This is a genomic window from Flavobacteriales bacterium (assembly GCA_016715895.1).
GTDB lineage: Bacteria > Bacteroidota > Bacteroidia > Flavobacteriales_F > PHOS-HE28 > PHOS-HE28.
Genome location: JADJXH010000004.1, coordinates 1722655 through 1950561 on the forward strand (window position 1 = coordinate 1722655; position 227907 = coordinate 1950561).

Genomic DNA, 227907 nt, shown 5'->3' on the forward strand with positions numbered 1-227907 from the left:
CTCACCCTATTGAGGGAAGCGGAGTTCCTGCTGCTCGTTAGCCCTCCTTTGCTGGCCGAGTTCGTGGATGTGGCGGCACGCCCCAGGTTCCGGAAGCACTTCCCGGTGGAATTCGCGCATCAACTCGCCATGACGCTCGCTGAAGCCGGTGAACTGGTGGAAGTGGAGGCAAAAAACCCAACGCCGCTTTCTCGCGACCCGAAGGACGACTACCTGCTGCTGATGGCAAAGAAGGGGAAGGCTGATCTGCTGATCACCGGCGATGACGACCTGCTCTCGATGGGTAGCTATGGACGCACGCGGATCATGAGCGCACGTACCTTCACGGACGAGTTCTTGAAATGATCATCGGCGTCAACTGCTCTGTGCTGATGAAGGTGACGACGTACTGCTCGCTGGGGCAGTTGACCCAGGCGATCCCGCTAAGGCGGGACAGGTTGTTCGAGGTGGGGGGCAGTATCGCCGGAACATGTAGCCAGCCCGTGCGTACCTGTTCTATCTTCGTGTCATGGCCACGGCACACAACTACATCCAGTTGTCCTCCCTTCCGGAGGATGTTCGCCAGCAGGTGCTCGACTTCATCGAGTTCCTGATGCGGCGCAGGCATGGCCATGAGCCGCAGGAGAAGCGCAAGACACCGGTGCTCGGTCTGGCCAAAGGCATGGTGACCGTCCCGGACGACTTCGATGCTCCCTTGGATGACTTCGCGCGATATGCCTAGGGCCGTGTAGGGGGCCATGGGCCGCCGCCCAAGCACCGCGATCCCCCTACCTTTGGGAAGCATACGACCAGCCATGACCCTTCGCTCCGACCGCAAGGACATCAGCTACACCGAGGTGGCGGAATTGGCTTTGGGCATGTCCACCAAGGACCAGCTCAAGCTCGCTGAAGCGTTGCAGCGGGCCGGCCTCAAGGCCAAGTGGGACGACATCCTCGCCGCCTTCCGCCCCAATTCGATCAGCGACCGCGAGATCGTGCGCACCTGCAAAGAGGTCCGCCGCGTACTCTGGGAGAAGCGTCATGCGGTCCCTGCGCGTCGTCGTTGACCCCAACGTCCTGATCAGCTTCCTCATCGGGAAGCGCATCAAGGCCCTCCAACCGCTGTTCTACGACGAACGGTTCGTCGTCATCCTGGATGACCTGCTTCTGGATGAGCTGGACCAAGTGGCCCGTCGCCCCAAGTTCCGTAAGCTGTTCCCGGTGAAGAAGGTGGATGAGCTGGTGTACGTCCTTGAACTGAACGCCGAGATCCTTCCGGCGGCCACCAAGATCGCGGCCGTTTCCCGCGATGCCGCGGACGACTACCTGCTGGCACTCTGCAAACGCGCCAAAGCCGATGTGCTCCTTACCGGCGATGAGGACCTGCTGGTGCTGGAGAAACATGGCCGCACCCGCATCATGAATGCCCGTGAGTTCGTGGATGAGCACTTGAAGCCATGAGAACTGCACAAGGCCTTGGCGAGGTGCTGATGGAGGCGATCGTACTGCTCGCTGTGGCATCTAACAACAACCCTGTTTGAAGTGGTTGGGCCGTACTGGTAGAACTTGTAACGGGCAATAGGCACCCTACTTTCGGGAAGTTCCATTCCCCATGGACCGCTCCATCGCCTACGCCCTCCTCTCCATGGTCTTCGCCGGGGTAACGGCCGTGCTGGCCAAGGCGGGCATGCGCAACGTGAGCGGCGATGTGGCCCTGCTGGTGCGCACCTGCCTCATCTTCGGGCTGGTGTGGGGCAACGCCTTCGCCTTCCGGCAGCTCAAGGAGCTGGCCCTGCTCACCACGCGCGATGTGCTCTTCCTGTGCCTCAGCGGCGCCACCACCTTCTTCTCCTGGCTGTTCTACTACCGCGCCATGAAAGAAGGCAGCGTCTCCGTGGTGGCCACCATCGACAAGGCCAGCATCGTGGTGACGCTGGTGCTCAGCTTTCTGGTGCTGCGCGAGCCCTTCACCTGGCGCGTGGCCCTGGGCGCCTCCCTCATCCTGTGCGGGTTGGTGGTGCTGGTGTGGAAGTAGGTGAGGGTTTGGGCGTGCCCCCTCGCACCCTTCGACTCCGCTCTGCTCCGCTCAGGGCCCTCGGGGTCGCGCTCTTCGCTACTACTCCTCGCTCGTTCCTCGCTGCGGGGTAGCCGCTGCGATCGCACACGCGCATACAGGATAGCGAACCGAAAGGTGTGATCGCCATCAGTATTCTCCGCAATGCAGTGATCAAATACTTGATAAAACGAGCAATACACTCGTTTCCGAATTCTAATCGATGACTTGAGCGAGAAGGCCAGAGGCCGCAATGCGTTCAGGAACGAGGATACTCAGCGATTAACCAAATCCGCCGGTCTCACCATTGAGCGGTCTTGGTCCTCAGAAATGCGATCAAGTCTGACAATGAATCGATTCGCCTCGAAAGGGATGTCCTCAACTTGGATACGCATGGATGGTGCAGAATTGCGTTCAACTATCAGTCTTCCACCGTGCATATCCAAGATGGCCTTCGCTCTACTCATTCCAATTCCTTCACCCGTAATACTCATCCGATTTGCATAGTGCCCACGCACTCCCTCATTGAAGAATGTACGCATATCCTCGTCCGTAATCTTCAAGCTCTGCATCTCAAAAATGATGTCAACATAGTCTTCATGACCATTAAATCTAATTTCAATAGTGGTATTACTCTTAACATATTTCGTCGCATTTTCAAAAAGATTGTACAGAACAACATGGATTGAATCGTAGTCAAAGAACAGTCTCTCTGCACTCTCGGCAACCCTTACAGTAATGTCCCGATCGTTGAAGTCTTGCAAAAAACTATACAAAAGCGAGAATACCACATTTCGGACTGAGTGGTTCTTTCTCCTAATTACGGGATTCTCCTGATGAAGCTTGTTCGATACATTAAGAACCGCCTTCATAGCTGCATTTTGCCTAACCATTCGCAGGAAAACAGATGCACTTGCATCGAGGTTCTTTGAGATATACTCCTTAACTACTGCAACCTGCTCTCGATGCGTGCTTACGAGTTCGCTTCGAGGAACCAGGTTATACAGCTCTTGAATTGAGTGTCCATTAATTGATGTGAGATCATGGATTATGCGTGTAACATCTTTATTTGACTCTTTGACGAGTTCGTCCTTCAGATTCTCAACTACATGCCCTAGTGTACGATACATCGCCAATTGGTCTTTGAAAATGCGGGAACTTCGGACCATTGGCTCCTCCGACGAGCATAGGTAGACACTTACAACTGAATTCACTAGAATCCCGTGTCTTCTAGTTTGACCTTGTTCGCTAGAGCAAGTCGTTTTCTCATGCAGCACTTTGCACGAGCTCTGACACCGTTGACAATTCTGGGGAAGGGTACTATAAAGAACCCGCCCATCGATCGTTTGAATGTGTACAAATGTTGGCATGTTATTTGCGACAGAACTGCTCAATTAATTCAAGGAATTCAAACGGCTCTGCGTTCTTCGGCAGTGATGAGTCAACCTCCTTCAGGGCTGCATGAAAGCGGTCTCCATGACTTTCGGCTGAATAAAGGACAACCCATTTCGAACTGTACTTTCGCTTGATTTGCATTGCTAATCCGAGGCCTTCATCCTTGCATTGCATTAACTTCCCAACACCTTGAATGTCGACGAAGATGATGTCAGATTGCACCACAACATCGTCATCAACCATAGCATCTTTAACAATCCACGTGTTTATCCAGCCATTACTCTTCAAAATACTCACAACTTTGAACTTCGTATCGTCGTCAATAAAAAGTATACGTATACGATTCTTCTTCTCGGACAGGCTATGCTCACGCTCCTGCTTCGTCTCGTCGGGCTTGGATGTAGCTGGCACTCCGTAGACATTGACTGTTTGTTGCACGCTCTGGCTGTTAATGCTCTTCTTGGAGGGCTTTGAGGCACGGCGCTCCTTATTTGCTCTAAATAGGAGTGCCGCTAAGGTTGCAATAAGCCCAATCGACGTTACCATTGGCTCAAGCGATTTGTCCTTGTACCACCATACGAGTGCACCAAGTAGAGCGAGGGCATTGAGTAGAATAATGACAACTTGCATTGGCGAGAGAGTTGAAGGATGATCAGACCGTGGTTTGCCGGAAGGACTGCTAAAATACTAGCGAGCTGAGAACAGTCAGTTCATCATGCAGCGACATTCATCGGCTTGGTAGGGCAGGGCCTGTCATTAAGGAGCGGCCATCGTGCTGATACCATTATTCAGCCCAAAGTTGAGGCCAGCGCATTGTGGGAACGTAACGTAAGCCATGAAGCGTTCATACCCAACCCCAATCAGGGCCGCCCGTGCTTGGGCTCCTATGCTTCACCGCACCTCCACCACCCACCCGCCCCACGTCACCACGCCGCTGTACCAGTTCCAGTTGAAGTGGATGTGGGAGAGCGCTTGCTGCTGCCCAGCCGCCCCACCGGATACCGAAACCGCCTTCGCCTGCCCGCGCCGCAAGGCGATCAGGTAGAGACAGGCATCGGCGGCTGCGTGTTCGGGGCGGTCCATGCTATCCAAGGTCACCACGATCGGGCGCCACTTCGCCCGATGTATCGGCCAATGGTCCTTCGGCGGTCGCCAGAGGCAGGTGAAGGTGTAGCGGTTCATCGGTCGCGCTGTTCGGCCTGCTGCTGGAGGATCGTTTCCAAGATGCGCTGGTAGTGCTCCGCGATACCCCGGGCCTCCTCGGCGTCGTCGCATTCCTCGATCACGAAGCCGTCCGGTGCTTCGCCGGTCTCGAGGTAGGTGGCGGTGAGGCGCCAAGCGGTGGCCCGGGCCTCCAGTCCGTCGATGAGCTGGCCTAAGTCGAGGCCATTGAGTCGGATGACGTATTCCTTGTCGTGGGGCATGGCCCCAGGTTAGCGATCTTGTCGCGGAAAAGCCAGGCATTCATTCCGCGACATGGCCAACTGGACCCGCGAACAGCTGCTGATCGCCCTCAACCTCTACCACAAGGTTGCGTTCGGCAAGTTCCACGCGAAGAACAAGATGCTGGTGGACATCAGCTTGCGCATGGGCCGGAAGCCTTCTGCGCTGCCAATGAAGTTGAGCAACTTAGCCTCGATCGATCCTGAATTCCGAAGGACCGGTCGCAAGGGCTTGGAAGGCGCCAGCGAGTTCGACCGTGCGATGTGGGCCGAATACCACGCCAACCTGAACGAGTTAGCCCCCGAAAGCGAGGCGCTCCTGGCCCAACTGATGACCGGCGATGCGGACGCGCCCATTGAAGTGCAGCCGGATGGTAAGGTGCTCCGCGCGCCCGATGGCCCGACCGAAAGCTCGGCTTCCGTGAAGGTCCGCCGAGGGCAGCGCTACTTCCGCCAAGCGGTGCTCAACGCTTACAACGGTCGGTGCGCGGTCACCAATCTGGGCATCCGCGATCTGCTCGTGGCCTCGCATATCATTCCATGGAACCTGGCGGAGCAGCACCGCCTGGACCCGCAGAACGGAATCGCCCTGAACGCGCTGCACGACAAGGCCTTCGACCGCGGGCTGATCACCTTCGATACCGAGCTACGGCTGGTGTGCGCCCCTTCGCTCCGCGACCACTTCGCCGAGGCGACCGTGAGCCAGAGCTTCAAGAACTACGAAGGCCAACCACTGGCAATACCCGCTGAAGCAGTGGGTCCCAAGCCTGAGTACCTGGAATGGCACCGGAGGGAGGTGTTCGGGAAGGGTTGAGCACCGGCCTACTTCCTGCGCTTCGGGACCTTGAAGCCGACCGGTGCCCGCGGCTTGGTCTTCGCCACTTCGGCCAATAGCACGCGCTCGGTCTCGCGCTTCTCCATCTGCTTCAGGTAGCGGAAGACCACCTGGAACTTCCGGTCGTGTTCGCCGGTCTTCGTGCGGATGCGTTCAAGCACGAGCAGGAGGTCCTTATGGGTGAACAGCATCTCCCGCATCCTGGTGAAGACCCGGATGATCTGGATGTTCACGGCGACGGCGGTCTTGCTATTGAGCACGCTACTGAGCATGAGGACGCCATGCTCTGTGAACACCAAGGGCCGCTTGCGGAGGCCCATGACCTCCCGATCGGATGTCGCAAACTGCGACTTCCGATCAGCGAGCTCCTCGCTGGTCATCTCGAACATGAAGTCCTTGGGGAAGCGATCGATGTTCCGACGGACCTGTTCGTTGAGACGTCGCGTCTCCACACCATAGAGTTCGGCCAAGTCGCGATCGAGCATGACCTTGTGACCGCGGATCACATGGATCCGCCGCATCACCACTTCATCCGGGATGGTCACGCTCTGCTTGCGCATCGTGGTCGAAACCTGGCAGCCGGAATTAGATTGCGACTTCCATTGGATCATCTTCGATACCAAGCTACGCCGTGCCTGCCACGGCCTCCGAGCTGGTGTGCGCTCCTTCGCTCTGCCAACGCCAAGGCTACGGCAGATGGGTCCGCGACCACTTCGCCGAGGCGACCGTGGCCCAGAGCTTTCAAGCCTACGAGCCCGCCTTCGCTAATGCTGCGGCGGACAAAGGGCAAGCCACTGGCCGTTCCGGCGGACCCCGGTTCGCGGACCGGGGCAGGTTCCGCCGGCCCGAAGGCCGAATATCCGCCTACGCTGTGCTTCGGCGGACAAAGCCTGGAATGGCATCGGCGGGAGGTGTTCGGGAAGTAGCGAACTGCCGGTCACATCGCGATGCTCGACGCGATGTTGGGGCTGTCGGGGTTGATGTCCACCGTGCGCGTCTTCGGGATCACGATCAGGTCCATGTCCTCCATCGGAATTGCACCAAGCAAGACGCGATCGCCCAACACCAGCGCACCGGCGAATCCGGTGCGATTCTTGAACTTGATCTCGATGGGACCGACATAGGGCACCAGTCGCTTGGAGCCATCCGCCAAGGTGACCTCCTTTTCCCCGATGGCCTCCAACTTCAGTTGAATGCGCACGTGTTCCGGGATGCAGAGGTGGACCGCGCCAGTATCCACCAAGGCGTCCACTTCCACGCCGGATAGTTCACTGATGCGTGGGTTCTTCAGCAGAAGATGTCCATTCACGAGTCCCATGCTGCCAAGATACGGCAACCTCCAGGCCTTCCTCAGGGATCTCCACTTCGCCGAGGCGACCGTGGCCCAGAGCTTTCAAGCCTTTGAGCCCGCTTTCGCTGAAGCTACCGAGGACAAAGGGCAAGCCACTGGCCATTCCAGCGGAGGCCGCCGGCCCAAAGGCTGAGTACGTGGAGTGGCACCGGATCACCGTCTTCGGGAAGCCACGAGCCCGAGTCTCCCCCGACTACAGCGCCGTGGCCAGGATGCCGCAGCCGGGAATGTTCCCGTTCGGATCGTCCGCGGCCATGTCGGCGGGCACGCCGGCCTTCACCTTGGCCACGGTGGGCTCGTTCACCCCATCTCCACCGTTGATTATCTTCAGCACGCCAAACCCCACCCCATGGCCCGGAACCGATACCCCTTTGGATCGTTGACCCTGATCGCTCTGGCCTTCACCTGTTCCCCGACGCAGGCGCAGTTCAGCGATTCGTTCGACGGTGCCGGCAATGAGACCTATCCCGGCGTGAACGGATTCGGCAGCTTCAACTGGGTGAACGCGCTCAATTTCGGCTTCGCGACCCAGCAGGGCCAGAGCGCCTTCCTCTCGAATTACACGGGACTTCCCATTGCCCACATCGGCATGATCAAGCCGTTCACGACCATCATGCAGAACACCACCTATCGGGTATCCTTCTCCTGTTCTCGGTATTCGAGCACGTCGACCCTGGGCATCGCCGATTACGATACGCTTTACATCGGGTCGCGCCATGGCACCATGGTGTGGGATACGGTGCCCACGCCGGTGAACGACTACGAATGGGTGCGCTGGTCGGGTCTCTACACGCCGGCACCGCAGGACATCGGCCAGCCCTTCAGCTTCGGCTTCTCCATCACGTTGAACAGCGGCATCTCGTTCGCGCTCGACGGACCGATGACGATCACCGATGTGGCCACGGGCATCGCCCAGGAGCTCATTGCGCTGGACGAACTGGTGATCACGCCCGATCCCGGTGGCGCGGGCATGCAGGTGCGCGCGGAACGCCCAATGGCCGATGTGGAGGTCTTCGATGCCCGCGGCGCGCGCGTGGTGGCAGCGCCGGCCCTCAGCGGCACGAGCTGGCACTTCGGCACCGCGGGGCTGCCTTCATCGCTGTACATCGTGCGCGTGCGGATGACGGACGGGACCTTATGGACCGGCAAGGTGATGCTGCATTGACGGGGTCACTGGAACGACCGTTCGACCTCCTCCCCCGACCGTGGATCGGTAGCGATCCGGGCCCCGGCGACCAGCAAGGGCGTGGTGAGCGGATGCTCCATTTCGCTGATGCGACCGTGGCCCAGTGCTTCCAATGCCTACGAAGACAAGCCATTGACCATTCCGGCGGAGGCCGCCGGACCCAAGGCCGAGTACCTGGAGTGGCACCGGCGGGAGGTGTTCGGGAGGTAACGGTCCGGGTCAGGCCACCTTCACGGTGTACTCCCGGATGAGCGTTTCGGCGGGGATGCGCAGGTGCTTGTGCAGGGTGCGGATCATGTTGAGGCTGAGCTTGCGCTTGCCGCTGAGGATCTCGCTGCGCCGTTGCCGTGAACCGAGCCATTTGTCGAGGTCCTTTTCACTCAGCCCCAGTTGGTCCAAACGGAACTTGATGGCCTCGATGGGGTCGGGCGGGGGGACGGGGTAATGGATGTCCTCGTACTCCTCCACCACCATGGCGAGCAGCTCCAGTTCATCGAACGCGGCGCTGCCTTCCTTGGGGTCAAGGTCGAAGAGCTCCTGGATGCGCAACAGCGCCGCCTTGTGCTCCTTTCGGGTGCGGATGGGCTTAACCTTCATAGCGCAGGGTTGTAACGTCCACCTTTTCGTACTCGGCATGGGTCATGACCCGGATGATGTAGACGATGCCGTTCCTGGCCGAGGGCTTCTTGTACCGCACACGCGCCACCAGGCGGAACGCATTGCCCTTGATGTTGAAGACCAGCCGGTCCCCACCCACGAACGACACGGATGGGAAGCTGCGCTTGATGTCCTCCGGCGTGGCCCATGTTTCCTTCTTCACCAGCTCGTACCAGGCCCGCAGCGGCTGCAAGGCCTGCACATGGCGCTTGCCATACCGCTCGAGGGTCTCTTTGGCGATGATCCGCATGCGAAGATAAGGCGAATGTAACCAAAATGGTTACACTGGTCCTTTGGCGGCAGGCGGCCGTCGGCCCGATGGCTGAATACCTCGAGTGGTACCGGCGGGAGGTGTTCGGGAAGTAGCTGTCACCCACCCGGCCCTTTATCTTTGGGACATGGCCACGCTTCCGCTCCGCACTGAACTTGCCGAACTCATCGCCAAGGAGAAGAACACCTCCTTGCTGCAAGTGCTACGGGACATCCTGAGCGGTGGATCGAAGAACGCGTTACTGAAGGCCAAGCTCACCTCCCGCGCGCTGAAGGCCGAGGACGACCGCTTGAACGGGCGCGTGGTGAGCACGGATCAGCTCCGCACCCGGCTCGCCGCCCGCAAGAAGAAGTGAAGGTCGAGGTATCCGAATACGCGGCCGGGCAACTGGAGTCCATCTGGGACCATCACGCCCTGGAGGTCAACGTGCGCGTGGCGGACCGGATAACGAAGAAGATCGTGGACGACATCGAATGGCTCGGCAGCCATCCGCACGGTGGGCAGTACGAGCCTTTGCTGGAGCACCTCAACATGGGACATCGCCGTTGGGTCTGCGGCCATTACAAGATCCTCTACCGCATCGTTGAAGAGACCGTCTTCATCTCGGACATCTTCGATGCACGACAGGATCCCGATAAGATGGCGTGGTGAGCGGATGCCCTACTTCGCCGAAGATGCAGCGAAGGCGAAGGGAGGTGTTCGGGAAGTAGCCGAGGCGCTCAGGCCTTGGCCTTGCGGATCGTCACCGTTCGCCGTGTGGAACGGACCCGTTCGCGCGGCGCTTTAGCCTTGTTGGCCTTGAGGAAGGCACGCAGGCTCTCCGCTTCCTTGGTGGTAAGCTCGCGGGGCACCACTTCAAGGTCCACGTTCAGGGGCTCTTTGATCGGGGCGTTCATCGGCCGGATCAGCGGTAGATGTCCTTTCGGTGCCCCACTTCACGCACTTCCACGATGCGGATGCCATCGTCGATGACATCGAGGATCCGGTAGGCGCCGACGCGGATCCGCCACGCGTCGGCATAAGCACCCTTCAACTTCTTGCAGCCCGCCGGCCGTGGATCGTGACCCAGGGCTTTGATGGCTTTGAAGATGCGCGGCACCACAGCGGCATGGAGGCTGTCGATGTCGCGCTCGGCATCGCGCGCGATGCGCACCTGGTAGCTCACAGCTTGCCCTTCTTGCGCAATTTCTTCTCCAGCTGGTCCAGCGAGATGGTCGGTTGGCCGGCGCGTTGCTCGGCGATGAGCCCGTCCATCATGTCCTCGATCTGCTCGCGGCGCTTGTCCAACTCGGCAATATCGATCTGGAGGTAGCGCTTCTTGTTCGCGCGGTCCTCGAGGATGGTAACGCCTTTCATGGTGATGGTTGTCCTTCCAAAGATAACGCGCACAGCAGGCCCGCCGTGGGGTTCAGTACCCGAACCGCTCCCGATGGCGGGCAAGCTTCTCCGGCGCCGGGCGGTAGCGCACATCCCCTGGCAGCAGCAGCGGCTTCCCTGCGAAAGGCCGGATGGCGTAGATGCTTTCCGTCTCTTGCAGGTCACGGGCCACCAGCACGGTGTGGTCCACCGCGATACTGATCAAGCCCCGATCGAAGGCACGATGCATGTTCGGGCACAGGGCGATGCCGTTGCTGATGGTGTCATCGAACGAATCGGCCCAAGGCACGATGTGGCAGGCGTCGATGAGGCTGGGGCCGCGCGTGCTGCGCACCTGCAACCCGGTGATGGCGCATCGATAGCCATAGAGCTCCGGCACTTTGCGCTTGAAGGCGGCGCTACGCAGCACCACCTCCTCTTCTTCCTCCTCCTGCGTGCCTTGCTGTTGCACCCCGACGATCGTCGGCGAGTTCGTGGCGATGCGCTGCTCCAGGTCGCGGAGGTGATCGGGCAGCTCGGCGGGTAACTCCAAGTCGGGGAAGTAGGCGGCCATGAGCAGCTGGCGATCGATGGCCCGACTTTCCGCATCCAGCCAGCGCTGGTACACATCGGCCCGGAGCTTTGCATGGGCCTCGAACGCGATAAGCGAGCCGAGGCTGTTGATCGAGTTGGAGCGGCTGATGGACCGCTCGAAGCCAGGCAGGGTGTGCAACTTCCAGAGCCCGGAGCGCTCGTTCTTGAGGTGGTAGAACGGAAGGAAGAAGCGCCGCTGGAAGTGGCCCTGCGGCACCAGCGCGGCCCAGTAGCCGTGGAACAGGTTGACCAACTCGGCGCTCGGCGCGATGCGGTTCTCGACGATCAGCCCATCGTCGAACGCTTTGAGCACAGTAAGCAACAGGATGGGCTTGTGGGGTGCCTTGCCGTGCATGCGCGATGAACCGAGGTTCAGGCGCAGGTGATCCGGCAGGGCCATGGGCATGGAGGAAAGGTAGGGAGCGGTGTGAACAGGTCACACCGGGCTGCATGGCGCTGTCCAGATGCTTCGGTGAATGCATACGCTACGGTCCCATCCCGGATCTCCGGCATTGCGCCAGCGCGTGAGCGGGCGCAGCGGCAGCCCGGCGCAGGAGCGGCGCTGCGGACGCGTGGAGCGAGGAGGCGACCATCCCGGTTCAAGCCCGGGAGAAGCCCCCGCAGCCCCGCGACCGCAAGCCGCGACAAGTCCGGATATAGCGAAGCACGCGACCCCTTGCTGCATTTGAGCAAGGGGGCACGCCCAAACAGGCATCCTTCAGACCACTTCCTCACGCCACCGGTCGCTGAAAGCGTGGCAGAGGCTGCTGGAGGAAGGCCTGCGGGGTGGCGCCGGCGTAGTGCTTGAAGTCGCGGATGAGGTGCGCCTGATCGCTGTAGCCGAGCAGGGTGGCCAGGCCGATCCAGTCCACCCGGCGGGCGGCGCGCGACCGGTCGTAGGCCTCGCGGAAGCGCATGAGCTTGAAGTAGGCCTTGGGCGTGAGGCCGAGGCGGGCCTTGAAGAGGCGCTGCATCTGGCGGTCGCCCACGAAGAGCACATCGTTCACGGCGGCCTTGTCCCACGTGTGCCCCTGGGCGCGCATGCGCAGCAGGGCCTGCACGAAGCGGTCCTCCACGGCGGGCAGCTGCTCCAGCTGCGCGAAGAGCAGCTGTTCGAAGCGCTGCACCGCCTCCTGCGGACCCGCGCTGCGGAGGATGTGCTCCACGGCCCGGCGCTCCCGTGCATCCAGAAGCGGCCAGGCATCGGCGTAGGAATCGCAAATGCCATCGAGCGGAAGGCGGAAGAGGCGCAGCATGCCCTCGGGCTTGAGGCGCGCACCGAGCATGGAGCTGGCGCCGTTCATGGTCCACACCAGGGGCTGCAGGGCGATGCCGGTGAAGTAGACGCGCGGGAAGGTGGTCCAGCGCCCTTGCACGAGGCCGGCGCAGTAGGGGCCGCGCAGGTGCAGCATCAGTTCGCTCATGCCGAGCGGGATGCAGCATTGCTCGGGCGTGGTGTCGCGCTCGGTGCCGCCGGTGGTGAAGGTCCAGTAGCGGTCCACGAAGGGCGCGAGGGCCGGTGCGGGCGCGTGCTCCTGGTAGGAGATCTCCATGGCCATGGCAAGTTAGTGGGTCAGAGCTGGTCGGGCGGCACGGGTGCGGGCACCACGTTCTCCACGGGCTTGGTGCTGATCAGGTAGGCGTAGATGGCGCTGATGTCCGCATCGGGCATGTTCGCGAAGTTGGGCCAGGGCATGGGCGGCAGCAGCGGGCGCGAGCCTTCGAGGCCCTTCCACCAGCCCTTGCGCATGGCGTTGGCGAACTGCTCTTCGCTCCAGTTGCCGATGCCGGATGCATCGCTGGTGATGTTGGCGGCATAGCTGACGCCCCAGGGCCCCACGGTGGCGGTGTTGCCCATGGCGAAGAGCGCCCAATCCTTTAGCGCCGCCTTCGGCACGGCGGGCAGGGCCTGCGCGGCGGGGTGGCCGCTGAGCAGCCGGTCCGGATCGGGGTAAGGACCGTTGGGGCCCATGAGCTTGGGCGAGTGGCAGTCGTTGCAGCCCATGATCTCCACGAGGTAACGGCCGCGTTCCTGGCGGGCCTCCAGGGTCTCCTCCTGCACCATGGGGATGGTGGTGGGCGGCGCAGGCGGCGGCTCCGTCGGAGCGACGGTCGTGTTGCAGGCGGCGAACAGGCCGATGACGGCGGTGATGAGGAGGGTGCGCATGGCGTGGGGGTTATTGGATGCCTTGGAGGAAAAAGGCGTTGGCGGTGGCGCTGCGGTGGCGCAGGGCCTTGAGGTCGGCGTACTCGGGCGAGCCGTACCAGCGCTGCGCCTGTTCCATGCTGGGGAACTCGATCATCACCGGGAAGGTGGGCCGCTGTTCGCCCTCGATCACCTGTAGCGGGCCGCCGATGGCCACGTAGCGGCCGCCGTACTGGTCCACGGTGGCCATCACGCGTTCGCGGTACTGTTGCATGCCCTGCTCATCGGTGATGGACAGGATGTCGAAGAATCCGAAGGTCTTCATGGGTGTGCGGGTTGATGGCGCAAAACTGCCGGGGGCGGGGGGCGGCCGCATTGAACGAATGCGACATGGTGGGGGATCGGCCCGCTCTGTCGGCTGCGTGCCGGGTGGTCGATCACCGGCGTGCCTGGCCGATCATCCACCCGTACACCGCCAGCATCCACAGCGCGCAGAAGGGCCCCATGTCCAGCATGCCGATGCGGTCCGGCGGATCGGGGAAGGCGGCCATGTTGATCGCGAAGAGCAGTACCCCGCAGAGCATGCCGGTGATGCTGAGCGCCTTCCCGAATGCGGACAAGCGCCATAGATGGACAGCGAAGAGGGTGATGCTGGCGGCGATGAGGCAGTCCCACGCGATGTCGAGGCCGAAGTGCACGGCGTTGCCCAGTTCCACGAGCGCTGCGCGCGAGGGGGCGGTCTCCTGCACCCGATCGTAGGCCGCAAAGAGCGCCTGCTGCACGGTGAGCATGACCAGCACCGTGATGCCCGCAGCCGCACCGAGGAAGCCGGCGATGCGCGCTCCCACGCGTGGCGTGCCCTGTTCCACGGCATTTACCAGACCGAGCGAGGCGATCGCGACCAGCGGTCCGAACGCGAACGCGAGGACCTGTGCAGGCCTGTCGGGCAGGGGCAGGAAGGCCGCGCCGAAGTAGGCGAGGATGGCGGCGATGCCGCAGAGGCCGCCCGTGATGATCCACCTCCGGTCAAGACCTTCAGCGTGCCGCATGCACGGAGGACGGTGGACCCTGCAGGAAGTTACAGCCCACGGTCCGTTGGCGTTGCACAACTTCGCATCCATGCTGCGACGCGCGATCGTCCTCCTTGCCACGGTGAGCCCGACCCTGTCATCCGTGTACGCCCAATCCTGCTCGTGCCCCGCCACCTACGATTGGATGGTGCGCACGTTCGAGGAGAACGACGCGGGTTTCCAGCTCGTGGTGGACCGCAAAGGCCAGGCCGCCTATGCCGAGCACACCCAGGCCCTGCGCGCCCAGGCCGACAGCGCCACCGATCTGGTCGCCTGCTCCCGGGTGCTCGACGAATGGCTCCACTGGTTCCGCAGGGGGCACATCGGCATCGGGCCCACCGAGCAGGCGCAACAGGCGGATCGGCAGCACAAGGAGAGCATACCTGTTGCCGCGACGGCCTTCCCCGCTGGCCGCCTGGTGAAGCTCACCGAGGCGGAACTGGTGAAGCGCCTGGAGCGTGCGGGCAGCGCGCGGCACCCCTTGGAGGGCGTGTGGACCTTGGGGCCCTACCGCGTGGGCATCGTGCGCCAGCCGAAGGACAGCACGCGCTTCGATGCGGTGATCCTGGCCTCGGAGAACAAGAACTGGAAGCCCGGTGAGGTGAAGGTGGAACTGCACCGGCAGGCGGACGGGCGCTATGCGGGCACCTTCTACATGGGCGACCATTCACCCGAACCGGTGGAGGCCACCCTGCAGGGCAGCAGCGGCAGCATGCTGCAGATGCGCGGTGTATGGATGCGCCAGGTGCCGGCGCCGCAGTTCTCCCCGGCGGAACGCATGCACCAGCGCGCGATGGACGCGGAAGCACCCTTCCTGGAGCGGCTCAGCGACCGCACGCTCTACCTGCGGATCCCCTCATTCGCCTTTGAGCAGAAGGCGGGGATCGACAGCGTGCTTGCCGCCAACGATGCGGTGATCCGCGCGGCGGAGAACCTGGTCATCGACATCCGCTACGGCACGGGGGGCAGCGATGCCAGCTACGCCGGGTTGATCCCCTACTTCTACACCGGGCCCATCCGCAGCGTGGGTGTGAAGCTGCGCGCCACCGAGCTGAACGCGGCGGGCTACGAGGCCTATGCCGACATGTTCGGCCGCGACACGGAGGATGGTCGGGAGTGCCTGGACATCGCCACACGCATGCGCGCCGCGCTCGGATCCTGGCTGGAGATGGACGAACAGCCGTGGACAGTGGACAGCGCGCACACCGTGCTGCCCTTCCCGCAACGGGTCGGCATCCTCTGCAACGAGGGCAACGGCAGCACGGATGAGCAGTTCCTGCTGGAGGCGCGCACGAGCTACAAGGTGAAGCTTTTCGGCCGGCCCACCTTCGGCTCGCTGGACGCGTCCAACATGCGGCAGGTCACCTCGCCCGATGGCTGCTTCCAGATGGGTTACACCATGAGCCTGAGTCATCGCCTGCCGCAGATGCCGGTGGACGTGATGGGTATCCAGCCGGACCACTACCTGGATGCGGGCATCCCGGAGATGGAGTGGGTGGGCTACGTGCAGGGTGTGTTGGAGGGGCGGTGAACGGAACGATCGTGGAACAGGGTGGCCACGAGGGCATCGGATACGGATCGTTGATCGAGCGCATGCGGTAGCGTGCATGCTCAACCTGTGGGTAACCTGCGGCACCGAACGACGGATCTTTTCGCATCTTCGGAATACCAAAAGACGTTGCCCATGACCCGCACACTGCTCGTTGCCCTATTGACCGTGGCAAGCACCATGGCCAGCGCCACCATCCATCGGGTGAACAATGCCGGCATCGCCGCCGACTTCACCACCCTTCAGGACGCGCATGATGCAGCACTGCCGGGGGATACCCTCCACCTCGAACCGTCCGGTCTTTCGTACGGGGGCTGCACCTTCATCAAGCCCCTGGTGGTGATCGGCCCGGGCTACTTCCTGAACCTCAACGCGGGGTTGCAGGCGAGCAGCGCAAGCGCCATCACCGGCGGCCTGCTCTTTGAGGCCGGCTCTGAAGGCTGCGTGGTGAGCGGCCTGGACGTACAAGGCCAGACCACTGTAAAGGCCAGCCTGGTGCGTGTGGAACGCTGCCGCTTCTCCGGGGGCGGCATGAACCTGAACATCGCCTACAACTTCGCCGGCTTGAACCTGACGGGCGTGGTGGTGAACGGGTGCCATGTGGCCAATAATGTGAACGTCGGGGCGGGCAATAGCACGGTGAGCGACCTCACCATCAGCAACACCTACGCCCGGCAGTTCAACTTCGCAACGTCCGGAAGCACGAGCGGAGAGATGCTCCATTGCGTGGCCGTAGGTGCGGGTTCCACGGCGCTTTTCGGCGGCTCGGGGATGATCATCTCCAACAGCATCTTCGACGGATCCGTCACGCCCGGCGCATCCACCTACCAGAACAATCTGTTCTCACAGGCCCCGGTGCCCGCCACCAACGGCAACCAGGTGAACGTGGACATGAGCACGGTGTTCGTCGGCGGCGCCGGGGATGCCCAGTTCGCCCTGGCCCCGGGCTCGCCCGCGCTGGGCGCGGGTACGGGCGGCGTGGACTGCGGGCTGTTCGCCGGTGCCGAACCCTATCAGCTCAGCGGACTGCCTCCAGTGCCGGCCATCTTCCAGTTCACAGCGCCCACTTCCACGGACCAAGGCACTCCGCTGCCCGTGACGCTGGGTTCACGCACCAACAACTGACCGCCATGGCACGCGCACAGCTGACCTTGGCGGCCCTGTTGGTGGGCAGCGCGACCATGGCCCAGAACATGGAGCGCGGCGAGTACTTCGTCGATGTGGATCCCGGCTTCGGCAACGGCACGCCCTTCACGGTGCCTGCACTGCCCGAGGTGAACGTGCTGGTGGACGTGGACATGAGCGCGCTGACCGCCGGGCATCACGTGCTGGGGGTCCGAATGAAGGACGCACAGGGGAACTGGGGGTTGACGAACCGGCGCAGCTTCCTGGTGCGCAGCATGGCCACGGGCGGTGAAATCGAGCGCGTGGAGGTCTTCCTCGATGCGGATCCCGGCTTCGGGAATGGCGTTCCGGTCAGTGTGACCCCGGCCCCTGAGATCGGCAACCTGCTGTTCGACGTCATCACCGATACGCTGTCCGCCGGCGCGCACACCCTGTTCGTGCGTTCACGCTCCTCCACCGGCGCCTGGTCGCTCACCAGCGCGCTCCCCTTCCTGTTGGTGGTGGGCATCGACGAGCTGGAGGCAGCAGGTCTAGCTGCGGGACCGAACCCCATGCAGGACCAGTTGGTCCTGCAGCGCAGGCTGGCGGACATGCCCATCGATCTCGAGTTGCGTGATGCGTCGGGCCGGGTGGTACTGCTGCAGCAATGGACCACGGACCGGCTCGAGCTGCCAACGGCAGGACTTTCAGCAGGTGGTTATCTGCTGGTGTTGAAGCGGCCGGATCTGGAGCCATTGATCCTGCCGGTGATGAAGGAATAGTACCGGACCGTCGCGGCGGTGAACAGAACAGGCACTGAAGTGTACAGGCGGGCGACGCGTGCGATGGTTTGCCGCAATGATCAGGATGGAGCCGTTCTCTCCCGCTCAGCCATTCTGGTCAGCCGCATTTTCGTTCTGGGCCATCCTGTGCGCACTCCCGATCCATGCCCAGCCCCAACCGCCCGCCTTCTGCTTCGTGATCTCCGAACCCGGTGATGCCGACAAGCCGTTGTCGCGCGCCTACGTGGTGCAGCAGCAGTACCGCGAGCGGGTCCGCTACACCAACTCGGACCAATACTGGCTCAAGCCGGACACCACGATCACGTTGCAGAGCCGCGATCTCTTCAAGGAGAGGAACGATGGTTGGCGCGTGTTCACACCGGTCGTTGGCGTGGTCCGGAGCCGCCTCCTGGTGATCGCCGGCACCGACACCATGCGCATCGACCTGCCCGATGATATGCAGCCGCTGATCGATCGGGCCTGGGCGCGCTGGCCTGAGCCCTCGCCGGAGGTGATGCGCTTCAAACCCGGCCGCAGGTGGGACGTGAACACCTGCATCAACGAGTACCCAGCCGGTGTGGCCACGCACCAGGTCATCCTGAAGCGGCTGAAGCAGGAAGCGAACTGGGTGGATCCACCCGCGAACATCCCACCGCCGGGCATCCGTCCGCCGGAGCCGCGACGACCTATTGAGCCCATCGCCGCACCTGAGCCGAAGAGACCATCCACTCCGGAGGACTGGGACACGTTCTGGGCGGAACAGCCGCCGTTGAAGCAGGTGGTCGTCGAACGCACCAACGCCGACACGGTGTGGCTGCGCATCACCGGTCGCGTGATGCTGAACGGCGGTTGCGGCAGTGGCATGCCGATCATCGGCATCGAGATGCTGACCGACACGGGTTGGGTGGAGCGCATTCCGTTCGAACCCACCCAGATGGACTGCGGCCTGCCGTGGGTGGACTGGGAGGAACACCTGATCGCCCTGCCGCTCCGGTGGTGGCTTCATGGCTATCGAAGGGTCGATGATGGCCTCTTCATACCCGGCACCTACCGCATCATCATGATGGGAGGGGATATGAAGGAGATGCGAAGCCCATCGGTCCTCCTGCGTTGACCGTCAGGCATGACCCGAGGTTGCTCCGGGCGTGCGATGTGATGACGCATGGACGGGATCACCCGGGCGAGGGAAGGCGCGGCTTCAGCGCACCACCACGGGGAACCACCATTGCCGTTCACCCATCAGAACACCCACCGGGTAGGTGCCTGCAACGAACCCGTCCAAGGGCAGGTGGGTGTGCGCAGCGGCAGGCAGCAGCTTGTCCACCAGCACACGCCCCCGCACGTCCAACACGCGAACCTGGAAGGGGGAGGCTTCCGCCAATTGGATGGTGATGCCTGTGGAGGCCTGCGTGGGATTGGGTCCGACGCGCACAGGGTGCGCGAGCTGTTCCGGTACCGCGACCGTCCCGGTGATGGTCGTGTCGATGTTCACCACCACGCCGAACGGCGGTCCCCAGCCCCCGTCATCGTCTTGCGCACGCATCCAAAGCACCTGGGTGCCGGCGTTCACGGGCACGGGGATGCCCCCGCCCTGGAACACTTCCACAGCGCTGTCGAAGTCGCCGTCCTCGGCCAGCATGGGCGTGCCCGCGCCTTCACCGGGGTCCGCATCGGCCCAGTATTCGGCCGCGCCCACATGGATGGCGGGGAAGGTGAGGCTGCTCGGGAGCACTTCGGTGACCACCTGGAACACGGGTCCCCAGTTGGCGTTCACATCCAGCACGCGCAGGCCGAGGGTGTGCGTTCCGGGCGGCGGCAGGTTCGGGCTTTCAAGGCGCACCGCCTCCAACGCGGAGTCATAGTTCCCGTCGAAGGCCAGCAGGGTGCTGCCGTTGCCAGGGCCCGGGTCGGTGTCCCAGAAATACTCGCCCTGGGACACTTGGATGTTCGGGAGCAGGAGGCTTCCCTGCAACACCTCGAGCACGGTGCTGAAGGCCGGTCCCCAGGAACCGTCCTCGTCGCGCACGCGCAGGTGCAGCACATGCGGACCGGATGCGGGCAGGGAACCGGGCTCGGCGAGCACCTGTTCCAGCGCCTGTCCGAAGGTGCCGTCCACGGCCACCAGTGCGCTGCCGTTGCCGACGCCGGGATCCGTGTCCCAGAAGTACTCCCCTTGCTGGATGCCGGTCTGCGCCGTGGCCAGACCCGCGGAACACACGGCAAGTGCCAGGGTTCCGATCCGGAGCTTCATCGCGGCGCTCATCAACGATCGTAGCTAAGGCCCTTCACGCGCAGGGTGGAACCGCTCCGCACGTTGAAGGGATGTGCGGTGAGCACCACCCGGGCGGCGCCGGTGTGCATCGGGTGGAAGTTGTTCAGCGTGTAGCTGCCGCCGTACGCACCCGCATCGCCGGCGGTCAGGTCCAGGTCGTAGAACACCGGAGCCGGATTGCCCCCATCGATGCAGGCTCCCGGTGAGTTGAAGGTGCCGTCAGCGTTCAGGGTGATGGGCTGGTCGGACGTGTTGTTGGCGGCGAAGGTGAAGCCCGTGCTCACCGGGATGCTCACGTTGTCCGAGATGTGGTTGAAGTAGACGTTGATCTGTCCCTGGTTGCCGCTGTCGTTGTTGATGCCGCGGTTGGTGCCGCTCCAGGTGCGGGTCACCACGTTGTTCATGACCTCCCAGATGCTGCCTGCGTTGGTGTTCGCCAGGTTGATGCCATAGGTGGAGAACTGGCCGGTGTACGCGATGATGGTATTGTTCCAGATCAGGTTCTGCACGGACGCGCTGTTGCCACCGTACACCTCGATGCCCATCCAGCCGTGCTGGATGTAGTTGTTCCTGATGTGCACCACCTGTGTGCCGGTGTTCACGAAGATGCCTTCATAGCTCACGATGCTCTTCACCTTGTTCCCGACCAACGCGCAGGTGTCGAGCTGCGGAGAGCTGCCACCTGGCGTCACCTCGATCCCCGGCGCGTTGACCTGCGAGGCGTCGATGTCACAGCCCACCACGTTCCCGAAATCGATCGCCACCGAGCCGTTCTGAAGCGTACAGCCGATCACGTCCACGTCGAACTCCGGGCTGTCGAGCAACAGGCTGCCGTTCACGAACCAGCTGTCCACCAGGTTCACCGTGGTGCCTCGGAGGGTGCCGCCTGCGTTCACGTTCACACCGCCCGAGGTGTTGTACATGCCCACGATGGTCACCTCCCTTCCGGTGGCCCCGTTGATCGTGTAGAGGCCCTGCACATAGAAGAAATCGTCGTTCTCGAAGCTCAGGAACTGGAGGCTGGCGTTCACGGTGATGTTCTCGATCCAGGGGATGTTGCCCGCGCGGTTCTTGATGATGATCCGGTCCCCGTCCACCGAGGCGTTCACCGCGGAGGTGATGTTGGGATAGGCGGGCGACTGTCCGAACTCCTCCACCACCCGGTCGGTGGCCAGCAGGGGTAGGGTGGTAACCAGGGCTTGTGCAATGAGGATCGATCGCATGGTCAGGTGGTTGGGAGCGCCGAAGGTAGCAGCGCTTTCGCGATCCGGGGGCCTTCGAAGAAGCGGGTGGCCGAATGGCCGGTCGCAACGGTGCGATCACGGATCAATGGGAACGCTCAATGATGAATCGTGCCTGGCACACACCCTCCGGGAGCACCACTCGAGCGGTGTAGCAGCCTGCGGACCAGATCCGCGCATCCAGGGTCGCCGTTTGCTGGAAGGCTTCGTCCAAGACCACGTGACCGGACGCATCGAACACCAGGAGCCGGCCTTCCGAGGAGATCGAGCTGTGCACCGTCATGCTGCCGGAAGCTGGCGTGGGGAGAACGCGCAGCGTGGGCGAGGTCATCGGCTCCGCCACCAGGTTCGCGTTGGGCGCGCCCGCATGAACCATCAGGTAACTGCTCGCACCGACCTTCACCACGGTCGGATCGCCGCCCTGCACGTTCGTGCTCACATAACCGTTCCAGGTGCCACCGTTGGGCGAACTGTTGAACCAGATGCCGCCCATGGAGCTGCCATATAAGCGAAGCTCCGTGGGGCTTTCCACCGTGTAATTGCCCGTCCAGTTGTGCTGTGCGTCGGAGGGGATCATGGGCACGGCGCTGAAGTTCACCCCATCGGGCGAGAGGTAGTGGTAGGCGCCATCCTACGGTGCACCTGCGGGCGCGGCGTAATGCCAGCCTGGTCCGAAGTGGATCACGGCGGGATCGATCACGCGGTTGTCGCTCACATCCACGCGTGCACCGGGCTCGAAGGTGTAGTGGATGCCATCGGTACCGATCGCGGAATAGGTGTTCACGGTGGAGTCGAGCCCCATCCCCGGCATGCCGTCGCTGCTGGAGAAGTAGATGCGCAGGCTGTCGCCGTCGAGCACGGTCAATGTGGGGTCGAAGGGGCGCTGATAGCCGGGTGGGAGGCCGTTCACGTCGATCGGTTCAGGACCGCTCCACGAAGCGCCATTGTCATAGGAGAACTTCACGGCCACGGGGTCCCAGGTGGGCGAGGGGTCGGGCTGGCGGAACCATTGGAACACGCAGGCGAGGGTGTCGCCGCGCCAGCGCACCGCCGACGGCACGCCGCTGCTGTCCTGGAACATGGCCGGCGGTCCGAAGGTGACGCCGTCATTCGACCACGACATCATGAGCGGGTTCTCCCAAGGCGGAGTTTGCGCGAGCGCGATCGACGGAGCGAGCAGCATGCCCACGATGACGGAACAAGGACGCACGGCACGAAGCTAACCCGACCCGGTGTTGGATGATCGGGCGGGCAGGTCCCTGTCCGCGCGAGCATCCGGTCGTGCACCACCATCATCCACAGCGCGCGGAAGGGTCCCCTGTTGAGCATGCCCATGCGTTCAAAAGCGGATCCCGCCGGTGGTCTAACTTGGTCGGATGCAAGGCGCGAAGGGGGCGGTCCGACACATGCTCGCGGGCGCTATGCTCCTGATCACGGGTATCCTGGCCGCGCAGTCCGAGCGTCGGCACGACTCGCTCCTGCAGGTCTTCGAGCACGACACCAACTACAAGGCCCGGGTTTGGGCTGGCATCAAACTGAGCGGGGACGTGATCACCAGCGATCCCCAGCGGACGGTCCGCATCGGTGGGCAGGTGATGCACCTGCTGGACAGCCTTCAGCAAGCGGGTGCGATGTCCGATTCACTGGCCGACATCCACCGCATGATCCAGTTGCAGACCCTGGGCATCGCCTATTCCCACCTGGGCGATGTGCAGGAGGAGCTGCGGCTGGCACTGCAGAACCTGAAGATCGCCGATCGCCTGGGCATTCCCCAAAAACAATGCATGGCGCTGGAGAAGATGGGGTCGTTGCTTCTTATGCAGGGAAACCGGGAGGAGGCGTACCGATACTTCCATCGCGCGCTGGCCATTGCCGAGCGGTCCAACAACACTTATCGCCTGGCCTTGGAGTACGGCAACATCGGCGCGGCGCTCGGTGAAACGGACCCCGACTCGATGCTCTGGTATTTCCGGCGTTCGCTGGAGGTGATGGGACGACCGGACATGGTGGATCGCGAAGGTGCCATGGGCTGGATGCTGAACAACATCGGCAACGTGCTCGAGGATCGCGGGGAGCTGGATTCGGCCCTGTTCTATTACGAGCGCTCGCTGGCCCTGCGCCGGTCCATCGATCACCGCCTCGGACAATACCTCGTGCACAGTGACATGGCGGAGTTGCTGGTGAAGCAGGGCCGGTTGCAGGAGGGTCTGGAGCATGCCAACACCGGCATCCGCATCGCCGAGGAGAACGGATTCCACCAGAACCTGCACCATAATTTCCGGGTTCGCAGCGAAGTGCTCGCGCGGCTCGGGCGCTACCCGGAGGCATACTGGGACCATCGGCGCTATGTGCAGGAACGGGATTCCATCGAGAACGAGCGGAACACCAAACAGGTGGTCCAACAGACGATGCGCTATGAGTACGGCCGCGAACAGCTCGCCGACAGCCTCGCGCATGAGGCCGAGCTGACGGTGAAGGCGCAGGAGGTCCGTCGACAGAAAGCGGTGCGCAACGGATTCATGGGCGGCTTCGCCCTGGTGGCCCTCTTCGCCGGGATCTTCCTTGTGCAGCGAAATCGCATCGGCAAGGCCCGCGAACGGAGCGATGAACTGCTGTTGAACATCCTGCCAGAGGAAGTGGCCGAGGAGCTCAAGGCCAAGGGCGAGGCCGAGGCCGTGCACATCGACCAGGTCACCGTGCTCTTCACGGACTTTAAAGGCTTCACCGCCATGAGCGAAAAGGTGACCCCGAAGCAACTGGTGCACGACCTGCACGAGTGCTTCAGCGCCTTCGACAACATCTGCGAGAAGCATGGCCTGGAGAAGATCAAGACGATCGGCGATGCCTATATGGCCGCGGGTGGCCTGCCCACGCCGAATACCACCCATGCCACGGACGTGATCCAGGCCGCTTTCGAGATGCGCGACTTCATCGCCGAAGGCAAGGCGCGCAAGATCGCAACGGCCTTGCCGTATTTCGAGATCCGCATCGGCATCCACACCGGTCCGGTGGTGGCGGGCATCGTGGGCGTGAAGAAGTTCCAGTACGACATCTGGGGCGATACGGTGAACACGGCGAGCCGCATGGAATCGTCCGGCGAGGTGGGTAAGGTGAACATCAGCGAGGCCACGTACTGGCTTTTGGTGAATGGCGACTGGTCCATGGCGAATGGCATTTCCACCCTTTCACCAACTCCCATTCACCATTCACCCGCATTCGTCTTCACCCCTCGCGGAAAAGTGCAGGCAAAGGGTAAGGGGGAATTGGAGATGTATTTCGTTGAGCGCACGGGATAGTCCCCTGAACATGGCATTCACCTGCAACGATCGAGACACATGGAGCGAGTGAGTTCACTGATCACGGCAGCGGTCCTTCTCCTGGGATCCGCCACGGCTCAGCCCAAGCTGGATTCCTTGCTGCGGATCTGGCATAATGGGGCACTTACCGACTCCGTGCGTGCGCGTGCATTCGAGAGATACATCTTTGATGGTCATCTCTTCAAGGACCGCGACACAGCACTCGTTCTGGTGGATGAACTGATGGCCTTCTCCGAGGATCGGAAGCTCCTCGATGGCCAGATCAGCGCTTTGAATCTCCGGGCGATCGCCGCTGCTATTGCGAACGATCATGCCCAGGCGCTGGAACTCAACGAACAGATCATCGCCATGGCCACGGCGAAGGGCGATCAGGAACGGGTCGCTGACGTGCTTGGCAACATGGGTATCATCTACAGGAAGCAAGGCGATCTGCCCAGGGCGTTGGACCACTACCAACGATCGCTCGCGCTGAAAGAGGCACAGGGCGATCAGCGCGGCATTGCCACCACCCTCACGAACATGGCCGTGATCCACCGCGATATGGGGGACATGGACAAGGCCTTGGCCGACAACCTCCACAGCCTTGCCATCGTGGAAGAGCTGGATGACCCCCGCCTTCTTGCCGGCGTGTTGAGCAGCACGGGCAATGTGTACTTCAAGATGCAGGACTACCGCCACGCGCTGGAGTATCATGAACGATGCCTCGGGATCTACGAGCGGTCCGGGGACCAGAGGGGCATCTCGATGTGCTTGGTGAACATCGGTAACGTGTATTATGAGCAGGGTGACCTGGAACAGGCTTTGGACTTTCAGCAGCGCGCATTGGACCTGCAGGGTCGGATCGGGGACAGAATGGGGATCACCAAGTCGTACAACCAGATCGGCAGGATCAGGCTGGCACAGGGCGAGGCACGCCAGGCGGTGATCGATTGCCACAAGGGTCTCGAGGTCGCCGTGGAACTCGGTTCCATCCACGACCGTGCGCACAATTGCGATTGTCTCTACGAGGCATACAAGGCGGTCGGCGACGCAGGGAACGCCCTGTTGTATCACGAACGAACGCAGCAGCTGCGCGACAGCCTGTTCAATGAGGAGAACACGAAGAGGATCACGCAGCTGACCATGCAGTATGAGTTCGATAAGAAGGAGGCCGCCACCAAGGCCGAACAGGAGAGGAAGGACTCCATCGCTGCTGAGGAACTGCGCCGCCAGAAGGTGGTGCGCAACGGCTTCATGGGGGGCTTCGCATTGGTCGCCTTGTTCGCTGGGGTTTTCCTTGTGCAGCGCAACCGCATCAGCAGGGCACGAGAGCGGAGCGACGAACTATTGCTCAACATCCTGCCGGAGGAAGTGGCTGAGGAACTGAAGGCGAGGGGTGAGGCCGAGGCAAAGCTCATTGATGAGGTCACCGTGCTCTTCACGGACTTCAAGGGCTTCACCGCCATGAGCGAGAAGCTCAGTCCCAAGGAGTTGGTGAAGGACCTGCACGAGTGCTTCAGTGCCTTCGATCGGATCTGTGAGGATCACGGCCTGGAGAAGATCAAGACCATCGGCGATGCGTACATGGCCGCCGGTGGATTGCCGACGCCGAACACCACGCACGCCACCGATGTGATCAGGGCCGCACTGGAAATGCGCGACTTCATCGCAGCGGGAAAGCAGCACAATCTGGAGCGAGGCCATCCCTACTTCGAGATCCGCATCGGGGTACATACCGGTCCGGTGGTAGCCGGCATCGTCGGGGTGAAGAAGTTCAGCTACGACATATGGGGCGATACGGTGAACACCGCCTCGCGAATGGAATCGTCCGGAGAGCCGGGACAAGTGAACATCAGTGAGGCGACGTACGCGTTGGTCCGTGAACAGGCTGGACGCCTGTTCGACTTCACCCCGCGCGGCAAGGTGCAGGCGAAGGGGAAGGGCGAGATGGAGATGTACTTCGTTCAACGAAGCTCGGAACGAGCGGAGGCATGACCTCGTGGAGCGGAGCGCAAGGGCGGCTAGATCCGCGATGGGCTTTCGTTGAGGCGCACGCCCTTCGATTCAGTGAAGGCGGCGGCCGGCCAGAAGCTCCACCGACCCCAGCGCTGCGATCAGCCCCTGCAGCCAGAAAAGCTCGGTCAGCAGCACCTGCACCCCGATCCAGGTCAGCGTGCCGGCGCCCAGCACGAGCGCAACGCCGGCGGCGATCGGGGATCGGCGCAGGGTAAGCAGGAACCCGAGCAGATGCCCGAGCCCAAGCCCAGCGAATAGGATCGCCCCCGGCCAGAAGAAGTCGGCGAAGAGGGTGGTGTGCATGAAGTCTCGCGGCAGCTTCAGGAGCGAGCCATCGGGTGCGAGCATCAGCAGCAGGCCGCCGACGATGGCGTTCACCGCCAGGAAGCCTTGGTCGATGAGCAGGACGGTGCGCATGGTGTGAAGATCGAGCATCGGGGTGCGCAGGAAGCTGATGCGGGTCACGGGCCGTTCCTTTGTGCAGTGTGTTATTCCACCACCCTGGACCGCGACCTGAAGGCGCTGGAGCAACGGCTGAACCGGCGGATGATCGATGAGTTCAAGCGTGGGGAACGGCCTGACGCAGGTGACCAGCTCCTGCTGCCCTTGGACCGGACCAGTGCGTTCGCGCGACCGCTGTGGCCGGTGGTCGCCAGCAAGGCCCCGGACCGGATCAGCGTGCAACGCTGGGGGCTGCTTCCGCGCTACATCCGTTCCGAAGAGGAGGCCCAGGAGTTCCTGAAGCGGACGCCCACGTTCAACGCCATCAGCGAGGAGGTGGACGCCAAGCGGAGCTACAAGCATGCGGTGGAGAGCGGGCAGCGCTGCCTGGTGCCCGTCACGGGGTTCTTCGAATGGCGGCACGAGGGCAAGGTGAAGGTGCCCTACAGGATCGGGCTGAAGGGCGGTGATGTGTTCTGCCTGGCTGGGCTGTGGGAGGAGCACGACGGCGTGGACACCTACACCGTGCTCACCACCCGCGCCAACCCGCTGCTGGCCTTCATCCACAACAGCAAGCAGCGCATGCCGGTGATCGTGCCCGAGGCGCAGTGGGACGCCTGGCTATCGCCCGACCTGGCACCGGATGAGGTGAAGCGCCTGTGCGAGCCCTACCCCGAGGAGGAGATGGAGGCGGAGCGCCTGGGGGCGGGTCCTGCACAGGGCACCTTGTTCTGAGCGGCCGCGGCCCGGCTCACCATGGGCCCGTCAGCTGACGCCTCACATCGGCAATCGTGATCGCCAGGTGCGAGGCCCCGTACACGCAGCGTCCATCGCGGATCACGAGCACCTGCGGCGACTCGTGCCGCACGCCATAGCGCACCGCGATCGCATCCGAAAGGGCACGGTGGCGCAGCAGATCGAGAAGATGAACAGGACCATCCGCTGCCTGCCAGGCCCGCTGCAGGCGGTGAAGGGCGGTGCTGCTGATGGAGCAGCGGGTGCTGTGCTTGAAGACGAGGACAGGCCGCCGGGCGGAAGCGGCATCGATGTGGTCCAGTTCGTCCGTGGTGGTGAGCGGCTGCCAGGGCATGCCGCAAAGTTCGGGGGGCGGCGGCCCCGGGTGCGGTGTGGTCGGTCACCGTGCGGGATCGCTATTTTGCCGGCGGCCGGGTGACGGTGTTCCCGTCAGTGACACCCGGAGCCGTACCGCACAGCCATGAAGAATGTCGTTCGCCCCTGATGACCGCACCTCCGACCTTCGCGAAGTGAACCCGCGTACCACGGTGCCCGATGAAGCGCACGTGGAGACCGAGATGGCCGCGCTGGCCGCCCGCTTCATCAACAGCACCAACCGCCACGTCTTCCTCACCGGCAAGGCGGGCACCGGCAAGACCACCTTCCTGCATCGGCTGGCCGCCGGCACCCACAAGCGCCATGTGATCCTGGCGCCCACGGGCATCGCCGCCTTGAACGCGAAGGGTGTCACCATCCACAGCCAGTTCCTGCTGCCCTTCGGCGCCTTCCTGCCGGAGAAGCAGCGGCCGCTCGACATCCCGGAGGGCGCCTTCCACGACCAGGACACCCTCACGCGCCGCCATCCGCTCAATGCCCTGCGCCGCAACGTGCTGCGCGAGGTGGACCTGCTGATCATCGACGAGGTGAGCATGCTGCGGGCCGATGTGCTGGATGCCATCGACTTCCGCATGCGGGCCGTGCGTCAGAACCGCCGCGAGAGCTTCGGCGGCGCGCAGGTGCTGCTCATCGGCGACCTGTACCAGCTGCCGCCCGTGGTGAAGGACGAGGAGTGGCGCGTGATGCAGCGGTATTACGCCAGCATGCACTTCTTCGAAAGCCTGGTGCTGAAGCAGCACGGTTATGCGCACATCGAACTGGACCGCATCTTCCGGCAGCAGGACGACCGCTTCATCCGCATCCTGAACAACCTGCGCGACAACAAGGTGCAGGCCGGGGATGTGGACGAGCTGAACGCACACCATCGGTCCACCATCCCCGCCGCGGAAAGCGAGGGCGTGATCACGCTCACCACGCACAACCACAAGGCCGACGAGCTCAACCAGCAGGCGCTGGCGAAGCTGCCGGGCAAGGCGCATGCCTTCGAGGCCGTGATCGACGGCGACTTTCCGCAGAGCATGTTCCCCGTGCTGGAGCGGATCGAGCTCAAGGTGGGCGCGCAGGTGATGTTCGTGAAGAACGATCCGGAGAAGATGTACTTCAACGGCAGGCTGGCCCGCGTGGAGGCGCTCAGCGATGAGGGCATCACGGTGCGCATGTACGATGAAGGTCCGACAGGCATCCTGCCTGCCGGTGCCGATCCAGCGCAGGCTGATCCGGTATCCCGTTCCACGACCTACAGGCTCAAGCGCGAGACCTGGGAGAACAAGCGCTACGTGGTGAACGCGGCGACCAAGGAGCAGGAGGAGGAGGTGCTGGGCACCTTCGAGCAGTACCCCATCAAGCTGGCGTGGGCCATCACGGTGCACAAGAGCCAGGGCCTCACCTTCAGCAAGGCCATCATCGACGTGGGGCAGGCCTTCGCGCCGGGGCAGGTGTACGTGGCGCTCTCGCGCCTGCGCTCCCTCGACGGGCTCATCCTGCGCACGCGCATCGACCCGTCCGTGGTGAGCACCGACAAGGACGTGGTGGCCTTCACGCAGCGCGGCGAGCAGCAGGAACCGCTGCCGCAGCAGTTGCAGGCCCAGCAGCGCGCGTACCTGCAGCAGCTGCTCGCGGGCACCTTCGACCTGGGCGACCTGCTGCGCAAGGTGGAGTGGACGGAGAAGGACCATCCGGAGACCGCGCAGTTCGAGAGCGACGACATGAAGACCGCGCTGCAGATGCTGCGCGACATCCTGCGGAACGAGGAGGAGAACACGCGCAAGTTCCGGGGGCAGTTGATGCGCCTGCTCTTCGAGGACAAGCGGGCCGAGCTCCTGGAGCGCATCGAGAAGGGCGGCGCCTACTACGGCGACCTGCTGCAGGAGCGGATGAAGGCCTTGGTGCGCCACATCGCGCAGGCCGAGCTGCTGAGCCGCACCAAGGAGTACACCAACGCGCTGAAGGAGATCGACGGCATGCTGATGAAGCGCATCGCCACCATCGCCAAGGTGGCGATGATCACGCGCTGCATCCTGAACGGCGAGGAGATCCAGCGGCCGAAGGACATCGAGCAGGGGCTGGCCGCGAAACGCGCCGCCCTGGTGGGCGAGGCGCGCGCCTGGGCCGAGGAGCACCGGCCGAAGGGGAGGACCGGCAAGCGGCGCAAGCTGCGCACGGCCGCCGATCCATCGGAAGCCGTTGATGCCGGCGAGCCTGCAGCGCGCCCGGCGAAGGGTGCCACCTACGCCACCACTTATGCCCTGGTGAAGGAGGGCCTCTCCGTGGAGCAGATCGCGCAGAAACGCCAGATGGCGCGGAGCACCATCGAGGGCCACCTGGCACGGGGTATCGCGGAGGGGGTGGTGGAGCTGGACGGCCTGATGCCCGAGGCGGAGCGCGACCTCATCGCCGACTGGATGCGGGAGAACCCCTCCAAGGGGCTGAACGAGGCCGCGGGCCACTTCGACGGGCGCTTCGGCTACGGCCAGCTGCGCATGGTGCAGGCCTGGGTGAAGCGGGAGGCGTGAGGTGAGGCCGTTGTGCGGCGGGATCGTATTTTCCCGCCATGTCCCGCTCCATGCACACCCCCGACGCGCAGGGCTACATCCCCTTCATCCACAACTACTGCGACCGGCGCTGCGAGCGCTGCCGCTTCGTGCGGCAATGCCGCGTGGGCGCGGTGGACGTCGACGATGTGGGCGAGGCCGAGGACGCCGTGGCCGATGAAACACCCGAGGACCTGCGCAAGCGCTTGATGAAGCTCATGGGCCTGAGCGAGGAGGACATGGCCGCGCTGGACGCCGCCAGGGAGGAGCGGGCGAACGAGCCGGTGGACCCGATGGAACAGGCGCGCGAGGAGGCCGAGATGGCCGAATGGAAACGCGAACAGGAGGCCCTGGACCGCAAGGTGGACGCGCACCCCCTCAGCGTCATGGGCTCCACCTACCTCGACCTGGTGCGTGCGTGGATCGAGGCGCGCGAGGCGTCGTTGAAAGCGCGCGGTGTGCAGCTGCACCATCGCATGGGGGTGGACATCCCTGCGGAACTGCACACCCCCGAGATGCTGGTGCTGAGCGAGGCCGTGCAGGAGGTGCTGTGGTTCCACACCATGATCCACGTCAAGCTGCAGCGGGCCCTGCACGGCAGGCTGGATGACGACGAGGAGGACGAGGTGCAGTGCGACTGGAACGGCACGGCCAAGGTGTGCGTGGATGCGGTGGACCGGTCGATCGCGGCGTGGGACACCCTCGTGGACCTGCTGCCCGAGGAGGCCGACGACGCCCTGCCCATGCAGGAGCTGCTGCGCCGGATCCGCAAGGGGCTCGATGCCGAGTTCCCCGACGCGATGAAGTTCATCCGCCCGGGCTTCGATGCGCACATGGGCGGGTAGGCCGCGGCAGTGCGGGCGGGATCCCGTAAGTTCGGTCCACAAACGCCGGATCATGTTCGCACGTCCAGTACACTTCGTCCTTGCCGCGTTCCTGCTGGGTCAGGGTTCCGCCCAATTCGGCCCTCGGGTGGATGTGGTCACCGGAGAGACCTACCGCTGCTTGAAAGCGGCCGACCTGGACAACGATGGAGACAACGACCTGATATTCTGTGGGGGCGGGCAGGGTGTGTACAAACTGATGAGCCTGGATGGCCAGGGGAACTTCGGTCCGCTGGACACCTTGGCGCTGGTCCACTTCTCCGCGGCGATGCCTATGGACCTGGCCGACGTGGATGGGGACCAGGACCTGGACGTGGTGGTGCATGTGTCCAACGGGCCCCAGGTGCTGTGGATGGCCAACGATGGAGCGGGGAACTTCACTCCGGTTCAGCCCCTGGTCGGCACAGGGATCCCCACCGGCATCAACACGCTGCGCTGTGCGGACATGGTGGGCTCGCCACTGCCCGAGGTGGTGTTGAGCGGCGGGGATCACGTGCGTTGGTACATCAACAACGGGGGGATGTTCACGATGGCGGACTCTGTCCAGCACGGTGCCGGGAACTTCCAGCTGGTGCTGGTCGGGGTGGGGGATGTGGATCAGGATGGGGACGTGGACCATGTGGCCAAGGGGCAGGGTGTGTTCCATGTGGGGATCAACCCTGGCAACGGTGGACCGTGGACCTCTGTCCAGCTATCGGGACTCGCGCCCAGTGGATACTTCTATGGGATGGACCTGATCGATGCGGATGGCGACACGGACCTCGATCTGATCGATGCCTCGTGGCGGGTCCGTTGGATGGAGAACCTGGTGGCCGATAGCGGGCTCTGGAGCCATGGGCCGGAACTGGTGGTGGATCCGCTCGCGCCGAACGAGGGTGCAGGCTGGGCCGCGCAGCTGGGCTGCGGGCCGGGTGCCAGCATCCTGTGGTGCCATTGGGCCTACGGAGAGCCGCCCTATTGGTCGCACTATGACGATGTGTTGGGCGGCTTCACGCCACCAGTGGTCACGAACCTGCGGCCGGCCGGCGATGGCAGGTTGTTCTTCGGTGATCTGAACGGGGATGGGAGGCAGGACGTGATCATCACGCACAACGACACCATGTCCTGGTATGCGAATGCCTTGCCTCTCATGGGCGGATCGGTGGCTACGGTCCCCGAGTTGGATACGCTCTGTGCATGGGGCTTCAACGGCGGATATCCCTTGCCTGACGGTATCCCTTCCGGCGGCCTGTGGACCGGAGCGTTCATGGATATCACCGGGTCAAACGTGTTCTCGCCGGCATCCTACGGCCAGGGAGCAGGTAGCTACCATCTGGGCTACGGGGCCATCGATGCACAAGGCTGCATCGCCAGTGCGTTCGACACCATCCTGGTGATCAATGGGCCCACCATGGTGTGCCTGGACCCCGATCTCGAATGTCCGGGGGCGGAGCTGCGCTTCCTGGGCAGCCCGTCAGGGGGCGCGTGGAACGCACCGACGGATGCGGACGGGCGCTTGGACACTGATTGTGCGTTGCGTCCCATCTTCACGGATGTGGTGTACACCTTCACCGATGTCACCGGCCATCCGTGCCCATCCGACGTCTCCATGACGGTGAACGTCCTGCCGTGCACCCTGGTGGCCATCGGTGCGGTCGGTGCCTTCTGCGTGGATGCCCCGCCACAGCCTGTTCAGGTGGCGGTACCCGCCTTCGGCGTGGCCTACTTCCTCCAGGGGGTGGACTCCAGCACCTATGATGGCGGGGCCTACGTCACTGGCTGGCTGTCCGGATCACAGGGGCCTGGCATCTGGCCGGTGGTGGCCGCTGCGGTCGGCCAGGGTGAATGCCCCTCCACGGACACGGTGTTGGTGGAGGTGTGGCCTCTGCCTGTCGTGACCTTCGACCTGGGTGTGGACACGCTCACGGAGTGCAACGTGCCGCTGGTCCTCGATGCCGGTGTACCGCTGGGAGGCATCCATACCATCAACGGCGGGGACAGCACCTACACGGTGTTCGAGGTCGCCGAATGGGGGCAGGGGACCCACACGGTCACCTATACCTACTCCGACGGCAATGGCTGCACGGCCTCCGCGACCGATACCCTCGTCGTCAGTTGCAGCACCGGTCTTCCCGCGCCGGATCGGGAGCAGCTGCAGGTCTGGCCCGTCCCCGCCTCGGATGAGCTGCATGTGCTCTTCAATGGTCGGCCGCAGCGGGGTGAACTGCTGGATGCGCTTGGGCGTGCTGTGCTGACGTGGCCGCGGTCGGCCGCGCCGGTCCGGATCGATCTGTCCCACGTGCAGCATGGCACGTACGTCGTGCGGCTGGAGGATGGCCGGACCCAGCGGGTGCTAGTCCAGTAGGGCCGGGCCACCTTGCTGTGCTCATGACCATCGGTGGGGGTGAGCCCTCACCTCACCACCGTCACCTGTCCCTGCACGAAGCGCACCGCCGGCGATCCCGCCTCGGCGGCCTCCACCCGGTAGGCGTAGCAGCCGATCGGCACCTCCGTCGGGTCCCAGGCCAGGGTGGGGTCGTTCGTGCTGAACACCGCGCGGCCCCACCGGTCGAACACCTGCACCTGCCAGTGCGTGATGCGCTCCGCCTGCCACACGGGCCGCCAGGTGTCGTTCATGCCGTCGCCGTTCGGGGTCACGGCGTTGGGCACGTGGAGCGGCCAGGCACAGGCGTCCACCACCTGTACTGCAGCTGACGAGGGGCAGAAGCCGGGGCCTTCCACCACAACGGACAGCTCGCCGGATGCGGTGACCATGCAGCGCGGGCCCTGCGTGCCATTGCTCCACAGGGCCGTGGCGCCGGCTGGCAGCGGACCGATGTCGAACGTGACGGTGGGATGGACGCAGAGGTCCACCAGCGTGTCCGCAGGCAAGGCGATGGGGACGTGCTCACCGATGGTGACCGTGATGCTGTCGGAGAGCGGGCATTGCGGGTGCAGCAGGGTCACGGCGTAGGTGCCGGAGGTGCTCACGAGCAGCTCGGGTCCGGTGTGCCCGGTGCTCCACAGGTAGTTGCCACCGGGGTCCGGGCCGATCACCTGCAGCAGCACAGGCCCGCAGGCGCTGGTGTCCGGTCCCAGCTGGGGCGCCTCCACCGACCGCACGCTCACATCGTCCACGTAGTAGTAGCTCCAGTCCGTGAGCGGGTAGTTCGTGGGTAGCTGCAGGAAGGCGAGGCCCGCACCCTGGAAGTTGCCGATCGTGAGCGTGGTGTAGGCGCTGTCGGCCGTGAAGCAGCCGGCGATGCGGGTCCATCCGCTCTTGTCATCAAGCCACCCCGCAGGGCCCCAGGACACTTGCGGAGCGCGCGCGATGGGGTGGTCGTCCGGCCGGGTGGGCGGCGCCATGCTGAAGAGCGCACCGAGGTCGTTCACCGCGTACTTGGACACATCGGCGAGGCTGACGAAGAAGGACACCGCATAGGTGGTGCCGGGCACCAGGGGTGGGTTGAGGGCGTGGGTGATGTACTCGCGGTAGCTGTTCGGCTGCTGGGCATTGATGTCGAAGCCGCCGAAGGCGTAGAGGCCGGTGTAGCCATCCCCCGAACGGGCCGGTTCATCGCCCATCTGGTTGTCGGGCACGCTCATGCTGAAGGGCACGCCGAGGCACGCGTTGAAGTAGTCGCTCGTACCGGCGGTGGGCCGGTTCCAACCCATGCAGCGCTCGATCTGGCTCACGTAGTCCGGGCAGAGGATGTAAAGCTCCATGTCGCCGTTGGCCACATGGTCCTGTGCGCCCAGAGGCATGGTGCCGAACAGCATCCAGGGGAGGAGGAGCGGGCGACGCATCATCCGTGGGACGCAGGGAGCGCTGCGGCTGCTGCACGGATGAAGACCGGTGGTTCGGCCGGTGATGGTCGGTGGGATGACCCGTTCCGGTGGTCCCGGAACGGTCGATCACGGCGCGGTCGGGAGGACGGTCGCCGACCGTTTCCGTTCCGCCGGGGTGGGGTTGCGCTTCCATGTCGGGGTGTAGGGGGTGAAGCGTCCCGAGGACTCCACATCCGCCAGGGTGATGCGGCCATCCATGTAGGCGGCCAGCGGCGTTGCGGCGTGGTGCCGGCGGTCCTGCAGGACCAGCAAGGCGGCGTTGGCGCCGGCGCGCACGGCGATGGGCACACCCCCTCCGAGCTCGGCCCAGTGGCCGCCGAGGTAGAGGCCCTTCACCGGGGTGCGGTAGTGCGCGATCCCCGCCTTGAAGTTCGCCTTGCCCGGCCGTGCGCCCATCATGCTGCCGTTGCGGTTGCCGGTATACCGCCAGTGCGTGATCGGTGTGGCCACGTCGCAGTACACGATGTGCTTGGAGAGCCCGGGGGCCAGCCGTTCCTCCACCCGCCGGATGAGGATGTCGGCGTACTCCTTCTTCAATCGCTCGTACGCCTCGCCGCGCTCGGCGGCGTCGGTGCCGGTGCGCCACTGCGCATGGTCGGCGAACTCGGCCGGGATGTAGATCGTGAGCGTGCCCATGCCGTCCGGGGCCAGGCTCGGGTCGCGCAGGGAAGGGGCGAGGATGCTGATGCCCACTTCATCCGGCCCGCCCGTGCACTGGCGTTCGCGCGGCACATCATCCTTGCTGAGGTAGATCATCTCCTCGCCGAAGCCGAAGCTCCCGGTGGGCCGGTCCAGGGCGAGCGCCACCGTGACCGAGCTCGGGTAGAGCTCCGCATCGCGGAGCTTGCGCTTGAGCTTGTCCGGCACGGCGCCCGCAGGCAGCATGCGCTCATACAAGGCCTCCACATCGCATGCGCCCACCACCTGATCGGCCATCACCGTGCGGGTGGTGCCCCGTTGCGTGAAGCGCACCCCGCAGGCGCGGCCGTTCTCCAGCAGCACCTGGTCCACGCGGTAGGTGTAGTGCACCTCGTTGCCGAGGCTCGTGATCACATGCACCAGCCATTCGGGGAAGACCTGGCTGCCACCCACCGGGGGTAGTTGGTAATCGCCGACGTAGGCCCAGCCGATGGGCACCAGACAGCTCAGCAGGTCCATCTCCGAGGCGAAGACCCGTTGCAGACGCTCATCCCGGAAGTAGCGGGACAGCCCCTTGCGCACGCCTTCGCGACCGCTGAAGCGCAGGTGCGGGATGAAGGCGCGGGCGAAGCGCAGCTTGGCGAAGAGGTGCGTGATCCGTCCCAGCGGACCTTTGGATTCCTCCGTGCGCATGAAGGTGCCGAGGCCCGCGAAGGCGAGACCGATCCGTCGCGCATCGCGGAAGAAGCGCTCGATGCCGGCCCGTTCGTGCGGGAACTCGCGGATCCACTGCTCCTTGAGATCATCGGGCCGGTCGGTGAGCAAATGGTCGAAGCTGTCGCCCTTGTAGCGCTTGATGCGCTTCTGGGGGGCCGCCTTCGGATGGTCGGGGCCGATGAGGTCGAACATCCGGGTCACCAGGCCGTTCGGACCGAGCTGGTTGAGCCAGTGGATGGCGCTGTCGAAGCGGTGGTCCTTGCGCCGGAAACCGGCCAGGTAGCCGCCGGGGCGCGCATCCATCTCCAACACGCACACGCTGAGCCCTGCGCGGGAGAGCAGCGCGGCCGAGGTGAGCCCGCCGATGCCGGCGCCGATCACCACGACATCATACCGGGACCTGAAGGTGGAGGCGCGCATCACAGATCAACCGCACGGAACAGATCGGTGTCGCACCGATCCGTTCGAGCGCGCGAAGTACGGGGATAAACGCGGTGCCCCGGCGTTCTGTTCGGCGAAGGAGCTCCGGACCGGTCCGCCGCCCCCCCGCGATGCGCGTGAGGCAGCGCACAGGCCCGGATCACCGTCCTTTGGAGCATGAAGCACAGCGGCCTTGTTCCGATCGCCGTGATGGCCGTCAGCGCCCTGGCCCCGCAGGGCGCGGCGCAGGCCCAACCCTCGAGTTCCGGCACCGCGCTTTGGGTCACCTTCATGGAGAACCTGGACCTGCAGTTCAACACGCCGCCGTACTTCGAGCTCGTGATCTCCAGCGACGTGAGCACGCAGGGCGAGGTGCAGGTGCCGTACACGGGCTTTGCGATCCCCTTCACGGTGCAGGCACAGGACGACACGGTGATCACCCTGCCCACCAACATCTACTACCCCCAGGGGGATGAGGCGATCTTCAACTTCGGCCTGCGCGTGGTGGCGGATGATCCGGTGAGCGTCTACGCCTACCACCACCGGTTGTACTTCAGCGAGGCGTGCATGGCCCTGCCGGCGGAACGTCTCGGAGCGGAATACCTGGTGCTTGCCCATGAAGACGCGGTAGCCACGCAGCCGTCGTCCTTCGCGGTGCTGGCCACGATGGACAGCACCGTGGTGGAGGTGGTGCCCTCGGTGCTCACGGTGGGCTTCAGGCCGCCGGGTGTGCCGTACACCGTGCTGCTCAACGCGGGGCAGGTGTTCCAGCAGCAGGCGTTCGGCGACCTCAGCGGGTCGCGTGTCCGCAGTTCGGATGCCCTGAAGCCCATCGCGGTGTTCGCCGGTGCGAAGCAGGCGCGGGTGAACTGCGCGCTGTCCGCGGACGACCACCTCTTCCAGCAGGTGGAGCCGCTGAGCGGCTGGGGACGCATCTTCCGCATCGTGCCCTTCCTGGGGCGCGGTGGCGATGAACTGCGGGTGCTGGCCTCGGTGGATGGCACCACCGTGGAGCTCACCGGCCAGGCGCCGGTGGTGGTGGACAGCGGCGAGGTGGCTTCCTTCTTCGCTGCGGTGCCGCTCACGGTGCAGAGCTCCGCACCCGTGGCGGTGGGGCAGTTCAACGACAGCCAGAGCTGCAACCCCGCGATGGGCGATCCGTGCTACCTGTGGGTGCATCCCTTCGACCGCACGGACCAGCGGGTGATCTGGACGGCGCTCACCGGCGCGGGCACGCCGTACCATTACGTCAACATCGTGGCCCAGGGCGAGGCCGGCCCGCCGGTGGTGCTGCTGGATGCGGTGGACATCAGTGCGCAGCTGCAACCCATGGCCGGGGTGAGCGGCGTGTTCTGGGGACAGTTCCCGGTGAGCGCCGGGCTGCATCGCGTGGAGAGCGCCCAGGGCTTCCAGGCGTGGGCCTATGGCATGGGCGACTACAACTCGTACGCCTTCCCGTTGGGCTACGGCACCGCCGACCTCACCACGTCCATGTTACCGGCGTCCGGGTCCGGCGCAGCGCCCGGGGCGTGGGTGCTGGCTTCCGGAACCGTTCTCGACAGGACGCTCGCGGGACTGCCGCCGATGGCCGCGCTCGTGTTGCACGATGCCGCAGGGCGCGTGGTGCGGCGCTTCGGCCCCGGAGAGGTGCTGCGGGTGCCGGATGGGGCAGGGAGCTACACGCTGCTCGCTCCTGGTAGCGCGACAGCCCCGGTGCGCGTGCTGGTCCACTAGGCGCGTTCAGCGCACCTTCAGCAGGTCCTTCACCTGCTGGCGACGGCCGTTCTGCAGGCGGCAGTGATACACACCGGCCGGCAGGTCCTCCAGGTCCACGTCCACCGTATGGGTGCCCGCGGGCATGTCCTGGTTGCGCACCAGGCGCACCACGCGGCCCTGCTCGTCGAACACATGGATGGCGACGCGTCCGCCGTCGCTGGTGAAGCGCAGGCTGGTGCGGTCGGTGAACGGGTTGGGCCAGGCCTCCAGCAGGCTGGTGCCGCTGCCCTGGTTGGCCTCGTGGATGCCGATGCCGAGGCAGCCGTCGGGGTCCACCACGGCCAGGGGCTGGTAGGTGTTCAGCAGCACGGTGTCCACGTCGGTCTGGGCCATGCAGAACCAGTCGCGCAGCACGCTGGCGTACACGCTGCGGAAGTCGTACTGCATGGGCAGGTTGGTGGTGAAGTTGGTGTTGGGGCTGATGGTGGGGTTGTTGCCCAGCAGGCCCGGCATCACCTGTGTGCCGAAGAGGAACATGGGCGCGGCCGCGCCGTGGTCGGTGCCACCGGAGGCGTTGCTCATCACGCGGCGCCCGAACTCGCTGAAGGTCATCCCCAGAACCCGGTCCTCGAGGCCCAGCAGCTGCAGGTCGTCCTGGAAGGCGCGGATGGCGTTGCTGACGCCCTGGAGCAGGTCGGCGTGCACGCCGGCGGTGGTGTCGTTGGTGAGCGTCTGTTGCGCGTGCGTGTCGAAGCCCTGGTCGCTCACCCAGTAGATCTTGGTCTTCAGCCCGCCGCAGATGAGCTGCGCCACCACCTTGAGGGCCTGGGCCAGTTGCGCACCGGGCTGGGTGCCGGTGGGGTACATCGTGCTCTGGTTGCAGCCCACCTGCGCGGCGGCGTTGATCACATCGCCGTAGAGGTCGGTCTGCCGCTGCACGGTGCGCACGAAGTCCAGCTTGCCGCCCTTGCAGTCGGCGGTCACCGGGTCGGTGTAGATGTTGTTGGTGAGGTTGAGCGGGTCGTTGGTGTTGTAGATGGCCGCGCCCATGCTGACGCCGAGGTGCTGCAGGCCCGGTCCCACAGGGCCGCCCACGCGGATGGCGAGCGGGTCGGGCATGTCCGTGTTGGGGAAGCCCACCGGGTAGTTGGGGTACTCGAAGTGCAGGAAACGCCCGGCCCATCCGCTGTCCAGCAGCTGGTTCGCATCCGATCCGGTCTCCCAGATGTCCGTGCTGCGGAAGTGGCTGAAGTTGGGGTCCGGATAGCCCACGCTCTGGATGATGGCCAGCTTGCCGTCGTCCCACAGGTCCATCATCCCCGTCATGCGCGGGTGCAGACCGGTGGCGCCGTTGGTGCCGCTGAGGGGCAGCACGCTGGTCTCGGGCACCAGCACGTTGCTGCGGAACTGGCTCAGCAGCTGGTACTGGTCGATGGGGATCACGGTGTTCAGGCCGTCGTTGCCGCCGTAGAGCTGCACGACGACGAGCACGCGGTCCTCGCCCACGCCATTGAGCAACGGTGCCAGCATGGGGTTGGAGAAGCCGCGCACGGTGAAGCCGCCCACGGTGGCCATGGACATCGAGCGGAGGAAGTTCCTGCGTTGCATGGTCGGTGGGTTCAGTGGATGTGGGTCTCGGCGGCGCCCAGCATGTCGACGGTGAGCCAGAGCAGGATGGTGGGCACCAATTGCGCCGTCATGTCCTGTGTGTTCGGATCGGCCACGTAGGTGGCGTAGGCGAAGGTCCAGTAGTAGTCCTGCGACTGACCGAGCAGCAGGATGCTCGTCTTCAGCTGGTCGCGCACGGCCTGGCTGATGGGGGCGCCGTAGTACAGTTCCACCATGTCGATGAGGAGCTGGTTGGGGTCGCCCGGGTTGCTCAGCTGTTCGCAGAAGGCCACCAGGTCCACCTTCAGCTCCAGGTTCTGGCTCTGCGGCTGGTAGAGGTTGGCGGGCGTGGAGAAGCCGGTGTATACGATGCCCTGCAGGCTGAAGTTGCGCGCCGGGAAGGTGGCCGTGTCCACCCAGATGTCATCGTACTGGGGGAACTGGTAGTAGGCGGGCCAGCCGGCGACGTTGGGCGGGTTGCCGATCTCCTGGCCGCAGTAGGCGATGAGGTAGTACACGTCCATCCACACGCGGTACTGCGCCTCGAACTGCGTGGCATCGGGCATGGGCACGTTGAACATGCGCAGGGTGCCCACGATGAGGTCGGCCGGGCTCTTGATCATGCAGCCGCGCAGGTCGGCGGTGAAGAAGTGGTCGCTGGTGAGCAGGGCCTGCATCACGATGCGCATCTGGTCGGGCGCACCGGCGTTGTTGCGGAAGAGCTCGGCCAGCGGCTGGATCACATCGGTCTCCGCAGCGGCGCTGATCTCGCCGTGCACGAACCAGCGGTAGATCTCGCGGCAGATGAAGAGGCTCACCTCCTCCTTGGCGAAGATCATGTCCAGCAGGGCGTTCAGCTCGTTGGCGCCGCCGTTGATGCCGGTCTGGCCCTGGATCACCGTGTTGTTGAAGAAAGGGCTGAACTGCTTGTCGGTGATGGCGTGCAGGAAGGGCAGGAAGATGGTCTGCGGCACGATGGGCTGCCCGCCACTGGTGGTCTGCACGGTCCATCCGGTGAGCACCTGCGCCGCCGCCTGCACGTCGCTCTCGGTGTAGCCGCTGCCCTGGCCGAGGGTGAACAGTTCCATCAGCTCGCGGGCGTAGTTCTCATCCGGCGCGGTGGCGATGTTCAGGTAGCCGTTGAGGTAGATGAGCATCGCCGGCTCCAGCGTCACGTCGTACATCAACTGGCGGAAGTTGCCCAGGCACGCGTCGCGCAGCAGCTGGTTCAGGCTGTACAGCGCCTCGGGCATGAAGACAGCGCCCGCCTGCGTGGGCATGTGGTTGCTCCAGAAGAGGGTCATCTTCTCGCGCAGGTTCCGCTCCTGCCCCACGAACAGGCCCATCTGCCAGGCGGCCAGGCTCTGGATGCGCGCGGGGCGTGGGTCGATCGGCGCCTGTGGATCGCTGGGCGTGTTCACCCACGTGCTCCCGAAGGGCACGTCCGGGTCCACCAGGGTGGGGTCGGGCTGGTTGTTGCCGTTGGGCGCGGTGTACGCCTTGATCGGTGGGGGCACGCTGGTACTGAAGGTGAGCAGCGCGTTCACCACCTGGTTCACCGACATGCCTTGGAAGTGGACCAGATCCGCCGGCGATACGCCGAATAGCGTGCGGCGGAGAAGGTGCAGCAGTTCCGGCCTGCCGAAGGGGCCGGTGTAGGGTTGGATGGCCATGGGCTGCGGTTCGGAAGCGGAGGTTCGACGGAGCGTCCGGGAGAAGGTTCAACCAAGGTAGCGGGTTGCGCTGGGCCGGTCCAGACCCCGGGGAGGTCTTTTCTTCAACAGGCGGTGGACCGATAACGGACCGTTCACACGGGCTTAACGCTGCCCCGACCCGATCAGCATGCCGGCCCGTTGCTGCCAGTCCAGGGCGTCGGCCAGGGTCTCCTCGAAGGGGCGCGGACGGAAGCCGAGCTCGGCCCGGGCCTTCGCGCTCCGGATGTCCGGATGCCCTTCCAGCAGGGCGGTGAGCGCTTCGTGCGTCATCAACGGCGTACGGCCGGTGAGGCGGGCCTGGAGCTGGAAGAAGGGGACCAGGGAGCGCAGCAGGCCGATCGGGGCCACGCGCTGCACCGTGCGGCGACCGGCCACGCGGCCCACGGCGGCGGAGAGCTCGCGCACGGTCCGGTAGCTGCCGCTCAGCAGGTATTTCGATCCCGCCGCCCCGCGGTGAAGGGCTTCGGCGATGGCCTGCGCCACATCGCGCACATCCACGAAGTCGTAGCCGCCGGGCGGCAGCAGGGGCACCTTGCCGTTGTGCAGGTCGGCGATGGCGCGGCCCATCAGGGAGGGGCCGTGGTCCAGGGGACCGAACACCGAGGTGGGGGCGAGGATCACCGCGCTCAGCCCGTGGGCCGATACGGCCTCCAGCACCACGCCATCGGCCGCCGCCTTGCTGCGGTCGTAGGCCGGGGCGGTGGCGCGGGTGGCGCCCCGCGTTTCATCCAGCGGCGCGTCCAGCGGATGGCTGTCGTAGCTGTGGATGCTGCTCACATGCACCAGCCGCTTCACGCCGTGGCGGAGGCAGGCCTGCACGATGTGGCGCGTGCCGTCCACGTTCACCCGCGGGACCAGCGGGTCGTTGTTGCTGTCGATGCTGATGCGTGCGGCCAGGTGCATCACGGCATCACAGCCGGCCACGAAGCGGTCCACCGCCCCGGCATCCAGCAGGTCGCCGGACACGCGTTCCGCGTCGAGGTCGGCGATGCCGTCGGAGCGGCGGTGCACCAGCAGGCGCAGGCTGTGGCCCTGTTCCAGCAGCAGGGGGCAGAGGGCCGCGCCCACATGGCCGTTGGCGCCGGTGATCGCGATGCGCATGTTACCAGAGGAAGGGGATCACCGCCTTGCGGTCGCGTGGGTAGTCGGCGAAGCGCTCGCGGTACCAGGTGTGGTGGTTGTGGGCGCGCGGGGCCAGGTTGGCGAAGGTCCACACCGCGAAGCTGAGCGCGGGCAGCGACCAGGCGGCCAGGGCGAAGCCGGCCCACTCCACGATCTCGCCGAAGTGGTTGGGGCAGCTGATGCGGTCGAAGAGGCCGCCGCGCGGAATGCGGTAGCCGGGCCCCTCGGCGCGCAGCGCGATCAGCCGTGCGTCCGCCCAGCGGTTGATGCCCATGCCCAGCGCGAAGAGCAGCACGCCCACCACGGCCAGGGCATCCGGGAAGGGCCGGTCCGGCGGGGCGATGTGGCCGAGCCACCAGCCGTTGAGGCCGCCGTTCACCGCGTTGAAGAGCACCGCGCTCAGCACGATCAGCACCGGCATGCGCTTGCCGCTGGTGCGCAGGCGGAAGGGGAAGATCAGCGTGCGGTTGATGTAGTGCAGGGTCCACATCCCCACGAGCAGCCAGGTGAGCGGGCTTGGCTCGCGCGGGCCCAACACCACCATCAGCGGGAACACGAGCAGCGCGGGCAGTTCCATCCAGAACCAGCCCCAGTGGTTGGGCAGGGTGGGGCCCCAGCCCGCCGTGGTGTGGCGGCCGTAGGGGGCCCGCACCTTCAACAGCACCGGCAGGGTCACCACCGCCACGGCGATCCAGCCCACCACCGCCCATGTGAACGCATCCATGCGGCGATGTTACGCAACAGGACGTTGGCGGCGGTGGCCGCACCTTTGCATCCCGCCTACGCACCCATGCTGCGGCGGACGACGCATGAAGCTCATCTCCTTCAACGTGAACGGCATCCGCGCCAGCGTGGGCAAGGGCCTCCACGACACGCTGCGAACGCTGGACGCCGATATCCTCTGCTTCCAGGAGACCAAGGCCACGCCCGAGCAGGTGGCCCAGGCCCTTGCCGGGGTGGACGGTTACCACGTGAACGCCTATGGCGCACTGAAGCCCGGGTACAGCGGCACGGCCATCGCCAGCAGGCAGAAGCCCGTCGGTGTCGACTTCGGCATCGGCATGAAGGGCCACGACGATGAAGGCCGCGTGGTCACCTGCACCTTCACCGACGTGGTGGTGGTGTGCGTGTACACGCCCAACAGCGGTGAGGGCATGAAGCGGCTCGGCTACCGCGGCGAGTGGGATGCCGCCTTCCGCACGTACGTGACCAAGCTGGCGAAAGGGAAGCTGCCCGTCATCATCACGGGCGACCTCAACGTGGCGCACCAGCCCATCGACATCGCGCGGCCCAAGGAGAACTACAACAAGACCAGCGGCTACACGCAGCAGGAGATCGATGGCATGAACGCCTTGCTCGCCTCAGGATGGGTGGACACGTTCCGGCATCTGCACCCGGACGTGGTGAAGTACAGCTGGTGGAGCCAGCGCTTCGGCGCGCGCGCCAAGAACGTGGGCTGGCGCATCGACTATGTGCTGGTGACGAAGGGTTTCGAGAAGAAGGTCAAGGAGGCCTTCATCCTCAACGAGGTGATGGGCAGCGACCATTGCCCGGTGGGGATCGTGTGGTAGACCATGGTTGACGTGCATACGAGTGCGCAAGTAGCGAGTGGCGAGTGGCGAGTGGTGGGTAGGATACCACTCGTCACGAGACTGTTCAGTAAAGTGTGTCAGGCCGGATTGCGAACTTCAACACCTGACCCATGGAGGACAAGACGGACAAGTTCGATTACGAAGCCTTCGAGAAGGAGGCCATGAAGCAATTGCTACTGGGCAAGCCCTTGAGCGGCAGCGATGGGGTGCTGACCCCGCTGGTGAAGCGACTGATGGAGGCCTCGCTACGGGGCGAGCTGAGCGCTCACCTGGCCGAGGAGCCGCCTGGAGGTAACCGGCGCAACGGACATGGGCGCAAGCGGGTGAAGACCGCCCACGGAGAGGTGGAGATCGCCACGCCGCGCGACCGTGAGGGAACCTTCGACCCGGTGCTGCTGCCCAAGCGCGAGCGCGTGCTGAACGCCGAGCTGGACATGAAGATCATCAAGCTCTACGGGCTTGGGATGAGCCAGCGCGACATAAGCGACCATGTGCGGGACCTGTACGGCATCGAGGTGAGCGAGGCCACGATCAGCGCGGTGACCGACCAGGTGATCGCCGATGTACAGACCTGGCGGCAGCGGCCCTTGGAGGCGCGCTACGCGATCGTGTGGCTCGATGCCATCCACTTCAAGGTGAAGCAGGAAGGGCGCGTGGTGAACAAGGCCGTATACACCGCCTTGGGCGTTGGCCCCGATGGCCACAAGGACCTGCTGGGCCTGTACGTGGGGCAGAGCGAAGGGGCCAAGTTCTGGCTGGGCGTGCTGGGCGACCTGCGCCAACGCGGCGTGGAGGACATGCTGATCGCATGCATCGACAACCTGAGCGGCTTCTCCGACGCGATCTCCTTGGTGTACCCACAGAGCGATATCCAGCTCTGCATCGTGCACCAGGTGCGCAATACCCTGAAGTACATCAGCTACAAGCACTACAAGGAGGTGGTCAAGGACATGCGGGCCATCTACCGGGCCCCTGGTGAGCAGCAAGCGCTGCATGCCCTGGAGGTCTTCAGCGACAAATGGGGGAACGCTACCCGCAGGCGGTGAGCTCCTGGCACACCAACTGGCCGCTGCTGGCCAGCCAGTACCGCTACAGCGAGCGCATCCGGCGGCTCATCTACACCACCAATCCCATCGAGGGCTTCCACGCTCAGCTGCGCAAGTACACCAAGACCAAGCGCGTCTTCGACAACGACATGGCCCTGCTCAAGCTGCTCTATCTGGCCCAGCAGCGCATCGTGGAGAAAATGGCCGCCAAGCCCATCTTCGCTTGGAGGGAGATAGCCGCCGAGCTACGCCTGCTCTTCGGCCCACGCTTCGATCCACAGGCGATCAACACCGATCAACAGGTTCTGAGTCTCCCCCGGACCCCCTCGTTCAAAACCCAACAACATCAACATCATCAGCAATAACGATGATGACACACTTTATCTAACAGACCCCTCGTCACTCGCCACTCGCCACTCAACGCTCACCACTCACCACACCGGGCTTCCATCCGATCACAACACATCCATCAACGGACACCTGATGATCATGAAGAACCTTCTCCGCCTCGAAGAGCTCGCGCAGTTCCTGCTGTGCCTGGGTCTGTTGATCGCTTCGGATGTGGCGTGGTGGGTGTATCTGCTGTTGCTGCTCGGCCCGGACATCGGCATGCTCGGTTACATGATCAGCCCGCGCACTGGCGCGGCTACCTATAACCTGCTGCACCATAAGGCGGTGGCTTTGGCCCTCTTCTTACTGGGCGGGATTATCGTCCCGGAAGGAAGCATATTTCAGCCGGTTGAACCGGCCTTCTTGATAATGATCGCCGCGGTTGTCCTCTATGGCCACGCCTCCCTCGACCGCATCTTCGGCTACGGCCTCAAGTTCGGCGACAACTTCCACCACACGCACCTAGGGTGGATCGGTAAAAGCAAGTCCGCTGAGTCGGCTGAGTCGGAAGTCCGCTGAGTCGGCTGCGCTGTAAGTCGTTGACGCATCACGACAACGACTCCCGACTCTGCGGACTCATGACTCAGCGGACTCCCGACTCATTGGACTTCCTGCCCCTTCCTCCTGTCCCTGGCCCTGCATTCACCCCTGCGAGTGCATCGCCACGGCGTTCCCCTCGGTGTCCAGGAAGAAGGCCATGTGGCCGATGTCGTCGCTGATGTGCGTCTTGGGCATGAGCACCTTGCCACCGGCGGCCTCCACACGGCCCAGCGGACCGGCCAGATCGGGGTTGGCGTTCAGGTAAATGATAGCCCCCTCGGCGCTGGGCTTGTGGCTGTCGCTCTTGGCCAGGGCGCCGCCCACCTTGCCGTTCATGCCATCGCCGGGAAAGGTGCGCATCTGCAGCCCCGGGAACTCCATCGGCTCCATGCGGATGCCGAAAACGGCCTCGTAGAACCGCTGCGCGCGGTCGATATCGGTCACCGCGATCTCGAACCAGTTGAGGGCGTTGCTGCTGTTGTCCATCAGTGTTGTTTTTTTCGTCAGGTGAATGCGCTCAAGCTAGGCGCGGCGAACACCGATCGGCCCAGCGGCGTGACGGACCGTGAAGGGATCCGCCGGAGCTGGTGACGGACCGCGCATCCGCCTGCGCGAACCACGGAGTTCAATGCAGCAGCAGCACCCGCGCGTGCCCGCTGCGGCCGGCCTCATTGCGCACCCGCACGGCATAGACCCCGGCGGCCTGGCCGGTGAGGTTCAGCACGGCGGGGCCACCGGCAACACGTTGCACCCGCACAACCCGTCCCTGCGCATCCACCACCTGCAAGGTGGCCGGACCGATCGCCTCCGGCAGCTCCACCCGCACCGGACCGTGGCTGGGGTTGGGCACCACCTGCACCGCCAGAGGTTTCTCCACCTCCCGCACCCCCACGTCCAACCCGTACAACCGGCTCACGAAGCGCTGTTGGGGATCGTTGGTGGTTCCGTCGTCGTAGCCTGTATAAGCACCGCAGATGTAATAACCACCGCCGACCGGATCCGGTATCAGGGACTCCACCGAGCTGTATGGGAAGCCCATGTCCTCGTACACGCCGCAACCTGTCCCTGTGAAGGTTGTATTCAACAGAACCCCGGAGGTATCCACCAAGGCGATGCCCCCACGCGGTTGTTCGTCAATGCTGGTGAATGCGCCGTACACGATGTGACCAAGGGGCGATACGGATGTGATCCCGCTCCAAGAGAAGAAGCCTCCGTATTGATGATAGCTTGAACGAAGGTGGTTGTTGAAAGTGGAGTCCAAGGCGCCATCGGGGAACAACCGGATCAAATGCAGCGTATCCGGGTCGCCGTTCATGAGAAATCGGCCTGTCGCGACGATCTTGTTATCCGGTTGCACAAGCAGATCGGTGGCCATGCCCCAGTAGATGCTCGTGTGGAAAGAACTGTCCAAGGCTCCATCGGGATGTACACGAAAAATGCGACCGACAGGCTGGCCCTCGTAGGTGTTGAGCCAGCCGCTCAGCAGGAATTTACCGTCGGGCAACGGATGGATCAGGTCGATCGTATTGTCGCATTTGCGGTGCGTGGCCGTGGTGTCCAGGTATCCGGTGTTGGAGAACCACACCAGGCTGTGGAAGCCCTCGAAGCCGCGGATGCTGTCGCTGAGCACATGCACCCCGGTCATCAGCACCCGGCCGTCGGGGTACACGTGGTAGTCGCCGCCTTGGCCGGTGCTGAAGTAGGGCCCGGCATTCAGCGAAATGAAATCAGTATCCAATACTCCATCGTACCATAACCTTCGCAATCCATTACCATTCCCAGCATAGAGTCTGCCGTTCCAAGGGGTAAGCTTACCACCCATGAAAGTCACCTCGGCAAAATCCAGGTCCCTTGAACCAGTCGCGTCGAGGCGCGCACCAGAGCGATCATACATGTCACCAGGAAATCGGATCCTGCCAGAAATGATGACATCGCCGTCGGGAAGTGTTGCGATCGAATTCACATTGGTTCTTTCGATCTCTGTTCGAAACGCAGTGTCCAGATCAAATGGTTGTTGAGCGCAGCATACCACCGCACCGCATACCGCTAGGATGGTTGGTGCCGACCTCATGGTTGCACGACGAAACGAGCACGCACAAGGGAACCCGAAGTGCCCAGGAGTTCCACGATGTATACCCCGGGGGGCATCTTGCGCGTATCCCAGACCAATTGCCACAAAGAGAATGGACGGGCATTCAGTTCCGCAGAGGAGCTTCCGAACGGGTTCCGCGCACTATGCGGTAGGCGAGCCATGTGGATGATCGACGACCTGAAGATAGTGGCTGTTCGGGTCAGCGACCGAACCTGCGTATTCGATCTTCCATGAGGAGCAGCGGAACCTTCCCTTCCCCGCCCGGGTCCAAGCCCGACCAACTCTCGGACCGTGCATCCGCCTCCGCACGATCTTCGCGCCGCCGTGCGCATCCTCCTGCTCGACAACTACGACAGCTTCACCTGGAACCTGCAGCACCTGCTGGCGCCGCACGCCTTGGTGGACGTGGTGCTGAACGATGCGATCACGGTGGACGAGGCGGCGCGCTACGACCGCATCGTCATCTCCCCGGGCCCGGGCCTGCCGGCCGAGGCGGGCATCACCATGGCGCTGCTGCGCGCGCTGCTGCCCACGCACCCCGTGCTGGGCGTGTGCCTGGGCATGCAGGCGCTGGTGGAGCTGTGCGGCGGCACGTTGTACAACCAGGCCCGCGTGATGCACGGCGTGCCGGTGGACTGCCTTCCGGAGGAGCCGCGCGACCCGCTCTTCGCCGGGCTGCCCGAGCGGTTCCCCGTGGGCCTCTACCACAGCTGGGCCGCCGATCCCGCCACGCTGCCGGCCGAGCTGCGCATCACCGCCCGCAGCGAGCACGGTGTGATCATGGCGGTCCGTCACACGCGTTTTCCGGCCTGCGGCGTGCAGTTCCATCCGGAGAGCGTGCTCACGCTCGAAGGCGGACGCATCATCCGCAACTGGCTGTCCACGCCGGCCGCGTGATCAGCGCAGCAGGTCGTCGTTGCCGATGGGCCGCGTCCACTGGTAGCGCAGGTCGCGCAGCACGCTGGCCTTCACGTTCAGCTGCAGGCTGATGCTCTGGCGGATGCCGTTGGGGATCCAGTTCACGTTAAACTCCCAGCAGTGCAGGTCCCAGTACAGGTTCAATGAGCTCGGCGTCCACTCGCCGGCCACCACGTCGTAACCGCTGGACACGCCGAGCTTCCAGTACTTGAACAGGGTGACGTCGCCGTTGAAGAGCACGCTCTGCCGCTCCTGGTCCTCGATGCCGTCCACGTAGCTGGGGTTGAGGTCGTAGCTGTAGTTGACGCTGAGGCGCCAGGGCATGTTGAAGTCGATGGCGGCGCCCTTGTTGGGGTCCGATTCGCCCACCACGGGCTGCTCGCCGGGCGCAGCGGGGGCCTGGCCGTAGCGCTTGCTCTTGAGGTCGAAGCCCACCGCCACGTTCATGGTGGTGAGGCGGGCGAGGGCGCCGCTGCGGTCCACCTCGGCGCGGTCGATGCGCTGCCCGAGCGGGTTCACCGCGTAGGGGTCCCACACGCTCACGAAGTTCACGTTCACGCGGTTCAGCAGGGTGGTGCGCGCGCTCAGGTTCACCGGCGACCAGTTCAGCGAGTCGCGGATCCAGTCGTAGCTGGTGTTCAGCCCCACGAAGTCGAGCAGCTTCACCTTGCGGAAGGCCTGCTGGTCCTCCTCACCGGCCTTGGCGTTGCGCACCTTGGCCTCCAGGCTCTGGATGAGGCCCAGGCCCACCAGCCCGCTCTCGCCCGCAGGCGACGAGCCATAGATCCCGTTCGCGTAGGGGTTGTAGGTGGAGGCCACCGAACCGTCCGGCGCGAACACGTCCACCGTGGGGTCCAGGTCGGGGCGGTAGCTCAGCCGCACGCTCGGCGTCACCACATGCCGCACGGCCTTCAACCAGCCGCCGCTGAACTGATACATGCCGTACAGCTTGCTGGTCATAGTAGCGGCGGCCACCCAGTCGCCGTTGCGCGCGAAGCCCGGCACCTCGTTGGTGAGCACGGTGTCGCCTTCGGTGTAGTACTCCTGGCGCAACCGCTCGAAGTACCAGCGCTCGGTGACGGTGAATTCCGGGTTCACCGTGAAGAAGCGCGTCTTGAAGGCGGAGCTGAGGGTGGCGCCCTGGCGCACGCCGTTGCGCAGTTCGCGCATCAGGGTGGGCAGGTTGGCCCAGTAGAGGCGTTCCTCGGTGGTGTTCAGCTGGTTGTCGAAGGCCAGTGCGTAGGCCACGCCGATCTGCTCATACCACCGCCCGGTGGACACGCGGCGCTGGAAGGGCAGCACGCGGCTCATGTTGAAGGTGAGCGCGGGCACCGTGAGGTTGAAGGAGCGGTTGCCGGTGTTCTGGGCGTGCCGCAGGTTCACCGCCAGTGTGAAGGGCCTGCCCGGCCACAGGTGCGTCCAGCCGATGTTGCTCTGGAAGGTGTTGCTGAGGTAATCGATCGTGCTGCTGTTGAAGTTGTTCCGGAAGTTGTTGCTGGTGCCCAGGTGCACGCTGGCCGTGAAGCGGTCGCTCAGGCTGGCGCGGGTGTCAATCGTGTGGTTCCACTTCACGAAGAAGTTGCGCTGCCGGCTGAAGTCGGGGAAGTCGGGGATGCTGTTGCGCTGCGTGCTGTGGTCCAGCTGCAGGGCGCCGCTGTAGCGGTAGCGGGTGCGGTAGCGGGTGCTGGCGCGCAGGGCCCAGCTGCCGCGGCTGTAGATGTCGCCCGTCACGCTCAGGTCCGCGTGCTCGCCCAGCAGCCGGTAGTAGCCGCCGTTGAGCAGGAAGAAGCCCAGGGTGGGGCTCTCCCCGTAGGTGGGCATCAGCACCCCGCTGGTGCCGCCGCGCTTGTTGGGGAAGAAGCCGAAGGGGATGGCGATGGGGGTGGGCACGGGCCCCACCTTCATCACGGCGGCACCGGTGACGATCTTGTCGTCGGGGATCACCATCATGCGGCTGGCGCGGAAGTGGTAGTGCGGCCGGGGCCGGTCGCAGGTGGTGAGCAGGCCGCCCTTGCTGTGCACCTCGCCGTCTCCGTGGCGCTTGCTGACGCGGGCCTGCACGTAGGTCTCCTGCTCGCTGGTGCGCACCTCCTTGATCAGCCCCTTCTGTGTGCGGAAGTTGTAGCGGATGCTGTCGGCCTCGATGCGGTGGCCCTCCTGGTCGAAGGCGGGCTTGCCCACCACCGTGCCGGTGCTGTCGGGCACACCATGGGCGCGGGCCTCCTCGTTCTTGAAGTGGTATTCGATGCGGTCGGCCGTGAGCGCCACGCCCTTGTATTGCACCTGGGCCGCCCCGAAGAGGTACACGATCTGCTGCTGCAGGTCGTACCGGATGCTGTCGCGGGCGCTGTACGACACCGGGGCGTCCAGCGCCTGGCCCAGCGCCGACGGCCCTCCGGCAACCAACAGGAGCGTGATGAAAAATGCGACACCCCAGGACCGGCCCCGCCGCAGGACCCCGCTAGTTTCGCGCCCTGTGGAGGAGATGCATCGCGCCGGCGCCATTCGCGGGCCGAAAATAGGGCTTCGCGTCCGGGGGGCTTCCCCGGCCGCCAGGGCGGTGATGCGCATCGGGCTGGCCGCGTGCGCGGCGCTGCTGCTGCCTGCACGGACCATGCCACAGGGCCCGGCGGCGGGCGATGTCAACCGCATCCGCACGGTGGTGCTCGATGCCGGCCACGGCGGCAAGGACCCCGGCAACCTCGGCACCGGCCGCTACAAGACCACCGAGAAGCACGTGTCCCTCAACGTCACCAAGCTGCTGGGCAAGTACATCTCCGAGGCCTTTCCCGACGTGAAGGTGGTGTACACCCGCGAGGACGACCGCTTCATCGAGCTGCGCGAACGCTGCAACATCGCCAACCGGGCCAAGGCCGATGTCTTCATCAGCATCCACTGCAACGCCAACGACAACAAGGACCCGCACGGCTGCGAGACCTACGTGATGGGCCTGCACAAGACCGAGGCCAACATGAAGGTGGCCCAGAAGGAGAACGCGGCCATCCTGCTGGAGGACGGGCACGAGCTGAAGTACGACGGCTACGACCCCAACGACCCGGAAAGCATGATCGCGCTGAGCCTGCGGCAGAACGTGCACCTGGACCACAGCCTGCTGCTCAGCGCGCTCATCCAGAAGCAGTTCAAGGACCGCGTGGGGCGTCCGGACCGCGGGGTGAAGCAGGCCGGCTTCCTGGTGATCAGCTACACCACCATGCCCAGCGTGCTCATCGAACTGGGCTTCCTCACCAACGCCACCGAGGAGGACTTCCTGCAGGGCGAGCAGGGTCAGGACTACATGGCCTCGGCCATCTACCGGGCCTTCAAGGAGTACAAGGCCACCGTGGAGGGCGTGGAGCTCACCACGCCGGCCCCGGTGGTGGAGAAGCCCGCGCCGCCGATGCCCGGGCCCGCCACCTCGGGCGTGCGCTTCAAGGTGCAGGTGGTCACCTCCAGCAAGCGCATCGAGCCCACGGCGAAGAACTTCAAGGGGCTGGAGGGGGTCGAGGAGCACCGCGGCAACGAACTGTACCGCTACACGGTGGGCGATGAGCCCTCCCTGGAGCGGGCGCGGGCCGTGCAGAAGCTGTGCCGCGACAAGGGATACGACGGCGCCTTCATCGTGGCCTTCCGCGATGGCGTCCGGATCGATCTGCAGGAAGCCGTTAAATTCGCCCAGAGCCAATAACGACAGGCATTGCCGAAGCTCAAACGGGAGTACTCCATCGCCCTGATGGTCATCGCTGGAGCGCTGCTCCTGGTCTTCGGCGTCAACTACCTCAAGGGGCTTGACCTGCTGCAGCGGCGCAACGTGTACCACGCCGTGTACACGGACATCTCCGGCATCGCCGAGACCTCGCCGCTGCTGCTGAACGGCTACAAGGTGGGCAGCGTGGTGCGCACCGACCTGCTGCCCGGCCCCGGTGCCCTCATCGTGGTCTCCTTCCAACTGAACGAGGACGGGCTGGAACTCCCGCGGGACACCCGCATCCGCATCAAGGGCGACCTGCTGAACAAGTGGACCGAGCTGATGCTGGGCGACAGCGCGGTGCTGGCCGAGCCCGGCGATACGCTCATCGGCGACGTCACCCCGGGCCTCACCGAGGCGCTGGGCCAGCAGATCGATCCGCTCAAGCGCAAGGCGGAGACCATGCTGGTGAGCGTCGATTCGGTGCTCACCGCCTTCCAGCAGGTGCTGAACCCCAAGGCCCGCAACGACATCGACAGCAGCCTGTCCAGCATCCGGTCCACGCTGGAATCCCTGGACAAGGCCGCCCAGCAGCTCAACCAGCTCATCGCCGTGGAGCGCCAGACCATCAGCGCCACGCTGGGCAACCTGGAGAGCGTGAGCGGCAACCTGCGCAACAACAACGTGCAGATCACCCGCATCCTGCAGAACCTCGACACCACCGCCGCCACGCTGGCCAACGGCAGCATCCAGCGCACGCTGTCCTCCCTGGACAGCACCATGGCCGAGGCGCGCACCATCATGGGCGGCCTGCGCGAGGGCAACGGCACGCTGGGCCAGCTGATGGCCAACGACAGCCTGTACCGCAACCTGGAGCGGGCCAGCAACGAGCTCGACCTGCTGCTGGAGGATGTGCGGCTGAACCCGAACCGCTACGTGCATGTTTCCGTGTTCGGGAAGAAGGACAAGCTGCCGAAGCTGAGCGACAGCGACGTGCAACGCATCGGTGACGCCGTGCGCAACGGGACCAAGGAATGAGCATCGGGCAGATCGTCTTCGTGGTGCTGCTGGCGGCCGCCGGCGCCTGGTTCGGGCGGCAGGTGATGCGCATCCGCCGCAACATCCTGCTGGGGCGCGACGAGGACCGCACCGACCGGCCCGCCGAGCGCTGGGCGGTGATGGCGCGCGTGGCCCTGGGCCAGAGCAAGATGGTGGTGCGCCCGGTGGCGGGCTTCCTGCACATCCTCATCTACGCCGGCTTCGTCATCATCAACATCGAAGTGCTGGAGATCGTGATCGACGGCGTGTTCGGCACCCACCGCGTGTTCGCCTTCCTGGGCGGCCTGTACGATGTGCTCATCGGAAGCTTCGAGGTGCTGGCGCTGGGCGTGCTGGTGGCGTGCATCGGCTTCATCGCGCGCCGCGCCGTGCTGCGGCTGCCGCGTTTCCACAAGCCGGAGATGAAGGGCTGGCCCTCGCAGGACGCCATGATCATCCTGGTGACCGAGATCCTGCTGATGAGCGCCTTCCTCACCATGAACGCGGCGGACCTGACGCTGCAGCAGCGTGGCGTGGCGCACTACGTGGTGGCCGGCGCCTTTCCGGTGAGCGGCCTGCTGGCCCCGGCCTTGTCCGGGCTGAGCGATGGGGGCCTGGTGGCGGTGGAGCGCTTCTGCTGGTGGTTCCACATCGTGGGCATCCTGGCCTTCCTGAACTACCTGGTGGTGAGCAAGCATCTGCACATCCTGCTCGCCTTCCCCAACACGTGGTACGGCAAGCTGGAGCCGAAGACCCAGGTGGCCAACATGCCGCGGATCACCGGGGAGGTGCGCAGCATGCTGGACCCCTCGGTGCCGCCGCCTGCCGCCGCGCCCGCGCGCACCGTGGCCGGGGTGGAGATGGCCGAGCGCTTCGGCGCGAAGGACGTGTTCGACCTCAGCTGGAAGAACCTGCTCGATGCCTACACGTGCACGGAGTGCGGCCGCTGCACCAGCGAATGCCCGGCCAACCTCACCGGCAAGCTGCTCAGCCCCCGCAAGATCATGATGGACACCCGCGACCGCGTGGAGCAGGTGGGCCGGGTGATCGACGCGAAGGGGAGGTGGGAGGACGACGGGGCCAGCCTGCACAGCCGCATCAGCGAGGAGGAGCTGTGGGCCTGCACCACCTGCAACGCCTGCACCGAGGCCTGTCCGGTCAACATCGACCCGGTGGACATCATCATGCAGATGCGCCGCTACAAGGTGATGGAGGAGAGCAGCACGCGCGCCGCCCTCACCGGCATGTTCAACAACGTGGAGAACAACGGCGCCCCCTGGGCCTTCGGTGCGGACAAACGCATGGACTGGGCCCGGTCCTGATCGACGCACATCATACGCGAGCCATGAGCAAGCCCACCCTGATCGAGACCACCGAGAACGGCAAGCGGGTGAGCCCGAAGCTGCCGCCGGGGATGAAGAACTTCCTGATCGACATCGACGGCACCATCTGCGAGGACATCCCCAACGAGGAGCCGTGGCGGATGGCCGATGCGGAGGTGTTCCCCGAGGCGTTGGCAAAGCTCAACGCCTGGTTCGAAGCTGGCCACATCATCACCTTCTTCACCAGCCGCACCGAGGAGCACCGCGCGGTCACCGAGGCCTGGCTGACGAAGCACGGGTTCAGGTACCACGGCATGGTGATGGGCAAGCCCCGCGGCGGCAACTACCACTGGATCGACGACCGCGAGGTGAGGGCCACCCGGTACGAAGGGCATTTCACGGACCTGGTGGAGAAGCGCCGCACCGTGCAGGTTTTTGAATGAACCGTAGCGTCGACCCACCGGGTCGACCCGCTGAACAACCCCGATGAGCGACCTCCGCATCCCCACCATGGCCGAGATGATGGCCGCCGGCGAAACGCCCGAAGTGCTGTTCTGGGTGGGCTGCGCCGGTGCCTTCGACGACCGGGCGCGCAAGATCACCAAGGCCTTCGTCCGCATCCTGAACGCGGCCCGGGTGAAGTTCGCCGTGCTGGGCACCGAGGAGACCTGCACGGGCGATCCCGCGCGCCGGGCCGGCAACGAGTTCCTGTTCCAGATGCAGGCCCTTCAGAACGTCGCCGTGCTCAACGGCTACGGGGTGAAGCGCATCGTCACCGCCTGCCCGCACTGCTTCAACACGCTGAAGAACGAGTACCCGGCGCTGGGCGGCAGCTACGAGGTGATGCACCACACGCAGTTCATCAACGCGCTGTTGAAGGAGGGCCGCATCAAGGTCGAGGGCGGCGACTTCAAAGGCAGGCGCATCACCTTCCACGATCCCTGCTACCTGGGCCGCGGCAACGGCGAGTACGAGGCCCCGCGCGAGGTGCTGCTGAAGCTGGACGCCGCCTTGGTGGAGCTGAAGCGCAGTCGGGCGCACGGCCTGTGCTGCGGGGCGGGTGGCGCGCAGATGTTCAAGGAGGCCGAGCCCGGCACGCGCGAGGTGAACCACGAGCGTGCCGAGGAGGCGCTGGCCGCCTCACCGGACGTCATCGCCGCCGGCTGCCCGTTCTGCAACACCATGCTCACCGACGGCGTGAAGAAGTTCAACCAGGAGGGGAAGGTGCAGGTGCTGGATGTGGCCGAGCTGATAGCGGAGGCGGGGGACCTGTAACGGCGACGTTCACGTCGCCGCATCTTCGCGATGAAAGTCCCGGCGATCGTCGGCAATGTGTCCCGCGAAGCCATCTCCGAACTCCCCTCACGAACTATGGCATTTCCAAGGTCGGTTAACCGTGCCGGCTAATTTGGTGGTCGAGGACACTGCTGGCCCATGCTCGAGCCAAGACCACCCGTGTTCGATCCTGAACGACACCAGCGTCGTTCCATGCGATCGCGGACACATGACTACGCATCACCGGGCATTTACTTCGTCACCTTCAACACCAAAGCAAGGCATCGTTGGTTCGGTGAGATTCGCGATGGCTGCATGCATCTGAACGCGAACGGCCGGCTCGCCAAGGAGCACTGGATCACCATTCCGGAACATCATGGCCATGTTCGGTTACATGCGTTCACCATCATGCCCGACCATATCCATGGCATCGTGGAACTCATCGAACGGCCTGTCCGTTCGGCCCTGGTCCGTAAGGATCACCGGCCCAATGGACCGGCTCCCGGATCGTTGGGAGCGATCATAGGAGCATATCGTGCAGGTGTGGTCCGTGCCATGAACCTGTCCAGGTCTTATGTGATCCGCGGTCTTTGGCAGCGCGGCTATCACGATGTCATTATCCGTAATGAACGGTCGTTCCAGCGCATTACAGGCTATATCCAAAGGCATCCGTCGATGATGGGATGATGCCAGTGGGTGAGGAAAAGGATGGTGGGCGACCACTGCCCGAACAGCCAGGCGACGTGAACCTCGCCCATACTGCCCCAGATATGGGCGAGGTGAACGTCGCCTCTACGGCCCCAGCAATACCTTCACCGCCACCTCCAGCTGCTGATCGCGCCCTTGTGAAACCAGGCCAGGGTCCAAGGTCTGCTTCACGTCGGGATCGAGCTGCTGGTTCTCCAGGTAGTTGCCGGCGTTGTCCACCATGCCCACCTGCGGGATGCCGAACCACATGCCGTTCTGCAGGCCTTCCCACCACACGGCGGTGCCGGTACCGGGCACGGGCATGCCCACCAGCTTGCCGATGCCCAGGGCGCGGTAGGTCACCGGGAACATGTGCGCGTCGCTGTAGTTGCTCTCGCTCATCACCACCACACTGGGCCGCTGGTACTTGAAGTGGGGTTCAGTACCGAGCTTCTGGCCGCGCGGCAGGAAGGTCATGTAGGTCTTGCCGTTCAGGAAGGTGGCCAGGTCGTCGTGCAGCCAGCCGCCGCCGTTGAAGCGGGTGTCCACCACCAGGCCCTTCTTGTCGTGGTATCGGCCCAGGGCCTCTTCGTACACCACGCGGAAGCTGTGGTCGTTCATGCCCTGCACGTGCACGTAGCCGAGCGCGCCGCCGCTGAGGCTGTCCACCAGGTGGCGGCAGCGTTCCACCCAGCGCTGGTAAAGGAGGTCGCGATCGGCGCCTTCCTCCAGCGGCTTCACCGTCTCCTCCCATCGGGTGCCGGCCTTCGGGTCGTACAGGCTCAGCAGCATGGGCCTGCCACCCTTGCGGTTGAAGAGCTTCGCCCAATCCATGTCCGCCGTGACGGGCACCCCGTCCACGTTCTCGATCACATGGCCGGCCTTGATCTTGGTGGCCTGCTGGATCAGGGGGCTTTTCGGCATGATCTCCACGATGCGCAGACCCGGACCGGCCTCGTTGGCGAAGAAGCAGCCCAGGCTGGCGGTCTCGTCGCCGTTGGGCACCTCGTGCCGGAAGCCGGCGCCGGTGTGGCTGGCGTTGAGCTCGCCGAGCATCTCGCTGCACAGCTCGGCCATGTCGAAGTTGTTGTTGATGTGCGGCAGGTAGCGCTGGTATTCGGCCTTGTACCTGTCCCAGTCCACGCCCTGCAGGTCCGTGCGGTAGAACTTCTTTTTCACCTGCCGCCAGATGTGCTCGAAGAGGTAGGCGCGCTCGGCGTTCTCGTTCAGCACCATCTCGCCGCTGATGCCCACGCTCTTGTTCTCGTTCTTCTCGATGTCGTACCGGTTGATGCCGCCGTTGTTCAGGTAGAAGAGCTGCTTGCCCTCCTTGTCCCAGGTGAGGCCGCTCGCCCAGCCATCGCCCATCTTGTTCAGGATCTTGGCCTCGCGCGTGCGGATCTCGTACTGCCAGAGGTCGGTGCCCTTCTCGAAGGCGGCCAGGTAGTAGAGCTTCTCGCCATCCTTGCTCAGCAGGGCGTCGCTCAAGGCGCTGCTGTTCGGGGTCAGCCGCACCTTCCGCTCCCGCAGGCCGTCGAACTCGATGGTGATGGGCTTCACGTCCTCGGGCTTGTCGTCCGCCTTTCCGCCTTCCTTCTTGTCCTTCTCCTTCTTCGCCTTGTCGCCACCCTTCTCCTCCTCCTCCTTCTTCTTCTTGTCCTCCTCCTCCTTCAGCAGGGCGGCCTCCTCCTTGCTGAGCCTGAAGCGGTCGTAGGCCTTGCGGGTGAGGAAGTACGCATAGGCATCCGCCTCGCCGCCCCAGCTGGCGTGGTTCTTCTGGCCATCACGGGCGCTGAGGAACACGATGGCTTCGCCGTTCATGGCCCAGCGGGGCATGTCGCCGCCATACCCGCTGCGGGTGAGGTCGAACACTTCCTTCCCCCCCTCGGCACTGACGATGCCGACCTGTCCGATCCATTGTTCCTTGTGCAGGAAGCCCACGACGAACCACTTGCTGTCCGGGCTCCATTGGTACCACTGATCGCCATCGGCATAGCTGTAGTTGAGGTCGCCGGGCAGGATCACGCGGGTGCGCTTCGAGGCGAGGTTCAGCACCTTCAGGGTGGTGCGTTCCTCGAGGTAGGCCACCTCCTTGCCGTCCGGCGAGTAGGCGCATTGGAACTCCTCCGCCGGGGTGGACAGCAGGGCTTCCTCCTTGAGCACCGTGGCATGGAAGAAGTACTTCTCCTCCTTCCGCGTCAGGCTCGTGGTGTACAGGTCCCAGCTTTCACCGCGCTCGCTGGCGTAGAGGATGCTGCGCCCGTCAGGACTGAAGCTCACGTTGCGTTCCTGTGCGGGGGTGTTGGTGATGCGGCGCGTGGTGCCTTCGGCCACGGAGGTGACGAAGACCTCGCCGCGGTGAACGAAGGCCACTTCCTTGCCGTTGGGGCTCACCGCGAGCTCATCGGCCTTGCCCACATCGATCGTGCGTTCCGGATCATAGCGGCCATCGGTGTTGATGCGGATGGGCACCCGCTGCGGCACGCCACCATCGGTCATGGTGTACAGTTCGCCGCGGAAGCTGAAGCAGAGCACCCCGCCGTCGCTGATGCTGAGGTAGCGCACCGGGTGGTCGGTGAAGCGGCTGACCTGGACGCCGGTCCCTCCGGTGACGGGCATCTTGTGCACGTTGAAGGAGCCGCTCTCCTCGCTGAGGTAGTAGAGGCTGGCGCCGTCGCGGCTCCACACGGGGTCGCGGTCCTCGCCGGCGAAGGAGGTGAGCTGGCGGTACGCACCGCTGGCCGGTTCGAAGGTCCACACGTCACGGGTCACCGATGAGGTGTGGTGCTTGCGCCAGTTGTCCTCGTAGCCCTTGCGGTCGTGGTAGGCGATGAGCCGCCCGTCGGGGCTGTAGCGGGCGTTCTGCATGGCAATGGTGCTCACCTGCAGCGGACGGCCGCCCTGTGCGGGCACCGTGTACAGTTCGCCCATGCCGCCCACCGGGAACTGCTGATGCCGCACATCGTCCTGGCGCGTTCCGTAGAAGAGCACCTGCGCATCGTCCGGCGAGAAGCACGAGGCCACCTCGCCGTTGCCATGGAAGGTGAGGCGTGTGGGGGCGCCGCCCGTGGCGGGCATCACGAACACATCGTTGTTGCCGTGGCGTGTGCTGGAGAAGGCGATGAAGCGGCCGTTGTGGCTCCACACCGGGGTGTGGTCGTAAGCCTCGTTGGTGGTGAGCGGCACGGCGTCGCCACCCTCGGCAGGCACGCGCCAGATGTCGCCCTGGTGGCAGAAGGCGATGGTGCGCCCGTCCGGACTGATGGCGGCGTTGCGCAGCCAGCGCGCGGTGTCCTGCTGGGCGCGGAGCAGGGTGGGAAGAAGCAGGAGCGCCACGGGCGCGGAACGGAGGATGGCACGGTTCATGATCGCAAGGAATGACGAAAGATCGACGCTTTGCGGTGAACGACGGATGGACCGCAGGCGTCCAGTGGTACGGAACGTTCACACCTTTGCATCATGCAAGCGGCACAACGGACCCGGTCGATCATGGACATGCCGGCGCATGCGCGGGCGTGGGTGTACAAGGCGGCGCGCGACCTCGGGCAGGCCGAGCAGAAGCTCATCCGCGAGCGTGGAGCGGCGTTCACCTCCACGTGGGCGGCCCACGGCGCGCCGTTGGACGCGTGCGTGGACGTGCTGCACGACCGGTTCGTGGTGGTGGCGGTGGACGAGGTGCAGGCCCAGGCGAGCGGATGCAGCATCGACAAGAGCGTGGGCTTCATCAAGCAGCTGGAGCAGGACCTCAACCTGATGCTCACCGACCGCATGGTGGTGGTGGTGGAGCGCGAGGGGCGGGTGCAGAGCGTCCGGCTCCAGGAACTGCCGGGGCTGCTGGCCGAGGGCCTCATCGGGCTGGACACCATCGTGTTCGACGACCTGGTGGCCACGGTGGGCGATCTGCGCGAGCGCTTCCGCGTGCGGCTGGCGGACAGCTGGATGAAGCGCTTCCTCTGATCAGGGCACGGTGTCCGGGCCCTCCGATCGGCGCAGGATGTCATCGCGGTCCCGGGGCCGCTCGCCCTCGCGCCAGGCGAATCCGGGCAGCATGCGGTCCTCCATCGGCACCTGGTCCACCGGATAGAGCACGGCGTCGGGCTGGGTGAGGAAGGTGACGCTGGCCACCTCGCCGTCGCGGACACGCACCAGCAGACGCGCGCAATCCGCCCGGTTCACGCCCACGATGGTCCTCACCGAGTCGCGCGTTTCGGTGGCGTGGTAGAGGGTGCGGCTGTTGCCTTCGGTGAGCAGGCGGTCCAGTTCGTCGTTGACGAAGAAGCCGGTCATGGTGCGGCCGCTCACCTGGTCGAAGTGGGTGCTGTCCACCCGCGCGGCCATGAAGGCATCGCCCTCGGCGAAGAGACGGTCCACGCGGCCGTTGGCGAGCTGGATGCGGATGTGGTGCGCGGTGACCTGGTCGCGACCGCTCCAGAGCACGGGGCGGTGGACCATGCGGATCAGGCTGTCGGCCGTGGTGTACACCAGGGTGTCGCACACGCCCTGCAGGTCGCTGCGGTAGAGGCGGACGCCCCGGCGCGCGGTGATGCGGCGCTTGTCCGGCACGGTGTCCGGCGCGGCGAACAGGGTGTCGGCGTGCAGGAAGAGGGTGTCCTCCCCGGAGCGCATCAGCAGCCGCGCGCGCCCGGTGACGAAGCTGTGTCCGTTCCGCTGGTCGTGCCGTCCCCGATCGCCCAGCACGGTGGTGCCGTTGGCGGTGTCCACGGCCACCACGTCGCCCCAGGCCAGGCCGATGCCATCCACTCCGTCGTAGTGCACGCTGTCGCCGCTCAGCTCCTGGCCCTCGGTGGTGATGGTGGCGCGCTGCGTGAAGCGGGCCCGGCGGTCACGCGTGTCGTAGGTGCCGGCCACGCAGGTGATGCGGCTGTCGGCCTGGGCGATCACCGTGGGCCCGTGGAACTCGGCGGTGGCGGTGGGGGTGAGGTAGTGCAGCGTGTCCGCCGTGATGCTGCGCTCCGGATGGCGCAGCCGCACATCGCCGGTGAAGATGAAGCGCTGCTCGCCGGTGAGGTAGGTGCCCTGGCGGCTGGTGAGCGTGTCGCCCTGCCGCAGGCTCACCAGGGTGCCTCCGCCGGTGTAGGTGGCGGCCCGCGCGCGCAGGTCGTACACCAGCTGCTCGGTGTCCAGCGTGCTGCCCGGGTCGGCGAGGCGCACACCGCCGCTGAGGACGGCCCTGCGCCGGGCGGCCTCGTAGTCCAGCTGCCGTCCGGTGATGGTCAGCGTATCGCCGTGCAGGATGCGGATGTTGTTGAAGGCCTTCACCCGCTGGTCCTCGTAGAGCCAGGCGCTGTCGCACGACATCAGGGCGCCGGCGTGGCGGAAGCGCACGTGGCCCTGGAGGCGCTGGGCGCCGGGGGCGATGACCTCGTCGAAGCGCCACACGTCGGCGTTGAGCACCTCGATGCGCGCGGTGTCCTGGCCTTCCGCCGTCCCGGGGAGGAGCAGCAGCGCGGGGAGGAACAGCAGCGGAGCGGAGCGCATGGGGGGCGTGACCGGCGAGGACCGTGCCAGGGGACGGCCGGTGCGAAGATCGGCGGTGCTCAGTTGAGGCTCACGCCGGGCAGCTTCCGCATGTGGCGGTAGTGGGTGCTGAGAGCTTCGAGCAGGGCGCGGATGCGGGCGTCGGCGGCGCGGGTGGCCTCGCTCACCTCGCGCCCCTGGGCGCGCAGCAGCATCACGCCGTAGAGGCCGGTGAAGCAGGTCTCCACCACACCGACGGGCTCCTCGTCCTCGCGCTGGCGGTTCAGGCTGTCGATGTCCTCCCGGGCATCCATGTAGCGGCGCACGTAGGTGGGGTCCTCCAGCACGTTCAGCAGGGCGTGGTGCAGCGCCTCCAGGTCGGTGATGGCCTCGTTCACCTCCGGCAGGTGGCCCTGGCGGCTGAGGCCTTCCTGCACCATGCGCTCGGCCAGGTCGGTGTACCACGCCTGGGCGAGGCGCTTCTGTTCGGCGTCCACGTCCATGGGTTCCACCAGCCGGGTGCGGATGGCCTCGGGGTCGAACCGCACCGCGCGCAGCACATCCTCCAGGTGCCACATGCGCACCACATAGGCGGCCACGTTGTCCTGCCGCTCCTGGCGGAGGCGTTCGTTCATGGGGCGGATGCGGGCTTGGCACCGGCCGGGGCCTGCGGGGGGGCGCCCGCGCGCGCGGCGCGGTGGCGGGCGTTCAGGCCGGCGATCACCTGTTCGGTGATGTTGAGGGACGGGTTGCCCACCCAGATCTGGCCTCCGCTCTGCACGCTGAAGATGTAGTCGTGCCGGGCGGCCTTGTTGTAGTCGGTGAGGAAGGCCATGATCTCGTTGCTGATCTCCTCCAGCATGCGCACCTCCATCTCGGCCATCTGGCGTTCGCCACGGGCCTGCATCTCCTGGATGCGGGCCATCAACGCCTGCACCTCCTGCTCATCGGCCTTCACTTCGGCCTGGGTGCTGTAGGTGTGGTCCTTGCGCATGAGCTCTTCGTACCGGCCCTGGGCCTTGGCCAGCTCGCTCTGCAGGTTGCCCTCCAGGCGCTTGCCTTCGTTGCGGAAGGCCGCGCCGCGCTCCTTCACCAGCTCGTAGCGCTCCTGCACCGAGTCCATGAAGAAGTAGGCGATGCGGGCGTCCACCAGCGCGCCGGTATCGGGCGGGGCGATGAAGGCGGTGGCGCTGCTGTCCGCCTCGAGGGATGCGGCCTCGGGCGTGCCGGAGCCGCCACGGCCCAGCAGGGCCCAGGCGATGAGGGCGGTGAGGATGACGTTCCAGCCGATGAGGATCGGTCCCAGCTTGCGGTCCATGCGGTGCGAAAAAAGAGCGCCCCGGTGCCGGGGCGCTCCAAAGGTACGGACGCTGTGCGCTAGCGGTGGACCACCAGCTTACCGGTGAACACCCGGTCCGCGGCCGTCAGTTGATAGAGGTAGGTGCCGGGCGCAACGCCGTCCAGCGCGAGGGTGGCGTTGGCCCCTGCGGTCAGGGTCCAGCGGCGCACGAGCGCCCCGCTCAGGTCCACCAGGTCCACCGTGGCCCCGCCGTGGCCGAAGCCGCTCAGGGTCACCCGGTCGCTCGCCGGATTGGGCCGCACCTCCAACAGGGCGTAGGCCTGCTCGGCGATGCCGGCGATCACGTCGAGGTTCACGCACACCGTGTCGTTGCCCGTGGTGATGTCGCTCGTCCACTCGCTCCAGGCGCACAAGCTGCCGGTCTGCGTGGAGGTGGGCAGCAGCGGTTGGGTGAAGGTGAAGAGCAGCGAGTCGCCGGGCTGCAGGGTGCTGGGGAAGGTCTGCGTCACAACGGGCTCGGCGGCGAACTGGTAGTTCACGGGGAAGCCGCTGGCGGCCTGGTTGCCGCTGTTCCTCACCCAGGTGCGCACGATGGTGGGCTGCGTCACCACCTGCCCGTCCACCACGCCGAAGAAGCCGCTGCAGCCCACGTCGTACACCGGCAGCTGCTCCACGCGCAGGCCGAGGTGGAAGTCGGTGGTCTCGCGGTCGCGGTACTCGGCCCACACGTTGTCCAGCACCTCATAGGTGTGCAGGCTGAAGGGCGGGGCGATGTCCTGCGCGATGTTGATGTTGTTGCCGCCCATGTACCACTGCACGTAGAGCCCGCCCTGGTCCCAAAGGAAGGGGGTGCCCACCGCGTGCACCTGGTCGCCGGCCACCGCGTTGGCGGGCTGCACATAGATGGAGTCGATGCGCGTGCCGGGCCCGCCGTTTGGACCGTCGTCGGCGAAGACCTTCAGGTACATGCCCACCGGGGTGAGGTTGGTGACCAGCCGCACCGTGTAGCCCGTCACGTAGCAGGGGCTGAAGGGCGGGCGGTCCAGGTAGACGCCCACACCGCCGTTGCCCCCGTTCCATCCGATGCCGATGCCGTCATCGGTGCCCCCGTTCCAGCGCACCTGCTGCACCGCCAGCGTGGTGTCGTACACGGCCAGCTCCTGGGTGCGGGTGTTGTTGGTGGTGACGAGCTCGTTCGGGATGCCGCTGATGGTGCCCACGTAGCGGTGGGTGCCGTTGGTGCTGGGTGCGAAGGCGATGGGGAAGGTGATCAGGCTGTCGGCGCCCGGGGTCAGGCTCGTGATGGTCACCTGATCGCTCACCGCGAGCTGGTTGTTGGGCGTGAACACCTGCGCCTGGGCGGTGACGTTGGTGAGCAGCTGGTTGCCGGTGTTGCGCACCTGCATCACCAGCGGGTGGGCGGGACCATCGCGCTGCAGGCTCACCCCGCGGCTGCCATCGGCGCCCACGAAGCGCACCGCCCCGTCGGTGATGGCCAGCAGAGGCACCTGCGGCGCGTAGTAGCGGATGGCATAGTTGCCCACGGGATACACGTCGGCACTGTGCTGCAGGCCGATGTCGCCGCTGATGCACTCGATGCCCAGCAGCAGGTCGTTGTTCTGCGTGAGGCCGGTCTGCTCCAGGATCTGCACCGTGATGGTGCTGTCGAGCTTGTTGAGGATGATCTGGAAGGTGTTGCTGCCGGTCCAGGTGGGCGGGGTGGCGCTCCAGAAGGGCACGTTCACCCAGGAGAAGATGGTGGTGTCCGGCGTATCGTACACCCAGCACTGGCCCGGGTTGCCGGCGCCGGTGAAGGTGAGGTCGGCCGTGAGCCCGGCGATGTAGTCGTTGGCCCCGCCCGCCTGGGGGATGTTGGGAAAGGGCGAGGCGATGTTGGTGCTGTTGAAGGCGATGTAGCCGTTGCTGCCGATCCACACGTCCTTGCGGTCGTACCAGTAGTAGGGCATGTTGGTGAACATGGCGAAGGGGCCCACCACGTTGTCGTCCGCCAGCCCGGTCACCTGGAAGCCGACGCCGGTGATGTCGATCCAGTTGAACACCGGACCGCCGGGCTCATTGCTGTCCTTCCAGATGTAGCCGTAGGTATCGGGTCCACCTTGTGCGGCCGAGGCGGCCAGGGGGATGAGCAGGCCGAAGAGGGTCAGGGTCCGGTTCATGCGCAGCGGGTTTGGTGGCGGGAAGGTAACGACCGCCGCGCAGAGGGCGCACGGGCGACTTACGGAAGCAGGAAGCGGAGGCCCTGCGGGCCGTCCGGTCCGGCGAGCTGGAGCACGTGCACGCCCCGTGTGGCCCCGCGAAGGGCGATCTCCTGCCAGCCGCCACCATCGCTGCGCCCGGTGGCCAGCACGCGGCCCTGCACATCCAGCACGCGCCAGCTGCAGGCCGCGGAGAGGAACAGCTCCACGCCGTCCGCCGTGGTGCGCACGCGCGGGGCCTCGGCCGCGTTGGCCGGTTGGGCGCGCGGCGCGGCTGCCTGGCTGTTGTCGATCAGCACCGTGCACACCGGGCCGAAGGGGCACCAGGTGGCCCCGCCGTCGAAGCTGGGCTGCACCGACACGTCGTAGTAGGCGCCATCGCTCAACGGCAGGGTGGTCCAGTTGAGGGTGATGGTGGCGCCGCCGCTCACGATCTGCCGCACGAAGCCTCCACCGTCGGTGACGAAGCGGAAGCGGTAGTCCGTGGCGCCGGCCAGGGAGATGGCGTGCAGCTGGTCGGTGCCGCCGAAGCTGCGCGTCACCCCGCAGCTGAGGTCCGGATGCTGCGGATGGTCCACCAGCCGGGTGGGCTGGCAGGCCGGGGCGGCGGGCAGCACCATGGCCTGGCACACGGGCCCGAACTCGCCGAACACCCCGTTGATGCGGGTGCGCACGGCGATGTTGAGCAGCACGTTGAACGGCACCGGGTTCGTCTGGAACCAGGCGAAGCGGAGGTAGCATGCATCGTTCGGGTCCGCGTCCGCCCAGCCGTTGTACACCACGCCGCTCTGGAACACACGCCGGCTGTAGGTGCCGTTGGGGTCGAAGATCCAGAACTGATAGCCGTCGCCGTTCGCCGCGTTCACCGCAGGGTTCGGCGTGGCGATGAAGAAGTCGTTGCTCAGGTAATCGAGGCGCGAACAGGAGGCGCTCTGCGGCTCGCTGTTCAGCATCCGGTCCGGCCCGATGGGGTTGGTGAAGCCCAGGTTGTTGCTCAACGCGCTGAGGGCGCCGTAGGTGCAGCCATTGCCCAGGTTGTCGATCACGCGCTCACCGGAGGGGTCCTCCAGCGCATAGCCGCCCGGGCAGATGCCGTCGCCGCCGCTGTCATGCACCACCAGGCGATAGGCGCCGTTCAACGGCAGGCACACCAGCTGCACGTTGGTCGAGTGGTTCATGTACGGGCCGCCGGAGGCCACGGGCAGACCGCTGGCCGCATCCAGCACCTCCCAGGTGATCTCGTGCCCCGCGCCGTCGGCGTCCACGATCATGCGCCAGTCGGTGCAGGGAGCTTGCGCGCGCAGGGCAGGGCCCACGACCAGGGCGGCCAGGGAGGGGAGGAGCGGGCGCCACATGCGCATCGGGGCCGGGCCGGGGCATGGGCCTCCGGCAAAAGGGCCACGAAGCTACCCGGGCCCGTGCGCCGTGGTGCGGGCTGTTGATAACCGACTGATCGGATGTTGATGACCCACGGGGCAGGCCACACGGGCTTCACCTGCGCTTCATCTCCAGGTCGATCGGGAACCCGTTCTGGACGGGGCCCCCCTCACGCCGCCAGATTGCTGATGCGCTTCTCGTCGGGATGGTACACGGTGGGGCCCATCTGCAGCAGCTGCAGCACGGCCATGAACTCCAGGGGACCGTCCACCTCCACCTCGCCCTCGCGCGGGTCGCCGTCCTCGGCGTACTTCACCACCACGCTGAAGCGCTGCGGGGCGGGCGCGAAGGAGGTGTGGTAGCTGTGGATGCGGAAGGCGGAGGAGCTGCGCTTGGCCATCGGGAAGGGAGTTGCGGAGAGAACAACGGTGCGGCGGCGCGGAGTGTTCGCCGGAACGAGGACGGCCGCCTTTCGGGCGGCCGTCCATCGGTCCGTGTCGCGGTCCACCGGTCACTCCACCACCAGCCGCTTGACGCCTGTGGAGCCGTCCTGAGCGGTGAGCTGCACCTGGTAGAAGCCGGCGGGAAGCCCGCCGAGGTCGAGGTCGTGGTCGGTGATGCCCATGCCGGCCTGCAGGCCCTGCTCCATCACCACACGACCCGTGTGGTCGAAGAGGCGGAGCTGGACCGGGCCGCCCACGCTACCGAAGCGCAGGGTGGTGCGACCTACGGCGGGGTTCGGGAACAGGTCGATGCCGATGGAGGGGTCATTGCCCTCGGCCAGGCCCACCTGCCCTCCATCCAGCCACTGCATGAACTGCTGGGTGTTGGGTACGCCGTTGCTCGTCACGGTCAACGTGCTGACGATCAGAAGGGCGACCGGCGTGCCTGGTTTCCACCATTGGTAGGTCTCTGCCTGGTAGTCCAGGACGCCGAACGCGCCCAGGTCATCCTCGTAGTCCTGGTTCACCTTCACGCGCAGCACATTGGACACGGTGCCGTAGGGCATCACCAGGGTGCCGTAGCCGTCCGCGATCCCGGTGCTGGTGCCCGTGCGGTTGGCGGGGATGCCGCTAGTGGTGAACGAGGAGCTGAAGTTGTCCGTCCAGGTGGTGTTGAAGCTGCACGGGAACTTCATGATCTGCTCCGCGTTCTGGTACGGAATGGTCACGTTGGCCGTGGTGGAGTGATAGCCCTGCAGGAAGCCGCCCTGCGCCGTGTATTGAAAGAAGCCGAACACACCGCTGGGATCGCTGGTGGCCACCGTCGCGGCGGGGAAGCTGCTCAGGTAGCCCGTGGAGGCCGGCGTCACATGGTCGATGGAGAAGCTGTTCGTCGGGGTCAGCGTGCTGAAGGTCCAGGTCTGCATCGGACCGGAATTGCCCGGGGCCGCGTAGGTGGAGTTGTTCATCACCGCCGTGAAGCCTGCGGTGGGCGCCGCGTTCGCGTTGTCCAAGGTCTGTGCATGCGCGCTCCCGAACAAGGCGGTCACAACGAGGAGGGTCAGGGTTCGTTCCATGGGTTGTGGTTTGGATACCGAAAAAAAAGTGATCGGCCGATCGGTCCTTCAGGCGGACCGTTCCGTTCACGTCGGTACGATATCGCACTGGATGCCTTGACGAGAGGTTCACCTGGAGTTCACCACCCGTGGCGCAGTGAATGCCGAACGCCCGGATCCCGCGCTCGACGGTCCGGGCGCTCAGGTGCGCCGCACTACCTACGGCAACTGCGCGTTCCTTACGGCCGTGGGCACCGTGCCGCCGATGTTCACCAGGATCGGATCGCGGTCGTTGGCGCTGCCGGCGTACTTCACCTGGCCGTTGAGGTTCACGTCCTCCGGGTAGTATCCGTTCGCCGTGGCCGTCGGCACCAGGCCGCCGATGCGCACCAGGATGGGATCCCGGTCATTGCTTCCACCGGCGTACTTCACCTGGCCGTTGAAGGTGACATCGCCGGCCCAGAGGACCAGCGCCGGGAAGGTGCCGGTGATGCTCTTGCGGGCGTTCGTGCCGAAGGTGGTGGTGGCGGCATCCGTCAGGTCCACGCTCACCGGCGCACTGGTCATGGCCACGGGATCGAGCGTCATGCACGCGAGGTGGTTGCGATGGCGGACCACCACATGATGCGTGCCCACCGAGCCGAAGAAGCCTACGGGCGATACGCCGTCCAGGTCCACCACGTCGCCATCGCGCTGCACCAGCACATGTTTCGCCGCCTTGATCACAGACGGGTCCAGTGGGTCGCGGAGCTCCAGACGCACCCAGTCCACGATGGCATCATCGCCTGTGACGGCCAGCACCGCAGGGTCGAGCACGGCCACGTGCGGTGCGGGAGATGTGTACAGACCCATGGCCGGGTACGGGTCTGTGATCGGCACGAGAGCGTTGGCACGCAGGTCGTCCCGCATGGTACCGGTGCTGGTGACGTATGCACCTTCCAGGAAGACCTTCACGTTCAGCGCGCCGAAGCACGTGCTGTCCACCAGCACGGCCGTGGCGGTGGCCGCGCAACCGTCCGCATCGGTGAGGGTGAGCGTGTAGGTGCCCTGGCCCACCGCGGGCAGGTCCTCCGTGGTGGCGCCATTGCTCCAGTTGTACTGGGTGCTCAGCGGGTCGCGGTTCACCGTGGCGAGCACCTGTCCATCGGCCTGCCCGCAGGAGGGCAGTACGGTGTCCAGCGTGAGAAGGATGGCGTCCGGCTCGGTGAGGAAGACGGTGTCGCGCTTCCAGCAGCCCACGGCGTCGTAGGCGGTCACGTAGTACATGCCCGGACCCAGCCCGCCGATGGAGTCGGTGGTGGCCCCGGTGTTCCAAGCGTAGGTGAGCGGTGCATTGGGCGAACTGGCCGCAGTGGTCACATGGCCATCTGCCGCAGCGAAGCAGCTCACATCGCTCCCTGTCACGGTCAGGCTCACCGGTGCGCAGGCCGCACAGGCGGCGAAGATCCAGTTGGTGTTGCCGCCATTATCCACCGAGTTGGCGCCGGCGTAGAAGGGACCTTGGCCTGAAACCCTGACGTTCTGAAGCGTGGCGTGGTCTATACAGGTCTGACCATTGGGTATGCCGAGGGACCATCCAAGACTACTGTTCAGGCAGCGGACATTTATTGGAAGGGTTGTGGTCCCTTCGGAGATAAGAAGGTCGGTGACCCAAGACTGGCCGAACGGCACGATAATATCGGCACCAGCTTCGAAGACGAGTTCCGCAGAATGCACGCCCGTTAAATTGAAGATGGTGGAAATACCGGAAGCCACCACGACCCGGTCCACCTCCAGATCAACGAACATATTGTTCTGAAACCCATTCTGTCCAGAACTCATCGGTATCAACCGGATCGTGGATATCCCATCATTGAACGAGGCGTTCGGACATGGACCACCGGACAGGTTGATCCCACGGTAGTCGATCACACTGGTCCCAAGATCGATCATACACGTGCTGTTCCCTGTACCGTTGTTGTACACGGTCAAGGAACCAATTATTCCAGTGGCACTGCCCATATGCACCTTGCAATGGTTGTCCAATGAAAGGGATTCGTAGTATATGGTGAGAGTGGGCCATGTACCCGAGCCATCCGCCAGCAGGAAGGCCGAGCCGAAGTAGATCTCGGCGGTCCCTTCCAACGTTATCAGAGTACCGTGCAGCGTGGCCTGGTCCAGCCATGCCTTGCTTCTTTTGAGATAGAGCGACATGGGGCCATGGATATCACTGCCCTGAGCATCGAGCTCCGCTCCGATCCCCACCTGAATGATGTTCCCGGTGCCGCCAACGGGTTGTGAACCAGAAATGGAGTTTCCCTGTGCATGGAAACGGATCCCCGCACCGATGAGGAGGGCGCTCCCGGTAAGATCATCCTGGAGCCACACATCGGCATCTATAGTCGGACCGTTGTAATTCCCGATGTATATTCCCTTCTCTAGCACCGTGCCGCTGGTTCGGATGGTGGTCTGGTCTCCATTGGAAGGGATCATGGTCAGCTGACAGTACGAGGATCCGTCCACGATAGTGACCGGTCGTTGGATGTCGAGGTCCCCGTGGATCGTGAGGGAGCCGCTGCAATACTGTCCGCCAATATTCAAGAACTGGAAGGACGGCGCGGTGGCCATCACCCGTAGATCATGACAGACGCCTCCATTCGTGTTCACCTGGAGCCCCGGCCCCAACTGTGAGTTTTCATCGAACACCACATCGTCGTACTGCGTGGGCGGCCCATGCCCGGTGGAGCCGCCGGATACCAGCGCCCAGTTGAGGTTGCTGGCCCAGTTGCCGTTCACGTATTTGAAGTAATAGGTCGTAGCCGAGGCGTGCAGCGCCGGGAGAAGAAAGATGCTGATCAGCAGCGCACGGATGGCGGAACGATGCATGGGCAGGGTATTGGGGCAGGGAAGATAGTATTTCTGCACACCACCTTTTTGGTCGTTGCGTGAAGGCGATGCGACACCCACCCTGGACCCACGTCCCGTCCTGGCCCCTGGCGATCCCTTTACTGGAGGGATCAATGGACCCCGTGCTCCACAGGGTCCTTCTCTCCACACTACGGCAACTGCGCGTTCCGCACCGCCGTGGGCACCGTGCCGCCGATGTTCACCAGGATGGGATCGCGGTCGTTGGCGCTGCCGGCGTACTTCACCTGGCCGTTGAGGTTCACGTCCTCGGGGAAGTAGCCGTTGGCGGTGTTGGTGGGCACCGTGCCGCCGATGCGCACCAGGATGGGATCACGGTCGTTGCCGCCACCGGCGTACTTCACCTGTCCGTTGAAGGTGACATCGCCGGCCCAAAGCACCAGTGCCGGGAAGGTGCCGGTGATGCTCTTGCGGGCGTTCGTGCCGAAGGCGGGCGTTCCTGCCAGGCTGAAGTTGATCACGTTCGGGACCGCATCCAGCGCGTACGGTGAAGCGCTCATCACCGCCAGGTGATTGCGATGGCGCACGGCGATGTGATAGTCACCCGCTGAGGCGCTGATGCCGACCGGGGATACCCCGTCCAATTCAACGATGTCCCCATCGCGTTGCAGGAGCGCACTGCGCGAGGCGACGATCAGGGTGGGGTCGCCCGGATCCCGCAGTTCGATCAGCACCCAATCCACGATGGCATCGCTGCCCGTGACGGCGAGCACGGGCACGGTGGTACTCTCGCCGCCCCCGTCCACGAAGCCATAGCCCAGTGCGGTGTAGGGTTCGGTGAGCGGCACCAGGCCGTTGCTGCGCAGCCCGTCGTCCATGAGCCCGGTGCCGCTGTTGTAGGGCCCCTGCAACAGGGCCGCTACGTTCAGGCGCACTCTCACCGTGTTGGGCTGCTGGAAGCCTTGTGTGATGATGCCTCCGGGTACCGTGCCGGTGCCGATGACCGCCTCACCCACGGACCAGCTGGCCGAGCCGCCGGGGATGTTGCCGGTGCCACCGCCGGACGAGACGAGGGTTTGGGGGAACAGCCGCTTGGCACAACAGAAAGCCAAAGCGCACATCGCAGTGCGGACAAGAAGGGATGTGAAAGGGCTTGACATGGGGGGCGTATCGCTTTCGGTTCGGTGTTCCGCGCATTCGTCCCGGTGGGGCAGAGGGGATCAATCCGGTCCGCAGCCGTTTATGGTTCCATGGAAGGTTGAACCATTGTGGACCTTGAACGGCGGTGACATCAGGATCGTGTGCCCGCCTTTGTACGTGACATCCTGCCCCGGACCGGTGGTGATGGTTTGCGTGGACGTGATGTTCCCGGCGGTGTTGAGCGTGGTGCCCCCGGGAGCCGCGCCGGAAAGGCTTACGCTCGTGAGGCAACCATACAGTTCCGAGCGCCAGATCCCTCGTCCGAAGGTGCCGATGGCGATGGTGCCGTCGGCCTCGTTGAACTCGATATCCTCCACGCGCACAGCGGGCAGGTTCGTGTTAAAGGGCACCCAATCACCCAGCGTGTTGTCGCGGTAGAACACCCCGACATCGGTGCCGATATAGAGTTGATCATCAGGCAGCCCCACGTTCGCATCATAGCCGATGCAGTTCACAATGATGTTGGGCAGGGAACCGGTGATGTTGGTCCAGCTGGAACCGGCATTGGAGGAGTAGTACACCTTCTGGCCAGCGGTGAAATTGCCGACGGTCACGAAGACCTCCCACTGGTAGTTCGGGTTCACGGCGATGCCGGTGATGAACTGACCGGAAAGGCCGGCGCTGATGTTGGTGAACGAAGCGCCACCGTTGGCACTGGTGCTGATGGTGCTGCCGCTGGAGCAGTAGATGCGGTCCGGGGCGCTCTGGCAGATCACCAGCTCGTCCGAGCAAGGCACACCGAGGTTCGTCCAGTTCGCCCCATCATCCGTGCTCTTGTACAGGGTGTTCCAACCCCCATAGAGGGTGGAAGGCGAACTGGGGTCCATGCACAAAGGTGTGAGCCAGGGGCCTGATACGCCGGGCGGCGTGATGCCGTACAACGTGGCACCACCGTCGGTCGAGCGATAGACCGCTCCGGATTGGGCGGAGTACACCATTATCATGGGATCCGTGGGATGGATGATGCAGTCCATTCCATCCCCGCCCCACATCTGCGTCATGATCGTACTGCCGCCGGTGAGTTTGGTCGAGCCATTGTCCTGGGTGCCCCCGATGTAAAGTCCGGGGTCCGGATCGTGATCGGCGATGCGGTAGAACATGGTGGTACTGAGGCCCGCGGACCGGCTGTACCAATTGTTGCCATTGTCCGGGCTCCAGAAGAAGCCGCCGTCGCTCGCACAGTAAACGAAGAAATCACTGAGCGGGCTGTTCGCCAGATCATGGATGTCGGCATGCACGTAGTCCGTGCCGGGTTGCGATCCGAAGGGGATCGCCCAATGGCAATGGTTGGAATAGCTGGCCCCATAGTTCAAGGACACCCACATGTCCACTCCACCGGCCATGGTCCGTGGAGCGTACGTGGGATGCGCCACGAAGGCCAGGTCGTACCACGACTGGTCCAGTGCATCCTGCCCTGTCTCACTGCCGCCAAGGATGTTCGGTGTGGAGGAGGTCAGGGAGAAGCTCAAGCCGGAATCCGTGGATCGGTATACGCCTTTGAAGGTGCCAACACCCGTGGCCGGTCCGCAGAGCAGCATCACCTGGGAAGCCATGGCCGGTGAGACCGCGATGGCGATGCGGTTCGCGTTGGTGGGCATCCCTGCGGTGATCTGCGTCCATGTCCCGCCTGTGTTCGTGGAGCGGTGGAAATTCCCATTGCTCGACGCGTAGACGATGCTGGGATCGCCCGGTTTGAACTCGATGTCCTGAAAGGATCCGGCGACCACGTTGGTCCAAGAGCCGCCGCCATTGAGGGTGCGGTAGATGCCTTGGGTGGTGGCCGCGAACAGGATGTTCCCGTTCGTGGGGTGAATGAGGAGCTTGTACCCTCGTACGAACTGCTGCACGGTCCAGGATAGACCGGTAACCGCCCAGGAGGCCCCGTTGTTGGTGGACTTGTACACACCGAGCGATTGGGTCACACCCCCATCGCCATCTCCGGTAAGGATGTAGATGGTGTTCGCGTTGGTGGGATCCACGGCGATGCCGGAAATGCCGAGATTGGGAAAGCCGTCGGTGAGCGGGGTCCAGGACAGACCGTTGTTCGTGGTGCGCCAAAGGCCACCTGCGGGAGCACCCACGTACAGGGTGTTCACATCGGTAGGATGGAAGCCCACCACGTTCATGCGCCCAAGGCCGGGTGCGTAGCCGCTCTGGCCGTTCACCACATCAGTAGGGCCCATGAAGGTCCAGTTGCCGAATGCAGAGGATGGGCCTCGCTGCAATTCCAGCATTTCCTGGTAAGGCTGGAATTCCTCGAGGTTCTTCTGGCTGGAGTTGATGATCTTCCCGTCCGGGGTCAATCGGCTGCGCTGCGTGTATTCCCAGCGCTTCCACTGTTTGTAGCCGGTTCCTTTTCCTTTGTCCCGGTTCGCGTAATAGGCCTCCATCTCCTGTCGCACCGTTTCGAAATCATCGGTGGCAGGCTGCAGGTAATAGTAGCGGTCAACCGATTGTCCGAGTGCGTAGGACGAAGTATGCGACAGCAGTGCGCATATGGCTGTGCCGGCCACCAAGGCGCGGAAGCCCCTGGGTGCAGAGGGCGTTATGTCCAGCTTCACCATGGTGTACTTACTTGGCGTGGAGTTCCAGTATCATACCGCGCAACTGGCGCATTTCACTTTGCAGTGCGTCCACCTCTTGGTCCTTCTCGATCAAGTGCAGCGTGAGTTCTTCCACCTTCTCCAGCAGGATCTTGTTCAACTCGCCGAGGCCAAGTCCGTTCTCCTCCACCTCGCAGGCACTGGGCACGTTGGGCAAGTGGCCATTGATCGCGATGTACTGTGACACTTCGGCCAGTGGCATCAGGCGGTAATCCTTTGCGAAGACATAATCCGGGAAGCCGACCAGGGATACTTCCACTTCCTTGCAGGTGATCCTGCCGTTCACCGCGAGCTTGGATTGTGGCGTGGTGGTGCCGATGCCCACGTTACCGCTGAATTTTTGGATGTACAGCACCGAAGTCCCGGCGGGGTTCGCGAAGTGCTCCAGGATATGGAAGCCTTCCGAAGCGATCCGCTCGTCGCTCTCGACGGTGTAACCGTAGCTGGTATTGAAGTGGCGGAGCTTGATGCCGCTGCGCTGGGTATTGCCCCCCTGCGAGGCCACGGTGATGTACCGGTCCACCGCACCCCCGTATGAGCCCACTTGCAGGATGCTCTCGGGCGTGGCGGTGCCGATGCCCACGTTGCCATTGCTTTCGATCCGCATCCGGTTCTCAAGCGTGTTGGTGATGTTGCCGATCGGTTTGACAAGGAAGTCCAGATGCGCACCGAACCCACCATCATCGGTGGCTTGCACGCGCGCTCCGGGATCGTTGCCGCCCGGACTGAAAGGCGTGAGGTCAAGGCCCGCGGTGAGCCCCGAACCCGTGACGCGGATATTGCCGGAATGCACGTCCAAGGCCGCTTCGGGAGCAATGGTGCCAAGACCGATGTGGCCGGAGTTGGTATTGGACAGGTCCGCACCGTTGAGCGCCCAGCCTGGCGCGAAGAGGGCACTGTCGCTCTTCAGCGAGCGGAGTGCATAGGGCACGGCCCAGAAGTCATTGCGGCCCACGAACGTATAGTTCGTACCTCCCGTGATGTCCATGAAGATGTTGCACCACTTATAGCCCGCATCCCAGTCGATCTCCGCGAAAGTGGGCGGAACGGAGAACGCCTCGGGTGTGCCACCACCGAGCTTCACATGGATGAGCCCATTGGCGTCGGTGACCACGTCGTGCGTTTCCCAATACCCGCCAACGAAAGTGGGGAGTCCTTGGTAGATCTGGAACTGAAGGCCGACCGCCTGGTTCGGTAGCGGCTGCCCTCCCGCATCGCGAACCACCGCCTGGTAGTTGAAGCCGCTGAAATTGTAGCTCTGCGCGTAGCCTTTCGGTATCAACGAGCAGAGGATGAACGCGAAAGCAAGTAGGGTGGTTCGAATGCGCATGGGAGTGGCGGAGGTGTTCATGGAGCGGTCATCATGCAAATTAGAGGCGTTCTGGCGAGCCGACCTATCGAGGATCCCAATGATGTTGACGCGCCCATAACATTGGAACCAATGATGCGCTGATCGATGGTACGGGCGTTCAGGTGGGCCGCCCACACTACGGCAACTGCGCGTTCCGCACCGCTGTGGGCACCGTGCCGCCGATGTTCACCAGGATGGGATCGCGGTCGTTGGCGCTGCCGGCGTATTTCACCTGGCCGTTGAGGTTCACGTCCTCGGGGTAGTAGCCGATGGCGGTGTTGGTGGGCACCGTGCCGCCGATGCGCACCAGGATGGGATCGCGGTCATTGCCGCCACCGGCGTACTTCACCTGGCCGTTGAAGGTGACATCGCCGGCCCAGAGGACGAGCGCTGGGAAGGTGCCGGTGATGCTCTTGCGGGCGTCGGTGCCGAAGGTGGCCGTGGTGCCCACGGTGAGGTCCACGGTGGCGGGCGAGCTCGAGAGGGCCACGCCGTTCAGCGTCATTACGGGCAGGTGGTTGCGGTGGCGGATAGCGATGCGATACGTGCCGGCGCTCTGGCTGAAGCTGACGGGCGAGGTGCCGTCCGTGCCCACCACATCGCCGTCGCGCTGCAGCAGGGCGGCCTTGCTGGCCAGCACGGTGGTGGGGCTGGCGTCGCTGCGCAGTTCCACCAGCACCCAGTCCACGATGGCGTTGCTGCCGGTGACGGCCAGCACCGGGGCCGTGGTGCTTTCACCGCCGCCGCCCGTGAAGGCATAGCCGAGCGCGGTGTAGGGCTCCTCGAGCGGCACCAGACCGCTGCTGCGCAACGCATCGCTCATCAGGCCGGTGGTGGCGCTGTACGCCCCTTCCAGATGCACACGCGGCGCCACCGCGATTCCGGGTGCCGGTGTGAAGACCACGCCATACTCCTCCACCTGGCCGTACTGCACCGGGCTGGTGCAGGGGCCCGGCGTGGTGTTCACGAAGTCGGTGATCACGCGCATGCGCCGCAGCACGCCGGTGGTGGGCGCCGCGGGCGTTGTGAAGCTGCCGCTGCGCACGCCGGCGCCGTTGGACGGCGAGAACACCAGCTCCCCCGCGTCGGTGAAGACGCCATTGCCGTTGTAGTCGATGTACACGCGCACCCACTGGTTGTTGAAGGCGCCCACCGTCACTGCGATCGGATAGTTCGTGTTGGGCTGCAGCTGCGCGAGCTGCGTGCAGCTGTAGTCGTTCATCACCGGGCCGTCCCAGGCCGTGGCGTGGTCGATGGTGTGGAAGGCCACGTTCCAGATGCCGATGTCGACGGCGGGCGCCTGTGAGCGCGTCACGGTGCATCCCGTGGTGGGCACGGCCAACACGGTGATGTATCCCGGCTTCGTCATCGTGCTGCCGGAGCCGTTCACGTTGGACGCGGTGAGGGTCACCGCGTAGGTGCCCGGGGTGGTGTAGGTCACCACGGGGTTCGCTGCGGTGGAGGTGGAGGGTGTTCCGCCCGGGAAGCTCCAGCTCCAGCTCGTGGGGCTCAGCAGGGAGAGGTCGTCGAAGGTCACCGTGCCGCCGGCGCATACGGTGGTGCGGTCCGCGGTGAAGTCGCTCAGGGGCGGACCGGTCACCGTCATGGCGAGCGTGTTGGACAGGGCCGGGGAGGAGAGGACGCCCGCGAGGGAGGAGGCCATTTCGCAATGGACCGTCTCGCCCGGCAGCAGGTCGTTCGCCGCGTAGGTGGCCCCGGTGCCCACGGGCGCGCCGTTGCGGAACCAGGCGTAGGTGGGTGCCGCGCCGCCGTTCACCGGGGTGGGGGTGAAGGTGACGGGGGTGCCGTAGGTGATGGTGGTGCCGGGCGCGGCGGCGATGCTCACCCCGGCCACGCTGGTGCTGATGTACACCCCGTAGTCCTCCACATCGCCCACGAAGGTGGCCGCAAGGCAGTTGCGCTCGTTGGCCGTCAGCGTGCCCGCCTCCCCATAGAGGCGCATGCGCAGCAGCGTGTTGGTCACCGCACCGCCAGGGATGGTGACGTTGGCGTTGATGGTGGCGGTGGTGTTGGCCGGTGTGCTGCCGGAGATCACCAGCTCCGCCGGGTCCTCGAACACACCGTTGTTGTTGTGGTCGATGTAGCCGTTCAGCGATTGGGCCGCGCTGCCCCCGGCGCGGATGGTGACGGACAGCGGGTAGGTGCCTCCGGCGGCCAGCACCGTGTTGTGCGTGCAGGCGAGGTCCGTGTAGGCCACGTTGTTGATCGTGCTCGTCGCGTTCGAGATGGTGTTGAAGACCACGTTGTTCACGGTCTGCGCGCAGTTGCAGGCGTTGCTGGTGGTGGGCGTGCAGGCGGCCACGGGCGCGGCGGCCACCACCACCACACCGTGCTCCGTGCGCACGTACGTGCCCAGGGTGGTGGTGACGGAGAGCGTCGCGTTGTACACCCCGGTGCTGTTCAGCGTGAAGGTGGGCCGGCGCGCGGTGGAATTGTAGGTGACGATGCCGTTGGTGATGGACCACGCATAGGTGATGCCGGGGAACTCCGCATCGTCCAGATAGGTGTTCGGCAGGCAGGTGGAGCGGTCCTCCAGGGTCACGGTCTGTCCGGTGCCGCACAGCAGGCTGGTTCCGGCCATGAAGTCGAGCTGCGGCGCCGCGGGCGGCACCAGGGCCAGGTTCCCGTTCGCCGCCAGGAAGGAGTTGCGCTGGGTGGTCATGGCCAGCTGGGCCCGGGTGCGCTGGCCGGCGGTGAACATGTTGTCCGCGCAGGGCGTGTAGTTCATGTAGTTGTACAGGTGCAGGCTGTTGGACGAGTTGCCGTCGCAGCTGTTGGTGCCCCCGGGGTTGCAGCTCGCCGGCCGGATGTGCGGCGGCGTGTCGCACACCTGGTCGCCATCGGCGGCGCAGGTGCCGTTGGTGGGGCAGGTGGTGCCGTTGGCATCGCCCTCGAAGGTGTGGTACAGGTTGAAGGCGTGGCCGAGCTCGTGCGCCAGCACGCTGCTCAGCATGTAGCTGGCGAGCATCACCGTGCCGTCGATGGCCGAGCCGTGGCTGCCCGCGAAGTAGGCGTAACCGGCCACCGGTCCGCCGTTGTCGATCTCGCCCACCAGCCAGATGTTGTAGTACTGCGTCTGGTCCCAGGTGCGGGTCGCCTTCAGGGCGGCGTCCGGCAGGCCCAGCGCTCCGTCGTAGGCCACGCCATAGTTCACATAGTCCGCCACGGCGCTCATGTCCACCCGGTCGATCCCCGAGGTACAGTTGCCCTGCGGATCGCGCACGGCGAGCACGAACTCGATGCCCATGTCCACACCCGACCCGTCACCGGCCGATCCGGCCACCTTGCGCCAGTACTGGTTGGTGAGCTTGATGCCCGCGCGGATCTGGTCGTCGGTGACGGCCGTGGCCGCCGTGCCGATGTCCATCACATGCACCACCACCGGCACCTTGAAGGTGTTGAGGTCGCGTTCGATGCCGGGAGGGGCCACGCGCGCGGCCTCGTTGAAGTCGAGCACACGCTGCCGGTAGCCGCGGTCGTCGCGCATCAGTTCCTGGTGGCCGTGGTCGAAGCCGCAGCCGTTGGCGGGAAGGCCGCCGGCCTGCTGGGCCAGCAGAGGGGTGGCGGTCAGGCCACACAAGGCGGCGAACAGCAGGACCGCGCGCCGGTGCGGAGGACACTTCATCGTCATGGGGGTGTGGAGGGTGATGGTGTGGCGAAGGGAAGCAGGATCGGGGGCACTGACGCGCCCCCGGCGCAGAAGATCTTCACGATCCAGGTACAACGCGTCGGCCTCACGGCTCCACGATGCGCCATTTGAAGGCGAAGAGCACCAGGCCCGCCTTGCTCTTGATGCCGAATTTCTCGAAGAGGTTCACGCGGTAGTTGTCCACCGTGTGCACCGACAGCTTCATGAGGCCGGCGATCTGTTCGTAGGTGAGCTCCTCGTCGGAGCACACCAGGCGCAGGAGGTCCAGTTCGCGCGGTGTGATCTGGGCCAGGATGGCGTCGCGCTCCATCTCGGTGCGCGAGCGCACGCCGTTGCGGTCCAGCAGCTCCAGCCGGGCTTCGCTGGTCTGGAAGTAACCGGTGCGCACCAGGCTGTCCAGCGCATGCTTCAGCACGGCACTGCGCGCGTTCTTGCCAAGGAAGCCCCGGGCGCCGGCGCGGATCGCCCGCATCAGGGCCTCTTCGCTGGCGTCGAAGGTGAGGGCCAGCGGCAGCACGGCCGGTCGGTGGGCCTTCAGCCAGGCGATGGTGGCGTAGCCGTCCATCACCGGCATGTGCAGGTCCACGATGGCGATGGCGGGATCGGGGATGCCGTCGATCGCGTCGATGAGCTCGCGGCCGTTGGCGGCCTGCAGCACCACGGCGTACTCATCGAAGGCATCGATGGTGGCGGCGAGGCCTTCGCGCACCATATGGTGGTCATCCACCAGGACGACGGGATGGGTCATGGGCGGTGTCGGGGGTGAAGGTCCAGCTGCAGCCAGCGCCGGGGGCGGTGCGCAGGGTGGCGGTGTAGCCCACCAGGCGGCAACGCGTGGCGATGTTGGCGAGGCCGCTGCCGGTGCGGGGCGCCTCGGGATCGAAGCCGCGGCCATCGTCATGCACCTGCAGGGTGGGCGGTGTGCCGTCCAGTGCGATGGTGAGGGTGCGGGCGCCGCTGTGGCGCAGGGCGTTGGCCACCACTTCCTGGAAGGCGCGGAACAGGATCGTCTTCGCATCGGCCGGGGGATCGTGCATCGGGTCGCTGATCCGCAGGTGGACACGGGCTTTGCCGAGGCGTTCCAGGCGGGTGGCCTCCAGCTCCAGTGCCTGGGCCAGCCGCAGGTGGCGCCAGTGGTCGTGGTTGAGGCTGCGCCCCAGGCGGCGCACCTCCTCCATGCCCTGGTCCAGGGCCTCCAGCGCGGTGGCCACGCGCGGATGGGCCTTGGCCGCATCGGCCAGATGGTCCAACAGACCCACCTGCGCCACGGTGAGCAGCTGGCCCACGTTGTCGTGCAGCTCGCGGCCCACCTCGGTGAGGGTGTGCTCGGTGGCCTCGCGTTCGGCGCGGCGCAGCTCGGCATCACGCCGCAGGTGCAGCTCGGCCAGCTCGGCGCGGTGCCGGTGGCGGCGGTTGGCGTTCACCACCAGCAGCATGGCCACAAAGGCGAAAAGCAGCACCAGCAGGCCGGTGGCCACCAGCACCGGGACGAAGAGCTCATGCACGGGGTCGGTGTTCATCCCAGCCGCCCTGCCGCCGTGCCACATGGAAGGCGAAGGCTGCCAGCAAATAACGCACGATGGCCAATACGATGATGATCCAGTACATCACACGGGTCAGCTCCGGATCGTTGCGGTACAGCAGCCGCATCATGCCCACGAAGGGCACGATGCCGCCGAAGTAGGCCAGGGTGCCCAGGAAGAACCAGAAGGAGGGCGAGCCGACGATGGACCGGTCCACGCGCTGCGCCACGCTCCACAGGGTGGCCAAAGACCAGCCGCAGGTGATGGCCCCCAGCAGGATGATGCCCTCCCCCAGCAGGAAGTCGGTGGAGCCCGAGCGCAGGTAGGCGGCGCCCATGGCCAGCAGGCCCAGCGCCGCCGTCACGGCCAGCGCCGTCCGCCGGTGCGGGAGCAGGCAGGCCACCAGCCGCAGCATCAGCAGGAACTCCACCACCGTGAAGCTGTTGTAGAGCCAGGTGTTGGTGTGCCCTGCGGTGCGGATCACCACGCAGGCCGTTTCCACCGCGAAGGCCACCACCATCAGCCCCCCGCTCCAGCGCAGGAAGGCGCCGCCCAGGCCCCGCGCCCGCCACCAGGCCACCAGCGCGGTGGCCATCGCGACGGACAGCAGCAGGGAGGAGAGGAGCAGCGTGGACATCGCGCGGAAGCTCTACTTGCAGCTGGCGCGCACATCCACCCCTTTGGACTGGAACACGGCGATGCCCGCGCACATCGGAGGGCAGGCGGAGCCCAGATCGGCCCCGCGCATCGCGTAGGTGCCGCCGTTCGATTCATTCCCGATAAGGCGACCGGTCCCGTTCACGGCCACCAGGCAGGTCTTCATGCTGAAGAGCGCGCCGCGGTCCAGCTTCGACCAGGCCTGGGGCTCCGCCACCAGGACCACTTCAACCCGGTCCGCTTCGCCCAGGTGATTGTCAGCGATCAACGAATCAACCTGCTCCAGCTTGTACACCATGTGCGGCCGTTCGTCCGTGTAGATGAACTGGAACGCGTCGTTGTCGTACCTGTCCACCACGATGTTCTCCTGGAATGCCTGTCCGGGACCGGTCCACCACTGGTCGAGCGTCATCGTCGTGGCCGTCAGGGCGTTGTTCTGGATCGTGTAGAGCGGGGTTTGCGGGATCGTGTAGGGTCCGATGTCGTTCACCAGGTCCATGCACACGAAGCTGAAGGCGCATACCACGTGATGGGCCTCCGCATCGAAGCCGTACAGGATCGCCAGTCCGGACCGCTCGGGCTCGCATTGGCCGGGGGTGAAGTCGTTGCGGATCTCCTCATAGCTCTGCCGGGTGAACTGGATGGGATGGGGAGATAGGGGTTGGTGTTGGGCAGGGGTGCCGTAGTGGACCACCTCGTTCAGCTCCGCCTCCGCGCAGGCCAGGTCGGATTGGATCACCCGCGGCTCGATGAACTTGCGGCTCTCGCGCACGGTGAGGCGGCCGAGGAGCTCCTTGGGCAGCTGGAACCCAGGCGACCGCGGGTCTGTCGCGGCAGTTCGGTCACCTTCGGGATGATGCGGAGCACCACCATCGCCCGGCGAAGCGTCGCGGTCGGTGCAACCGATGATGGTGGTGAGGAACACGGTGATGGCCGCGGCCATCACCGGTGAACAGAGGCGCGCGCTAAGCATGGCGGATCGGTGTTGGTGAGCCGCAAAGCAAACCAACCACCCGCACCTCCACCAGGTGAAAAACAGGGGGTTGGGGAGGTGAAAAACCACCTGTTCGGGCACGGACCAGGCACCGTGGTTTGCAGGACCAAAACACACCGTGCCATGAGGACCATGCTATTTGCCCTGTTCATCCCTGGTTTCGTCCAGGACGCCATTGCCTCCAAGGATACCCTGCACCTGGCCCGGAACTCGGGGGGCGAGATCAAGGTGGAAGTGAAGCCCGGTGCGGAACTGGATCTCGTTCTGGCCGACGCGATGCCAGCTGAGAGCTACTCCGTGAGCGTGGAGCGCAAGTACGTGATGCCGAGCCCGATCGATCTCGCTCCGTTCATGACGCTCGCGGCTGGAGGTGGTGTTTGCCCTCTGCTTTCCATTCCGTTCGCCGCCTTGGATGGGATGGAGGATGAGGCGAAGGTGGCCGAAGGCATGATCGAGCTGCGGAAAGCCGTCTCCCAGGTCAACGCTTCCCCCGATGCGAACTGCACGGTCGCCCTCGCAACGAGTACTTGGGGAAAGGCGCTTGAGCGCACCACACGTGCCATTCCAGGTGTGTTTGTGGTCGGAGAAGCGGAAGAGATCACGGTCACCATCGTTCGCAAAGGGACGGACGCGAACGGGAAGGAGAAGGAGATCAAGTGGACCTATGTCTTCAGCACAGGACAGCGGGGCTCGTGGGTCATCACCTATGGATTCAATGCCATCGTCGGTTCGCTCATGCCCGAGGAACGCTACTTCACCCAGGCTCAGGACAGCTCGTTCGTCATCAAGCGCCGAACCAGTGGGTCACCATTAACTTATGCACCTACCGTGATAGTCCATTGGATGCCGCGTGTGCGCGAACCGAAAGCCGTGGCGTGGAGCCTGACAGCGGGGCTGGGATTGGGCAACGAAATGCCCACATTGACCCTGGGCGGCGGGCTGATCGTACATCATAACATCGCTCTGCATGTGGGGCTCGCGCTGCACGCGCAGGACCGGTTGAATGGTAAGTACAGCGAAGGTGATATGGTCAAGGAGAGCCTCGATGACACCCAATTGCACGAGCGCCAATTCGCCGTCAACCCCTTCTTCGGGGTGTCCTTCCGGTTCGACAAGAGCCCGTTCGAGAAGGAGAAGGACAAAAAGGACCAATGATCATGGAACAGCTGTGCCGATACATGACCATCGCGACCAGTTCAATGGTCAGTCCCATGGTTGGCCTGGGGCAAGCCGAGCTCATGTATATCCATAAGGAGCCTGTGCATGGGTTGAACCTTGCCCCAAGGGCTGCAGACATGAAGAAGTGGGACCGGAACACGGTCGAGCTTGAACCTGTGCTAGGATCGGACAGTGCCGCTCTTCGGCTGCCGGAAGGCCGGTATCAGGTCATTGAAGGTGACCTGATCCTTCCCGTACCCATCGCCGAGGTATACTCGAGGGAGCGCACCGAGCACATGCTGCTGCTGGATCGGAAGGGAAGCGCCGCCGTAATGATCATGGTCCCCATCCATGCGGGACGGAAGCAGCTATGGCCCCCGGGGAAGACACTGCGCTATAGCATCAGTGCACCCACCTTCGCAGGTCACGGTCCGCTACGTGATTCGGTGGAGCAAGCGATACACAAGGCGGCACGGGAATGGGAATCCCTTTGCAACATCCGGTTCGAGCATGCCGTGGAGTATGATGGCCGGCGGCTGGCGGAACCCATCGGGGACCTCGATTTCGTGGTGGCGATGCTCAAGGATCCCGGCTATCCCGATGCGGCGTATGTGGCCAAGCCCCGAAAGGGTGAGATCCGTTCGACCGTCTATGTCACGGAGGCGTTCCCGGGCCGGGTGAGACCGCTGATGCTGATGAGGCACGAACTGGGCCATGTGCTTGGCTTCCTGCATGAAGGGAACAGGGCACCCATGTCAACGAATTGCGCCGTGGACCACGGTGGGCCGGCTTCGGCGGTGGGCGCCTATTGCCCGCCCCGGGCCGGCCGGGGGGGGGGGGGGCCCCCGGGGGGGGGGGGGGGGGGGGGGGGGCCGCCGGGGGGGGGGGGGGGGGGGGGGGGGGGGGGGCGGGGGGGGCCCCCTCGAACCCCACCACCCCGAGATCAAGGGATGTTCCAAGGCCTCCGGTGGGCGGTCCCAACGTGCCGCCCGCCGGAGGCCCGGCGGCCTCGGCCCTCGGTCCAGGGCCCGCGCCGGGCGCGGGCAGGCTGGGTTTTGGGGTTTCAGGTTTTGAGGTAGAAAGGCAGGCGGAGCCCGTACGGTCCTCCGGCGGGGTGGGACGAATGGCCGGACCCCCCGTTTTCCCGGATCACTGGCACCGGATAATTTCCCAGCGCGATGACGAGCGACGAACAGCAGCTGATGGAGGTGGTGCAGCGCACCGGGCGCATGGGCAACCAGAAGGCCCGCGCCACCCTGGGGTGGAGTGAGGAACAGTACCGCGCGGTGCGCGATGCGCTGGTGACCCAAGGCCTGCTGGTGCTGGGGCCGGGCCGGGGAGGGAGCGTGCGGGTGGCCGAAGGCCGGCAAGCCAGCATGCCTTCAGACCTACTGGCCAACAAGCCCAAGACCGCCAAAGCCAATGGCTCCGCCACCACCGGGTCCGCCGGGCTTCAGCCCGGCCCCAAAGCCACCAAAGCCCAAGGCTCCGCCTTCGAGCAGACCTTCCGCATCCTCGACGACATCCTCCGCAAAGAGGCCGGGTGCAGCAACGAGCTCGACTACACCGAGCAGACCAGCTGGATCCTCTTCCTGAAGTACCTCGACGACCTGGAGGCCACCAAGCAGATGGCCGCCGAACTGGAGGGGAAAGCCTACACGCCCATCCTCAGCACCGAGTACCGCTGGCCGGTGTGGGCCTGCCCCAAGAACAGCGAGGGCAGGATCGATCACCACAAGGCCCTCAACGGCCCCGACCTGGTCGACTTCGTGGACCAGAAGCTCTTCCCCTACCTGCGCGGCTTCAAGCAGCGCGCCAGCGGGCCCAACACCATCGAGTACAAGATCGGCGAGATCTTCGGCGAGCTCACCAACAAGGTGAAGAGCGGCTACAACCTGCGCGAGATCCTGGAAGCCGTGGACGCCCTGCACTTCCAAACCAGCGAGGAGAAGCACGAGCTGAGCGAACTGTACGAGGGCAAGATCCAGCGCATGGGCAACGCCGGGCGCAACGGCGGCGAGTACTACACCCCGCGCCCCCTGATCCGCGCCATTGTGCAGGTGCTGGACCCGCGCATCGGCGAAACGGTGTACGATGGCGCCGCCGGCAGCGCGGGCTTCCTGTGCGAGGCCTTCGCCCACATGCAGGCCCAGGCCCGCAGCACCGCCGACCACCAGACCCTGCAGCAGCGCACCTTCTTCGCCAAGGAGAAGAAGGGCCTGGCCTACATCATCGGCCTCATGAACATGATCCTGCACGGCATCGAGGCGCCCAACATCGTACACACCAACACGCTGGCCGAGAACCTGCAGGACATCCAGCCCAAGGACCAGCGCGATGTGGTGCTGGCCAACCCGCCCTTCGGCGGCAAGGAGCGGCCGGAGGTGCAGCAGAACTTCCCGATCAAGACCGGCGAAACGGCCTTCCTCTTCCTGCAGCACTTCATCAAGAGCCTCAAGGCCGGTGGCCGGGCGGGCATAGTGATCAAGAACACCTTCCTCAGCAATACCGACAACGCCAGCATCAGCCTGCGGCGGAAGCTGCTGGAGGAATGCGACCTGCACACCATCCTGGACATGCCGCAGGGCACCTTCCAGGGCGCGGGCGTAAAGACCGTGGTGCTCTTCTTCGAGAAAGGCCGCCTCACGCGCCGCATCTGGTACTACCAGCTGGACCCCGGCCGCAGCCTGGGCAAGACCAACCCGCTGAACGAGGCCGACCTCGCCGACTTTGTGCAACTGGCGAAGACCAAGGCGGACAGCGTGAACAGCTGGAGCCGCACGGTGGCTGAGGTGCTCGAAGCCACCGACACCTATGACCTCAGCGTGAAGAACCCCAAGCGGGCGGAGGAAGCGCCGCTGCGGGATCCGAAGACCATCCTGAAGGAGATGCGGGAGTTGGATGAGAAGACGCAGACCATTCTATCCTCGATTGAGAGCTTGCTATGAGTGCAGGAAGCGGATGGCCGGTTGCTCGATGGGGCGATGTTCTTGAGATCAGGAACGGTCGCAACCAAAAGGAAGTGGAAGATGCTAATGGTGCATATCCCATCTACGGAAGTGGGGGCGTGATGGGCAGGGCGAACAACTATATCTGCGAAGCACAAACCACCATCATCGGCCGGAAAGGTTCAATCAGCAGTCCCCTGTTCGTTGAGGAGCCCTTCTGGAACGTGGATACAGCCTTCGGTCTGCATGCACTGGATGAGCTGGACCCAAGATTCTTGTACTACTTCTGCCAGCACTATGACTTCTGGCAGCATAACCGAGGAACCACAATTCCCAGTCTGGTCAAGTCGGAGCTCTTGGAGATACGGATGCCTCATCCCCCTCTCCCCGAACAGCAGCGGATCGTCACGAAGCTGGATGCGGCGTTCGGGGCGCTGCGCGAAGCCGAAGGGCACGTGGAGCGCAACCGCGCCAATGCCCGGGAGCTGTTCGAGAGCTACTTGAATGGGACACATCAAGGCAATTCGCCGAAGTGGATTGACACGCGAGTTGGCGACGAAGTCGAAATCTTCACCGGGTTTCCGTTCAAGAGTGATCGTTACACAGAGGTAGAGAACGATATCAGACTCCTTCGCGGAGACAACATCATTCCTGGTGAGTTCAGATGGGAAGGTGTTAAAAGGTGGCCCGCCGGTGACGTGAAAGAATACGGGGCTTACTGGCTCGACGAAGGCGATGTGGTCATCGCCATGGACCGTACATGGATCAAGTCTGGATTGAAGTATGCCATCGTTACGAAGGCCGACATGCCCAGCCTATTGGTCCAGCGTGTCGCACGATTGAGGTGCAAGCCTTCTCTCGACAAGCGTTACCTGGGGTATCTGATCGCCAGTCGGGACTTTGCCACTTATGTACTTTCCGTTCAGACGGGAACTGGTGTCCCACACATTAGCGGTGGACAGATCGCAGCGTTTGAATTCCGTTGTCCCCCAATCGAAGAACAACGCCTCATCGCCGAGAAACTCGACGCACTCAAGGCTGCAACCAAGCAACTCGAAGCCACCTACCAGCAGAAGCTGCGGGAGCTGGAGGGCTTGAAGAAGGGCTTGTTGGGGGCGGCGTTCAGGGGGGAGTTGTAACACTGGGCTCGCCACGCCCCAGCGTGGCCCTTTACCCGCCCCCTCGCGTTCCCCTTCCCGCTGTCTATCAACAAATTAACACCAGCCTGAGAACTTCCTAACGGACCGACCGTGGATCGTACACAGGCCAGCTTCTACCTTTGTACCGGCCCTGCCAGAGCGAAGTCCTACGTTTACGTGGGATACTGATGTAGCGATGGTGGGGCCATTTTATTTGAACCGATCCGGGTCGATCTTGAACTCCTTGGGCACGAAGCTCCAGTGCCGGTAAGGAGCTGTCCAGCGGTTCTCCCAACCCGGTCGGCTGTTGCCCGTGGACACTCCGATGTTGAAGCCTGGATAGAGCAGGTTGAGGCGCTTGTTGATGTGCTTGTACAGCGTGTCCTTGGCCACGGTCCGCTTTCCACGCCGCCTCTTCCCTTGCGGTATGGCACGATGCAATTCGTTCAGGCGGAAGGCCATGGCGCCGAGCAGCACGTCGATGGCCTGTAGCTCAATGTGCCGGGCCGAATCCACCTCGTTGACATCTTCCACCTTGATGTTCACCTGCGCACGCTTCCATTCAGGCCGCAACTGGAGCGCATGAACGTAGCTCTTGAAGATCGCGTTCTTCTCATCCTTGTCCGGAAGGTGGTCGAAGTAGAAGCGGATGTGCACAGGCTCACTTCGGCCTTCGTTGCAATGCGCCAGCCCGAAGGAGTGCTTGATGAATTGGTAGTACAAGCGGTGATAGGCTTGCTCGATGTGCATCGCGCTCAGGTTGATGGCCTGCTTGGCCGATTGCCTGAACATGATGCGCACCTTGACCAGTCCTTCGACAACCAAGTCGAATAGGGCATCCATCAAGTCGATGTAGACCGGCAGGACCATGGGTGTAACGTGCTGCCACTTGGCTTCATGCCGATAGTCATGCTTCTTGAGCACCGCCCAAAGCCGTTCGTTCACGTGCTTCAGGTGCTTCGACTCAACCAGAATACCCCCATAGAAGTCGCTGTAGTAATGCCCCTTCTGCACGGACTCATCACACCAGATATGCAGCTCTCTCATACTCATGATGCAAAGGTCCCGCGCAGTGCAGGAAGTGCGGGGCGCAGTTATCCACACGGGGCGGCGCTTTTCCACAGGAACCGACGTGCCCTATTTTCGTCTCTATCGAATGCTGCCAATGAGCACCACCCTTCCCTTCATCCTGCACATCCTGGTGGCCGATGGCGACCCGGATGGGCTGCGCGTGGTGGAGCGCAGCAACTGGAACGGCAAGGCGGTGATGTTCCCGCGCCCCTTGTACACGGCCGTGCGCAAGCGCGAAGAGTTCCAGCAGCCGGGCGTGTACCTGCTCATAGGCCCCCGCGCCGATGGCGAGGGCGAGACCATCTACGTGGGCGAGGGCGACCCCGTGTACCACCGCCTGGAGAGCCACTACGCCAACAAGGACTTCTGGACGCGGGCGGTCTTCTTCGTGGCCGGTCCCGGCCAACTGAACAAGGCCCACGTGCAATACCTGGAGGCGCAAATGATCCAACGCGCCCGCGCCGCCAAGCGCGTGCCGCTGGAGAATGCCAACAGCCCCACCGAGCCCACCCTGAGCGAGATGGACCGCGCCTACCTGGAGGTGTTCCTGCAGAACCTGCTGGGCATGCTGCCGGTGCTGGGCATCACGGCCTTTGAGCAGACACAGGCGCCCACCGCCACCGAGAAGGAGCTGCCCCTGCTGCATTGCGAGGGCAAGGGCATCACCGGCTCCGGCTACGATGCGCCGCAGGGCTTCATCGTGCGCGCCGGGTCCTTCGCCGCCACCACCTTCACCAAGAGCGTGGGCGAGCACTTCCCCTACGTGGTGCAGCAGCGCGAGGACCTGCTGAAGAGCGGCGTGCTGGTGCCCGATGGCGACAAGCTCCGCTTTACACAGGACTACACCTTCAACAGCCCCAGCATGGCCAGCACCATCGTACTGGGCCGCCCCAGCAACGGCCGCACGGAGTGGAAGGATGGGCAGGGGCGCACGTTGAAGAGCATACAGGAGCAGCAGGCGGGGGGCTGACCACACTGGGTACGCCACGCCCCAGCGTGGCAAGTACCACAACGCAGCAACACTGGGTACGCCACGCCCCAGCGTGGCACATACCAAAGAGGAGCCACGAATGGACGAACCACTACACCGCGATGATGGGGCCGGGCTGGGGCCCGGCGAGCCCAGCAGTGAAAAGGTCTGTACATGCCGCACGTGAACAGCCCGGAGCTGGTGCAGCACGTGAGCTACCACCTGGCCGACAGCCTGCCCAAGGAGGCCGTGGCCGCCATGGCAGAGCAGTTGAAGAGCCTGCCACCCAAGCTCCGCGACAACGAGAAGGAGAAACGTGTGGCCGCCTACCTCGATGCCGGCTATGGCAGTTGCATCCTGCGCGTACCCGAACTGGCGGACATGGTGCAGGAGACCTTCATCCATTTCGCCGGCGACCGCTACCACCTGCACGCTTGGTGCGTAATGCCCAACCACGTGCACGTGCTCTTCCAACCTACCAACGGCTGGACGATGAGCAAGATCGTGGCGTCTTGGAAGTCCTACACAGGGCGGCGGATAAGCGAATACGCGAAAGCGAATGGGATGGCCGCTGGGTTGAGTGCCACGCTGGGGCGTGGCCTACCCAGCGGTCCCCCCACCCGCGTGTGGCACCGTGAATACTGGGATCGCTACATTCGGGACCACGCCCATTTCGCCACAGTTGTGAGATACATCCACGAGAACCCGGTGAAGGCGGGATTGGTGAAGCAGGCCGGTGACTGGCGGTGGTCGTCGGCGTATTTGGCCACGCTGGGGCGTGGCGTACCCAGTGCTGAATGAACGAGGCCGAGACCCGCGCCGAACTGATCGACCCCGCGCTGCGCGCGGCGGGCTGGGGCGTGGTGGAGGGCACCCGGGTGCGGCGGGAATTCAAGATCACCTTGGGGCGCTTGCAAGGTGCCGCGGGCAAGCGCAACGCTGCCGATATCGCCGACTACATCCTGGAATACCGGGGCCGCATGGTGGCCGTGGTGGAAGCCAAGAAGGCCAGCGAGCCCGTGACGCAGGGTCTGGGCCAGGCCAAGAAGTACGCCGACAAGCTCAAGCTGCGGCATGCTTTCAGCACCAATGGCCGGGGCATCTACCAAGTGGACATGCTCACGGGCCGCGAGGGCGATGTGGGCGCGTGGCCCACACCGGATGAGCTGTGGAAGCTGAGCGGGTACGCGGATTTCCAGCCGGTGGCCTTCCCCACCATCGGCCGCAGCACGCCCAAGATCAACTGGCCGGAGCGGTTCGGGGCCATCCCCTTCGAGGACAAGAGCGGCAGTTGGCAACCACGCTACTACCAGGACATCGCCATCCAGCGCGTGCTGGATGCCATCGCCCAAGGCAAGGACCGCATCCTGCTCACCCTGGCCACCGGCACAGGTAAAACGGCCATCGCCTTCCAGATCGCGTGGAAGCTCTTCCACGCCCGATGGAACATCAGGCGCGATGGGGAGCGCCGACCGCGCATCCTCTTCCTCGCCGATCGGAACATCCTGGCCGACCAAGCCTACAGCGCGTTCACGGCCTTCCCGGATGACGCCTTGGTGCGCATCAGTCCGGATGCGGTGCGCAAAAAGGGCCGCGTGCCCACGAACGGCAGCATCTTCTTCACCATCTTCCAGACCTTCATGAGCGGGCCGGATGGCACACCCTACTTCGGTGACTACCCGCCCGACTTCTTCGACCTGATCATCATCGATGAGTGTCACCGCGGCGGTGCCAACGACGAGAGCACGTGGCGCGCCATTCTGGAGTACTTCAGGCCCGCCACGCAACTGGGCCTTACCGCCACGCCCAAGCGCGATGTGAACGTGGACACCTACCGCTACTTCGGCGAGCCGGTCTACACCTACTCCCTGAAGGAGGGCATCAACGACGGCTTCCTCACGCCCTTCAAAGTGCGGCAGTACCGCACCAACCTGGACGAGTACACCTTCGTGGGTGACGATACCGTGGTGGAGGGCGAAGTGGAGGCGGGGGAGCACTTCGCAGAGGACAGGTTCAACGTGGATATCGTGATCGAGAGCCGGGAGCGGTTCCGGGTGCTCACCTTCCTGGGGCAGATCGACCCGAGGGAGAAGACGCTCGTATTCTGTGAGAACCAGCAGCACGCCGCGCTGATCCGCGACCTCATCAATCAGGAGAAGACCGTGGCCGACCCGCACTACTGCCACCGCGTGACCGCCGATGACGGCGAGATCGGGGAGCAGCATCTGCGGGACTTCCAGGACAACGAGAAGAGCATCCCCACCATCCTCACCACCAGCCAGAAGCTGAGCACCGGGGTGGATGCCCGCAACGTGCGCCACATCGTGCTGCTTCGTCGCATCAAGAGCATGGTGGAGTTCAAGCAGATCATCGGCCGGGGCACGCGCCTGTACGATGGCAAGGACTACTTCACCATCCACGACTTCACCCGCAGCCACGAGCTGTTCCACGACCCGGCTTGGGATGGCGAGGAGATCGACCCCGGCGAACCTGCGCCGCCACGCTCCAAAGAGCCCAAGCCGAAGAAGGAGCCCGAACAGGTGACCGATGCGCTGGGTGAGCCCCGGCCGAAGATCCGGATCAAGCTGGCCGATGGCAAGGAACGCCAGTTGAGCGCCACCGTGCAGACCAGCTTCTGGAGCGCCGATGGCACTCCGATCAGCGTGGAGCAGTTCATCCGCCAGTTGTTCGGTGAGCTGCCGCACCTGTTCGCCACGGAGGAGGAGTTACGGGCCTTGTGGAGCCTGCCCGATACGCGCAAGAAGCTGCTGGATGAACTGGCGGAGAAGGGCTACCCCCTGGCCCAGTTGCAGGAGCTGCAGCGCATCATCGATGCACAGCACAGCGACCTGTTCGATGTGCTGGCCTACATCGCCTACAGCACGCCCACGCAGGAGCGTGCGGAGCGTGCTGCGCAGGCCCGTTCCCATTTTGACCACTACACGGACCAGCAGCGCGCGTTCCTGGACTTCGTGCTGCAACAGTATGTGAACACGGGTGTGGAGGAGCTGCAACCCGAGAAGCTGCCTGTCATCCTGCAATTGAAGTACAAGTCCATCCCCGATGCCACCCGTGCGCTCGGTGATGTGGCCCGTATCCGGGAGACATTCGTTGGGTTCCAGCGGTGGTTATATAGTGCCGAATGAAGGATGCCAATGGCCAGATACCAAGGCCGCCTTCGCCGGAGGCTACGGCGAGCGCCAAGGACCTGAGCCCACACCCACCCGCCACTCGGCCCACGGCCTCCGGCCCGCCTGAGGCCTGAAGCCAGCCTGCCTGAAGGCCGGTGGGGCGTTGCGAAGGGAGATCGCTTTCCCCATGTCGTCATCGCGAGCCCGGCTCTGCGGGCGAAGCGATCTCCCTTTCCCGCGTCGTCATCGCGAGGCGGGCTTTGGCGCCGAAGCGATCTCCCTTGAAGGGGTCGGATCGTTGCCAAGGGAGATCGCCACGCCGGCCCTCTGGGACCGGCTCGCGATGACGGTTAGGAAATGCTCTGTGGGCGAAGCGATCTCCCCGGAAGGGATCGGATCGTTGCTAAGGGAGATCGCCACGCCGGCCCTCTGGGACCGGCTCGCGATGACGGTTAAGAACTAGGGAGATCGCCACGCCGGCCCTTCGGGACCGGCTCGCGATGACGGTTGTGAGATGCTGCGCCAGGCGCTATCGGCATCGGCGCCTTCGGCTTCCTGCTGGCGGAGCAGCTGCTGGACCCGCGCATCGTGCTGCTGGGCCTGGGCCTCATGGGGGCGCTGCTCCTGTGAGGGCGGGGGGGAGGGTCATGGACCAAGAACCATGTACCAAGGTCCAAGGAACAAGGAACAAGGAAGAAGAAAGAAGGACCAAGGACGAAGGCCGCCTTCGCCGGAAGCTACGGCGAGCGCCAAGGACCTGAGCCCACACCCACCCGCCACCCGGCCCGCCCGCACCCCTTACCTCAACCAACCCGCGTTGCGACGGAAGTACAGCAGGAAGGCCAGCGGGATGAAGCAGTAGAAGAACAGCAACACGCCGATGAAGGAGAGGTAGACCGTGCTGATCCACAGCAGCATGACGGCCACGGTGGCGAGGAGGTGCACGATGTTCGATACGGCGTAGATGCGGAAGCCCAGCCGCCGGCCGCGCAGCATCAGCGCGGCGCCGAGGGCCGAACCCACGCAGGTGAGCACCACCACGCCCAGAAGGGTCTTAAGGGGCCCGATGGCGGCGGGGCCCACGCTGCCGTTCTCCGCACCCATCCACAGCATGCCGGCCTTGAACAGGTTGACGAGAATGAGGATGAGGTTGCCCAGGATGGTGAGCACGCCGACCACGATGAAGGGTCGGGGTGCTTTCTGGACCGGGGTGTTCACCATGCCGTCGGGCGCGTGGGTGGACGTGGGGCCATGCCCGGTGCAAGGTAGCCAGGCCTGGGGGCGGGCATCGTGCTGCTGGGCCTGGGCCATCTGGGGGCGCTGCTGCCGTGAGGGCGGGGGGGGGGCGGAAGAGGGGCAAGACCTAACTTGCAGCCAGCATGAAGCAGGTGATCCTTGATACCGCCCAGGCCAGAACTCCCCGGGAGGTCTATGCCCTGCTCGAACGGGAGGGTATGCAACCGGGTGACGATGTGAAGGTGTTGCAGAAACCTGCACCTGATCCGGCAACGCGGATGGCCGTGCTCGTGATCGCATTGATGGCAGTTCTGTGGTATATGAGCGCGAAGGCCAAACGGGAAAAGGAACGAGTGGCCGCCGATATCCTGGACGATCTGTTCGGTAAGTACAATAGCGCGGAGGAGCTGGAGAGAGAGCTGAAGGAGGAGTTCAATGTGTCGGTGACGAAAGAGGTGCTCCCACCGGGGCCGGACAACTGGCCCCAGCAGACCATGTCCGCGTTCGAGCGGGCTGCCTACGGCGAGGATGAGCCGGACATCAGCCACATCGCCGTGCGTGAGCCGAACCCGGAGTACAAGCCATGGAGGAAGGACGCGTAGTGCGCGTGGCCTTTCAGCAGTCGGATGGGGCTATCAAGCTGCGCCCAGCCGTCGTGTTGAAGCACCTGTCACGGCATGCGGATCTGCTGGTATGTGCGATCAGCAGCAAGTTGCATCGCGAGATGCCTGGCGTTGATATCGTGGTGAACGAACAGCACGAGGACTTCACCAGCGTGGGCCTGCCGTTCCCATCGCTCATCCGCTGTGCCTACCTCACCACCGTGCCCCTCAGCGCCGTGCAAGACCCGATCGGTGCGGTGAGCGCGGATACGCTCCAGCTCATCCGGCATCAATTGACCACCTACCTACGTGGGCGATGACCTCCATCGCCAAGGACCAAGGAAGAAGGACCAAGGAAGAAGAGCCAAGACCAAGGCCGCCTTCGCCGGAGGCTACGGCGAGCCCAAGGACCTGAACCCACACCCACCCACCACCCGGCCCACGGCCTCCGGCCCGCCTGAGGCCTGAAGCCAGCCTGCCTGAAGGCCGTTGGGGCGTTGCGAAGGGAGATCGCTTTCCCCATGTCGTCATCGCGAGCCCGGCTCTGCGGGCGAAGCGATCTCCCCGGAAGAGATCGGATCGTTGCGAAGGGAGATCGCCACGCCGGCCCTCCGGGACCGGCTCGCGATGACGGTTGGGGAAGGAGATCGCCACGCCGGATACTCGGGTCTGTTAGATAAAGTGTGTCATCATCGTTATTGCTGATGATGTTGATGTTGTTGGGTTTTGAACGAGGGGGTCCGGGGGAGACTCAGAACCTGTTGATCGGTGTTGATCGCCTGTGGATCGAAGCGTGGGCCGAAGAGCAGGCGTAGCTCGGCGGCTATCTCCCTCCAAGCGAAGATGGGCTTGGCGGCCATTTTCTCCACGATGCGCTGCTGGGCCAGATAGAGCAGCTTGAGCAGGGCCATGTCGTTGTCGAAGACGCGCTTGGTCTTGGTGTACTTGCGCAGCTGAGCGTGGAAGCCCTCGATGGGATTGGTGGTGTAGATGAGCCGCCGGATGCGCTCGCTGTAGCGGTACTGGCTGGCCAGCAGCGGCCAGTTGGTGTGCCAGGAGCTCACCGCCTGCGGGTAGCGTTCCCCCATTTGTCGCTGAAGACCTCCAGGGCATGCAGCGCTTGCTGCTCACCAGGGGCCCGGTAGATGGCCCGCATGTCCTTGACCACCTCCTTGTAGTGCTTGTAGCTGACGTACTTCAGGGTATTGCGCACCTGGTGCACGATGCAGAGCTGGATATCGCTCTGTGGGTACACCAAGGAGATCGCGTCGGAGAAGCCGCTCAGGTTGTCGATGCATGCGATCAGCATGTCCTCCACGCCGCGTTGGCGCAGGTCGCCCAGCACGCCCAGCCAGAACTTGGCCCCTTCGCTCTGCCCCACGTACAGGCCCAGCAGGTCCTTGTGGCCATCGGGGCCAACGCCCAAGGCGGTGTATACGGCCTTGTTCACCACGCGCCCTTCCTGCTTCACCTTGAAGTGGATGGCATCGAGCCACACGATCGCGTAGCGCGCCTCCAAGGGCCGCTGCCGCCAGGTCTGTACATCGGCGATCACCTGGTCGGTCACCGCGCTGATCGTGGCCTCGCTCACCTCGATGCCGTACAGGTCCCGCACATGGTCGCTTATGTCGCGCTGGCTCATCCCAAGCCCGTAGAGCTTGATGATCTTCATGTCCAGCTCGGCGTTCAGCACGCGCTCGCGCTTGGGCAGCAGCACCGGGTCAAAGGTTCCCTCACGGTCGCGCGGCGTGGCGATCTCCACCTCTCCGTGGGCGGTCTTCACCCGCTTGCGCCCATGTCCGTTGCGCCGGTTACCTCCAGGCGGCTCCTCGGCCAGGTGAGCGCTCAGCTCGCCCCGTAGCGAGGCCTCCATCAGTCGCTTCACCAGCGGGGTCAGCACCCCATCGCTGCCGCTCAAGGGCTTGCCCAGTAGCAATTGCTTCATGGCCTCCTTCTCGAAGGCTTCGTAATCGAACTTGTCCGTCTTGTCCTCCATGGGTCAGGTGTTGAAGTTCGCAATCCGGCCTGACACACTTTACTGAACAGTCTCGGGTGCCACCCACGAGCGGGTTTGCACGCAGCCCTGCCCCACCTACTGCGGCGCGGATCCTGCCAACTTCCTGCACTGCCGGTAGGGGGGCGACTTCTTTCTTCCTGGTCCTTCCTCCTTGTTCCTTCTTCCTTCCACACCTGTCCTCGCGAGCCTGGCGCTGCAGGTGAAGCGATCTCCCCTTCCCGCGTCGTCATCGCGAGGCGGGTTTTAGCGCCGAAGCGATCTCCCCTTTCCCAGCACGTCATCGCGAGCCCGGCTCTGCGGGCGAAGCGATCTCCCCGGAAGGGATCAGATCACCCTACTGGGAGATCGCCACGCCGGCCCTCCGGGATCGGCTCGCGATGACGGTGAGGAAGGAGAACGCCACGCCGGATGCTCTTTCTTCCTTCCTCATTCTTCATCCTTGTTCCTTCTTCCTTCACCACCCGTTATCTCGACTCTACCCGCGCGCAATGAACTCCCCTCCTGCGCGTGGATCGCTCCACGCGCCGAACAAGGAGGGGCCGGGGGAGGTGGCGGCTCAGGTACGCCCGGTCCTTCTGCGGATCGAAACCTCCCCGTTCCCCTCCTTGCGCGGAGCAGCGAGCGTTCGCTGCTCAGGAGGGGGCTTGTATGCGTCCTGTATCGTCCGGATCAGGGAGATCGCCACACCGGCCCTTCGGGACCGGCTCGCGATGACGGTGAGGAAGGAGATCGCCACGCCGGATGCTCTTTCTTCCTTCCTCATTCTTCATCCTTGTTCCTTCTTCATTCACCACCCGTCATCGCGACTCTACCCGCACGCCATGAACCCCCCTCCTGCGCGTGGATCGTTCCACGCGCCGAACAAGGAGGGGCCGGGGGAGGTAGCGGCTCAGGTACGCCCGGTCCTTCTGCGGATCGAAACCTCCCCGTTCCCCTCCTTGCGCGGAGCAGCGAGCGTTCGCTGTTCAGGAGGGGGCTTGTGCGCGTCGTGTACCCGTCCGGATCAGGGAGATCGCCACGCCGTCCCTGCGGGACCGGCACGCGATGACGGTGCAGCGGACCTTACTGCCGCACCACACGCAATGTGGCCGGCGCTTGTATGCCTGGGCCCACCAGCACGCTGTACATCCCGCGGGGCAGATCAGCCTCCACAGCGGTGCGGCCTGTGGCCGTGGGGACGCTGAGCACACGGCGGCCCAGGGCATCCAGCAGGACCAGTTCCCCACCGGCTGCCGTGCCCTCCACGGTGAATCCGCGGGTGAAGGGGGAGGGGTAGGCATACACCGCCGGGGCGGGTGTGGCTGCGGGAAGGCCGGTGGCCACATCGTTGGTGAAGCGCAGCAGGAACAGGTCGTACCCGTTGCCCGCGCTGGTGTGGCCGCCGACCACGATGCGGCCGTCGCTCTGCAGACCGATGGCCTGGCCATCGCCACCGAACCCATTGAACTGGTGGGTGGCCACACCGCCCGCTCCGAACGTACCGTCCAGTGCACCGGTGCTGGTGTAGCGCCCCAGGAAGAAATAGCCGGAGGTGCCGTCGAAGTACGAGCCGGTGACGAGCACCTTGTCCCAGGGGTCCAGCAGCGCGGCGTACACGCGGGTGAGGCTGCTGCCGAACTCCACATCCACCCGGCCCGCGGTGCCGAAGCCGGGGTCGGGTACGCCATTGGGCTGCACGCCCATGAGCACACCTTGGAAGCCGGCCCCGCCCGCCAGCACATAGCGCCCATCCGGCAGGCGCACGATGGCGTTGCCGACGTCGTTGCCCGTGGTGGGGGCGTAGACGAACTCGTCGTTGTTGCCCAGGTGGCTGCCGTTGCTGTTGAAGGTGGAGAAGCCCAGCTGCTGGTCGGGCGCGTTCTTGGAGGTGCCGCCCACCACGATGCTGTTGTCGGCCAGCACCACCATGCTGTTGCCCATGTCGGACTGGTCGTCCTGGAACAGGTCGGTGAAGGTGGCGGACGAGCCGCCCCCGAAGTTGGGGTCGATGCCTCCGGTGGCCGAGCTCTTCCACAGTGAGACGGCATCGTAGTTCGGTTGGGTGAGGGTGTAGTGTTCGTAGCCGCACACCAGGATGCTGCCATCGGGCAGGCAGCGCACATCCCGTCCATAACTGCCGCTGTTGTACACGCTGGTCCCTCGCGTCAGCACCCCGTCGCCGGAGAAGGATGGGTCCAGGGTGCCGTCCGGCAGCAGCCGCAGGATGAACATCTGCCATTCGCCGCCGGTCAGTTGGGTCTCACCCGCCACCACCACCTTGCCGTCCGCATCGATGTCCACACCGCGGAGGACGTCGAGGCCACCGGTGCCTGTCCAGATCACCACGCCGTTGGTGCCGAAGGTGCTGTCCACCTGGCCATCGGCGGTGAAGCGCATGATCATGGCGTCCTGGTACGCGCCGCCGCCCTGGGCCCCGATGATGCCGGCCACCACGATCTTGTCGTCCGGCTGGATCGCCAGGTCATACAGCAAGTCGAACGGCGAGCCGAGGGAGATGAGGGTTTGCCCCCCCGTACCGAAGCTCGTGTCCAGGGTGCCGGGTTGTGCATGGGCCAGGCCGCACAGCACGGCCGCAAGCAGGGAAAGCGATGTCCTCATGGGCTGAAGGTGATGAACAAAGGTGAGCAAAGGGGGGCGTTGAGCAACACGCATGCGACGCGGGGCGGGTCGCAACGACATCGACTCCTTCTTGCCTCTTGGTCCTGTCTCCTTCTTCCTTGCTCATAGTTCCTTCCTCCTTCCACACCCGGTTTCACGAGCCCGGCTCTGTGGGCGACGCGATCTCCTCACCCCACCACGTCATCGCGAGCCCGGCTCTGCGGGCGAAGCGATCTCCCCACCCCCCCACGTCATCGCGAGGCGGGCATTTGCCGCCGAAGCGATCTCCCCGGAAGGGATCAGATCACTGGCCAGGGAGATCGCCACGCCGGCCCTCCGGGACCGGCTCGCGATGACGGATAGGAAGGAGATCGCCACGCATCCCTTCGGGCTGCTCGCGATGAGGATCGGGAAGAAGATCGCGACAGCGCTCCTCCACTTTCAGCTTTCCACTTTCAGCTTTCCACTTTCAGCTTTCCTCTTTCAGCTTTCCTCTTTCAGCTTTCCTCTTTCCCCTTTCCGCTTTCCGCCTTCCGCGCTCACTCCACCACCACGCGCAACGCCCCGACCGCAGCGCCGTGCAGCAGGTAGGTGCCGGGAGGTAGCGTACGCAGGTCCAGTTCGGCCTCTGGTCCGGATGGGGCGAAGCGCAGGAGCGTGCGACCGGTGAGGTCGCGCAACTCCAGCGGTCCCAGCGGTCCGCCGCTGCGCAGGTGCACCAGGCCCGTGGTCGGGTTCGGGAACAGCTGCGTCGCGGTGGATGCGGCAGGTCCGCTGATGCCGGTGGGGGCGTTGAGGTCGAAGCCGATGTCCTGCCACGTGGTGACCACGCTCTGTCCGGTGGGTGAGCTGATGTCGTTCCAGTAGAGCTTGCGGCCGGCCAGGTTGGTGGAGAGGGTGCCGAAGCTGGTGTTGGCGCTACCGGTGAAGCTCAGGTCCACCACCAGGGTCAGCGCCGGATCGTAGGTGAACGGATCGTCGAGGTCGATCGGGAACCAGTCACCCGTGGTGCCGGGAGGGATGGTGAAGCTGGCGCGGATCAGCACGGTGTCCAGCCCGGTGAAGAAGGTGTTGCCGCCGGCGAAGGCCGTGGCGCTGGTCTGCGTGAGGCGCACCATGAAGCCGGTGAGCGTGTTGCCGGTGGTCTGACCGGTGGTGCCGTAGCGGTAGTAGAGCCGCGTGATCGGCCCGGCCGTGGCGTTGGTGAGGTCGCTGGGCAGATAGAGGCATTGGCTGTGGCTCGCCGTGCTCAGGTTGCCGAGCAGGAAGGTGCTGTTGCTCGATCCGCAGCATTTCTGCACGTCCTGCGCACAGAGGGCCGGGACGATGAGCAGCCAGAGGATGGAGAGGAAGGAGCGCATGGGTGTGGCTTGGACGGAACAAGGTAGCCATGCCGCCCTTCACAGCCATCGTGGAGACGATGCGATGACAGGTGGAGCAGAAGATCGCCACAGCGCTCCTCCGCTTCCTCTTTCCTCTTTCAGCTTTCCTCTTTCCGCGCTCACTCCACCACCACCCGCAACGCCCCGGCCGTGGCGCCCTGCAGCAGGTAGGTGCCGGCGGCCAGGTGCGCGGTGGGCAGCACGGTGCGGTCGCTGGTCACGGTGAGCGCGGGAGCGGCCACGCGGCCGTCCAGCGTGTACAGGCGCAGCACCGTGCCGGGCGTGGCGCCGGTGAGCACCACGGGTTCGCCGCGGCGCGCGGGCACCGGCGCAAGCTGCATCATGGAGGACGATGCGTCCGCGAGGCCCGTGCAGATCTCGATCGTGATGGTGGTGCTGTCGCTCACCGTGCAGCTGCCCTGCGTGGCGGTGACGCTGAAGGTGGTGGTCTCCGTGATGCTGATGGGCAGGGTGGGGCCGCTGCTGTTGCCGGGCTGCCACAGGAAGGTGCATCCGGGGCAGGGCCCGGGATCCAGGATCGTGGTGAGGCTGTCGCACACCGTTTCGCTGGGCGGCAGATCGGCAGTGGCGGTGCCGGCGGAAAGCTGCACCGCGAAGGGCGCGCTGGTGCCGCAGGCGCTGGCGGCGGACACGCCGATGACGGCGGGTCCGGCGTTGTCCGCCAGCAGATGCACCGTGTCGTTGTCCTGGCCGGCGGCGATGCTCCAGGTGCCGGGGTCCCAGGTATAGCTGCTCGCATCACCGAAGGCATCCACGGCCAGGGTCACCGTGTCGCCCACGCACCAGCTGGTGCTCACCACGCTGATGCCGAAGGGGTCGAAGGGGGCGCCATCGCACCAGCCGTACAGCGCCACCACGCCATCGTCGTTGCCCGAGGGCAGGTTCAGCACGCCGGGGCCGGGGTCGAAGTCCACCGCATAGTTCTGGTTGAAGGAGCCCACGGCGAAGGTGCCGCCGCGCAGGTCGAAGCCCCGGGCGATGGGGTAGGTGCAGTCGGTGCCGCTGTACAGCGAGAGGTTGAAGTCCACCAGGCCGCTCACGTTCATCTTGAAGAAGCGGTAGTAGTTGGCCGTGCAGTTGTTGCTGTAGCTGCCGATGGCGCCGCCCTGCCCATCGGGCACGATGTCGCCCAGGCGCAGGTTGCCGGTGCTGATCAGGCTGGTCTGGTAGATCTCGTTGAGGGTCTGACCGCTGCGGTTGAACTTCAGGGCCCAGAAACCGGCACCGGAGCTGGCGCGGGCCATCAGGTAGGCGTTGTCGGCCTCGTCCACCGCCAGGCGCTGGTCGCCGAAGCCCAGGCCGCCCCCGGCCACGAAGGCGAAGCTGCTGTCGTAGCGCAGCAGGTTCTGCGTTTCGGTGTACACGTTGAACACGCCGGGGCCGGGGTCCACGTCGATCTGGCTGCTCAGCGGGCCGCCGTTGTCCAGCGTCTGCACCACATAGAAGCCGCTGCCGTCGTGCAGGGCGGCGATGTCGCGGCTGTTGCTGAAGCCGGCGTTCCAGGCGCGCACGTCCGCCCAGTGCAGGCTGCCGTCCGCACGGTAGCGCGCGATGAAGGAGCCGGTGGAGAAGCCGGGCACGGTGATGGTGGTGACACCGGGTCCGGGGTCCATGTCGTAGGTGCCCTGGCCCAGGTCGCCGGTGATGTACAGGTTGCCCGCGTCATCGCAGCTGATGCCGCCGTAGTCCTCGCTGAGGTCGGTGGTGTTCTCCACGCTGAAGCCCCAGAGGAACTGGCCGCTGCTGCTGTACTTGGCGTACACCTTGCCGGGGTTCACCAGGGTGGTGAAGGGGCCGGGGTCCAGGTCCAGCTGGCCGGTGCTGAAACCCACGTAGATGTAGACGTGGTCGCTGGCGTCCACGTCCATGTCGATGGAGTAGAGCGTGGGCGCGCTGAGGGTCTTGGTCCACAGGATGTTGCCGGTGCTGCTGTACCGCTGGAGCTGCACGCCGTTGCCGCCTTCGCCCAGGGCGAACACATCGCCGTTGGCGGCGAACTTCACACGCCGGATGGCGCTCACGCTGGGTGTGGCCCAGGCCAGGTCGAACTGTTGGGCCGTGGCGGCGCCGAGGGCGAGGAGGGCGGCGAAGAGGAACGGTGTACGCATGCGGTTCGGTGTTGAAGGGCGCGAAGGTAGGCGAGGGGCCGGAGCATGGGCAGCCCACGCGCTCCCGCGCTACAGCATCCGGGATGGCGAGGTCGCCTAACCCGCCTTCGCCGCGCCGCGGCCCAGCATGAAGCCCACTGCACCGCCCACTCCGGCGGTCCACACCGTGTTCGCCGCCACGTCCACCACCACGGCCATGGGCCCGTCGAACAGGTTCATCATGGCCATGAAGGACAGGTCCACGCTCAGGTAGAAGAGGAAGCCCACGATGGCCCCGGTGACCAGGCCGCCGGCGAGGCTGTTGACGCCCATGCGCCCGAAGGCCCAGGACAGCAGCAGCGCCAGGGTCAGGTTGCTCAGGAACATCAGCGCCAGGTTCATCTCCTCCTCGGTCTTCATCAACCCGGGATAGCTCAGCATGTGAGCTTCCATGTAGCTCATCAGCAGCATGCCGAAGATGAGCCAGCCCAGCAGGAAAGCGACGACTCCGCCCACCAGGGCGGCCAACAGGGTACGCGTGTCCATGGTCATCGGGTGTTGGTGTAGTTCGAAGGTATCGATCTCGCTCAACTTCCTTGCTTCACCGTCATCTTTCCGCTTTTCTCTTTCCGCTCTCTTCTTTCAGCTTTCAGCTTTCAGCTTTCCTCTTTCAGCTTTCCTCTTTCACCTTTCCGCAAGCCTCACCTTTGTCCCATGGCCCTCACGCGGCGCACCTATCCCGTTACGGGCATGACCTGCGCGAGCTGTGTGCTGAGCGTGGAGAAGGCGCTGCGGGCGGAACCCGGTGTGCAGGAGGTGAACGTCAACCTCGCCACGCACACGGCCCAGGTGAGCTGGCCGGGAACGGCGGTGGATGTGGAGGGCCTGCGGGCGGCGGTGCGTCGGGCGGGTTACGACCTGGTGGTGACGGATGAAGGGGACGCCCTGGAGGAGGCCGGGCGCGTGCGGCAGCAGGAGCTCGGCGCGCTGCGGCGGCGCCTGTGGGCGGCCCTCGCGTTCACCGTTCCGCTCGTGGTGGTGGGCATGGCCTTCATGCACGCGCCGTGGAGCCCCTGGGCGCAATGGGCCCTGGCCACGCCCGTGGTGCTTTGGACCGGCCGATCGTTCTTCCTCAACGCCTGGAAGCAGGCACGGCACCGCAGTGCGAACATGGACACGCTCGTGGCGCTCAGCACCGGGGTGTCCTACGTGTTCAGTGCCTTCACCACCGCCAACCCCGGGTTCTGGACCGCACGCGGCGTGATGCCGCATGTGTACTTCGAGGCGGCGGCCGTGGTCATCACCTTCATCCTGCTCGGCAGGTTCCTGGAGGAGCGCGCGAAGGCCGGCACCAGCGGTGCCATCATGAAGCTGATGGGCCTTCGGCCCGACACGGTGCTGCGCGAAGCGGCCGATGGCTCCACGTGCGAGGTGCCGATCGCGGAGGTGGACGTGGACGATGTCCTGGTGGTCCGGCCGGGCGAGCGCATCGCGGTGGACGGCGAGGTGATCGACGGCGAGAGCTACGTGGACGAGAGCATGTTGAGCGGTGAGCCCGTGCCGGTGGCGAAAATGCGCGGTGCGACGCTGCTGGCCGGCACCATCAACCAGAAGGGCAGCCTGCGCATGCGCGCCGGAAAGGTGGGCGCGGCCACCCTGCTGGCGAACATCGTGCGCGCCGTGCAGCAGGCGCAGGGCAGCAAGGCGCCGGTGCAACGGCTGGTGGACAAGGTGGCGGCCGTGTTCGTGCCGGTGGTGATCGGCATCGCGGTGCTGAGCGCGGTCGTCTGGTGGGTGTTCGGTGGTGAGCACGCCTTCACGCAGGGCCTGCTGGCGCTGGTCACCGTGCTGGTGATCGCCTGCCCCTGCGCGCTGGGCCTCGCCACGCCCACGGCCATCATGGCGGGCATGGGCAGGGGCGCCGAACACGGCATCCTCATCAAGGACGCCGAGAGCCTGGAGCGCGCCCGCAGCATCACCGCCATCGTGCTGGACAAGACCGGCACCATCACCGAAGGCAGGCCGGAAGTGGTGGAGGCGAGGGGACTGGAGGATACGGAAGCGGCCACCGCGTTGCAGATGATCGGATCGCGGTCCAAACACCCATTGGCCGAGGCTGTGTTACGCCATATCAATTCCGCACTGGCAGCGTCGACCCTCCGGGTCGACCGCACCAGTGCGGCCGTGGCACAATTCGAGGACCACACCGGCAAGGGCGTGAAGGCCACGGTATCAGGCACCACCTGGCTGATGGGCAACCGCCGCCTGCTGGAGGAGAACGGCGTGGCCGTCACCGCGGAGTGGCGTGAGCATGAAAAACGCTGGCAGGAAGCGGCGCATACGGTGGTGTGGCTGGCCGATGGTGCGCAGGTGCGGGCCGCGCTGGCCATCACCGACCGCATCAAGCCTTCGGCCGCCGAGGCCATCGCACGGCTGAAGCGCAGCGGCATCACCGTGTACATGCAGACCGGCGATGCGCGGCGCACCGCGCAGGCTGTGGCCCAGGTGGTGGGCATCGAGAGCTTCCGCAGCGAGGTGCTTCCCAGGGACAAGGGCGCCTTCGTGGACGGGTTGCGGCAGCAGGGCCATGTGGTGGCCATGGTGGGCGATGGCATCAACGACAGCGAGGCGCTCGCCAAGGCCGATGTGAGCATCGCCATGGGCCAGGGCAGCGACATCGCCATGGACGTGGCGCGCATCACGCTCATCAGCACCGACCTGCTGGCCATCCCGCGCGCCATCCAGCTCTCCCGCCGCACGGTGTCGGTCATTCACCAGAACCTCTTCTGGGCCTTCATCTACAACATCCTCGGCATTCCCGTCGCTGCGGGCGTGCTGATCCCGATCAACGGGTTCCACCTCGATCCCATGCTCGCCGGGGCCGCCATGGCGCTCAGCAGCGTGAGCGTGGTGATGAACAGCTTGCGCCTTCGGGCGGTGCGGTTGGACGCTTAGGACCAGCGTCGCGCGTACTCCCCATCAGGGTCGTACAGCCCCGCCTGCCGTTCGGGGTCGAAGCGGCGCCCTTCCCGCGGGTCGTTGCCCACACCGGCCACGTACTGCCAGTTGCCCCAGTTGCTGCACGCGTCGTGGTCGATGAGCATGCGCTCGAACCACCAGGCACCCATCCGCCAGTCGAGCCCAAGATCATGCACCAGGTAGCTGGCCACGTTCTGCCGGCCGCGGTTGCTCATCCAGCCGGTGGCGGCGAGTTCGCGCATGTTGGCATCGATGAAGGGCTGGCCCGTGCGGCCTTCACGCCACGACTGGAAGCGTCGTTCGTCATGGTCGCCCTGGATCGGCCTGTGTGCGATGCCGGCGCGCTTGAACAGGTCAGCACCGTGCTTGGCCGCGGTGAACTGGAAGAAGTCGCGCCATAGCAGTTCGAACACGAGCCAGTAGGTGCTTTCGTTGGCACCGTGCTCCGCCTCGTAGCGCTTCACTTCCTGGTGGATCTCGCGTGCGGATAAGGCACCCGACGCCATCCAAGGGCTGAATTTGCTGCTGTGGTCAGCGCCCAACAGTCCGTTCCTGGTCTCCTTGTAGCTGGAAAGTGCACGGGTGTCCCACAGGTAGTGCTTCAGGCGAGAAAGTCCGGCGGTACGCCCACCCTGGAACGCCAAGGCCCCGCGCGGATCGTTCGGGTAGGGCACGTATGGCAGGTCTTCCCGCGAGGGGAGCCGTTCTCCCCAGTATGCGGGTGAAGTGATCCTCTCGGGTTCGGGTAACACCTCCCTTACCGGGCTGGCCTTTTCGACCTGGGTGCGGAACGCGGTGAACACGTGGGGGAGCCGGTCCATCGTGAAGGGCAGGTCGCCGGGCAGCAGGAGGGTGTTGGGCGCATGCAGCCGAAGGTCCAGTTCGGCGGCCACGGCGCGTTCCTGTTGCTGTTCCTCCCAGCCGTAAAGGCGCTGTGCATGGACCACATCGGCTTTCCACAAGGTGGCCATCTGGCGTAGCGACGTTGCCGGATCGCCCACACGCACGCTAAGCGCGCTGCCTTTGGAACGGAGCGCCGCGGCAAGATCAGCGATCCCTTCATGGATGAACCGGCGCCGGAAGCTTCCCGACCGCTCGAAGCCGAAGGGCGAGGCCTCGTGCTGCCGGGGATCGATGACGAGCACGGGCAGCACCTCCTCGTGCGCGGCCAGCGCAGCGGTGAGCGCCGGGTTGTCCGCCAGGCGCAGGTCGTTCCGGAACCAGAGGATGGCGCGGCTCATAGTTCCTCGATGTGCGTCAACAGGTCATCGCCCTTGTCCAGAAGCGCTTGGCGTGTCGCGGCGGGCATCTTGTCCCAGGTGCGGTAGGGCATACCCAGGCGCACCATCATGCCGGGCCGTGCCTCCTCACTCAGGAAGCGCTCGCGGTTGCGCGCCAGGAAGTGCCAGTACAGCGCGTTGAAGGGGCAGGCGCGCGGACCGGTGCGGTCGTTCACCCGGTAATGGCAGGAGCCGCAGGAGTGGCCCATCTTGTTCAGGTAGGCCCCGCTGCTCACATAGGGCTTGGTGCCCACGATGCCCCCGTCGGCGAACTGGCTCATGCCGCGCGTGTTGGTGATCTCCACCCACTCGATGGCGTCGATGTAGATGCCAAGGTACCAGCGGTCCACCTCGTCCGGGTGCACACCGGCCAGCAGCGCGAAGTTGCCGGTGACCATCAGGCGCTGGATGTGGTGCGCATAGGCGTTGGTGAGGCTGCCGGTGATGGCCTCGCGCAGGCAGGCCATGCGCGTGCGGCCGGTCCAGAACCATGGGGGCAGTGCGCGGTCGTGCCCGAAGAAGTTGCGTTCGGCATAGCGCGGCATCTGCGCCCAGTACACGCCACGCATGTATTCGCGCCAGCCGATGATCTGCCGCACGAAGCCTTCCACCTGCGCCAGGGTGATGCGCTGCGGATCGGCGAAGTGGGCTTCTTCCGCGGCCCGGCACACCTCCAGGGGCGAGAGCAGCTTCACGTTGAGGCTGAAGCTGAGGCGTGCGTGGTACATCGCCCAATGGTGCGGGCTCATCGCATCCTGGTAGGTGCCGAACCGGGGCAGCAGGTGGGCGATGAAGTAGCGGAGCAGCGCGAGGCTTTCCGCACGGTCCAACGGCCAGGGGAAGTGCGCGGCATCCACCGTGCCGATGGTGTGCACGCCCGCCGATCGCACCATCGCTTCGAGTTCCCGCAGGTCGTGATCGAAGAGCAGAGGCGGGGGCGGCACATGGTCCTTGGGTGGCCGCTGGCGGTTGTCATGGTCGAAGTTCCAGCGGCCTCCGCGCGGTGCGCCGCCCTCCATCAGCAGTCCGGTGCGTTCACGCATCAGGCGGTAGAAGCGCTCCATCAGGTACTGCTTCTTCCCCGTGAACAGGGCCGCCAGCTCGTGCCGTTCCGTCAGGTAGTGGTGCGTGTCGACCACCTGAACGTGAACACCGCAGGTCGAGGCGAAGCGCTTCAGTTGTTCGTCCAGGCGGTGCTCATCGGGCAGCAGGTAGCCCAGCTCGCTGGCGCCGCAGTGCGCGATGATCGCCTGCAGGTTGAGGCCGATGTCGTGCCGGTTCGCGGGATCGTCCAGCGTGAGGTAGTGGACGCGATGCCCTTGGGTCCGCAGGTGCGCGGCGAAGCGCCGCATGGCCCCGAAGAAGCCCAGCACTTTCTGGATGTGGTGCCAGGCGTAGTCCGTTTCCTGGCGCACCTCCATGAGCACGTAAAGTACATCGGGGTCCACGCGCTGCCACCACGGGTGGTCGTGCACCAGCTGGTCGCCCAGCACCAGCCGCACTACGCGGGCCTTGTTCGGTTCCGTTGGTGCCGGCATCGGTCGCTGCAGTGGTTCACCTCCTCCCACACCTTCTCCCATTTCTTTCTCCATTGGAAGGGCAGCCCGCAGGTGGCGCAGGTCTTCGTGGGGCGTTCGCTGGGCGGGCGGTGGCGCGGCATGGTTCAGGCGAGGATGAGGCCCTCGTCCGGTTGTCCGAAGTGGAGCGCTTCGCCGCGGCGGTGGCGGTGACCGATCACCCAGCAGAGCCAGGCATCGGCCTCGTGCCGGTCGTGCGGCTCGGGGGGTGGCAGCATGCACATGCCGGCCATCAGGCGCAGCTTGTGGCGGGGGATGGCGCGGCCGGACCGGATGTGGAGGAACTCCCAGGAATGGCGGACGAGGGCGGCGGGATAGGCCTCGTGCACGGCGATGCCCGATGTGCGCCATTGGCCGGCCAGCCGGATGGCGCGCGCGGTGAGCCCGCCGAGGAACATGGGGCTCATGCCGCCCGCCTGCCGGTCCGCGTGGCGGAAGAAGTGGTCGTCGCCGCGACCGAAGTAGGCGCCGGGCAGGCTGAGGGGGGCATCGATGTACACCGCGGCCGGCGTCAGTTCCGCCACGCGCCGCTGCAGCCAGGCATCGCCATCATCACCGCGCGGCGTGCGCTCGAAGCGGAACAGGCCGCGTTCGCGCAGGCAGATCACGGTGTTGCCGGCGGTGCGCGCTCCGAAGTCGATGCCGATGTGCGGCCTGTCGTCCTCCGTCCCCATGGTTCAGATCGCGCTGAGGCCGCCATCCACACCGATCACCTGACCGGTGATCCAACGCGCCTGGTCGCTCAACAGGAAGGCGGCCATGGACGCCAGCTCCGCGGCTTCGCCCACGCGCTTGAGGGGATGGCGTTCGGCGCCGGCGGCTTCGCGTTCCGGCGTGCTCAGCAGCTTCTCTGCGAGCGGCGTACGCGTCAGGCTCGGCGCGATGCAGTTGACGCGCACGAGCGGCGCCAGCTCGGCGGCCAGCGAGCGGGCCATGCCCTCCACGGCGCCTTTGGCGGCGGCGACGCTGGTGTGGAACGGCATTCCACGGCCCACCGCCACGGTGCTGAAGAGCACGATGCCGCTGCCGGGGACCTTCTTCAGCCGGTCCGCACAGGCCTGGATGGTGTGGAAGGCGCCCACCACGTTCAGCTCGAAGGCGGCGCGCAGGTCGTCGGCCTTGGTGGAGCGCAGCGGCTTCAGGTCAATGCTGCCGGGGGCATACACCAGACCGGAGAGCTCAGCCGGCAGTGGGTCCACGGGGAACGGACCGGCGGTGGCATCGAAGGGGATGTGCGGCACGCCAAGGCCCGGGTCGCGGCGACCGGCGGTGATCACCGCAAGGCCCTGGGCGATGAGCTGTTGTGCGGTGGCGTGACCGATGCCGCTGGAAGCACCGACGACCAGGATGGGGGCTTGGGACATTGCCCCAGGAACAGCGTGCTGCGCCGCGTTGTTCGCGGTCAGAGGCTGAGCAGCTCCTTGAAGCGGGTGGCCTGCCGTCGGCTCACTTCAATGCTCTCGCCGGGCGCGCCGCTCTTGTCCGCCGGCTTCAGCTTCACCATCAGCCCGCCGTTGAACCAGGGCTCGATCTTGTCCACCCAGCGCAGGTTGATGATGTGCTTGCGGCTGGCGCGGAAGAAGGTGAGCGGGTCGAGCTTCTCCTCCAGCTTGTTGAGGCTGCGCAGCACCAGCGGCTTCTGGTCGGCGAAGCGCACGCGCACGTAGTTGCCCTCGCTCTCGAACACGCGCACGTCCTTCAGGGTCACGAACCAGCATTTCTCGCCGTCCTTCAGGAAGATCTGGTCGTTCTCCCGCAGGATCTCACGCTGCGGCACGTCCTCGCCCGACGGTTGAGGCACCTTGGCCAGGGCCGCGTCCAGGCGCTCGGGGTCGATCGGTTTCAGCACATAGTCCAGCGCGTTCACCTGGAAGGCGCGGATGGCGTGCTCGTCGTAGGCCGTCACGAAGATCACGTGCGGCGGCCGGTCCAGGGCGCTCAGCAGCTCGAAGCCATCGCGTCCCGGCATGTTGATGTCCAGGAAGATGAGGTCGGGGTGTTTCTCGGCGATCAGGGCCTCGGCCTCGTCGGCGTTGGCCGCTTCGCCCACCACCTCCACCTCCTCGTGCTTCTCCAGCAGCGAGATCAGCTCCTTGCGGGCCAGGCGTTCGTCATCGATGATCAGCGTCTTCATGGTCGTTCGGTGTTCGTGTTCGTCAAGCGATCAGCCGGCCATCTGCTGCCGGCCTCCAGCCTCCGGCTGCCGGCCTCCGGCTTGCGGCATTCAGCGTTGGTGCGGTTCTCCATGTTCCCGTGTCCCATGGTTCAGGTCTCCTCGCCCAGCACCGGGGCTTCCGCGCGCGGGATCAGCACATCGGTCACCACCATGCCATCGGCGTTGCTGATGTGCAGGTTGGCCTTGCGGCCGTAGATGAGGTCCAGGCGGCGCTGGGTGTTGCGCAGACCGATGCCGCTGCCGTTGATGCGGCCGGGCTCGTAGTGGCCGGTGTTGCGCACGGTGAGGTGCAGCCCGTCGTCACCCTGGCGCGCTGCGATGTGGATGTCGCCGCCCTGGGTGAGCTTGGCGATGCCGTGCCGCACGGCGTTCTCCACCAGCGTCTGCAGCAGCATGGGCGGAACGGGCTCCCGCTCCAGGCCCTGTGGTACCTCGAACTGCACACGCAGCCGCTCCTCGAAGCGCATGGCCTCCAGCGCGAGGTAGGCCTTCACGATGTCCACCTCCTCACCGAGCGGCACGGTGGTGCGTTTCACGGTGCTCATGGCGTTGCGCAGGATGGCGCTGAGCTGGGTGATGGCGCGCTTGGCCTGCGCGGGGTCCTCATCGATCAGTGCGCGGATGCCGTTCAGCGCGTTGAACATGAAGTGCGGGTTGAGCTGGCTGCGCAGGTTGTTGAGCTGGTTCTCGCGGTCGGCCGTCTGCAGGCGCAGGTTGCGGATCTCCTCCAGCCGGTTGCGGGCGAAGTAGTGATAGGCGAGATAGGCGAGCGACCACATCACCAGCAGCACCACCCAGTTGATGAGCTGGCCGAAGAATCGGGCGGCGTCACTGCTGAACAGCGAGCCGTAATCGGGCAGCAGCACACCCACCAGGATGCCCTCGATCACCGTGGCCGTGAGCCCCAGCAGCAGCCCGGCCAGGGCCAGGCGCGGGATCAACAGGCCCAGCGGCCGTTCCAGCCAGTGGTTGCGCACCATCACCTCGCGCAGGGCGTGGCTGCTGCCGATGCCCAGGGCGAACACCAGCACCATGATCACGTAGAGCCCCGGGTCGAGCGTGCCCTTCACATAGTTCCACAGGACGAAGAGCCCCACATAGCCGCCCCACGCGACGAGCTGGGTGGCCCAATAGAGCAGATAGCGACGCTGCGGGGACATGCGGACCACGAATGTACCGGGACGACGCAGGATGTCCGGGGGCATTCCATGAGCGGCGGACGGCCGGGTTGGAAGGGCGGTACCTTCGGGCCCCGCGATGAACTTCCTGGGCCACCTGTACCTGAGCGGCGACGATCCGCTGGTGATCACGGGCAACTTCATGGCCGACGCCATCAAGGGCTCCGACCTGAGCCGTTTCCCGGCGGGCCTTCAGCGCGGCATCCGCCTCCATCGCGCCATCGATCACTACATCGATCAGCATCCACTGGCCCGGGCCGGACGTGATCGTGCCCGCGCGCATGCGGGCCGCTATGCGCCGGTGGTGCTGGACCTGTTCTACGACCATCTGTTGGCGGCCCATTGGAACGCCCTGCACCCCGAGCCGCTGGAGGACTTCACCGCACGGATGTACGGGGTGCTCCAGGCGAACGCGACCTGGATGGAGGGTCGGCCGGCGCGCATGCTGCCCCCCATGATGGCCGGCGACTGGCTGGGCGCCTATGCGCAGCGCGAAGGACTGGCCGGTGCCCTGCGGGGCATGGCCCGCCGCGCCCCGGAAGGGGAGGTGATGGCGGGTGCCGAAGCCGTGCTTTGGGCGCACTACGAGGCCTACCGCGCGGAGTTCATCGCCTTCCTCACGGACATCCAGCGCGACACACGGACGCTTCGATGACGCGCGCACAACGCATCGCCCTTCTCGGTCTTGCCGCCATCGGGCTCCTGGGGCTGCTCCTGTGGCTTCGCACGGAGGTCGCCCTTCCGCATCAGGCGCGCGAGCCATGGTCCGAACCGCTGGTGGACCGCGACCTGGCGGCGATCGCAGCGGACACGCTGCGGGTGCTCGTGGTGGAGCATCCGCTCACCTACGAGCGCTTCCCCGGTGACGAACGCGGAACGGAGTTCGAGCTGCTGGAGCGCTTCGCGGGGCAACATGAGCTCGCGCTCAAGGCGCTGGTGGTGCCGGGGGACAGCCTGCTCCCGTTGTTGCAGCGTGGCGTGGGCGACGTGGTGGCCGCGCAGGTGCACCGCGGGCGCTTCGGCGACGCGGTGGCCTGCACCGTGCCCTGGTGGCACGTGACACCCGTGCTGGTGCGGCTGCGTCCCGACCGGGCCGCGGAGGTGGCGGCGGACGTCGTGGATACCGTGCATGTGCAGGCGGGAGGGCCGTGGGCGATGGACAGCGCGCGGGTGCCGGTGCGTCGGGCCGATGGGCGGACGGGTGCCGCGCTCATCGAAGCGGTGGCCGTGGGCAAGCTGCCCGCCGTGCTCGTGAGCGACCTCGAGGCCCGCCATCATGCCGAGCACCTTCCGCAGCTCACCTTCGAGCCGGTGGACGCCGCGCCCGTGGACGTGGTGCTGGCGGTGCGCCGCAACGCCGTGCGGCTGCGCGAGGCCCTGGACAACTGGCTGAGCATGCCCGCCGAGCAGGAGGCGCGGGCCCTCATCGTGGCGGCCTACGGGGATCGCCTGCCGCGCCGCGGACCCTTGGGCGCCACGCGCGGACGGCCCTTGGCCGGTGATTCGCTCTCGCCCTATGATGCCCTCTTCCAGGAGAAGGCCGACCTGATGCACTGGGACTGGGAGCTGCTGGCCGCCATCGCCTTCAAGGAGTCGCGCTTCGACACCGCCGCGCTCAGCGTGAAGGGCGCGCAGGGCCTCATGCAGATGATGCCCGCCACGGCCGAACGCCTGGGCGTGGACAGCATGCAGCTGGTGGAGGGCCAGGTGCATGCGGCGGCCATCTACCTGGCCATGCTGGACAGCCTGTGGCGGCGCTCCATCCCCGAGGCGGACGAGCGCCTGCACTTCGTGCTGGCCGCCTACAACGCCGGGCCGGGCCATGTGCGCGATGCACAGCGGCTTGCGCAGGAACTGGGCCTGGACCGCCACCGGTGGACCGGGCATGTGGAGCGGGCCATCACCCTGCTGGCCTTCCCGGCCTACTACCGGCGTCCGGGCATCACCGCCGGCCGGTGCAAGGGAGCCCAGACCTTCCTTTATGTGCGGGAGGTGCTCGGCCTGCACCGCCGGTTCAGGTCGGCCGGAGCGCGAGGCGGCTCCCGCTAACTTGCGGGGCCATGACCCACGCTGACCGCCCTCTCGGCATCCTTCGCCTTGTCGCGCGCCTCACCGCCACGTTCGCCCTCCTGATGCCCCTCACCACCGCGGCACAGCAGGGGCTTCCCCACGCGCTCGACCCGTCGGAGGTGCCGCTGATCCGGGCCTATCGCGACAGCCGTGCCCAGGATGCGCGGGGCACCACCACACCGCCCCCCTTCGCACCACGCACCATGGCCGAGTGGGAGGAGGTGCAGACGCTCTGCGTGGCCTGGGTGTCCTTTCCCAGCATCCTCAAGCAGATCGTCCGCCATGCCAGGGCCGAGTGCCAGGTGCTCATCCTGTGCGGCAACCCCGGCACCACCAACTCCCAGACCAACATCACCAGCTACCTGCTGGCGAACAACGCGGGCGGCGCCCCTCTGGCGGACCTCACCAACATCAGTTTCCTCAACACGCCCTACAACAGCATCTGGATGCGCGACTACGGTCCGGAGTGCATCTACCAGAACGAGGTGGATTCGCTGTTCCTGCTGGACTGGATCTACAACCGACCACGTCCGGCGGACGATGCCACGCCCGATGCCATCGGGGCCTTCAAGAACATCGCCGTGTACAGCACCACCACGGCGCCCAACGACCTGGTGCACACCGGCGGCAACTTCATGAGCGACGGCTTCGGCACGGGCTTCTCCAGCAACCTGGTGGTCGACGAGAACGGTCCGTCCGGCGTGTACAACCAGACCGACAAGACACCCGCGCAGGTGGACGCCCTGATGACGACCTGGATGGGGATCCAGCCGGGGCGCTATGTGCGGATGACCCAGCTGCCGTTCGATGGCATCAACCACATCGACATGCACATGAAGCTGCTGGACGAACGCACGCTGCTGATCGGCCAGTTCCCGAACGGTGTCAGCGACGGCCCCCAGATCGAGGCGAACATCCAGTTCATCCAGCAGAACTACAGCAGTGTGTTCGGCACGCCGTACCGCATCATCCGGGTGCCGATGCCGCCGAGCACCGGGGGCAGCTATCCGCCGAACAGCAGCTACCGCACCTACACGAACAGCATCTTCATCAACCGCACCATCCTGGTGCCCACCTATCGGGAACAGTACGATACCACAGCGCTGCGCATCTACCGCGAGGCCCTTCCCGGCTACACGGTGGTGCCGATCGATTGCGACGACGCGAGCGGCAACATCATCGCACAGAGCGGTGCGTTGCACTGCATCACCAAGGCCATCGGGGTCGCCAAGCCGCTGCTGATCCGCCATGAGCCGCTGGCGGACCGCACGGACGATGGGAACGGCTACCCGGTGGAGGCGTACATCCGGCACCAGAGCGGCATCGCGAACGCCGAAGTGTACTGGACCACGGACACGACCCAAGGGTACACGGCGCTGGCGATGGGGCCCGCCGGAGGCAACACCTGGTCCGCCACCATCCCTGAACAGACCGGAGGAGGCACGGTGTACTACCACCTCCGCGCGGTGGCGAACAGCGGCAAGGTGCAGGTGCGGCCCATCACGGCGCCGCAGGGCTGGTGGCGCTTCACCATCACCCCGGCCCCCGGCTTCGCGCTGGCCGTGCGCGCCTATCTGGAAGGCGCGTTCGATGGCAACACGGGCCTGATGCGCGACGACCTTCGCACGCTGGGCCTGCTGCCGTTGACCGAGCCCTGCACCGCGGCCGGCTTCGTGCTGGTGAACAACAGCACACCGGCCACGACGGCCCCCGTGCTGGCCGTCACCGGCACCGACGCCATCGTGGACTGGGTGCTGGTGGAGCTGCGTGATGCGGCCACCCCGTCCACCGTGCTCCGCAGCCGCACCGCGCTCGTGCAGCGCGACGGTGACATCGTGTCCGTGGACGGCACCTCGCCGGTGAGCTTCGACCTGCCGGCCGGCAGCTACCATGTGGCCGTGCGACACAGGAATCACCTCGGCGTGATGACCGCCGCTCCGCTCGCGATGGGTGTGGGCACCACGGTGCTGGACCTCACGGCCGCCGCCACGCCCACCTGGGGCACCGAGGCGCGCAAGGCCATCGGCGGGGTTCGGGCCTTGTGGGCGGGCAACGTGCAACGCGACGACCGCCTCAAGTACGCCGGGAGCGCCAACGACCGCGATCCGGTCCTCACCGCGATCGGCGGCACGGTGCCCACCGCCACGGTGAACGGGCAGTACCGGCCCGAGGACATGAACATGGACGGCGTGGTGAAGTACGCCGGAGGCGGCAACGACCGCGATCCCATCCTGGTGAACATCGGGGGCACGGTGCCCACGGCCACGCGGATCGAACAACTTCCATAGAACAACTCACTGCCATGCGTTCCTTCCTCCTTCTTGCCGCAACCCTGATCGGCCATGCCGCCCTGGCCCAGAAGCCCGTGCAGGGCGATCACCTGCCCGGGCATGTGCTGGCCATGCTCGCTCCGGATGGAAGTGCCGATGTGGTGGTGCTTGAGGTGGCATCGACACTGGGCATCCCGCCGGGCGGTCTTGTGGCCCGGGAGGTGAGCGCGCCGATGCGCATCCACCTCTTCGAGAACCGGGGTGCGCCGATCGCGGACGAGGTGCTGCTGCGGGCCGTGCAGGAGCACCCCCATGTCGCCATCGCGCAGCCCGACCGGGTGATCGAGGAGCGGCTGGTGCCGGACGACACCCAGTACGCGCAACAATGGCACCATGCGGATCCGGAGGACAACGACATCGATTCGGACCTGGCGTGGAACATCACCACGGGAGGCACCACGCCCCTGGGGCACGACATCGTGGTGGCCATCATCGAGGGCTTCGACCGGACGCACCCCGACCTGAACGCGAACGCGTGGGTGAACATCCATGAGATCGACAACAACGGCGTCGACGATGACGGGAACGGCTACATCGATGACGTCAACGGCTGGAACCCTTCGGCGGGCAATGACAACACCCTCTTCAGCGGCAGCCATGGCACCAGCTGCGCGGGCATGACCGGTGCGCGCGGCAACAACGCGACGGGCGTGGCGGGCGCCAACTGGAACGTGAAGCTCATGCCCGTGCGGATCGGGAGCCTCACGGAAGCCAACGTGATCGCCAGCTACACCTATCCCCTGGTGCAGCGCCGGCGCTGGAACGCGAGCAACGGCACCCAGGGGGCCTTCGTGGTGGCCACCAGCAGCAGCTGGGGCATCGACAATGCCAATGCGGCGAACTATCCGCTGTGGTGCGCCTTCTACGATACGCTGGGTGCGGCGGGCGTGCTCAATGCCGGGGCCACCGCCAACAACAACGTGAACATCGACGCGGTGGGTGACATGCCCACGGCCTGCGGCAGCCCGTACATGATCAGCGTCACGGCCACCAACAGTTCCGATCAGCGCACCTTCAGCGGCTACGGCCTCACCACCATCGATGTGGGCGCACCGGGCTCCAGTGTGCGCACCACCGGCAGCAGCGGAGGGTACACCACCACCAGTGGAACGAGCTTCGCCACACCGCTCACCGCCGGGGTCATCGCGCTGTTGTACAGCGCACCATGCACCGCGCTGGCGCAGCTGACGCTGGACGATCCCCAGGCGGCGGCCGATGCCGTGCGCGCGGCGCTGTTCGCGGGCGTGGAGCAGGTGGGCAACCTGCCGGGGCAGACCGTCACCGGCGGGCGCATCAATGCGCACAACAGCCTGCAGCACGTGCTTGCCCAATGCGCCACCTATGCGCCCGGTGCGCTGGTGGGTGGAAGCGTGTTCCTGGAGGGCGCGTACGACAGCGGTTCGGGCCTGATGCGCGACGACCTTCGCGCGCAGGGCCTGCTGCCGTTGACCGAGCCCTACACCGCGGCCGGCTTCGTGATGGTGAACAACAGCACACCGTCCACGACGGCCCCCGTGCTGGCCGTCACCGGCACCGACGCCATCGTCGACTGGGTGCTTGTGGAACTGCGGGCGTCCGGTGATCCCACGCAAGTGCTCGGTTCGCGTACGGCGCTCCTGCAGCGTGATGGCGACATCGTGTCCGTGGACGGCACCTCACCCGTGAGCTTCGACCTTCCGGCCGGCAGCTACCATGTGGCGGTGCGTCATCGCAACCACCTCGGCATGATGACCGCCGCTCCGCTCGCCCTGGGCGGTGGCGTTGCCGTGGTGGACATGACGGACCCGGCCACGCCCACCTGGGGGACCGATGCCGGCAAGGAGACGGGCGGCGTGCGCCTGCTCTGGGCGGGCAACGTGCTTCCGGACGACCGGCTGAAGTATGCCGGCGGTTCCAACGACCGCGACCCCATCCTGGTGCGCATCGGCGGCGCGGTGCCCACCGGTACGGCCACCGGCTATTTCTCCGAGGACGTGAACCTCAACGGCCAGGTGAAGTATGCCGGCAGTGCCAACGACCGCGATCCCGTCCTGGTCAACGTCGGGGGCGCGGTACCCACGGCCACGCGGGTGGAGCAGCTGCCCTGACCGTCGGCTTTCCAAGGCCTTCCGTCGCCCGGGTTGGTCCCCGCAGGCGTGCCCGTTCTACCTTGGCGCCGAACGAACCCCCATGCTGCGCCGCCTCATTCCCCTCCTCGTCCTGCTCGCCGCAGTGCCCGCCCTGCACGCCCAGGAACGGGCCCCCTTGCCCCACACCCTTGCTCCCCACGAGCACGCCCTGATCCGCGACTACAGGGACAGCCGCGCGGGCGATGCGCGGGGCATCACCACTCCGCCGCCCGGTCCGGTACGCACCATGGCCGAGTGGGAGGAGATCCAGAGCCTCGTGATCTGCTGGGCCCAATACGAAGGCATCCTGAAGCAGATCGTTCGCCACGCGAAGGAGGAGTGTGAGGTCATCATCGTGTGCGATGATGACGCCGACGTCACTGCCTACCTCAACAACGCGCAGTATGGCGGACCGCTGAACAACCTCAACAACGTCACCCTGCTGGAGGGTGCCTACAACAGCGTGTGGGCACGCGACTACTTCGCGGAGAGCATCTATCTGAACGAGGTGGACTCGCTGCTGCTGCTGGATTGGATCTACAACCGGCCACGGCCGTTGGACGATGCCATGCCCGACCTGGTGGGCGGCTTCAAGAACATCCCCGTGTACAGCACGAGCCAGGCGCCTAATGACCTGGTGCACACCGGGGGCAACTTCATGAGCGACGGTTTCGGCACGGCCTTCAGCAGCGAGCTTGTGCTGGAGGAGAACGGCCCCAACGGTCAGTTCAACCAGACCGTGAGGAACGAGGGGCAGGTGGATGCCCTGATGAACACCTGGATGGGCATTCAGCCCGGCCGGTACGTCAAGATGACCCCGTTGCCGTACGACAACATCAACCACATCGACATGCATATGAAGCTGCTCGATGAGGAGCACCTGCTGGTGGGCGAATTCCCACTGGGCCTCAGCGACGGCCCCCAGATCGAGACTAACCTGGACTACGTGACGTCCACCTTCAACAGCGTGTTCGGAACGCCGTACGAGGTGGTCCGCATCCCGATGCCGCCCAGCGCCGGGGGCAACTATCCGCCGAACGCCAGCTATCGCACCTACGCCAACAACGTCTTCGTGAACGGGACGGTGCTGGTGCCCACCTACCGGGCCGAGTACGACACCATCGGCCTGCGGATCCTGCGCGAGAACCTGCCCGGCTACAACGTGGTGGGCATCGACTGCGACGACCAGGGACTGAACATCATCAGCGCGAGCGGAGCGATCCACTGCATCACCAAGGGCATCGGCGTCAGCGATCCCCTGCTGATCCGCCACCAACGGCTGGATGACACCTATGATGCGGTGAACCCCTATCCGGTGGAAGCCTACATCCGCCATCGCACGGGCATCGCCTCCACACAGCTGTATTGGACGGTGGACACCGCTGCGGGCTTCGCCGCGCTGCCCATGGCCGATCAGGGCGGCAATGTGTGGGCCGGCGCCATCCCGGCGCAGCCTGCGGGCACCCGCATCTTCTACTACATCGAGGCCACCGCCAACAGCGGCAAGATGCAGGTGCGTCCGCTGGTGGCCCCCGAGGGCTGGTGGAGCTTCCGCGTGCTGGACGCCAACACGGCGGTGACGCCGGTGGACGCGCCGGCGTTCGCGTCGCTGTACCCAAACCCCGCCACCTCCATCGTGGTGGTGGGCGTGGAGTCCGGACGTTCGGAACGCGTGGAGCTCCGCCTGCTGGATGCCACGGGCCGCCTGGTGCATACCGTGTTCCGGGGCATCGTCCCGGCCGATGGCCGGCTCTTCGTGGACGTCAGCACCCTGCCCGTGGGCGTGTACCAGTTGGAGCTGCAGGGTGCGGCGGGTCGCAGCACACGCACGCTCCTGAAGCAGTGACGCGTACGGATCGGCACGGCCTTCGCGTTCATCCCGCGTGATGCGCGTCCCGATCCTCACCGTGCCGATGGCCGCCCTGCAGGTGGCGGCGCTGTTGTGCACCGCTCCGCTGCACGCCCAGACCAACATCCCGTGGAGCGCGGACCGTCCGCTCACGTGGGCCGATTTCAAGGGCACCCCGCCCCGGGGCACCGACCGCGACGCTTACACCTACTATGGCATCTCGGCCAGCTTCGAGCGTGACGGGCAGGGCCGCATCACCGCCGAGGTGAGCTGCGTGTTCATGCCGGCGGAAAGCTGGGTGCGCCCGCCGGCCAAGGCCAGTGCGCAACTGCTGGCCCACGAGCAGCTCCACTTCGACCTGGCCGAACTGCACGCGCGTCGCTTCGCCCGGGAGCTGCCGGCCCAGCTCGGTGGTGCGGGCCCGGAGGCGGCTTTCCAGCGCGCCCACGACCGCATGATGGACCGCTTGCGCGAGGAACAGGAGCGCTACGACCGCGACACCGACCACGGACGCGATGCAGCCGCACAGGCCCGATGGGCCGCGGACGTTCGTCGTCGACTCGCCGATGGCGGGCGCTGATCAACGCGCCACCACGAAGCGCACCGAGCCGTTCACGCCACCATCCAACCGCAGCAGGTAGGTGCCGTTGGCCAGGTCGGCTACCGGCAGCTCGGCCCGTCCGCCTGACGAACGCAGCGCGGTGGACCGAAGGAGGCGCCCCTGCAGGTCCAGCACATCCGCCACACGGGCAGCGGGGCTCACCCCCGTCACCTGGAGCACATCGCTCACCGGCACGGGGAAGGCGCCCAGCACAGGCCGCGACAGGTCGGCCACCGCCGTGGGCAGGGCGGCCTGATCGCAGAGGGTGAAGGTGCCCGCGTCGGCGCCGCCGCCGTTCCACACGCGCACCAGCAGGTCGGTGTTCAGGGGCAGGCCGTTCATCGTCACCGGACCGACCACCTCGGTGAAGCAGTCGATGTAGGCCGGCGTCGCACAGTCGGTGTACACGGCCATGTTCAGCGTGGCCGCGCTCTGCGCCTCCAGCGTCAGCACATGCGAGCTCGTATCCCCGGTGTTGAAGCTGTACCACACGTCGATGATGTTGGACCACGGATCGCACGGCGGATTGGGCAGTGGAGATCCGTAGGCGCACACGTTGGTGCCGGCGGTCGGTGTGGTGCAGGCGCCCAGCGGCAGCGTGGGCACGGGCGTGGCTCCGGTGCACGCGTCGTTCGTCGGGATGTTCGCGCAGGGCGGTGCGCACGAGAGGGTGAGCAGGAAGGTGCCGGTGGCGCCATCGTAGCCATGCACCAGCACCAGGTATTCCACGCCGTTCTGTGCGAAGAAGGTGACGCTGCTCGTGTTGCCGGGGCAATCCACCGCATCGTCGTTGCCCGCCACGCACACCGGGCTTCCGCAGCTGCCCTCGAACACGCTGATGCGCGTGTCGAACGAGGCCTGATCGCAGGTGAAGAGCGTGGCATCCTCGCCGGTGCCGATGAAGATGTACCAGAGCCCGGGCGCGCTCACTGCGGCGCTGGCGCAGGTGGGGGCCGGGGCAAAGAGCCCTTCGTTCGTGTCGCCCAGCAGCGTGTCGCCGCAGTTGATCGCAGCGGCCTGATTGCAGAACGCGTTCGTGGCCACGGGGTCCAGCAGGGTGGTGAAGGCGATGGGGCCGACCAGCGGGCTCACATCCCCGCCACCGCAATCCTCCTGCACGTACAGCTCCAGGTCGGTGCCCGGTGTCAATCCGTTCAGCGTCACCGGCGGACCGTTGAGGCCGATCGCGCCGCTCACCACGGTGCCCGTACCGGGGGTGAAGCCCGCCGGACCATGCTCCACCGTGAAGGTGCCGCTCGCGTTGGCGCTGGTCCAGTACACGATCGCCTGCGTATCGCTGGGGCTCGCCACCACATCCTGCGGCGGGGCGCAGCTGTTGCAGCTCAGCGCCAGCGCGAAGTCGCCCGTCTGCCCGTCGTAGCCTTGAACGAGCACGAAGTAGGTGATGCCCGCATCGGTCAGCACGGTCACCTCCGAGGTGTAGTCCGCGCACACCGGACTGTCGTCGTTCCCGCCCACGCACACCAGGTTGCCGCAGCTGCCGGTGTACACATTGATGCGTGTGTCGTATGTGGCCGCGTTGCATGTGCTCAGCGTGGCGCTGCCCTGCACGCCGGTGAAGCTGTACCAGATGCCCGGTGCCTCGATGCCCGTGCCGCAGCCGGCCACCGCATCGGCGAACGCATCGGTGGTGGAGCCCTGCACGGTGTCGCCGCAGGCGATCGGCAGCGCATCGATGCAATCGTCGTTCGGCACCAGCGGGTTGCCGGCGGTGGTCACCGGCCAGGGGCCGATGCTCATGCCCTGGCCGCAGTTCACGTCCACGAGCACCTCATAGGCCGTGCCTTCGGTGAGCCCGGTGAAGGTCACCGGAGGTCCGTCCACTCCCACGGTGCCGGTGATCAAGGTGCCGGTCCCGGGCGTGAAGCCCGCCGGGCCCAATTCCACACTGAACAGCGTGCCGGCGGGCTGTGCCGGCCAGTTCACGGTGACGCTGCTGTCCGTGGTGCTGAAGGTGGGCGGATAGGGGCCGGGGCAGTCGTGCAGCATCAGGTCCCACGTGAAGCCATCGGTGCTCCAGCGGTCATCCCATTCGATGTAGTAGGTGACGCCGGGCACCACGGCCAGGCCGGCCACCAGCGAGTTACCGGGCGGAAATCCGCCGGGGCAGCCGTCGTCGTCGATGGCCAGTTGGGTCAGGTTGGTGCAGGTGCCCGTGTGGATGAGCACCCGTGTGTCGGTGACGCCGTCCACGCAGCTGTTCACCGTGATGTATCCCGGTTGGTTGGTCTCGAAGGCGTACCAATCCGCGTTGGTGGCGTTGCCCTGCGTGGCGCCCGCACCGGTCGAAGGGCCGTCGGCGGTGTAGAGGCCCGGGCCGATGAGCACCGCGTTGGTGCACAGGTCGCCCTGGGCATGAGCAAGGATGGTGGAGAACAGGACAGCGGGGAGCAGGGCGTGGCGCATGGGGTGGGGTGGGAGGGAAAGATATCCGGTCGGGGGAAACTCCGATGTGAGCGAGCGCAGTGGTCGCGGAACACCTTCCATGAACCGTCGATGCGAACCGATGCATGCTGAGCGGTGTGGCGGTCTCCTTCCTCATCGTCGTCTCGGGCATCCTGAAGGGATGTGTGGCGATCCCCCTCATCCACGGGCGCTCTCCTGCTGATCATTCCGAAGTTCAGCGAACCTCGAGCACAGGGGTCTGCGGGAATTGGTGAACGTAGACCTTGCTGGTCATGGCCCAGCTGATAGTAAACCTAGCACCGTTGAAAACCGCAACTTTTCAACAGCATGCACTAAAGCGTCGATCTTGAATTACATTGGTTCCGCCATGCATCAAGCCTTGCCAACCAGCATCGTCGCAGACCGCATGGCGGGCTGCACGGGTGTGATTGGCCGCTTGTGGCCGGAAGCTGGAAGCTGGCGGCCGGAGGCTGGCGGCCTTGGGCTTTCGGCTTTTGGCAGGAGGCAGGAGGCTGGAGGCTGGAGGCTGGAGGCCGACAAGCCTGGGACCTACCAAGGTAACCCCACCAATTATTGATGAAAGAAGCCCCCGGCGCGCGAACACCGAGGGCCTTGGTCGCTCAACATTCACCCCCTAAGGCATAGGAACATGAACACGAGCTAACACAAAGATAGGGTGCACCCGCTGAGCCGACCAGGCAGCGCCAGGCCGTGCAGACACGGTCTACCAGCGGAGCCTTGCCGCAACCCGCGACGGACAAAGGCTTGAACGGAGCGGAAGAGGACCGGGCCAGCTACCCCGGTCAACACGAACGAACGATGACCTCCCCCGCGATGAACCTCCGGTGGCCGGGCGCACGCCTTGGCCTGTTGCTCGGCTGCCTGGGGTTCGTTGCGGCTCTCCGCTGCGAAGCGCAGGGCAATTTGATTCCGAACCACAGCTTCGAAGAGTATGATACCTGCTTGGCCGTTTTGGGATTCTACACGCCCAATGAAGGGCCACTGCATTGGTTCTCGGCCAGTGGATCACCTGACTACTACCAAAGCTGTGTGGGGAACGGTGCGGCCAATGGGATACCGCAGAGTTTCTATGGGTACCAGTTTCCCCAAGACGGCGAAGCTCATGTGGGTATGGTAACCTATCAACAGCAGTATGGCTTGCGTGAGTATGCCATGGTCGAGCTCTTGGAGGCGATGGATCCCGGCGAAACATATTACGCGAGCTTCTGGGCAAGCGCAGGATGGAATGGGATCAAGGATTACCCACAGCACTACGTCGCGGCAAGCCATGTTGGCATGCTCTTCACCGTACAACCACGACCTTGGACAATTGGTGATCCCTGGCCGACAGCCGGTAACAGCGCACACGTGTATCATCCGTGGATCATAGCGGATACAGTAGGGTGGACTCTGGTGAGCGGCAGTTTCGTGGCGGATAGTGCTTATCGGTACTTGATGATCGGTAATCACTTCGACAATGCCACCACGGACACGCTGCACTTCGCGACTTATCCATGGATGCCCAAGGCCTACACGTTGATCGACAACGTCTGTGTGTCCGTTGCCCCTGATGGCTGTCCCATGGCTACCGGACTCATGGATGTTGCGGTGGATGAGATTCACCTCCATCCGAATCCGGCTGCCGGTGAGTTGCACTTGGGCGGCGTACCGGTCGGCGCACAGATCGTCATCCACGACGCCACAGGCCGGTTGATATGGGAAGGTCGTGGCGAACGGAATGCGTGGAATTTGGACGTGAGCGGGTGGCCGCGTGGAGGATATGTTCTACGCGTCATGCAGACAAGGAGTCATCGTACGTTCAAGTTCGTGTTGATCGAGTAGCATCTACCTCAGCACGAACGAGGTGCTTGGGGTTGAACAACTCCCGGTCTTTCGGACCTCAACAACCACGAAAGACCATGAAAAAGGGAATCAGTTTTCGGCCAGCATGCTTGGCTTTGGGTTTCATTGTGTCCACCTTCGGGAGGGCGCAGGTGTCAACACCTAGCAATAGCCCGTCATCAGGGGACTACGTCGGTTGCAATGGCAGTACCGGATTTCCCTTGGAGGTCCGCCACAACGGCAACCAACCGATCCAATGGTGGACGGACAGCATCCAGCGGATGCAGCTGTACCACACGCGGACGGGCACCTTGCCGTTGCTGGGCGGTGGAACCATCAATGTGCAGCAGGATGGATACCTGGGCCTGAGCGGCACGCCCGGGTTCTTCGCCACGAACGGGTATGGGCCGTTCTCGCGGCTGCATCTGGCCGACCTGGATCCCAATAGCGAGGGCCAGAACCACTACAACCAGCCGTGGGGCTACCGCAGTTGGATGAAGAACGGGATGACCCTGACGGGCAACCACGACCACGCGTACATCGGCCAGCGCTACTACGGGCACGACAGCACGGACCTGGTGATCCACTGGAGCGATAACGCCGAGAAGAGCCCCTTCGGACCGGACCGGCTGCGTTTCATCTTCACCACGGACAACACGGGCGCGACCCAGGGTTCGCGCAGCCAGGAGGGCCTGGAGTTCATGCGCATGTACCCGGTGAACCAGAACCAGGGCTTCGTGGGCATCGGCAATTTCGCCCAACCAGGGATCTCGCCGGATCCAGAGCCCAGCGAGCGGCTGGACATCCTGGATCAAACGATCCGCATCCGGCGGTTGGTCCCGGACTACGAGGACGATCAGCTCGACCGCCTGGTGGTGACCGATGCGGATGGGCGCTTGCATTGGCGGGATGTGAGCAGCCTGCCCGCGCCGCCCGACAATTGCGAATGGACCATGGGCGCCAATCCGAACCCCAACCACGTGTGGACGGCGGTGGGTGCGGCGGACCCGGACTGCCCGGATGGAGAGGACAACGTCGGGATCGGCACGAACAGCCCGGTGGGTGGAACCAAGCTCAATGTCATTGAGAACACACCGCATTCCGGCTTGTCCAACCGAGGTGTTTTCGTGCGCACGGAGATCCCAACGGGAACCAATGGTGCAGGTGCCACTTGTATCGGTGTGCGTGCCGAGGCGGCCAACGCAGCAACGAACGTGGGTCTACAAGGGGCGGCGACATCATCCAGTGCATTGGCTGCGGGAAGCAACTACGGGATCGAAGGCGCCGCGACGGCTGGCGGTGCTGTAACAAGCAACCATGCGGGGCATTTTGATGCTGGATTGACGAGTGGTGCGGCCGTGACGTTCAACCGGGGCGTGTTCTCCCGGGCGACGAACCATAACACAAGCGCGCACAACTGGGGTGGCCAGTTCGAGGCCTACGGCAACGGCACATCGGCGGACAACCGCGGGGTGGAGTGCTACGTGCAGGGTTCCGGAGCCAACCAGTTCAACTTCGGCTTACGCAGCTACCTCTGGTGCACGGGGGCCAATGCCAACAATTGGGGTGTTTGGAGCAGGGTGGATGGACCGTCCACGAGCAACAACATCGCCGTGTACGGCCAGGTGCCCGATACAATGACGAACAATTGGGCGGGCTACTTCGCTGGCCGGGTCCAGGTCACCGGCAGCATGTGGAACAACGGGACCTTCATCTTCTCGGACGCGGACATCAAGACCAACGTGGAGGACATTGAAGGCCAGGATGCGGCCTCCTTGCTGGGGCAACTATCGCCAAGGGCGTACAGCTACCAGAGCGCCCAATACCCGCAGTTGTACCTGCCCGGCGGGCAACAGTTCGGGTTCCTGGCGCAGGAAGTGGCGCAGGTGATCCCGGCCGTGGTAGGCAGCACCAAAGTACCCGCCGAGTTGGATAGCCTCGGCAACGTGATCCACCCGGAAATGGACGTGGAGGGCATCAACTACACGGCGATGATCCCGTTGCTCGTGGCGGCGTTCAAGGAGCAGCAGACCACCATCAGCACCTTGCAGGACCAGCTAGCTGCAGTTCAACAAGACCTCGCCACCTGCTGCGCGGCCCACGGCAGCACGGATGGGCGCGGCATGAGCGCAGGGGCAGGGGCACGCCTTCGCCAAGGCTTCGGCGATGCGAACGCAGGTGCAGGTGAGGCCCTGCGCACCGACCTGATCATCGTGCCCAACCCGGTGGCGGATCACACCCAGCTGCGGTACACGGTGGCCACGCCGGGCCGCACGCGGCTGGAGGTGAGCGATGCCAGTGGCAAGCGGTTGGAGGTGCTGGAGGAGGCCGTGCGTGAAGCGGGTGCCTACACCCACGACTGGACCACCATGGATCTCGCGCCCGGCACTTACCATGTGACGCTGTACCTCAACGACAGCTTCGTGGTGAAGAAGGCGGTGAAGGTGGCTCAATAGGCTTGTGCACAACATGGGTCAGGGGCCGCTTCGCGATCGCGGGGCGGCCCTTGGTGCACATGCACATGTGCCCATTTGCCCATGGACACAAGCGCACACGGCCACGACCTGTCCCGCTCCGCGGGATGTTCCCCGTGACCCGACCTTCAATTCCCCTTCCCCCGGCGCTGCCTGCGCTCGGCGCGCCGCTGCGGATCCTCGTGGAAGAAGTAGCGCAGGTCCACTGTGAGGTAGCTGCCGCTGAGGCCCGTGAGGATGGCGCGCCCCACGCTGTTGGCATCGAAATAGGTGAGCTCGGCCACGGCCATGTCGTCGAAGGCGCGGTGGTAGGTGGCGCCGAAGTAGAAGTAGCCCGAGCGTTCCGTGCGGTACTCGAAACCGATGTTGCCCACGGCGCCCACTTGCAGCCAATTGCGCCGGAAGAGGTAGGCGCGCGCATCGTCCGTGTTATTGATGGCGTCGCTCGGGTAGGTGTCCAAGCTGGCGCCCAGGGCCGTGTTCATCCAGGTGCGTTCGCCGAGGCGGATGTACACCAGCAGCAGCACGGGGATCTCATAGCCCACATAGCGGATGCGGCCGCTGCCGTCGACGGCCACCGTATCGTTCTCCAGGGTCCAGCGGTAGTTGCGGCGGATCTGGTGGATGCCGGTCTCCAGCGACAGCATGCGCGTGAACCCGTGCCGCACCTGCATGCCGAAGCCGAAGCCACCGGTGAGCTCCACGCTGCCGCGCAACGCGCCGCCCTGAAGCTCCACCCGCGGGTCGAAGAAGGAGAGGGGCACCACCGGCTTCACCTGCATGCCGAAGGTGGTGACGCCTTGTTGGGCCTGGAGGGTGGAGGGAAGGAGCAGGAGCAGGGGAAGGAGCAGGAGCAGGAGCAGGGGCAGGAGCAGGAGCAGGCGCAGGGGCAGGGGCAGGGGCAGGAGGATGGGCAGGGGCAGCGGCAGGGGCAGGAGCGAAAGGCGGCAGGCAGCAAGCGGCCCAAGGCCGGAAGCCAGAGGCTGGTGGCTGGCGGCTGGCGGCTGGAGGCCGGAGGCTGGAAGCTGGGGGCCTAAGGCTATGAGGTCCGCGAAGCCATGCCGGAGCGCGTCAGCGCCGACCGGGTTCCCTACCGGGCATCCACCAGGAGCTGCTGTCCCACGCGGAGGATCGAGCGTCGGGTGATGCCGTTCAGGTCGCACAGGGCTTGGATGGACGTGCCGTATTGCTCGGCAATGGCGTAAAGATGGTCACCTTTCGCCACCGTGTGGAACTGCGTACCCTTGGGATAGGCGGCGTAGGCATGGCGCGAACGCTTGATCACCAAGGTGTCCGCCTGCAGCGAACCGTTGCTCAGATCGATGATGCGCGTTGGGTCCAGCGGCATGCCGCGGAAGCGCACCTCGAAGTGCAGGTGGCTGCCCGAGGAGCGCCCCGAGCTTCCGCCCAGACCGATCAGTTCGCCCGCGTCCACCACGTCGCCTGCCTTCACCTTGAAGCGGTGCAGGTGCGCGTAGTAGGTCTCCAGCCCGTTGTAGTGGCGCACCACCACCACGCGCCCGTAGCCGTTCTGCACGCCGGCATGGCGCACCACACCGGGGAAGGCCGTGCGCACGGTGTCCCACACCTCCAGGTCCAGGTCGATGCCGTTGTGCGGACGGCCGTCGCGCCAGCCGAAGCGTGAGGTGAGCGGCCCCGTCACGGGCATGGCGAAGCCGCAGTGCGCCTGCTCGTCCACGAGCTGCAGCAGCAGCACACTGTCGCGTGCGGCGGAGGCGGGGGTGCACGCATGCACGGCCAGGGTGTTCCAGTCGGTGTAGAGGCCGGTGATGTCGTGCGTGGGGTCGTCCAGCCAGGCCAGCAGGCCGCTGCGGTCCACCTCGCCCTGTGTGGGCATCTGCGCACTGTACAGGTTGATCTCGTTGATCAGCGCGTAGGGCACGGTGTCCAGTTCGAAGAGCGAGTCGATGAGCTGGATGATGCCGCCCTCATCGAGCCCCCGGATCCGCTTGTACAGGGCGAGGTCGCGCAGCAGGTCGGCCGGTGGGTCGGTGAGCGCGCACAGCGAGTCCAGCATCGCGTCAAGCCGGTCGTCGGTGAGGGCCTCGCCCTCCGAAAGGGTGCGTTCGCCGTACATCACCAGCGCCGTCACCGTGTCGGTGCGCAGGGTGTCGCTGCCGGATGGAACCCCGGCGAAGGCCCGCCCGGTGAGGCTGGCCAGCAGGATGGACACGTGCAGGAGCGCGCGCATGCGGGCGTGTGTACGTGATGGAGGGTGGCGAAGATACCCGGAGGGGCGGACGGCCCTGCTGTGGTCGACGAGCGATGGGAATGGATCGCTGGAAGCCCGAACGTGCTGGACGAAGGCCGATCCGTGCCGGTGCTCAGGCCTGCTGCCAGGACATCACATCGGGCAGGGGCTTCCGATAACCCTTGGGCCAGTCGACCGCAGGGTATCCGATGTAGAACAGGCCCATGCAGCGGTCGCCCTCGGCCAGGCCGATGAAGTGCCGCATGCCGTCGCCGGTGACCACCGCGCCGGTGCCCCAGAAGCCGCCCAGCCCGTAGGCGGTGCACGTAAGGTGCATGTTCTGCACGGCACAGGCCACGGCCAGCTGCTCCTCCAGCTCGCTGATCTTGCCGCGCGGGTCGCGGGCCATGCCGAGCGCCACCACCACGCTGGCCTGCAGGGGGCGTTGCACAGCGTTCTCGTGCTTGCGCGGCATGAACTTCTCCGGCGGGGTGATGCGCGTGTATTCCTCGCCCATGAACGTGGACAACCGCTGGCGGGCGTCCCCGGCGAACACGACGAAGCGCCAGGGCTGCGTCATGCCGTGGTTGGGCGCCCAGGTGGCGTTGGACAGGATGAGCTCCACCATGTCGCGCTGCACCACACGGTCGCTCATGTCCTTGGGTTGGATGGTGCGGCGGTCGCGGATCACCGCGGTGAGGTCGCTGACGCTGTGGCGCATGGGTGTAGGCGGACGGTTCCGCCGGGCAGCGAAAGTACCGGTCACCGCATCTACCTTGCGCCACCCTATTCCGGCAACCGCATGAACCGCACCCTGACCCTCTCCGCCCTGGCGTTCGTCGCCGCCCCGCTCCTCGCCCAGCCCGTTATCGAGGCGTCCGAGAACCAGCCCGAGATCGGCGACGCCATCACGGTGAACTCCGGGGCGTTCACCAGCGCCGGCGCTGCGGGCAACGACCAGACCTACGACTTCAGCGGGCTCACCAGCACGGGCACCCGCATCTGGACCTACCTCGACCCGGCCGTGTACCCCGACGCCGGCACGCTGTTCCCCACGGCCAACATCGCCATGACCGATGGCACCACGGACACCACCTTCTATGCGATGAGCGGCACGGCCCTGACGGTGGTCGGTGAGGATGCCGCCCTGCTCACCTTCGGCTACACGGCGCCCCTCGCACAGGGGCCCGACCTCATCCGGTGGCCGGCCACGCTGAATGACAGCTGGTCCGGGCCCATCTCGGCCACCTTCGACATCGATGGCGTGGGCACCTTCACCCGTTCGGGCAGCTACACCGCCGTGGTGGATGGTGCGGGCACCCTGGTGCTTCCCGGCGGCACGAGCATGGCGGTGATCCGGGTGCGCTTCAACTCCACCGAGGTGAACGCCGGCCCGCTGGTCACGGTGACGCGCAAGAAGGAGATCTACAGCTACCACACGCGCTTCAAGGCCCATCCGGTGGTGCGCATCATCAACGATTCGCTCAGTTCCAACCTCGGGCCCTCCCTGAACACGCTGGTCACCGAATGGCTGGATGCGACCGAGGTCGGCATCGACGAGCGTTCCCTGGCGTTCAGCCTGGCGCCGAACCCGGCCGGGGATCTGGTGGTGCTCACCACGGAACGTCCGGTGGCGGCCGTGGAGCTGCGCGACGCCGCAGGTCGTGCGCTTCCGGTGAACGCCGCGCGCATCCAGGGCACGCGCGTGGAGCTCGGGCTCTCGGGGCTTCGCCCCGGGTTCTATCTGGTGCAGGTCACCGCCACCGATGGCGGCAGGGCCACACGCCGCCTGGTGGTGGAGTGAGCCGGCTGGACCGGCCCCCCTCGGTCCGCGCATGCGGACCCGAACCACGGTCTGCGGGTGGGCGTTACCTTCCACCGCATGATCGGCCACCGCTTCGCGAAGTACATCCCCCCGGAGGACGATCGCTCGCCCTTCGAGAAGCTGCTGCCCCTGTTCCTGGAGCTGCTCACCCACACCAGCGGCGATGTGGAGGAGGCCCTCGACTGGATGGACCAGCTCGACAAGGAGCACGGCTTCTACAGCAAGGATTACGGCCGCAAGGAGTTCGAGGATGACCTGCGCAAGCACGGCATGATCGGCAGGCCCACGAAGGGAGGCAAGGCCCCGCTCACCGGCAAGGCCGAGAAGCTCATCCGCGAACGCGCGTTGGATCAGGTGTTCGGCAGGCTGAAGAAGGTGGACCGCGGGAACCATGCGTTGCGCCGCACCGGACAGGGCGACGAGCCCACCAGCGACCGGCGCAGCTACCGCTTCGGCGACCGCATCGAGCAGGTGGCCATGAGCGACAGCATCCGCAACGCCCAGCAGCGCGGCCTCGATGAGCTGCGGATGAGCGAGGACGACCTGGAGGTGATCGAGACCGAGCACCAGAGCGCCTGCGCCACCGTGCTCATGATCGACATCAGCCACAGCATGATCCTCTATGGCGAGGACCGCATCACCCCGGCGAAGAAGGTGGCCATGGCCCTCGCCGAGCTCATCAAGCGGCGCTACCCCAAGGACACGCTCGACATCGTGGTGTTCGGCAACGATGCGTGGCAGGTGAGCCTGAAGGACCTGCCCTACCTGCAGGTGGGGCCCTTCCACACCAACACCGTGGCCGGGCTGGAGCTCGCCATGGACATCCTGCGCCGCCGGAAGGTGCGCAACCGCCGCATCGTGATGATCACCGATGGCAAGCCCAGCTGCATCAAGCGCGACGGCGAGTACTACATGAACAGCTTCGGGCTCGACGAGTTCATCGTGGCCCGCACGCTCGATGCCGCCGTGCGCGCGCGCAAGGCCGGCATCCTCATCACCACCTTCATGATCGCGCGCGACAATTACCTCCAGCGGTTCATCGAGCGCTTCACCGAGGCCAACCAGGGCCGCGCGTTCTATACCGGCCTGCAGGGGCTCGCGGACATGGTGTTCCGCGACCACACCACCAACCGCAAAGCCTCCTGATCCGCACGGGCGCGTCATGCCGCGCGCGTATTCCCAGAACGATGAACCATCCCGTCATCAGCACCCTCGGCGACCTGAAGAAGAGCGGCTACACGCCGCGCAGTGTGAAGGAGGAGCTTCGCGCCAACCTCATCGCCCGCATCCGCGCGAAGCAACCGCTGTTCGAGGGCATCCACGGCTATGAGCACACCGTGGTCCCTGCGCTCGAGCGCGCGATCCTCGCCGGACACAGCATCAACCTGCTCGGCCTGCGCGGGCAGGCGAAGACCCGCATGGCCCGTTCGCTGGTGCAGCTGTTGGACGAGTGGATCCCCGTGGTGGCCGGCAGTGAGATCAACGACGACCCGCTGGCGCCCATTTCACGCTACGCCAGGGAACAGATCACCATCCACGGCGACCACACGCCCATCGCGTGGGTGCACCGCAACGACCGCTACACGGAGAAGCTCTCCACGCCCGATGTCACCGTGGCCGACCTCATCGGCGACAGCGACCCCATCAAGGCGGCGAACCTCAAGCTCGACTACAGCGACGAGCGTGTGATCCACTTCGGTCTGGTGCCCCGCAGCCATCGCGGCATCTTCGTCATCAACGAGCTGCCCGACCTGCAGCCGCGCATCCAGGTGGCGCTGTTCAACATCCTGCAGGAGGGCGACGTGCAGATCCGCGGCTTCAAGCTGCGCCTGCCGCTCGACATCCAGTTCGTGTTCACCGCGAACCCCGAGGACTACACCAACCGCGGCGCCATCATCACCCCGCTGAAGGACCGCATCCAGAGCCAGATCCTCACGCACTATCCCCCCACGATCGAGCTGGGCATGCGCATCACCGCGCAGGAGGTGCGCAGCCCGCGGGAGCAGACGCGGCGTGTGCGGGTGCCCGACCTGATCCGCGTGCTCGTGGAGCGGATCGCGTTGGAGGCCCGGGAGAGCGACTACGTGGACCGCAAGAGCGGCGTCAGCGCACGCCTTACCATCAGCGCGCTGGAGAGCGCCATCAGCGCGGCCGAACTGCGGGCGCTGCGCACCGGCGAGGAGCGCACCACGGTGCGCATCGCCGACCTGTTCGCCGTGGGTCCCGCGATCAACGGCAAGATCGAGCTGGTCTACGAAGGCGAGCAGGAAGGGGCCGAGAAGGTGGCGCGTCACCTGCTCTCACAGGCCCTGCGCAACGTGTTCCTGGAGCTCTTCCCGGACCCGGAGAAGGCCCGTCGGCGCGCGAAGGTCGAGGCCAGGGGCCGCTCGGTGCCCGATCCCTATGCCGCGGTGGTGTCGCACTTCGACGAGCACGCGGTTGAGCTTCCGCTGGAGGCGACGGATGCCGCGTACGCGGCGGCGCTGCAGCAGGTGCCGGGGCTCACCGACCTCGTACGGTCACGCCACGGCTACCTCGATGCGGACGAGCTGCCGGTGTGGATGGAGTTCGTGCTCCATGGACTTGCGGAACTGAGCCGCGTGGGCCGGGCCGAGATCGAGGGCGCCACACGCTTCAGCGACCTCATGGGCAGCGTGCTCACGGGGGGCGATGACGACGGAGCGGACGATCGATGAACGCACCACGCGGCACGTCCCGCATGGTGCTGATGCTGTCGGCCTTCACCCTTTTCGTCCTGGGCGGGATCGGCCTTTGGGTGATCGTCTCCGCGCAGGAACGCGACCTTGATGGGGTCATCGGCCTCCGGTCCCCGTGGTGGCGAGCCATCGCGTTCGGCGCCGGGGTGGGTGTGACCACCGGCGTGGGGGCCGTGCTGCTGCTGCGCCAGCCTTACCTGCGGCCGGTGGCCCGGCGCTACGCCGGACTCCTCGGGCCCTTGGTCCCGCGCCGCTGGCAGCACGTGGTGCTCTCGCTGTCCGCCGGTATCGGGGAGGAGCTGCTCTTCCGGGGTGCCATCCAGCACTGGCTGGGCGTTCCGCTCACCGCGGTGCTCTTCGTCGCCTTGCACGGCTACCTGGACCCGCGAGACCGGCGTGTGAGCCTGTACGGACTTTACCTGGTCATCTGCATGGTCGCGTATGGAGGCATGGCGCACGCTTGGGGGCTGCTGCCCGCCATGGTGGCGCATGTCGTGTTCGACCTGATCCTGTTCGACAGGCTTCGCGCCTGGACCAGGAGCGGTCCCGACGGCCGATCGGTCGCTGCCGAGCGTCAGTCCTGAGGGTACTTGTGGATGTCCTTGTAGTCGTCGTCCATCTCCGACTTCACCCGATGCATGCGCATGCCCAGCATGGCCAGTTCGCGATGGCCGTGCTTCAGCAGCCAGTCGAAGGCCTCGCGGTCCCCGTCCCCGGTGAGGGCGAGTTGGCGGAGCACACCGTGCCCATGCCGTTCCAGCCAGTCCAGCGCGCCGTGGTCGCCCTCGATGCCGGCGATGACCGCCATCAGGTGCGGATGCCCGTTGTCCAGCAACCACTTCCGGGCGTCCTGCTTGTTGCGCAGTGCGAAGGTGAAGACCCCCAGCTCCGGGAAGCCGTTCTTCAGCAGCCAGTCGCGGATGGCCGCGTTGCCGCTGATGGCCTCGCCCCAGGCGAGCAGGACCTTGGTGGGGTAGCTGGTGCGCATCCGTTCGGTCAAAGCTAGCGGCCGGCCGAGCGATACCTTCGCCGCATGCGGTCGTTCATCGTCGGCGTGTGGGTCCTGTGCGCGCTCGGGGGCAGTGCCCAGGACAGGAACGAGCGTGAGCTGCGCACCGTGCGCCGCCTGCTCGATCAGGGCAAGGTGTATCCGGCCCTGCGGCGCTGCGATGGGCTCATGACCCGTGACATGCCGAAGGCACCGGTGCTGCTGCTGCGGGCCGAGGCCAACGCGCGGGTACGGTCCCATCCGGCGGCGATCGAGGATGCCCGTGCCGCGCTTGCGGGCGGTCTCGATGATCGCGGTCGCCAACAGGCCTGGTTCTGGACGGGCATGGCCTGGCTGGGCCTGCAGCAGGGCGACAGCGCCATCATGGCCTTCGAACGCGCCACGCCCGGCCCCGAGCGCGATCTGCGCATGGCCATGTCCCTCTCCCTGATGGGGCGCTGTCGGGAGGCGATCGCGCTGTACGACGCGTTGCTCGCGGCGGACGAGGGCACCGCCGCCCTGCGCGAACGGGGCGCCTGCCTGGCCCGCGAGGGCGATACGGCCCGCGCCCGGGCCGACCTGGACCGCGCCATCGCGCTGGACCCCCGCGATCCGGTGAACTGGAACAGTCGCGGCTTCCATCGCTGGGCGCTGCATGGCGACCACGAACGTGCGCTCTCGGACTATGCGCAGGCCATCAAGCTGAACCCGAACTACACCTACGCCATCAACAACAGGGGCTACAGCAGGCTGAAGCTGGGGCAGGTGGACAAGGCCCGGCGCGACGTGCTGCTGGCCGGTCGCCGCAACGCGGACAACCCGTACGTGGACCACAACCGCGGACTGATCGCGCTGGCGGAAGGCGACAGCGCGCGGGCCTGCGGTGCGTTCCGCATGGCCGAGGCCAAGGGCGGCACCCCCCTTTACGGCCGCGAGCTCGATGACCTCTTGAAGGCCTGTCCGCGGCCGATCCGACCGGACGGGACAACCGCACCCGGCGCACCGCCCCCCACCCCCAACGCACCGACCAAGGCCCCGGCACGCAACGCCCCCGGCCGCAACGCCCCCTGACCATGAGCACGATCGAAAGCATGATGCGGCCCGACGCCCTGAAGGGAAGGGTCATCGTTGTCACAGGTGGCGGTACCGGCCTGGGCTTGAGCATGGCGCGCACCTTCCTGGCCCTCGGCGCGCAGGTGGTGATCACCAGCCGCAAGCAGGACGTGCTGGACGGGGCGGCGGCGGAGCTCATCCGCGAGACCGGAGGTGAGGTGCTCGCCGTGGCCTGCGACGTGCGCAAGTACCTGGAGGTGGAGCAGCTTCTTGAACGCACGCTGCAGCGCTTCGGCCGCGTGGACGCGCTGGTGAACAACGCCGCGGGCAATTTCATCAGCCCCACGGAGCGGCTCAGCAGCAAGGCCTTCGAGGTCATCATCGACATCGTGCTGATGGGCACGGTGAACTGCACGCTCGCCTTCGGAAAGCACTGGATCGCCAACGGGGAGCGCGACAAGGCGGTGCTGAACATCACCACCACCTATGCGTGGACGGGCAGCGGCTACGTGGTGCCCAGCGCCTGTGCCAAGGCCGGTGTGCTCGCGCTCACGCGTTCGCTGGCCGTGGAATGGGCCCGCCACGGCATCCGCAGCAACGCCATCGCGCCCGGACCCTTTCCCACCAAGGGTGCGTGGAGCCGCCTGTTGCCCGGGGAGATGATGGAGCGCTTCGACCTGGCCAAGCGCGTGCCCTTGGGCCGGGTGGGCGAGCACCGCGAACTGGCCGACCTGGCGGCCTACCTCGTTTCGCCATGGTCCGGCTATGTCAACGGCGAGGTCGTCACCATCGACGGTGGCGAGTGGCTGAAAGGGGCCGGACAGTTCAGCCAGCTGGACCAGGTGGAACCCGGCATGTGGGATGCCATCGAGCAGATGGTGCGGGGTGTTCGGGGCAGCTGAGCACACCGCCGATCGCGGATGGACCGGTGCTGCCTACTTTCGTGGGAAACACACCCGCCATGCGACCGCTCCGTGTCCTGTTCGCCCTGTTGATCTTCTCCGCGCCGGCCCTGCTGCATGCCCAGGGACCGGCACCGCTCACCCCGGAGGAGCGGGCGGCCATGACGGCCCGCAGGATCGCCGCGGCCATCGGCCTCGATGAGCGGTCGACCGAGAAGGCCACGGGACTGCTCATCGAAGGGGAACATCAGGTGGCCGAGCTGCGCGCCCGGATGGACGAGACCCAGCGGGAGATCGACGCACAGTTAACCCCCTACTTCGAACAATTTGCGGTCACGCTGGAGGCCGAGGAGGCCGCCAAGCTGGAGGCGCTTCGCGCCAGCGGGGCCCTGCGCGGGTGCTGCATGGAGGCCACGGCGGCGTCTCCGGGGACGGGCGCGGGCAGCAGTTCGGCCGAACCCCTGTCCACGGGGCCGGCGAAGCCGGCCAAGGCCACGCGCACGACGGGCGGTGCGAAATAGCGCGCCGCCGCCGCTCAGTCGGCCATCACCACCAGGTACTTCGAGGCGCTCCAGAAGGCCTGCGGGTCGGTGATGACCAGCTTGTCCACCTCGCCCTCGAAGCGATAGCTGCCCTGCGGGTGCGTGGTGAGCAGCCGTGCTTTCTTCGCCGCGATCGGCACCTCCAGGGTCTGGGTGATGTCGATCTGCTTGAAGTGCCCGTCGCCCAAGGCGTCGGCGTTCAGTTTCTTGGTGGCGCCAATGCCCGCCAGACCGCCTTCCTTGGTCACGATGCCCTTCTCCTTCAGCTCCTTGGCGGTGCCGATCACGTAGTGCGCCGTGTTCAGCTCATTGCGCTGCATATTGGCCTGCTGCTCCTTGTCGCGGTACATCTCCATGAGCGTGGCCAGCGAGCTGTTCGCGCTGGCGAGCTGCTCCTTCAGACCACCGATCTCGGCGTCCTTCTCGGCCACGGTCCGCTCCAGTTCCTCCACGGTGCGTTGCAGGGCGGCGATGGCACCGGCGTTGGCCTTGGCCTCCTTGCGCAGCTTGGCGATCAGCATCTTGTTCTCGCTCAGCAGCTCATCGATCTGCTGCAGGTCGCTCACAATGCGCTGCTCCATGTCCTGACTGGGTTCGCCCTCCACCTTCACATCGCCGATCAGGCCCTGCTTCTCGCGGATGGTGCGCAGGTTCTCACTGATGCGGTTGAAGGAGCCGAACAGGACGTTGAGTGAGCTGTCACGCTCGGCGAGCGCGGCATCCACGGTGGCCTTCTCGGTGGCCAGGCCCTTGTATTGGTCGCTTTGCGTGGGGTCGTCCTTGCAGGCGGTCGCCAGCACGAACGCGGAGAGGATGAGGGCGGAGCTCAAGCGGTTCATCGGGGTGGGGGATGGGGCCGAAAGGTAGAACGCGCACGGTTCCAGGAACGGTGCGAACGCCGGCCCGCGGTGTGGCGTACAAGGCTCATCAACGGCGGCCTGTTGGAGGCCGGTCGGGCCGGTGGTCCGCAGATGGGCCGTTGAGCGCTAGGTTGCACCCGATGTACGCCACCCGCCTGCTGCTCAGGTCCCTGGTCCTCGCCGGGGTGGGCGTGCTTGCCGTGCTCGCCGCCGGTGCTCAGGACCGCGGGCTTTCCGGTGAGTTCAGCCAACTCTCCGCCAAGGAGCGTTCACGGCTGGCCCGGGAGGAGATCGAAGCGGCGTTGAAGGACACGGCGTTCCAAGCGACCATGGCGCGGGCCGAGGCCCACTTCCAGGCCCGGCGCTACGAGGTGGCCATGGCGGACTACGAGCGGGCCCGCGCGCTTCGGCCGCTCAACGTGTACCCACCCGTGAAGATCGACGACCTGCGCGTGCTTATCGCCAAGCGGGATGCGGCCGTTGCTCAGGCCCGGGCCGACAGTGCGGCCCGATCGGTGCCTCCCCCGGAGCCCCCTGTGGTCCGGGAGGAGGAGGTCGCGGAGCGCGCGCCGTCGCCCCCCGAACAGCCCGTTGTCACGGCCCCGGGGACCGCTCCGGCCCAGGTCGTCGAGGCCGCCCCACCGGAGCCGGTCCCGCCTCGTCCACGAGCGACGCCTCAGGCCCGCCCTGCACCCACGCCCGTGGTGCGCCCGGACGTCAAGGGGCCGGAGCCACCGGTCCCGGCCGTGCGTGAGCCCGGCATCCACGAGGAGCAGTTCAAGGAAGGCAACGCGATCGTCCTTCAACGAACGGTGACCACGGCCACGGAGGTCCATATCTACCGCAAGGTGACGCACCCTTGGGGACGCACCTTCCATTTCCTGGATGGTCTTCCTGTGGATGAACGGGCCTGGACGGAGCGCTTCGGGGACCGGTAGCCCCTATGTCCGCCGCTGGACGAGGCGCACCGGCATGTCCAGGAGCCCGCGGTAGTCCTCACCCACCTCGCGCATGTCCAGGTCGTCCGACCGGTAGCCCCATTCCACGGAGGCTGCGGTGCGCCCCGCGGCATGGCCGTCGTCCACGATGCGGAGCAGGTCCAGCAGGTACTTGGCGGAGCTGGAGTTGAAGTACTCCAGGTCGATGCGGATGACGGTGTTACGCTGTGGGGCGGCGAGGTAGGTGCGGAGGTGGTCGAAGATGGGCCGGTAGAACTTGTCCGCGTTCTCGTGGATGGAGGAGCCGCTGAGCTCCAGCACGCCGCGCGAAGGGTCGAGCAGCACCCGGGGGGTCTTGGCCGTGGCCGCCAGCTCGAAGCGTTCCATCACCCGGCGAAAGTAACCGGCGGACCGTCGCGGTCAAGATCAGCCCCCGACCGGCGCCCGATCATTACCTTTTGCCGCGAGCGGAAACCGGAATGCCATGAAGACCATCCTTGTTCCCTACGATTTTTCGGACTGTGCGACCGATGCGCTGCGCGTGGCCGCCAAGCTGGCCCGGCTGTCCGGCGCGTGCATCGACATCGTGCACATGTACGAGCAGATGACCGATTTCCATACGGAGAACCAGCGTCTGCGGGACGAGATCGAGGCGAAGCTGGACAAGGTTCCGCAGCTGCCCTTCCTCCAGGGTCTTGAGCTCAAGAAGTTCATGCTCCGCCAGATGTCGATCACCGAGATGTTCAAGAACGACAACCTGGCCCACGTGGACCTGGTGGTGATGGGCTCCCACGGTGCGCGGGGCATCCGTGGGCTGGTGGGCTCCAACACCCAGCGCATCGTCCGCATCGCGCCCATGCCCGTTCTGGTCATCAAGCACCACATCGAGGACTTCACGGTCAACGACGTGGTGTACGCGAGCACCTTCACCGAACCGGACAACGTGAAGTTCGAGGCCTTCCTGCCCCTTCTTCGCTTGTTCGACGCGCGGATCCACCTGCTCAAGGTGAACACCCCGAAGACCTTCGAGCGCAGCGAGGATTCCACCCGGGCGATGGACGCCTTTCTCCAGCGGCACGAGCTCAACAAGTACACGGCCACCATCTACAATGACCTCAGCATCGAGGAGGGCATCCTGAACTTCGCCCGGGGCATCGACGCGGACCTCATCGCCATGGCCACCCACGGCCGCACGGGCTTCTTCCACGTGGTGAACGGCAGCCTCACGGAGGACATCGTCAACCACACCTCGTTCCCCGTGCTCAGCGTCAAGCTCTGACGTACCTGCGGCATGTGAACGCCGCCTATATTTACCCCGATCATCGAGCCGCGCATGCAGTACCTGTACAAACAGTTCCAGGCCAAGAAGAAGGAGATCATCGAGGTGGAGATCGACCGGCCTACCAAGGTGCGTTTCATGACCGCGGTGGAGTTCAAGCGGTACAAGAACTGCCGGAGCTTCACCTTCTACGGGGGCACCTTCGACAGTTCCCCCGTCCGCTTCGTCATCCCGCACGATGCCGTGTGGTACGCGGTGGTGGAGAAGGGGAGCCGCTACAACCCGCTGCCGGTGCAGGCCCAGTGCCGTGTGCTTCCGCCCGACCGGCAGGTCCTTTCCAGCGTCGCGCTGGATGCGCCCGCCCATGTGCGCGAGGCCGAGGACCGGGCCGCCCTGATCGAGGCCGGGGTGCCCGGGGAGGACCGCACCGAGGAGTGAACCCTCCGCCGACCGGAAGCGTTGGATGAACACAACCTGACGCCGTGGACCTGCAAGAGGACCGTGATCGATTGGAGCGCATCCTGCTGGGCCAGGAGGCCCTGGTGAACGAAGTGCGCGCCTGGCTGGACGAAGAGGATTCCGCTGACGCGATGGTCGAAGCGGCGGTCCGCAGCTCCACCGAGGACCGGTTGAACACGCTGAGCGGGTTGGACCGTGCACGCATCTTCGATCGCCGCACCATTCAGGACCTCTGCGTCAAGTACCGGCTCCGCTTCCTTCCGGGCGGACTGTACAAAGGGGAACTGCCCCGGCAGGCGATCGCCGCAGTGCGGGCGTTGGAAGCGCGCACCGGTAAGGTGCTCCGGGGCTACCACATCATGGCGCCCGCGCATCGGTTCCGGCTCTGTGATGCAGACGGCGATCCGTTGCTCTTCGTGCGCATCGGTCAAGGGCGGTACTACCTGATCCATCGCTGGGGCGCCGACCTCTCTCCCTTGCGGGCCCTGTTCTACTGGCCGTTCAGAACACCCGCGCACCTTGCGGTGACGGTGGTCGCCGTGGCCATGATCCTCGCGGCGGCGATACCGACCGCCTTGATCACCAGCGATCCGTCGGCGGGGTGGTGGGGGGCTCACCGGGTGCTGATGGCGTTCTGGACCACCGTCGTGGTGACGGCGTTCACCGTGCAGGGGTGGTTCGCCTTCTTCGGCCGGTTCAGCCGCGAGGCCTGGAACAGCCGCACCTTCAACTGACCCCGGGTCCGCACCGGAGCGGCGGCTCCGAACGCCGCCGGCTCACGAACGACCTACAGGCACCGTGATGCGTTCGCCTTGGGGGAGTTTGCACACGCAGGCCGCCCGGAACCACTGCTTCAGTTGCTCGCGTTCCTCGGGCAGCAGGCGGCGGAACGCCTTGCGGAGCTCCTTGCGGAAGATCCGGGCATCGGCCAGGCTGATCTTGTCCAGCAATTCCTGATAGTAGTCGAGGAGCGTTCTCTGGCTGCGCATGATGCGGGCGGGTTCGCGTTGGAGCGGGACCCACCCGTGCTCTACGCGGGGCCGGGGGGCAGGGTTACGGGAAGGCGAAAGGGCGCCTTGTGGGCGCCCCTCCGCGATCGAACGAGCGTTGCTCAGCTCACGGCGATCTCCTTGGCCTTCGGCTTGGTGGCCTCCACCTTCGGGATCGAAAGGTGCAGGATGCCGTCCGTGTATTCCGCCTTGATCCGGTCGGCGTCAGCGCTTTCGGGCAGGCGGAAACTGCGCGTGAAGGAACTGAAGTGGAACTCACGGCGCGTGAACCGGTCGCCATCCTTCTGCTCTTCGTTCTTCTTTTCAGCGCTCACCGTGAGCACGTTGTCCTCGACGTTCACCTTCAGGTCCTCCTTCTTGTAGCCGGGGGCCATCACCTCGAGCTTGAACTCGGCATCGCGCTCAATGATGTTCACGCTGGGGAGTGCCTGCCGGGGCTCATCAAGGCCGAACATGCTGTTCATGTCGCGGCCGAAGAATTCGCTGACCAGCGTATTGAACGGGCTCACATAGCTGGCCTTGGGGCGGTACTTCACGATGGTCATGACGATAATGGTGTTGGGTGTGGGTTGTATGCGCCGCACACCGGACAACCGGGATGCCGACCTGGAGAACAGGACATTTCGACCGCTGATGGCGGTCTTCGAATGTCAGAATGTCCTTATTGAGGGAGGAAGAGGAAGGTGATCGTGCCGATCTGTTCCTCGGGGGCCGTGGCCGATCGGTCGAACCGGGCCTCGGCCGCATACGCCATCGCGTACTCGACCATGCACGCTTCATCGACGGTGGTCGCCTCCTTGTCCAGCGTGGTGCGCCGGATGGCGCCGCTCCGGTCCACGGCGATGCGCACCACCACGCGCCCACTGCCGGTGCAGAGGTAGGCGGGTACGTCCAGGGTCTCCGGACGTCGACCTTTGAGGTCGTAGGAGACGGTGGCGGGCCCTTCCACCCGCGCGGGCGGCTGCTCCTTGGGCAGATAGCGGTCCTTGTCCCACTGGCTGGGATCGAGCTCCGGCACCACCACCTCCTTGCCGGCCGCCCGCCGCTCCTCGGCCAGCCGCTCGAACTCGCTCTGTTCCAAGGCACGCAGGTCGTTCTCCAGGCGCTCGGCGGTGCGTTCGCTCACGGTCGGAACGGCCTGGGCGGCCCGCAGCTGCGCGTTCAGGTCGCTGACGGCGTTGGTCACGTGCACGGGCGGCACTGGTGTGCCCGTCTCGATGGCCTGAAGCAGGGCCTCGGCCTGTGCGGCGTCCAGCACGTCCACCCGCATCTCGTTGCTCCGCTCGGGATCGGGCCCGGTGCCCAGGCGGGCGATGGCCATGGTGAAGACCACAGCGGTGTGGAGCACCAGCGTGCCGATGATGCCGTACTTGTGACGGTCGAAGCGGTCCAGGATCAGGTCCAACATGCGGCGCCGGTGTCCGCAAGTTAAACGCCGGTCCGACGCGTCCGGATGCGCCAGCCCACCGGATACCTGTTGTTCCAGCGATTGCCGGCGCCTTTCGCCCAGCCCAGCCCGTGGCCGGCATGGCGCATCAGGGCGTGGCCCGCGGCCCCGGTGGCCGCGAGCGCCTCACCGCGCAGAAAGGCCAGCGCCTGCTGCCGGTCCAGGTCCATCGTGGTGAACGGCAGCACCGGTCGCAACAGGTCCACGGCTTCAGGGCAGAACGCGACCGCCGGATGCGGGGCGGTCCCCCCGGGGGCGTCCACCGTCACCGGCAGCGCGGCGTCCGCGCGGTCGATCGCGGTGCGCAGGGCGGGGTGCAGGCCGGCCCACGCCGGTGGGCGCAGGCGGTGGCCCTCGAGGACGCAGGGCCCTGCCGCTTCCCGTGGTCCCGGGGAGCCGGGTTTCCGAAGGGCGGCGATGAAAAAGCCCTCGGCCCGGCAGCGATGGGGCATGCACATGAGCCCTCGTTCGCCACGGATGGGTCCGGGGTCCAACGGGTCGATCGCCAGCACCTCGGCCTCATGGCGCTGTAGGAAGCTCCTCAACTGCCCATCATCCTCCTCGTCCGCCCAGGTGCAGGTGCTGTAGATCAGGGCACCTCCGGGGCGCAGCGCGTTCCAGGCGTGCTCCAGGAGGCCGGCCTGCACCGTGCTGCATCGCCGCACGAGTTCGGGCGACCACTGGCTGCGGGCCACGGGTTCCCGCCGCATCAGGCCTTCACCGCTGCACGGGGCGTCCACCAGCACCAGATCGAAGTGGGGAAGGGTGCCGAAGGTCTCGGCGGGCAGCCGGGTGATGCACGCGTTCGGTGCACCCCATTTCCAGATGTTCTCCTGCAGCACGGCATGCCGGCGGGCATCCACCTCATTGCAGACCACGAGCGCGCCGGGCCCGAGCAGCGAGAGGAGGTGGGTGCTCTTGCCACCGGGGGCGGCGCAGAGGTCCAGGGCGGTGGCGTCGGCGCCGATGAGGCCGGCTGCCGCGACGGCCCGCTCCACGAGCATGCTGCCGGCTTCCTGCACGTAGTAGGCGCCGGCATGGAGCAGGGGATCCACGGTGAACAGCGGGCGCTCGTCGAGGAAACGTCCGGTGCTGCACCAGGGAACAAGCGCACCGGAGGGGCCACCGGGCTTGCGGGGGTTGAGCCGGATGCTGGTGGGCGGCGGTGTGTCCAGCGCGGCGAGCAGCAGGGGCGCCTCGTTCCCAAGGTCGGCCGACAGGCGACGCACGAGGCCGTCCGGCAGGGGGGGCATCGCGTGGGGCACCCTGGCGGGTCGCGAGCGCCGCATCGGGTCAGAGGACGGCCACGGCGCTCGGCCGCTCGATGGTCTGCCTGCGGTCGGGGCCGGTGGACACGATGCGCACGGGCACCTGCACGGCCTCCTCGATGCGCCGGATGTAGCGTTCGAGCGCCTCGGGGATGTCGCTGCCAAGCGTCCCCAGCCATCGCAATCGGCGTACACCGGTTCGGCGTCCTGCACGTCGTAGGGAAGGCGGTCGGTGAGCGTGCCGTTGACGCGGTAATGGGTGCATATGCGCACCTGGTCCATGTCGTTCAGCACATCGGCCTTCATCATGGCCAGTTCGCTCACGCCGTTGATCATCACGGCATAGCGCAGGGCGGGCAGGTCCAGCCAGCCGCAGCGGCGCGGGCGTCCTGTGGTGCTGCCGAACTCGTTCCCGGCCTTTCGGATGCGATCGCCGGTATCGTCGGTGAGCTCGGTGGGGAAGGGGCCGCTGCCCACGCGCGTGCAGTAAGCCTTGAAGATGCCGATCACACGGCCGATGCGGGAGGGCGGCACGCCCAGTCCGGTGCAGGCCCCGGCACAGATGGTGCTGCTGCTGGTGACGAAGGGATAGGTGCCGAAATCGATGTCGAGCAGGGTGCCCTGGGCACCTTCGGCCAGCACCTGACGGCCCTGACGGAACGCCTGGTCCAGGTAGTGCTCGCTGTCCACCAGGTCCATGGCCCGCAGGCGGTCCACGGCGTGCATCCAGCGCTCCTCCGCCTCACGGTCCGGCCCGGCGGCGCCGTAGAGGCTCAGCAGGCGTTCGTGCTTGCGGACCAGGCCGCGGTAGCGGTCGTGGAGATCGGCGCGTTCCAGGTCGCCCACGCGCAGGCCATTGCGGCCCGTCTTGTCCATGTAGGTGGGGCCGATGCCTTTCAGGGTGCTGCCGATGCGTTCCTTGCCTTTCTCGGCCTCGCTGGCGGCATCGAGCGCACGATGGGTGGGCAGGATGAGGTGCGCGCGACGTGAGATGGCGAGCCGTCCGCGCAGGTCCACACCGCTGGCCGCGATACCGTCGAGCTCCTGCAGGAAGATCACCGGGTCGATCACCACACCGTTGCCCACGAGGTTCATCACCCCATCGTGGAACACGCCGCTGGGCACGGTGTGCAACACGTGCTTGCGGCCCTCGATCCACAGCGTGTGGCCGGCGTTGGGGCCGCCCTGGAAGCGGGCCACCACCTGATACCGGGGGGCCACCACGTCCACCACCTTGCCCTTGCCCTCATCGCCCCACTGGGCGCCGAGCAGGACGTCCATGCGGGCGCCCATCAGGCCTTGAGCTTGGCGAGGGCCTCGTCGACGCCACCGGTGATGGTGAACACCGAGTCGAGCTTGGTGACCACGAACAGCTGGCGCACACTGGGGGACAGGCCCGAGATGATGGCGTCACCGCCGGCGTTGCGGGTGCGGGTGAGCACGTTGATCAGGATGTTCAACCCGGTGCTGTTCATGTACTGCAGGTCGCTCAGGTCGAGCACCACGTTGTGCTGGCCCCCGGCCAGACCTTCCTCCAGGGAGGACAGCAACCTGTCGGCCTGCTGCTGGTCCATCAGGCGGCCCTGGAGCTTGAAGACCGGACAGGTGTCTGTGGGATCGATCTGCAGGTCGAAGGTGGGGCGGTCGCTCATGGCGTGTCGGACTTGGGACGGCAGTTGCGGCAAAGGCCGTAAAGATGCAACGCGTGATGCTCCACCTGGAAGCCGGTGACCTCGGCGGCGGTGGCGCGGATGTGCTGGATGCGGGGGTCGCAGAACTCGGTGACGGTGCCGCAGGCGCGGCAGATCAGATGATCGTGCTGGCGGAAGGCGTGGCTGCGCTCGAACTGGGCGGGAGCACCGGTGAAGCGATGGCGCCGCACCAGGTCGCATTCCAGGAGCAGCTCCATGGTGTTGTACAGGGTGGCGCGGCTCACCTGGTAGCGCTTCTGCTTCATCCGCGCGAAGAGGCGTTCGATGTCGAAGTGCCCCTCCTGTTCATACACTTCCGTGAGGATGGCGAAGCGCTCGGGCGTTTTGCGGTGCCCATTGCGTTCCAGGTACTCCGTGAAGATGGTGCGGACGCGGTCCTTCTGCTCGGCGGTGACCATCGGGGCGAAGGTACGCCACGCCCGGGAGCCTCAGTGGTCCACGCGTTCCACGGAACGCACGCCGTTCACGCGGCGGAGCTTCTCGATCAGCGACATCAGGTGGTCGGTGTCCTGCACATAGGCCATCACCTTGCCCTCGAAGATGCCGTCGTTGCTCTCGAAGCTGATGGAGCGCATGTTGACGTTGTGCTGATGGCTGATGATGGAGGTGATCTTGTTCACCAGGCCCACCTCGTCGATGCCCGAGAAGCGCAGGCCGGCGAGGAACTCCACGCTGTCCTTGCCCTTCCAGCGCGCCTTCACGATGCGGTAGGCGAAGTTGCTCATGAGCTGCACGGCGTTGGGGCAGTTCACGCGGTGGATCTTGATGCCCTCACCCACGGTGATGAAGCCGAAGACATCGTCGCCGGGGATGGGGTTGCAGCACGGGCTGAGGCGGTAATCCAGCTTCTGCAGGTCGTCGCCGATCACCAGGGCGCCGGAGGCCTGGCCGCGAATATCGGCCACCACCTCTTCCAGGGCGCGCTCCTCCTCGCGGGCCACGGGGCGCGGAGGCAGGTTGAGGCGGCCGGCCTTGACGGCGGGCGTGCCCAGGGTGTCCAGGTCGACGCGGCCGCGGGCGATGCGGTAGAACAGGTCGGTGGGCGAGGTGGCGCGGAAATGCTCGATGAGGGCGGCCACGTTGCGGTCGTCCACCTTGGCGCCCCATCCGCGCAGCTTGCGCTGCGCGGCCTCTCGGCCCACCACGGCCAGCTTGCGCTTCTGCTCGCGCAGCGCCTGCTTGATCTTGTGGCGGGCGCGGGCGGTGACCACGTAGGTGAGCCAGTCCTCCTTGGGCTGCTGCTTACGCGAAGTGATGATCTCGATCTGGTCGCCGCTGCGCAGCGCGTGGCTCAGCGGCACCAGCTTGTGGTTCACCTTGGCGCCGATGCACTGCCGCCCCACCTGGCTGTGGATGTCGAAGGCGAAGTCGAGCGCGGTGGCGCCCGCCGGCAGGTTGCGCATCTCGCCCTTCGGGGTGAACACGACGATCTCGTCGCTGAAGAGGTTCAGCTTGAAGTCGTTCACGAAGTCGATGGCGCTGGCCGTGGGGTCCTCCAGCACCTCGCGCACCCGGTTGAGCCAGGCGTCCAGCGCGCCGGCATGCTCCTCGTCATCCTTGTAGCGGTAGTGCGCGGCCAGGCCCATCTCGGCGATCTCGTCCATGCGCTGGCTGCGGATCTGCACCTCCACCCAGCGCCCGCCGGGGCTCATCACCGTGGTGTGCAGGCTCTCGTAGCCGTTGGCCTTCGGGGTGCTGATCCAGTCGCGCAGCCGGTCGGGGTTGGGCTGGTAGAAGTCGGTGACAATGCTGTACACCTTCCAGCAGTCGGCCTTCTCCAGCTCGTGCTTGGTGTCGATGATGATGCGGATGGCGAAGACATCATAGACCTCCTCGAAGGTGACGTTCTTCTTCAGCATCTTGTTGTAGATGCTGTGGATGCTCTTGGGCCGGCCCTTGATCTCGTAGGTGAACCCCTCGCGGTCCAGCGACTCGCGGATGGGCAGCATGAACCGGCTGATGAAGCGCTTCCGTACGGCCTCGCCTTTCTTCAGGCGCTGTTCAATGTCCGCATACACGTCGGGCTCCTTGAACTTCAGCGCCAGGTCTTCCAGCTCGCTCTTGATGCTGTAAAGGCCGAGGCGATGGGCGAGGGGTGCGTACAGGAACAGGGTCTCGCTGGCGATCTTGAGCTGCTTGTCGCGCGCCATGCCCTCCAGGGTGCGCATGTTGTGCAACCGGTCGGCCAGCTTGATGAGGATCACGCGCACGTCCTGCGCCAGCGTCAGCAGCACCTTCCTGAAGTTCTCCGCCTGGATGCTGTCCGTGCCGAACTGGAGCCCGCTGATCTTGGTGAGGCCGTCGATGATGGCGGCCACCGTGGGACCGAAGAGGTCGCGCACGTCCTCCAGCGTGAGGTCGGTGTCCTCCACCGTGTCGTGCAGCAGGGCGCAGACCACGCTGGTGGTGCCCAGGCCGATCTCCTCGGCGCAGATGCGGGCCACGGCGAGCGGGTGGTAGATGTAGGGTTCGCCGCTTTTCCGCCGCTGCTCCTTGTGCGCCTCCAGGGCGATGTTGAAGGCCTTGCGGATCAACCGCGTGTCCTCCGGGCTGCGCTCGCCGCGGATGCTACGGAGCAGGCCACGGTAGCGATAGAGGATCTCATCCTTCTCGCGCGCGCTGTCCACGCCGGGCAGGCCCGTGGCCTTCGCCTTCACTCCATCCATGGCCGTGCCCTAAAGGTAGGGGAGCGCTGGCAGTACCGTGCCGCGCACCTCGCCGAAGCCGATGCGGACCCCGTCGCGCCCGGCGTGCCCGCGCATCACCAGCGTATCACCGTCCTCCAGGAACTTCCGTTCGCTGCCGTCGTGCAGGGCGAGGGGCTTGGTGCCTTTCCAGGTCAGCTCCAGCAGGCTCCCATAGCTCTCCGGCGCCTCCCCGCTGATGGTGCCGCTGGCCATCAGGTCGCCGCGGCGCACGTTGCAGCCGTTCACCGTATGGTGGGCCAGTTGTTGCGCCATGCTCCAGTACTGGTGCTTGAAGTTGGTGCGGCTGATCACCGTCTCGCGGCCGTCGGCCGTGGCGATGGCGGCCTCCAGCGCGATGTCGAAGTGGTGCGGTCCCTGCTGACGCAGGTAGGGCAGCACCGGCGGGTCCTGCTCCGGCGACGCGGTGCGGAACGGCTCAAGCGCATCGAGCAGCACCACCCACGGGCTGACGCTGCTGCCGAAGTTCTTGCCCAGGAAGGGCCCCAGCGGCACGTATTCCCAGGCCTGGATGTCGCGCGCGCTCCAGTCGTTGAAGAGCACCAGGCCCAGGATGTGGTCCTCCGCCTCCGCGGTGCTGATGCGGTCGCCGAGGGCGTTGCCGTCGAAGGTGATGAAGCCCACCTCGAGCTCCATGTCCAGCTGGCGCGTGGCCCCGAACACCGGCGCCGCATCGGGCGCGGGCTTGTACTGGCCCATGGGCCGGCGGATGGGGGTGCCGCTCACCACGATGCTGCTGGCCCGGCCATGGTAGCCCACGGGCAGGTGCAGCCAGTTGGGCAGCAGCGCGTTGGCCGGGTCCCGGAACATGCAGCCCACGTTGTAGGCGTGCTGGCGGCTGCTGTAGAAGTCCGTGTAGTCGCCCACCACCACGGGCAGCTGCATCACCACCTGGTCCACCGCCACCAGCGCGTCCTCGCGCAGGTTGTTGTCGTCGCGAAGCACCGGGTTGTCATGGCGCAGCAGGTCGCTGAGCCGCTGGCGCAGGGCCCGGACCCCGGCCTTCCCCGCCGCCATCAGCGGGTTCAGCGCCGGTGCGTCGAAGGCCTCCCGCGCGATGCCAAGGCCGTCCAGCAGACCGGCCTCGGCCAGCACGCTGAGGTCCAGTGCGCGGTCGCCGATGCGCGTCAGGGGTACCGCGGCGGTGCTGTTCCACGCGCCCACGCCCAAGGGCAGGTTCTGGATGGGGAAATCGCTGCCGGTGGGCACGGGCACCCAGGAGCGCAGGGCGGGGTCGTTGGCGGGGATCGTCATCGGCGCAAAGGTGGCACGCGGTCGCCATCTTCACGCCGCCATGTCGCGCCTGCGCCGCCTCCTGCCCGTGGTCCTGTTGGGCGCTCACGTCCTGCTGGTGGCCGGCTACACGGCGCCGGAGCGGTGGGTGCCGCCCCTGTGGCGCGCCTGGTCCGTCGCCGTGGTGCGTCCCCTGTTCCATCAGGGCTGGGACCTCTTCGCACCCGACCCGCCGCGCTGTTCGTGCCGCCTGGAGGTGAGGTCCGCGAGCGGGGGGGGGCGGCCGGTCGGCGCGGAAGGGGATGGCCTGCTGGCCCGGCGGATGGCCCGGCACCTGGTCGCATACCTCGGCGGTGGAGCGGTCCTTCCGGACACGGTGCAGGTGCCGCCGCAGTGGGCTCCGGCAATGCGCACCATCCTCGGCGATGCGCGCGGGCCGGACGGGGCGGCCACCGTGCGTGGTGTGCAACGCTGCATGGATGATCCGGCGCGGCCGTTGGAGCGGAGCACCCGCCACGTGGCCTTGGTGTTCGCAACCACCCCGGTGCCATGAACCCGGCCACGGTCCGTCTGTTCCAGCGCGCCGTGCACCTCTGGCTCGTGGGCTACGTGCTCACTGCGCTTCCTGAGGCCGAGCGGGTGTGGATCGATCCCGTATCCCCGGCCGGTCATGGGGCCTGGATCCCCCACCTGGTGGCGGCCGTGCCGGTCCCGGACGGGTGGGTCGGCCTGCCGGCGGCCCTGCTGCTGCTCGCGCTGTCCGCATTCGGGCTCTGGCGTGAGCCACCCCGCTGGATGGCGCTGTTGATCGCCGTGCTCTTCACCGTGCTCGTGCATCGGTCCTGGCTGGTGGCCACCGGTGGGCATTGGTTGATGACGAACGTGCTGCTTTGGATGGTGGCGCTGCGGGCATATCCTTCCGGGCGCAGCGAGCAATGGTGGTCGTGGCTCGGCTTCCACGCCATCCGGTTGCAGCTGTGCCTGGCCTACGGGATGTCCGCGCTGAACAAGCTGGCGGGCGGGAGCTGGCTCGATGGTACGGCCCTGCTCCGCGTCGCCGGTGACGGGACGTACGGGCCGACCATGCTCGCGCAGCACCCCTTGGTCGCGGCCCTGCTCGGGTTCGGGGTCCTGGTGCTGCTGCTCGCCCTGCCCGTCGCCCTGTGGGTGCCCGCCCTGCGTCGCCCCGCGCTGATCACCGCGCTGGTGTTCCACCTGGTCAGCGGGGTCTGGTTCCACATTCCGGACATGGCGCTCGCGTTCGCGGCCGTGCTGATGGTCTGGACCTCATCCGTGGAAGCGGAGGTGGTGGCCTGGCTCGTCAAGTCATTGATGATCAGAAGGAAACGTGCGCGTGATGGCCACATTGAGTAGTTTTGTTCATCGAAGAGGAAGAAAAGTTGAACAACATGCGAACCGATAGCTTCGCGACGTGTTTGATGTGCATAACCACCGGACACATGAACCTCCGTTCCATCCTTCCCGCCATCGGGGCCTTGGCCCTGATCGCTTCGTTGTCTTCCTGCGCCATGACCAACAAGGGCCAGGCGCGCCTGTACGAGAAGGCGACCGATGAAGCCCCCTACGACGCCGTCGTGGTGCCGGGAGTGCCCTTCGAGGGCGGTCAGTGGCAGGACATCATGAAGATGCGCGTGCACTGGGCGGTGAAGCTGTATGAGCGTGGGCTCACCCGGAACATCATCTTCTCCGGTTCGGCGGTCTACACCCCGTACGTGGAAGCCACCATCATGGGGCTGTACGCCGAGCAACTGGGCGTTCCGCGGGAGCACATCCTGCTGGAGACCCGGGCCGAGCACAGCACGGAGAACCTGTTCAACAGCTACATGCTGGCGCGCGACCGGGGCATGAAGCGCATCGCACTGGCCTCCGACCCCTTCCAGTCGTGGATGCTGCGCGGTCTGGCCAAGCGTATGGAGCGCCAGCTGGGGGCGGACATCGACATGCTGCCGGTGGTGTTCAAGGACCTGTTCAGCGCCAGTTTGAGCACGCCGGCGATCGACCCCACATCGGCCTACGTAAGCGAGTTCGTGTCCCTGCCGGAACGCGAGAACTTCTTCAAGCGCTTCCTGGGCACCAGCGGCAACAACCTCGATTGGGACCGCGCCCGGGCGGACGCTGTGCGCAACGGCGACCGCGTGGAGCTGATGGACTAGCGCGACGCCTCCTTCATCCCGTCCACGACCGCCTCGGCCATGGCATCCGCGATGCGGAGGTAGCCCGGGGTGGTGAAGTGGCAGCAGTTGTCGCTGTACATCGCACGCACTTCGGTGCGGAAGATCCCGGTCAGATCGTGGAAGGCCACGCCGGCGGACCGCAGCCGCAGGCCACGTTCGATGAGCAGCGGATAGCCTTGCTCCACGGCCTCGCGGTAGCAGAAGGGACCTTCGGCCAGGGCCACCGCGGCCTCCTTGGGACCGATGGGTTTGGATCCCGGGACGTACTGGTTGGGTTGCAGGAAGTGGAAGTAGACCGCGCCGTTCGCTTCGGCCAGGGCCTTCACCTGCAGGGAGCTGCGCATCCACAGGTCGGCCTGTTCGGCGCGGTAGGCGGCGGTGTCGGTGACGGTGCGCACCGGACCGGTCACCTGCAGGTCCGCGCCGGCGTTCTCCAGGGTGGTCCGTAGCCGCTGTTCCAGTTCGGTGAGCTCGGCGGCATCGCGATGATCGCGGGTGCGCCAGAGGAGCAGGGCGATGTTGCTGTGGCGCAGTGCGGAGGAGGCCATCCGCTGCCGGCGCTCCTCGCGGCGCTCGCCGATGGCCAGCCGTTGGGCCAGGATCCGCTGCACCTTGGGGTCGAGCCGCTTGCGGGCGTACATGTTCCAGTGCCGCGGGTAGTTGGGGTGGATGCCGAAGGGCAGGTTGTCGCACACCGGAAGCACGATGTCGTTGAAGCCGTCGAGCGCGAGCACCAGGTCCACATGGGCGCCCTGGGCCAGGAACCAGCTGAGGGCTTGCAGGGGCTGGGGCTGCTTGTAGCCGCCCAAGGCGAGCACCGCCACGCGGAAGGCCTTTCCGCGGAAGGCCGGCGCCCGCTGAAGTCCGCGCAACAGGCGCTCCTCGGCGAAGGTGTGCAGGCCCATCGCCACCGAACCGCCCAGGAGCACCACGTTCACCGTGTCGGGTGCGCCGGGGTGGAGCGGGTCGGCGCCGGGCAGGCCGAAGCGGTTGCGGTCGTTGAGCGGCACGCTCACATAGCCCAGGTACGGATGCAGGTAATGGTCGCCGAGGTACTCCTCCGCAGGCCGCCCGGCCTGCGCGGTGTCCACGGCCACGGCGGTGCCCAGGGCGTCCACGGTGGCGGCGCGGTCGTAGGGCTGGCCGATGGACCAGCCCAGGAGCCAGGGGCTGGCCTCTGCGGCGGCCAGGCAGAGCAGCAGCACGAGCAGGGTGGCGCGCCAGGGGGAGCGACGGTCGCGGCGGGATCGGCGGCGTCGGCTGGCCATGCGGTCGTCAGGCGAAGAGGGGCCGCAGGCGCATCATGCCGTTCACCTGGAAGCGGATGCGGTCCAGCTCGGCGTCGTCGTTGCGGTGGGTGAGGGCCGCGTCGATCAGGTGCACGATCTGCCGGCATTCGGCCTCCTTGAGCCCGCGCGTGGTGATGGCCGGCGCGCCGATGCGGATGCCGCTGGTGACGAAGGGGCTCTGTGTGTCGAAGGGCACCATGTTCTTGTTCACGGTGATGTCCACGCGGCCCAGGGCCTGCTCGCCCTCCTTGCCGGTGATGCCCTTGTTGCGCAGGTCGATCAGCATGCAATGGTTGTCCGTGCCGCCGCTCACCACGTCGTAGCCCTTCTCCACGAGCCCTTCGGCCAGGGTCCGCGCATTGGTGATCACCTGCCGGCCGTAGTCCACGAAGCTCGGCGCGAGCGCCTCGCCGAACGCGATGGCCTTGGCGGCGATGACGTGCTCGAGCGGGCCGCCCTGGGTGCCGGGGAACACGGCGCCGTCCAGCACGCTGCCCAGGCTGCGCGCCTCGCCCTTGGGGGTCTTCACGCCCCACGGGTTGTCACCGTCGCGGCCGGCCAGGATGAGGCCTCCGCGCGGACCCCGCAGGGTCTTGTGCGTGGTGGTGGTCACCACATGGCAGTGGGGCAGGGGGTCGTTGAGGAGGCGCGCGGCGATGAGGCCGGCGGGGTGGCTGACATCGGCCAGCAGCACGGCCCCGACCTCATCGGCGATGGCCCGGAAGTTGGCATAGTCCCAGTCGCGGCTGTAGGCGCTGGCGCCGCAGATGATCAGCCTGGGCTTTTCGCGCTGTGCGGTCTCCCGCACCACGTTCATGTCCACCCGCCCGGTGGCCTTGTCCACGCCGTAGAAGGTGGCGCGGTAGAGCTTGCCGCTGAAGTTGACGGGGCTGCCATGGGTGAGGTGGCCGCCGTGGCTGAGGTCGAAGCCCAGGATGGTGTCGCCCGGCTTGAGCGCGGCGAGCATCACCGCGGCGTTGGCCTGCGCGCCGCTGTGCGGTTGCACGTTGGCCCATGCGGCACCGAAGAGGCGCTTGGCCCGGTCGATGGCCAGCTGCTCCACCTCGTCCACATGCTCGCAGCCGCCGTAGTAGCGCTTGCCGGGCAGGCCTTCCGCATACTTGTTGGTGAGCACCGAGCCCATGGCCTCCATCACCTGGTCGCTCACGTAGTTCTCGCTGGCGATCAGTTCCAGGCCCTTGGTCTGGCGCCATTTCTCCTTGTCGATGATGCCGAAGACCTGCTGATCGCGCTCCATGGTGGAAGATGGTGAGCGGCGAAGATAGCCGGGGGCGCCACGCGTTCAGGCGCGGGAGCGCCGGGCGAGCGGCAGCACCAGCAGGAGGATCAGCAGGAGCACGGGGTATTGCAGGGCGTGCAGCAGCTTCACGGCCACGGCCTCCAGCGGTGGAAGCGCACGCGCGCTGAGGTGCAACAGCAGGGCCACGGCGGCGGCGATGAGGGTGCCGGCGATCAGGGTGCGGCGGTGGCCATGGTGGCCGGTGAGCACGCGGGCCAGCCGCACGGCCAGCAGGAGCATGAGCGCCACGTAGGCGGCGGCGAGGAGCCACTTCAGCAGGGTCAGGTCGCCCAGGTCGGCGCCGGCGGCCCATCGCTGGAACAGCGAGTGGGCGTAGGAGTACGGGGTCCCCCGCTGCAGGTGGTCGATCTGGTAGTTGAGGTTGAGGAAGAGGAACTCGCGCACGGCACCGAGCAGCACGCCGATGGCGACGATGGCGGCCGCGGCAAGGCGGCGCTTCATGGCGCCGGGGCGGCGGGGGTGTTCCGCGCGAACCGCTTCACCCACAGGAACCACAAGAGGAAGACCCATCCGTACACGACCACATAGAAGGTGTAGTCGTGGTTGAAGTTGAGCAGCTCGTAGTCGATGGTGACCACGATGCAGAGGGCGGCGATGCGCAGCACATTGATGAGGTGGATCGAGAGCAGGCCCAGCGGAATGAACCACGCCTTGTGCCGCCAGGGCCCGGGGTAGGTGATGAGGAAGAGCGCGAACACGGCGAAGAGGCTCACCCCGTTGCAGGGGTCGCCGATCCAGAGCAGGTGGCCGCCCTGCACCCCCACGGTGCGGATCATCTCCGCGTTGGCGGGTTCGGGCAGCAGGGTGTAGCCCAGGGCGGAGAGCAGGGTGCCGCTGAGGCGGATGAGGTTGTCGATCACCGCGCGGTCGAGCACGCCCCAGGGATGGATGACGAGCTCATAGAGGAGGTACCAGCCCAGGAAGAGGGCACCTGCGGTGACGAGGAAGCGGACGAGCGGGTCGCGCAAGGTGGAGGAGGACGGTGCCTGAGGCCCGTCCATGGATCACTTGCTGTGGCGGGCCCGACGCAGGGAGATCGCGGAGCGACCGCCGATGATGGCGCCGGCGGCCATGAGCAGACCGATGCCACCGTCGATGGGGATGCAGGGTGGGGGCCAGCACGGGGGAGGGCCGCCCACGGGAGGCTGGGCCAGCAGGCCCCCGGCCAAGGGGAGCACGATCAGTGCGAGGACCGCTGCGAAACGGGGTAACGTCATCCTGGGCGAGGCGGTTCGGTCGGGTTGGCAAAGGTAGACTTTCCAGCTGCTCATGGTCCAGTGGGCGAAGATGAACATTTATGAACGATCGGCCAACGGCCCCGATGGATCGGCGGGCCAGGGCCGTGCGGATGGCCTTCCGGCCGGCCGTGTATCTTTGCCGCCCTTGCTCCGGGAGAGGGTGCCCCAATGGCGCGGCCCGTGCAGGAGCACGTTGCGAACGATGGCCACTCAGGGAAGTCAGGCGAAAGGCGGCATCATCGACGTCAACGACCTCCGGTATTTCGTCCGGATCTTCTCCAAGAACTGGTACTTCGTGGTGGTGGCCCTGGTGCTCTCCGCCGCGCTGAGCTACCTGTACTCCTACAAGATCCCCGAGGTGCACGGCGCCAGTGCGCAGATCCTGCTGAAGGACCGGGAGGTGTACAACTACCAGACGCAGGTCTACCAGAACATCGGCTATGTGGCGGCCTACAGCGACATCGTGAACCAGAAGCGGGTCCTCACCTCGTACGATCTGGTGGACAAGGCGCTGAGCAAGCTCGACTTCGACATCTCCTACTACATCATCGGTCGGTTCAAGGTCTCGCAGGTCTATGGCTCCCTGCCCTTCACGGTGAAGATCGACCTGTTGAACCCCAAGTACTACCAGCGCCCCTTCGACCTCCGGGTGGTGGACCCGGACCATTACGAGCTGAGCTACGACGGGGGTACGGGCATCGTGTCGAAGGTCTATGCCTTCGGGCAGGACGTGATGGAGAACGACTTCCTGCTGCGGGTGGACAAGAGCGAGCAGCTGGCCGCGGGCAGCTTTGAGAAGGTGACCGCGAGCGACTACCAGTTCGTGCGGCACAGCAGGCCCTGGCTGGTGAACAAGTACAAGAGCGGCATGGTGGTGGAGAACCTGGATTACACCACCATCCTGCAGGTCACCGTGGAGGACGAGATCCCCGCGCGGGCCAAGATGTTCCTGGACACCCTGAGCCGCGAGTACATCAATTACACGCTGCAGAGCGAGTTCGACATCAACCAGAACACGCTCAACTACATCGACAAGCAGCTCGACGAGGTGACGGTGATCCTGAACCAGTTCGAGGACGAGCTTCAGCGCTACAAGGAGAGCCGCAACATCCTGGACCTGAGCCGCGAGGAGGACCGCTACTTCAACGAGCTGGTGCGGTTCGACAATGAACGGCGCAAGCTGGAGCTGATGATCCAGTCGCTCAACGACCTGGAGGATTACGTGGTGAACATCGGGGACGAGAAGCTGCTGCCGCCCTCGTTCTACATCCTGGAGGACGATGTGTTCCTGCGCAACACGCTCAGCGAGCTGTACGCCATGCAGATGAACCGCAACAGCATGCTGTTCGACGCCACCCCGGAGAACCTGAGCGTGAACCGGCTGGACAGCACCATCATGCTCAACCGCGGCAACCTGCTGGTGTACGTGAAGAACTCGCGCAAGGCCATCGAGGCGAAGATCAGCGACGTGCAGGCGCAGATGGCGGATTACGAGCGGTTGATCCGCACGGTGCCCCTGAGCCAGCGCGACATCCTCAACATCGAACGGCGCCTTCAGGTGAACGAGAAGCTCTACCTCTTCCTGCTGGAGAAGCGGGCCAACACGGTGATCGCACGGGCGGGCATCGTGCCGCAGACCAAGGTGATCGAGCTGGCCCGGTCCATCGGGGTGGTACGGCCGGACAAGGTGAAGATCCTGTACGCCTTCATGGTGGGCGGCATCGTGATCTCGCTGATCATCGTGTTCATCCGCGTGATGTTCTACGATCGGATCGAGAACGCCGACCAGCTGAAGGCCATGGTGCACATGCCCGTGTTCGGGGAGATCATCGCCAGCGACAAGGCCGAGGAGAACTACGTGGTGGTGGACAGCGACCCCAAGAGCGCGATCACCGAGAGCTTCCGGACGGTGCGCACCAACCTGGAGTACCTGCCCGGGCCGCAGGGCACCGGGCGCGTGGTACTGGTCACCAGCTACCGTCCCAACGAAGGCAAGACCTTCTGCAGCGTGAACCTCAGCGCCATCCTGGCCAAGGCGGGCAAGCGGGTGATGCTGCTGGAGCTCGACCTGCACAAGCCCAAGGTGGGCAAGGGCCTGAACATGACCAGCACGCAGGGCCTGAGCAACCTGCTGGTGGGCCACGTGGAGCCGGCCGCCGTCGTGCAACCCACGCAGATCGAGAACTTCCACGTGATCCTCAGCGGCCCCACCCCGCCCAACGCGTCGGAGCTCGTGCTGAGCCGCCACCTGGAGGAACTGTTCCGCTACGGTCGGCAGCACTACGACTACGTGATCATCGACACCCCGCCGGTGGGCCTGATCACCGACGCGCTGGTGATGATGAAGCATGTGGACGCCACCCTCTTCGTGGTGAACACGCGGTTCGCCAACAAGGACCACCTCACCAGCGCCATGGAGGTGATCCACAGCAATCCGGTGCGCAACTTCGGCTTCATCCTCAACGGTGTGCGGATGAAGAAGAGCAAGTACTACTACAACACCAACTACGGCTACGGTTATCGCTACGCGTACGGCTATGGCAGCGGCTACGGCTATGGCTACGGCTACGGCCGCCGCAAGCGGGGCAAGGACGCCAAGGATGGTGGGGACACCGAGGCCTGATCCCCTGGCATGAGCGCGACATCCGCCGCGAACACCGCAACGCCCGATGGCGGCTTCACCACGGTGATCGGTCCCGGGCGCCCGCTGCTCGCCGTCGACCTCCGCGAGCTCTGGCATTACCGCGACCTGGTGCTGCTCTTCACCCGTCGCGACATCGTCACGGTCTACGCCCAGACGGTGCTCGGTCCGCTGTGGGTGGTCCTCCAGCCCCTGATCACCACCTTCACCTTCGCGATCATCTTCGGCAAGGCCGCCGGTCTGGCCCCGCCCGACCTGCCCGGTCCGCTCTTCTACATGTCGGGCCTCGTGCCCTGGGCCTTCTTCAGCGGCCAGATCACCAAGACCTCGCGCACCCTGGTGGGCGGCGCGCACGTGATGACCAAGGTGTACTTCCCCAGGTTGGTGATGCCCATCAGCATGACGCTGAGCAACGGCTTCACCTTCCTGATCCAGTTCGTCGCGCTGGGCGTGATGATCGCCGCCTACGCCTGGAGCGGGGACCTCACCTGGTCGGCGGGCGCACATCTGCTCGGTCTGCCGGTGCTGGTCCTCATCATGGGCATCCTGGGCCTTGGCACGGGCATCCTCATCTCGGCCGCCACCACCAAGTACCGTGACCTGAGCTTCCTGGTGGGCTTCGGCGTGCAGCTGCTGATGTACGCCAGCCCAGTGATCCTGCCGTTGAGCCGGCTGCAGAAATTCCCCGCCCTGCTGCGTGTGTTCGAGCTGAACCCGATGACCGCGGTGATCGAGGCGTTCCGGGCGATGCTGTTCGGTGGCGCGGTGCCCTGGGACGGCCTGGTGTACTCCGCCACGGTGGCGGTGGCCATGCTGCTGGTGTGGGGTGATGACCTTCAACAAGGTGGAGCGCTCCTTCGCCGACATCGTGTGACCATGGGCCCTGTGGTGATCGAGGTGGAGGGCCTGGGCAAGAGCTATCGCCTGGGAAGCATCGGCAGCGGCACCATCGCCGATGAGCTGCGCCGGGGCTGGGCCCGCCTGCGCGGCCGCCCGGAGCCGGATGCACCGGTGGACACCGCCTCGCCCGGGAGGGCGCAGGGCCGCATCTTCCACGCGCTGAGCGACGTGTCCTTCCACCTGCGCGAGGGCGAGGTGCTCGGCATCATCGGGCGCAACGGCGCAGGCAAAAGCACGCTGCTCAAGCTGCTCTCGCGCATCACCGCGCCCACCGCGGGGGCCATCCGCATGAAGGGGCGCGTGGCCAGCCTGCTGGAGGTGGGCACGGGCTTCCACCCGGACCTCACCGGCCGCGAGAACATCTACCTCAACGGCGCCATCCTGGGCATGCACCGGCGCGAGATCGACACCAAGCTCCAGGAGATCATCGCCTTCAGCGGCATCGAGCACCACATCGACACCCCGGTGAAGCGCTACAGTTCGGGCATGAAGGTGCGGCTCGGCTTCGCGGTCGCGGCGCACCTGGAACCGGAGATCCTCATCGTGGACGAGGTGCTGGCCGTGGGGGATGCGGAGTTCCAGCGCAAGTGCCTGGGCAAGATGAAGGACGTGAGCACCAGCGGCCGCACCATCCTGTTCGTGAGCCACAACATGACAGCGGTGCTGAGCCTGTGCACGCGCGTGGTGTGGATCGATGGCGGGCGCGTGGCGGCCGATGGCCCGCCGGAGGAGGTGGTGGCCGCCTACCTCGGCTCCTACGCGCAGGGCGGTGATGAAGCGGCCTGGGCGCCGGGTGAAGGCCCCGGCAGTGACCTGGTGCGCCTCACCCACGCGGCGGTGGTGCCCCGGGAGGAGGCGGCACCCCTCACCATGCGCAGCCCCTTCGCCATCCGCATCGGGCTGGAGAACCATGGGGTGCATGACGACGACCTCAACATCGGCCTCCGCGTGGTGAACGACCACGACCTGGTGCTCTTCGCCAGCACGCAGGCCGACAGTGGCACGGACCGTCCGCCGGTGCCCCGCGGGCGCTTCGAGGTGGAATGCCTCATCCCCGGCGACCTGATGAACGAGGGCAGCTACCATGTGGTGGTCACTGCGTTCCGGGGGGCGAAGCTCCACTTCATCACCGAGCGTGTGCTCAGCTTCACGGTGCACGCCGGTGAGCGCCGCGGGGCCTGGTTCGGCAAACAGGCGGGCCTGGTGCGGCCGCGCCTCGCCTGGCGCACCGTTGATCCCGACAACGCGGCATGAGCGGGCTGTTCCACCTGGCGAAGAGGCTGGCCGAACCGCTGCGGCCCCGGCTGTTGCCCTCCATCGTGATCGTGGGCGCCCAGAAGGCGGGCACCTCGGCGTTGTACAGCATGCTGGTGCGCCATCCGCGGGTGATCGCGCCGGTGGAGAAGGAGCTCACCTTCTTCGGCAACGACAACACCTATGCGCTGGGCATGGCGCACTACCGGCGGATGCTGCCCGTGCGCCCGCTGCGCGGCAGGGGATGGACCACCCTGGACGCCACGCCGAACTACCTCTACCGCCCCGCGGCGGCCGAGCGCATCCACCGTCACCTGCCCGGTGCGGTCATCGTGGCCGTGCTGCGCGATCCGGTGAAGCGCGCGCGGTCGGACTGGAACATGTTCCACCAGTTCAAGGGGCATCCGCGCTACGCCCACCTGTACGACCCGCGCCCCTTCGCCGAGGCGATGGCCGCCGAGCTGGCCGACCCGCCGCCCTTCGGCTACCTGGCCCGCGGCCACTACGGTCCGCAAGTGGAGCGCTACATCCGTCTGTTCGGCCGGGAGCGGGTGCTCGTGTTCGGCTACCCGGAGCTGAAGGCCTCGCCGGAGAGCGTGGTGCGGCGCATCGCCGAAGCGGCAGGGCTTGATGCGTCGCTCTTCCCGGACCGGTTGCGCGAGGTGCGGGCCAACGTGCGGGCCTACGGCGAACCCGTGGACACCGCGATGGAGGAGCGGCTTCGCGCCTACTATGCGCCGCACCTTCGTCGCTTGGACGAGGTGCTCGGCGGGCACCTTGACCTGCGGGAGGAGCGGTGAACCGCTGCCGGCCGGGCCGCACAAGGCGGGCTTCCGTATCTTCGCGGACCACCCCCAGCGCATGATCGGTACCCAGGAGAAGGGCTCCACGTCCGGTGTTCCGCAGACCCCTGCGGGCGAACGCGGCCCCGTTTACGTCACCCGCGCCTTTCTCCCTCCGTTCGACACCTTCACGGAACTCATGCGGGGCGTATGGGAGCGCGGGCAGCTCACCAACAACGGCCCGCTCGTGCAGCAGTTCGAGCGCGCCCTGGCCGAGCAGGCCGGGATCGCTCATCCGCTCTTCCTGGTGAACGGCACCATCGCGCTCAACCTCATCATCCGGGCGTTGGAGCTCAAGGGTGAGGTCATCACCACGGCGTTCTCGCATCCGGTCACCACCACCAGCATCATCTGGGAGGGCTGCACACCGGTGTTCGTGGACATCGATCCGGACACCTTCTGCATCGACCCCTCGGCGATCGAGGAGCGCATCACACCGGCCACCAGCGCGATCCTGGCCACGCATGTGTACGGACTGCCCTGCGATGTGGAGGCCATCAAGGCCATCGCCCGTCGGCACGGCCTGAAGGTGATCTACGATGGAGCGCACGCGTTCGGCACGCGCTACAAGGGTGAAAGCCTGTTGAACTACGGTGATGTCAGCTCCACGAGCTTCCACGCCACCAAGGTGTTCCACACCGTGGAGGGAGGCAGCGTGCACACCCGCGACCAGGCCCTGTACACACGGCTGCGGCTGTTGCGCACGATGGGCCAAGTGGGCGAGGGCTTCCATGCCGTGGGGCTCAACGCCAAGAACAGCGAGCTGCATGCGGCCATGGGCGTGGCCAATCTGCCGTTCCTCGACGAGATCCTGGCCCAGCGGCGGCACCAGTGGGAGCGCTATGCGACCGGGCTCGCCTCCGCTCCGGTGCATCTGGCGCGGATCCCCGCCGACACCGAGTACAACCACTCGTACTTCCCTGCGGTCCTGCCCACCGAAGAGACCCTGCTGCGCGTGAGGGCCGCGCTGAACGCGGTGGACATCCATCCGCGCCGGTATTTCAGCCCGGCCGTCACCGAGCTTCCCTTCATCGGACGCGCGGGCGAATGCCCGATCGCCGAGTCGGTGGCCCACAGGGTCCTCTGTCTGCCGTTGTACCATGGTCTGTCCGATGCCATCATCGATGAGGTGGTGGACATCGTCTCGCGCACGCTGCGCTGAACCCCGCACCCGCATTCAACCGGACCAGCGATGAGCCCCGATCATCCGATCGACCTGCGCAAGGTCCTGGACGTGCTGGAGCGCCTTGGGATCGAGCATCGACTGGAGGGCGGCATGCGGGACATCCGCAAGGTGTGCAGCCTCTTCCTCAAGGAACCGAACGGTCTTTACTACCACGCGGGAAGTGATGCGTCGGTGTTCACCACGGTGAAGGAGAGCGTCGTGATCTGCCGGGCGGAGGCGCTGGGCGAACTGCATGGCAATTCGGCCATCGTGGTGAACGAGGACCCGCAGCTCGTCATCTATCGCATCTGCAACGCGCTCTTCGCCAGGAAGCCGCCCTCGGGGATCCACCCGACGGCCATCGTGCATCCCGAGGCCCGCATCGGGGCGGAGGTGAGCATCGGCCCGTACTGCGTCGTGGGCCGGAGCACCATCGGCGACGGGTCGCGGCTGGAGTCGCATGTGGTGATCGGGGATGGCTGCACCATCGGGGCGCGCGTCGCGTTGGAGCCCCATGTGTGCATCGGGGCCATGGGCCTGGCCTGGGTGTGGGATGCCGAGGGCAGGCGCGTGATCATGCCCCTGCTGGGCGGGGTCACCATCGGTGACGACTGCTTTCTGGGCGCCGATGTGGGCGTGGTGCGCGGCATGTTCAATGAGGACACGACCATCGGGGAAGGCACCATGATCGCGCCCGGCAGCAAGGTGGGCCACGGGGTGCGCATCGGGCGCATCTGCCATCTGGCCAACAACGTCACGCTGGCCGGTTGGTCGCAGATCGGTGAACGCTGCTTTCTGGGCTCGGCCTGTGCGGTGCGTCCGCACGCCAAGGTGGCCCCCGGGACCATCGTGGGCAGCGGTGCGGTGGTCACGCGCGACATCACCGAGCCGGACACCACCGTGGCGGGGGTGCCGGCGAAGCGCATGGCTGACAAGGAGAAGAGCAGCGGGGTCCCTCGTCGCTACGTCGCCCGGAGCGGCGAGTGAATCATTGCTCGAAACCGCCCTCCACGAAGTCCTTGCTCTTCCAGTAGTCCTTCTGCCGGAGGGGCTTCACCGGCACACCGACGTAGATGCCGCTTTCGGTGATGTCCTTGTTCACGAAGCCCATGGCACCGATGGTGACGTCATCGGCGATCTTCACGCTGGCGGCGATCTTGCTTCCCGCACCGATGTAGCAGCGCTCGCCGATCACCGTGCCGTGCTTGGTCTCGTGCAGGTGCGTGCTGCCCAGGGTGATCACGTTGGGCCCCAGGAAGGCCTTCTTCTTGATGAGGACCTTGCTGGTGAGGATGGTGCCGTACTTCAGGGTGGCGCCGTCCTCGATCTCGCAGCCCTCGGCGGTGCGGATGCGGCCCTGCAACACCACGTTCGCACCGGCCCGGAGCCCCTTGCCGATCTCGCAGTGGTTGCCCACCACGCTGCCATCGCCCAGATGCACATTGTCGCCGATGATCGTGTGGCTGCCGATCGTGACGTTCTCGCCGAAGACGCAGCCCTTGCCGATGATGGTGAAGTGGCCGACCTTGAAGTTGGACCCCGTGCGCAGGTCGGGATCGACGATGGAGGTGCTCATGGGCGCGGTGTTGGACGCCGAAGATACGGCCCCCGCCTGCATTCCGCCCGATGTTGCCACCTTCGCGGCGCCTGTTCCCGCCGGCCATGGATCGAAGCCCCGAACGCCCATCCTCCGAGGTGCCGCTGGTCTCCGTGATCGTATGCACCTACCAGCATGGACCGTACATCGCGCGGTGCCTGGAGAGCATCAAGGCCCAGCGGACCAGCTTCCCGATCGAGGTGCTCGTGGGGCAGGACTTCTCCTCGGATAACACCGGTGCGGAGTGCGACCGGGTGGCCAAGGGCGATCCGCGCTTCACGGTGCATCATTGGCAGAAAGGTGAACGCTGGCGCATCGAAGGGCAGCCCACGGGCCGGAGGAACTTCATGCGGCTCCATGCCATGGCGCGGGGTCGCTACGTGCACTTCATCGATGGTGACGACGGATGGCTGGACCCGCTGAAGCTGCAGCGCCAGGTGGACCTGCTGGAGTCCGATCCCGCCTGCATGGGCAGCTACCACCAGACCGCTGTGATGGATGAGCGCGGTGCCCTGACGCATCCCTGGCGCGACCACCTGCCGGAGCGGATGGGCCTGGAGGAGGTGGTGGGCCTGCGCGCGCCCTTTCACCCGAGCAGCTTCATCTGGCGCAACACACCGGCGATCCGTGCGATGATCACCGGGCCGGGCGGGTGGAAGGCCGGCAGCGGCGACATGTGGTTCTTCGCGAGCGCCGCCACGCAGGGACATCTGCGCGGAGTGGACGGGGAGATGAGCTACTACACGCGCCACGGCCAGGGCCTTTCGTCGCAAGGCCTCTTCTCGCGCACCAACATCCACCGCCTGCGCATCCTGCAATGGCAGCGCCTCGACCAGTTGACCGCCGGCCGATGGCGGGCCCACCTGGATGCCGTATGCGACCGGCACCTGGACCAGGTGACCGGTGCGCCCATGACCGGCCTGGACAAGCGGCGATGGCTCCTTGCACTGGGCCGGGCCCCCCGGTATTTCATGGCCCAACGGCGATGGGCCCGCGTGCTCGGTGCGCTGCGCGCGGCGCCTCCGGCCTGATCCGCTTCGCACGGCAATGCCGAACTTTCAGGCCCCGCCGATGACCGATCCCTACCTCGACCTGCCGCTCACGGCCGACACGCAGGACCTCTACACGGTGCGCACGGCGATCCGTCAGGCCTTGCGCGCGCAGCTCCCCCGGTTCCAGGGCACCTTCCTCGATATCGGCAGCGGCCTGCAGCCCTACCGCGGCCTCATCACATCCGCGCCTTCGCGCGTGGAGCGCTATATCGGCATGGACCTCGCCGGCAACGCGGTGAACACCTACCACAAGGTCCATCCGGAGCTGGAATGGGACGGGGTGCGCATCCCGCTCGACGACCGGTCCGTGGACAGTGCGATGGCCACCGAGGTGCTGGAGCACTGTCCCGATCCCGGCGCGGTGCTCCGCGAGGCCTTCCGGGTGCTGCGCCCGGGATCGCCGTTGTTCATCACGGTGCCCTTCCTGTGGCCGTTGCACGATGTGCCCTATGACGAATACCGGTACACGCCCTTCGCCCTGCGCCGGTTGCTCGAAGGTGCGGGCTTCACGGACATCACGGTGCGGCCGCTGGGCGGATGGGATGCGAGCCTTGCGCAGCTGCTCGGCCTTTGGGCCCTGCGCCGTCCGATGCCCACCTGGAAGCGGCGCATCGTGAAGCGGCTCACGCTGCCGCTGGTCCGTCATCTGCTGCGGCACGACCATGTGCCCGATCCCATGAGCGCCCCGATGATCACCGGGTTGATGGCCCTGGCCCACACACCCCGCGCATGACCACCGCCGCGCGCCTCTGCGTCGTCTCCCCCAATCGCAACGTCTACAGCGAGACCTTCATCGCCGCCCATTTGCAACGGCTGCCCGGTCTGGAGCTGGTGCTCACCGACGGTCATCTGCCGCGGCGTGACGCGGACGGGGCCTTGCTGCTGCCACCCACCCTGGCGCGGAGGGTGGCCTCACGGCTGATGCGCACCCCGCCCGAGGCCCTGCTCGAGCGGCGGATCGCCCGCCTGCTGAAGCGTCACCGCATCGATGTGGTGCTCGCCGAATATGGCCCCACGGGCGAGGCGATGCTCGAGCCATGCGGACGCGCGGGGGTGCCTCTGGTGGTCCATTTCCACGGAGTGGACGCCTTCCATGTGAAGTTGCTGAAGGACCATGCCGGCTACCGCCGGATCCTGAAGGAGGCCGCGGCCGTGGTGGTGGTGAGCCGGGAGATGGAGCGGCAGCTCCTCGACCTCGGTGCCGACCGGTCCAGGCTGCATTACAATTGCTATGGCATCGATGTGGAGCGCTTCCGGGCCGGACGTCCCGACCAGGCGCCGCCCCACTTCATCGCCGTGGGCCGCTTCGTGGACAAGAAGGCGCCGCACCTCACCGTGCTGGCCTTCCATCAGGCCTGGCGGCGCGATGCCGCGATGCGTCTGACGATCGCCGGCACCGGGCCGCTGTGGGACAGCACGCGCCAACTCGTGGCCGCACTGGGGTTGGAGGGCGTGGTGGACCTGCCCGGTGTCCTCACCCCGCCGCAGGTCGCCGAACGCATGGCCGCCTCGCGGGCCTTCGTGCAGCACAGTGTGGTGTCGGCGGACAACGATCATGAAGGCACGCCGCTCAGCGTGCTCGAGGCCATGGCATGCGCACTTCCCGTGGTGGCCACCCGCCATGCGGGCATTCCCGATGTGGTGGAGCATGAAGGGAGCGGACTGCTCAGCGCCGAGCGCGATCTGGACGCCATGGCGCACCATCTGCAGCGCCTGGCCGCCGATCCTGCGCTTGCGTTGCGCATGGGCCAGGCCGGCCGGTCGAGCGCCGAGCGGCATCACCGTGTGGAGGACAGCGTGGCGCGGTTGAGCGCGATCATCGCCGGGGCGGCCCGCAGGTGAACGGTACTTTCGCCGGCGACCATGGCCGTGCCCGTCCCAGTCGCCTACATCACGCACTACCCCGAGCTCTACGGGGCCAACCGCAGCCTGCTCGACCTGATGCTGGAACTGCGCGACCGCGGTGCCGTGCGGCCTCATGTGCTGCTGCCGCGGGAAGGCGACCTGGTGGCGGCGCTCCAGCGCGAAGGCATCGCCCACGCGGTGGTCCCCTTCCGCCCGTGGATGAGCGAACGCCATTACAGCGGCCGGCTCCATCACCGCATCCGGCAGTACTGGCAGCAGGAGCGGCAGGCACGCGAGCGCGCGGCGGCCAACCGCGCCATCCTTCCCGCGCTGGTCGAGCGGGTGCGCGGCTGGCAGGTGCAGCTGCTGCACGCGAACAGCGCCGTGGTGGGCGTGGCGCCTGCGCTCAAGGCCGCCACAGGGCTTCCGCTGGTGTGGCACATCCGCGAACTGCCCGAGCGGCAATATCTGTTGCACCTCGATGCCGGAACGCGCGCCTATGGGCGGGCTTTGCGCCGTTCGGACCGGATCATCGCCATTTCCCAGGCCGTGCGCGAGGACATCCTCCGCTACACGGGACCCGGTGCACCGATCACCGTGGTGTACAACGGCGTATTGCGTGCCGCGCGCTACGCCGAGCTGGCCGCAGGGAACGAAGCACGCTGGTCCACCACGCCGCCGTTCACCTTCCTGCTGGTCGGTCTCATCCATCCCTCCAAGGGCCAGGTGGAAGCGGTGGAGGCCCTGGCCCTGCTGAAGCGGCAGGGGCATCCGGTGCGTCTGGTGATCGCCGGCGACGGTCGCGACAGCGCCCTGCGGCAGCGGATCGCCGCGCTTGGCGTGGACGATGTGGTGGACCTGAAGGGCTTCGTGAAGGACCCCTTCCCGCTGTTCCGCGGAGCGCACGCCCTGTTGATGTGTTCGCGGAACGAGGCCATGGGCCGCGTCACCGTGGAAGGCATGGCCTGCGGGCTCCCGGTCGTGGGGCATGCGTCGGGTGGCACGCTCGAGCTGGTGAACGATGGGGTGAACGGGCTCCTCTATTCCGGTGGCGCTGAAGCCCTGGCGGAACGCATGGCCCGGCTCGCGACCGACGCCGGCCTGGCGCGGCGGCTGAGTGCCGAGGCCGCCCGCACCGCCGCGGGTCGGTTCAGTGTGGAGCGCTATGCCGGCGAGGTGAATGAGGTGTACCGTGCGGTACTTTCGGACGCGCACTGAGATGACCGCCCCCCTGATCTCCATCGTCACACCGAGCTTCCGGCAGGCCGCCTACATCGAGGAGTGCCTGCGTTCCGTGGGGGATCAGCCGGTGCCGGTGCAGCATGTCGTGGTCGATGGTGGCAGCGCCGATGGGTCCAGGGAGCTCATCGCGAAGCACGCCGGCCGGCTGCATTGGTGGTGCAGTGAGCCGGACCGTGGCCAGAGCGATGCCATCAACAAAGGGCTGGCGCGATGCACCGGCACGGTGTTCAACTGGCTGAACAGCGATGACCTGCTGCTGCCCGGTGCGCTGAAGCATGTGGCGGATGCGTTCGCGGACGATCCCGACCTGCTCGTGTTCGGCGGCCGCCTGGTGCACCGCAGCGCCGGTGGCGACCGCCCTTTCGAGCGCGTGAACGATGCGCGCGATGTGCAGCGCCTCTTCCGGGACCCGGTGATCAACCAGCCCGCCACCTTCTACCGCATGGACGTGGTGAAGGAACTGGGCGGGGTGGACCCGGCGCTGCACTACGTCATGGACGTGGAGCTCTGGTGGCAGGTGCTCTTCCGCCACGGCCCTGCCCATCTGCGCTTCGAGGATGTGGAACTCGCCGTGTTCAGGCTGCACGAGGAAAGCAAGACGGTGACCGCGCATCGCGGTTTCCTCGACGAACTGGCGAGCCTGCTGCACGGCCTGTGCATGGCCTCCGGACAATCCGACCTGGCCCGCGTACTGGCCATCGGGCACGACCTGCGGGACGGGTTGCGCGGCATTCCTGTCGGCACCGAGCACCGCAGCGTGGTGCGCGGCATGGTGCTGCACTTCCTGCTGAAGTGGCACGGTGTGGTGCATCGCCGCGAGCAATACCGCATGATGAAGGCCTTGAAGCGCGTGGTGACCCTGCGCGACATGAAGGACATGGACGACACGCTGCTGCACCGCTGGACGCAGCTCGACACGCAGTTGAGGTCGCCCACCTGGTGGACCTTCCGGCTGCGGCGCAAGTGGCGTCACCTGCGCCCATGAAGGTCAGCGTGCTCATCCCGGTGTACAACAAGGCGCCCTTCCTGCGGGAGTGCCTCGACAGCGTGTACGCGCAGACGCACGCCGACCTGGAGGTGGTGGCCGTGGACGACCACAGCACCGACGACAGCCTGGCCCTGCTGCGTGCAGAGACCGACCCCCGGCTGCGCATCATCGAGCTGCCGGCGAACCGCGGTCCTGCCGGGGCGGCCAACGCAGGGCTCGATGCCTGCACCGGCGCTTACATCGTACGCCTCGACGCCGACGACCTGATGGTGCCCACGCGGGTGGAGCAGCAGGTGGCCTACATGGAGGCCCACCCCGAGGTGGGCGCCAGCGGCGGATGGCTGAAGCTGTTCGGTGCGCGGGACCGGGTGTGGAAGTTCCCCCTCGACGATGCGGCGTGCAAGGCGCAGCTGCTCTTCGGCGTGCCCGTGTCGCAGGGCGCGTCCATCCTGCGCCGTGCGGTGCTGGAGGCCCACGGGTTACGCTACGATCCGGCCTGGCCCCGGGTGGGGGAGGATTGGCTCTTCTGGACCCGGTTGGCCCGTGTTTCGGCCTTCGGGAACCTGGACGCACCGATGACCCTGTACCGGCGGGGCGAGCAGAACATCAGCCACGGACGGGACAAGCGGGCCGACCACGAGCGGCTGGTGCGTGCCGTGTTCGGCTGGTTCAACGTGCCGCACACCGAAGCGGACGTCCGCCTTCATCTCATGACGATGCGCCTCTTCGATGATGCGCTCTCGGCGGCGGATGTGCGGGCGCTGCACGAGTGGTTGAAGCGCCTGCGGGCGTGGAACGGCCGTGAGCGCGTGTTCCCCGTCGAAGCGTTCGAGGCGCGCGTCCGGCAGGCGTGGGACGGGCTGTTCCACGCGCTGGCGGACCGTGATGGGGGTGCGGCGTGGACGCACCTGAGACTTGGCGGCACCTGGTCCGTCGGCCGGTTGTGGTACCTCATGCGCAAGGCGATGCGGCGATGAAGGACCTCTGGCTGTTCACCACGCGATTCCCCTACGGACAGGGCGAGCCCTTCCTGGAGAACGAGCTGCCGTTCCTGGCCGAACGGTTCGCGCGCATCCGCCTGATCCCCTTGGTGCGCGATCACGGCATGCGTGTGCTGCCGCCGAACGTGGAGGTGGTGCCGCCACCGGCCGACCCTTACGCCGTGGCCTCGCCGCTGCGGATGCTGGCCTACGCGCGCACCTGGTGGCGCATGCGGCGTGTGGTACGCGCCTCCGCGCCCTCCGCGGAGGTGCGCGACCGGCTCTGGCCCGATGCGCGCGCGGCGATGCGACAGGCCCTGGAACGCATGCACCGGTATCGGACGGGTCTGTTCCGTGAGTTCGATCCCGGGCGCGTGCTCCTTTACAGCTACTGGATGGCCGACCACGCCACGGCCCTCTCGCTGTTGCAGCTCACCGACCCGCGGGTGCGCTTCACGGCGCGCATGCACGGCTTCGACCTTTACGCCGACCGCTGGCCCGGCCGGTGGCCCTTCTTCCAGGACCTGCAGATGGCCCATGTGGACCGCGTTCATCTGGTCTCGAAAGCCGGTCTGGACCACCTCACCGCGCGGTATCCGCAGCACGCCCACCGCTGTGAGCTGTCCCGGCTGGGCACCTTCGACCACGGTCCGGGACCTTGGGCGCCGGCACCGGAACTGCGGATCGCATCGGCCGCGCACCTGGTGCCCATCAAACGGGTCGGGCTGCTCATCGAGGCGTTGCGGCATGTTCGGCGACCGGTGCGCTGGACGCACTTCGGCGAAGGTCCCGAGCGGGCCGCCTTGGAGGCCGCCATCGCCACCCTGCCACCGCATGTGCGCGCGGAGCTGCCCGGCAACATCGCCAACCAGGACCTGCTGGCCTGGTACCGGCGCACCCCGGTGGACCTCTTCGTGCATCTCAGCAGCACGGAGGGCGGGGTGCCCGTGGCGTTGCAGGAGGCGGCGAGCTTCGGCATCCCGCTCCTGGCGGCCGATTCCGGCGGGGTGCGCGAGATCGTGGGACCCGCCACCGGTACGCTGCTGCCCCACGGGCCCGGGGTCGATGCGATCGCGCAGCACCTGGAGACCTTCCAGGATGGACCGCATTACACGGTCCCGTTCAGGGCCGGGGTGCGGGCGGTCTGGGCCGAAGGCTTCAAGGCCGAGGTCAATTTTGGGCATTTTTGCGACCGCCTCCTTGGCCACGCCGAGCGCGTGCGCTAGCCCCGGTCCGCGATGCTCTTCAACTCCTTCGCGTTCTGCTTCATCTTCTTCCCGCTGGTGACGGCCGGCTACTTCCTGCTGCCGCATCGGTTCCGCTGGGCCCTGCTGCTGGCCGCCAGCTGCTGGTTCTACATGGCCTTCGTTCCCGTGTACATCCTCATCCTGGCCTTCACCATCGTGGTGGACTACGCCGCGGGCCTGCTGATCGCCGGCAGCACGGGGAAGCGTCGCAAGGCGTGGCTCGTGGCCAGCATCGTGGCCAACCTGGGCGTGCTCGCCTTCTTCAAGTACTACGCCTTCCTCGATGAGAGCATCGCGGCCGTGATGCAGGCGGCGGGTCTGGCGTACACGCCCACCGACCTCGGGATCCTGCTGCCCATCGGGCTCAGCTTCCACACGTTCCAGAGCCTGAGCTACACGATCGAAGTGTACCGCGGGCATCAGCGGGTCGAGCGCCGCCCCGGCATCTTCGCACTGTACGTCATGTTCTACCCTCAGCTCGTGGCCGGGCCGATCGAACGACCGGGCAACCTGCTCAACCAGCTGGATCAGGTGCACCGCTGGGACCATGCCCGTGTGGTCCACGGTCTGCAGCAGATGCTGTGGGGCTTCTTCAAGAAGCTCGTGATCGCCGACCGCTGCGCGGTGGTGGTGGACCATGTGTACGCCGATCCATCGGCCTTCGGCGGCGCCGCCACGCTGCTGGCCACCTACCTGTTCGCCCTGCAGATCTACTGCGACTTCAGCGGGTACACGGACATCGCGCTCGGCGCGGCGCGGGTGATGGGCTTCGACCTGATGGTGAACTTCCGCACACCATACCGCTCCGCTTCCATCAGCGAGTTCTGGAGCCGCTGGCACATCAGCCTCAGCAGCTGGTTCCGCGACTATGTGTACATCCCGCTCGGCGGGAACCGCGTGGTGCGGTGGCGGTGGTACATGAACCTGCTGCTCGTGTTCCTGTTGAGCGGGCTGTGGCACGGCGCCAGCTGGACCTACGTGGCCTGGGGCGGGGTGCACGGGCTCTACCTCATCGGTGCCATCGTGCTGGCCGGTGCGCGGGAACGCTTGGTGCGGGCGCTGGGGCTTGATCGGCGTCCAGGGCTCAACCGCGCGCTCGCCGTGCTGGTGACCGTGCACCTGGTGGTGGCCGGCTGGGTCTTCTTCCGGGCCGCCACCTTCGCCGACGCCTGGTCGGTGCTCGGTTCGTGGCTGAGGCCGGAAGCGTGGTGGACCGGGTTCGCGGACATGGTCCATGAGCTTGGTGCCGGGATCGTGCTCACCACCGTCGCGCTGGCCATCGCCTTCATCGGCATCGACCCGTGGGGCGATGCACTGGCCAAGGGCCAGCGCCGGATCGGCTGGCGGCCGCTGCGCTATGCGTACTTCGGCACCCTGCTCGCCGCCTGCCTGGTGCTGGGCCAGTACGGTGCGGCCATGTTCATCTACTTCCAGTTCTGATGCGCCGCTTCCTCACCGCCACCCTCATGCTGGGCCTCAGCTTCGCGCTGGTCTACCTGCTGGCGATGCTGGTGCTCTGCCGCATGGAGGTGGGGGGCGCCGCCCTGATCCACCGCACGGGCGACTACTTCAAGCTCAAGGGCGGCAACAGCTACCGGAAGTTCCGTGAGTTCAGACCGGACAGCGTGTACGATGTGGTCTTCATCGGCTCCTCGCACGCGTATCGCGGTTACGACCCGGCGTTGTTCACCGCACGCGGGTGGAGGGCGTTCAACCTGGGCACCAGCGGTCAGGGCCCGTTGAACACCTACCACATCGTGCGCACCCACCTTTCCGCCGCCAACACCCGGCTTCTGCTCCTGGACGTGTACGAGGGGGCCATGGAGCAGGATGGGCTGGAGAGCACCTCGGACCTTGCGCAGAACCTCGTGGACGATGGGGCGGCGGTGGCCATGGCGCTCGCGCTGAAGGATCCGCGAGGGGTGAACCTGCTCACCCTGCGGTTCCTCACCAAGGACCGCCCGCCGTTCTTCGCGGACAGCACGTACAGACCGGGTGGGTACTCGGTGCGCACGGACTCGGTGCGGAAGCGCATTCACTATGTGCGCGGGCGGCCGCTGAAGCTCAATGCCGACCAGGTGAGCTACCTGGAGCGGACCCTGGAGCACTGCGTCGAAGCGGGCATCCCGGTGGTGCTGGTCAACCATCCCTATCCGTGGCAGAGCGACCGCATGAAGCACGTGGCCTTCAACGCGGTGCTCGGCGACATCGCCCGTCGATACCAAGTGCCCTACCTCGACTTCGCCTACCGCCACACGCTGGATGACGAGGACCATTTCTACGACCACAACCACCTGAACCAGGCCGGGGTGGAGCGCTTCAACACGGATCTCATCCCCGACCTGGAGGCCATGGGCCTGCTGCGCCGGCCGGCCCTGTAGCTTCGCGGCGATGCGCGTCACCGTGGTCATCCCCTGCTACAATGTCGCCGATCTGGTGGGCAGGGCGCTTGATTCCGCGCTGATGCAGGACCATGCCGACCTGGAGGTGATCCTGGTCGACGATGGCAGCACGGACGGCACGGCGGAGGTGCTGGAGCGGCATCCGGGGGTGACCGGGGGACGTGCGCGGCTGGTGAGGCAGATGAACCGGGGGGCATCGGCCGCGCGCAATCACGGGCTGCGCATGGCCACGGGCACGTATGTGCAGTTCCTCGACGCCGATGATCTGCTGATGCCCGACAAGATCTCCGGGCAGCTCGCGCTCGCCGAACGCGAAGGCTGGCCCGACGTGATCGTGGGCGACTATCGGGCCGTGCGGCCCGATGGGCTCATGGACCGTGTGCAGGCCCTGTACGACCGGCCTTGGATGGCCCTGATCCGCACGCGCATGGGCACCACGAGCGCCAACCTGTGGGCGCGCGAGCTCCTGCTGGCCGTGGATGGATGGCCGGAGGAGCTGGCCAGCAGCCAGGACTATGCGTTGCTCTTCACGCTGCTGAAGCGCGGCGCACGCGTGGGCTGGGACCGTCGTGAGCGCACCGAGGTGCTCAAGCGTCCCACCGGCAGCATCAGCCGAACCGGTGTGCGTGCGAACTGGGAGCGCTATGTGGACCTGCGCCGCCGCATCAAGGAGCACCTGGTGGGGTTGGGCCGGGAACGGTACGCCGCCGAGATCGCCGCATTGGACCAGTACATCTTCATGGCCCTGCGCATCCTGGCCACCTACGACAGGGATCAGGCGGTGAAGCTGTACCGGAGCTGCATCGACAAGGGCTTCCGGCCCGAGGTGGGCCCGGCCATCACCGAGCGCTACGTCGCGCTCTTTACCTTGCTCGGGTTCGCCGGCGCGGAACGGGCCCTGGGCCTCGCCCGCCGGCGCAAGCAGGCCGACGCATGATCCGCTCCCACGCCGAGTACCTCGAATACCTGGAGGCCGACCGCATCGCCCTGCGGCGTGGTCATGGCCGCCTGTGGTCGGACGAGGTGTGGAAGTTCCAGCGGCTGCTCCGCCGGGTGGAGTACCTGATGAACTGCCGCAAGCATCAGGGGCTGCTATGGCGCATGGTGTACACCTTCTTCGCCTACCGCCTGCACGAACAGGCCATCCGCTGCGGGTTCGACATCCCGCCGAACACCTTCGGCCCCGGGCTCAGCATCGCGCATCGCGGCACCATCGTGGTGCATCCGGACGCCCGCGTCGGCCGCAACTGCCGCCTGCATGTGGGTGTGGTCATCGGCACGCGCCCCGGACCCTTCGAGCTGGTGCCCACCATCGGTGACAACTGCTACATCGGGCCCGGCTCAAAGGTCTTCGGCGACATCGTCATCGGCCCCGATACCGCCATCGGCGCCAACAGCGTGGTGAACCGCTCCTTCCCGGAGGGCCACATGACCATCGCCGGTGCGCCGGCCCGCAAGGTGAGCGACACCGACTCGCGCGAGTTCATCATCGCCACCCGCAGCCCCTTGAAATCCCTCGGATGAAGAAGGTCCTCATCGTCGTCGGCACACGCCCCAACTTCATCAAGGTCACCCGCTTCAAGCGCGTGGCCGCGCAACGCGGTACGATCGATGTGCGCATCGTGCACACCGGCCAGCACTTCAGCGCCAACATGGCCGATGTGTTCTTCGAACAGTTCGGCCTGGTGCCGGACATCTTCCTGAACATCGGCGCTGGAAGCCCCAACACGCAGATGGCCCAGGTGATGCTGGGGCTGGAGACGGTGATCAGCGAGGAGAGGCCGGACCTGGTGATGGTGGTGGGCGATGTGAACAGCACACTGGCCGCGGCCATCACCGCCAACAAGATGGGCGTGCGCATCGGTCACCTCGAGAGCGGCCTGCGCAGCCACGACCGCACGATGCCCGAGGAGCACAACCGGGTGCTCACCGACGCGCTCACCGACCACTTCTTCATCACCGAGCAGAGCGGCCTGGACCACTTGCGGCAGGAGGGGAGGCCCGAGGAGGCGCTCCACGTCGTGGGCAACACCATGATCGACACCCTGGTGGCCTTCGAGCCGCAGGTGCAGGCCTCGCCGGTGCTGCAGCAGCTGGGGCTGGGTGAGGGCGGGCACGTGCTCATGACCATCCACCGCCCCGCCACCGTGGACGTGCCTGAGCGGCTTACGGCCTTGCTGGACCTGATCGCGGACGTGTGCGCCTCCGGCCGGAAGGTGGTCTTCCCCATCCACCCGCGCACGGTGAAGAACATCGAGGCCTTCGGGCTGAAGGCGAAGGCCGATGCCATCCAGGGGCTGGTGCGCACCGAGCCGCTGGACTATTTCGCCTTCCAGAAGCTGGTGGCCACCTGTGGCTTCATCCTCACGGACAGCGGAGGCATCCAGGAGGAGAGCACCTTCCGCCGCGTGCCCTGCCTCACCCTGCGCCCGAACACCGAGCGGCCCATCACCGTGACGCTCGGCAGCAACGAGCTCGTTCCGCTCGACATGGACGCCGTGCGCGCCGCGATCGCGCGGATCGAGAACGGGACCTTCAAGAGGGGCGAGGTGCCTCCGCTGTGGGACGGACACGCCACCGAGCGGATCGTGGAGGTGCTGGAGCGGGTGCTGTGAGCCTGGATCGAACTATCCGGTCCGCCTCCGTTCCTTCTCCGCACGGATGCCGGCCAGGCGCTGGTTGATGTTCGCTGAACTGCGGACGAGCAGCAGGATCAGTCCGCCCGGCAACAGGGTGTGCAGCAAGCCGAAGCCTTTGGTGGCCACGCCGTAGATGATCACGCCGATGAGGAAGCCGATGAGCACAGCGACCGTGATCTGCTCGTTGCGGGTGCGCTTCTCGGCGCGCTGAAGTTCCTCCAAGGTCATGCGCGTGTGGTCCGTGCTGGTTTCCATGGGCAGTGTTCGGTGGTGGGACAAAGATCATCCGGGGACCGATCCATAAGAACGTGGTCCAGAGCGCCAGGAACTACTGCGGTTCTCGGAACAACCCGATCGTGAAGTCCAACAGCTTACCGTCCCCCCACTGCCCATGCCCCGGCACCACCACCCGCACATCGGGATGGGCCTTCTTCACCGCCTCCACCGTGCCCGACCAGGCCGCCACGTTCGCATCGCCGAGGTAGCCTTTGCTCGCATCCAGTTCCTTGATCAGGCAGCCGCCGAAGAGCACGTGCTCACTGGGGAAGTGACCCACTACGTTGTCCTTCGTGTGTCCTTCACCATGGAAAATGGCGGTGATCCGTTCGTTGCCCACGGTGAGCTGAAGGCTGTCCGCGAAGCCGCGCTGGGGCTGCTCCACGCGATCGGCTGCGGCCAGGGCGATGGTGCGCTTGTGGGCGTAGGAGGGGATCCCGTGCGCGTGGAAGGCCTTCAAGCCGCCCAGGCAGTCGTCGTGGAAGTGGGTGGGGATCACCGCAGTGATGCGGCAATGCAAGGAGTCCTGCACCCAGCGGATCAGCTCCGCGGCGCTGGTGTCGTTCGTGGGGGTGTCGAACACGATGGCCTCGTGGCCGCTCCGCACCACCAGACCGTTGCAGGGCACGTTACCGAAGTCCTGGGTCTGCTTGTAGCTGGTGTGCACGAAGGCGTTGGGGGTCACCTGTTCCACGATCAGCACAGGGGAGCGATGGACCTGCATGGGTGTGAATGCCGGCCCCTCACCCGATGTACAGTGCGCGAACACCAAGGCTGAAAGGGGCAGGGTCCAGGCTTTCATGGTCGATCGGTAGCGGCGCACGGTGGCGGGCGAAGTTCCGGGTTTGAGCGATACAGGAAAGCTCCAAGCGGTCCGGGAGGGTGGAATGTGCTGGTCCTTCGATGTAGCGCAAGTCTCTGTGTTCCTTTGCGCCTCAGCGCCTTTGCGGCCACCCTGCCCCATGCTCCTCTACCTCACCTACAACGACCAGCCCAGCGGTGTCTACTGGAGCCAGGTGACGGACGTGGTGGAGCACCTGAACACACTGGGCGGGCCGAAGGTGAGGTCTGGTGGCGCTGGTGAGCGGTCGCGACTTCCTCAACACCCGCCGGAAGATCAAGTCCCACAGCCCCTCGGCCTTGGTGCTGCCCATGGTGCCCGCGATGAAGCGCTGGAAGGCGAACACCGCGCTGGTGGCCTGGGTGTGCCGGCTGCTGCGGCCCACCGGCCTCATCTGCCGCGGGCCCTTCGCCACGTGGATGGCCCTGCGCATGCGCGAGCGTGGACTGACCAGGAAGGTCTGCTTCGACGGGCGCGGTGCCTATGCGGCGGAGTGGGAGGAGTACCGGATCATTGATGACGATGCCCTCATCGCCCAGTTCCGGCCCTTGGAGAATGAAGCGGTGAACGCGAGCGACTTATGCATCGCGGTGAGCCAGGCGCTGGTGGAGCATTGGCGCGAACGCTACGGGTACAGAGGCGATGCGCATGTGGTGATCCCGTGCACGCTGGGGCGGGAGCTTGAGCGCGCAGCGGTGTCCGTGATCGAGCGAAGGGACGATGCTGTTCGCCTGGTCTACAGCGGAAGCACCGCCGGCTGGCAGTCGTTCGACCTGCTGAAGCCCCTGCTCATCCAGGTGTTGGATGCTCAGCCCAACGCCCGGGTGCTCTTCCTCAGCAGGCGCGACGCGAACAACGGCGCCTTGGAGGCGGCTTATCCGGGTCGCGTGGAGGTGAAGTGGCTGGACCATGCCCAGGTGGCAGCGGCGCTGGCGGAGTGCGACCACGGCATGATGGTGCGTGAGAGGACCATCACCAATCGGGTGGCCAGCCCCACCAAGTTCGCGGAGTACCTGAGCAGCGGCTTGCGCGTCATCACCAACGAGGGCCTCGGTGACCTCAGTGAACTTGTGGCCAGGCACGATCTCGGGGTGGTGGTGGAGGCGGGGAAGCCTCTTCCTGCGCTGAAGCAGGTGTCGCCTGCGGAACGCCAACGCCTGCGGGCCTTCGCGCTGCAGCACTTCACCAAGCAGGCCCACGATGCCAGCTACCGCAAGGCGCTTGAGGTACTTGGCTGATCTGAACCACAGATGGACGCAGATGGACACAGATGTGATCACTGCTCCGTCGTGTGCTGATGTTGATCCGTTCTACAACGGGCGTTATCCGTGTCCATCTGCGTTCATCTGTGGTTGAATGCGCGTTGGTCCGATGGACCTGCATGAGCGCCCCAACGTACCATCCAACCCTCTGTGGTCTTCCCCCTACTTTCGCGGTCCCATGGCGAACCCTGCCTTCGCAACCGCTTCGGCGGGCACAAGAAAGGTCCTGATCACCGGTGGCGCGGGCTTCATCGGCTCGGCGCTCAGCAAGCACCTGCAGGAGCTGGGCCATGAGGTCTTCGTGCAGGACGACCTGAGCTTCGGGCGGCGCCACCTGGCCGGTGTGCCCGATGACCGTTTCTTCAAGGCCGACATCCGCGACCGCAAGGCCACGCAGGCCGTGTTCGACGCCACGCGCCCCAACTGGGTGCTGCACCTGGCGGCCGTGCACTTCATCCCGTACTGCAACGAGCACCCCGCCAAGGCCGCCGACATCAACATCAACGGCACCATCAGTGTGCTGGATGCGGCGGAGACGAAGGGCAGCGTGGAGCAGGTGTTCGTGGCCAGCACCGCCGCGGTGTACCCCATCGCCGACGGCGCCATGGCCGAGGATCATGAGCTCGGGCCGATGGACATCTACGGCACCACCAAGCTGGCCACCGAGAAGCTCGCCAGCGAGTTCCACCTGCGGACGAGGATCCCCACCCTCGTAGGCCGCTTCTTCAACGCCTTCGGTCCGAACGAGACCAACCCGCACCTCTTCCCCACGATCCAACGGCAGATCCTGGATGGGGCGCGCATGCTGAAGCTCGGCAACCTCGATCCCAAGCGCGATTACATCCACACCGAGGACATGAGCCGTGCCATGAGCGCCCTGCTCAACGCCGGTATCATGGGCTACGACACCTTCAACATCGGACGCGGCATCGAGTACAGCGTGCGCGAGATCGTCGAAGCCTTCGAGCGTCAGCTCGGCGAACAGCTCACCATCGAGGTGGATCCCGCCCGGGTGCGCAAGGTGGAGCGCATGCACCTGCTCGCCGATGTGCGCAAGCTGAAGCAGGCCACGGGCTGGGAGCCGATGTGGGGCATCGATGAGGGGGTGGCCACACTCTTGCGGGAGGATGTCGATCAGATGATGAGAGGGTGAGATGATCAGATGATCGGATGCGCCGACGGATCTTCTCATTATCTGATCGTCTGATCATCTGATCGACCGATCGCCATGCGTGTCGCTCTCTGCACCGACGGTGTCTTCCCCCAGGCCATGGGCGGGATGCAACGGCATTCGCGGCTGCTGGCGGAGCACCTGGCGCGGAGCGGGAAGGTGAAGGTCACCGTGCTGCACCCGCATCCGGTGGGGATCTTCGATCCAGCACTGGGCATCGAGGAGGTTCATGTGCCCGACATCCACAGGAGCAGGCTGTACGTCCGCGAGCTCTGGCGGTATAGCGAGCGCGTGGGGAGGGAGCTGGAGCGGATCAAGCCGGACGTGATCCTGTCGCAGGGTTTCTGTGTGTGGAAGGGCATCGACCGTTTCAGCGACAGGCTGATCGTGCATCCCCACGGGCTGGAGATGTTCCAGATGCTCACCCGCAAGGAGCGCCTGCTGGGCTGGCCGTTCCGCGCGGCGTTGAAGTACATCGTTCGCCGAAGCACTGTGGTCATCAGTCTTGGAGGAAAGCTCACGGGCATCCTGCAAGGACTGGCGAGGGGCAGCGGCTGTCGTGTGGTGGTGCTCCCGAATGCTACCGACGTGCCTGTCGTCCCCGCAGCGTCGGCCGCCGGACAACCGCGAACGGACACCGGACAACCGCTCTCCCTCCTCTTCGTCGGCCGCTTCGCGTTCAACAAGGGATTGGATGTGCTGCTCACCGTGGCGCGTCGCCTGGTAGCCGAAGGGAGCACCGACCTGGTGCGCTTCCAGCTCGCCGGCGATGGGCCGCTGCTGGAGGACCTGAAGCGCGACCTGCCGCCGAACGTGGAGCTGCTCGGCCGCGTGGATGACGCGCAGCTGGACCGACTCTACGCCGACTGTGCCGCGCTGATCCTGCCCACGCGCTTCGAGGGCATGCCTACGGTGGTGCTGGAGGCCATGGCCCGCGCGAAGCCGATCATCGTGAGCGATGTGGGTGCCAGCGGCGAGCTGGTGAACCCGCACAACGGCTACCTGCTTCCCCCCGGCGACGCCGAGGCCCTGTACCAGGCGGTGGTGGCGTTCGCCGGACGCAATGCGGAGGTGCGCGCCAAGATGGGGGCGTACAGCTTTGCGCGGGTGAACGAGCTCTTCAGCTGGCCCGTGGTGGTGAAGCGCTTCGAGGCGCTCTTCGCCGAGCTGGTCAGCGGAGACCGTCAGTGATCAGCCGGTGATCGCGCGGGGTGGCACCCCCAGTTCCACGAGCATGGTGTCCATGAAGAACTTGGTGCCCCATTCGATGAGATCGCCGGGTTGGTAGGTGCCTCGCAAAGGATAGGAAGCGGGCATCACGCCGTTCATCAGGGGTTCCTTGAACCCGCGGAGCTGGAAGTGCTTGGTGGCCTGGATCATCCGGCCCGCCCAGGCGGTGTGCGCCTCGCCGCGCTGCTCTTCGGGCAGCTTCAGGATGGCCAGGCTCAACTGGCTCATGCCGGTGATGCAGAGCTCGTTCAGGAAGCTGCCATCCGCGCGGTAGTGCGAGGGGATGAGGTCCGGATGGCCGAAGCGCGCCCGGTCGAAGGTCGCCAACCGGTCCAGCGCACGGCGCACCGTGGCGAAGTAGCGGGCATCGCCCAGGCCGTGGCCGGCCTCCACGAGTCCCCGAAGCGTGTAGGCGATGGTGTGCAGCACGGCCAGCTCCTCGTCGAAACCCCAGTGATCGATCCATCCGTCGGGGCGCTGCTGGTCGGCCACCCAGTCGAAGTGACGGCGCGCGGCGGCGAGCATGCGCCCATTGCCGGTGACCTGACCGGCGCGCAGGAGGCCGTAGGTCGCACGGCTGTAGTAGGTGCGCACCTTGTTGCGGAAGCTGTGCGCCGGGTCGTACGGTCCGGCCGCGGTCACCTGGTCGGCCAGGAAGTCACCGGCGCCGTTCACGGCAGCGCGCAGGCGTTCCACGTCCAGCTGCCAGGCTGCAGGCGGTGTGTGCGTGGCGCAATGTTCCAGCACGGCGCTCAGGCCCAGAAGGATCTGACCCGTGTTGAAGATGCTTGGCCGGCCGTAGTTGCGCAGCTTCTGGTGGCCGCCGGTGAAGGCGCCGTTGGGCAGCTGCTCACCGAGCAGGAAGCGCGTGCAATTCCCGATCAGCGCGTGCAGCCGCTCTTCGTCCAACCCCAGCTCCTTCGCCCGCGGGAGGGCGGCCAGGAAGGTGTTCAGCGTGTAGCCGGTGGTCTCCGGATAGGGCACGCCCACCCCGTATTGCGGGCCGATGGAGAACTTGGTGGGCAGACCCTGGCGGTCCACGGCCAGATGGGCATCCCACATCCACTGGAACCCCATCTGCAGGTGGGTGCGGGCGTCCGTCGCCTCGAAAGGCAGCGGACGTTGCGCCAGGGCGTTCAGCCGCCGCAGGTCGGGGTTGATGCGCGGACGCACCTTCATGTCGTAGTGGAAACGCAGCTTGCCGACCAGGTCCATGGCGGTAAAAGTAGGCGCGGGTCGCGCAGCGTTACTTTGCCGCGGCGGCATGGAGCACCGGCACCTCCTCTTCACCTTCGACCACGAGCTGTTCCTGGGCCGCCGCAGCGGCACGGTGGAGCGTTGCATGATCCGTCCGGTGGACCGCGTGCTGCCCGTCCTGGAACGGCATCGCCTGGCGATGACCTTCTTCGTGGACACCACCTTTCTGCTGGAGCTGGAGCGGCGGTCGGTCACCAACGTGCGGTGCCGGGCGGACCTGGACCGCATCGCGCGGCAGCTGCGTGAGCTGGTGGAACGGGGGCATCATGTGTATCCGCACATCCATCCGCATTGGTACGACGCTCGCTACGATGAGGCGTGCCACGAGTGGGACCTGCAGGAGCTGGGGCGCTATCGCTTGTCCGCGCTGGACGAGCCTTCGCGCGTGGCCGTGTTCGACGGTTCGGTGGACCTGCTCCGGCGCATCCTGGCCCCGGTGGCGCCCGCCTACCGGGTGTCCGCCTACCGGGCGGGTGGCTGGTGCATCCAGCCGTTCGCCGATTTCCGCCCGCACTTCCTGCGCTGTGGCATCGACCGCGACATGAGCGTGATGGCGGGCATGCGGCGCCACAGCAATGCCGTGGACTACGACTTCACTGCGCCGCTCCCGGGTCCGGTGTACCGGTTCTCCACCGATGTGATGCGCCCCGAACCCGATGGCCCGTTCACGGAGGTGGTGATCACCAGCATCCCCAAGCGGCCGCGCGGGCTCGTGGGGGCCCTGGTGGACAAGGTGCTCTGGCGCGTTCCCTACGGCCGGCAGATGGGCGACGGTCAGGGGGTGGCCTTCGTGGACGTGCCGGGGCCCGACGGCAGCATGGGCACGGTGGACCGGGAGATGGTGTCCATCGAGCTGCTCACCGTGATGCGCTATCGGGCGTACGCACGGTTGATCGACCGCACGCCGTTCGTGCAGTTCATCAGCCATCCGAAGATGATCACGCGGCACAACCTGCACATGCTGGAGCGGTTGCTGGACCGGTGCGCAGCGCGGTACCGGCTGAGCTCCGACATCGAGGCCTTGGTGCCCCGCCGATCCGGTGCGACCGTCTGATCAGGGCGCCAGCAGGTCACGTTCGATGCCTGCGGCGATGTGGTCCAACAGGTGCGCGCTCAGGTCGTAGTTCGTATCCACGGTCACCGTGCGCTCGCCGGTCATCAGGCGGGGCAGCTCATGCGCCAGTTCCTCCACCCGGAGCGACACGCCCAGCCGGTCCGCTTCGATGTGGCGGCTCACCAGCCCCGCATCGCCCACGTGGATCACCGGCCGCCGCAGGTGGAACACCTCGGTGAACTTGGTGCCCAGCACATCGCGGTTCATGCTGGGGATGAAGAGCAGCACGGCGTCGGCGGCGGCGATGCGGGGGAAGATGGCCTTGGCCGGCAGCGGGGCATGGAAGCGGATGTGGTGTTGGAGCCCCCGGGCCTCCACGAGGCGGCGGAGGTTCCCGGTGCCATGCCCGGTGATGTAGAGGTCGAGCGAGGCATCGGCGAAGGCCTCCGGTGCGGTATCGCGCAGGTGCGCGAAGGCGGCGATCACCTGGTCGAAGTAGCGGTCGGCCTCATGGGCGCCGTACATGCTGCCCGCGTAGATGAGGCGCCGCAGTGAAGGCGAAGGCTCGGGCCGCGGCGGTCCCAGTTCGTCGGGGTCGATCGCATGGCCCAGGAGCCTCACCTTGGTGGCGTGCTGCGGATAGGTGCGCGTGAGGTGCTCCACCACGGCCGGGTGCGGGGTGGTGATGCGGTCGCTGCCCGCCATGACCGCTTCCTCCAAGCGGCGCTCATAGGCCTTTCGTTCCGGGCTGAGCAGGGCCCCGCCGTAGCCGTCCTGCCAGGTCCAGGTGTCGCGCAGATCACAAACAAGGTGGATGGGCCGGCGCTGTTTCAGCAGCACGCCGAAGTACAGGAGCCGGAAGGGGGCCCCGGTGATGAGCACATCGCGGATGCCATGGAGGTCGATGAGCGCGCAGGCCTTGTCCAGGAAGGGGCGCTTCCAGAACACGGCCTTGTCGAACCAGTTGCCTTTGACGAGCAGCGGCAGCACCAGGTTCCACACGCGGTACATCATCTTGTCCACCAGGCGGGTCAGGGGGCGCTTGAAGAGCACGGTGGGGTAGCGCTGGGGCAGGGGATGGCAGGTGATGCCGGGCGTGGCCAGGTCATCGGTCCACGGCGAGCCCTTCAGCTCCTCCGGTCCGGCGCTGTGGATCACGTGCACGGCATGACCGCGCCGGGCCAGGGCCTTGGCGAACTTCATCCAGCGCCTGCCTCCGATGCCGCGGTAGGGCGGGAAGGTGTGAGAGACAATGAGAATGGGGGGCTTCGCCACAGCAGTGGCTAATGTACTGGCTTGGTCCGGATGGTCATGCTGTGCAATGATGCTCGCGATCGCTGTGCATGAACCTGTGGATGCCAACGGATCTTCGCGAACGGATGCTTGCGCGATCAGCGGAACGCGCAGTGAGGGCGCTACCGATGGTGTTCAGTTCTCCTACTTTCGCACTGCGAACGCCAGCGATGAATGTTTTCCACGCCCTTGAGACCTCGTTGAGCAGGCATCACGATCGTGCGGCCTTCTTCATCAATGGTATGACCTACACCTATTCGCAGTTCACCGAGCGCATCGACGCGCAGCGGGCTTGGTTGCGAGCCCATCTGTCGGCCGAGGAGAAGCTGGTGGGGCTGCTGGGCCATGACGAGTTGGACACCTACGCCAGCATCATGGCCTTGTGGGCTGAAGGGAAGGCCTATTTGCCTTTGGCGCCGCACGCTCCGCCAGATCGCAACGACGGCATCATCACCAAGGCCGGGGTGCGTGTGTTGCTGTCGGCGCGAGAGCACGAGCATCCGGGTGCCTTCACATTGGTCCGCACCGATATCCTGCCCTCGGCCCCTTCGCTCGGGCCCTTTGTGCCCTCGGATGCAACGGAGCTGGCATATGTTCTCTTCACCTCCGGCACCACGGGCCAACCCAAGGGCGTGCCCATCACCCGATCCAACCTGCAGGCATTCATTGAGGCACAGGCGTGCATGGCCATCACCATCGGCCCCGACGATCGCTGCCTGCAGATGTTCGAGCTCACGTTCGACGTGTCGGTGATGTCGTACGTGCTGGCCTTGATGAACGGTGCCTGTGTGCACACCGTTCCGCAGAACGTGATCAAACCTTTGTTCATAGCCGAACTGATGGAGGGTCGGGCACTTACCTGGGCCGCTATGGTGCCATCTGTGATCACGTACCTGCGGCCCTACTTTGACGAGATGTGCTACCCTTCTCTGAAGGCCTGCGTGTTCGCCGGGGAGGCGCTGCCGCTCGAACTCACTGCGGCATGGAGCGCCTGCGCCCCCAACGCGCGCATCTTCAACGCGTACGGGCCCACTGAGCATACCATCGTGTGCACGAAGTACCTGTTCAGGCGCGAAGGTGGTAACAAGGAGCTCAACGGTATCATGGCCATCGGGGCTTCCATGGGCGACTCACGTTTGGTATTGGTGGATGAGGATCTGCGCATTCTGCCATCAGGCTCCAAAGGTGAGCTGTGTCTTTCAGGTCCCCAGCTAACATCAGGCTATTGGAACGATCCCGAGCGCACCGCCGAGGTGATGTTCACTACATCGCATGAAGGTCGGCCCACGCGCTTCTACCGTACCGGGGATCTTTGCTACATGGACGATGAGCAGGACATCATCTACTTGGGCCGCATCGATCAACAGGCGAAGATCCAGGGATTCCGTGTGGAGCTGGGCGAGGTTGAACATTACGCGCGGGTCTTCCTGGGTAGCGTGAACGTTGCGGCCCTTGCCGTGCAGAACGAGTTCGGAACCACCGAGATAGCCCTGTGCATCGAGGGGCCGGGGCCCGTGCCCGATGATCTGATCGACCGGATGCGCACCAAGCTGCCGGCGTATATGATACCGAACCGTGTGCGTTGCGTACGGCAATTCCCCTTGGGGACCAGCGGCAAGACGGACCGCAATGCCTTGCGTACCCAGTTCATGGCCACGACGTGATGAAAGGTGAGCTAATCCGGCGCGCTACGCCGGTCGACATTCCGTTCCTGGTGGAGGCCATTGTGTCAGCTGAGAAGAGCGGTACCGATCGCTGCGGTTTGGCCACTCTTTTCGGACAGAGCGAAGCGCAGGTACGCACACACATCGCTGCCATGCTGAACGAGGAGGTGGATGGTTGCGAGCTCTCCGTGAGCAGTTTCCTCGTGTCCGTCGTGGATGGCGAGCCTGCTGCAGCTGTGGCTGGATGGGTGGAGGGGTGGCAGGATGATCTGCCTTCGGGCTTGCTGAAGTCCAACCTGATAGGGGCCACCTTCGCCCCCGAAGCCTTGGAGCACCTGCGACACCATGCTGATGTGCTCGCCGGTATCCGCGTGGAACGCGACAAGGATACCTTGCAGCTCGACTACGTATTCACCGCGGACCGTTTCCGCGGGATGGGATGCGCCGCTCGACTGATCGAGGCGCATCTGCGCTTGGCGCGCACGATCATGCCGCCTTGGAGCAAGGCCCAGGTACAGGCATTCAGTGGCAATGTACGAGCCATTCGTGTTTACGAGCGGCTCGGCTTCACGGTGGTCCGTAAGTTCGCTGCGCTCCATCCCCGGGTCACCGATTTCCTGCCATCGGCTGAAAAGGTGCTCCTGGAAAGAGCGCTATAGACGCATTACCATGGAACGAGAGCAGATCGTGGAGCGCATCCGTGAGACCATTACCGCCGTGCTGGGCCACGGGTCCTTCGACATGAAGGACGAACTGACCGCAGCCGATGTGAAGGGCTGGGATTCACTCACGCACATGACCATCATCACCCGCTTGGAGAAGAACTTCGGCGTGAAGTTCAAGCTGAAGGAGATCAACAAGCTCAAGAACATGGGCTCGCTCATCGAGCTCATCGGTACAAAACTGACCTCAGGCTGAGAGCGATCAGCGTTCATTCGCAAGCCACGTTCCCAGTTCGTCGGAGAAGACGATGGCTCCGTGCCGGTTCAAGTGTGAGGCATCGTAGTAATAGTTGGCATCGCTGTACGCAGGCTGCTCTGCGTTATACCGGTAGCTGATGGCCTTGTCGTGTGTGAGCTCCTCGATGCGGGCGATGAAACCTTCGCTCGGTGCGCGCAGGTCAGGCGGGTGAACGATGACGAGGCGGATGTTCCGCTCGGCACAGGCGTCCACGAAGCGGATGAATGTGTCGCGCAGTTCGGCCGATTCCTGTTCGGGCCTGTAGCGTCGCGCTGCGCCGAATCTGGCGGTGTCCATTCCCGGTGCGCGCAGCAAAGAGGTCATGGAGCCATCGCTGTACACGGTGTCGAACCTGTCGGGGCGCTGCGGCGTCCACAACATCGGCAGGCTTTCCTTGATGCGGTACGAAGCCAGCAGTTCGGTGAGCCACCGTGACTTGCCCGTGCGAAGGCAGATCTCCTTGTTCACCTCGTCATCTCCGGCCAGGGGATACGCGCGGTCCAAGCGAAAGTTCACGGCTTTGGTGGCGATCAGCTCCGAGGGGTCGTCCACCACGAGCAGTACGATCCTAGGCCACTTCTTCGAGCGTAGCACCTGCCGCAGCACGAACTCCTGGAAGGCTATGCTGGCGCCAGGGTAGCCCAGGTTATAGGCGGTGATGCCGGTGGCCCGGGTGATGCGCGCGGGTATCACCCCGCGCGCTGCGCGCGATGACCCGAACACCAGGAGGTCCTCGGTGCAGTGTCCTTCGATCACTCGCCGCAAGCGCCAGTCGTACTCCAGTTTCGGCAGTTGCGGCATCACCCAACGGAAAGGCAGGTCCAGCACCAAGATCAGCAGACCGAAGAGCCCGAATTTGCGCAGGAAGGGTTCCATCGGCGTTCAGAACTGGAAGTAGATGAAATTGTAGCTGCCTGTGTTGTTCATCAGGGCCAGAACGAACACGATGACGGCATAGAGGCCCCAGCGCAGCCAGATGGGCATGCGCATGCCCGCCAGGTCCATGGCATGTGCGCGACCGCGTTGCACCCACTCCACCAGCACGAACACCAGGGCCATGAACATTACCGTAGTGGGGAAGACCTCCGGCTTGCTTAGGAGACCTGGCCCCAGTAGACCGCGGTAGTAGGTGATGGCATCCTGCAGGGTCGCTGAGCGAAGTAGCACGAAGCACAACATCATGAGTACGAAGGTGCCCGCCATGCGTGCGAACGGTGGCACGCATGGCAGCCGGCCAGTCGTGGCCGCTGAGCGGGTGATGGAACCGGTGAGCGCCAGGGGAAGGAAAAGCAGGCTTTGCACCGTGCCGAAGATCACGAAGGTCCAGTTGGCGCCGTGCCATATGCCCACCGCCAGGAAGGTGGCGCTGATCGCGATCGTGGTACCGGCACGCCCCAGATCGCGGAGAAGGAACGAAAGTGGTGTGAACACGTAATCGATCATCCAAGTGGTGAGCGAGATGTGCCAGCGCTTCCAGAAATCGTTCACGCCCACGGAGAAAAAGGGCGTGTTGAAATTGGTCATCAAACGAATGCCGAACAGTTTTGCGATGCCGATGGCCATGTTGGAATAGCCCGAAAAGTCGCAGTAGATCTGTACGAAGTAGAGCAGGGCGCCCACCAGATGAGTGCTTGCAGTGACCGTGCCCGGAGCGTTGAACACGAGGTCGACGAAGGTGCTGGCATTGTCCGCGATGACCACCTTCGCCAACAGGCCCCACAGCACTTGCCGAAGGCCATCCGTGGCCAGAGCCATATCGAAGTTACGCGCCTGACCGATCTGCGGCAGGAACCGCTGAGCCCGCTCGATGGGGCCGGCCAAGATCTTGGGGAAGAAAAGGACATAGGTGAGAAAGGCCAGGGCATCGGTGCAGGGTTCGGTCTCTTCACGCTGCACATCGATGAGGTAGCCCAGCATCTGAAAGGTGTAGAAGCTGATGCCCAGGGGCAGCACTACGGCGATCAGGCCGTGATCTCCGCCGAATCCCATTGCATGTAACAGGTGTTCGATGCCCGGGCGGAAGAAGGCCATGTACTTGAACCAGCAGAGCAGCCCCAGGTCGAGCCCCACACCTGTATAGAACAGCGCGGTCCTTAGCCTGCGGGAGCGGATGCGCCCCAGGGAGATGGCGATGCCGTAGTTCGTTGAAGCGCTCAACACGAGCAGAAGCAGGAATCGATGATCGGCAAGCCCGTAGAACAGGCCGCTGGCCAGGAGCAGCACGCCGTTCTGTACCCTCCCTCCCCACCGTGCCACGGTCCAATAGAGGCCGAACACCACAGCAATGAACAGAGCGGAGCCGAACGATGTGATCTCCATGTCGTGGCGCTGTGAGGCTGCCGTGCAGGTTCTCAAGACCCTGAGAGCAAAGGCCGGCAGCAGGGGGGCACCGCGGCGTAATATTACCCGAAAGTGCTGCAATGCCAAGACGGGGAGCCCCACTGCCGCTATCTTCGGCGCCGCTCTGCCTCAGGTCCGTGCTCACTGCTCACGCACGCTCCAGCCGCACATGGAAAAGCCATCCCGACATGCGCTCATCACCGGCGGTGCCGGGTTCATTGGAAGCCACCTCGTGGACCGGCTGCTCGCCGATGGCGGTTGGCGGATCACCGTGCTGGACAACTTCGACCCCTTCTATCCGCGGGCGGTGAAGGAGCGGAACCTCGCAGGGGCGCTGGGCCATCCGCAGCTTCGGATGGTGGAGGCCGATCTGCTGGCGCCTGATCTGGAGACCCTGTTGGGGGATGAGCCCATCGACCTCATCGTGCACATCGCGGCCAAGGCCGGTGTACGGCCCAGCATTGCCGACCCCATCGGCTACCACCGGGTGAACGTCACCGGCACGCTCTCCCTGCTGGAGATGGCGCGCCGGCGGAAGGTGCCGCACTTCATCCTGGCCAGCAGCAGCAGCGTGTACGGCGAGAACCCGAACGTGCCGTGGAAGGAGAGCGAGCATGGGCTCGTGCCGATCAGTCCGTACGCCGCCACCAAACTGGCCGCCGAGCAGTTCGCACGGGTGCACTCCGACCTGCACGGCATGCAGGTCACCGTCCTGCGCTTCTTCACGGTCTATGGTCCGCGCCAGCGGCCCGACCTGGCCATCCACCAGTTCTTCCGCAAGGTGGCCGCCGGGGACACCATCCTGCAGTTCGGTGATGGCACCACGCAACGGGACTACACCTACGTGGACGACATCGTGGCCGGCGTTCGTGCGGCGATGGACCGCGAACGGGGCGGGCGCTACGAGGTGTACAACCTGGGCAACAGCGGCACGGTGATGTTGCGTGAGCTGATCGCGGCCATCGAGCGCGAGGCGGGGCGCAAGGCGGTGGTGGAGGTGCGGCCCGAACAGCCCGGGGATGTGCCGCGCACCTTCGCCGACGTGTCCAAAGCGGGGCGCGACCTGGGCTTCCATCCCAGCACTCCGCTGTCCGAAGGGCTGGCGCGGTTCCACGCGTGGTTCCTCAACGAGGCGGTGGCGGCCCGCTGACCCATGGGCTCGCGCGTCATCGGCATCTCGCACAAGACCCGCTACTGGCAGCACTACGTGTTCAGCCACCCACCGGAGGGCTACCGCTACTCGCGGATGGTGGACATCCCGTGGCATATGACGGGCATCGTGAGCGCCTTCCTGTGGCACACGCGCTACTTCTTTCCGGTGAAGCGCTGCGACCTGTTCCACACCTACAACTGCATCGTGGCCAACCGCCACCCGTGGGTGATCGAGGTGGAGAGCTACCTGCCGCGCTACAAGCCCATGCGCGAGGACCATCCGCTGTTCCGATGGGGGCTGCGGCGCCTGGCCTCGGATGATTGCCGGGCCCTGTTCTACACCAGCGAGCACACCTTCCGCATGAACCGCGACAAGCTGGTGGCCGCAGGGGTCGACCCCGCCAAGATGCATGTGGTGTACCGGGCGGTGGAGCAGTACACCCGTGGTGAGAAGGATCCCGGCACCTTCACCATCCTGTTCGCCGGGAACGGCTTCTACCGCAAGGGCGGCATCGAGCTGCTGAAGGCCTTCCAGCGCCTGGGGCGTCCGGAGGCGCGGCTGGTCATCGTCAGCAGCCTGGAGGTCGACTGGGGTGTGTTCCCCACGGATGCGGACCGGCAGTGGGCCGAGCGCACCATCGCGGAGGATGCACGCATCACCCTGTATCGCGGCCTGCCGCACCACGAGCTGCTCCAGCGGATGCGCACCGCCGACGTGTTCGTCAGCACCACCTTCGCCGACCCCTTCAACAACACCATCCTGGAGGCGATGGGCGCCCAGCTGCCGGTGATCGGTTCGCGCATCAGCTCACTGCCCGAGATCGTGCAGCACGACCGCAACGGCTGGCTGCTGGAGGTGGAGGGCCGCGACAGTGACAGCATCGCCGATGACATCGTGCTGCACCTCCGCCGCCTGATGGACGATGCCACGCTGCTGCTCCGCATGGGAGATGCCTCGCTGGAGGTCGTCCGGGAAAAGTTCGACATCCGCGTCCGCAACGCCCGCCTCATCGCGCTCTACGGCAGGGCGCTGGGCGACTGAGCGGCGCGTTCCAGCAGCGTCTTCACACTGTCCGCCACCATCGGGGTGAGGCGCTCCACACCGCGCGCGTTGAGGTGCTGCGAGTTGTAGAAGAAGCTGCGGTCGGTGCAGAAGGGGGCGGTGGAGAGGTCCCAGAACGGCACGCCCTCCTCACGGGCGATGCGGGCGAAGGTGCCCAGGATGGACGCCCGGTTGAGCGTGATGCGCTGGTTCTCCACCAGCTCCGGCGTGTAGCAGAGCGCCACCAGCGAGCCGGCCTCGCGGGCCGTCCGGATCAGTTCCCGCAAGGTGGCCTCGGCATGCGGGCTCTCGTGATAGCGCACGCCGTCCGGGTGCTCCTTCAGGAAGTTGTCGAACGAGCCCTCCCAGGCCCAGTCGCGCAGCTCGAAGCCGAGGTGCACCGGATCGTGCAGCGTGTCCTCCAGGCCGAACAGCCCCTTCACCGCGAGGCCGGTGAGGCCGGGGCCGTGCCGCATGAAGGGGTAGAGCGGCAGCCAGCGGTCCTTCCAGTGATCGGGCGCGATGCGGCGCACGGCCTCGTCCACGGCCGGTTCCCCGAGGTAGGGGGCGTACTGCTGCGCGAAGTAGAGGCCGCTGTCGGGCTCCAGGCTGATGATGTCCACCTCCTGCACCACAAGGCGCGGCGGGGGATGATGGGCCAGGTAGGTGCGCAGGCGGCCGAGCTGCAGGTCGAGCTGGGTGCCGTCCATGCCGATGTTGTAGGTGCGGAGGCCGATGCGTGTACCGATGGCGGCCGCATCGAAGTGCACGAGACTGCGGCTGCTGCCGGTGAAGAGCACGTCGGCCCCTGCACGGCCGTTCACGATGTCGTTCCACACGCCGAACACGTCCGTGGTACGGCTGCGCAGGCCGTGCATCAGCAGGGCGTGCAGCCCGATGGCCAGCGCCATCACCAGCAGGCCGAACCACATCGCGCGACGGAGGAAGGCGGCCATGGGTCAGAACTGGAAGTAGATGAACTGTTGCTCGCCATGGTCGCCGGCGAAGACCACCGCGGCGAGCACGCCCAGGTAGATGGCCCAGCGCAGGGGGCGCTGTACGGGCAGGCGTTCCAGCCCATGTGCCTGCTCGCGCTGCACCCATTCCACGACGAAGAGCAGGACGGTGCAGGCCATGGCCGGGACGAGCAACACATGTTCGCCCAGAAAGGCCAGGCAACGGTTCCAGGTGCCGGCGCGCAGCCAGCCATCGCTCATGCGCCCCAGATACCTGAAGGCGTGGCCGAGGTCCTCGGCGCGGAAGAAGACCCAGGCCAGGCAGGTGAGGGTGAAGGTGACGGCGATGCGGGCGGCGTCACCCAGGGAGGGGAGCGGACGGCCCGGGGCGACCGTGCCGAGGTTCGCGCGGTTGCGTCCGCCCAGGAGCAGCGGCAGGAAGTACACGGCGTTCAGCGCGCCCCAGACGAGAAAGGTCCAGTTGGCGCCGTGCCAGAAGCCGCTGAGCAGGAAGATGGCGAAGGTGTTGCGCACGCTCATCCAGGTGCCGCCGCGGCTGCCGCCGAGGGGGATGTAGACGTAGTCGCGGAACCAGGTGCTGAGGCTGATGTGCCAGCGGCGCCAGAACTCGGCGATGTCGCGGCTGAAGTAGGGGAAGGCGAAGTTGCGCATCAGCTCGAAGCCGAACAGGCGTGCGCAGCCGATGGCGATGTCGCTGTAGCCGCTGAAGTCGCCGTAGATCTGCAGGGCGAAGAGCACGGCGCCCAGCACGAGCAAGGGGGCCGGGAGGTGGTCGCTGCCGGTGAAGATGCGGTCCACCACGGTGGCGCAGTTGTCGGCCACCACCACCTTCTTGAAGAGGCCCCAGAGCATCTGGCGCAGACCGTCGGTGGCCTGGTCCATCTCGAAGCGACGCTGCCGGGCGAACTGGGGCAGCATGTGGCTGGCGCGTTCGATGGGCCCGGCGCACAGCTGTGGGAAGAAGGCGATGAAGGCCAGGTAGGTGGGCAGGTCGCGGACAGGCGCGATGCGACCGCGGTACACGTCGATGGTATAGCTGAGGGCCTGGAAGGTGTAGAAGCTGATGCCCACGGGCAGCACCACGTGCAGCAGCACGGGGTCGAAGCCGAGGCCCACACGCGTCATCGCATCGGCCAGGGAGCTGGCGAAGAAATCGTGGTACTTGAAGACGCCGAGCGTGCCGAGGTTGCCCACCAGGCTCACCATGAGCCAGGCCTTTCGCCTGCGCGGGTCGTTCACCCGGTCCATGGCGATGGCCACCCCGTAGTCGGTCATGCTGGTGGCGGCCAGCAGCAGCAGGAAACGCCAGTCCCACCAGCCGTAGAACACGCAGCCGGCCGCGATGAGCAGCAGGTTGCGCGCGGTCACCGACCGGGCCACGCCCCAGTAGAGGGCGAAGACCACCGGCAGGAAGAGCGCGAAGGTGAAGCTGTTGAACAGCATGGGGCGGCGCGCGAAAATGCGAGATCGCCGGTGGCCTCAGTGCCTGAAGCAGCAGCGGAAGTTCCGCGCGGGCGGATCCAGGGCGCCTGCGGTGGCAGCGATGGTGCAGGAGGAGAAGCCGACCACACGCACGCCCATGTCCGCGTTGGCCGAGTTGTTCGTCCACTCCCAGTTGCCGATCATGTCGTTGAGGCCGAGCTGCGTGGCGCGGACACAGGCGGCATAGAACTCACCCCAGGAGCACATCCTTGCTCCGAGGGCACCGCACACCTGGGCCGCTTCGCGGAAGTCGAGCGTGTCGCGTTGGTCGGGTTCGATGCAGAACTGCGAGGTGACCTCCACGAAGCCGGAGGGGCAGGGGCGCGTGCGCCCTGGCCGGCCATTGACGAGCTGGAACGCGGTGCCATCGAAGAGAAGGCGGGCCATCAGGCCGGCGGGTACATCAGCGCTGTCCAGCGGGTCGCCCGGGGCCTCTTCCACCGGGAATGGGCCGAGGCCGTCGATCGTGAGCGAGACGGCGCCGGTGTTCGATTGGGGGATCCGCAGCAGGAGTTCGGACCCAGCGGGCAGTGTGTCCGTGAGGGCGGGCACCAGGCCGGCGGTCCAGGCATCGGCCGTTCCCCCCACGGTGGCGGAGCGGAACCGGCCCAGTGCAGCGGAGCGTGCGTTCAAGGCGTCGTGCTCCGTGGTGGCGTCCGCCAGGCCGGTCACGCGGCGGGCAGAGTCCGCAGGGGCGGTGAGCACCACAGGTCGGTCCACCTGGATCTGGGCGGCGGCGGGTGAGGCCACGACCAGCAGGGCGAGGAGCGGGCGGGTGAGGAGGTTCATCGGATGCGGTGGCAGCAGCGCACACGACCGTTCACGGTGGTGGGTTGCGATCGTTGCTGGGCGCAGTAATAGCGCCCGGCCTGGTTGCCCGTGTGGGTGTGATCGCTGGTGTCGTCGATCCACTCCCAGTCGTCGAAGAGGCCGGTCAACTGGCCGTTGAGCACGGTGCAGGCGTAGAGGTACTCATCCCAAGTGCACAGCCGCGCGCCCCTGTCGGCGCATTGGCGTATGGCGGTGAAGACCGATACGTTGGCACCTTGGTCCTGCTGCATGCACAGACCGTCATGCACCTGCAGGAAGCCTGTGGGGCAGCCATCCATGGGGCGTGGGTTGAGGCGGAACAAGCTGTCGGTCCACACCACTTCGGCGAGGCGTCCGGGCACCAGGCTTCCGGCCGGTGGTGGAGTGAGCTCCGGACCCAGCACGGGCACCGGGCCGAGGCCGTCGACATTGATCGTGGGTGCTGCTCCGGCGGAGACCGTGGGAAGGAACCGGAGCCGAAGGCCTTCGCGGTAGGCCGTCACCGGTGGACGTGCCGCAAGGGTGATGGCGTTGGCCGTGCCGGCGGCGGTGGCCCAATGCACGGAGCCGGAGCGAGCGGTCGAGAGCACCATCAGGTCCTCTTCGGCGATGGGTGGGGCCAGCCCATCGATCTGCCGAAGGGCACTGTCCGCCGCGGTGAAGCGCAGCGGTGCGTCCACCTGCACCTGGGCGTGGAGGAGCAGGGCGCCGCTGAACGCGACGCCGGCGGTGGCGGCCCTCATCGGTCGGAGCAGCATCGGTAGGAGAGCACGGAGAGGGGCACGCGGGTCCCGCCGGATAGGCAATCGGGCAGGAAGGTGTTGTTGTTGAGCCCGATGGACTTGGCGTCATTGCCGCTGTTGGCCGCGTGGTCCACCCATTCGTAGTCCACGATGCTGTTGAGCAGGATGCCGTTCGGCATGGTGCACGCGGCGATCCACTCACCGAACGTGCACATGCGCCGTTGCCGGTTCGCGCACCCGTTGGCGGCCGCGTAGAAGTTGGCCGAATCCGTGGGCTGCCGTTCGATGCAGACATCCCGTGAGGCCGGGAACATGCCGGGCGGGCACGGACGCGGCAGTGGTGAGATGACCTGCCAGGCCGCGCCATCGTACACCAGGTCGATCGGGATGCCCGGCTGGAGGTCCGCGCTGTCGAGCGGCTCCACTCCGTACTTGACGACCGCCACCGGACCGGTTCCGGACAGCGTGAGCGTGACCGGTCCGCTGTTGGTGGTGTCGGGCACGAGGGTGATGCGTGGTAGGTGACCGGCGAGCGGAAGGGCGATGGCCGGCCAGGCGGCCACCAGGCTGTCGGTGCCTGTGGCGGTGATCCACGTGAGCGCATGGGTCCGCTCCAGCCCGGCCGCGAGCCCATCGCTGCCATCCAGCGGCGCGGCCAACCCCGTCACGCGGCGTTCCTCGGCACTGTCACCGTTCAAGGCGACACGCACGGGCAGGTCCCATTGCGCGCTGAGCGCACCTGCGACACCGATCGCGGTCAGAAGCGCGGAGGAGCGGCTCATGGGCGGGTGAACCGAAGGCTGCGTCCATCATCGGTGCGCAGCAGGTAAGTTCCAGGGGCTAGATCGGAGACCGGGAGCCGATGATGGGTCCGGTGGCCGGTGAGGTCCTGGTGCAGTACGGTCCGCCCCATGGCGTCCAAGACGGCGAGACTTCGAAAGCCCCGTGCGGTATCGCGGACCTCCAGCACATCCGTGGTGGGGTTGGGTCCGGCGCTCAGCTCCGCTGGTACGGCTTCTTCCGAGGTGGTCGTTCCAAGGCTTCCGTCGAACAGGGTGTAGGTGCCCAAACTGTCCAACCAGGTCGCGAACACGGTCGACAAGGGCAGATCCACCGCGCTGGGGATCCCCAGCCAGATGCTATCTCCTTGTTGCGCGGTGTACAGCATCAGATCGGCCTCGGCGATGCCCTGGAGTTCGGTGAGGTCGTAGCGGAATCCGATCTCGGCGGCAAGCCCATTGTTCACCTGTGGCCGGACACGATACCATCGCGCGATGCCGGAGGACCCGCTGGTGTCGCTGAGGATGGTGTGCCCGCGTTCAATGCTCAGGCTGTCCAGCGCGTTGGTCGATGTGATGCGAAAGCCGAGGCCACCGGGCTCGAGCGCCGCGGGAGGGGACGTCACCCACACGTTGATGTGTTCGACGCCAAGCCCGGTGAGGGGTGATCCAGACGCCTCAGCGATGGCAGCCGTGGGTGCCAGGTCGATCAGGCCGTCGTTGACCACGGCCGCGCCGGATGGAACGGTCAACGTGAGCCCGTCAGGAAGCCGGACCGTGGCGCCTCCCAGCACATGCAGGGTGGTGCCAGGATGGACGGTGGATTGCGCGGTGAGCAGCGCCGGGAGAAGTCCGAAGAGAAGCGGGAAGACCGGGTGGCGCCGCATGGAAGCAAAAGTAACGGGAAGGAAGGGCCGGTTGGGAGGGGACGGCGCCGTGGAGTGAGGTGGGGGTGAGTCGCGGTCGCCCCACACAGGTCAGGGATCCCGAACGTATGTATGGCCATACATTTGTCAGGGTGCTTCGATATGTGAGCACGAACAGATCGTCAGATCGGAATGAATAGAGAAATGATTAAATAATATACGAGATATGATCGGTGCATGGGTGATCGATAGCCCTCCGATGCAATAATCGAGCATGGATGAGCGGATTCCCCATGGAATGGATGGTTGATGGAATGAACATACATCTGGAGAACATATGTATGGCCATGCATGAGTAGGGGCGGGCGCCACAGCTCCGCTCATCCCCTCCTCAACCTACCTTCGCCGCAACCCCCGCATCCATGGACCTGATGGGCCTCATCGCCGACCAGCTGGGATTCTTCACCCCACAGGACCTGCCCGGTCTTGCCTTGGCCGTGCTCTTCGCTGCGGCGCTCGCGTTCATGGTCGGGCGCATCGCCGGGGCCGCCGCCATGGAGGCCCGGCAGTTGGCCCTTTGGGCCGGTGTGGCCGCGCTGGGTGTTGCCCTGGTGAAGGGCTCCGTACCCTTCAGCATCGCGCTGGTGGCCTTGGCGTTGCTGGTGCGCGTTGAGGCCGGTGAGGGGCAGCGCCATCGCGTCTTGAAGGCCATGGCCGTCGTGCTTGGAGGAGGTTGTGGTACGGGGGCGGCCATCCCTGTCGTGGTGGGCTTGATCCCATTGGCGTTGATCGCCCGGTGGGCGTTGCGTGATGCGCGCGAGGGGTGATGAGCGGTAGCGCACTTCGGACCTTCCTCCTCTGGGTCGCGCTTGTCGCCATGGCGTTGGCTTGGCGGGTAGCGGTTCCCAAGGCAGGGCCTTCACGTCGCACAGCATCGGTCGCACGGGTGGACGTGGAGGTCGGCCCCTTTGAAGTTCGCTTCAGGGGGCCTGAAGGGGCCGTGATCCATGCGACCACCGATGGGCGCACGCCGACGGCCATCGACAGGGTTGTTCACGGACCCCTGCCGGTGCGGGCCGATCGCCATGCGGTGGAGCGGCTCATGCGGATCCCGACCTCGGTGCAATGGCGACCTCCGATACCGGGGCTTCCGGCGGCGTTCACGGTCCGGGCCACGGCCTGCGTGGAGGGTGCGTGCGGTCCGGTGACCGGCCGAACGGTGCTGCTGCACGAGCATGTGCTGCCGGTGCTTGCCCTGACGGCCGAACCCGGCGCGTTCTTCGATCCGGACACGGGCATTTACGGGCTTGGGCATGGCATCTTCCGCACGGATGAGGAGGTCGTCCAACGCTTCCCGCGGGACCATCGGTGGTGGAAGTACCCCGGTAACTTCCAGTTCCGGGGCAGGGCCTGGGAGCGATCGGCTCAGGCCGAGCTGTTCGATGGGCGTGGAACGCCCATCTGGTCGGGACCGGTGAAGCTGCGCATCAACGGCAACAACACCCGGGGTTTCCCGCAGCATGCACTTCGCATGAGATTACCTCAGACCTCCGTGGCCTGGTGCGGAGAGGCACGTGGCATCGGCCATCGGGTGCTAGTGCTGCGGGCCGGTGGGAACGACCAGGCGGACAGCTTCCTGCGCGATGTGGTGCAGCACCGGCTTTGCAGCGCGTTACCCTTCCATACCTCAGGGGCCAGGGCGGTGGTGGTGTACCTCAATGGCGCGTATTGGGGCCTCCACCATCTGCGTGAGCGGATCGACGCGCGGGAGCTGGCGCGAAGGCATGGCGGCGATGCGGATGCGTACACCGTGCTGGAGGACCGCCTGCTGCTTTACGATGGAGATCAGGCCGAGGTGAAGCGCTTTGAACGCATGATCACCATGGCCGAACGCTGGGACCCGAATGGCCGGTCCTACGCGGACAGCCTTGAGCGCCGGATGGACGTGGACGGCTTCCTGTCCTATATGGCGGCGCAGATCATCCTGGGCAACCTCGACTGGCCCGGTCAGAACGTGAAGTACTGGCGATGGACGGGGCCGGCCGATACCTTGGGTGCGCCGCGTGATGGCCGATGGCGGTTCATGATGGGCGACAGCGACATGGGCCTGGGCTATGCCGGACCGGTGACCACCGATGTCTTCCTGCACGTGGAACGCCATCAGGGACCGGTGGCCCAGTTGTACAAGGCCATCCTACGGTCACCAGCGATCCGCCAGCGTTCCCGCACCATCGTGCTCGACATGCTCCAGGGAGACCTCTCCGACCGGGCCATGGTGGCGGCGATCGATGCCGGGGCGGCCGAGCTTGCTCCGGAGATGACCCAGCACGTGGCGCGGTGGCGCAGACCCTCCTCCGTGTCGGAATGGACGCGGAAGGTGGAGGAACTGCGCAGCTTTGCACGGCTGCGGGGCGAGGTCGTGCGCACCCAGCTTGACCGGCACCTGCCTGCACACTGAGCCATGCTGGACTTCCTTCGGAACGAGCTCCAGTTCATCCTGATCGTCACGGTCTGGGTGCTGTCCACGGTGTTCGCCGGTCCGGTCATCTACGCGCTCCTGCCGCTCTCGGTCTTCCTCTTCTACCGACGGGAGTCGTTCGGCGACATCCTGTTCGGGTTCATCCTCATCCTGGTGTTGTCGGACATGACACCGGACGTCTTCTCCATGCGGAAGATCAAGACGGCCAAGTACGCGTACATCATCGCCCTTTCGCTCATCCTGCTCGTGGAGCAGCATCGCTTCGCACCGCTGTCGGGTGTCTTCAAGGTCTTCCTGCCCTTCTTCGCATATGCCTTCCTTCCCCTGGTCTTCGGCAACGACCCCATCACGGGCATTCAGAAGACCTTGAGCTACGCACTGCTCTACCTGGTGGTGCCCAACTACGTGCTGCTCAACTTCCGCCAGCGCGGCTGGGATTTCTTCCGCGATCTGGTGCGCTTCCTGGTGGCGTTCCTAGTGGTGATGTGGTTGATGAAGTTCCTGCGGATCGTGCCGGTCTTCGTGGCTGGCCGCTTCCGCGGGTTGTTCGGCAACCCCAACGGGCTGGGCATCTTCACCTTCCTGGTGTTCACGCTCTACACCATCCTCAATCACCTCAAGAACGACCTTTTCCCCTTCCGGCAGCGCATGATGAATTACGCGGTCATCGTGTTCTTCCTAGTCCTGTGCGGTTCGCGCACATCGTTGGTCGCCACCGGCATGTTCCTGCTCTTCAGTCGGTTCTTCAGTCTGTCCCCGTTCATCGGTTTCATCGGGTTCATCGCCTTCCTGGGCATCATCGAGCTGGTGAGCTCGAACCTCTCCGCCATCGTCATCAGCCTCGGGCTTCAGGAGTATTTCCGGGTGGAGACCCTGGACGACGGGTCGGGCCGGTACATCGCATGGCGCTTCGCCTGGGGCAAGATCCAGGATTACTTCATGCTCGGTGGCGGCTTCGGCAACGACGAGTACATCATGCGCCACAACTACGCCTATCTGCGTACGCTGGGCCACCACGGCGGGGTGCACAACAGCTACCTCACCATGTGGTTCAACGTGGGCATCGTGGGCATCCTCATTTACTTCAGAAGCTACTTCCTCATCTTCTTCAAGGCCAGCAAGCGGGTGCCGATGGCCTTCGCCGCCATGTTCGCCGTGATGTTCAGCGTGCTCTATGAATCATGGCTCACCGGGTCCCTGAACCCCTTCACCATCATCCTGGTGATGATCATGACGGTGGTGACCGAGCCGGACATCGTGGAGTCGGAGGAACGGGAACAGGCCGCCCTCGATGCCGAGGCCTCCGTGCACCCGGATGACCTGCGCGAACTCGGACCGGGCACGGGAACGGAGGGGCTTACTTTGCGCCCTTTATGAACGGACGCTTCAAACGCTGGACGATCCTGGCGCCGGCCCTGCTCGCCCTGCTCGCGGGGGGGGCATGGACCGCGCACCGGGCTTTGGTGCATCGCGGGCATCCGGGTCTGGCCACCTTCATCCGCCAATGGGCCGTGAACTACCCCGCCAGCTTCGCCATGGAGCCGCCCGTCCTCGCCATCGAGGTGGACGAGGCCGAACTGGCCCGCCTGCGGAACGTGGTGGATCTCGCGCGTGAGCGCGGGGTCATCATGCCCGAGGGCAACGATCCGGTCGAGGCGCGGTTCACGGTGGATGGCCGCTCCTTCAAGGGCCGGGTCCGCATCAAAGGCAAGCTCAGCGACCATGTGCAGGGGGAGAAGTGGAGCTTCCGCGTGCTCGCCCGCAAGGACGGCGGCTTCATGGGCATGAAGCGCTTCAGCCTGCAGCACCCCGGAACGCGGAACTACCTCTGTGACTGGTTCTACCACCGCCTGATGGCGGGTGAAGGGCTGATCGCACTGCGCTACGGCTTCTGTCGCGTCACCTTCAATGGCGAGGACCTCGGAGTGTATGCCGTTGAGGAGCACTTCGGCGAGGAATTGGCCGAGAACAACGGGCGCGTGGCCGGACCGCTGCTCCGCTTCGATCCCGGGCTGTTCTGGCAGCACCGGCTCAACAGCATGCAGGGCCTCCGTCTGGATGAGGCCTACGCCGCCTACCAGGCGGCCGCCCTTGATGCGTATGGCACGAACGACCTGGCGGCCGACCCGGAGGGGCGGCGGCTGTTCGAGGAGGCCCTCGCCCTGGTCACCGCCTTCCGTCGTGGCGAGCTGCCCGCCTCGGCCGTGTTCGATGCGGACCGCACGGGCCGCCGCCTCGCCCTCCTTGACCTCGTGGGTGGACACCACAGCATGGACTGGAGCGATGTGAAGTTCCACTTCGACCCGGTGCTCAAGCGCCTCGAACCGGTGAGCTACGAGAGCTTCAGTGCGTTCCGCATCCGCGAGTTGGCCGGAGCCTACCGGTACCGCGGCCAGGTACGGGAGCAGGATGAGCTGCACACCCAGTTGTTGAGCGACCCGGCGATCATGGCCGCCTACGTGCACCATCTGGAGCGCTACGCCCGCCCCGCCTGGCTCGACAGTGCCTTCGCGGCGCTGAAGGGCCCCCTCGACACGGCCAGCGCCACGCTGTACCGCGAATTCCCCTACAAGGAACTGGACCGAGGCGTGTACACCGCCAACCAGCGGGCCATCCGCGCGCTGCTCGACCCGCCCAGGCACGCGCACCTGCACCTCGACCGCCGCTCGGGCGATACCTTGGAGGTGGTGGCCGTTCCGATCGAGGCGCTGCCCGTGCAGGTGGACAGCCTGCGCCTGGCCGACGGGCGGCACTTCGCACCGGTGGGCCGTGCCGTGCTGCCTCCCCGCCCGCGTGGCGGCGTCGGCAGGCCGCAGCTGCTGCGCTTTGTCACGTGCCCGGTGAACGACAGTGCCCTCGCCGACGCGCACGTCTTGGCCGGCTTTCTGGGCAGCGCACGGCGCAAGGAGACCCCGGTGGCACCGTTCAAGATGAATGACGTCCGCGACCTGGACCTGGCCACGCTGGCCACCCCGAACGTGGAGCGCTTCCCCTTCCTGGTGCGCGATGAGGCCGAGCGGACCATCACCTTCAAGCCGGGACGGTGGACGATCGGCGAGCGCTTGGTGCTGCCGGCAGGCTACACGGTGGTGGCTTTCGCTCCGCTGAGGCTCGAGCTGGTGAACGGTGCGGAGATCGTGAGCCGCTCGCCGCTGCGCTGGACCGGCACCGAGGACATGCCCATCACGGTGGTCAGCCCGGACAGCAGCAGCATGGGCGTGCATGTGCTGGAGGCCGGTGCCCGGTCCGTGCTGGACCAGGTGCGGTTCGAAGGCCTGATGCGCTTCAAGGAGGAGCAGCCCCGTAGCGCCGATGTCAGCTTTCACCGTTCTCCGGTCACGATCAGCCACGCGGTGTTCAACGGTGCGGGCACCACCTTGCTGGCCCTCTCCGAAGGGGAGGCGCAGCTGCGGCACAGCACCTTCCACGGCGGGTCCGATCAGCTCGAGGCCGTGCATGCCGCCGTACAGGCCACCGGGCTCCGCTTCCTGGGCGCTGGGGATGATGCGGTGAGCGTGCATGGAGGGGGCGGCAGCTTCACCGAGCTCGTGATCGACGGCGCCAAGGGGGAGGGGGTGAAGGCCACGGCCCTGGCCCAGGTGGAGCTGACGAACGCGACGCTCACGCGGTGCGGCACCGGCATCGAGGCCCGCGAGGGATCCTCCGTGCGCATGAACGTCGGCCGGATCGATGCGACACAGGCGGCCCATGCCGGCAAGGACGAGGTGCGGAACGGTCCCGTGCGGATCGAGCTGAAGGGGGTGGAGGTGCCGGAGGGGGCTGGATTCAAGACCGGGCAGGGCAGCAGCATCACCCTCAACGGCCGTGCGGTGGGCGCGGCGAAAGCGGCGGAGGGCACATGAGCGGGCGAACGACCGGAGCGGACGGCAGGCGGTCATGTGGTCATGTGGACATGTGGTCATGTGCACATGGGCACATGGGCACATGGGCACATGTCCTTGGTCGCGCGGCGATCCTGCTGATCGGCGTCCTGCTGTCGGCCGGACCCGTTCATGCACAGCGCTCGCCCTTCAACGGACTGGAGGTACTTCCTGCGGACAGCAGCGGCCACTACCGCATTCTCATCGGCGGGCATTTCCACGGCGAGAGCACCAACCGCAGCGGCTACCCGGCGGCCACCCTGCTCGCGAACCTGGACACGATCAACAGCCTCGGCGCGCACCTCTTCCTCAGCACCGGCGACCTCTTCATGGACCCGGTGAAGGACCTGCCGCGCTACCAGCGCGCGTTGTTCAGCAAGCTGAAGATGCCCTTCTTCAATGCGCCGGGGAATCATGACCTGAGCGCTAGTGCCGGAAAAGAAGCGGATGAGTTGAAAGAGATCGTGACATGGCAGGCAGACCGTGTCCTCCTGCTTAACACCGAACGTGAGGACGGCACGATAAGCTCTGATGTGCTGGACCGCTTGGCTTCATTATTGGAAGCGGAGGACCTGTTTATCCCAAGGCATCTCTTCATCATCTCCCACCGCCCCATCTGGGCCGAGGACGATCCGCTGTACAGCGACCTGTTCAAGGAGAACACCCGTTCCACCTTCGGCACCAACTTCCGCAAGGATGTGTACCCGCTGCTGGAGAAGATCGCGCAGCACGCCCACGTGTACTGGATCAGCGGCAGCCTGGGTGGAAGCGCGCCGAGCAGCATCTTCTTCCAGCCGCACGCGCCGGACAACCTGTCCCGCAACGGCGGGATCACCTTCATCCAGTGCGCCATCCGCGATGAGCCACGCGATGCCCTGCTGATCGCCGATGTGTACCCCGACACCGTGAAGTGGAGCGCGCTCTCCCTCACCGGGCAGCAGCTCCAGGCCCCGGAGACCTACGATGCGGCCTGGTGGCGCTCGAAGCGCGGGAAGGGAGAGGGGTTCAACTGGCGGCTGCTGCCCTATCGGGTGAAGAGCACCGTGTTGCACCGCGCCTTCTGGTGGGGGGCGGGCCTGATGCTGCTGCTGGTCGTGCTCGTGCGGCGCATCGTCCGACGCTAGGGGCCGCGCCCATGTCCTGGCCTCGGGTGGAACTGCCAGCAGAAGGGGCATCCGTGTCCATGGGTGTGCATCTGTGGTTCGATCCGACCGCTACGGCGCATCCTTCCGTGTTCGCCCGCGTCTATCCAGCGGCACCCGTAGCTTCGTCGCCCCATGGCCCGTATCCTCGTCACCGGCGGCGCCGGTTTCATCCCCAGCGAACTGGCCGCACGGCTCGCCCAGGACCCCAGCAATGAAGTGGTGGCGGTGGACAACCTCCTCACCGGCGACGTGCGCAAGCTGCCCCTGGCCGAGCGGCCCAACCTGCACTTCATCAAGTGCGACGCCAACCGCTTCGAGGATATCAGCAGCGTGTTCTACGCCTACCGCTTCGAGTACGTGTTCCACTACGCCGCAGTGGTGGGGGTGAAGCGCACCACGGACAACCCGGTGATGGTGCTCCGCGACCTGGACGGCATCCGCAACGTGCTCGACCTGAGCAAGAACACCGGCGTCAAACGCGTCCTCTTCAGCAGCAGCAGCGAGGTGTACGGCGAACCGGTGGAGATCCCCCAGAACGAGCGCACCACACCGCTCAATAGCAAGCTGCCGTATGCCATCGTGAAGAACGTGGGCGAGGCCTTCCTGCGCAGCTACCACAAGGAGTACGGGCTGGACTACACCGTGTTCCGCTTCTTCAACACCTACGGACCCAAGCAGAGCCGGGACTTCGTGGTGAGCAAGTTCATCCGGGCGGCCTTGAAGGGCGAGGACATCACCATCTACGGCGATGGCGGCCAGACGCGCACCTTTTGCTTCATCGACGACAACATCGAGGCCTGCGTGAACGCCTTCACCAAGGGCCTCGTGGTGAACGACGTGGTCAACATCGGCAGCGACGTGGAGATCACCATCATGGACCTGGCCCGGTTGATCATCGAGCTGACGGGCAGCAGCAGCCGCATCGTGCACCTGCCGCCGCTGGAGGAGGGCGACATGACGCGCCGCATGCCCGACATCAGCCGGATGCGCCAGTTGCTGGGCCGCGAGCCGCTGCCGTTGCGCGACGGCATCCAGCGCATCCTCGCCGACACGCGCTTCATCCTGTAGGCGCGGCCACCGGGCATGTGCGGCATCGCAGGCATCGCAGGACATCCCCGGCCCGAGGAGGCCGCTGCGGCCGTGGGCCGGATGAACGACGCCCAGCGCCATCGTGGACCGGACGCGGGTGGCCTGTGGTCCGACGCTGAGGTGACCCTGGGGCACCGCCGCCTGAAGATCATCGACCTCAGCAGCGCCGCCGACCAGCCCTTCCACACGGCCGATGGTCGCCACGTGCTCGTCTTCAATGGCGAGATCTACAACTACCGTGAACTGCGCACCGAACTGGAGCGCCTGCCGGGCATGCTCCCCTTCCGCACCGGTTCGGATACCGAAGTGCTCGCGGCCGCGCTCACGGTATGGGGCACCCGCGCACTGGACCGCCTGATGGGCATGTTCGCCTTCGCCTGGTGGGACCGCACGGAGCGAAGGCTCCTGTTGGCACGCGACCGCATGGGCATCAAGCCGCTCTACCTGCACGAGGACGGTGGACGGCTCGCCTTCGCCTCCGAACTGCGTGCCCTGCTCGCCTCGGGCCTGGTGCCCCGCAAGCTGGACCATGACGGGCTGGTGGACCATCTGAGGTATCGGACGGTGCATGCGCCGCGTACGTTGGTGGCCGGCGTGCGCATGCTGATGCCGGGCCACTGGATGGCGTGGCACGACGGCCGCACCGAACAGGGGCGTTACTGGGACCTGGTGGCGAACACCCGGCGTGAAGCGGCCGACCTGCCGCTGGAGCGCGTGCAGCGCGAAGTGCGTGAGCGGCTCACCCGGGCGGTGGAGCGCCGGCTCGTGGCCGATGTGCCCTTCGGCGCCTTTCTCAGCGGCGGCATCGACAGCAGTGCGGTGGTGGGCCTGATGGCGCAGGTGAGCACCGCCCCGGTGAACACCTTCTCGGTGGTCTTCGACGAGCAGGAGTTCAGCGAGGAGCGCTACGCGCGCATCGTGGCGAAGAAGTTCGGCACCCGCCACACGGCCATCCGGCTGCGCCCGGACGACATGCTCCGCCTGCTGCCCCACGCCCTGGCCGCCATGGACCACCCCAGCGGCGACGGCCCCAACACCTACGTGGTCTCCAAGGTGACGCGGGAGGCCGGCATCACCATGGCCTTGTCCGGCCTGGGTGGCGACGAGGTCTTCGCGGGTTATCCCGTGTTCACCCGCACCGACAGGCTGTGGCGATGGCGTGCCTTGGGCCTCGTGCCGCCAGGTGTGCGGGGCCTTGCCGGCGAGCTTGCGGCCCTCGTCCGCCCGTCAGCCGCCACGGCGAAGTTGCCCGGTCTGTTGCGCGCCCCGGGGTTCGGTCCCGAGCACACCTATCCGTTCTCGCGGATCGCCTTCCTGGACCCCGACCTGCGACGGTTGATCCAGCAGCCCACGCTGCCGGACAATGCCGTGGCCGCGCTGCTGCACGAACGTTACGCCTCCGGCGCCGGTGCTTTGCCACTGCTGTCCCAGGTGAGCGTGGCCGAGCTGGACACCTACCTCTCCAACGTGCTGCTGCGCGACACGGACCAGATGAGCATGGCCCACGCGTTGGAGGTGCGCGTGCCCTTCCTGGACCACGAGCTCGTGGAGTTCGTCCTCGGGGTGTCCGATGAGCACAAGTTCCCGCACAGCCCGAAGAAGCTGCTGGTGGACGCGCTGGGCGACCTGCTTCCAGAGCGCATCGTGAACCGCCCGAAGATGGGCTTCACCCTGCCGTGGGAGCACTGGATGCGCAACGAGCTGCGCAGCTTCTGCGAGGCTCGCCTGCGGACGATGGGCGCCCGGCCCGTCTTCCGCCGCGAAGGCGTGGAGGCGCTGTGGTCACGCTTCCTGGCGCGGGACCGTCGGGTGAACTGGGCCCGTGTCTGGGGCCTTGTGGTGCTCGCCGACTGGCTGGATACGAACCACATCGAGGCCTGAAACGCGGAACGGGGACCGCGGTCCCCGTTCCAAGGTGTGCACGCTCCGCTTAGAACTTCGCGCGGCTCTTGCGGCCGATGCGCTTCTTGCCACGGATCCAGCTGTAGCGCTGGCGGTAGAAGTTGGACTGCCCCTTCAGCACGTAGCTGTAAGTGAGGGTCATCGTCAGGTAGCTGTCGTTGTGCGTGGGGTCGCCGCGCTTGTTGTTCTCCTTCTTGCTGGCGCCGTCGGTGTCAGGCACCCATCCGTATTGGATCGCGTCAGGCACCGTGACCACATCACCACCGGCCGTCTGGACCTGGGTCCCGGAGGTCACGAGGTCCACATCATCAAGATAGGGACGCTGGTCATACAGCTGTATCGCCAAGGGATCGCCGGTCTCCGGGATGTTCACGTATTCCGTGCTGGCATCATCCAGATAGTCCGTGAAGGTGGTCCGCCAGCCGAAGTCAAAGCCGTAGCGATGGCGGCGCTTCTTGGTGATGTGCATGCCCAGGCCTGCAGGGATGGCGAAGCCGAACTTGGAGTAGGCGACACCTTCGGTCTGCAGCGGTTGCAGCGCGTAGAACGCCCCCTCGCGGTTGATCTGGGCCTTCGGATTGTGATAGAAGAGCGCGGCACCGGCGTAGAGGAACAGCCGGAAGTCGGTGCGGTAGCGGCCCTTGCCGCCGATGTCGTTGTCCTGGAAGATGGTGAACTCCGGCCGCACATACAGCTCGAACATGTCGTTCCGGAAGTTCAGGTTGCGGCCCACGCGCTGCGGGTTGGTGCTGAGGGCGTCCGCACCTTGGAGGCGCAGGTACATCAGACCGGCGCTCACCGAGAAGGAGCGGTTCAGCTTGCGACGGCCGAACACACCGATGCTCCAACGCGTCTGTCCCAGCTTCATGTCCCAGATGAAGTCGCGGCGCGTCTGCTCCTTGCCGCCCATCTCGCCCAGGTAGTTGGCGCCCCCGAGGTGGACACCGATATCCCAAGCGTACTGGGCCTTTGCCTGGACGGCCATGACCACCACGAAGAGGGCGAGGAGGGAGCGTTTCATCATCGTCGACATGCGCGGTGTGGACCCGGTGGGGATCCATCCGGCAAACATAACAAAGTTCCGCGGCCTTCTACGGTGATCCCAACGTGTTGGATATCAACAAGCTGCCCACGATCGCACCGTACCCCTTAGGCTATCTTCGCCGCCCCTCACGCCCCACCGTGGACCAGTCCCCAGCGAACCCGCTCTGCAGCTTGTTCGGCATCCGCTACCCGATCGTGCAGGCCGGCATGATCTGGTGCTCGGGCTGGAGGCTGGCCGCGGCGGTGAGCAATGCGGGTGGGCTGGGCCTCATCGGCGCCGGGTCCATGTACCCCGAGGTGCTGCGCGAGCACATCCGCAAGTGCAAGGCCGCCACCGACCGGCCGTTCGGGGTGAACATCCCGCTGCTGTACGCGGACCTGGAGAAGCACGTGGCCATCGTGCTGGAGGAGGAGGTGCCCGTCGTGTTCACTTCCGCCGGGAATCCCGCCCTGCTCACGCCGCGCCTGAAGGAGGCGGGCCGCACCGTGGTGCACGTGGTCAGCAGCGTGAAGTTCGCCCGGAAGGCCCAGGACGCCGGGGTGGACGCCGTGGTGGCCGAGGGCTTTGAGGCCGGCGGGCACAACGGCCGGGAGGAGACCACCACCCTGGTGCTGGTGCCCATGGTGCGCGATGCGGTGCGGGTGCCCGTGATCGCCGCCGGAGGCATCGCCGATGGGCGGGCCATGCTGGCCTGCATGGTGCTTGGCGCCGACGGCGTACAGGTCGGCACCCGGTTCGTGTGCAGCGAGGAATCCAGCGCCCATCCGGCGTTCAAGGAGGCGGTGACCCGTGTGGATGAAGGCGGTACAATGCTCACGCTCAAGGAGTTGGCACCGGTCCGATTGGTGCGGAACGCCTTCTTCCAGGAGGTGCAGGCCGCCTACGCCCGCGGGGCCGGCGTGGAGGAACTGAAGCAGGTGCTCGGCCGCGCCCGGGCCAAGCGGGGCATGTTCGAAGGCGACCTGGAGCAGGGGGAGCTGGAGATCGGCCAGGTGAGCGCGGCCGTCCGCGAGGTGCTTCCGGCCGCGCGGATCGTGCAGGGTCTGGTGGAGGAGTTCCACACCGCCGCCGCACGGATCGGCACCGATGGGCGTTCCATGGTGGCCCCCTGGCAACAACCCGACCCGGGCCAACGTCTTCAAAAGTGACCCCGTTCCACATGCGCACCCTGGCGACCGGACTCTGCCTCGCGCTGCTCCCAGCCGTCGGGCTTGTGCCCGCCACGGCTCAAGTGCTCGACGCGCCCTCGCTCCGTTGCGCATCGGTCAACGTGTCCGGCGATGTCACCCTCAACTGGGTGGTGCCTCCCGATCCCAACGGGGTGTTCCAGCAGTACGAGGTCTACCATAGCGCCTCACTGGGTGGCCCGTATGCGCTGGTGCCGCCGGTGATCCCGGTGTACGGCACCACCTCGTTCACACATTTCGGGGCCGGTGCGCACCTCGCCCCGCAGTACTACCATGTGGTGGCCGTTTCCACAGGTCCGCCCCCCAACGCGTCGGCCCCCAGCGACACCCTGTCCACCCTGTTCCTCGACGTCACGCAGAGCAGTCCGCTGGGGAGCGCCGTCCTCGATTGGACCCCACAGCACACGCCCGCCCTGGCCACGGCGGACACCATGTACGACATCTGGATGGAGTACCCGGTGGGTAGCTGGCAGCTGATCGGCTCCGTGGAGGTGCCCACCACGCACTACGAGCACATCATCAGCATCTGCGAGGACTCGCTCACGTTCCGGGTGAGCCAGGCCAACGGCAACCTCTGCACCTCCTTCAGCAGCCGGGACGGGGATGTGTTTCGCGACGACACGCCGCCCACGCCCCCTGTGATCACCACGGTGTCGGTGGATACGGCCAGCGGCCAGGCCACCATCGATTGGGGGGCCAGTCCGGAAGGCGACACCGATGGCTACATCGTGGTGTTGATCGATGCGTTGGGCAACACCATCATCGACACCGTGTGGGGGCAGGGCAACACCTTCTACCAGTACCTGCTGAGCGATGCGGCCACCGTGCCCGAGTCGTTCACGGTGGCGGCCTTCGATACCTGCTGGACGGGCATCCCGCCCAGCCCCAACACCAGCGCCACGCTCGATCCGCACACCACCATCCATGCGACCACGAGCTATGACGAATGTGCCTCCACGGTCACCGTCAGCTGGACACCCTACGGTGGATGGCCGGTGGCGAACTACGAGGTGTACGCGCAGCAGGCCGGAGGAAGCTGGTTCCTCCTGGGCATCTTCAATCCCTCGGCCGGTTCCGCCCTTCACGAGAACGTGCTGCCCTTCACCACCTACTCCTACGTGGTGAAGGCGGTCGGCGCGAACGGCACCCCGTGGTCGCTGAGCAACAAGGCCATCCGGCCGACGGACTACCCGCCCGTGCCCCAGTTCAACTACATCCGGGTGGCCACGGTGCTGGCCGATGACCACATCCAGGTGGTGGACAGCGTGGACGTCTCCGCCGCCGCCAGGCGGTACCTCCTGGAACGCAGCGCCAATGGCGGCCCCTTCGAGTTGATCGCGGTGCGGCAGGGCGCCGCCGTACCCGGTGGCACGGTGGTGTTCGATGACCTCGATGTGGAGGCCGACCAGCGCAGCTACAGCTACCGGGTCCAGGTGGAGGACAGTTGCGGCACCTCCGTCGTGACGTCGAACACCGCGGCCACCATCCACCTGCGCGCCGAGGCCGACCTGGAGGGGTTCAGCCACCTGACCTGGAACGGGTACGGCGAATGGGCCGGGACGGTGGGGGCCTACGCCGTGTACCGCAGCATCGCCGATGGCCCCTGGCAGCAGTTGGTCCTTCTCCCCGGCGATCAATGGACCTACAGCGACCCGGTGCAGGACCTGATCGCCACCAACGGCGGATTCTGCTACTACGTGGAGGCCTTCGAGGTGGGCAACCCCAGCGGGATCGAGGTGTACAGCCGGAGCAATGAGGCCTGCGCCGTGCAGGAGGTCCAGTTCTGGCTGCCCAATGCGTTCATCGCGGGAAGCTCCATCGAGGCGAACACCGAGTTCAGGCCCGTTACCGCCTATACGGGCTTTGCCAGCTATCAGCTGATCATCTACAACCGGTGGGGTCAGAACATCTGGTCGACCAACGATCCGGCGCAGGGCTGGGACGGCAGGGTGGAAGGCACCTATGTGCCGCAAGGGGTCTACGGGTACTACTGCGCGTTCGAGAACGGTGAAGGTCGCAAGCTGGACAAACGGGGTACGGTGACCTTCCTGTGGGGGAGGGAGTAGGTCGTGATCGCGGCGCGATCTACCTTTGTGCATGGAACGATCCCCTGCCGGTGTGACGGCCGCAAAGGCCTCCCGGAACTCCGCCAACGGCCGTGCCGACAAGTTCGTGGGTGAAGGGCTCACCTACGATGACGTGCTCCTGGTGCCCGCCTACAGCGAGGTGCTTCCCCGCGAAGTGGCCATCCGCACGCGGTTCTCCCGGCGCATCACCCTGAACGTACCCATCGTCAGTGCCGCGATGGATACCGTCACCGGATCGGAGCTGGCCATCGCCATCGCCCAGCAGGGCGGCATCGGCGTGGTGCACAAGAACCAGCCGGTCGCCGCGCAGGCCAACGAGGTGCGTCGGGTGAAGCGCAGCGAGAGCGGCATGATCCTCGATCCCGTGAAGCTGGAGGAGAAGGCCCTGGTGGGCGACGCCCTCAAGCTGATGGCGGAGAACCGGATCGGCGGAATTCCCGTGGTGGCCGCCGACGGGCGGCTCGTGGGCATCGTCACCAATCGTGACCTGCGCTTCGAGAAGCGCATGGGCCGTCCGGTGGCCGAAGTGATGACGAAGGACCAGCTCATCACCGCCCAGCGCAACACCACCATGGCGCAGGCGGAGGACATCCTCCAGGAGCACAAGATCGAGAAGCTGCCCGTGGTGGACGATGGTGGTCGCCTGGTGGGCCTCATCACCTACAAGGACATCCTGAAGCTCAAGCAGCGTCCCAACGCCTGCAAGGACCATCTGGGGCGCCTGCGCGTGGCCGCCGCCATCGGGATCGCCGCCGACAGCATGGACCGGGCCAGGGCGCTCGTCGAGGCCGGCGTCGATGCCTTGGTGATCGACACCGCGCATGGCCATACCCGGGGGGTCGTCCACATGCTGCGCCAGGTGAAGGAGGCCTTCCCGGATGTGGACGTCGTGGTGGGCAATGTGGCCACCGCCGATGCGGCCCGTGCGCTGGCCGAGGCGGGCGCCGATGCCGTGAAGGTGGGCATCGGACCCGGCAGCATCTGCACCACGCGGGTCATCGCCGGGGTGGGCGTACCCCAGCTCACCGCCGTGCTGGAGTGCGCTGCGGGCCTGGAGGGCACCGACGTGCCGGTGATCGCCGACGGCGGCATCCGGTACACCGGGGACGTGGTGAAAGCCCTGGCGGCCGGCGCCAGCACGGTGATGATCGGCAGCATGTTCGCCGGGGTGGACGAAAGCCCGGGCGAGACCATCATCTACGAGGGACGCCGGTTCAAGGCGTACCGCGGCATGGGCTCCATCGAGGCCATGCAGCACGGCAGCAAGGACCGCTACTTCCAGGACATGGAGGACGACATCAAGAAGCTCGTGCCCGAGGGCATCAGCGGCCGGGTGCCGTTCAAGGGACGGCTGGAGGAGGTGATGCACCAACTGGTGGGGGGCCTGCGGGCCGGCATGGGCTATTGCGGTGCGCCGGACATCGCCGCCCTGAAGGGGGCGCGGTTCATCCGCATCACCTCGGCCGGGGTCCGCGAGAGCCATCCACACGACGTGTTCATCACCCGCGAGGCGCCCAATTACAGCCATCTCTAGGGATCGCCGATCTTGGGGCCATGCTGCCCGTGCGGATCCTGGTGGTGGACGCCCTTGAACTCGTCCACGAAGGCCTCAGGGCGCGCTACGCGGATACACCCGAACTGGACCTCTCGGACTACGCCGGCACAGGCGAGGCGATGCTCGAACGGGTGCGGCAGGCACCGCCGGACCTGGTGCTGTTGGATGTGTCACTGCCGGTGATGGACGGCATCGACGCCATGCGGGCCCTGCACAAGGAGCACCCGCAGGTGAAGGCCCTGGCCCATTCGCTGCTCAACGGCATCGAGTACATCAACAGCATGCTGCTGGAGGGCGCATCCGGGTACGTGGTCAAGAACGGCCCGCGCGAGGAGCTGCCCGTGGCCGTGCGCACGGTGATCGCCGGAGGCCGCCACCTGAGCCCGGCCGCCCGGGAAGCGGTGGACAAGGGCTACACCTTCACCGAGAAGCGGCCCGACGGGGAGTACATCGGCCTCACCGCGCGGGAGCGGGAGATCATCCGGCTGGTCGCACTGGAGCGGACGAACGCCGAGATCTCCGCAGCCCTCTTCATCAGTGAGGACACGGTGAAGACCCACCGGCGCAACCTGATGACCAAGCTCAATGTGCGGAGCACGGCGGGCCTGGTGCGCTATGCCGTGGACCGGTGCTGGGTGTGAGGGTGAGGAGAGGAACACCCTTTGTGGGTATTGGCCGGCCGTGGTGACGGGCCCACTTTTGGACCCACAACACGCCGATCATGCGTCCCCCAAAGTCCCTCCGCCTCCTGTGTGCCACCGCACTGCTCGCCTCGCCGTTCGCGGCGCATGCCCTGGACCATGTGATGATCATCGGCTGGCTCAGTTCGACCGAGGCCGATCAGCAGGACGCCGTGCTTTCCGTGGAGGTGGAAGGGGAGACCTGCGTGTACGCGCTGTTGGGACCGGACGGTCGCTTTGCCTTCAGCCTGCCGGTGGATGCCCGCGCCGAGCTGTTCTTCGGCAAGCCGGGCCACCAGTGGAAGCGCATCGCGGTGGACACCCGCAACGCGGATGGCAGTGCCCGGGCCCGCCGGGCGAACAGGGATGTGCGCTTCGAGGTGGTCCTGGAGCGCGATGCCTATGGGCCGATGGCCGCGGAGCCCGGTCCGGTGGGCAGCATCAGCTTCCTGAAGGGCACCGGCCTCATGAAGGTGCGCTACCATGCCGGGGCCACCGGTCATGCGCTGCATCGGCGCTAAGGCAGGGGCGCACCGCGCCGTTCAGATCTTTTTGCACACGGCGGCAGGCCTCCGCTCCGGCGAACCGGTTACATTTGCGACCCTTCAACCGAGATGCCTACTGCAATGGAAATGAGGAAGTTCGTTCTGCTCGCCGGCCTCTTCTTCGCCGGTCATATGAACGCCCAGGACGGCGCCGCCGATCCGGCGGTGATGACCGTGGACGGCAAACCGGTCAGCCGAAGTGAGTTCGAGGCCATCTACAAGAAGAACAACAAGGACGCGGCTGTCACCCAGCAGGCACTGGACGAGTACCTCGATCTGTTCATCAATTACAAGCTGAAGGTGCGCGAGGCCGAGGTGCTCGGCATGGACACGGTGTCCAAGTTCCGCACCGAGCTGGACGGTTACCGCAAGCAACTGGCCCGTCCCTACCTCATCGACCGCGAGCTGAACGATCAGCTGATCAAGGAGGCCTATGACCGGTCGCGGACAGAGATGCGTGCCAGCCACATCCTGGTGCAGGTGGCCGAGGACGCCGCGCCTGAGGATACCGCCGCGGCATGGAAACGCATCATGGCCCTCCGCGAGCGCGTGGCCAAGGGTGAGGACTTCGCCACGGTGGCCAAGGGCAAGGGTGGCAGCGATGATCCCAGCGCTCAGAAGAACGGTGGCGATCTGGGCTGGTTCAGCGCGCTGCAGATGGTCTATCCCTTCGAGAGCGCCGTGTACACCACGCCGGTGGGCCAGCTGAGCCAGCCGGTGCGGACCCGCTTCGGCTATCACATCATCAAGGTCACGGACTCGCGTCCGGCCCGCGGTCAGGTGAAGGTGGCGCACATCATGCTGCGCGCTTCCGACCAGGATACGCCCGAACGGCAGGCCGACACCGAGCGGCGCATCCGCGAGATCCATCAGCAGCTGACCGCGGGCAGCCTCACCTTCGCCGACGCGGCCTTGAAATACAGCGAGGACGAAAGCTCCAGCACGAAGGGCGGCGAGCTGCCCATGTTCGGCACGGGCAAGATGATCGAGGAGTTCGAGGATGTCGCCTTCGGCCTCAAGGCCGATGAGGAGATCAGCGCACCGTTCAAGACCCGCTACGGCTGGCATATCGTGAAGCGCCTGGACGCCATGCCCCCACCCACCTTCGACCAGGCCAAGGCCGACCTCAAGAGCCGCATCAGCCGGGACAGCCGGGCCGACATCACGCGCCGCGCCTTCCTCGACAAGCTGCGCACCACCTATGGCTACAAGCCCGATCCCAAGGCGGTGAAGGCCGTTCTGCCCCTGCTGGACAGCACCATCTTCCGCAAGGGCGCCCAGGTGCTCGACACGCTCAGTCGGAAGGATGTCGTCGAAGGTCCCATCGTGCGAAAGGACGGCCGGTACAAGCGGGAGCTCAACGGGACCATCAAGGAGGGGAAGCTGGTGAACGTCCGGAGCCGCAAACACGACGACCTGGTGCAGACCCCGGCGGACACCGTGGTGGTGCGCGATGTGCATGAAGGCTGGACCCCCGATGCCGCCAAGGCCGCCAAGCTCACCAAGCCGGTGTTCACCATCGAGGGCCGCAGCTACACCCAGGCCGATCTGCTCGACTACCTGCGGGACAAGCAACGGCGCGAACCCGGCCGCTCCTTCTCCGCCTACGTCGACGAACGCTTCCAGCAGTTCGTGGACGACAAGTTGATGGAATACGAGGACGGCCGGTTGGAGGAGAAGTACCCTGAGTTCCGCCTCCTGATGAAGGAGTACCGTGACGGCATTCTCCTCTTCGAGCTTACGGACCAGAAGGTGTGGAGCAAGGCCGTGAAGGACAGCACCGGTCTGCAGGCCTTCCACAAGGCCCATGAGCGGGACTTCATGTGGGACACCCGCTACCGCGGTGACATTTACACCTGTGCGAACGCCGATGTGGCCAAGAAGGCCCGGGCCCTCTACAAGAAGGGCAAGCGTGGCGCCGAGCTGCAGACCGAGCTCACCAGGACATCCGCCCTTGACCTCGAGCACGTCAGCGGCACCTGGACCGCCGAGGAGAAACCCTATCTGAAGGGCATCGTCAACGTCGGCCTATCGGACAACTTCAACGTCGACGGACGCGTGGTGATGGTGGACCTGCAGGAGGTGATCCCGGCCACGCCCAAGACCCTGGACGAGGCGCGCGGCCTGATCACCGCGGCATACCAGGACCAGCTCGAGAAGGACTGGATCAAGGAGCTGCGCGGCAAGTATGAGGTCCGCGTCAACAAGGACGTGCTCTATTCCATCCGCTGACGATTGCTCCGCGGTCCCCGTCACACCATGCACGTTGTGCTGACCGGCTGCGCACTGGCGGTCGGGTGTGCCGCTGAGCATGACGGGGCCGACCCGCCCGTTGCCCGGGCCTATGGCAACACGCTGTATTGGAGCGATCTGCGGCAGGTGGTCCCGGTGGACGCCGCTCCACACGACAGCGCCATCCTCGCCCGCAGTTTTGTCGACAACTGGCTTCGCGAACAGGTCCTGTTGGCCAGCGCAGAACGCAATCTGCCCGAGGTCCACATGGATGTGGAGGCCAGGATCAGGGACTACCGCAACTCCCTCATCATCTACGCCTACGAACAGGCCGTGGTGGAGCAGAAGCTAGACACGGTCGTCACCGACGCGCAGCTTCAGCAGCACTACGAGAGCAACCGGAAGGATTTCGCCCTTCGGGAGGACATCCTTCGCGCGCGCTGGTTCAAGGTGCACGAGGTGGACGACCGGGAGTTGCGGAAGGTGCAGCGATGGTTCACCGGCGGACGGCCCGAGGACCTGCACGAACTGGAGGTGTGGCTCGCGTTGAAGGGGGTCTCCATCAACGATCCCGGTCCGGCCTGGTCCACCCTGGGCCAGTTCGCCGCCCAGGTGCCGGTGGCCACGGGCGAGGTATGGGCCCGGTTGCGCAGCAACGAGCGCCTGGTCCTGGCGGACAGCGCGGACACCTACTTCGTGGAGGTGCTGGAGCATCGGTCCGCCGGCGACGAGCCGCCCCTCGCCCTGGTGGCCGAGGATATCCGCACCATCGTCCTGAATCAACGCAAGGTGAAGCTGATCGCCGACATGCGTGACGATCTTTACCGCCAGGCCCTGGCCAACGGGGACATCCATGCCGAGCACTAGCCGCATCCTCAGCCTCTGCGCCGCCGTTGCGATGGCGGGCCCGCTTTGGGCGCAGCCCGTGCCCGAAGTGGTGGATGGCATCGTGGGCGTGGTGGGCCGGGAGGTGGTGCTGCTCAGCGACCTGCAGGGGCGCCAGGAGCAGCTGCGGCAGAACGGCGTGCCCATCACCGCCGCGGCCACCTGCGAGGAACTTCGCGGGCTGCTCTACGAACGCATGCTCCTGGACCAGGCGATGCTCGACAGTGTGATGGTGGATGAAGGTCAGGTGCAGGCCGAGCTCGACCGCCGGATCCGGTACTTCATCATGCAGCTGGGTTCGCAGGAGAAGCTGGAGGAGTTCTATGGCAAGTCCATCGCCGAGATCAAGGACGACTTCCACGACCAGGTGCAGCAGCAATTGCTCGTTCAGCGCATGGAAGGCCAGGTCTCCGGCGAGATCCGGGTATCACCCCGCGATGTGGAGCGCTTCTTCAAGGAGATCCCCGAGGACAGCCTGCCCTACATCAACGCCCAGGTGGAGTTCGCCCAGATCGTGCGCACCCCGCGTGTGAGCGATGAGGAGGACAGCAGGGTGCGTCGGCGCATCGAGGGCTTCCGCGACAATGTGGTGAAAGGGGAGAAGGACTTCTGCACGCTGGCCATCCTGTACAGCGAGGATCCCGGGTCCGCCCAGAACTGCGGCGAGCTCGGTCTGGTGCCCCTGGGCGCCATGGTGCCTGAGTTCGACGCGGTGGCCATGAGCCTCAAGGAGGGCGAGGTGAGCCAGGTGTTCAAGACCAGCTACGGCTACCACTTCATGCAGCTCATCGAGCGCAGGGGCGAGCAATACAACGCCAGGCACATCCTGCTGAAGCCGCAGGTGGGCAACGACGACCTGCTGGTGGCCCGCCGGTACCTGGACAGCCTGGCCACGCTGATCCGTGCAGGCACGCTCGACTTCAGCAACGCTGCCGCCGAGCATAGCGACGACGAGGAGTCGCGCTCCTCCGGAGGCGTCGTCATCGAGCCCAACAGCAACAGCGCACGCTGGTCGATCGGTGAACTGGACCAGCAGACCTTCTTCGTGGTGGACAAACTGGCCGTGCAGGAGGTGAGCGAACCGGCGGTGATCACTTCGGAGGATGGCACGCGCAGCTTCCGGATCATCAAGCTGTTGCGCCGCACCGAGCCCCACCGGGCCAACCTCAAGGACGACTACCAGCTCCTGCTGCAGGCCGCGGAGGGCCGGCTGCGCACCAAGGCGGTGGATGATTGGGTGCGTCTGAAACTGGTCGACACCTACATCCGCGTGGATCCCGCGCACGCCGGCTGTCCCTTCCTGCGCGATTGGAACATCGCCGCAGGCGAATGACCCTGCGGATCACGGTATTTTCGGCCCCCCATGAGCACCCTCCCCGCCAATGACGTCCAGGCTGTTGAACGGTTCGGCGACCTCTACCGCCGACTGAAGTCCCAGGTCGGACAGGTCATCATCGGTCAGGATGCCGTGATCGACGATGTGCTGATCGCCGTCTTCAGCCGCGGACACTGCCTGCTGGTGGGCGTTCCAGGCCTGGCGAAGACGCTGCTGGTGAACACCGTGGCGCGGGCGCTGGGCCTCAGCTTCAACCGCATCCAGTTCACGCCCGACCTGATGCCCAGCGACATCGTGGGCAGCGAGATCCTGGATGAGGAGCGCCGTTTCCGCTTCGTCAAGGGACCCTTGTTCGCCAACATCATTCTGGCCGACGAGATCAACCGCACGCCTCCCAAGACCCAGGCGGCCCTGCTGGAGGCCATGCAGGAGAAGGCCGTCACCGCCGGAGGGCACACCTACAAGCTGCCGGAACCCTTCTTCGTGCTGGCCACGCAGAACCCCATCGAACAGGAGGGCACCTATCCGCTGCCTGAAGCCCAGCTGGACCGGTTCATGTTCAACATCTGGGTGGATTACCCGAGCTACGCGGACGAGCTCGCCGTGGTGAAGGCCACCACCAGCGACCTTCAACCCCAGGTGGAACCGGTGCTCACCGCCGAGGAGATCCAGTTCTATCAGGGCCTGGTGCGCCGGCTTCCCGTCCCCGACAATGTGGTGGAGTATGCCGTGAAACTGGCCACCCGCACACGCCCCCACCAGGACGGAGCTCCGGCGATCGTGAAGGACAACCTGGGCTGGGGGGCCGGGCCCCGGGCGTCCCAGTTCCTGGTGGTCGGCGCGAAGTGCCACGCCCTGGTGCACGGCCGGTTCTCTCCGGACATCGACGACGTGAAGGCGGTGGCGAAGCCGATCCTGCGGCACCGCATGGTGCGCAACTACAAAGCGGAGGCCGAGGGCATCACGGCGGACCGCATCGTGGAGGCCATCCTGTGAAGCGCCCGCTGCGCTCGTTCACCCTGGTTCTGCTGCAGTTCACCCTGCTATGCGGCCTGGTGCTGTCGGCGCCGTGGTCCGCGCTGGGGGCGCTCCGGTTCATCCTCATCGCCGCGTCGCTCCTGCTGGTGTGCTGGGCCATCCTCGCCATGGGGGGGAGCACCTTCAGCGTGTTCCCTGAACCGCGGCCCGGTGCACGCCTCATTGTGGATGGCCCCTACCGCTGGGTGCGGCATCCGATGTACCTCGCGGTCCTGCTTGCCGCCGCCGCCGTGGGTTCCGCGCCGCCCATCGGCCTGCATTCCGGGTTCGCCGCGCTGCTGCTGCCGGTGATCCTGCTCAAGGTGCGGGTCGAGGAGCGGGCCATCGCGGCCACCTTTTCGGAGCGCGAGGAAAGGATGCGCGGCATCGCCCGGCTGATCCCGGGTCTCTGGTGAGCCCGCGCGGATCGTTCCCCTGGCTACCTTTGGAACGTCGGTACCGATCGCCGGCCATCACGATCATGTTGCGCACCCTCCTCCTCGCACTGGCCCTTTCCCTCTCCTCCATCACCTGGGCCCAGTTGCCATTGGTGGACATCACCCTGGTCGATAACGGTGCGAGCGAGCTCGAGGTGCGGGTGAGGCCCGATGGCGATTTCGATGAGTTCTTCGCCAGCATCGTCTTCACCATCCGCTGGGATGCCGCCTCCGGCGCGAACCTCGACCAGGTGGCCCAAGTGGCGCCGGTGAGCTTCTATATGCCCGTGATCAAGTCCGGACCGGAGACCGATGCCGGGGGGTACCGCTACCAGATCTTCGCCGGCTTCGGCACCAATGCCCTCAGTGCCTTCGGCGAGAACTGGACCGCAGGCAATGAGGTCGTGCTGATGACCATTCCCGTGGTGAACGGCACTTCGTTCTTCGAGATCGTGAACGACAGCTGGACGGGCGACGTCAACAACAACGGCGACTACTACGTGTCCTTGAACGGCCAGGACCAGACCGGTGCGATCTACCAGTTGAACACCGGTGTGCGTGTGGAGGGGACCCTTGGCGCCGGCTTCTCCGTGCACCCGAATCCGTCGGCCGGTCCGGTGATGCTCGATCTGAACATCCCCACCGACGTCCAGGTCGCGCTCGTGGAGTGGCTGGATGCGTCGGGGCGCTTGGTGCGTGCCGACCGCATCACGGGTCGCGGAGCGTTGCGCTTCCCGGTGGATGTGGCCGGCCTGGAGCGCGGCACGTACATGGTGCGCCTCACCAGTGACGGGCAGGTGAGCACCGAACGTGTCGTTCTGCGCTGATCGCCGACCTGTTCACGATCCCGGCCGCATGCTCCGGTCGTTGCAACTCCTTCTTTCCGCGGCCCTGGTGGCTCCGCTGTGGAGCGGAACGGCCGCCTTCGCCCAAACACCGTGCGTCAACGGCCTCGCCGGTGCGTATCCCTGTGAGCACATCGACCTGCTGGCGCACATGACCTTGGCGCAGTTGGGGGCGACCGGTCCACAGCCCAATGCGGCCGATCTCTGGGGCTGGACCGATCCCCTGACCGGGCGGGAGTACGTCCTCATCGGCCTCAACAACGGCACCGCTTTCGTCGATGTCACCGTGCCCACGGCGCCGGTACGCATCGGCAACCTGCCGAGCCATTTCCCCACGAGCAACCTCTGGCGTGACGTGGACGTGGCAGGCAACTGGTGTTACATCGGATCCGAGCTGGCGGGGCATGGTCTGCAGGTGTTCGACCTCACCCGACTGCGGAACGTGCCGAACCCGCCGGTGGTCTTCACTGAGGATGCCTGGACCGGCGTGATCGGCAACAGCCACACCCTGTATGCGGACAAGCAGCATCAGTACGTCTATGCGGTGGGCACAACCAGCATCAACAACGGCGGCCTCACGGTCTTCGATGTCAGCGATCCGTTGACGCCCACCCTCGTGGGCACGCACACGGTGGACGGGTACATCCACGAGAACGTGGTGTACACCTATGCGGGGCCCGACCCGGATCATCAGGGGAAGCAGTTGAGCTTCAACTTCCACTCGGGCAACCCGGACAAGATCACCATCGTGGATGTGACGGACAAGACGGACATGACCACGCTGGCCACGATCACCTATTCCGGGGCGCGCATCAGCCATCAGGGCTGGCTCACGGAGGATCATCGCTATCTGCTGATGAACGACGAGGGTGACGAAGGCTTCTTCGGGCACGGGACCCGCACACGGATCTTCGACCTCCTGAACGTGGATGCCCCCACTTATCTGGGCGCGTACACGGCCCCGATCGCCAGTGTGGACCACAATCTGTACGTCCATCGTGGCGCGGTCTACGCGAGCAATTACACCAGCGGACTGCGGATCCTCGATACGGCCGGGGTCAGCACGGGCACGTTGACGCCGGTGGCGCATTTTGACACCTACCTGCCGAATGATGGTGCTTCCTACAACGGTGCATGGGGCAATTACCCCTTCTTCGAGAGCGGCATCGTGTCGGTGAGCGGGCTGGGTGAGGGCCTCTTCGTGCTGCGCCCCCGGGTGGGCATCCGGCTCAAGGCCTTTCTGGAGGGACCTTATGAGGCCCTGGACGGAATGATGCGCGATGACCTCCGCGCGCAGGGGGTGTTGCCGCTCTCCGAGCCATATACCGCGCTCGGGTATGTGCACACAGGGGGTGGGGGAGGGGAGACCGTTCAGCCCTCCATGCTGAGCATCACCGGTCCCGATGCCATCGTGGACTGGGTGCTGGTGGAGGTCCGCGACCCGGGCAGCCCGGCCGTTGTGGTGGCCTCGACCAGCGCACTGCTGCAGCGGGATGGTGACGTGGTGGCCGCGGACGGGAGCGGACCGGTGCGGTTCGGCGTGGCGCCCGGGCCCTGGCACGTGGCCCTGCGCCACCGCAACCACTTGGGCGTGATGACCGCCCAACCCGTGCACCTGGCCATCGGCGCGCGCACCGTGGACCTTCGGGGCACCGCGCTGTACGGGACCGGGGCGGCCAAGGAGGTGGCGGGTGTCTCCGTTCTCTGGGCTGGCAACGCCCTGCGCGACGATCGGCTGCGCTACACCGGGAGCGCCAATGACCGCGACCAGATCCTGGTGACCGTGGGCGGAGCGGTCCCCACGGCCACGGCCGCTGGATACTTGGGTACGGACGTCAACCTGGACGGCGTGGTGAAATACGCCGGTGCCGCGAACGACCGGGACCCCATCCTGGTGAACATCGGCGGATCAGTGCCCACGACCACCCGCCAGGAACAGCTCCCGTAGCGGAGCCTTCAAGCTTCCCTATCTTACCGGACCATTCCGATACCATGCGCCATCTGCTCCTGGCGGCAGGCTTTGCTGCTCCGTTCGTACCCACCGCTTTGTTCGGTCAGTGTGTCACCACCTTTCCGTCCACCGAGGCCTTCACGGGCTTTACGGTGGGGACACCGGGCACCTTCGTGAACAACTGGACGAACCTCACCACGGATGACCTGGACTGGTTCGCGGACAACAACGGCACGCCCACGCCGGCCACCGGTCCCATCGGCGACCACACCTCCAACAACACGTCGGGCAAGTACCTGTACGTGGAGGCCACGGGTTCCACCGCGTCCCCGAACAAAACGGCCATCGTGCAGTCGCCGTGCTATAACATCAGCAGCCTGGCTTCTCCCTATCTCACGTTCTGGTACCACATGCAGGGGGCGCAGATGGGTGCCCTGTACGTGGACCTGAACGTGAACGGCACGATCCATTCCGGGCTGTGGACGGCCGCGGGCGACCAGGGTCGGTATTGGACGCAAGGCTGGTTGGA

General features: G+C 65.8%; 203 protein-coding genes and 3 pseudogenes (2 of these 206 cut by a window edge). 109 read left to right on the forward strand and 97 right to left on the reverse strand.

What is annotated here, in order from left to right:
• From IPM49_16015 to IPM49_16035, 5 genes are all read left to right on the forward strand, one after another.
• Nucleotides 1–345: the 3' portion of a putative toxin-antitoxin system toxin component, PIN family gene (locus tag IPM49_16015; GenBank protein MBK9276027.1), read on the forward strand. It extends 27 nt beyond the left edge of the window; the window shows 345 of its 372 coding nt (coding positions 28–372); its start codon lies beyond the left edge, outside the window; its stop codon occupies nt 343–345.
• A 163-nt stretch (nt 346–508) separates the two neighbouring features.
• The gene (locus tag IPM49_16020) at nt 509–721 is read left to right on the forward strand and encodes a DUF2281 domain-containing protein (protein ID MBK9276028.1); all 213 of its coding nucleotides are present in this window, start codon (nt 509–511) and stop codon (nt 719–721) included.
• 73 nt (nt 722–794) lie between these two features.
• Nucleotides 795–1046 carry a hypothetical protein gene (locus IPM49_16025; GenBank protein ID MBK9276029.1) on the forward strand — a complete coding sequence of 84 codons (252 nt, stop codon included), beginning with the start codon at nt 795–797 and terminating at the stop codon, nt 1044–1046.
• Nucleotides 1021–1440 (forward strand): putative toxin-antitoxin system toxin component, PIN family, encoded by a 420-nt coding sequence (locus tag IPM49_16030; protein ID MBK9276030.1) that lies wholly within the window; start codon nt 1021–1023, stop codon nt 1438–1440. The genes IPM49_16025 and IPM49_16030 overlap by 26 nt, the downstream gene beginning before the upstream one ends.
• A 151-nt stretch (nt 1441–1591) precedes the next feature.
• On the forward strand, nt 1592–2014 hold the full coding sequence (locus IPM49_16035) for an EamA family transporter (protein ID MBK9276031.1): 423 nt from the start codon (nt 1592–1594) through the stop codon (nt 2012–2014).
• 293 nt (nt 2015–2307) lie between these two features.
• Here the strand turns inward: IPM49_16035 and IPM49_16040 are convergent, their stop codons facing one another.
• The 4 genes from IPM49_16040 to IPM49_16055 form a co-directional block, all read right to left on the reverse strand.
• Entirely contained in the window at nt 2308–3162 is an 855-nt protein-coding gene (locus tag IPM49_16040) for a hypothetical protein (protein ID MBK9276032.1), read from the reverse strand.
• 241 nt (nt 3163–3403) lie between these two features.
• Nucleotides 3404–4057 (reverse strand): response regulator, encoded by a 654-nt coding sequence (locus tag IPM49_16045; GenBank protein ID MBK9276033.1) that lies wholly within the window; start codon nt 4055–4057, stop codon nt 3404–3406.
• 261 nt (nt 4058–4318) lie between these two features.
• Nucleotides 4319–4510 (reverse strand): hypothetical protein, encoded by a 192-nt coding sequence (locus IPM49_16050; protein MBK9276034.1) that lies wholly within the window; start codon nt 4508–4510, stop codon nt 4319–4321.
• Between the two features lie 95 nt (nt 4511–4605).
• Nucleotides 4606–4851, reverse strand: coding sequence for a hypothetical protein (locus tag IPM49_16055; protein MBK9276035.1), 246 nt, complete (start codon nt 4849–4851; stop codon nt 4606–4608).
• A gap of 52 nt (nt 4852–4903) precedes the next feature.
• Between IPM49_16055 and IPM49_16060 the strand changes: the two genes are divergently transcribed.
• Nucleotides 4904–5683 (forward strand): HNH endonuclease, encoded by a 780-nt coding sequence (locus IPM49_16060; GenBank protein ID MBK9276036.1) that lies wholly within the window; start codon nt 4904–4906, stop codon nt 5681–5683.
• Between the two features lie 8 nt (nt 5684–5691).
• Here the strand turns inward: IPM49_16060 and IPM49_16065 are convergent, their stop codons facing one another.
• Together IPM49_16065 and IPM49_16070 are read right to left on the reverse strand one after the other, a co-directional pair.
• The gene (locus tag IPM49_16065) at nt 5692–6264 is read right to left on the reverse strand and encodes an ORF6N domain-containing protein (GenBank protein ID MBK9276037.1); all 573 of its coding nucleotides are present in this window, start codon (nt 6262–6264) and stop codon (nt 5692–5694) included.
• A gap of 377 nt (nt 6265–6641) precedes the next feature.
• On the reverse strand, nt 6642–7022 hold the full coding sequence (locus IPM49_16070; GenBank protein MBK9276038.1) for a clan AA aspartic protease: 381 nt from the start codon (nt 7020–7022) through the stop codon (nt 6642–6644).
• 382 nt (nt 7023–7404) lie between these two features.
• On the opposite strand from IPM49_16070, the gene IPM49_16075 reads away from it, so the two are divergent.
• Nucleotides 7405–8220: a hypothetical protein gene (locus IPM49_16075; GenBank protein ID MBK9276039.1), complete on the forward strand. Its 816-nt coding sequence runs from the start codon at nt 7405–7407 to the stop codon at nt 8218–8220.
• Nucleotides 8221–8460: 240 nt separating this feature from the next.
• Here the strand turns inward: IPM49_16075 and IPM49_16080 are convergent, their stop codons facing one another.
• Together IPM49_16080 and IPM49_16085 are read right to left on the reverse strand one after the other, a co-directional pair.
• Nucleotides 8461–8838 (reverse strand): transcriptional regulator, encoded by a 378-nt coding sequence (locus IPM49_16080; GenBank protein ID MBK9276040.1) that lies wholly within the window; start codon nt 8836–8838, stop codon nt 8461–8463.
• Nucleotides 8828–9148 (reverse strand): type II toxin-antitoxin system HigB family toxin, encoded by a 321-nt coding sequence (locus tag IPM49_16085; GenBank protein ID MBK9276041.1) that lies wholly within the window; start codon nt 9146–9148, stop codon nt 8828–8830. The genes IPM49_16080 and IPM49_16085 overlap by 11 nt, the downstream gene beginning before the upstream one ends.
• A 148-nt stretch (nt 9149–9296) precedes the next feature.
• Between IPM49_16085 and IPM49_16090 the strand changes: the two genes are divergently transcribed.
• Nucleotides 9297–9524 (forward strand): hypothetical protein, encoded by a 228-nt coding sequence (locus IPM49_16090; GenBank protein ID MBK9276042.1) that lies wholly within the window; start codon nt 9297–9299, stop codon nt 9522–9524.
• Entirely contained in the window at nt 9521–9820 is a 300-nt protein-coding gene (locus IPM49_16095) for a type II toxin-antitoxin system RelE/ParE family toxin (protein ID MBK9276043.1), read from the forward strand. The genes IPM49_16090 and IPM49_16095 overlap by 4 nt, the downstream gene beginning before the upstream one ends.
• Nucleotides 9821–9888: 68 nt before the next feature.
• Here IPM49_16095 and IPM49_16100 read toward each other — a convergent pair whose 3' ends face one another.
• The 8 genes from IPM49_16100 to IPM49_16135 form a co-directional block, all read right to left on the reverse strand.
• Complete coding sequence (locus IPM49_16100) at nt 9889–10065, reverse strand: hypothetical protein (GenBank protein ID MBK9276044.1); 177 nt, start codon at nt 10063–10065, stop codon at nt 9889–9891.
• 8 nt (nt 10066–10073) lie between these two features.
• A complete protein-coding gene (locus IPM49_16105; GenBank protein ID MBK9276045.1) occupies nt 10074–10334 on the reverse strand; it encodes a type II toxin-antitoxin system RelE/ParE family toxin in 261 nt (86 codons plus the stop codon).
• Nucleotides 10331–10525: a hypothetical protein gene (locus IPM49_16110; protein MBK9276046.1), complete on the reverse strand. Its 195-nt coding sequence runs from the start codon at nt 10523–10525 to the stop codon at nt 10331–10333. Before IPM49_16110 ends, IPM49_16105 begins: the two co-directional genes overlap by 4 nt.
• 52 nt (nt 10526–10577) lie before the next feature.
• Nucleotides 10578–11525, reverse strand: a complete 948-nt coding sequence (locus IPM49_16115) for an HNH endonuclease (GenBank protein MBK9276047.1) — start codon at nt 11523–11525, stop codon at nt 10578–10580.
• A gap of 325 nt (nt 11526–11850) precedes the next feature.
• Nucleotides 11851–12672, reverse strand: coding sequence for an AraC family transcriptional regulator (locus IPM49_16120; protein MBK9276048.1), 822 nt, complete (start codon nt 12670–12672; stop codon nt 11851–11853).
• Nucleotides 12673–12692: 20 nt separating this feature from the next.
• Entirely contained in the window at nt 12693–13286 is a 594-nt protein-coding gene (locus IPM49_16125) for a diheme cytochrome c-553 (GenBank protein ID MBK9276049.1), read from the reverse strand.
• A 10-nt stretch (nt 13287–13296) separates the two neighbouring features.
• The gene (locus IPM49_16130) at nt 13297–13590 is read right to left on the reverse strand and encodes a DUF1330 domain-containing protein (protein MBK9276050.1); all 294 of its coding nucleotides are present in this window, start codon (nt 13588–13590) and stop codon (nt 13297–13299) included.
• Between the two features lie 112 nt (nt 13591–13702).
• Nucleotides 13703–14314 carry a hypothetical protein gene (locus IPM49_16135; protein ID MBK9276051.1) on the reverse strand — a complete coding sequence of 204 codons (612 nt, stop codon included), beginning with the start codon at nt 14312–14314 and terminating at the stop codon, nt 13703–13705.
• A 70-nt stretch (nt 14315–14384) separates the two neighbouring features.
• On the opposite strand from IPM49_16135, the gene IPM49_16140 reads away from it, so the two are divergent.
• From IPM49_16140 to IPM49_16155, 4 genes are all read left to right on the forward strand, one after another.
• Nucleotides 14385–15866: a peptidase S41 gene (locus IPM49_16140; protein MBK9276052.1), complete on the forward strand. Its 1482-nt coding sequence runs from the start codon at nt 14385–14387 to the stop codon at nt 15864–15866.
• Nucleotides 15867–16019: 153 nt separating this feature from the next.
• A complete protein-coding gene (locus IPM49_16145; protein ID MBK9276053.1) occupies nt 16020–17009 on the forward strand; it encodes a hypothetical protein in 990 nt (329 codons plus the stop codon).
• Between the two features lie 5 nt (nt 17010–17014).
• Entirely contained in the window at nt 17015–17770 is a 756-nt protein-coding gene (locus IPM49_16150; GenBank protein ID MBK9276054.1) for a T9SS type A sorting domain-containing protein, read from the forward strand.
• Between the two features lie 196 nt (nt 17771–17966).
• Nucleotides 17967–18884 (forward strand): hypothetical protein, encoded by a 918-nt coding sequence (locus tag IPM49_16155; protein ID MBK9276055.1) that lies wholly within the window; start codon nt 17967–17969, stop codon nt 18882–18884.
• Nucleotides 18885–18968: 84 nt separating this feature from the next.
• Here IPM49_16155 and IPM49_16160 read toward each other — a convergent pair whose 3' ends face one another.
• From IPM49_16160 to IPM49_16175, 4 genes are all read right to left on the reverse strand, one after another.
• Nucleotides 18969–20033, reverse strand: coding sequence for a hypothetical protein (locus IPM49_16160; GenBank protein ID MBK9276056.1), 1065 nt, complete (start codon nt 20031–20033; stop codon nt 18969–18971).
• Nucleotides 20033–21265: a hypothetical protein gene (locus IPM49_16165; protein MBK9276057.1), complete on the reverse strand. Its 1233-nt coding sequence runs from the start codon at nt 21263–21265 to the stop codon at nt 20033–20035. Before IPM49_16165 ends, IPM49_16160 begins: the two co-directional genes overlap by 1 nt.
• Before the next feature lie 103 nt (nt 21266–21368).
• Nucleotides 21369–21860 (reverse strand): T9SS type A sorting domain-containing protein, encoded by a 492-nt coding sequence (locus tag IPM49_16170; GenBank protein MBK9276058.1) that lies wholly within the window; start codon nt 21858–21860, stop codon nt 21369–21371.
• Between the two features lie 54 nt (nt 21861–21914).
• A complete protein-coding gene (locus IPM49_16175; GenBank protein MBK9276059.1) occupies nt 21915–22493 on the reverse strand; it encodes a hypothetical protein in 579 nt (192 codons plus the stop codon).
• Nucleotides 22494–22659: 166 nt separating this feature from the next.
• On the opposite strand from IPM49_16175, the gene IPM49_16180 reads away from it, so the two are divergent.
• Together IPM49_16180 and IPM49_16185 are read left to right on the forward strand one after the other, a co-directional pair.
• The gene (locus IPM49_16180) at nt 22660–24579 is read left to right on the forward strand and encodes a tetratricopeptide repeat protein (protein ID MBK9276060.1); all 1920 of its coding nucleotides are present in this window, start codon (nt 22660–22662) and stop codon (nt 24577–24579) included.
• A 156-nt stretch (nt 24580–24735) separates the two neighbouring features.
• Nucleotides 24736–26574 carry a tetratricopeptide repeat protein gene (locus IPM49_16185; protein MBK9276061.1) on the forward strand — a complete coding sequence of 613 codons (1839 nt, stop codon included), beginning with the start codon at nt 24736–24738 and terminating at the stop codon, nt 26572–26574.
• Between the two features lie 69 nt (nt 26575–26643).
• Here IPM49_16185 and IPM49_16190 read toward each other — a convergent pair whose 3' ends face one another.
• Nucleotides 26644–27012 carry a hypothetical protein gene (locus tag IPM49_16190; GenBank protein ID MBK9276062.1) on the reverse strand — a complete coding sequence of 123 codons (369 nt, stop codon included), beginning with the start codon at nt 27010–27012 and terminating at the stop codon, nt 26644–26646.
• Between the two features lie 66 nt (nt 27013–27078).
• Here IPM49_16190 and IPM49_16195 point away from each other — a divergent pair, with 66 nt between their 5' ends.
• Nucleotides 27079–27771 carry an SOS response-associated peptidase gene (locus IPM49_16195; GenBank protein ID MBK9276063.1) on the forward strand — a complete coding sequence of 231 codons (693 nt, stop codon included), beginning with the start codon at nt 27079–27081 and terminating at the stop codon, nt 27769–27771.
• A gap of 16 nt (nt 27772–27787) precedes the next feature.
• Here IPM49_16195 and ytxJ read toward each other — a convergent pair whose 3' ends face one another.
• A complete protein-coding gene (ytxJ, locus tag IPM49_16200; GenBank protein ID MBK9276064.1) occupies nt 27788–28126 on the reverse strand; it encodes a bacillithiol system redox-active protein YtxJ in 339 nt (112 codons plus the stop codon).
• A 223-nt stretch (nt 28127–28349) separates the two neighbouring features.
• On the opposite strand from ytxJ, the gene IPM49_16205 reads away from it, so the two are divergent.
• The 3 genes from IPM49_16205 to IPM49_16215 are packed head-to-tail and all read left to right on the forward strand — an operon-like array spanning nt 28350 to nt 33926.
• Nucleotides 28350–30680: an AAA family ATPase gene (locus IPM49_16205; GenBank protein MBK9276065.1), complete on the forward strand. Its 2331-nt coding sequence runs from the start codon at nt 28350–28352 to the stop codon at nt 30678–30680.
• 38 nt (nt 30681–30718) lie between these two features.
• Nucleotides 30719–31543: a hypothetical protein gene (locus IPM49_16210; GenBank protein MBK9276066.1), complete on the forward strand. Its 825-nt coding sequence runs from the start codon at nt 30719–30721 to the stop codon at nt 31541–31543.
• Between the two features lie 52 nt (nt 31544–31595).
• A complete protein-coding gene (locus IPM49_16215) occupies nt 31596–33926 on the forward strand; it encodes a T9SS type A sorting domain-containing protein (protein MBK9276067.1) in 2331 nt (776 codons plus the stop codon).
• Nucleotides 33927–33973: 47 nt separating this feature from the next.
• Here IPM49_16215 and IPM49_16220 read toward each other — a convergent pair whose 3' ends face one another.
• Nucleotides 33974–35368, reverse strand: coding sequence for a gliding motility-associated C-terminal domain-containing protein (locus tag IPM49_16220; GenBank protein ID MBK9276068.1), 1395 nt, complete (start codon nt 35366–35368; stop codon nt 33974–33976).
• 108 nt (nt 35369–35476) lie between these two features.
• Nucleotides 35477–37186 carry an NAD(P)/FAD-dependent oxidoreductase gene (locus IPM49_16225; GenBank protein MBK9276069.1) on the reverse strand — a complete coding sequence of 570 codons (1710 nt, stop codon included), beginning with the start codon at nt 37184–37186 and terminating at the stop codon, nt 35477–35479.
• Nucleotides 37187–37363: 177 nt separating this feature from the next.
• Here IPM49_16225 and IPM49_16230 point away from each other — a divergent pair, with 177 nt between their 5' ends.
• Nucleotides 37364–38920 carry an IgGFc-binding protein gene (locus IPM49_16230; GenBank protein MBK9276070.1) on the forward strand — a complete coding sequence of 519 codons (1557 nt, stop codon included), beginning with the start codon at nt 37364–37366 and terminating at the stop codon, nt 38918–38920.
• Between the two features lie 6 nt (nt 38921–38926).
• Here the strand turns inward: IPM49_16230 and IPM49_16235 are convergent, their stop codons facing one another.
• The 4 genes from IPM49_16235 to IPM49_16250 form a co-directional block, all read right to left on the reverse strand.
• Nucleotides 38927–40510: a DUF1501 domain-containing protein gene (locus tag IPM49_16235; protein MBK9276071.1), complete on the reverse strand. Its 1584-nt coding sequence runs from the start codon at nt 40508–40510 to the stop codon at nt 38927–38929.
• A gap of 11 nt (nt 40511–40521) precedes the next feature.
• Nucleotides 40522–42183 (reverse strand): DUF1800 domain-containing protein, encoded by a 1662-nt coding sequence (locus IPM49_16240; protein MBK9276072.1) that lies wholly within the window; start codon nt 42181–42183, stop codon nt 40522–40524.
• A 144-nt stretch (nt 42184–42327) separates the two neighbouring features.
• Nucleotides 42328–43326, reverse strand: coding sequence for an NAD-dependent epimerase/dehydratase family protein (locus IPM49_16245; GenBank protein ID MBK9276073.1), 999 nt, complete (start codon nt 43324–43326; stop codon nt 42328–42330).
• Between the two features lies 1 nt (nt 43327).
• Nucleotides 43328–44071: a DUF1295 domain-containing protein gene (locus tag IPM49_16250; GenBank protein ID MBK9276074.1), complete on the reverse strand. Its 744-nt coding sequence runs from the start codon at nt 44069–44071 to the stop codon at nt 43328–43330.
• A gap of 85 nt (nt 44072–44156) precedes the next feature.
• Here IPM49_16250 and xth point away from each other — a divergent pair, with 85 nt between their 5' ends.
• The 3 genes and pseudogenes from xth (at nt 44157) to IPM49_16265 (ending at nt 46894) form a co-directional block, all read left to right on the forward strand.
• Entirely contained in the window at nt 44157–44918 is a 762-nt protein-coding gene (gene xth, locus IPM49_16255; GenBank protein MBK9276075.1) for an exodeoxyribonuclease III, read from the forward strand.
• A gap of 131 nt (nt 44919–45049) precedes the next feature.
• Nucleotides 45050–46272: pseudogene (locus IPM49_16260) on the forward strand (IS256 family transposase).
• A gap of 202 nt (nt 46273–46474) precedes the next feature.
• Nucleotides 46475–46894, forward strand: coding sequence for a DUF4260 domain-containing protein (locus IPM49_16265; protein ID MBK9276076.1), 420 nt, complete (start codon nt 46475–46477; stop codon nt 46892–46894).
• Nucleotides 46895–47017: 123 nt separating this feature from the next.
• On the opposite strand, the gene IPM49_16270 is transcribed toward IPM49_16265, so the two are convergent.
• Nucleotides 47018–47401, reverse strand: a complete 384-nt coding sequence (locus IPM49_16270) for a VOC family protein (GenBank protein MBK9276077.1) — start codon at nt 47399–47401, stop codon at nt 47018–47020.
• A gap of 139 nt (nt 47402–47540) precedes the next feature.
• Nucleotides 47541–48653: a T9SS type A sorting domain-containing protein gene (locus IPM49_16275; GenBank protein MBK9276078.1), complete on the reverse strand. Its 1113-nt coding sequence runs from the start codon at nt 48651–48653 to the stop codon at nt 47541–47543.
• Between the two features lie 678 nt (nt 48654–49331).
• Between IPM49_16275 and IPM49_16280 the strand changes: the two genes are divergently transcribed.
• Nucleotides 49332–49904, forward strand: coding sequence for an aminodeoxychorismate/anthranilate synthase component II (locus tag IPM49_16280; GenBank protein ID MBK9276079.1), 573 nt, complete (start codon nt 49332–49334; stop codon nt 49902–49904).
• Here IPM49_16280 and IPM49_16285 read toward each other — a convergent pair whose 3' ends face one another.
• Nucleotides 49905–52331, reverse strand: a complete 2427-nt coding sequence (locus tag IPM49_16285; protein MBK9276080.1) for an LPS-assembly protein LptD — start codon at nt 52329–52331, stop codon at nt 49905–49907. It lies immediately after the preceding gene.
• A gap of 157 nt (nt 52332–52488) precedes the next feature.
• Between IPM49_16285 and IPM49_16290 the strand changes: the two genes are divergently transcribed.
• From IPM49_16290 to IPM49_16315, 6 genes are all read left to right on the forward strand, one after another.
• Nucleotides 52489–53610, forward strand: coding sequence for an N-acetylmuramoyl-L-alanine amidase (locus IPM49_16290; protein MBK9276081.1), 1122 nt, complete (start codon nt 52489–52491; stop codon nt 53608–53610).
• 9 nt (nt 53611–53619) lie between these two features.
• Nucleotides 53620–54648 (forward strand): MCE family protein, encoded by a 1029-nt coding sequence (locus tag IPM49_16295; GenBank protein MBK9276082.1) that lies wholly within the window; start codon nt 53620–53622, stop codon nt 54646–54648.
• Complete coding sequence (locus IPM49_16300) at nt 54645–55970, forward strand: (Fe-S)-binding protein (GenBank protein ID MBK9276083.1); 1326 nt, start codon at nt 54645–54647, stop codon at nt 55968–55970. The genes IPM49_16295 and IPM49_16300 overlap by 4 nt, the downstream gene beginning before the upstream one ends.
• A 23-nt stretch (nt 55971–55993) precedes the next feature.
• On the forward strand, nt 55994–56413 hold the full coding sequence (locus IPM49_16305) for a phosphoheptose isomerase (GenBank protein MBK9276084.1): 420 nt from the start codon (nt 55994–55996) through the stop codon (nt 56411–56413).
• A 43-nt stretch (nt 56414–56456) separates the two neighbouring features.
• The gene (locus IPM49_16310; protein ID MBK9276085.1) at nt 56457–57245 is read left to right on the forward strand and encodes a (Fe-S)-binding protein; all 789 of its coding nucleotides are present in this window, start codon (nt 56457–56459) and stop codon (nt 57243–57245) included.
• A 159-nt stretch (nt 57246–57404) separates the two neighbouring features.
• Entirely contained in the window at nt 57405–57932 is a 528-nt protein-coding gene (locus tag IPM49_16315) for a transposase (GenBank protein MBK9276086.1), read from the forward strand.
• A 105-nt stretch (nt 57933–58037) separates the two neighbouring features.
• Here IPM49_16315 and IPM49_16320 read toward each other — a convergent pair whose 3' ends face one another.
• The gene (locus IPM49_16320; protein ID MBK9276087.1) at nt 58038–61298 is read right to left on the reverse strand and encodes a PD40 domain-containing protein; all 3261 of its coding nucleotides are present in this window, start codon (nt 61296–61298) and stop codon (nt 58038–58040) included.
• Nucleotides 61299–61391: 93 nt separating this feature from the next.
• Here IPM49_16320 and IPM49_16325 point away from each other — a divergent pair, with 93 nt between their 5' ends.
• Nucleotides 61392–61889, forward strand: coding sequence for a hypothetical protein (locus IPM49_16325; GenBank protein ID MBK9276088.1), 498 nt, complete (start codon nt 61392–61394; stop codon nt 61887–61889).
• On the opposite strand, the gene IPM49_16330 is transcribed toward IPM49_16325, so the two are convergent.
• The 16 genes from IPM49_16330 to IPM49_16405 form a co-directional block, all read right to left on the reverse strand.
• A complete protein-coding gene (locus tag IPM49_16330; GenBank protein ID MBK9276089.1) occupies nt 61890–63431 on the reverse strand; it encodes a hypothetical protein in 1542 nt (513 codons plus the stop codon). It abuts the gene before it with no gap.
• Between the two features lie 59 nt (nt 63432–63490).
• Nucleotides 63491–64045, reverse strand: a complete 555-nt coding sequence (locus IPM49_16335; GenBank protein MBK9276090.1) for a DUF4924 family protein — start codon at nt 64043–64045, stop codon at nt 63491–63493.
• On the reverse strand, nt 64042–64728 hold the full coding sequence (locus IPM49_16340) for an OmpH family outer membrane protein (GenBank protein ID MBK9276091.1): 687 nt from the start codon (nt 64726–64728) through the stop codon (nt 64042–64044). The genes IPM49_16335 and IPM49_16340 overlap by 4 nt, the downstream gene beginning before the upstream one ends.
• A gap of 59 nt (nt 64729–64787) precedes the next feature.
• Nucleotides 64788–66887 (reverse strand): T9SS type A sorting domain-containing protein, encoded by a 2100-nt coding sequence (locus IPM49_16345; protein ID MBK9276092.1) that lies wholly within the window; start codon nt 66885–66887, stop codon nt 64788–64790.
• Nucleotides 66888–66946: 59 nt separating this feature from the next.
• Nucleotides 66947–68281, reverse strand: coding sequence for a hypothetical protein (locus IPM49_16350; protein ID MBK9276093.1), 1335 nt, complete (start codon nt 68279–68281; stop codon nt 66947–66949).
• Between the two features lie 191 nt (nt 68282–68472).
• The gene (locus IPM49_16355; protein MBK9276094.1) at nt 68473–68703 is read right to left on the reverse strand and encodes a hypothetical protein; all 231 of its coding nucleotides are present in this window, start codon (nt 68701–68703) and stop codon (nt 68473–68475) included.
• A gap of 111 nt (nt 68704–68814) precedes the next feature.
• Nucleotides 68815–69822, reverse strand: a complete 1008-nt coding sequence (locus tag IPM49_16360; protein ID MBK9276095.1) for a T9SS type A sorting domain-containing protein — start codon at nt 69820–69822, stop codon at nt 68815–68817.
• Nucleotides 69823–70020: 198 nt separating this feature from the next.
• Nucleotides 70021–72666 carry a SprB repeat-containing protein gene (locus IPM49_16365; protein ID MBK9276096.1) on the reverse strand — a complete coding sequence of 882 codons (2646 nt, stop codon included), beginning with the start codon at nt 72664–72666 and terminating at the stop codon, nt 70021–70023.
• A gap of 170 nt (nt 72667–72836) precedes the next feature.
• Nucleotides 72837–73766 carry a hypothetical protein gene (locus IPM49_16370; GenBank protein MBK9276097.1) on the reverse strand — a complete coding sequence of 310 codons (930 nt, stop codon included), beginning with the start codon at nt 73764–73766 and terminating at the stop codon, nt 72837–72839.
• Nucleotides 73767–73865: 99 nt separating this feature from the next.
• On the reverse strand, nt 73866–76409 hold the full coding sequence (locus tag IPM49_16375) for a hypothetical protein (protein ID MBK9276098.1): 2544 nt from the start codon (nt 76407–76409) through the stop codon (nt 73866–73868).
• 7 nt (nt 76410–76416) lie between these two features.
• The gene (locus tag IPM49_16380; protein MBK9276099.1) at nt 76417–77778 is read right to left on the reverse strand and encodes an Ig-like domain-containing protein; all 1362 of its coding nucleotides are present in this window, start codon (nt 77776–77778) and stop codon (nt 76417–76419) included.
• 157 nt (nt 77779–77935) lie between these two features.
• Nucleotides 77936–81451 (reverse strand): PKD domain-containing protein, encoded by a 3516-nt coding sequence (locus tag IPM49_16385; GenBank protein ID MBK9276100.1) that lies wholly within the window; start codon nt 81449–81451, stop codon nt 77936–77938.
• A gap of 103 nt (nt 81452–81554) precedes the next feature.
• On the reverse strand, nt 81555–82217 hold the full coding sequence (locus IPM49_16390; protein MBK9276101.1) for a response regulator transcription factor: 663 nt from the start codon (nt 82215–82217) through the stop codon (nt 81555–81557).
• Complete coding sequence (locus IPM49_16395; GenBank protein MBK9276102.1) at nt 82189–82989, reverse strand: hypothetical protein; 801 nt, start codon at nt 82987–82989, stop codon at nt 82189–82191. Before IPM49_16395 ends, IPM49_16390 begins: the two co-directional genes overlap by 29 nt.
• Complete coding sequence (locus IPM49_16400) at nt 82967–83629, reverse strand: hypothetical protein (GenBank protein MBK9276103.1); 663 nt, start codon at nt 83627–83629, stop codon at nt 82967–82969. The genes IPM49_16395 and IPM49_16400 overlap by 23 nt, the downstream gene beginning before the upstream one ends.
• 12 nt (nt 83630–83641) lie before the next feature.
• A complete protein-coding gene (locus tag IPM49_16405; protein ID MBK9276104.1) occupies nt 83642–84622 on the reverse strand; it encodes a hypothetical protein in 981 nt (326 codons plus the stop codon).
• A 153-nt stretch (nt 84623–84775) separates the two neighbouring features.
• Between IPM49_16405 and IPM49_16410 the strand changes: the two genes are divergently transcribed.
• From IPM49_16410 to IPM49_16420, 3 genes are all read left to right on the forward strand, one after another.
• Entirely contained in the window at nt 84776–85798 is a 1023-nt protein-coding gene (locus tag IPM49_16410) for a hypothetical protein (protein MBK9276105.1), read from the forward strand.
• Nucleotides 85799–87030: 1232 nt separating this feature from the next.
• Nucleotides 87031–88749: an N-6 DNA methylase gene (locus IPM49_16415; GenBank protein ID MBK9276106.1), complete on the forward strand. Its 1719-nt coding sequence runs from the start codon at nt 87031–87033 to the stop codon at nt 88747–88749.
• On the forward strand, nt 88746–89888 hold the full coding sequence (locus tag IPM49_16420) for a restriction endonuclease subunit S (GenBank protein ID MBK9276107.1): 1143 nt from the start codon (nt 88746–88748) through the stop codon (nt 89886–89888). The genes IPM49_16415 and IPM49_16420 overlap by 4 nt, the downstream gene beginning before the upstream one ends.
• A gap of 210 nt (nt 89889–90098) precedes the next feature.
• On the opposite strand, the gene IPM49_16425 is transcribed toward IPM49_16420, so the two are convergent.
• Nucleotides 90099–90941, reverse strand: a complete 843-nt coding sequence (locus IPM49_16425; protein MBK9276108.1) for a DUF3800 domain-containing protein — start codon at nt 90939–90941, stop codon at nt 90099–90101.
• 103 nt (nt 90942–91044) lie between these two features.
• Here IPM49_16425 and IPM49_16430 point away from each other — a divergent pair, with 103 nt between their 5' ends.
• The 3 genes from IPM49_16430 to IPM49_16440 all read left to right on the forward strand — a co-directional run bounded on the left by IPM49_16430 (nt 91045) and on the right by IPM49_16440 (nt 95075).
• A complete protein-coding gene (locus IPM49_16430; GenBank protein ID MBK9276109.1) occupies nt 91045–91929 on the forward strand; it encodes a GIY-YIG nuclease family protein in 885 nt (294 codons plus the stop codon).
• A 174-nt stretch (nt 91930–92103) separates the two neighbouring features.
• Complete coding sequence (locus tag IPM49_16435) at nt 92104–92730, forward strand: transposase (protein MBK9276110.1); 627 nt, start codon at nt 92104–92106, stop codon at nt 92728–92730.
• On the forward strand, nt 92727–95075 hold the full coding sequence (locus IPM49_16440) for a DEAD/DEAH box helicase family protein (GenBank protein MBK9276111.1): 2349 nt from the start codon (nt 92727–92729) through the stop codon (nt 95073–95075). Before IPM49_16435 ends, IPM49_16440 begins: the two co-directional genes overlap by 4 nt.
• 783 nt (nt 95076–95858) lie before the next feature.
• On the opposite strand, the gene IPM49_16445 is transcribed toward IPM49_16440, so the two are convergent.
• Nucleotides 95859–96371, reverse strand: coding sequence for a hypothetical protein (locus IPM49_16445; protein ID MBK9276112.1), 513 nt, complete (start codon nt 96369–96371; stop codon nt 95859–95861).
• A gap of 68 nt (nt 96372–96439) precedes the next feature.
• On the opposite strand from IPM49_16445, the gene IPM49_16450 reads away from it, so the two are divergent.
• Both IPM49_16450 and IPM49_16455 read left to right on the forward strand, forming a co-directional pair.
• Nucleotides 96440–96898 (forward strand): hypothetical protein, encoded by a 459-nt coding sequence (locus IPM49_16450; protein ID MBK9276113.1) that lies wholly within the window; start codon nt 96440–96442, stop codon nt 96896–96898.
• On the forward strand, nt 96880–97218 hold the full coding sequence (locus tag IPM49_16455) for a type II toxin-antitoxin system PemK/MazF family toxin (GenBank protein ID MBK9276114.1): 339 nt from the start codon (nt 96880–96882) through the stop codon (nt 97216–97218). Before IPM49_16450 ends, IPM49_16455 begins: the two co-directional genes overlap by 19 nt.
• Nucleotides 97219–97671: 453 nt before the next feature.
• Here the strand turns inward: IPM49_16455 and IPM49_16460 are convergent.
• The 5 genes and pseudogenes from IPM49_16460 to IPM49_16480 form a co-directional block, all read right to left on the reverse strand.
• Nucleotides 97672–98894: pseudogene (locus IPM49_16460) on the reverse strand (IS256 family transposase).
• A 1083-nt stretch (nt 98895–99977) separates the two neighbouring features.
• Nucleotides 99978–101513 carry a hypothetical protein gene (locus IPM49_16465; GenBank protein MBK9276115.1) on the reverse strand — a complete coding sequence of 512 codons (1536 nt, stop codon included), beginning with the start codon at nt 101511–101513 and terminating at the stop codon, nt 99978–99980.
• 539 nt (nt 101514–102052) lie between these two features.
• Nucleotides 102053–102874, reverse strand: coding sequence for a T9SS type A sorting domain-containing protein (locus IPM49_16470; GenBank protein MBK9276116.1), 822 nt, complete (start codon nt 102872–102874; stop codon nt 102053–102055).
• Between the two features lie 140 nt (nt 102875–103014).
• A complete protein-coding gene (locus IPM49_16475; protein ID MBK9276117.1) occupies nt 103015–105024 on the reverse strand; it encodes a hypothetical protein in 2010 nt (669 codons plus the stop codon).
• A 96-nt stretch (nt 105025–105120) separates the two neighbouring features.
• On the reverse strand, nt 105121–105549 hold the full coding sequence (locus IPM49_16480) for a hypothetical protein (GenBank protein ID MBK9276118.1): 429 nt from the start codon (nt 105547–105549) through the stop codon (nt 105121–105123).
• 168 nt (nt 105550–105717) lie between these two features.
• Here IPM49_16480 and IPM49_16485 point away from each other — a divergent pair, with 168 nt between their 5' ends.
• A complete protein-coding gene (locus IPM49_16485) occupies nt 105718–107958 on the forward strand; it encodes a copper-translocating P-type ATPase (GenBank protein ID MBK9276119.1) in 2241 nt (746 codons plus the stop codon).
• On the opposite strand, the gene IPM49_16490 is transcribed toward IPM49_16485, so the two are convergent.
• The 7 genes from IPM49_16490 to IPM49_16520 form a co-directional block, all read right to left on the reverse strand.
• Nucleotides 107955–109223: a DASH family cryptochrome gene (locus IPM49_16490; GenBank protein ID MBK9276120.1), complete on the reverse strand. Its 1269-nt coding sequence runs from the start codon at nt 109221–109223 to the stop codon at nt 107955–107957. The two genes, IPM49_16485 and IPM49_16490, sit on opposite strands and share 4 nt — an antisense overlap.
• On the reverse strand, nt 109220–110800 hold the full coding sequence (locus IPM49_16495) for a cryptochrome/photolyase family protein (GenBank protein ID MBK9276121.1): 1581 nt from the start codon (nt 110798–110800) through the stop codon (nt 109220–109222). Before IPM49_16495 ends, IPM49_16490 begins: the two co-directional genes overlap by 4 nt.
• Nucleotides 110764–110922, reverse strand: coding sequence for a DUF2256 domain-containing protein (locus IPM49_16500; protein MBK9276122.1), 159 nt, complete (start codon nt 110920–110922; stop codon nt 110764–110766). Before IPM49_16500 ends, IPM49_16495 begins: the two co-directional genes overlap by 37 nt.
• 3 nt (nt 110923–110925) lie before the next feature.
• Nucleotides 110926–111513, reverse strand: coding sequence for a DUF429 domain-containing protein (locus tag IPM49_16505; GenBank protein ID MBK9276123.1), 588 nt, complete (start codon nt 111511–111513; stop codon nt 110926–110928).
• A 3-nt stretch (nt 111514–111516) separates the two neighbouring features.
• Entirely contained in the window at nt 111517–112203 is a 687-nt protein-coding gene (locus tag IPM49_16510; protein MBK9276124.1) for an SDR family oxidoreductase, read from the reverse strand.
• 38 nt (nt 112204–112241) lie between these two features.
• Nucleotides 112242–112973 (reverse strand): response regulator transcription factor, encoded by a 732-nt coding sequence (locus IPM49_16515; protein ID MBK9276125.1) that lies wholly within the window; start codon nt 112971–112973, stop codon nt 112242–112244.
• 131 nt (nt 112974–113104) lie between these two features.
• Nucleotides 113105–114175, reverse strand: a complete 1071-nt coding sequence (locus tag IPM49_16520) for a histidine kinase (GenBank protein MBK9276126.1) — start codon at nt 114173–114175, stop codon at nt 113105–113107.
• A 97-nt stretch (nt 114176–114272) separates the two neighbouring features.
• Between IPM49_16520 and IPM49_16525 the strand changes: the two genes are divergently transcribed.
• From IPM49_16525 to IPM49_16550, 6 genes are all read left to right on the forward strand, one after another.
• A complete protein-coding gene (locus IPM49_16525; GenBank protein ID MBK9276127.1) occupies nt 114273–114848 on the forward strand; it encodes a DUF479 domain-containing protein in 576 nt (191 codons plus the stop codon).
• On the forward strand, nt 114845–116242 hold the full coding sequence (locus IPM49_16530; protein MBK9276128.1) for a transglycosylase SLT domain-containing protein: 1398 nt from the start codon (nt 114845–114847) through the stop codon (nt 116240–116242). The genes IPM49_16525 and IPM49_16530 overlap by 4 nt, the downstream gene beginning before the upstream one ends.
• An 11-nt stretch (nt 116243–116253) precedes the next feature.
• A complete protein-coding gene (locus tag IPM49_16535; protein ID MBK9276129.1) occupies nt 116254–118551 on the forward strand; it encodes an agmatine deiminase family protein in 2298 nt (765 codons plus the stop codon).
• Nucleotides 118552–118565: 14 nt separating this feature from the next.
• Entirely contained in the window at nt 118566–120680 is a 2115-nt protein-coding gene (locus IPM49_16540) for a S8 family serine peptidase (protein MBK9276130.1), read from the forward strand.
• A gap of 82 nt (nt 120681–120762) precedes the next feature.
• Nucleotides 120763–122547: an agmatine deiminase family protein gene (locus IPM49_16545; protein ID MBK9276131.1), complete on the forward strand. Its 1785-nt coding sequence runs from the start codon at nt 120763–120765 to the stop codon at nt 122545–122547.
• Nucleotides 122548–122587: 40 nt separating this feature from the next.
• Complete coding sequence (locus IPM49_16550) at nt 122588–123130, forward strand: DUF922 domain-containing protein (GenBank protein ID MBK9276132.1); 543 nt, start codon at nt 122588–122590, stop codon at nt 123128–123130.
• On the opposite strand, the gene IPM49_16555 is transcribed toward IPM49_16550, so the two are convergent.
• Nucleotides 123131–125578 carry a T9SS type A sorting domain-containing protein gene (locus IPM49_16555; GenBank protein ID MBK9276133.1) on the reverse strand — a complete coding sequence of 816 codons (2448 nt, stop codon included), beginning with the start codon at nt 125576–125578 and terminating at the stop codon, nt 123131–123133.
• 834 nt (nt 125579–126412) lie between these two features.
• Here IPM49_16555 and IPM49_16560 point away from each other — a divergent pair.
• Both IPM49_16560 and IPM49_16565 read left to right on the forward strand, forming a co-directional pair.
• A complete protein-coding gene (locus IPM49_16560) occupies nt 126413–127420 on the forward strand; it encodes a T9SS type A sorting domain-containing protein (protein ID MBK9276134.1) in 1008 nt (335 codons plus the stop codon).
• A 221-nt stretch (nt 127421–127641) separates the two neighbouring features.
• Entirely contained in the window at nt 127642–129876 is a 2235-nt protein-coding gene (locus IPM49_16565; protein ID MBK9276135.1) for a tail fiber domain-containing protein, read from the forward strand.
• Nucleotides 129877–130022: 146 nt separating this feature from the next.
• On the opposite strand, the gene IPM49_16570 is transcribed toward IPM49_16565, so the two are convergent.
• Entirely contained in the window at nt 130023–130676 is a 654-nt protein-coding gene (locus IPM49_16570) for a hypothetical protein (GenBank protein ID MBK9276136.1), read from the reverse strand.
• A gap of 18 nt (nt 130677–130694) precedes the next feature.
• Here IPM49_16570 and IPM49_16575 point away from each other — a divergent pair, with 18 nt between their 5' ends.
• Nucleotides 130695–130931: a hypothetical protein gene (locus tag IPM49_16575; GenBank protein MBK9276137.1), complete on the forward strand. Its 237-nt coding sequence runs from the start codon at nt 130695–130697 to the stop codon at nt 130929–130931.
• Between the two features lie 53 nt (nt 130932–130984).
• Here IPM49_16575 and IPM49_16580 read toward each other — a convergent pair whose 3' ends face one another.
• Together IPM49_16580 and IPM49_16585 are read right to left on the reverse strand one after the other, a co-directional pair.
• Nucleotides 130985–132106, reverse strand: a complete 1122-nt coding sequence (locus IPM49_16580) for a peptidoglycan DD-metalloendopeptidase family protein (protein MBK9276138.1) — start codon at nt 132104–132106, stop codon at nt 130985–130987.
• A 133-nt stretch (nt 132107–132239) separates the two neighbouring features.
• Nucleotides 132240–132827: a nitroreductase gene (locus tag IPM49_16585; GenBank protein MBK9276139.1), complete on the reverse strand. Its 588-nt coding sequence runs from the start codon at nt 132825–132827 to the stop codon at nt 132240–132242.
• Between the two features lie 81 nt (nt 132828–132908).
• On the opposite strand from IPM49_16585, the gene IPM49_16590 reads away from it, so the two are divergent.
• The 4 genes from IPM49_16590 (at nt 132909) to IPM49_16605 (ending at nt 137232) form a co-directional block, all read left to right on the forward strand.
• Nucleotides 132909–133910 carry a T9SS type A sorting domain-containing protein gene (locus IPM49_16590; GenBank protein ID MBK9276140.1) on the forward strand — a complete coding sequence of 334 codons (1002 nt, stop codon included), beginning with the start codon at nt 132909–132911 and terminating at the stop codon, nt 133908–133910.
• Between the two features lie 78 nt (nt 133911–133988).
• On the forward strand, nt 133989–135077 hold the full coding sequence (locus IPM49_16595) for a VWA domain-containing protein (protein MBK9276141.1): 1089 nt from the start codon (nt 133989–133991) through the stop codon (nt 135075–135077).
• A 41-nt stretch (nt 135078–135118) separates the two neighbouring features.
• Nucleotides 135119–136627, forward strand: coding sequence for a sigma 54-interacting transcriptional regulator (locus tag IPM49_16600; GenBank protein ID MBK9276142.1), 1509 nt, complete (start codon nt 135119–135121; stop codon nt 136625–136627).
• A complete protein-coding gene (locus tag IPM49_16605; protein ID MBK9276143.1) occupies nt 136624–137232 on the forward strand; it encodes a CPBP family intramembrane metalloprotease in 609 nt (202 codons plus the stop codon). Before IPM49_16600 ends, IPM49_16605 begins: the two co-directional genes overlap by 4 nt.
• Here the strand turns inward: IPM49_16605 and IPM49_16610 are convergent.
• A complete protein-coding gene (locus tag IPM49_16610) occupies nt 137223–137636 on the reverse strand; it encodes a hypothetical protein (protein MBK9276144.1) in 414 nt (137 codons plus the stop codon). The two genes, IPM49_16605 and IPM49_16610, sit on opposite strands and share 10 nt — an antisense overlap.
• 45 nt (nt 137637–137681) lie before the next feature.
• Between IPM49_16610 and IPM49_16615 the strand changes: the two genes are divergently transcribed.
• The 3 genes from IPM49_16615 to IPM49_16625 are packed head-to-tail and all read left to right on the forward strand — an operon-like array spanning nt 137682 to nt 140112.
• Nucleotides 137682–138707, forward strand: coding sequence for a tetratricopeptide repeat protein (locus tag IPM49_16615; GenBank protein MBK9276145.1), 1026 nt, complete (start codon nt 137682–137684; stop codon nt 138705–138707).
• A gap of 2 nt (nt 138708–138709) precedes the next feature.
• A complete protein-coding gene (locus tag IPM49_16620; protein MBK9276146.1) occupies nt 138710–139591 on the forward strand; it encodes an SDR family oxidoreductase in 882 nt (293 codons plus the stop codon).
• Between the two features lie 59 nt (nt 139592–139650).
• Complete coding sequence (locus IPM49_16625) at nt 139651–140112, forward strand: hypothetical protein (protein MBK9276147.1); 462 nt, start codon at nt 139651–139653, stop codon at nt 140110–140112.
• A 14-nt stretch (nt 140113–140126) separates the two neighbouring features.
• Here IPM49_16625 and IPM49_16630 read toward each other — a convergent pair whose 3' ends face one another.
• The gene (locus IPM49_16630; protein MBK9276148.1) at nt 140127–140972 is read right to left on the reverse strand and encodes a hypothetical protein; all 846 of its coding nucleotides are present in this window, start codon (nt 140970–140972) and stop codon (nt 140127–140129) included.
• 161 nt (nt 140973–141133) lie between these two features.
• Between IPM49_16630 and IPM49_16635 the strand changes: the two genes are divergently transcribed.
• Nucleotides 141134–141931 carry a hypothetical protein gene (locus tag IPM49_16635; protein ID MBK9276149.1) on the forward strand — a complete coding sequence of 266 codons (798 nt, stop codon included), beginning with the start codon at nt 141134–141136 and terminating at the stop codon, nt 141929–141931.
• Between the two features lie 3 nt (nt 141932–141934).
• Here IPM49_16635 and IPM49_16640 read toward each other — a convergent pair whose 3' ends face one another.
• Nucleotides 141935–142318: a DUF1987 domain-containing protein gene (locus tag IPM49_16640; protein ID MBK9276150.1), complete on the reverse strand. Its 384-nt coding sequence runs from the start codon at nt 142316–142318 to the stop codon at nt 141935–141937.
• 97 nt (nt 142319–142415) lie between these two features.
• Here IPM49_16640 and IPM49_16645 point away from each other — a divergent pair, with 97 nt between their 5' ends.
• The 3 genes from IPM49_16645 to IPM49_16655 are packed head-to-tail and all read left to right on the forward strand — an operon-like array spanning nt 142416 to nt 144403.
• Nucleotides 142416–143210 carry a universal stress protein gene (locus tag IPM49_16645; GenBank protein ID MBK9276151.1) on the forward strand — a complete coding sequence of 265 codons (795 nt, stop codon included), beginning with the start codon at nt 142416–142418 and terminating at the stop codon, nt 143208–143210.
• A 54-nt stretch (nt 143211–143264) separates the two neighbouring features.
• Nucleotides 143265–143648, forward strand: coding sequence for a DUF1883 domain-containing protein (locus IPM49_16650; protein ID MBK9276152.1), 384 nt, complete (start codon nt 143265–143267; stop codon nt 143646–143648).
• Nucleotides 143649–143692: 44 nt separating this feature from the next.
• Complete coding sequence (locus IPM49_16655; GenBank protein MBK9276153.1) at nt 143693–144403, forward strand: hypothetical protein; 711 nt, start codon at nt 143693–143695, stop codon at nt 144401–144403.
• 42 nt (nt 144404–144445) lie between these two features.
• Here IPM49_16655 and IPM49_16660 read toward each other — a convergent pair whose 3' ends face one another.
• The 9 genes and pseudogenes from IPM49_16660 to fahA form a co-directional block, all read right to left on the reverse strand.
• Nucleotides 144446–144658 (reverse strand): hypothetical protein, encoded by a 213-nt coding sequence (locus tag IPM49_16660; protein MBK9276154.1) that lies wholly within the window; start codon nt 144656–144658, stop codon nt 144446–144448.
• Between the two features lie 122 nt (nt 144659–144780).
• Nucleotides 144781–145224 (reverse strand): Hsp20/alpha crystallin family protein, encoded by a 444-nt coding sequence (locus tag IPM49_16665; GenBank protein ID MBK9276155.1) that lies wholly within the window; start codon nt 145222–145224, stop codon nt 144781–144783.
• Nucleotides 145225–145340: 116 nt separating this feature from the next.
• Nucleotides 145341–146087 (reverse strand): hypothetical protein, encoded by a 747-nt coding sequence (locus tag IPM49_16670; protein MBK9276156.1) that lies wholly within the window; start codon nt 146085–146087, stop codon nt 145341–145343.
• 20 nt (nt 146088–146107) lie between these two features.
• Nucleotides 146108–147415, reverse strand: coding sequence for a hypothetical protein (locus tag IPM49_16675; GenBank protein ID MBK9276157.1), 1308 nt, complete (start codon nt 147413–147415; stop codon nt 146108–146110).
• A gap of 4 nt (nt 147416–147419) precedes the next feature.
• Nucleotides 147420–148675: pseudogene (locus IPM49_16680) on the reverse strand (adenylosuccinate synthase).
• An 11-nt stretch (nt 148676–148686) separates the two neighbouring features.
• Nucleotides 148687–149046 carry an STAS domain-containing protein gene (locus IPM49_16685; GenBank protein MBK9276158.1) on the reverse strand — a complete coding sequence of 120 codons (360 nt, stop codon included), beginning with the start codon at nt 149044–149046 and terminating at the stop codon, nt 148687–148689.
• Nucleotides 149043–149504, reverse strand: coding sequence for a transcriptional repressor (locus IPM49_16690; GenBank protein MBK9276159.1), 462 nt, complete (start codon nt 149502–149504; stop codon nt 149043–149045). The genes IPM49_16685 and IPM49_16690 overlap by 4 nt, the downstream gene beginning before the upstream one ends.
• Before the next feature lie 30 nt (nt 149505–149534).
• Entirely contained in the window at nt 149535–151772 is a 2238-nt protein-coding gene (locus IPM49_16695) for a bifunctional (p)ppGpp synthetase/guanosine-3',5'-bis(diphosphate) 3'-pyrophosphohydrolase (GenBank protein ID MBK9276160.1), read from the reverse strand.
• Nucleotides 151773–151781: 9 nt separating this feature from the next.
• Nucleotides 151782–153065, reverse strand: coding sequence for a fumarylacetoacetase (gene fahA, locus IPM49_16700; GenBank protein ID MBK9276161.1), 1284 nt, complete (start codon nt 153063–153065; stop codon nt 151782–151784).
• Between the two features lie 40 nt (nt 153066–153105).
• Here fahA and IPM49_16705 point away from each other — a divergent pair, with 40 nt between their 5' ends.
• The 3 genes from IPM49_16705 (at nt 153106) to IPM49_16715 (ending at nt 155218) form a co-directional block, all read left to right on the forward strand.
• Complete coding sequence (locus IPM49_16705; GenBank protein ID MBK9276162.1) at nt 153106–153597, forward strand: hypothetical protein; 492 nt, start codon at nt 153106–153108, stop codon at nt 153595–153597.
• Entirely contained in the window at nt 153594–154418 is an 825-nt protein-coding gene (locus tag IPM49_16710; GenBank protein ID MBK9276163.1) for an HTTM domain-containing protein, read from the forward strand. The genes IPM49_16705 and IPM49_16710 overlap by 4 nt, the downstream gene beginning before the upstream one ends.
• A gap of 86 nt (nt 154419–154504) precedes the next feature.
• Complete coding sequence (locus tag IPM49_16715) at nt 154505–155218, forward strand: YdcF family protein (GenBank protein MBK9276164.1); 714 nt, start codon at nt 154505–154507, stop codon at nt 155216–155218.
• On the opposite strand, the gene IPM49_16720 is transcribed toward IPM49_16715, so the two are convergent.
• The 5 genes from IPM49_16720 to IPM49_16740 are packed head-to-tail and all read right to left on the reverse strand — an operon-like array spanning nt 155215 to nt 159066.
• The gene (locus tag IPM49_16720; protein ID MBK9276165.1) at nt 155215–156507 is read right to left on the reverse strand and encodes a hypothetical protein; all 1293 of its coding nucleotides are present in this window, start codon (nt 156505–156507) and stop codon (nt 155215–155217) included. The genes IPM49_16715 and IPM49_16720 overlap by 4 nt on opposite strands.
• A gap of 7 nt (nt 156508–156514) precedes the next feature.
• Entirely contained in the window at nt 156515–157786 is a 1272-nt protein-coding gene (locus tag IPM49_16725; protein ID MBK9276166.1) for a serine hydroxymethyltransferase, read from the reverse strand.
• A gap of 45 nt (nt 157787–157831) precedes the next feature.
• Entirely contained in the window at nt 157832–158290 is a 459-nt protein-coding gene (locus tag IPM49_16730) for a hypothetical protein (GenBank protein ID MBK9276167.1), read from the reverse strand.
• Nucleotides 158287–158850 (reverse strand): archaeosortase/exosortase family protein, encoded by a 564-nt coding sequence (locus IPM49_16735; protein MBK9276168.1) that lies wholly within the window; start codon nt 158848–158850, stop codon nt 158287–158289. Before IPM49_16735 ends, IPM49_16730 begins: the two co-directional genes overlap by 4 nt.
• Nucleotides 158851–158853: 3 nt before the next feature.
• Nucleotides 158854–159066 carry a hypothetical protein gene (locus IPM49_16740; protein ID MBK9276169.1) on the reverse strand — a complete coding sequence of 71 codons (213 nt, stop codon included), beginning with the start codon at nt 159064–159066 and terminating at the stop codon, nt 158854–158856.
• A gap of 223 nt (nt 159067–159289) precedes the next feature.
• On the opposite strand from IPM49_16740, the gene IPM49_16745 reads away from it, so the two are divergent.
• The 5 genes from IPM49_16745 to IPM49_16765 all read left to right on the forward strand — a co-directional run bounded on the left by IPM49_16745 (nt 159290) and on the right by IPM49_16765 (nt 166876).
• The gene (locus IPM49_16745; GenBank protein MBK9276170.1) at nt 159290–161710 is read left to right on the forward strand and encodes a polysaccharide biosynthesis tyrosine autokinase; all 2421 of its coding nucleotides are present in this window, start codon (nt 159290–159292) and stop codon (nt 161708–161710) included.
• Between the two features lie 9 nt (nt 161711–161719).
• On the forward strand, nt 161720–163882 hold the full coding sequence (locus IPM49_16750; GenBank protein MBK9276171.1) for an ATP-binding cassette domain-containing protein: 2163 nt from the start codon (nt 161720–161722) through the stop codon (nt 163880–163882).
• Nucleotides 163879–164682 (forward strand): sulfotransferase, encoded by an 804-nt coding sequence (locus IPM49_16755; protein ID MBK9276172.1) that lies wholly within the window; start codon nt 163879–163881, stop codon nt 164680–164682. Before IPM49_16750 ends, IPM49_16755 begins: the two co-directional genes overlap by 4 nt.
• A gap of 61 nt (nt 164683–164743) precedes the next feature.
• The gene (locus tag IPM49_16760) at nt 164744–165886 is read left to right on the forward strand and encodes a DegT/DnrJ/EryC1/StrS family aminotransferase (GenBank protein ID MBK9276173.1); all 1143 of its coding nucleotides are present in this window, start codon (nt 164744–164746) and stop codon (nt 165884–165886) included.
• 30 nt (nt 165887–165916) lie between these two features.
• The gene (locus IPM49_16765) at nt 165917–166876 is read left to right on the forward strand and encodes a hypothetical protein (protein ID MBK9276174.1); all 960 of its coding nucleotides are present in this window, start codon (nt 165917–165919) and stop codon (nt 166874–166876) included.
• Nucleotide 166877: 1 nt separating this feature from the next.
• Here the strand turns inward: IPM49_16765 and IPM49_16770 are convergent, their stop codons facing one another.
• Nucleotides 166878–167465: a hypothetical protein gene (locus IPM49_16770; protein ID MBK9276175.1), complete on the reverse strand. Its 588-nt coding sequence runs from the start codon at nt 167463–167465 to the stop codon at nt 166878–166880.
• 86 nt (nt 167466–167551) lie between these two features.
• Between IPM49_16770 and IPM49_16775 the strand changes: the two genes are divergently transcribed.
• From IPM49_16775 to wecB, 12 genes are read left to right on the forward strand one after another with little or no spacing between them, the layout of a single operon-like run.
• Nucleotides 167552–168517, forward strand: coding sequence for a glycosyltransferase family 2 protein (locus IPM49_16775; GenBank protein ID MBK9276176.1), 966 nt, complete (start codon nt 167552–167554; stop codon nt 168515–168517).
• A 40-nt stretch (nt 168518–168557) separates the two neighbouring features.
• Nucleotides 168558–169271 (forward strand): class I SAM-dependent methyltransferase, encoded by a 714-nt coding sequence (locus tag IPM49_16780; GenBank protein ID MBK9276177.1) that lies wholly within the window; start codon nt 168558–168560, stop codon nt 169269–169271.
• Nucleotides 169268–170380: a glycosyltransferase gene (locus IPM49_16785; protein MBK9276178.1), complete on the forward strand. Its 1113-nt coding sequence runs from the start codon at nt 169268–169270 to the stop codon at nt 170378–170380. The genes IPM49_16780 and IPM49_16785 overlap by 4 nt, the downstream gene beginning before the upstream one ends.
• 21 nt (nt 170381–170401) lie before the next feature.
• Nucleotides 170402–171601, forward strand: a complete 1200-nt coding sequence (locus tag IPM49_16790; GenBank protein ID MBK9276179.1) for a glycosyltransferase family 4 protein — start codon at nt 170402–170404, stop codon at nt 171599–171601.
• 1 nt (nt 171602) lies between these two features.
• Nucleotides 171603–172610, forward strand: coding sequence for a glycosyltransferase (locus IPM49_16795; GenBank protein MBK9276180.1), 1008 nt, complete (start codon nt 171603–171605; stop codon nt 172608–172610).
• Nucleotides 172607–173590: a glycosyltransferase family 2 protein gene (locus tag IPM49_16800; protein MBK9276181.1), complete on the forward strand. Its 984-nt coding sequence runs from the start codon at nt 172607–172609 to the stop codon at nt 173588–173590. The genes IPM49_16795 and IPM49_16800 overlap by 4 nt, the downstream gene beginning before the upstream one ends.
• Nucleotides 173587–174819, forward strand: a complete 1233-nt coding sequence (locus IPM49_16805; protein ID MBK9276182.1) for a glycosyltransferase — start codon at nt 173587–173589, stop codon at nt 174817–174819. Before IPM49_16800 ends, IPM49_16805 begins: the two co-directional genes overlap by 4 nt.
• Before the next feature lie 12 nt (nt 174820–174831).
• Nucleotides 174832–176280 (forward strand): MBOAT family protein, encoded by a 1449-nt coding sequence (locus IPM49_16810; GenBank protein MBK9276183.1) that lies wholly within the window; start codon nt 174832–174834, stop codon nt 176278–176280.
• Nucleotides 176280–177221, forward strand: a complete 942-nt coding sequence (locus IPM49_16815) for a hypothetical protein (protein ID MBK9276184.1) — start codon at nt 176280–176282, stop codon at nt 177219–177221. The genes IPM49_16810 and IPM49_16815 overlap by 1 nt, the downstream gene beginning before the upstream one ends.
• A 10-nt stretch (nt 177222–177231) precedes the next feature.
• Nucleotides 177232–178179: a glycosyltransferase family 2 protein gene (locus tag IPM49_16820; protein MBK9276185.1), complete on the forward strand. Its 948-nt coding sequence runs from the start codon at nt 177232–177234 to the stop codon at nt 178177–178179.
• Nucleotides 178176–178766, forward strand: coding sequence for a serine acetyltransferase (locus IPM49_16825; protein MBK9276186.1), 591 nt, complete (start codon nt 178176–178178; stop codon nt 178764–178766). The genes IPM49_16820 and IPM49_16825 overlap by 4 nt, the downstream gene beginning before the upstream one ends.
• Nucleotides 178763–179857, forward strand: coding sequence for a UDP-N-acetylglucosamine 2-epimerase (non-hydrolyzing) (gene wecB / locus IPM49_16830; GenBank protein MBK9276187.1), 1095 nt, complete (start codon nt 178763–178765; stop codon nt 179855–179857). The genes IPM49_16825 and wecB overlap by 4 nt, the downstream gene beginning before the upstream one ends.
• Nucleotides 179858–179869: 12 nt before the next feature.
• On the opposite strand, the gene IPM49_16835 is transcribed toward wecB, so the two are convergent.
• Both IPM49_16835 and bla read right to left on the reverse strand, forming a co-directional pair.
• Entirely contained in the window at nt 179870–180136 is a 267-nt protein-coding gene (locus tag IPM49_16835; protein ID MBK9276188.1) for a hypothetical protein, read from the reverse strand.
• A 73-nt stretch (nt 180137–180209) separates the two neighbouring features.
• A complete protein-coding gene (bla, locus tag IPM49_16840) occupies nt 180210–180959 on the reverse strand; it encodes a subclass B1 metallo-beta-lactamase (GenBank protein ID MBK9276189.1) in 750 nt (249 codons plus the stop codon).
• Between the two features lie 269 nt (nt 180960–181228).
• On the opposite strand from bla, the gene IPM49_16845 reads away from it, so the two are divergent.
• The 3 genes from IPM49_16845 to IPM49_16855 all read left to right on the forward strand — a co-directional run bounded on the left by IPM49_16845 (nt 181229) and on the right by IPM49_16855 (nt 184622).
• Complete coding sequence (locus tag IPM49_16845; GenBank protein MBK9276190.1) at nt 181229–182236, forward strand: hypothetical protein; 1008 nt, start codon at nt 181229–181231, stop codon at nt 182234–182236.
• A gap of 202 nt (nt 182237–182438) precedes the next feature.
• Entirely contained in the window at nt 182439–183413 is a 975-nt protein-coding gene (locus IPM49_16850) for a GDP-mannose 4,6-dehydratase (protein ID MBK9276191.1), read from the forward strand.
• A gap of 75 nt (nt 183414–183488) precedes the next feature.
• Nucleotides 183489–184622: a glycosyltransferase family 4 protein gene (locus tag IPM49_16855; GenBank protein ID MBK9276192.1), complete on the forward strand. Its 1134-nt coding sequence runs from the start codon at nt 183489–183491 to the stop codon at nt 184620–184622.
• On the opposite strand, the gene IPM49_16860 is transcribed toward IPM49_16855, so the two are convergent.
• Complete coding sequence (locus IPM49_16860) at nt 184623–185876, reverse strand: hypothetical protein (GenBank protein ID MBK9276193.1); 1254 nt, start codon at nt 185874–185876, stop codon at nt 184623–184625.
• 49 nt (nt 185877–185925) lie between these two features.
• Between IPM49_16860 and IPM49_16865 the strand changes: the two genes are divergently transcribed.
• Nucleotides 185926–186972 (forward strand): hypothetical protein, encoded by a 1047-nt coding sequence (locus tag IPM49_16865; protein MBK9276194.1) that lies wholly within the window; start codon nt 185926–185928, stop codon nt 186970–186972.
• Here the strand turns inward: IPM49_16865 and IPM49_16870 are convergent, their stop codons facing one another.
• On the reverse strand, nt 186973–188175 hold the full coding sequence (locus tag IPM49_16870) for a glycosyltransferase (GenBank protein MBK9276195.1): 1203 nt from the start codon (nt 188173–188175) through the stop codon (nt 186973–186975).
• A gap of 140 nt (nt 188176–188315) precedes the next feature.
• On the opposite strand from IPM49_16870, the gene IPM49_16875 reads away from it, so the two are divergent.
• From IPM49_16875 to IPM49_16885, 3 genes are read left to right on the forward strand one after another with little or no spacing between them, the layout of a single operon-like run.
• Entirely contained in the window at nt 188316–189929 is a 1614-nt protein-coding gene (locus tag IPM49_16875; protein ID MBK9276196.1) for an amino acid adenylation domain-containing protein, read from the forward strand.
• Complete coding sequence (locus IPM49_16880; protein MBK9276197.1) at nt 189929–190588, forward strand: GNAT family N-acetyltransferase; 660 nt, start codon at nt 189929–189931, stop codon at nt 190586–190588. The genes IPM49_16875 and IPM49_16880 overlap by 1 nt, the downstream gene beginning before the upstream one ends.
• Nucleotides 190589–190598: 10 nt before the next feature.
• Nucleotides 190599–190847 carry an acyl carrier protein gene (locus IPM49_16885; GenBank protein ID MBK9276198.1) on the forward strand — a complete coding sequence of 83 codons (249 nt, stop codon included), beginning with the start codon at nt 190599–190601 and terminating at the stop codon, nt 190845–190847.
• Between the two features lie 6 nt (nt 190848–190853).
• Here IPM49_16885 and IPM49_16890 read toward each other — a convergent pair whose 3' ends face one another.
• On the reverse strand, nt 190854–191765 hold the full coding sequence (locus IPM49_16890; protein ID MBK9276199.1) for a hypothetical protein: 912 nt from the start codon (nt 191763–191765) through the stop codon (nt 190854–190856).
• Nucleotides 191766–191771: 6 nt separating this feature from the next.
• Nucleotides 191772–193208: an MBOAT family protein gene (locus IPM49_16895; GenBank protein MBK9276200.1), complete on the reverse strand. Its 1437-nt coding sequence runs from the start codon at nt 193206–193208 to the stop codon at nt 191772–191774.
• A gap of 190 nt (nt 193209–193398) precedes the next feature.
• Between IPM49_16895 and IPM49_16900 the strand changes: the two genes are divergently transcribed.
• Nucleotides 193399–194379 carry a GDP-mannose 4,6-dehydratase gene (locus tag IPM49_16900; GenBank protein MBK9276201.1) on the forward strand — a complete coding sequence of 327 codons (981 nt, stop codon included), beginning with the start codon at nt 193399–193401 and terminating at the stop codon, nt 194377–194379.
• Nucleotides 194380–194382: 3 nt separating this feature from the next.
• Complete coding sequence (locus IPM49_16905; GenBank protein ID MBK9276202.1) at nt 194383–195423, forward strand: glycosyltransferase family 4 protein; 1041 nt, start codon at nt 194383–194385, stop codon at nt 195421–195423.
• On the opposite strand, the gene IPM49_16910 is transcribed toward IPM49_16905, so the two are convergent.
• From IPM49_16910 to IPM49_16935, 6 genes are read right to left on the reverse strand one after another with little or no spacing between them, the layout of a single operon-like run.
• The gene (locus IPM49_16910) at nt 195399–196379 is read right to left on the reverse strand and encodes a hypothetical protein (GenBank protein ID MBK9276203.1); all 981 of its coding nucleotides are present in this window, start codon (nt 196377–196379) and stop codon (nt 195399–195401) included. The genes IPM49_16905 and IPM49_16910 overlap by 25 nt on opposite strands.
• A 3-nt stretch (nt 196380–196382) precedes the next feature.
• The gene (locus tag IPM49_16915; protein ID MBK9276204.1) at nt 196383–197843 is read right to left on the reverse strand and encodes an MBOAT family protein; all 1461 of its coding nucleotides are present in this window, start codon (nt 197841–197843) and stop codon (nt 196383–196385) included.
• Nucleotides 197844–197879: 36 nt separating this feature from the next.
• Entirely contained in the window at nt 197880–198671 is a 792-nt protein-coding gene (locus IPM49_16920) for a hypothetical protein (GenBank protein MBK9276205.1), read from the reverse strand.
• The gene (locus IPM49_16925; protein MBK9276206.1) at nt 198668–199435 is read right to left on the reverse strand and encodes a hypothetical protein; all 768 of its coding nucleotides are present in this window, start codon (nt 199433–199435) and stop codon (nt 198668–198670) included. The genes IPM49_16920 and IPM49_16925 overlap by 4 nt, the downstream gene beginning before the upstream one ends.
• On the reverse strand, nt 199432–200217 hold the full coding sequence (locus tag IPM49_16930; GenBank protein ID MBK9276207.1) for a hypothetical protein: 786 nt from the start codon (nt 200215–200217) through the stop codon (nt 199432–199434). Before IPM49_16930 ends, IPM49_16925 begins: the two co-directional genes overlap by 4 nt.
• Complete coding sequence (locus tag IPM49_16935; GenBank protein ID MBK9276208.1) at nt 200214–201101, reverse strand: T9SS type A sorting domain-containing protein; 888 nt, start codon at nt 201099–201101, stop codon at nt 200214–200216. Before IPM49_16935 ends, IPM49_16930 begins: the two co-directional genes overlap by 4 nt.
• A 401-nt stretch (nt 201102–201502) precedes the next feature.
• On the opposite strand from IPM49_16935, the gene IPM49_16940 reads away from it, so the two are divergent.
• The 7 genes from IPM49_16940 (at nt 201503) to asnB (ending at nt 211555) form a co-directional block, all read left to right on the forward strand.
• Nucleotides 201503–201907 (forward strand): hypothetical protein, encoded by a 405-nt coding sequence (locus IPM49_16940; protein MBK9276209.1) that lies wholly within the window; start codon nt 201503–201505, stop codon nt 201905–201907.
• Nucleotides 201908–202080: 173 nt separating this feature from the next.
• A complete protein-coding gene (locus tag IPM49_16945; GenBank protein ID MBK9276210.1) occupies nt 202081–203538 on the forward strand; it encodes a CotH kinase family protein in 1458 nt (485 codons plus the stop codon).
• Between the two features lie 3 nt (nt 203539–203541).
• On the forward strand, nt 203542–204936 hold the full coding sequence (locus IPM49_16950; GenBank protein ID MBK9276211.1) for an O-antigen ligase family protein: 1395 nt from the start codon (nt 203542–203544) through the stop codon (nt 204934–204936).
• Nucleotides 204933–207422: a CotH kinase family protein gene (locus tag IPM49_16955; protein MBK9276212.1), complete on the forward strand. Its 2490-nt coding sequence runs from the start codon at nt 204933–204935 to the stop codon at nt 207420–207422. The genes IPM49_16950 and IPM49_16955 overlap by 4 nt, the downstream gene beginning before the upstream one ends.
• Before the next feature lie 74 nt (nt 207423–207496).
• Entirely contained in the window at nt 207497–208564 is a 1068-nt protein-coding gene (locus tag IPM49_16960) for a metallophosphoesterase (protein MBK9276213.1), read from the forward strand.
• A 153-nt stretch (nt 208565–208717) separates the two neighbouring features.
• On the forward strand, nt 208718–209653 hold the full coding sequence (locus tag IPM49_16965) for an NAD-dependent epimerase/dehydratase family protein (GenBank protein MBK9276214.1): 936 nt from the start codon (nt 208718–208720) through the stop codon (nt 209651–209653).
• Between the two features lie 15 nt (nt 209654–209668).
• Nucleotides 209669–211555 carry an asparagine synthase (glutamine-hydrolyzing) gene (gene asnB, locus IPM49_16970; GenBank protein ID MBK9276215.1) on the forward strand — a complete coding sequence of 629 codons (1887 nt, stop codon included), beginning with the start codon at nt 209669–209671 and terminating at the stop codon, nt 211553–211555.
• A 49-nt stretch (nt 211556–211604) separates the two neighbouring features.
• On the opposite strand, the gene IPM49_16975 is transcribed toward asnB, so the two are convergent.
• Nucleotides 211605–212597 carry an outer membrane beta-barrel protein gene (locus tag IPM49_16975; GenBank protein ID MBK9276216.1) on the reverse strand — a complete coding sequence of 331 codons (993 nt, stop codon included), beginning with the start codon at nt 212595–212597 and terminating at the stop codon, nt 211605–211607.
• A gap of 161 nt (nt 212598–212758) precedes the next feature.
• Here IPM49_16975 and IPM49_16980 point away from each other — a divergent pair, with 161 nt between their 5' ends.
• The 13 genes from IPM49_16980 to IPM49_17040 form a co-directional block, all read left to right on the forward strand.
• Nucleotides 212759–213769, forward strand: coding sequence for a nitronate monooxygenase (locus IPM49_16980; protein ID MBK9276217.1), 1011 nt, complete (start codon nt 212759–212761; stop codon nt 213767–213769).
• A gap of 11 nt (nt 213770–213780) precedes the next feature.
• Nucleotides 213781–215874, forward strand: coding sequence for a gliding motility-associated C-terminal domain-containing protein (locus IPM49_16985; protein MBK9276218.1), 2094 nt, complete (start codon nt 213781–213783; stop codon nt 215872–215874).
• Between the two features lie 31 nt (nt 215875–215905).
• Nucleotides 215906–217429, forward strand: coding sequence for an IMP dehydrogenase (guaB, locus tag IPM49_16990; GenBank protein ID MBK9276219.1), 1524 nt, complete (start codon nt 215906–215908; stop codon nt 217427–217429).
• Nucleotides 217430–217449: 20 nt separating this feature from the next.
• Nucleotides 217450–218091, forward strand: a complete 642-nt coding sequence (locus tag IPM49_16995; protein MBK9276220.1) for a response regulator transcription factor — start codon at nt 217450–217452, stop codon at nt 218089–218091.
• A gap of 80 nt (nt 218092–218171) precedes the next feature.
• The gene (locus tag IPM49_17000) at nt 218172–218651 is read left to right on the forward strand and encodes a hypothetical protein (GenBank protein MBK9276221.1); all 480 of its coding nucleotides are present in this window, start codon (nt 218172–218174) and stop codon (nt 218649–218651) included.
• Nucleotides 218652–218762: 111 nt separating this feature from the next.
• On the forward strand, nt 218763–220907 hold the full coding sequence (locus IPM49_17005) for a peptidylprolyl isomerase (GenBank protein ID MBK9276222.1): 2145 nt from the start codon (nt 218763–218765) through the stop codon (nt 220905–220907).
• A gap of 27 nt (nt 220908–220934) precedes the next feature.
• On the forward strand, nt 220935–221774 hold the full coding sequence (locus tag IPM49_17010; protein ID MBK9276223.1) for a hypothetical protein: 840 nt from the start codon (nt 220935–220937) through the stop codon (nt 221772–221774).
• Nucleotides 221761–223125 (forward strand): peptidylprolyl isomerase, encoded by a 1365-nt coding sequence (locus tag IPM49_17015; protein ID MBK9276224.1) that lies wholly within the window; start codon nt 221761–221763, stop codon nt 223123–223125. Before IPM49_17010 ends, IPM49_17015 begins: the two co-directional genes overlap by 14 nt.
• Before the next feature lie 30 nt (nt 223126–223155).
• Nucleotides 223156–224124: a MoxR family ATPase gene (locus tag IPM49_17020; protein MBK9276225.1), complete on the forward strand. Its 969-nt coding sequence runs from the start codon at nt 223156–223158 to the stop codon at nt 224122–224124.
• A complete protein-coding gene (locus IPM49_17025) occupies nt 224121–224561 on the forward strand; it encodes a hypothetical protein (GenBank protein ID MBK9276226.1) in 441 nt (146 codons plus the stop codon). The genes IPM49_17020 and IPM49_17025 overlap by 4 nt, the downstream gene beginning before the upstream one ends.
• A 65-nt stretch (nt 224562–224626) precedes the next feature.
• The gene (locus IPM49_17030) at nt 224627–225409 is read left to right on the forward strand and encodes a T9SS type A sorting domain-containing protein (protein MBK9276227.1); all 783 of its coding nucleotides are present in this window, start codon (nt 224627–224629) and stop codon (nt 225407–225409) included.
• Nucleotides 225410–225437: 28 nt separating this feature from the next.
• The gene (locus tag IPM49_17035) at nt 225438–227375 is read left to right on the forward strand and encodes a choice-of-anchor B family protein (GenBank protein MBK9276228.1); all 1938 of its coding nucleotides are present in this window, start codon (nt 225438–225440) and stop codon (nt 227373–227375) included.
• Nucleotides 227376–227419: 44 nt separating this feature from the next.
• Nucleotides 227420–227907, forward strand: the start of a protein-coding gene (locus tag IPM49_17040) for a hypothetical protein (protein MBK9276229.1). 2995 nt of this gene lie beyond the right edge of the window; only the first 488 of its 3483 coding nucleotides appear in the window; its start codon is at nt 227420–227422; its stop codon lies off the right edge, out of view.

What these genes read in the sequence shown, in the direction of transcription:
- IPM49_16975 (MBK9276216.1), bottom strand. Translation starts at nt 212,597, where the DNA reads ATGAAACGCTCCCTCCTCGCCCTCTTCGTGGTGGTCATGGCCGTCCAG.
- IPM49_16085 (MBK9276041.1), bottom strand. Translation starts at nt 9,148, where the DNA reads ATGCGGATCATCGCCAAAGAGACCCTCGAGCGGTATGGCAAGCGCCAT.
- IPM49_16180 (MBK9276060.1), top strand. Translation starts at nt 22,660, where the DNA reads ATGCAAGGCGCGAAGGGGGCGGTCCGACACATGCTCGCGGGCGCTATG.
- IPM49_16965 (MBK9276214.1), top strand. Translation starts at nt 208,718, where the DNA reads ATGGCCCGTATCCTCGTCACCGGCGGCGCCGGTTTCATCCCCAGCGAA.
- IPM49_16755 (MBK9276172.1), top strand. Translation starts at nt 163,879, where the DNA reads ATGAGCGGGCTGTTCCACCTGGCGAAGAGGCTGGCCGAACCGCTGCGG.
- IPM49_16150 (MBK9276054.1), top strand. Translation starts at nt 17,015, where the DNA reads ATGGCACGCGCACAGCTGACCTTGGCGGCCCTGTTGGTGGGCAGCGCG.
- IPM49_16025 (MBK9276029.1), top strand. Translation starts at nt 795, where the DNA reads ATGACCCTTCGCTCCGACCGCAAGGACATCAGCTACACCGAGGTGGCG.
- IPM49_16635 (MBK9276149.1), top strand. Translation starts at nt 141,134, where the DNA reads ATGTACGCCACCCGCCTGCTGCTCAGGTCCCTGGTCCTCGCCGGGGTG.
- IPM49_16580 (MBK9276138.1), bottom strand. Translation starts at nt 132,106, where the DNA reads ATGCGCGCGCTCCTGCACGTGTCCATCCTGCTGGCCAGCCTCACCGGG.
- ytxJ (MBK9276064.1), bottom strand. Translation starts at nt 28,126, where the DNA reads ATGCCCTGGCAGCCGCTCACCACCACGGACGAACTGGACCACATCGAT.
- IPM49_16695 (MBK9276160.1), bottom strand. Translation starts at nt 151,772, where the DNA reads ATGGATGGAGTGAAGGCGAAGGCCACGGGCCTGCCCGGCGTGGACAGC.
- IPM49_16640 (MBK9276150.1), bottom strand. Translation starts at nt 142,318, where the DNA reads ATGGAACGCTTCGAGCTGGCGGCCACGGCCAAGACCCCCCGGGTGCTG.
- IPM49_16905 (MBK9276202.1), top strand. Translation starts at nt 194,383, where the DNA reads ATGGGCTCGCGCGTCATCGGCATCTCGCACAAGACCCGCTACTGGCAG.
- IPM49_16430 (MBK9276109.1), top strand. Translation starts at nt 91,045, where the DNA reads ATGCTGCCAATGAGCACCACCCTTCCCTTCATCCTGCACATCCTGGTG.
- IPM49_16880 (MBK9276197.1), top strand. Translation starts at nt 189,929, where the DNA reads ATGAAAGGTGAGCTAATCCGGCGCGCTACGCCGGTCGACATTCCGTTC.
- IPM49_16455 (MBK9276114.1), top strand. Translation starts at nt 96,880, where the DNA reads ATGGAGGAAGGACGCGTAGTGCGCGTGGCCTTTCAGCAGTCGGATGGG.
- IPM49_16120 (MBK9276048.1), bottom strand. Translation starts at nt 12,672, where the DNA reads ATGGAGATCTCCTACCAGGAGCACGCGCCCGCACCGGCCCTCGCGCCC.
- IPM49_16475 (MBK9276117.1), bottom strand. Translation starts at nt 105,024, where the DNA reads ATGCGTACACCGTTCCTCTTCGCCGCCCTCCTCGCCCTCGGCGCCGCC.
- IPM49_16760 (MBK9276173.1), top strand. Translation starts at nt 164,744, where the DNA reads ATGATCGGTACCCAGGAGAAGGGCTCCACGTCCGGTGTTCCGCAGACC.
- IPM49_16125 (MBK9276049.1), bottom strand. Translation starts at nt 13,286, where the DNA reads ATGCGCACCCTCCTCATCACCGCCGTCATCGGCCTGTTCGCCGCCTGC.
- IPM49_16915 (MBK9276204.1), bottom strand. Translation starts at nt 197,843, where the DNA reads ATGCTGTTCAACAGCTTCACCTTCGCGCTCTTCCTGCCGGTGGTCTTC.
- IPM49_16055 (MBK9276035.1), bottom strand. Translation starts at nt 4,851, where the DNA reads ATGCCCCACGACAAGGAATACGTCATCCGACTCAATGGCCTCGACTTA.
- IPM49_16515 (MBK9276125.1), bottom strand. Translation starts at nt 112,973, where the DNA reads ATGAAGACGCTGATCATCGATGACGAACGCCTGGCCCGCAAGGAGCTG.
- IPM49_16380 (MBK9276099.1), bottom strand. Translation starts at nt 77,778, where the DNA reads ATGCGCATTCGAACCACCCTACTTGCTTTCGCGTTCATCCTCTGCTCG.
- IPM49_16490 (MBK9276120.1), bottom strand. Translation starts at nt 109,223, where the DNA reads ATGAGCCGCGCCATCCTCTGGTTCCGGAACGACCTGCGCCTGGCGGAC.
- IPM49_16525 (MBK9276127.1), top strand. Translation starts at nt 114,273, where the DNA reads ATGAACTTCCTGGGCCACCTGTACCTGAGCGGCGACGATCCGCTGGTG.
- IPM49_16900 (MBK9276201.1), top strand. Translation starts at nt 193,399, where the DNA reads ATGGAAAAGCCATCCCGACATGCGCTCATCACCGGCGGTGCCGGGTTC.
- IPM49_16410 (MBK9276105.1), top strand. Translation starts at nt 84,776, where the DNA reads ATGCTATTTGCCCTGTTCATCCCTGGTTTCGTCCAGGACGCCATTGCC.
- IPM49_16440 (MBK9276111.1), top strand. Translation starts at nt 92,727, where the DNA reads ATGAACGAGGCCGAGACCCGCGCCGAACTGATCGACCCCGCGCTGCGC.
- IPM49_17010 (MBK9276223.1), top strand. Translation starts at nt 220,935, where the DNA reads ATGCACGTTGTGCTGACCGGCTGCGCACTGGCGGTCGGGTGTGCCGCT.
- IPM49_16115 (MBK9276047.1), bottom strand. Translation starts at nt 11,525, where the DNA reads ATGCCCATGGCCCTGCCGGATCACCTGCGCCTGAACCTCGGTTCATCG.
- IPM49_16745 (MBK9276170.1), top strand. Translation starts at nt 159,290, where the DNA reads ATGGCCACTCAGGGAAGTCAGGCGAAAGGCGGCATCATCGACGTCAAC.
- IPM49_16665 (MBK9276155.1), bottom strand. Translation starts at nt 145,224, where the DNA reads ATGACCATCGTGAAGTACCGCCCCAAGGCCAGCTATGTGAGCCCGTTC.
- IPM49_16600 (MBK9276142.1), top strand. Translation starts at nt 135,119, where the DNA reads ATGAACCATCCCGTCATCAGCACCCTCGGCGACCTGAAGAAGAGCGGC.
- IPM49_16585 (MBK9276139.1), bottom strand. Translation starts at nt 132,827, where the DNA reads ATGCGCCACAGCGTCAGCGACCTCACCGCGGTGATCCGCGACCGCCGC.
- IPM49_16895 (MBK9276200.1), bottom strand. Translation starts at nt 193,208, where the DNA reads ATGGAGATCACATCGTTCGGCTCCGCTCTGTTCATTGCTGTGGTGTTC.
- IPM49_16960 (MBK9276213.1), top strand. Translation starts at nt 207,497, where the DNA reads ATGGGCACATGGGCACATGTCCTTGGTCGCGCGGCGATCCTGCTGATC.
- IPM49_16625 (MBK9276147.1), top strand. Translation starts at nt 139,651, where the DNA reads ATGCGACCGCTCCGTGTCCTGTTCGCCCTGTTGATCTTCTCCGCGCCG.
- IPM49_16930 (MBK9276207.1), bottom strand. Translation starts at nt 200,217, where the DNA reads ATGAGCCGCTCCTCCGCGCTTCTGACCGCGATCGGTGTCGCAGGTGCG.
- IPM49_16775 (MBK9276176.1), top strand. Translation starts at nt 167,552, where the DNA reads ATGGATCGAAGCCCCGAACGCCCATCCTCCGAGGTGCCGCTGGTCTCC.
- IPM49_17000 (MBK9276221.1), top strand. Translation starts at nt 218,172, where the DNA reads ATGCGTCCCCCAAAGTCCCTCCGCCTCCTGTGTGCCACCGCACTGCTC.
- IPM49_16590 (MBK9276140.1), top strand. Translation starts at nt 132,909, where the DNA reads ATGAACCGCACCCTGACCCTCTCCGCCCTGGCGTTCGTCGCCGCCCCG.
- IPM49_16850 (MBK9276191.1), top strand. Translation starts at nt 182,439, where the DNA reads ATGGCGAACCCTGCCTTCGCAACCGCTTCGGCGGGCACAAGAAAGGTC.
- IPM49_16310 (MBK9276085.1), top strand. Translation starts at nt 56,457, where the DNA reads ATGAGCGACCTCCGCATCCCCACCATGGCCGAGATGATGGCCGCCGGC.
- IPM49_16480 (MBK9276118.1), bottom strand. Translation starts at nt 105,549, where the DNA reads ATGGACACGCGTACCCTGTTGGCCGCCCTGGTGGGCGGAGTCGTCGCT.
- IPM49_16485 (MBK9276119.1), top strand. Translation starts at nt 105,718, where the DNA reads ATGGCCCTCACGCGGCGCACCTATCCCGTTACGGGCATGACCTGCGCG.
- IPM49_16570 (MBK9276136.1), bottom strand. Translation starts at nt 130,676, where the DNA reads ATGCAGGTGAAGCCGGTGGTGCCCCTCTCCTTCTTCGACCCGCGGGTG.
- IPM49_16550 (MBK9276132.1), top strand. Translation starts at nt 122,588, where the DNA reads ATGCGCGTCCCGATCCTCACCGTGCCGATGGCCGCCCTGCAGGTGGCG.
- IPM49_16935 (MBK9276208.1), bottom strand. Translation starts at nt 201,101, where the DNA reads ATGCGGCGCCACCCGGTCTTCCCGCTTCTCTTCGGACTTCTCCCGGCG.
- IPM49_16360 (MBK9276095.1), bottom strand. Translation starts at nt 69,822, where the DNA reads ATGGAACGAACCCTGACCCTCCTCGTTGTGACCGCCTTGTTCGGGAGC.
- IPM49_16215 (MBK9276067.1), top strand. Translation starts at nt 31,596, where the DNA reads ATGTTCGCACGTCCAGTACACTTCGTCCTTGCCGCGTTCCTGCTGGGT.
- IPM49_16205 (MBK9276065.1), top strand. Translation starts at nt 28,350, where the DNA reads ATGGCCGCGCTGGCCGCCCGCTTCATCAACAGCACCAACCGCCACGTC.
- IPM49_16735 (MBK9276168.1), bottom strand. Translation starts at nt 158,850, where the DNA reads ATGGACGGGCCTCAGGCACCGTCCTCCTCCACCTTGCGCGACCCGCTC.
- IPM49_16955 (MBK9276212.1), top strand. Translation starts at nt 204,933, where the DNA reads ATGAACGGACGCTTCAAACGCTGGACGATCCTGGCGCCGGCCCTGCTC.
- IPM49_16825 (MBK9276186.1), top strand. Translation starts at nt 178,176, where the DNA reads ATGATCCGCTCCCACGCCGAGTACCTCGAATACCTGGAGGCCGACCGC.
- IPM49_16685 (MBK9276158.1), bottom strand. Translation starts at nt 149,046, where the DNA reads ATGAGCGACCGCCCCACCTTCGACCTGCAGATCGATCCCACAGACACC.
- IPM49_16860 (MBK9276193.1), bottom strand. Translation starts at nt 185,876, where the DNA reads ATGGACCTGGTCGGCAAGCTGCGTTTCCACTACGACATGAAGGTGCGT.
- IPM49_16560 (MBK9276134.1), top strand. Translation starts at nt 126,413, where the DNA reads ATGAACCTCCGGTGGCCGGGCGCACGCCTTGGCCTGTTGCTCGGCTGC.
- IPM49_16385 (MBK9276100.1), bottom strand. Translation starts at nt 81,451, where the DNA reads ATGACGATGAAGTGTCCTCCGCACCGGCGCGCGGTCCTGCTGTTCGCC.
- IPM49_16710 (MBK9276163.1), top strand. Translation starts at nt 153,594, where the DNA reads ATGAACCCGGCCACGGTCCGTCTGTTCCAGCGCGCCGTGCACCTCTGG.
- IPM49_16605 (MBK9276143.1), top strand. Translation starts at nt 136,624, where the DNA reads ATGAACGCACCACGCGGCACGTCCCGCATGGTGCTGATGCTGTCGGCC.
- IPM49_16340 (MBK9276091.1), bottom strand. Translation starts at nt 64,728, where the DNA reads ATGGACCGCAAGCTGGGACCGATCCTCATCGGCTGGAACGTCATCCTC.
- IPM49_16465 (MBK9276115.1), bottom strand. Translation starts at nt 101,513, where the DNA reads ATGAGGACATCGCTTTCCCTGCTTGCGGCCGTGCTGTGCGGCCTGGCC.
- fahA (MBK9276161.1), bottom strand. Translation starts at nt 153,065, where the DNA reads ATGACGATCCCCGCCAACGACCCCGCCCTGCGCTCCTGGGTGCCCGTG.
- guaB (MBK9276219.1), top strand. Translation starts at nt 215,906, where the DNA reads ATGGAACGATCCCCTGCCGGTGTGACGGCCGCAAAGGCCTCCCGGAAC.
- IPM49_16335 (MBK9276090.1), bottom strand. Translation starts at nt 64,045, where the DNA reads ATGAACGAACGCCTCCGCCAGGAGCGGCAGGACAACGTGGCCGCCTAT.
- IPM49_16520 (MBK9276126.1), bottom strand. Translation starts at nt 114,175, where the DNA reads ATGTCCCCGCAGCGTCGCTATCTGCTCTATTGGGCCACCCAGCTCGTC.
- IPM49_16740 (MBK9276169.1), bottom strand. Translation starts at nt 159,066, where the DNA reads ATGACGTTACCCCGTTTCGCAGCGGTCCTCGCACTGATCGTGCTCCCC.
- IPM49_16450 (MBK9276113.1), top strand. Translation starts at nt 96,440, where the DNA reads ATGAAGCAGGTGATCCTTGATACCGCCCAGGCCAGAACTCCCCGGGAG.
- IPM49_16305 (MBK9276084.1), top strand. Translation starts at nt 55,994, where the DNA reads ATGAGCAAGCCCACCCTGATCGAGACCACCGAGAACGGCAAGCGGGTG.
- IPM49_17020 (MBK9276225.1), top strand. Translation starts at nt 223,156, where the DNA reads ATGAGCACCCTCCCCGCCAATGACGTCCAGGCTGTTGAACGGTTCGGC.
- IPM49_16065 (MBK9276037.1), bottom strand. Translation starts at nt 6,264, where the DNA reads ATGCGCAAGCAGAGCGTGACCATCCCGGATGAAGTGGTGATGCGGCGG.
- IPM49_16265 (MBK9276076.1), top strand. Translation starts at nt 46,475, where the DNA reads ATGAAGAACCTTCTCCGCCTCGAAGAGCTCGCGCAGTTCCTGCTGTGC.
- IPM49_16985 (MBK9276218.1), top strand. Translation starts at nt 213,781, where the DNA reads ATGCGCACCCTGGCGACCGGACTCTGCCTCGCGCTGCTCCCAGCCGTC.
- IPM49_16835 (MBK9276188.1), bottom strand. Translation starts at nt 180,136, where the DNA reads ATGGAAACCAGCACGGACCACACGCGCATGACCTTGGAGGAACTTCAG.
- IPM49_16045 (MBK9276033.1), bottom strand. Translation starts at nt 4,057, where the DNA reads ATGCAAGTTGTCATTATTCTACTCAATGCCCTCGCTCTACTTGGTGCA.
- IPM49_16630 (MBK9276148.1), bottom strand. Translation starts at nt 140,972, where the DNA reads ATGAACCGCTTGAGCTCCGCCCTCATCCTCTCCGCGTTCGTGCTGGCG.
- xth (MBK9276075.1), top strand. Translation starts at nt 44,157, where the DNA reads ATGAAGCTCATCTCCTTCAACGTGAACGGCATCCGCGCCAGCGTGGGC.
- IPM49_16715 (MBK9276164.1), top strand. Translation starts at nt 154,505, where the DNA reads ATGAACCTCCGTTCCATCCTTCCCGCCATCGGGGCCTTGGCCCTGATC.
- IPM49_16245 (MBK9276073.1), bottom strand. Translation starts at nt 43,326, where the DNA reads ATGCGCATCGCGATCACCGGCGCCAACGGCCATGTGGGCGCGGCCCTC.
- IPM49_16415 (MBK9276106.1), top strand. Translation starts at nt 87,031, where the DNA reads ATGGGCAACCAGAAGGCCCGCGCCACCCTGGGGTGGAGTGAGGAACAG.
- IPM49_16220 (MBK9276068.1), bottom strand. Translation starts at nt 35,368, where the DNA reads ATGCGTCGCCCGCTCCTCCTCCCCTGGATGCTGTTCGGCACCATGCCT.
- IPM49_16530 (MBK9276128.1), top strand. Translation starts at nt 114,845, where the DNA reads ATGACGCGCGCACAACGCATCGCCCTTCTCGGTCTTGCCGCCATCGGG.
- IPM49_16875 (MBK9276196.1), top strand. Translation starts at nt 188,316, where the DNA reads ATGAACCTGTGGATGCCAACGGATCTTCGCGAACGGATGCTTGCGCGA.
- IPM49_16855 (MBK9276192.1), top strand. Translation starts at nt 183,489, where the DNA reads ATGCGTGTCGCTCTCTGCACCGACGGTGTCTTCCCCCAGGCCATGGGC.
- IPM49_16785 (MBK9276178.1), top strand. Translation starts at nt 169,268, where the DNA reads ATGACCACCGCCGCGCGCCTCTGCGTCGTCTCCCCCAATCGCAACGTC.
- IPM49_16240 (MBK9276072.1), bottom strand. Translation starts at nt 42,183, where the DNA reads ATGGCCATCCAACCCTACACCGGCCCCTTCGGCAGGCCGGAACTGCTG.
- IPM49_16030 (MBK9276030.1), top strand. Translation starts at nt 1,021, where the DNA reads ATGCGGTCCCTGCGCGTCGTCGTTGACCCCAACGTCCTGATCAGCTTC.
- IPM49_16365 (MBK9276096.1), bottom strand. Translation starts at nt 72,666, where the DNA reads ATGCATCGTTCCGCCATCCGTGCGCTGCTGATCAGCATCTTTCTTCTC.
- IPM49_16500 (MBK9276122.1), bottom strand. Translation starts at nt 110,922, where the DNA reads ATGCCGCGCCACCGCCCGCCCAGCGAACGCCCCACGAAGACCTGCGCC.
- IPM49_16370 (MBK9276097.1), bottom strand. Translation starts at nt 73,766, where the DNA reads ATGTGCGCTTTGGCTTTCTGTTGTGCCAAGCGGCTGTTCCCCCAAACC.
- IPM49_16190 (MBK9276062.1), bottom strand. Translation starts at nt 27,012, where the DNA reads ATGCGCACCGTCCTGCTCATCGACCAAGGCTTCCTGGCGGTGAACGCC.
- IPM49_16350 (MBK9276093.1), bottom strand. Translation starts at nt 68,281, where the DNA reads ATGTGGCGCCCGCTCCTCCCCTCCCTGGCCGCCCTGGTCGTGGGCCCT.
- IPM49_16620 (MBK9276146.1), top strand. Translation starts at nt 138,710, where the DNA reads ATGAGCACGATCGAAAGCATGATGCGGCCCGACGCCCTGAAGGGAAGG.
- IPM49_16395 (MBK9276102.1), bottom strand. Translation starts at nt 82,989, where the DNA reads ATGAACACCGACCCCGTGCATGAGCTCTTCGTCCCGGTGCTGGTGGCC.
- IPM49_16470 (MBK9276116.1), bottom strand. Translation starts at nt 102,874, where the DNA reads ATGCGCTCCTTCCTCTCCATCCTCTGGCTGCTCATCGTCCCGGCCCTC.
- IPM49_16705 (MBK9276162.1), top strand. Translation starts at nt 153,106, where the DNA reads ATGTCGCGCCTGCGCCGCCTCCTGCCCGTGGTCCTGTTGGGCGCTCAC.
- IPM49_16060 (MBK9276036.1), top strand. Translation starts at nt 4,904, where the DNA reads ATGGCCAACTGGACCCGCGAACAGCTGCTGATCGCCCTCAACCTCTAC.
- IPM49_16110 (MBK9276046.1), bottom strand. Translation starts at nt 10,525, where the DNA reads ATGAAAGGCGTTACCATCCTCGAGGACCGCGCGAACAAGAAGCGCTAC.
- IPM49_16765 (MBK9276174.1), top strand. Translation starts at nt 165,917, where the DNA reads ATGAGCCCCGATCATCCGATCGACCTGCGCAAGGTCCTGGACGTGCTG.
- IPM49_17015 (MBK9276224.1), top strand. Translation starts at nt 221,761, where the DNA reads ATGCCGAGCACTAGCCGCATCCTCAGCCTCTGCGCCGCCGTTGCGATG.
- IPM49_16315 (MBK9276086.1), top strand. Translation starts at nt 57,405, where the DNA reads ATGCTCGAGCCAAGACCACCCGTGTTCGATCCTGAACGACACCAGCGT.
- IPM49_16615 (MBK9276145.1), top strand. Translation starts at nt 137,682, where the DNA reads ATGCGGTCGTTCATCGTCGGCGTGTGGGTCCTGTGCGCGCTCGGGGGC.
- IPM49_16505 (MBK9276123.1), bottom strand. Translation starts at nt 111,513, where the DNA reads ATGGGGACGGAGGACGACAGGCCGCACATCGGCATCGACTTCGGAGCG.
- IPM49_16800 (MBK9276181.1), top strand. Translation starts at nt 172,607, where the DNA reads ATGAAGGTCAGCGTGCTCATCCCGGTGTACAACAAGGCGCCCTTCCTG.
- IPM49_16675 (MBK9276157.1), bottom strand. Translation starts at nt 147,415, where the DNA reads ATGCGGCGCTCGCGACCCGCCAGGGTGCCCCACGCGATGCCCCCCCTG.
- IPM49_16130 (MBK9276050.1), bottom strand. Translation starts at nt 13,590, where the DNA reads ATGAAGACCTTCGGATTCTTCGACATCCTGTCCATCACCGATGAGCAG.
- IPM49_16595 (MBK9276141.1), top strand. Translation starts at nt 133,989, where the DNA reads ATGATCGGCCACCGCTTCGCGAAGTACATCCCCCCGGAGGACGATCGC.
- IPM49_16810 (MBK9276183.1), top strand. Translation starts at nt 174,832, where the DNA reads ATGCTCTTCAACTCCTTCGCGTTCTGCTTCATCTTCTTCCCGCTGGTG.
- IPM49_16435 (MBK9276110.1), top strand. Translation starts at nt 92,104, where the DNA reads ATGCCGCACGTGAACAGCCCGGAGCTGGTGCAGCACGTGAGCTACCAC.
- wecB (MBK9276187.1), top strand. Translation starts at nt 178,763, where the DNA reads ATGAAGAAGGTCCTCATCGTCGTCGGCACACGCCCCAACTTCATCAAG.
- IPM49_16320 (MBK9276087.1), bottom strand. Translation starts at nt 61,298, where the DNA reads ATGAACCGTGCCATCCTCCGTTCCGCGCCCGTGGCGCTCCTGCTTCTT.
- IPM49_16815 (MBK9276184.1), top strand. Translation starts at nt 176,280, where the DNA reads ATGCGCCGCTTCCTCACCGCCACCCTCATGCTGGGCCTCAGCTTCGCG.
- IPM49_16420 (MBK9276107.1), top strand. Translation starts at nt 88,746, where the DNA reads ATGAGTGCAGGAAGCGGATGGCCGGTTGCTCGATGGGGCGATGTTCTT.
- IPM49_16075 (MBK9276039.1), top strand. Translation starts at nt 7,405, where the DNA reads ATGGCCCGGAACCGATACCCCTTTGGATCGTTGACCCTGATCGCTCTG.
- IPM49_16225 (MBK9276069.1), bottom strand. Translation starts at nt 37,186, where the DNA reads ATGCGCGCCTCCACCTTCAGGTCCCGGTATGATGTCGTGGTGATCGGC.
- IPM49_16770 (MBK9276175.1), bottom strand. Translation starts at nt 167,465, where the DNA reads ATGAGCACCTCCATCGTCGATCCCGACCTGCGCACGGGGTCCAACTTC.
- IPM49_16950 (MBK9276211.1), top strand. Translation starts at nt 203,542, where the DNA reads ATGCTGGACTTCCTTCGGAACGAGCTCCAGTTCATCCTGATCGTCACG.
- IPM49_16165 (MBK9276057.1), bottom strand. Translation starts at nt 21,265, where the DNA reads ATGCGATCGATCCTCATTGCACAAGCCCTGGTTACCACCCTACCCCTG.
- IPM49_16140 (MBK9276052.1), top strand. Translation starts at nt 14,385, where the DNA reads ATGCTGCGACGCGCGATCGTCCTCCTTGCCACGGTGAGCCCGACCCTG.
- IPM49_16555 (MBK9276133.1), bottom strand. Translation starts at nt 125,578, where the DNA reads ATGCGCCACGCCCTGCTCCCCGCTGTCCTGTTCTCCACCATCCTTGCT.
- IPM49_16995 (MBK9276220.1), top strand. Translation starts at nt 217,450, where the DNA reads ATGCTGCCCGTGCGGATCCTGGTGGTGGACGCCCTTGAACTCGTCCAC.
- IPM49_16650 (MBK9276152.1), top strand. Translation starts at nt 143,265, where the DNA reads ATGCAGTACCTGTACAAACAGTTCCAGGCCAAGAAGAAGGAGATCATC.
- IPM49_16070 (MBK9276038.1), bottom strand. Translation starts at nt 7,022, where the DNA reads ATGGGACTCGTGAATGGACATCTTCTGCTGAAGAACCCACGCATCAGT.
- IPM49_16040 (MBK9276032.1), bottom strand. Translation starts at nt 3,162, where the DNA reads ATGTATCGTACACTAGGGCATGTAGTTGAGAATCTGAAGGACGAACTC.
- IPM49_16535 (MBK9276129.1), top strand. Translation starts at nt 116,254, where the DNA reads ATGACCCACGCTGACCGCCCTCTCGGCATCCTTCGCCTTGTCGCGCGC.
- IPM49_16445 (MBK9276112.1), bottom strand. Translation starts at nt 96,371, where the DNA reads ATGGCCCAGGCCCAGCAGCACGATGCCCGCCCCCAGGCCTGGCTACCT.
- IPM49_17005 (MBK9276222.1), top strand. Translation starts at nt 218,763, where the DNA reads ATGAGGAAGTTCGTTCTGCTCGCCGGCCTCTTCTTCGCCGGTCATATG.
- IPM49_16820 (MBK9276185.1), top strand. Translation starts at nt 177,232, where the DNA reads ATGCGCGTCACCGTGGTCATCCCCTGCTACAATGTCGCCGATCTGGTG.
- IPM49_16725 (MBK9276166.1), bottom strand. Translation starts at nt 157,786, where the DNA reads ATGGAGCGCGATCAGCAGGTCTTCGGCATCATCGACAAGGAGAAATGG.
- IPM49_16270 (MBK9276077.1), bottom strand. Translation starts at nt 47,401, where the DNA reads ATGGACAACAGCAGCAACGCCCTCAACTGGTTCGAGATCGCGGTGACC.
- IPM49_16035 (MBK9276031.1), top strand. Translation starts at nt 1,592, where the DNA reads ATGGACCGCTCCATCGCCTACGCCCTCCTCTCCATGGTCTTCGCCGGG.
- IPM49_17035 (MBK9276228.1), top strand. Translation starts at nt 225,438, where the DNA reads ATGCTCCGGTCGTTGCAACTCCTTCTTTCCGCGGCCCTGGTGGCTCCG.
- IPM49_16730 (MBK9276167.1), bottom strand. Translation starts at nt 158,290, where the DNA reads ATGAAGCGCCGCCTTGCCGCGGCCGCCATCGTCGCCATCGGCGTGCTG.
- IPM49_16495 (MBK9276121.1), bottom strand. Translation starts at nt 110,800, where the DNA reads ATGCCGGCACCAACGGAACCGAACAAGGCCCGCGTAGTGCGGCTGGTG.
- IPM49_16720 (MBK9276165.1), bottom strand. Translation starts at nt 156,507, where the DNA reads ATGGCCAGCCGACGCCGCCGATCCCGCCGCGACCGTCGCTCCCCCTGG.
- IPM49_16940 (MBK9276209.1), top strand. Translation starts at nt 201,503, where the DNA reads ATGGACCTGATGGGCCTCATCGCCGACCAGCTGGGATTCTTCACCCCA.
- IPM49_16750 (MBK9276171.1), top strand. Translation starts at nt 161,720, where the DNA reads ATGAGCGCGACATCCGCCGCGAACACCGCAACGCCCGATGGCGGCTTC.
- IPM49_16910 (MBK9276203.1), bottom strand. Translation starts at nt 196,379, where the DNA reads ATGGCCGCCTTCCTCCGTCGCGCGATGTGGTTCGGCCTGCTGGTGATG.
- IPM49_16390 (MBK9276101.1), bottom strand. Translation starts at nt 82,217, where the DNA reads ATGACCCATCCCGTCGTCCTGGTGGATGACCACCATATGGTGCGCGAA.
- IPM49_16300 (MBK9276083.1), top strand. Translation starts at nt 54,645, where the DNA reads ATGAGCATCGGGCAGATCGTCTTCGTGGTGCTGCTGGCGGCCGCCGGC.
- IPM49_16250 (MBK9276074.1), bottom strand. Translation starts at nt 44,071, where the DNA reads ATGGATGCGTTCACATGGGCGGTGGTGGGCTGGATCGCCGTGGCGGTG.
- IPM49_16545 (MBK9276131.1), top strand. Translation starts at nt 120,763, where the DNA reads ATGCTGCGCCGCCTCATTCCCCTCCTCGTCCTGCTCGCCGCAGTGCCC.
- IPM49_16400 (MBK9276103.1), bottom strand. Translation starts at nt 83,629, where the DNA reads ATGTCCACGCTGCTCCTCTCCTCCCTGCTGCTGTCCGTCGCGATGGCC.
- IPM49_16375 (MBK9276098.1), bottom strand. Translation starts at nt 76,409, where the DNA reads ATGGTGAAGCTGGACATAACGCCCTCTGCACCCAGGGGCTTCCGCGCC.
- IPM49_16020 (MBK9276028.1), top strand. Translation starts at nt 509, where the DNA reads ATGGCCACGGCACACAACTACATCCAGTTGTCCTCCCTTCCGGAGGAT.
- IPM49_16790 (MBK9276179.1), top strand. Translation starts at nt 170,402, where the DNA reads ATGGCCGTGCCCGTCCCAGTCGCCTACATCACGCACTACCCCGAGCTC.
- IPM49_17030 (MBK9276227.1), top strand. Translation starts at nt 224,627, where the DNA reads ATGTTGCGCACCCTCCTCCTCGCACTGGCCCTTTCCCTCTCCTCCATC.
- IPM49_16540 (MBK9276130.1), top strand. Translation starts at nt 118,566, where the DNA reads ATGCGTTCCTTCCTCCTTCTTGCCGCAACCCTGATCGGCCATGCCGCC.
- IPM49_16080 (MBK9276040.1), bottom strand. Translation starts at nt 8,838, where the DNA reads ATGAAGGTTAAGCCCATCCGCACCCGAAAGGAGCACAAGGCGGCGCTG.
- IPM49_16230 (MBK9276070.1), top strand. Translation starts at nt 37,364, where the DNA reads ATGAAGCACAGCGGCCTTGTTCCGATCGCCGTGATGGCCGTCAGCGCC.
- IPM49_16610 (MBK9276144.1), bottom strand. Translation starts at nt 137,636, where the DNA reads ATGCGCACCAGCTACCCCACCAAGGTCCTGCTCGCCTGGGGCGAGGCC.
- IPM49_16090 (MBK9276042.1), top strand. Translation starts at nt 9,297, where the DNA reads ATGGCCACGCTTCCGCTCCGCACTGAACTTGCCGAACTCATCGCCAAG.
- IPM49_16795 (MBK9276180.1), top strand. Translation starts at nt 171,603, where the DNA reads ATGACCGCCCCCCTGATCTCCATCGTCACACCGAGCTTCCGGCAGGCC.
- IPM49_16100 (MBK9276044.1), bottom strand. Translation starts at nt 10,065, where the DNA reads ATGAACGCCCCGATCAAAGAGCCCCTGAACGTGGACCTTGAAGTGGTG.
- IPM49_16885 (MBK9276198.1), top strand. Translation starts at nt 190,599, where the DNA reads ATGGAACGAGAGCAGATCGTGGAGCGCATCCGTGAGACCATTACCGCC.
- IPM49_16160 (MBK9276056.1), bottom strand. Translation starts at nt 20,033, where the DNA reads ATGAGCGCCGCGATGAAGCTCCGGATCGGAACCCTGGCACTTGCCGTG.
- IPM49_16670 (MBK9276156.1), bottom strand. Translation starts at nt 146,087, where the DNA reads ATGTTGGACCTGATCCTGGACCGCTTCGACCGTCACAAGTACGGCATC.
- IPM49_16235 (MBK9276071.1), bottom strand. Translation starts at nt 40,510, where the DNA reads ATGCAACGCAGGAACTTCCTCCGCTCGATGTCCATGGCCACCGTGGGC.
- IPM49_16405 (MBK9276104.1), bottom strand. Translation starts at nt 84,622, where the DNA reads ATGCTTAGCGCGCGCCTCTGTTCACCGGTGATGGCCGCGGCCATCACC.
- IPM49_16660 (MBK9276154.1), bottom strand. Translation starts at nt 144,658, where the DNA reads ATGCGCAGCCAGAGAACGCTCCTCGACTACTATCAGGAATTGCTGGAC.
- IPM49_16925 (MBK9276206.1), bottom strand. Translation starts at nt 199,435, where the DNA reads ATGAGGGCCGCCACCGCCGGCGTCGCGTTCAGCGGCGCCCTGCTCCTC.
- IPM49_16345 (MBK9276092.1), bottom strand. Translation starts at nt 66,887, where the DNA reads ATGAACCGGACCCTGACCCTCTTCGGCCTGCTCATCCCCCTGGCCGCC.
- IPM49_16330 (MBK9276089.1), bottom strand. Translation starts at nt 63,431, where the DNA reads ATGCGCTCCGCTCCGCTGCTGTTCCTCCCCGCGCTGCTGCTCCTCCCC.
- bla (MBK9276189.1), bottom strand. Translation starts at nt 180,959, where the DNA reads ATGAAAGCCTGGACCCTGCCCCTTTCAGCCTTGGTGTTCGCGCACTGT.
- IPM49_16145 (MBK9276053.1), top strand. Translation starts at nt 16,020, where the DNA reads ATGACCCGCACACTGCTCGTTGCCCTATTGACCGTGGCAAGCACCATG.
- IPM49_16510 (MBK9276124.1), bottom strand. Translation starts at nt 112,203, where the DNA reads ATGTCCCAAGCCCCCATCCTGGTCGTCGGTGCTTCCAGCGGCATCGGT.
- IPM49_16050 (MBK9276034.1), bottom strand. Translation starts at nt 4,510, where the DNA reads ATGGACCGCCCCGAACACGCAGCCGCCGATGCCTGTCTCTACCTGATC.
- IPM49_16355 (MBK9276094.1), bottom strand. Translation starts at nt 68,703, where the DNA reads ATGGCCAAGCGCAGCTCCTCCGCCTTCCGCATCCACAGCTACCACACC.
- IPM49_16865 (MBK9276194.1), top strand. Translation starts at nt 185,926, where the DNA reads ATGGAGCACCGGCACCTCCTCTTCACCTTCGACCACGAGCTGTTCCTG.
- IPM49_16920 (MBK9276205.1), bottom strand. Translation starts at nt 198,671, where the DNA reads ATGAACCTCCTCACCCGCCCGCTCCTCGCCCTGCTGGTCGTGGCCTCA.
- IPM49_16425 (MBK9276108.1), bottom strand. Translation starts at nt 90,941, where the DNA reads ATGAGTATGAGAGAGCTGCATATCTGGTGTGATGAGTCCGTGCAGAAG.
- IPM49_16645 (MBK9276151.1), top strand. Translation starts at nt 142,416, where the DNA reads ATGAAGACCATCCTTGTTCCCTACGATTTTTCGGACTGTGCGACCGAT.
- IPM49_16325 (MBK9276088.1), top strand. Translation starts at nt 61,392, where the DNA reads ATGCAAGCGGCACAACGGACCCGGTCGATCATGGACATGCCGGCGCAT.
- IPM49_16890 (MBK9276199.1), bottom strand. Translation starts at nt 191,765, where the DNA reads ATGGAACCCTTCCTGCGCAAATTCGGGCTCTTCGGTCTGCTGATCTTG.
- IPM49_16690 (MBK9276159.1), bottom strand. Translation starts at nt 149,504, where the DNA reads ATGGTCACCGCCGAGCAGAAGGACCGCGTCCGCACCATCTTCACGGAG.
- IPM49_16170 (MBK9276058.1), bottom strand. Translation starts at nt 21,860, where the DNA reads ATGATCCCCTCCGACGCACAGCACAACTGGACGGGCAATTACACGGTG.
- IPM49_16780 (MBK9276177.1), top strand. Translation starts at nt 168,558, where the DNA reads ATGACCGATCCCTACCTCGACCTGCCGCTCACGGCCGACACGCAGGAC.
- IPM49_16290 (MBK9276081.1), top strand. Translation starts at nt 52,489, where the DNA reads ATGCGCATCGGGCTGGCCGCGTGCGCGGCGCTGCTGCTGCCTGCACGG.
- IPM49_16805 (MBK9276182.1), top strand. Translation starts at nt 173,587, where the DNA reads ATGAAGGACCTCTGGCTGTTCACCACGCGATTCCCCTACGGACAGGGC.
- IPM49_16870 (MBK9276195.1), bottom strand. Translation starts at nt 188,175, where the DNA reads ATGAAGTTCGCCAAGGCCCTGGCCCGGCGCGGTCATGCCGTGCACGTG.
- IPM49_16210 (MBK9276066.1), top strand. Translation starts at nt 30,719, where the DNA reads ATGTCCCGCTCCATGCACACCCCCGACGCGCAGGGCTACATCCCCTTC.
- asnB (MBK9276215.1), top strand. Translation starts at nt 209,669, where the DNA reads ATGTGCGGCATCGCAGGCATCGCAGGACATCCCCGGCCCGAGGAGGCC.
- IPM49_16135 (MBK9276051.1), bottom strand. Translation starts at nt 14,314, where the DNA reads ATGCGGCACGCTGAAGGTCTTGACCGGAGGTGGATCATCACGGGCGGC.